The organism is Clostridium sp. HCS.1 (assembly GCF_047900555.1).
GTDB lineage: Bacteria > Bacillota > Clostridia > Clostridiales > Clostridiaceae > Clostridium.
The window spans coordinates 2441515-2672200 of the sequence record NZ_CP170704.1 but is presented as its reverse complement, the minus strand read 5'-3'; the positions used below and the strand labels follow the sequence as shown (position 1 = coordinate 2672200).

General features: G+C 27.8%; 218 protein-coding genes, 2 tRNA genes, 1 other RNA gene, 1 pseudogene, 1 riboswitch and 2 other annotated features (2 of these 225 running past the window's edge). Of the genes and pseudogenes, 179 read left to right on the top strand and 43 right to left on the bottom strand.

Annotation, left to right across the window (positions count from 1 at the left end):
- From ACFYH6_RS12735 to ACFYH6_RS12695, 9 genes are all read left to right on the top strand, one after another.
- Window positions 1-947 carry the end of a phosphoribosylformylglycinamidine synthase gene (locus ACFYH6_RS12735; protein ID WP_416178785.1) on the top strand. The gene continues 2797 nt to the left of window position 1, outside the view, so 947 of the gene's 3744 nt are visible here — the last part of the coding sequence; its start codon lies beyond the left edge, outside the window; the stop codon is at window positions 945-947.
- Window positions 948-972: 25 nt separating this feature from the next.
- Entirely contained in the window at window positions 973-1452 is a 480-nt protein-coding gene (purE, locus tag ACFYH6_RS12730; protein ID WP_416178784.1) for a 5-(carboxyamino)imidazole ribonucleotide mutase, read from the top strand.
- Window positions 1452-2156: a phosphoribosylaminoimidazolesuccinocarboxamide synthase gene (gene purC / locus ACFYH6_RS12725; protein ID WP_316343512.1), complete on the top strand. Its 705-nt coding sequence runs from the start codon at window positions 1452-1454 to the stop codon at window positions 2154-2156. Before purE ends, purC begins: the two co-directional genes overlap by 1 nt.
- 154 nt (window positions 2157-2310) lie before the next feature.
- A complete protein-coding gene (purF, locus tag ACFYH6_RS12720) occupies window positions 2311-3717 on the top strand; it encodes an amidophosphoribosyltransferase (protein ID WP_316343513.1) in 1407 nt (468 codons plus the stop codon).
- A gap of 20 nt (window positions 3718-3737) precedes the next feature.
- Entirely contained in the window at window positions 3738-4739 is a 1002-nt protein-coding gene (purM, locus tag ACFYH6_RS12715; protein WP_316343514.1) for a phosphoribosylformylglycinamidine cyclo-ligase, read from the top strand.
- A complete protein-coding gene (gene purN, locus ACFYH6_RS12710; RefSeq protein WP_416178839.1) occupies window positions 4727-5341 on the top strand; it encodes a phosphoribosylglycinamide formyltransferase in 615 nt (204 codons plus the stop codon). Before purM ends, purN begins: the two co-directional genes overlap by 13 nt.
- A 171-nt stretch (window positions 5342-5512) precedes the next feature.
- Window positions 5513-7015, top strand: a complete 1503-nt coding sequence (gene purH / locus ACFYH6_RS12705; protein WP_416178783.1) for a bifunctional phosphoribosylaminoimidazolecarboxamide formyltransferase/IMP cyclohydrolase — start codon at window positions 5513-5515, stop codon at window positions 7013-7015.
- A gap of 158 nt (window positions 7016-7173) precedes the next feature.
- Window positions 7174-8421, top strand: coding sequence for a phosphoribosylamine--glycine ligase (purD, locus tag ACFYH6_RS12700; RefSeq protein ID WP_416178782.1), 1248 nt, complete (start codon window positions 7174-7176; stop codon window positions 8419-8421).
- A 135-nt stretch (window positions 8422-8556) separates the two neighbouring features.
- Window positions 8557-8706: a hypothetical protein gene (locus ACFYH6_RS12695; RefSeq protein WP_316343517.1), complete on the top strand. Its 150-nt coding sequence runs from the start codon at window positions 8557-8559 to the stop codon at window positions 8704-8706.
- A gap of 47 nt (window positions 8707-8753) precedes the next feature.
- On the opposite strand, the gene ACFYH6_RS12690 is transcribed toward ACFYH6_RS12695, so the two are convergent.
- Window positions 8754-9458, bottom strand: coding sequence for an ABC transporter ATP-binding protein (locus ACFYH6_RS12690; RefSeq protein WP_316343518.1), 705 nt, complete (start codon window positions 9456-9458; stop codon window positions 8754-8756).
- Window positions 9451-10605, bottom strand: coding sequence for an ABC transporter permease (locus ACFYH6_RS12685; protein ID WP_416178781.1), 1155 nt, complete (start codon window positions 10603-10605; stop codon window positions 9451-9453). The genes ACFYH6_RS12690 and ACFYH6_RS12685 overlap by 8 nt, the downstream gene beginning before the upstream one ends.
- 272 nt (window positions 10606-10877) lie before the next feature.
- On the opposite strand from ACFYH6_RS12685, the gene ACFYH6_RS12680 reads away from it, so the two are divergent.
- The 4 genes from ACFYH6_RS12680 to ACFYH6_RS12665 all read left to right on the top strand — a co-directional run bounded on the left by ACFYH6_RS12680 (window position 10878) and on the right by ACFYH6_RS12665 (window position 16372).
- A complete protein-coding gene (locus ACFYH6_RS12680) occupies window positions 10878-11744 on the top strand; it encodes a cobalamin-dependent protein (RefSeq protein WP_416178780.1) in 867 nt (288 codons plus the stop codon).
- Between the two features lie 68 nt (window positions 11745-11812).
- Window positions 11813-12775 (top strand): tRNA-dihydrouridine synthase family protein, encoded by a 963-nt coding sequence (locus ACFYH6_RS12675; protein WP_316345040.1) that lies wholly within the window; start codon window positions 11813-11815, stop codon window positions 12773-12775.
- Window positions 12776-13217: 442 nt separating this feature from the next.
- On the top strand, window positions 13218-15122 hold the full coding sequence (locus ACFYH6_RS12670) for an acyl-CoA dehydrogenase family protein (RefSeq protein ID WP_416178779.1): 1905 nt from the start codon (window positions 13218-13220) through the stop codon (window positions 15120-15122).
- A gap of 47 nt (window positions 15123-15169) precedes the next feature.
- On the top strand, window positions 15170-16372 hold the full coding sequence (locus ACFYH6_RS12665) for an FprA family A-type flavoprotein (protein WP_416178778.1): 1203 nt from the start codon (window positions 15170-15172) through the stop codon (window positions 16370-16372).
- 81 nt (window positions 16373-16453) lie between these two features.
- Here the strand turns inward: ACFYH6_RS12665 and ACFYH6_RS12660 are convergent, their stop codons facing one another.
- Window positions 16454-18346: an FAD-dependent oxidoreductase gene (locus ACFYH6_RS12660; RefSeq protein ID WP_416178777.1), complete on the bottom strand. Its 1893-nt coding sequence runs from the start codon at window positions 18344-18346 to the stop codon at window positions 16454-16456.
- Window positions 18347-18555: 209 nt separating this feature from the next.
- Between ACFYH6_RS12660 and ACFYH6_RS12655 the strand changes: the two genes are divergently transcribed.
- The 5 genes from ACFYH6_RS12655 to ACFYH6_RS12635 all read left to right on the top strand — a co-directional run bounded on the left by ACFYH6_RS12655 (window position 18556) and on the right by ACFYH6_RS12635 (window position 24148).
- The gene (locus ACFYH6_RS12655; RefSeq protein ID WP_416178776.1) at window positions 18556-19434 is read left to right on the top strand and encodes a helix-turn-helix domain-containing protein; all 879 of its coding nucleotides are present in this window, start codon (window positions 18556-18558) and stop codon (window positions 19432-19434) included.
- 303 nt (window positions 19435-19737) lie between these two features.
- Entirely contained in the window at window positions 19738-21240 is a 1503-nt protein-coding gene (locus ACFYH6_RS12650; protein ID WP_416246462.1) for a WD40/YVTN/BNR-like repeat-containing protein, read from the top strand.
- Between the two features lie 28 nt (window positions 21241-21268).
- Window positions 21269-22255, top strand: a complete 987-nt coding sequence (locus tag ACFYH6_RS12645; protein WP_416178774.1) for an aldo/keto reductase — start codon at window positions 21269-21271, stop codon at window positions 22253-22255.
- 146 nt (window positions 22256-22401) lie between these two features.
- Window positions 22402-23418 (top strand): oxidoreductase, encoded by a 1017-nt coding sequence (locus ACFYH6_RS12640; protein WP_316344975.1) that lies wholly within the window; start codon window positions 22402-22404, stop codon window positions 23416-23418.
- A 19-nt stretch (window positions 23419-23437) separates the two neighbouring features.
- Window positions 23438-24148, top strand: coding sequence for an SDR family NAD(P)-dependent oxidoreductase (locus ACFYH6_RS12635; RefSeq protein WP_316344974.1), 711 nt, complete (start codon window positions 23438-23440; stop codon window positions 24146-24148).
- A gap of 61 nt (window positions 24149-24209) precedes the next feature.
- Here ACFYH6_RS12635 and ACFYH6_RS12630 read toward each other — a convergent pair whose 3' ends face one another.
- The gene (locus tag ACFYH6_RS12630) at window positions 24210-24674 is read right to left on the bottom strand and encodes a GreA/GreB family elongation factor (RefSeq protein WP_316344973.1); all 465 of its coding nucleotides are present in this window, start codon (window positions 24672-24674) and stop codon (window positions 24210-24212) included.
- A 108-nt stretch (window positions 24675-24782) separates the two neighbouring features.
- On the opposite strand from ACFYH6_RS12630, the gene ACFYH6_RS12625 reads away from it, so the two are divergent.
- From ACFYH6_RS12625 to ACFYH6_RS12610, 4 genes are all read left to right on the top strand, one after another.
- Window positions 24783-25325 (top strand): cysteine hydrolase family protein, encoded by a 543-nt coding sequence (locus ACFYH6_RS12625; RefSeq protein WP_316344972.1) that lies wholly within the window; start codon window positions 24783-24785, stop codon window positions 25323-25325.
- A 126-nt stretch (window positions 25326-25451) separates the two neighbouring features.
- The gene (locus ACFYH6_RS12620; protein ID WP_316344970.1) at window positions 25452-26429 is read left to right on the top strand and encodes an alpha/beta hydrolase; all 978 of its coding nucleotides are present in this window, start codon (window positions 25452-25454) and stop codon (window positions 26427-26429) included.
- A 91-nt stretch (window positions 26430-26520) separates the two neighbouring features.
- The gene (locus tag ACFYH6_RS12615) at window positions 26521-26748 is read left to right on the top strand and encodes a hypothetical protein (RefSeq protein WP_316344969.1); all 228 of its coding nucleotides are present in this window, start codon (window positions 26521-26523) and stop codon (window positions 26746-26748) included.
- Between the two features lie 41 nt (window positions 26749-26789).
- On the top strand, window positions 26790-27428 hold the full coding sequence (locus ACFYH6_RS12610) for a YidC/Oxa1 family membrane protein insertase (protein WP_316344968.1): 639 nt from the start codon (window positions 26790-26792) through the stop codon (window positions 27426-27428).
- 46 nt (window positions 27429-27474) lie between these two features.
- Here ACFYH6_RS12610 and ACFYH6_RS12605 read toward each other — a convergent pair whose 3' ends face one another.
- Complete coding sequence (locus ACFYH6_RS12605) at window positions 27475-28371, bottom strand: helix-turn-helix domain-containing protein (RefSeq protein ID WP_416178773.1); 897 nt, start codon at window positions 28369-28371, stop codon at window positions 27475-27477.
- Window positions 28372-28523: 152 nt separating this feature from the next.
- Here ACFYH6_RS12605 and ACFYH6_RS12600 point away from each other — a divergent pair, with 152 nt between their 5' ends.
- From ACFYH6_RS12600 to ACFYH6_RS12585, 4 genes are all read left to right on the top strand, one after another.
- Window positions 28524-29399: an alpha/beta hydrolase gene (locus ACFYH6_RS12600; protein WP_416178772.1), complete on the top strand. Its 876-nt coding sequence runs from the start codon at window positions 28524-28526 to the stop codon at window positions 29397-29399.
- Between the two features lie 253 nt (window positions 29400-29652).
- The gene (locus tag ACFYH6_RS12595) at window positions 29653-34029 is read left to right on the top strand and encodes a phosphodiester glycosidase family protein (protein ID WP_416178771.1); all 4377 of its coding nucleotides are present in this window, start codon (window positions 29653-29655) and stop codon (window positions 34027-34029) included.
- Between the two features lie 266 nt (window positions 34030-34295).
- Window positions 34296-35672 carry a Trk system potassium transporter TrkA gene (gene trkA / locus ACFYH6_RS12590; protein WP_416178770.1) on the top strand — a complete coding sequence of 459 codons (1377 nt, stop codon included), beginning with the start codon at window positions 34296-34298 and terminating at the stop codon, window positions 35670-35672.
- On the top strand, window positions 35662-37110 hold the full coding sequence (locus ACFYH6_RS12585) for a TrkH family potassium uptake protein (RefSeq protein WP_416178769.1): 1449 nt from the start codon (window positions 35662-35664) through the stop codon (window positions 37108-37110). The genes trkA and ACFYH6_RS12585 overlap by 11 nt, the downstream gene beginning before the upstream one ends.
- A gap of 69 nt (window positions 37111-37179) precedes the next feature.
- On the opposite strand, the gene ACFYH6_RS12580 is transcribed toward ACFYH6_RS12585, so the two are convergent.
- The gene (locus ACFYH6_RS12580) at window positions 37180-37347 is read right to left on the bottom strand and encodes a hypothetical protein (RefSeq protein WP_416178768.1); all 168 of its coding nucleotides are present in this window, start codon (window positions 37345-37347) and stop codon (window positions 37180-37182) included.
- Between the two features lie 354 nt (window positions 37348-37701).
- Here ACFYH6_RS12580 and ACFYH6_RS12575 point away from each other — a divergent pair, with 354 nt between their 5' ends.
- The 6 genes and pseudogenes from ACFYH6_RS12575 (at window position 37702) to ACFYH6_RS12550 (ending at window position 41801) form a co-directional block, all read left to right on the top strand.
- Window positions 37702-38043: a zinc ribbon domain-containing protein YjdM gene (locus tag ACFYH6_RS12575; protein ID WP_316344239.1), complete on the top strand. Its 342-nt coding sequence runs from the start codon at window positions 37702-37704 to the stop codon at window positions 38041-38043.
- Window positions 38044-38096: 53 nt separating this feature from the next.
- Window positions 38097-38355, top strand: a binding site (T-box leader).
- A gap of 109 nt (window positions 38356-38464) precedes the next feature.
- Complete coding sequence (gene brnQ / locus ACFYH6_RS12570; RefSeq protein WP_416178767.1) at window positions 38465-39814, top strand: branched-chain amino acid transport system II carrier protein; 1350 nt, start codon at window positions 38465-38467, stop codon at window positions 39812-39814.
- A 347-nt stretch (window positions 39815-40161) separates the two neighbouring features.
- Window positions 40162-40614, top strand: a complete 453-nt coding sequence (locus ACFYH6_RS12565) for a GNAT family N-acetyltransferase (RefSeq protein WP_416178838.1) — start codon at window positions 40162-40164, stop codon at window positions 40612-40614.
- A 125-nt stretch (window positions 40615-40739) separates the two neighbouring features.
- Window positions 40740-41018, top strand: coding sequence for a hypothetical protein (locus tag ACFYH6_RS12560; RefSeq protein ID WP_416178766.1), 279 nt, complete (start codon window positions 40740-40742; stop codon window positions 41016-41018).
- Window positions 41019-41033: 15 nt separating this feature from the next.
- A pseudogene (locus tag ACFYH6_RS12555) lies at window positions 41034-41351 on the top strand (cyclase family protein); the annotation flags it as partial.
- A gap of 30 nt (window positions 41352-41381) precedes the next feature.
- On the top strand, window positions 41382-41801 hold the full coding sequence (locus ACFYH6_RS12550; protein ID WP_416178765.1) for a PPC domain-containing DNA-binding protein: 420 nt from the start codon (window positions 41382-41384) through the stop codon (window positions 41799-41801).
- Between the two features lie 273 nt (window positions 41802-42074).
- Here ACFYH6_RS12550 and ACFYH6_RS12545 read toward each other — a convergent pair whose 3' ends face one another.
- The gene (locus ACFYH6_RS12545; RefSeq protein ID WP_416178764.1) at window positions 42075-42809 is read right to left on the bottom strand and encodes a GntR family transcriptional regulator; all 735 of its coding nucleotides are present in this window, start codon (window positions 42807-42809) and stop codon (window positions 42075-42077) included.
- Window positions 42810-43112: 303 nt separating this feature from the next.
- Here ACFYH6_RS12545 and ACFYH6_RS12540 point away from each other — a divergent pair, with 303 nt between their 5' ends.
- Entirely contained in the window at window positions 43113-44303 is a 1191-nt protein-coding gene (locus tag ACFYH6_RS12540) for a phosphopentomutase (RefSeq protein WP_316344244.1), read from the top strand.
- Window positions 44304-44362: 59 nt separating this feature from the next.
- Here ACFYH6_RS12540 and ACFYH6_RS12535 read toward each other — a convergent pair whose 3' ends face one another.
- From ACFYH6_RS12535 to ACFYH6_RS12525, 3 genes are all read right to left on the bottom strand, one after another.
- Entirely contained in the window at window positions 44363-44881 is a 519-nt protein-coding gene (locus ACFYH6_RS12535; RefSeq protein WP_416178763.1) for a flavin reductase, read from the bottom strand.
- 65 nt (window positions 44882-44946) lie between these two features.
- Window positions 44947-45987, bottom strand: a complete 1041-nt coding sequence (gene dusA / locus ACFYH6_RS12530) for a tRNA dihydrouridine(20/20a) synthase DusA (protein ID WP_416178762.1) — start codon at window positions 45985-45987, stop codon at window positions 44947-44949.
- Between the two features lie 155 nt (window positions 45988-46142).
- Window positions 46143-46421: a hypothetical protein gene (locus tag ACFYH6_RS12525; protein ID WP_316344515.1), complete on the bottom strand. Its 279-nt coding sequence runs from the start codon at window positions 46419-46421 to the stop codon at window positions 46143-46145.
- A 395-nt stretch (window positions 46422-46816) separates the two neighbouring features.
- Here ACFYH6_RS12525 and ACFYH6_RS12520 point away from each other — a divergent pair, with 395 nt between their 5' ends.
- From ACFYH6_RS12520 to ACFYH6_RS12505, 4 genes are all read left to right on the top strand, one after another.
- On the top strand, window positions 46817-47575 hold the full coding sequence (locus ACFYH6_RS12520; protein WP_316344514.1) for an SDR family NAD(P)-dependent oxidoreductase: 759 nt from the start codon (window positions 46817-46819) through the stop codon (window positions 47573-47575).
- A 260-nt stretch (window positions 47576-47835) separates the two neighbouring features.
- On the top strand, window positions 47836-49260 hold the full coding sequence (locus ACFYH6_RS12515) for a 6-phospho-beta-glucosidase (protein WP_416178761.1): 1425 nt from the start codon (window positions 47836-47838) through the stop codon (window positions 49258-49260).
- 195 nt (window positions 49261-49455) lie between these two features.
- The gene (locus ACFYH6_RS12510; RefSeq protein WP_416178760.1) at window positions 49456-51465 is read left to right on the top strand and encodes a molybdopterin-dependent oxidoreductase; all 2010 of its coding nucleotides are present in this window, start codon (window positions 49456-49458) and stop codon (window positions 51463-51465) included.
- 14 nt (window positions 51466-51479) lie between these two features.
- Entirely contained in the window at window positions 51480-52850 is a 1371-nt protein-coding gene (locus ACFYH6_RS12505; RefSeq protein WP_416178759.1) for an MATE family efflux transporter, read from the top strand.
- A gap of 204 nt (window positions 52851-53054) precedes the next feature.
- Here ACFYH6_RS12505 and ACFYH6_RS12500 read toward each other — a convergent pair whose 3' ends face one another.
- Genes ACFYH6_RS12500 through ACFYH6_RS12480 form a run of 5 tightly spaced genes read right to left on the bottom strand, consistent with a single transcriptional unit; the run spans window position 53055 to window position 57545 of the window.
- On the bottom strand, window positions 53055-53759 hold the full coding sequence (locus tag ACFYH6_RS12500; RefSeq protein WP_416178758.1) for an ABC transporter ATP-binding protein: 705 nt from the start codon (window positions 53757-53759) through the stop codon (window positions 53055-53057).
- A gap of 3 nt (window positions 53760-53762) precedes the next feature.
- Entirely contained in the window at window positions 53763-54521 is a 759-nt protein-coding gene (locus ACFYH6_RS12495) for an ABC transporter ATP-binding protein (protein WP_416178757.1), read from the bottom strand.
- Between the two features lie 3 nt (window positions 54522-54524).
- Window positions 54525-55493 carry a branched-chain amino acid ABC transporter permease gene (locus tag ACFYH6_RS12490; RefSeq protein WP_416178756.1) on the bottom strand — a complete coding sequence of 323 codons (969 nt, stop codon included), beginning with the start codon at window positions 55491-55493 and terminating at the stop codon, window positions 54525-54527.
- Between the two features lie 9 nt (window positions 55494-55502).
- Window positions 55503-56378, bottom strand: a complete 876-nt coding sequence (locus ACFYH6_RS12485) for a branched-chain amino acid ABC transporter permease (protein ID WP_316344504.1) — start codon at window positions 56376-56378, stop codon at window positions 55503-55505.
- A 24-nt stretch (window positions 56379-56402) separates the two neighbouring features.
- A complete protein-coding gene (locus ACFYH6_RS12480) occupies window positions 56403-57545 on the bottom strand; it encodes an ABC transporter substrate-binding protein (RefSeq protein WP_416178755.1) in 1143 nt (380 codons plus the stop codon).
- Window positions 57546-58004: 459 nt separating this feature from the next.
- On the opposite strand from ACFYH6_RS12480, the gene ACFYH6_RS12475 reads away from it, so the two are divergent.
- The 10 genes from ACFYH6_RS12475 to ACFYH6_RS12430 all read left to right on the top strand — a co-directional run bounded on the left by ACFYH6_RS12475 (window position 58005) and on the right by ACFYH6_RS12430 (window position 68961).
- Window positions 58005-58745, top strand: coding sequence for a glycosyltransferase family 2 protein (locus tag ACFYH6_RS12475; RefSeq protein WP_416178754.1), 741 nt, complete (start codon window positions 58005-58007; stop codon window positions 58743-58745).
- A 127-nt stretch (window positions 58746-58872) separates the two neighbouring features.
- Window positions 58873-59220, top strand: coding sequence for an EamA family transporter (locus tag ACFYH6_RS12470; RefSeq protein ID WP_416178753.1), 348 nt, complete (start codon window positions 58873-58875; stop codon window positions 59218-59220).
- A gap of 12 nt (window positions 59221-59232) precedes the next feature.
- A complete protein-coding gene (locus ACFYH6_RS12465) occupies window positions 59233-60483 on the top strand; it encodes an ArnT family glycosyltransferase (protein ID WP_416178752.1) in 1251 nt (416 codons plus the stop codon).
- 17 nt (window positions 60484-60500) lie between these two features.
- Complete coding sequence (locus ACFYH6_RS12460) at window positions 60501-61199, top strand: response regulator transcription factor (protein WP_416178751.1); 699 nt, start codon at window positions 60501-60503, stop codon at window positions 61197-61199.
- Window positions 61189-62547 (top strand): sensor histidine kinase, encoded by a 1359-nt coding sequence (locus ACFYH6_RS12455; protein WP_416178750.1) that lies wholly within the window; start codon window positions 61189-61191, stop codon window positions 62545-62547. The genes ACFYH6_RS12460 and ACFYH6_RS12455 overlap by 11 nt, the downstream gene beginning before the upstream one ends.
- Before the next feature lie 162 nt (window positions 62548-62709).
- Window positions 62710-62811: riboswitch (purine riboswitch) on the top strand.
- Window positions 62812-62913: 102 nt separating this feature from the next.
- On the top strand, window positions 62914-64224 hold the full coding sequence (locus tag ACFYH6_RS12450) for a nucleobase:cation symporter-2 family protein (protein ID WP_416178749.1): 1311 nt from the start codon (window positions 62914-62916) through the stop codon (window positions 64222-64224).
- Window positions 64225-64304: 80 nt separating this feature from the next.
- Window positions 64305-64589, top strand: coding sequence for a hypothetical protein (locus ACFYH6_RS12445; protein ID WP_416178748.1), 285 nt, complete (start codon window positions 64305-64307; stop codon window positions 64587-64589).
- 153 nt (window positions 64590-64742) lie between these two features.
- On the top strand, window positions 64743-66035 hold the full coding sequence (locus tag ACFYH6_RS12440) for an alpha-amylase family glycosyl hydrolase (RefSeq protein ID WP_416178747.1): 1293 nt from the start codon (window positions 64743-64745) through the stop codon (window positions 66033-66035).
- A gap of 338 nt (window positions 66036-66373) precedes the next feature.
- A complete protein-coding gene (locus ACFYH6_RS12435) occupies window positions 66374-68206 on the top strand; it encodes a carbohydrate-binding domain-containing protein (RefSeq protein WP_416178746.1) in 1833 nt (610 codons plus the stop codon).
- A 113-nt stretch (window positions 68207-68319) separates the two neighbouring features.
- Window positions 68320-68961: a hypothetical protein gene (locus ACFYH6_RS12430; RefSeq protein ID WP_416246461.1), complete on the top strand. Its 642-nt coding sequence runs from the start codon at window positions 68320-68322 to the stop codon at window positions 68959-68961.
- Between the two features lie 404 nt (window positions 68962-69365).
- Here ACFYH6_RS12430 and ACFYH6_RS12425 read toward each other — a convergent pair whose 3' ends face one another.
- Window positions 69366-70055: a DUF4956 domain-containing protein gene (locus ACFYH6_RS12425; RefSeq protein ID WP_416178744.1), complete on the bottom strand. Its 690-nt coding sequence runs from the start codon at window positions 70053-70055 to the stop codon at window positions 69366-69368.
- Complete coding sequence (locus ACFYH6_RS12420; protein WP_416178743.1) at window positions 70049-70795, bottom strand: polyphosphate polymerase domain-containing protein; 747 nt, start codon at window positions 70793-70795, stop codon at window positions 70049-70051. The genes ACFYH6_RS12425 and ACFYH6_RS12420 overlap by 7 nt, the downstream gene beginning before the upstream one ends.
- Before the next feature lie 187 nt (window positions 70796-70982).
- Here ACFYH6_RS12420 and ACFYH6_RS12415 point away from each other — a divergent pair, with 187 nt between their 5' ends.
- From ACFYH6_RS12415 to tyrS, 7 genes are all read left to right on the top strand, one after another.
- Window positions 70983-72968, top strand: a complete 1986-nt coding sequence (locus tag ACFYH6_RS12415) for a fructose-1,6-bisphosphatase (protein WP_416178742.1) — start codon at window positions 70983-70985, stop codon at window positions 72966-72968.
- Between the two features lie 155 nt (window positions 72969-73123).
- Window positions 73124-73672, top strand: coding sequence for a sigma-70 family RNA polymerase sigma factor (locus ACFYH6_RS12410; protein ID WP_416178741.1), 549 nt, complete (start codon window positions 73124-73126; stop codon window positions 73670-73672).
- A complete protein-coding gene (locus ACFYH6_RS12405) occupies window positions 73672-74883 on the top strand; it encodes a DUF4179 domain-containing protein (protein WP_416178740.1) in 1212 nt (403 codons plus the stop codon). The genes ACFYH6_RS12410 and ACFYH6_RS12405 overlap by 1 nt, the downstream gene beginning before the upstream one ends.
- A 171-nt stretch (window positions 74884-75054) precedes the next feature.
- Window positions 75055-75669 carry a C40 family peptidase gene (locus tag ACFYH6_RS12400; RefSeq protein ID WP_416178739.1) on the top strand — a complete coding sequence of 205 codons (615 nt, stop codon included), beginning with the start codon at window positions 75055-75057 and terminating at the stop codon, window positions 75667-75669.
- 77 nt (window positions 75670-75746) lie between these two features.
- The gene (locus ACFYH6_RS12395; protein WP_416178738.1) at window positions 75747-76268 is read left to right on the top strand and encodes an RNA polymerase sigma factor; all 522 of its coding nucleotides are present in this window, start codon (window positions 75747-75749) and stop codon (window positions 76266-76268) included.
- On the top strand, window positions 76252-77622 hold the full coding sequence (locus ACFYH6_RS12390) for a DUF4179 domain-containing protein (protein WP_416178737.1): 1371 nt from the start codon (window positions 76252-76254) through the stop codon (window positions 77620-77622). The genes ACFYH6_RS12395 and ACFYH6_RS12390 overlap by 17 nt, the downstream gene beginning before the upstream one ends.
- A gap of 96 nt (window positions 77623-77718) precedes the next feature.
- Window positions 77719-77986: a binding site (T-box leader), on the top strand.
- 113 nt (window positions 77987-78099) lie between these two features.
- Window positions 78100-79311, top strand: coding sequence for a tyrosine--tRNA ligase (gene tyrS / locus ACFYH6_RS12385; RefSeq protein ID WP_416178736.1), 1212 nt, complete (start codon window positions 78100-78102; stop codon window positions 79309-79311).
- Window positions 79312-79453: 142 nt separating this feature from the next.
- Here tyrS and ACFYH6_RS12380 read toward each other — a convergent pair whose 3' ends face one another.
- Window positions 79454-80194 carry an NADPH-dependent oxidoreductase gene (locus tag ACFYH6_RS12380; protein ID WP_416178735.1) on the bottom strand — a complete coding sequence of 247 codons (741 nt, stop codon included), beginning with the start codon at window positions 80192-80194 and terminating at the stop codon, window positions 79454-79456.
- A 302-nt stretch (window positions 80195-80496) separates the two neighbouring features.
- Window positions 80497-80667: a hypothetical protein gene (locus ACFYH6_RS12375; protein ID WP_316342098.1), complete on the bottom strand. Its 171-nt coding sequence runs from the start codon at window positions 80665-80667 to the stop codon at window positions 80497-80499.
- A 291-nt stretch (window positions 80668-80958) separates the two neighbouring features.
- Here ACFYH6_RS12375 and ACFYH6_RS12370 point away from each other — a divergent pair, with 291 nt between their 5' ends.
- Window positions 80959-82092 (top strand): MFS transporter, encoded by a 1134-nt coding sequence (locus ACFYH6_RS12370; RefSeq protein ID WP_416178734.1) that lies wholly within the window; start codon window positions 80959-80961, stop codon window positions 82090-82092.
- Between the two features lie 124 nt (window positions 82093-82216).
- On the opposite strand, the gene cplR is transcribed toward ACFYH6_RS12370, so the two are convergent.
- A complete protein-coding gene (gene cplR / locus ACFYH6_RS12365; protein ID WP_416178733.1) occupies window positions 82217-83860 on the bottom strand; it encodes an ABC-F type ribosomal protection protein CplR in 1644 nt (547 codons plus the stop codon).
- Between the two features lie 356 nt (window positions 83861-84216).
- Here cplR and ACFYH6_RS12360 point away from each other — a divergent pair, with 356 nt between their 5' ends.
- Together ACFYH6_RS12360 and ACFYH6_RS12355 are read left to right on the top strand one after the other, a co-directional pair.
- Window positions 84217-85002: an EcsC family protein gene (locus ACFYH6_RS12360; RefSeq protein WP_416178732.1), complete on the top strand. Its 786-nt coding sequence runs from the start codon at window positions 84217-84219 to the stop codon at window positions 85000-85002.
- Between the two features lie 22 nt (window positions 85003-85024).
- A complete protein-coding gene (locus tag ACFYH6_RS12355) occupies window positions 85025-86977 on the top strand; it encodes a GTP-binding protein (RefSeq protein ID WP_416178731.1) in 1953 nt (650 codons plus the stop codon).
- 89 nt (window positions 86978-87066) lie between these two features.
- On the opposite strand, the gene ACFYH6_RS12350 is transcribed toward ACFYH6_RS12355, so the two are convergent.
- Window positions 87067-87702 (bottom strand): hypothetical protein, encoded by a 636-nt coding sequence (locus tag ACFYH6_RS12350; protein WP_416178730.1) that lies wholly within the window; start codon window positions 87700-87702, stop codon window positions 87067-87069.
- A 158-nt stretch (window positions 87703-87860) separates the two neighbouring features.
- Between ACFYH6_RS12350 and ACFYH6_RS12345 the strand changes: the two genes are divergently transcribed.
- From ACFYH6_RS12345 to ACFYH6_RS12310, 8 genes are all read left to right on the top strand, one after another.
- Entirely contained in the window at window positions 87861-88244 is a 384-nt protein-coding gene (locus tag ACFYH6_RS12345; RefSeq protein WP_316342104.1) for a VOC family protein, read from the top strand.
- A 148-nt stretch (window positions 88245-88392) separates the two neighbouring features.
- Entirely contained in the window at window positions 88393-89331 is a 939-nt protein-coding gene (locus tag ACFYH6_RS12340) for an L-lactate dehydrogenase (RefSeq protein WP_416178729.1), read from the top strand.
- A gap of 153 nt (window positions 89332-89484) precedes the next feature.
- Complete coding sequence (locus ACFYH6_RS12335) at window positions 89485-90879, top strand: L,D-transpeptidase family protein (protein ID WP_416178728.1); 1395 nt, start codon at window positions 89485-89487, stop codon at window positions 90877-90879.
- 150 nt (window positions 90880-91029) lie between these two features.
- On the top strand, window positions 91030-92997 hold the full coding sequence (locus ACFYH6_RS12330) for an acyltransferase family protein (protein ID WP_416178727.1): 1968 nt from the start codon (window positions 91030-91032) through the stop codon (window positions 92995-92997).
- Window positions 92998-93088: 91 nt separating this feature from the next.
- Window positions 93089-93460 (top strand): hypothetical protein, encoded by a 372-nt coding sequence (locus tag ACFYH6_RS12325; RefSeq protein WP_416178726.1) that lies wholly within the window; start codon window positions 93089-93091, stop codon window positions 93458-93460.
- A 190-nt stretch (window positions 93461-93650) separates the two neighbouring features.
- Window positions 93651-94484: a deoxyribonuclease IV gene (locus tag ACFYH6_RS12320; RefSeq protein ID WP_316342109.1), complete on the top strand. Its 834-nt coding sequence runs from the start codon at window positions 93651-93653 to the stop codon at window positions 94482-94484.
- A gap of 58 nt (window positions 94485-94542) precedes the next feature.
- A complete protein-coding gene (locus tag ACFYH6_RS12315; RefSeq protein WP_316342110.1) occupies window positions 94543-95709 on the top strand; it encodes an SAM-dependent methyltransferase in 1167 nt (388 codons plus the stop codon).
- Window positions 95710-95825: 116 nt separating this feature from the next.
- Window positions 95826-99203, top strand: a complete 3378-nt coding sequence (locus ACFYH6_RS12310) for an AAA family ATPase (protein WP_416178725.1) — start codon at window positions 95826-95828, stop codon at window positions 99201-99203.
- 50 nt (window positions 99204-99253) lie between these two features.
- Here the strand turns inward: ACFYH6_RS12310 and ACFYH6_RS12305 are convergent, their stop codons facing one another.
- Both ACFYH6_RS12305 and ACFYH6_RS12300 read right to left on the bottom strand, forming a co-directional pair.
- Entirely contained in the window at window positions 99254-99421 is a 168-nt protein-coding gene (locus ACFYH6_RS12305; RefSeq protein ID WP_416178724.1) for a hypothetical protein, read from the bottom strand.
- Between the two features lie 195 nt (window positions 99422-99616).
- The gene (locus ACFYH6_RS12300) at window positions 99617-100669 is read right to left on the bottom strand and encodes a GerMN domain-containing protein (protein ID WP_416178723.1); all 1053 of its coding nucleotides are present in this window, start codon (window positions 100667-100669) and stop codon (window positions 99617-99619) included.
- Between the two features lie 120 nt (window positions 100670-100789).
- Between ACFYH6_RS12300 and ACFYH6_RS12295 the strand changes: the two genes are divergently transcribed.
- The 7 genes from ACFYH6_RS12295 (at window position 100790) to ACFYH6_RS12265 (ending at window position 110847) form a co-directional block, all read left to right on the top strand.
- Window positions 100790-101773: an alpha/beta hydrolase fold domain-containing protein gene (locus tag ACFYH6_RS12295; protein ID WP_416178722.1), complete on the top strand. Its 984-nt coding sequence runs from the start codon at window positions 100790-100792 to the stop codon at window positions 101771-101773.
- 75 nt (window positions 101774-101848) lie between these two features.
- Window positions 101849-103183, top strand: a complete 1335-nt coding sequence (locus tag ACFYH6_RS12290; protein WP_416178721.1) for an FAD-dependent oxidoreductase — start codon at window positions 101849-101851, stop codon at window positions 103181-103183.
- A gap of 257 nt (window positions 103184-103440) precedes the next feature.
- Window positions 103441-104757 carry a YgeY family selenium metabolism-linked hydrolase gene (locus ACFYH6_RS12285; protein ID WP_316342115.1) on the top strand — a complete coding sequence of 439 codons (1317 nt, stop codon included), beginning with the start codon at window positions 103441-103443 and terminating at the stop codon, window positions 104755-104757.
- Between the two features lie 41 nt (window positions 104758-104798).
- Entirely contained in the window at window positions 104799-105992 is a 1194-nt protein-coding gene (ygeW, locus tag ACFYH6_RS12280) for a knotted carbamoyltransferase YgeW (protein WP_316342116.1), read from the top strand.
- Window positions 105993-106069: 77 nt separating this feature from the next.
- The gene (gene arcC / locus ACFYH6_RS12275) at window positions 106070-107002 is read left to right on the top strand and encodes a carbamate kinase (RefSeq protein ID WP_416178720.1); all 933 of its coding nucleotides are present in this window, start codon (window positions 106070-106072) and stop codon (window positions 107000-107002) included.
- A gap of 17 nt (window positions 107003-107019) precedes the next feature.
- Window positions 107020-108228 (top strand): diaminopropionate ammonia-lyase, encoded by a 1209-nt coding sequence (gene dpaL, locus ACFYH6_RS12270; protein WP_416178719.1) that lies wholly within the window; start codon window positions 107020-107022, stop codon window positions 108226-108228.
- A gap of 264 nt (window positions 108229-108492) precedes the next feature.
- Window positions 108493-110847 (top strand): ATP-binding cassette domain-containing protein, encoded by a 2355-nt coding sequence (locus ACFYH6_RS12265; RefSeq protein ID WP_416178718.1) that lies wholly within the window; start codon window positions 108493-108495, stop codon window positions 110845-110847.
- 49 nt (window positions 110848-110896) lie between these two features.
- Here ACFYH6_RS12265 and ltaE read toward each other — a convergent pair whose 3' ends face one another.
- A complete protein-coding gene (gene ltaE, locus ACFYH6_RS12260) occupies window positions 110897-111934 on the bottom strand; it encodes a low-specificity L-threonine aldolase (protein ID WP_416178717.1) in 1038 nt (345 codons plus the stop codon).
- 99 nt (window positions 111935-112033) lie between these two features.
- Here ltaE and ACFYH6_RS12255 point away from each other — a divergent pair, with 99 nt between their 5' ends.
- The 9 genes from ACFYH6_RS12255 to ACFYH6_RS12215 all read left to right on the top strand — a co-directional run bounded on the left by ACFYH6_RS12255 (window position 112034) and on the right by ACFYH6_RS12215 (window position 120184).
- Window positions 112034-112939 carry a hypothetical protein gene (locus ACFYH6_RS12255; RefSeq protein ID WP_316342130.1) on the top strand — a complete coding sequence of 302 codons (906 nt, stop codon included), beginning with the start codon at window positions 112034-112036 and terminating at the stop codon, window positions 112937-112939.
- Between the two features lie 171 nt (window positions 112940-113110).
- Window positions 113111-113884, top strand: a complete 774-nt coding sequence (locus ACFYH6_RS12250) for a histidinol-phosphatase (protein WP_316342131.1) — start codon at window positions 113111-113113, stop codon at window positions 113882-113884.
- A 77-nt stretch (window positions 113885-113961) separates the two neighbouring features.
- A complete protein-coding gene (locus ACFYH6_RS12245) occupies window positions 113962-114597 on the top strand; it encodes a hypothetical protein (RefSeq protein ID WP_416178716.1) in 636 nt (211 codons plus the stop codon).
- Window positions 114598-114605: 8 nt separating this feature from the next.
- Window positions 114606-115157, top strand: a complete 552-nt coding sequence (locus tag ACFYH6_RS12240; protein ID WP_416178715.1) for a hemerythrin domain-containing protein — start codon at window positions 114606-114608, stop codon at window positions 115155-115157.
- A 60-nt stretch (window positions 115158-115217) separates the two neighbouring features.
- A complete protein-coding gene (locus ACFYH6_RS12235) occupies window positions 115218-115400 on the top strand; it encodes a DUF1858 domain-containing protein (protein WP_316342134.1) in 183 nt (60 codons plus the stop codon).
- Window positions 115401-115578: 178 nt separating this feature from the next.
- Window positions 115579-116337, top strand: a complete 759-nt coding sequence (locus ACFYH6_RS12230) for a hypothetical protein (RefSeq protein ID WP_316342135.1) — start codon at window positions 115579-115581, stop codon at window positions 116335-116337.
- 117 nt (window positions 116338-116454) lie between these two features.
- Entirely contained in the window at window positions 116455-116976 is a 522-nt protein-coding gene (locus ACFYH6_RS12225; protein WP_316342136.1) for a DUF4489 domain-containing protein, read from the top strand.
- A 301-nt stretch (window positions 116977-117277) separates the two neighbouring features.
- Window positions 117278-118417 carry an aminotransferase class V-fold PLP-dependent enzyme gene (locus ACFYH6_RS12220; protein ID WP_416178714.1) on the top strand — a complete coding sequence of 380 codons (1140 nt, stop codon included), beginning with the start codon at window positions 117278-117280 and terminating at the stop codon, window positions 118415-118417.
- 60 nt (window positions 118418-118477) lie between these two features.
- Window positions 118478-120184: a flavin monoamine oxidase family protein gene (locus tag ACFYH6_RS12215; protein ID WP_416178713.1), complete on the top strand. Its 1707-nt coding sequence runs from the start codon at window positions 118478-118480 to the stop codon at window positions 120182-120184.
- Window positions 120185-120310: 126 nt separating this feature from the next.
- On the opposite strand, the gene ACFYH6_RS12210 is transcribed toward ACFYH6_RS12215, so the two are convergent.
- Window positions 120311-121075 (bottom strand): hypothetical protein, encoded by a 765-nt coding sequence (locus ACFYH6_RS12210; protein ID WP_416178712.1) that lies wholly within the window; start codon window positions 121073-121075, stop codon window positions 120311-120313.
- A gap of 216 nt (window positions 121076-121291) precedes the next feature.
- On the opposite strand from ACFYH6_RS12210, the gene ACFYH6_RS12205 reads away from it, so the two are divergent.
- The 6 genes from ACFYH6_RS12205 (at window position 121292) to ACFYH6_RS12180 (ending at window position 128598) form a co-directional block, all read left to right on the top strand.
- Window positions 121292-123118 carry a hypothetical protein gene (locus tag ACFYH6_RS12205; RefSeq protein WP_316344263.1) on the top strand — a complete coding sequence of 609 codons (1827 nt, stop codon included), beginning with the start codon at window positions 121292-121294 and terminating at the stop codon, window positions 123116-123118.
- 72 nt (window positions 123119-123190) lie between these two features.
- Window positions 123191-123460 (top strand): DUF3343 domain-containing protein, encoded by a 270-nt coding sequence (locus ACFYH6_RS12200; protein WP_316344264.1) that lies wholly within the window; start codon window positions 123191-123193, stop codon window positions 123458-123460.
- A 17-nt stretch (window positions 123461-123477) separates the two neighbouring features.
- A complete protein-coding gene (locus ACFYH6_RS12195) occupies window positions 123478-124944 on the top strand; it encodes a hypothetical protein (RefSeq protein WP_416178711.1) in 1467 nt (488 codons plus the stop codon).
- 1 nt (window position 124945) lies between these two features.
- Window positions 124946-126010, top strand: coding sequence for a hypothetical protein (locus tag ACFYH6_RS12190; RefSeq protein WP_416178710.1), 1065 nt, complete (start codon window positions 124946-124948; stop codon window positions 126008-126010).
- 39 nt (window positions 126011-126049) lie between these two features.
- A complete protein-coding gene (locus ACFYH6_RS12185; RefSeq protein WP_416178709.1) occupies window positions 126050-127729 on the top strand; it encodes a 2-oxoacid:acceptor oxidoreductase subunit alpha in 1680 nt (559 codons plus the stop codon).
- Entirely contained in the window at window positions 127729-128598 is an 870-nt protein-coding gene (locus ACFYH6_RS12180) for a 2-oxoacid:ferredoxin oxidoreductase subunit beta (protein ID WP_416178708.1), read from the top strand. The genes ACFYH6_RS12185 and ACFYH6_RS12180 overlap by 1 nt, the downstream gene beginning before the upstream one ends.
- Window positions 128599-128668: 70 nt before the next feature.
- Here the strand turns inward: ACFYH6_RS12180 and mnmH are convergent, their stop codons facing one another.
- Window positions 128669-129775, bottom strand: coding sequence for a tRNA 2-selenouridine(34) synthase MnmH (mnmH, locus tag ACFYH6_RS12175; protein WP_416178707.1), 1107 nt, complete (start codon window positions 129773-129775; stop codon window positions 128669-128671).
- Between the two features lie 149 nt (window positions 129776-129924).
- Here mnmH and ACFYH6_RS12170 point away from each other — a divergent pair, with 149 nt between their 5' ends.
- From ACFYH6_RS12170 to ACFYH6_RS12130, 9 genes are all read left to right on the top strand, one after another.
- Window positions 129925-130245 carry a rhodanese-like domain-containing protein gene (locus ACFYH6_RS12170; protein ID WP_316344270.1) on the top strand — a complete coding sequence of 107 codons (321 nt, stop codon included), beginning with the start codon at window positions 129925-129927 and terminating at the stop codon, window positions 130243-130245.
- A gap of 71 nt (window positions 130246-130316) precedes the next feature.
- Window positions 130317-132014 carry an FAD-dependent oxidoreductase gene (locus ACFYH6_RS12165; RefSeq protein WP_316344271.1) on the top strand — a complete coding sequence of 566 codons (1698 nt, stop codon included), beginning with the start codon at window positions 130317-130319 and terminating at the stop codon, window positions 132012-132014.
- 274 nt (window positions 132015-132288) lie between these two features.
- Window positions 132289-133023 (top strand): glucose 1-dehydrogenase, encoded by a 735-nt coding sequence (locus ACFYH6_RS12160; protein WP_416178706.1) that lies wholly within the window; start codon window positions 132289-132291, stop codon window positions 133021-133023.
- A 345-nt stretch (window positions 133024-133368) separates the two neighbouring features.
- Window positions 133369-134616: a peptidase T gene (gene pepT / locus ACFYH6_RS12155; RefSeq protein WP_416178705.1), complete on the top strand. Its 1248-nt coding sequence runs from the start codon at window positions 133369-133371 to the stop codon at window positions 134614-134616.
- Between the two features lie 257 nt (window positions 134617-134873).
- Window positions 134874-135842 (top strand): sensor histidine kinase, encoded by a 969-nt coding sequence (locus tag ACFYH6_RS12150; RefSeq protein WP_416178704.1) that lies wholly within the window; start codon window positions 134874-134876, stop codon window positions 135840-135842.
- Window positions 135843-135850: 8 nt separating this feature from the next.
- Window positions 135851-136489, top strand: coding sequence for a response regulator transcription factor (locus ACFYH6_RS12145; protein WP_416178703.1), 639 nt, complete (start codon window positions 135851-135853; stop codon window positions 136487-136489).
- A gap of 123 nt (window positions 136490-136612) precedes the next feature.
- Window positions 136613-137548 carry an ABC transporter ATP-binding protein gene (locus ACFYH6_RS12140; RefSeq protein WP_416178702.1) on the top strand — a complete coding sequence of 312 codons (936 nt, stop codon included), beginning with the start codon at window positions 136613-136615 and terminating at the stop codon, window positions 137546-137548.
- Between the two features lie 11 nt (window positions 137549-137559).
- Window positions 137560-138723 (top strand): ABC transporter permease, encoded by a 1164-nt coding sequence (locus ACFYH6_RS12135; RefSeq protein ID WP_416178701.1) that lies wholly within the window; start codon window positions 137560-137562, stop codon window positions 138721-138723.
- Window positions 138692-139837, top strand: coding sequence for an ABC transporter permease (locus tag ACFYH6_RS12130; protein WP_416178700.1), 1146 nt, complete (start codon window positions 138692-138694; stop codon window positions 139835-139837). Before ACFYH6_RS12135 ends, ACFYH6_RS12130 begins: the two co-directional genes overlap by 32 nt.
- Before the next feature lie 139 nt (window positions 139838-139976).
- Here ACFYH6_RS12130 and ACFYH6_RS12125 read toward each other — a convergent pair whose 3' ends face one another.
- Window positions 139977-141428, bottom strand: coding sequence for a flotillin family protein (locus ACFYH6_RS12125; RefSeq protein ID WP_316344208.1), 1452 nt, complete (start codon window positions 141426-141428; stop codon window positions 139977-139979).
- Between the two features lie 143 nt (window positions 141429-141571).
- Here ACFYH6_RS12125 and lepB point away from each other — a divergent pair, with 143 nt between their 5' ends.
- The 8 genes from lepB to ACFYH6_RS12085 all read left to right on the top strand — a co-directional run bounded on the left by lepB (window position 141572) and on the right by ACFYH6_RS12085 (window position 150797).
- A complete protein-coding gene (gene lepB / locus ACFYH6_RS12120; RefSeq protein ID WP_416178699.1) occupies window positions 141572-142174 on the top strand; it encodes a signal peptidase I in 603 nt (200 codons plus the stop codon).
- Window positions 142175-142267: 93 nt separating this feature from the next.
- A complete protein-coding gene (locus ACFYH6_RS12115; protein WP_416178698.1) occupies window positions 142268-143059 on the top strand; it encodes a lipid II flippase Amj family protein in 792 nt (263 codons plus the stop codon).
- Window positions 143060-143645: 586 nt separating this feature from the next.
- Complete coding sequence (locus ACFYH6_RS12110) at window positions 143646-144677, top strand: ABC transporter substrate-binding protein (protein WP_416178697.1); 1032 nt, start codon at window positions 143646-143648, stop codon at window positions 144675-144677.
- Window positions 144678-144743: 66 nt separating this feature from the next.
- Window positions 144744-145856 (top strand): ABC transporter ATP-binding protein, encoded by a 1113-nt coding sequence (locus tag ACFYH6_RS12105; RefSeq protein WP_316344212.1) that lies wholly within the window; start codon window positions 144744-144746, stop codon window positions 145854-145856.
- Complete coding sequence (locus tag ACFYH6_RS12100) at window positions 145856-147523, top strand: ABC transporter permease (RefSeq protein WP_416246460.1); 1668 nt, start codon at window positions 145856-145858, stop codon at window positions 147521-147523. The genes ACFYH6_RS12105 and ACFYH6_RS12100 overlap by 1 nt, the downstream gene beginning before the upstream one ends.
- 171 nt (window positions 147524-147694) lie before the next feature.
- A complete protein-coding gene (locus ACFYH6_RS12095) occupies window positions 147695-149398 on the top strand; it encodes a sensor histidine kinase (RefSeq protein ID WP_416178696.1) in 1704 nt (567 codons plus the stop codon).
- Window positions 149399-149400: 2 nt separating this feature from the next.
- Window positions 149401-150201 (top strand): response regulator transcription factor, encoded by an 801-nt coding sequence (locus ACFYH6_RS12090; RefSeq protein ID WP_316344214.1) that lies wholly within the window; start codon window positions 149401-149403, stop codon window positions 150199-150201.
- A gap of 119 nt (window positions 150202-150320) precedes the next feature.
- A complete protein-coding gene (locus tag ACFYH6_RS12085) occupies window positions 150321-150797 on the top strand; it encodes a cupin domain-containing protein (RefSeq protein WP_416178695.1) in 477 nt (158 codons plus the stop codon).
- 76 nt (window positions 150798-150873) lie between these two features.
- Here the strand turns inward: ACFYH6_RS12085 and ACFYH6_RS12080 are convergent, their stop codons facing one another.
- Window positions 150874-152184, bottom strand: coding sequence for an aspartate kinase (locus ACFYH6_RS12080; RefSeq protein ID WP_316345551.1), 1311 nt, complete (start codon window positions 152182-152184; stop codon window positions 150874-150876).
- Window positions 152185-152321: 137 nt separating this feature from the next.
- On the opposite strand from ACFYH6_RS12080, the gene ACFYH6_RS12075 reads away from it, so the two are divergent.
- The 4 genes from ACFYH6_RS12075 (at window position 152322) to ACFYH6_RS12060 (ending at window position 157973) form a co-directional block, all read left to right on the top strand.
- The gene (locus ACFYH6_RS12075; RefSeq protein ID WP_416178694.1) at window positions 152322-153236 is read left to right on the top strand and encodes a M15 family metallopeptidase; all 915 of its coding nucleotides are present in this window, start codon (window positions 152322-152324) and stop codon (window positions 153234-153236) included.
- 216 nt (window positions 153237-153452) lie between these two features.
- Window positions 153453-155573, top strand: coding sequence for an anaerobic ribonucleoside-triphosphate reductase (gene nrdD / locus ACFYH6_RS12070; RefSeq protein WP_416178693.1), 2121 nt, complete (start codon window positions 153453-153455; stop codon window positions 155571-155573).
- An 11-nt stretch (window positions 155574-155584) separates the two neighbouring features.
- The gene (nrdG, locus tag ACFYH6_RS12065; protein WP_416178692.1) at window positions 155585-156085 is read left to right on the top strand and encodes an anaerobic ribonucleoside-triphosphate reductase activating protein; all 501 of its coding nucleotides are present in this window, start codon (window positions 155585-155587) and stop codon (window positions 156083-156085) included.
- 163 nt (window positions 156086-156248) lie between these two features.
- Window positions 156249-157973 carry a methyl-accepting chemotaxis protein gene (locus ACFYH6_RS12060; protein ID WP_416178691.1) on the top strand — a complete coding sequence of 575 codons (1725 nt, stop codon included), beginning with the start codon at window positions 156249-156251 and terminating at the stop codon, window positions 157971-157973.
- A gap of 36 nt (window positions 157974-158009) precedes the next feature.
- Here ACFYH6_RS12060 and speE read toward each other — a convergent pair whose 3' ends face one another.
- The 3 genes from speE to ACFYH6_RS12045 form a co-directional block, all read right to left on the bottom strand.
- Complete coding sequence (gene speE / locus ACFYH6_RS12055) at window positions 158010-158852, bottom strand: polyamine aminopropyltransferase (RefSeq protein ID WP_316344360.1); 843 nt, start codon at window positions 158850-158852, stop codon at window positions 158010-158012.
- Window positions 158853-158861: 9 nt separating this feature from the next.
- Window positions 158862-159281: an adenosylmethionine decarboxylase gene (gene speD, locus ACFYH6_RS12050; RefSeq protein WP_416178690.1), complete on the bottom strand. Its 420-nt coding sequence runs from the start codon at window positions 159279-159281 to the stop codon at window positions 158862-158864.
- Window positions 159282-159530: 249 nt separating this feature from the next.
- A complete protein-coding gene (locus tag ACFYH6_RS12045) occupies window positions 159531-160829 on the bottom strand; it encodes a dicarboxylate/amino acid:cation symporter (protein ID WP_416178689.1) in 1299 nt (432 codons plus the stop codon).
- Window positions 160830-161117: 288 nt separating this feature from the next.
- Between ACFYH6_RS12045 and ACFYH6_RS12040 the strand changes: the two genes are divergently transcribed.
- The gene (locus ACFYH6_RS12040) at window positions 161118-167852 is read left to right on the top strand and encodes an alpha-amylase family glycosyl hydrolase (protein WP_416178688.1); all 6735 of its coding nucleotides are present in this window, start codon (window positions 161118-161120) and stop codon (window positions 167850-167852) included.
- Window positions 167853-168219: 367 nt separating this feature from the next.
- Window positions 168220-174723: a 5'-nucleotidase C-terminal domain-containing protein gene (locus tag ACFYH6_RS12035; protein WP_416178687.1), complete on the top strand. Its 6504-nt coding sequence runs from the start codon at window positions 168220-168222 to the stop codon at window positions 174721-174723.
- 38 nt (window positions 174724-174761) lie between these two features.
- Here the strand turns inward: ACFYH6_RS12035 and ytaF are convergent, their stop codons facing one another.
- Window positions 174762-175385: a sporulation membrane protein YtaF gene (gene ytaF, locus ACFYH6_RS12030; RefSeq protein ID WP_416178686.1), complete on the bottom strand. Its 624-nt coding sequence runs from the start codon at window positions 175383-175385 to the stop codon at window positions 174762-174764.
- Window positions 175386-175538: 153 nt separating this feature from the next.
- On the opposite strand from ytaF, the gene ACFYH6_RS12025 reads away from it, so the two are divergent.
- From ACFYH6_RS12025 to ssrS, 3 genes are all read left to right on the top strand, one after another.
- Window positions 175539-175808, top strand: a complete 270-nt coding sequence (locus tag ACFYH6_RS12025; RefSeq protein ID WP_316345592.1) for a DUF1292 domain-containing protein — start codon at window positions 175539-175541, stop codon at window positions 175806-175808.
- 12 nt (window positions 175809-175820) lie between these two features.
- Window positions 175821-176219: a hypothetical protein gene (locus ACFYH6_RS12020; RefSeq protein WP_316345591.1), complete on the top strand. Its 399-nt coding sequence runs from the start codon at window positions 175821-175823 to the stop codon at window positions 176217-176219.
- 66 nt (window positions 176220-176285) lie between these two features.
- A non-coding RNA gene (gene ssrS, locus ACFYH6_RS12015) (6S RNA) lies at window positions 176286-176477 on the top strand.
- Between the two features lie 155 nt (window positions 176478-176632).
- On the opposite strand, the gene ACFYH6_RS12010 is transcribed toward ssrS, so the two are convergent.
- Window positions 176633-176833, bottom strand: a complete 201-nt coding sequence (locus ACFYH6_RS12010) for a hypothetical protein (protein ID WP_416178685.1) — start codon at window positions 176831-176833, stop codon at window positions 176633-176635.
- A gap of 274 nt (window positions 176834-177107) precedes the next feature.
- Here ACFYH6_RS12010 and ACFYH6_RS12005 point away from each other — a divergent pair, with 274 nt between their 5' ends.
- The 6 genes from ACFYH6_RS12005 to ACFYH6_RS11980 all read left to right on the top strand — a co-directional run bounded on the left by ACFYH6_RS12005 (window position 177108) and on the right by ACFYH6_RS11980 (window position 182691).
- Window positions 177108-177299, top strand: a complete 192-nt coding sequence (locus ACFYH6_RS12005) for a DUF896 domain-containing protein (RefSeq protein ID WP_316345260.1) — start codon at window positions 177108-177110, stop codon at window positions 177297-177299.
- Between the two features lie 12 nt (window positions 177300-177311).
- Entirely contained in the window at window positions 177312-178220 is a 909-nt protein-coding gene (hprK, locus tag ACFYH6_RS12000; RefSeq protein ID WP_316345258.1) for an HPr(Ser) kinase/phosphatase, read from the top strand.
- 31 nt (window positions 178221-178251) lie between these two features.
- Window positions 178252-179649: an aminopeptidase gene (locus tag ACFYH6_RS11995; protein ID WP_316345256.1), complete on the top strand. Its 1398-nt coding sequence runs from the start codon at window positions 178252-178254 to the stop codon at window positions 179647-179649.
- Between the two features lie 138 nt (window positions 179650-179787).
- Complete coding sequence (locus ACFYH6_RS11990) at window positions 179788-180027, top strand: phage holin (RefSeq protein ID WP_316345254.1); 240 nt, start codon at window positions 179788-179790, stop codon at window positions 180025-180027.
- A 105-nt stretch (window positions 180028-180132) separates the two neighbouring features.
- Window positions 180133-181341: a MerR family transcriptional regulator gene (locus ACFYH6_RS11985; RefSeq protein ID WP_416178684.1), complete on the top strand. Its 1209-nt coding sequence runs from the start codon at window positions 180133-180135 to the stop codon at window positions 181339-181341.
- Window positions 181342-181443: 102 nt separating this feature from the next.
- A complete protein-coding gene (locus ACFYH6_RS11980; protein ID WP_416178683.1) occupies window positions 181444-182691 on the top strand; it encodes an MFS transporter in 1248 nt (415 codons plus the stop codon).
- Window positions 182692-182699: 8 nt separating this feature from the next.
- Here the strand turns inward: ACFYH6_RS11980 and ACFYH6_RS11975 are convergent, their stop codons facing one another.
- Complete coding sequence (locus tag ACFYH6_RS11975) at window positions 182700-183536, bottom strand: PHP domain-containing protein (protein ID WP_316345537.1); 837 nt, start codon at window positions 183534-183536, stop codon at window positions 182700-182702.
- 101 nt (window positions 183537-183637) lie between these two features.
- Between ACFYH6_RS11975 and ACFYH6_RS11970 the strand changes: the two genes are divergently transcribed.
- Genes ACFYH6_RS11970 through folK form a run of 7 tightly spaced genes read left to right on the top strand, consistent with a single transcriptional unit; the run spans window position 183638 to window position 189029 of the window.
- A complete protein-coding gene (locus ACFYH6_RS11970; protein ID WP_316345538.1) occupies window positions 183638-184231 on the top strand; it encodes an aminodeoxychorismate/anthranilate synthase component II in 594 nt (197 codons plus the stop codon).
- Window positions 184224-185567, top strand: a complete 1344-nt coding sequence (gene pabB / locus ACFYH6_RS11965; RefSeq protein ID WP_416178682.1) for an aminodeoxychorismate synthase component I — start codon at window positions 184224-184226, stop codon at window positions 185565-185567. Before ACFYH6_RS11970 ends, pabB begins: the two co-directional genes overlap by 8 nt.
- The gene (locus tag ACFYH6_RS11960; protein ID WP_416178681.1) at window positions 185567-186310 is read left to right on the top strand and encodes an aminotransferase class IV; all 744 of its coding nucleotides are present in this window, start codon (window positions 185567-185569) and stop codon (window positions 186308-186310) included. The genes pabB and ACFYH6_RS11960 overlap by 1 nt, the downstream gene beginning before the upstream one ends.
- 11 nt (window positions 186311-186321) lie before the next feature.
- Complete coding sequence (gene folE / locus ACFYH6_RS11955) at window positions 186322-186876, top strand: GTP cyclohydrolase I FolE (RefSeq protein WP_316344743.1); 555 nt, start codon at window positions 186322-186324, stop codon at window positions 186874-186876.
- Between the two features lie 24 nt (window positions 186877-186900).
- Window positions 186901-187374 carry an HD domain-containing protein gene (locus tag ACFYH6_RS11950; protein ID WP_416178680.1) on the top strand — a complete coding sequence of 158 codons (474 nt, stop codon included), beginning with the start codon at window positions 186901-186903 and terminating at the stop codon, window positions 187372-187374.
- 16 nt (window positions 187375-187390) lie between these two features.
- A complete protein-coding gene (gene folP, locus ACFYH6_RS11945) occupies window positions 187391-188200 on the top strand; it encodes a dihydropteroate synthase (protein ID WP_316344747.1) in 810 nt (269 codons plus the stop codon).
- A gap of 10 nt (window positions 188201-188210) precedes the next feature.
- Complete coding sequence (gene folK / locus ACFYH6_RS11940) at window positions 188211-189029, top strand: 2-amino-4-hydroxy-6-hydroxymethyldihydropteridine diphosphokinase (protein ID WP_316344748.1); 819 nt, start codon at window positions 188211-188213, stop codon at window positions 189027-189029.
- A 204-nt stretch (window positions 189030-189233) separates the two neighbouring features.
- Here folK and ACFYH6_RS11935 read toward each other — a convergent pair whose 3' ends face one another.
- On the bottom strand, window positions 189234-189722 hold the full coding sequence (locus tag ACFYH6_RS11935; RefSeq protein WP_416178679.1) for a DUF4883 family protein: 489 nt from the start codon (window positions 189720-189722) through the stop codon (window positions 189234-189236).
- Between the two features lie 116 nt (window positions 189723-189838).
- Here ACFYH6_RS11935 and ACFYH6_RS11930 point away from each other — a divergent pair, with 116 nt between their 5' ends.
- Window positions 189839-190276, top strand: a complete 438-nt coding sequence (locus tag ACFYH6_RS11930; protein ID WP_416178678.1) for a hypothetical protein — start codon at window positions 189839-189841, stop codon at window positions 190274-190276.
- A 110-nt stretch (window positions 190277-190386) separates the two neighbouring features.
- Window positions 190387-191415 (top strand): pyruvate kinase, encoded by a 1029-nt coding sequence (locus ACFYH6_RS11925; RefSeq protein WP_416178677.1) that lies wholly within the window; start codon window positions 190387-190389, stop codon window positions 191413-191415.
- 247 nt (window positions 191416-191662) lie between these two features.
- On the opposite strand, the gene ACFYH6_RS11920 is transcribed toward ACFYH6_RS11925, so the two are convergent.
- The 3 genes from ACFYH6_RS11920 to ACFYH6_RS11910 form a co-directional block, all read right to left on the bottom strand.
- Window positions 191663-191983, bottom strand: a complete 321-nt coding sequence (locus ACFYH6_RS11920; RefSeq protein ID WP_416178676.1) for a DUF1540 domain-containing protein — start codon at window positions 191981-191983, stop codon at window positions 191663-191665.
- A 13-nt stretch (window positions 191984-191996) separates the two neighbouring features.
- On the bottom strand, window positions 191997-192539 hold the full coding sequence (locus tag ACFYH6_RS11915) for an NADH peroxidase (protein WP_416178675.1): 543 nt from the start codon (window positions 192537-192539) through the stop codon (window positions 191997-191999).
- 268 nt (window positions 192540-192807) lie between these two features.
- Window positions 192808-194937, bottom strand: coding sequence for an ATP-binding protein (locus ACFYH6_RS11910; protein WP_416178674.1), 2130 nt, complete (start codon window positions 194935-194937; stop codon window positions 192808-192810).
- Between the two features lie 256 nt (window positions 194938-195193).
- On the opposite strand from ACFYH6_RS11910, the gene ACFYH6_RS11905 reads away from it, so the two are divergent.
- Complete coding sequence (locus ACFYH6_RS11905) at window positions 195194-195916, top strand: hypothetical protein (protein ID WP_416178673.1); 723 nt, start codon at window positions 195194-195196, stop codon at window positions 195914-195916.
- A gap of 74 nt (window positions 195917-195990) precedes the next feature.
- On the opposite strand, the gene ACFYH6_RS11900 is transcribed toward ACFYH6_RS11905, so the two are convergent.
- Window positions 195991-196074, bottom strand: a tRNA-Leu gene (locus tag ACFYH6_RS11900).
- Window positions 196075-196311: 237 nt separating this feature from the next.
- On the opposite strand from ACFYH6_RS11900, the gene ACFYH6_RS11895 reads away from it, so the two are divergent.
- Window positions 196312-197004, top strand: a complete 693-nt coding sequence (locus tag ACFYH6_RS11895) for a hypothetical protein (protein ID WP_316345501.1) — start codon at window positions 196312-196314, stop codon at window positions 197002-197004.
- Between the two features lie 20 nt (window positions 197005-197024).
- Complete coding sequence (locus ACFYH6_RS11890; RefSeq protein WP_316345502.1) at window positions 197025-198023, top strand: GGGtGRT protein; 999 nt, start codon at window positions 197025-197027, stop codon at window positions 198021-198023.
- 148 nt (window positions 198024-198171) lie between these two features.
- Here the strand turns inward: ACFYH6_RS11890 and ACFYH6_RS11885 are convergent, their stop codons facing one another.
- Genes ACFYH6_RS11885 through ACFYH6_RS11875 form a run of 3 tightly spaced genes read right to left on the bottom strand, consistent with a single transcriptional unit; the run spans window position 198172 to window position 200419 of the window.
- Entirely contained in the window at window positions 198172-199371 is a 1200-nt protein-coding gene (locus ACFYH6_RS11885) for a tyrosine-type recombinase/integrase (protein ID WP_416178672.1), read from the bottom strand.
- Between the two features lie 23 nt (window positions 199372-199394).
- Entirely contained in the window at window positions 199395-199850 is a 456-nt protein-coding gene (locus tag ACFYH6_RS11880) for an ImmA/IrrE family metallo-endopeptidase (protein WP_316343927.1), read from the bottom strand.
- Window positions 199851-199870: 20 nt separating this feature from the next.
- Window positions 199871-200419 carry an XRE family transcriptional regulator gene (locus tag ACFYH6_RS11875; protein WP_416178671.1) on the bottom strand — a complete coding sequence of 183 codons (549 nt, stop codon included), beginning with the start codon at window positions 200417-200419 and terminating at the stop codon, window positions 199871-199873.
- A gap of 163 nt (window positions 200420-200582) precedes the next feature.
- On the opposite strand from ACFYH6_RS11875, the gene ACFYH6_RS11870 reads away from it, so the two are divergent.
- The 4 genes from ACFYH6_RS11870 to ACFYH6_RS11855 are packed head-to-tail and all read left to right on the top strand — an operon-like array spanning window position 200583 to window position 202105.
- Window positions 200583-200801 carry a DUF739 family protein gene (locus ACFYH6_RS11870; RefSeq protein WP_416178670.1) on the top strand — a complete coding sequence of 73 codons (219 nt, stop codon included), beginning with the start codon at window positions 200583-200585 and terminating at the stop codon, window positions 200799-200801.
- 33 nt (window positions 200802-200834) lie between these two features.
- Window positions 200835-201047 (top strand): helix-turn-helix domain-containing protein, encoded by a 213-nt coding sequence (locus ACFYH6_RS11865; RefSeq protein ID WP_316343923.1) that lies wholly within the window; start codon window positions 200835-200837, stop codon window positions 201045-201047.
- 26 nt (window positions 201048-201073) lie between these two features.
- Entirely contained in the window at window positions 201074-201838 is a 765-nt protein-coding gene (locus ACFYH6_RS11860; protein WP_316343922.1) for a phage antirepressor KilAC domain-containing protein, read from the top strand.
- Window positions 201839-202105 carry a hypothetical protein gene (locus ACFYH6_RS11855; protein ID WP_316343921.1) on the top strand — a complete coding sequence of 89 codons (267 nt, stop codon included), beginning with the start codon at window positions 201839-201841 and terminating at the stop codon, window positions 202103-202105. It abuts the gene before it with no gap.
- Window positions 202106-202189: 84 nt separating this feature from the next.
- Here the strand turns inward: ACFYH6_RS11855 and ACFYH6_RS11850 are convergent, their stop codons facing one another.
- A complete protein-coding gene (locus ACFYH6_RS11850) occupies window positions 202190-202774 on the bottom strand; it encodes a hypothetical protein (RefSeq protein WP_416178669.1) in 585 nt (194 codons plus the stop codon).
- 72 nt (window positions 202775-202846) lie between these two features.
- Here ACFYH6_RS11850 and ACFYH6_RS11845 point away from each other — a divergent pair, with 72 nt between their 5' ends.
- From ACFYH6_RS11845 to ACFYH6_RS11630, 44 genes are all read left to right on the top strand, one after another.
- Window positions 202847-203053 carry a hypothetical protein gene (locus ACFYH6_RS11845; RefSeq protein ID WP_316343919.1) on the top strand — a complete coding sequence of 69 codons (207 nt, stop codon included), beginning with the start codon at window positions 202847-202849 and terminating at the stop codon, window positions 203051-203053.
- Between the two features lie 33 nt (window positions 203054-203086).
- Window positions 203087-203365: a hypothetical protein gene (locus ACFYH6_RS11840; protein WP_416178668.1), complete on the top strand. Its 279-nt coding sequence runs from the start codon at window positions 203087-203089 to the stop codon at window positions 203363-203365.
- Between the two features lie 8 nt (window positions 203366-203373).
- Window positions 203374-203541, top strand: coding sequence for a hypothetical protein (locus ACFYH6_RS11835; RefSeq protein ID WP_416178667.1), 168 nt, complete (start codon window positions 203374-203376; stop codon window positions 203539-203541).
- Complete coding sequence (locus ACFYH6_RS11830) at window positions 203542-204450, top strand: YqaJ viral recombinase family protein (RefSeq protein WP_416178666.1); 909 nt, start codon at window positions 203542-203544, stop codon at window positions 204448-204450.
- Between the two features lie 2 nt (window positions 204451-204452).
- The gene (locus tag ACFYH6_RS11825) at window positions 204453-205286 is read left to right on the top strand and encodes a recombinase RecT (protein WP_416178665.1); all 834 of its coding nucleotides are present in this window, start codon (window positions 204453-204455) and stop codon (window positions 205284-205286) included.
- Window positions 205287-205296: 10 nt separating this feature from the next.
- The gene (locus tag ACFYH6_RS11820; RefSeq protein ID WP_316343914.1) at window positions 205297-206040 is read left to right on the top strand and encodes a hypothetical protein; all 744 of its coding nucleotides are present in this window, start codon (window positions 205297-205299) and stop codon (window positions 206038-206040) included.
- A gap of 9 nt (window positions 206041-206049) precedes the next feature.
- Complete coding sequence (locus ACFYH6_RS11815) at window positions 206050-206223, top strand: hypothetical protein (protein ID WP_316343913.1); 174 nt, start codon at window positions 206050-206052, stop codon at window positions 206221-206223.
- A gap of 11 nt (window positions 206224-206234) precedes the next feature.
- The gene (locus ACFYH6_RS11810; RefSeq protein ID WP_316343912.1) at window positions 206235-206660 is read left to right on the top strand and encodes a DUF1064 domain-containing protein; all 426 of its coding nucleotides are present in this window, start codon (window positions 206235-206237) and stop codon (window positions 206658-206660) included.
- The gene (locus ACFYH6_RS11805; protein ID WP_316343911.1) at window positions 206650-206856 is read left to right on the top strand and encodes a hypothetical protein; all 207 of its coding nucleotides are present in this window, start codon (window positions 206650-206652) and stop codon (window positions 206854-206856) included. The genes ACFYH6_RS11810 and ACFYH6_RS11805 overlap by 11 nt, the downstream gene beginning before the upstream one ends.
- Complete coding sequence (locus ACFYH6_RS11800) at window positions 206849-207256, top strand: single-stranded DNA-binding protein (RefSeq protein WP_416178664.1); 408 nt, start codon at window positions 206849-206851, stop codon at window positions 207254-207256. The genes ACFYH6_RS11805 and ACFYH6_RS11800 overlap by 8 nt, the downstream gene beginning before the upstream one ends.
- A 13-nt stretch (window positions 207257-207269) precedes the next feature.
- The gene (locus ACFYH6_RS11795; RefSeq protein ID WP_316343909.1) at window positions 207270-208070 is read left to right on the top strand and encodes a hypothetical protein; all 801 of its coding nucleotides are present in this window, start codon (window positions 207270-207272) and stop codon (window positions 208068-208070) included.
- Between the two features lie 464 nt (window positions 208071-208534).
- Window positions 208535-209050: a transcriptional regulator gene (locus ACFYH6_RS11790; RefSeq protein WP_316343908.1), complete on the top strand. Its 516-nt coding sequence runs from the start codon at window positions 208535-208537 to the stop codon at window positions 209048-209050.
- A gap of 141 nt (window positions 209051-209191) precedes the next feature.
- Window positions 209192-209265 (top strand) — tRNA-Asn (locus ACFYH6_RS11785).
- 400 nt (window positions 209266-209665) lie between these two features.
- Complete coding sequence (locus ACFYH6_RS11780) at window positions 209666-210910, top strand: hypothetical protein (RefSeq protein WP_416178663.1); 1245 nt, start codon at window positions 209666-209668, stop codon at window positions 210908-210910.
- An 18-nt stretch (window positions 210911-210928) separates the two neighbouring features.
- Entirely contained in the window at window positions 210929-211090 is a 162-nt protein-coding gene (locus ACFYH6_RS11775) for a hypothetical protein (protein WP_316343906.1), read from the top strand.
- Window positions 211091-211338: 248 nt separating this feature from the next.
- On the top strand, window positions 211339-211779 hold the full coding sequence (locus tag ACFYH6_RS11770) for a terminase small subunit (protein WP_316343905.1): 441 nt from the start codon (window positions 211339-211341) through the stop codon (window positions 211777-211779).
- Window positions 211772-213055, top strand: coding sequence for a PBSX family phage terminase large subunit (locus ACFYH6_RS11765; RefSeq protein ID WP_316343904.1), 1284 nt, complete (start codon window positions 211772-211774; stop codon window positions 213053-213055). The genes ACFYH6_RS11770 and ACFYH6_RS11765 overlap by 8 nt, the downstream gene beginning before the upstream one ends.
- Window positions 213056-213216: 161 nt before the next feature.
- Window positions 213217-214608: a phage portal protein gene (locus ACFYH6_RS11760; RefSeq protein ID WP_416178662.1), complete on the top strand. Its 1392-nt coding sequence runs from the start codon at window positions 213217-213219 to the stop codon at window positions 214606-214608.
- Window positions 214598-216385 (top strand): minor capsid protein, encoded by a 1788-nt coding sequence (locus ACFYH6_RS11755; RefSeq protein ID WP_416178661.1) that lies wholly within the window; start codon window positions 214598-214600, stop codon window positions 216383-216385. The genes ACFYH6_RS11760 and ACFYH6_RS11755 overlap by 11 nt, the downstream gene beginning before the upstream one ends.
- 4 nt (window positions 216386-216389) lie before the next feature.
- Window positions 216390-216611 carry a hypothetical protein gene (locus ACFYH6_RS11750; protein WP_316343293.1) on the top strand — a complete coding sequence of 74 codons (222 nt, stop codon included), beginning with the start codon at window positions 216390-216392 and terminating at the stop codon, window positions 216609-216611.
- 116 nt (window positions 216612-216727) lie between these two features.
- On the top strand, window positions 216728-217375 hold the full coding sequence (locus ACFYH6_RS11745; RefSeq protein ID WP_316343294.1) for a DUF4355 domain-containing protein: 648 nt from the start codon (window positions 216728-216730) through the stop codon (window positions 217373-217375).
- A 23-nt stretch (window positions 217376-217398) separates the two neighbouring features.
- Window positions 217399-218274 carry a hypothetical protein gene (locus tag ACFYH6_RS11740; RefSeq protein ID WP_316343295.1) on the top strand — a complete coding sequence of 292 codons (876 nt, stop codon included), beginning with the start codon at window positions 217399-217401 and terminating at the stop codon, window positions 218272-218274.
- Between the two features lie 10 nt (window positions 218275-218284).
- Window positions 218285-218449 (top strand): Rho termination factor N-terminal domain-containing protein, encoded by a 165-nt coding sequence (locus ACFYH6_RS11735; RefSeq protein ID WP_316343296.1) that lies wholly within the window; start codon window positions 218285-218287, stop codon window positions 218447-218449.
- 27 nt (window positions 218450-218476) lie between these two features.
- Window positions 218477-218806, top strand: a complete 330-nt coding sequence (locus ACFYH6_RS11730; RefSeq protein ID WP_316343297.1) for a phage head-tail connector protein — start codon at window positions 218477-218479, stop codon at window positions 218804-218806.
- Window positions 218790-219104 (top strand): hypothetical protein, encoded by a 315-nt coding sequence (locus ACFYH6_RS11725; RefSeq protein WP_316343298.1) that lies wholly within the window; start codon window positions 218790-218792, stop codon window positions 219102-219104. Before ACFYH6_RS11730 ends, ACFYH6_RS11725 begins: the two co-directional genes overlap by 17 nt.
- Before the next feature lie 2 nt (window positions 219105-219106).
- Window positions 219107-219580 (top strand): HK97-gp10 family putative phage morphogenesis protein, encoded by a 474-nt coding sequence (locus ACFYH6_RS11720; RefSeq protein WP_316343299.1) that lies wholly within the window; start codon window positions 219107-219109, stop codon window positions 219578-219580.
- Entirely contained in the window at window positions 219577-219933 is a 357-nt protein-coding gene (locus tag ACFYH6_RS11715) for a hypothetical protein (RefSeq protein WP_316343300.1), read from the top strand. Before ACFYH6_RS11720 ends, ACFYH6_RS11715 begins: the two co-directional genes overlap by 4 nt.
- A 15-nt stretch (window positions 219934-219948) precedes the next feature.
- Complete coding sequence (locus ACFYH6_RS11710) at window positions 219949-220374, top strand: phage tail tube protein (RefSeq protein WP_316343301.1); 426 nt, start codon at window positions 219949-219951, stop codon at window positions 220372-220374.
- A 65-nt stretch (window positions 220375-220439) separates the two neighbouring features.
- A complete protein-coding gene (locus ACFYH6_RS11705; RefSeq protein ID WP_416178660.1) occupies window positions 220440-220928 on the top strand; it encodes a TM2 domain-containing protein in 489 nt (162 codons plus the stop codon).
- A 52-nt stretch (window positions 220929-220980) separates the two neighbouring features.
- Window positions 220981-221355, top strand: a complete 375-nt coding sequence (locus tag ACFYH6_RS11700; RefSeq protein ID WP_316343303.1) for a DUF6096 family protein — start codon at window positions 220981-220983, stop codon at window positions 221353-221355.
- A 137-nt stretch (window positions 221356-221492) separates the two neighbouring features.
- Window positions 221493-221738: a hypothetical protein gene (locus ACFYH6_RS11695; protein WP_416246459.1), complete on the top strand. Its 246-nt coding sequence runs from the start codon at window positions 221493-221495 to the stop codon at window positions 221736-221738.
- A gap of 3 nt (window positions 221739-221741) precedes the next feature.
- The gene (locus ACFYH6_RS11690; protein WP_416178658.1) at window positions 221742-222365 is read left to right on the top strand and encodes a hypothetical protein; all 624 of its coding nucleotides are present in this window, start codon (window positions 221742-221744) and stop codon (window positions 222363-222365) included.
- Between the two features lie 12 nt (window positions 222366-222377).
- Window positions 222378-224198, top strand: coding sequence for a phage tail protein (locus ACFYH6_RS11685; protein WP_416178657.1), 1821 nt, complete (start codon window positions 222378-222380; stop codon window positions 224196-224198).
- A 13-nt stretch (window positions 224199-224211) separates the two neighbouring features.
- Window positions 224212-224556, top strand: coding sequence for a DUF6711 family protein (locus ACFYH6_RS11680; protein ID WP_316343306.1), 345 nt, complete (start codon window positions 224212-224214; stop codon window positions 224554-224556).
- Window positions 224557-224639: 83 nt separating this feature from the next.
- Window positions 224640-224924 carry a hypothetical protein gene (locus tag ACFYH6_RS11675; RefSeq protein ID WP_316343307.1) on the top strand — a complete coding sequence of 95 codons (285 nt, stop codon included), beginning with the start codon at window positions 224640-224642 and terminating at the stop codon, window positions 224922-224924.
- 53 nt (window positions 224925-224977) lie between these two features.
- A complete protein-coding gene (locus tag ACFYH6_RS11670; protein ID WP_316343308.1) occupies window positions 224978-225100 on the top strand; it encodes a hypothetical protein in 123 nt (40 codons plus the stop codon).
- On the top strand, window positions 225100-225342 hold the full coding sequence (locus ACFYH6_RS11665) for a hypothetical protein (RefSeq protein WP_316343309.1): 243 nt from the start codon (window positions 225100-225102) through the stop codon (window positions 225340-225342). Before ACFYH6_RS11670 ends, ACFYH6_RS11665 begins: the two co-directional genes overlap by 1 nt.
- 9 nt (window positions 225343-225351) lie before the next feature.
- Window positions 225352-225726, top strand: a complete 375-nt coding sequence (locus tag ACFYH6_RS11660) for a hypothetical protein (RefSeq protein ID WP_316343310.1) — start codon at window positions 225352-225354, stop codon at window positions 225724-225726.
- 184 nt (window positions 225727-225910) lie between these two features.
- Window positions 225911-226156, top strand: coding sequence for a hypothetical protein (locus ACFYH6_RS11655; protein WP_416178656.1), 246 nt, complete (start codon window positions 225911-225913; stop codon window positions 226154-226156).
- Window positions 226157-226231: 75 nt separating this feature from the next.
- On the top strand, window positions 226232-229111 hold the full coding sequence (locus ACFYH6_RS11650; RefSeq protein ID WP_416178655.1) for a hypothetical protein: 2880 nt from the start codon (window positions 226232-226234) through the stop codon (window positions 229109-229111).
- Between the two features lie 13 nt (window positions 229112-229124).
- The gene (locus ACFYH6_RS11645) at window positions 229125-229373 is read left to right on the top strand and encodes a hypothetical protein (RefSeq protein ID WP_316343312.1); all 249 of its coding nucleotides are present in this window, start codon (window positions 229125-229127) and stop codon (window positions 229371-229373) included.
- A 120-nt stretch (window positions 229374-229493) separates the two neighbouring features.
- The gene (locus ACFYH6_RS11640; protein WP_316343313.1) at window positions 229494-229733 is read left to right on the top strand and encodes an iduronate sulfatase; all 240 of its coding nucleotides are present in this window, start codon (window positions 229494-229496) and stop codon (window positions 229731-229733) included.
- A gap of 2 nt (window positions 229734-229735) precedes the next feature.
- Window positions 229736-230029, top strand: coding sequence for a phage holin family protein (locus ACFYH6_RS11635; protein WP_316343314.1), 294 nt, complete (start codon window positions 229736-229738; stop codon window positions 230027-230029).
- A 40-nt stretch (window positions 230030-230069) separates the two neighbouring features.
- Window positions 230070-230686, top strand: the 5' portion of a protein-coding gene (locus ACFYH6_RS11630; RefSeq protein ID WP_316343315.1) for an N-acetylmuramoyl-L-alanine amidase. 208 nt of this gene lie beyond the right edge of the window; only the first 617 of its 825 coding nucleotides appear in the window; the start codon lies at window positions 230070-230072; its stop codon lies off the right edge, out of view.

Sequence of the window (230686 nt, the reverse complement as noted above, 5' to 3'; positions counted from 1 at the left end):
ATATTAACTTTGACATTAATGTATTAGAAGAAATATTAGAAGAAAAATTATCTAATGTATTTAAAATAAAAACAGAAGAAAAGAATGAAAGTATTGAATTAAATTTATTTGAAAGAAAAGAAATAAAGAAGCCTATTATTAAGTTAGCTAAACCAAAAGTATTTATACCAGTATTTCCAGGCACAAATTGTGAATATGATAGTTCTAGAGCTTTCAGAAAAGAAGGAGCAGAGGTAACAGAGCTTATTTTTAATAATATGAATAAGGAATCTTTAAATGAATCTATTTTAAAGATGGAAGAAATAATAAGAAAAAGTCAAATTATAATGCTACCTGGGGGATTTTCAGCAGGTGATGAACCAGATGGATCAGGTAAATTTATAGCTAATGTATTTAGAAATGAAAGAATTAAAGATGCTGTAATGGACTTACTAAAAAATAGAGATGGATTAATGTTAGGAATATGCAATGGATTCCAAGCTTTAATTAAACTTGGATTAGTTCCTTATGGAGAAATAGTTGATATTGAAGAGGGGATGGCAACCCTAACTTATAATGAAATTAATAGGCATATGAGCTCAATAATAAGAACAAAAATTACTTCCAATAAATCACCTTGGTTTAGTGAAGTTAATATAGGAGATATACATTCCATTGCTATTTCTCATGGAGAAGGAAGATTTGTAGCACAAAAAGAAATATTAGAGAAACTAAGTAAAAATGGTCAAATAGCAACTCAATATGTAGATTTAAATGGAAATATATCTATGGACATGCCTTATAATCCAAATGGCTCAATGTTAGCTATAGAAGGAATAACAAGTCCAGATGGAAGAATTCTTGGTAAAATGGGACATTCAGAAAGAATAGGAGAAGACTTATATAAAAATATACCAGGAAACTTTGATCAAAAGATATTTAAAGCAGGAGTGAATTATTACAGATAATGCATTAAATGAAAGGGGTTTTTATATGAAAGTAGCAATTTTTTTTGGAAGTAAATCTGATACTGATGTAATGAAGGGGGCTGCTAATTGTTTAAGGGAATTTGGTGTTGATTTTAAGGCATATGTTTTATCTGCACATAGGGTTCCTGAAAAGTTAACTGAGACTTTAAGAGAGGCAGAGGAAAATGGATGTGAAGTAGTTATTGCAGGAGCTGGTCTTGCGGCACATTTGCCAGGGGTTATAGCTTCTCAAACAACTATGCCTGTTATAGGAGTTCCTATTAAAGGGGCAATTGAAGGATTGGATTCATTATTTTCAATAGTACAAATGCCAAAATCAATTCCAGTTGCAACAGTAGGAATAAATAATAGTTATAATGCTGGAATGCTTGCAGTTCAAATGCTTGCTATAAAAGATAAGAGTTTAAGAGAAAAATTAAATGAATTTAGAATAGATATGAAAAAGAAATTTATAGAAGAAAATGGACAAGGAGTGGATTTATAATGGAAAAGTTAGAAATGTTATATGAAGGAAAAGCAAAGAAAATATATGCTACAGATAAAGAAGACGAAGTTATAGTTTATTATAAAGATGATGCTACTGCCTTTAATGGAGAGAAAAAAGGACAAATTGAAGATAAAGGTGAATTAAATAATTCTATTACTTCAATGATATTTGAAATGTTAAATAGAGAAGGAATAAAAACTCATTTTATAAAAAAATTAAATGAAAGAGAACAGCTATGTAAAAAGGTTGAGATAGTTCCACTAGAAGTTATAGTTAGAAATGTAGCAGCTGGATCAATGGCAAAAAGATTAGGATTACAAGAAGGCTATGAACTTAAAACAACAGTATTTGAATTATCCTATAAAGATGATTCACTTGGTGATCCATTAATTAACGATTATCATGCAGTAGGGATAGGAGCAACTACCTTTGAAGAATTAGAAAAAATATATGCAATTACAGCTAAGATAAATGAAATATTGAAGCAATTCTTTATAGAACAAAATATTAAACTTATAGATTTCAAATTAGAGTTCGGTAGATATAATGGAGAAATTTTATTAGCAGATGAAATATCACCAGATACATGTAGATTTTGGGATGCACTAACAGGAGAAAAGCTAGATAAAGATAGATTTAGAAGAGACCTTGGAAATGTAAAAGATGCTTATGTGGAAATACTAAAAAGAATGCAGAAATAATGAAGGAATGAAGAAATGAAGGAATGAAAAAATTATGAGAAAACTATTACAGAGTTTTAAGTAATTAAAAATAATTCAGCTTGGCTGAATTATTTCCATAATTCTTTCATTCTTTAACTTTTAACATTTTTTAATTAATGCTGGGGGTGTTTTTTTGAATTCAAATTTAGTCTTGGATCCAAGTAATGATAAATTTAAAGAGGAATGTGGTGTGTTTGGAATATATTCTAATAAGTCTATAGATGTTGCATCTATGGTTTATTATGGGTTATATGCTCTTCAACATAGAGGACAAGAAAGTGCAGGAATAGCTGTTTCAAATGGAGAAACCATAGATATTCATAAAGGAATGGGACTAGTTACAGATGCTTTTTCTAAGGAAAACTTAGATAATCTTAAAGGCTCTATAGCTATTGGGCATGTTAGATATTCTACTAGTGGTGATACTAGAATTGAAAATGCACAACCTCTACTTAGTCAATCGAAGCTTGGGGCAATAGCTATGGCTCATAATGGAACTTTAGTAAATGCAGATGTAATAAGAGAATTATTAGAAGATGGAGGACATATATTTCATACTTCAATAGATTCTGAAGTAATAGCTAATCTTATAGCGAGAGGCGCAAAAAAAGGGATAGAAAGAGCGATTTTTGATGCTATTCAAGCTGTCAGGGGATCTTTTGCTATGGTTATCTTAACAGAAGACAAGCTTATAGGAGTTAGAGATCCTCATGGGATAAGGCCATTATGTCTTGGAAAAATTGAAGATGGATATGTTTTATCTTCAGAAAGTTGTGCCTTAGATGCAATAGGTGCAGAGCTAATTAGAGATATTGAGCCAGGAGAAATTATTATAATAGATAAAAATGGTATTAAGTCTTATAAGTATTCTGAAAATACCCAGTGTCAAACTTGTGCCTTTGAATATATATATTTTGCTAGACCAGACTCCACTATAGATGGACTAGATGTTCATTATTCAAGAGTAAGAGCTGGTGAAGAATTATATAATGAATATAAGATAGATGCAGATATAGTAGTAGCAGTTCCAGATTCAGGAATACCAGCAGCAATAGGATATTCCAAGGCATCTGGTATAGCATATGATACAGGCTTTGTAAAAAATAGATATGTTGGTAGGACTTTTATAACGCCATCTCAAGAAATTAGGGAGAAGGCAGTAGCAGTTAAATTAAATCCATTAAAGGTAAATATAAGTGGTAAAAGAGTTATTTTAATTGATGATTCTATAGTAAGGGGAACTACATCAAAGCATTTAGTTGATTCATTAAGAAGAGCTGGTGCTAAAGAGGTTCATTTCTTAGTGGCTTCTCCAATAGTTAAATTTCCATGCTATTTTGGGATAGATACTCCATATAGAAGTCAACTAATTGGATCAAAAAAATCTACAGAAGAAATTAAAGAAGCTATAGGAGCAGACTCACTAGGCTATTTAAGCATGGAAGGAATGTATAAATGCTTTAAAAAGAATTGTGGTTATTGTGTTGGATGTTTTAATGGAATTTATCCAGTAGCAACTCCTATAGAGGGGGCAAAATAATTCTGAAAGGTAGTGGTGAAATGTTAACTTATAAAGAAGCAGGTGTCAATATAGAAGAGGGCTATAAATCTGTTAAATTAATAAAAGAATATGCAAGTAAAACTATGAGTGAATATGTATTAAATGGTCTTGGAAGTTTTGCTGGTATGGTTGAACTTCCTGAAGGATATAAAAAACCAGTTTTAGTTTCAGGTACAGATGGAGTTGGTACTAAATTAGATATTGCCTTTAAGACTAAAAAATATGATACAGTTGGCATAGATTGTGTTGCTATGTGTGTTAATGATATTTTATGCCATGGAGCAAAACCATTATTCTTTTTAGATTATATAGCTTGTGGAAAACTTGAAGCAGAAGTGGCGGCAGATTTAGTTAAGGGAATTTCAGAAGGATGTATACAAGGAAACTGTGCCTTAGTTGGTGGGGAAACAGCAGAAATGCCTGGCTTTTATAGAGATGGTGAATATGATATGGCTGGTTTTGCAGTTGGAATAGTGGATAAAGATAAAATAATTAATGGTAAAAATATTAAAGAGGGAGATAAGCTTATTGGTATAGCATCTTCAGGATTACATTCTAATGGTTATTCTTTAGTAAGAAAGCTGTTTACAGATTTAAATGAAGATATAGATGGAAAAGAAGCTTGGAAGACATTAATTACACCAACAAAAATTTATGTGAAACCAGTTTTGGAGTTACTTGAAAGATTTGAAATAAAGGGAATGGCTCATATTACAGGTGGTGGATTTATTGAAAATGTTCCAAGGATGTTTAATGGGAAAGGCTTAACAGCAGTGATAAATAAGAATAGTTACCCTTTACCTTTAATATTTAAAAAGATAATGGAAAAGGGTGTAGATAAAGATCATATGTATAATACCTTTAATATGGGGATCGGATTTGTATTATGTGTAAATGAAGAAGATGTAGAGCCTATTATAAAAGCATTAATTGAAATGGGAGAAAGAGCTTATGAAATAGGTTATGTAACATCTGGAGGTGAAGGTTGTTGTTTAAGATAGCAGTACTTGCATCAGGGGGAGGAACCAATCTTCAATCAATAATAGATTCTATAGATAATGGAAATTTAAATTGTAAGATAGAGATGGTTATAGCAAGTAAAGAAGGAATTTATGCATTAGAAAGAGCAAAGGTTAAGGGGATAAAAAGTTATGTGATATCTAAGGAGCAGTACGGAAATAAAGTATCTGATAAAATATTAGAAATAATTAGGGGAAAAGTTGATTTAATAGTTTTAGCAGGATATCTTTCAATACTCCAAGGAAATATTTTAAAAGAATTTAAAGATAAAATAATTAATATTCATCCATCTTTAATACCAAGTTTTTGTGGACCTAAGATGTATGGATTAAAAGTACATGAAGCAGTAATAAATTCAGGAGTTAAATTTACAGGATGTACTGTACACTTTGTTAATGAAGAAGTAGACGGAGGAGCAATAATTCTTCAGGAAGTTGTACCAGTATATTTCGAAGATACAAAAGAAGAATTACAAAAAAGAGTTCTAGAAAAAGAACATATTTTATTACCAAAAGCAATTGAATTAATAAGCAATAATAAAGTAGAAATTATAAATGGAAAAACAAGAATAATGAAAGAATGAAAAAATGAAGTAATGAAATAATGAAAGAATTAAGGAATAAATTCTTTTGTAATTTATTTAGTTTTTCATTTTTTCATTTCGATTTTGCAGAGCAAAAGAGAAACTTCATTCTTTCATTCCATAGAAATTTCAACAATAATTATGAATTATATATGGGAGGAGTATTTTGATATGATAAAAAGAGCTTTAGTTAGTGTTTTTGATAAGGATGGAATTTTAGATTTTTCTAAATTTTTGCAAGAAAAAGGAGTAGAAATAATATCTACAGGTGGAACCTATAAGCATCTTAAAGATAATGGAGTAAATGTAATTGAAGTTAATGAAGTTACTAATTTCCCAGAGATGTTAGATGGAAGAGTTAAGACTCTTCATCCTATTATACATGCAGGTATTCTTGCTATAAGAAATAATGAAGAGCATATGAATACCATTAAAGAAAGAAATATAGAACCTATAGATATGGTTATAGTTAATTTATATCCTTTCTTCCAAAAGGTTAGAGAAAATTTAGGCTTTGATGAAAAAGTAGAATTTATTGATATTGGTGGTCCTACTATGCTTAGAGCTGCTGCAAAAAATTTTAAAGATGTTATTGTAATATCTGATAAAGAAGATTATAAAGCAGTTATGAATGAAATTAATGAAAGTGGAGATGTCTCATTACAATTAAGAAAGAAATTAGCAGGAAAAGTATTTAATTTAATGAGTGCTTATGATGCTGCAATATCTAATTTCTTACTTGAAGATGAAGAATATCCTGAATATCTTTCAATATCTTATAAGAAAAAACAAAGCCTAAGATATGGTGAAAATCCACATCAAAGTGCATCCTACTATAGCTCAAATGAATTTGATGGAGCAATGAATAGTTTTGAAATATTAAATGGTAAGGAATTATCTTATAATAATATAAAAGACTTAGATATTGCTTGGAAGGTTGCCTGTGAATTTGATGAAGTTGCCTGTTGTGGACTTAAGCACAATACTCCTTGTGGAGTTGCAATAGGAGAAACTCCTTATGAAGTTTATAAAAAAGCTCATGATGCAGATCCAACTTCAATATTTGGAGGTATAGTTGCAATAAATAGAAAAATAGATAAAGCCACAGCAGAAGAAATGATTAAAATTTTCTTAGAAGTAGTAGCAGCACCAGATTATGATGAAGATGCTTTAGAAGTATTAAGAAGTAAAAAGAATTTAAGGGTAATAAAATGTAATAATAAACCTAATTCAAAAAAATATATGGTAACTGTAGATGGGGGAATTTTAGTTCAAGAAGAAGATACTAGATTAATAGAAGATTTAAAAGTAGTTACTAAAAAAGCACCTACAGAAGAAGAAATGAAAGATTTATTATTTGGAATGAAAGTAGTTAAATATGTTAAGTCTAATGCTATAGTTGCAATAAAAGATGGAGTAGCAGTTGGAATCGGAGGGGGACAAGTTAATAGAATTTGGGCAACAGAAGAAGCATTGCAAAGAGGAAAAGGTGCCACAGTATTAGCATCAGATGCCTTCTTCCCATTTAGAGACGTAGTAGATGAATGTGCTAAAAATGGAATAAAAGCTATAATTCAGCCAGGTGGATCTATAAGAGACCAAGAATCAATAGATGCTTGTAATGAACATGGAATATCAATGGTGTTTACAGGAATTAGACACTTTAAACACTAATCAAAGATTAGTGTAATGAAGAATGAAGAATGAAAAATGTAGAATTGTGGAAATAACTCAACGTAGTTGAGTTATTATATTCAAGAAATTCCCGTGGAATTTCAACAATAATTCTACATTCTACATTTTACATTTTTAATTTTCTAAGGGGGGTTTTTATGAAAATCTTATTAATTGGATCTGGTGGTAGAGAACATGCTTTAGCTTGGAAGTTAGCTAAAAATAATAGAGTGGAAAAGATATATGTAGCACCTGGAAATGGGGGAACTGCAAAAGAAATAAAGTGTGAGAATATAGATATTAATGATATAGATGAATTATTACAATTTGCTATAGAACAATCTATTGATTTAACAGTGGTTGGACCTGAAGACCCACTGACTAAGGGGATAGTAGATAAATTTAAAGATAAAGGTCTTAAAATTTTTGGACCTAGTAAAAAGGCTGCAAGACTTGAAGGTAGTAAGAGTTTTTCAAAGAACTTTATGAAAAAGTATGGTGTTAAAACTGCAGAATATGAAGTTTTTTATGATTCTGATAAAGCTTTAGAGTATTTAGAAGTATGTAATTATCCTATAGTAGTTAAGGCAGATGGATTAGCAGCTGGAAAAGGTGTTTCTATTTGTGAAAGTAAAGAAGAGGCAATAAATGCAGTAAAATCATTTATGATAGATGACATATTTAAAGGAGCTGGGCAAAAGATAGTTATAGAAGAATTCTTAGAGGGGGTTGAAGCATCAATTCTTTCAATTACTGATGGAAAAACAATAATACCTTTTATATCTGCTAAGGATCATAAACAAATATTTGATGATGGAAAAGGACCTAATACTGGTGGAATGGGTGTTTTAGCACCAAATCCATATGTGACAGATGAGGTTTTTAAAGATTTTGAAGAAAATATTATGAATAGAACCTTAATAGGTATAAAGGAAGAAGGATTTGATTATAAGGGAATTATATTCTTTGGACTTATGATAACTAAAAAAGGTGTATATCTTTTAGAATACAATGTGAGAATGGGTGATCCAGAAACTCAGTCAGTTCTTTATTTAATGGAAAGTGATTTACTTGAAATTATAGAATCAGCATTAAGTGAAAAATTGTATAATATAGAGATTAAATGGAAAACAGGAACTTGTATAAATGTTGTCTTAGCTTCAAAAGGTTATCCAGGGACCTTTGTTAAAGGATACCCTATAGATATTCAAGAGACAATTAAGGATAAGGTTTTTATAGCAGGTGCAAAAAATGAAGATGGAATATTAACAACTAATGGAGGCAGAGTTTTATCAGTAGTTGGAATAGGTAAAAATATAGATGAAGCTAGAGAAGATGCTTATAAAGCTATTAATAAGGTGAATTTTAAAGATAAATACTATAGAAGTGATATTGGAATTGTTTAGAATTATATTTAAAATTATAATCTAATAGTTTTGGAATGCTAGACAGTAATAGAAAATAATAAACTTTGTAATAAATATTGATATTTTTCTTAATAATATATATGTAAGTAAATATTTATATTATTGGAGGAACGTATGAATAGAGAAAATAAAAATCAAGCTTATTCTAGAGCCAAGGAAATGCTTATAGCAGGTGAGTCTTGGGATAAAATAATGGAAGAAACCAGATTAAGACAAAAGGATTTAAAAAGAATCCAAGCTACAGAAATAAGCCCTAAATTCTAAAATTAAGGAGCTGTAGCACAGCTCCTTATTAAGAATTTAGAATGTAATTATATAGCCATTTTTGATATATTGTTTTTCACTTCTAGAACTCTTCCATCTTTAATTTCTATAATTCTATCTGCTTTTTCTGCTATTCTATTGTCATGAGTTATAACTATAAAAGTAGTATTAAACTTTTTATTTATATCTCGCATAAGTTTATATATAGTTTCAGTAGATTCTGAATCAAGATTACCAGTTGGTTCATCTGCTAATATTATTTTAGGATTATTCATTAATGCTCTTGCTATTGCAGTCCTTTGTTGTTGTCCACCTGACATATTTACAGCAAGATTATTTTTAACATTAGATAATCCAACTAAATCTAATAAATCCTCAGCTCTTTTAAGAACTTCCTTTGAAACTTTAGAAGATTTAATTTTATAAGGCATTAGCACATTTTCAAGGGCTGTAAATTCAGGTAAAAGATAATGGAATTGAAATATAAATCCTATTGTTTCATTTCTAAGAACTGCAAGTTCGTTTTTATTAAGAGTATCAATTCTTTTAGAATCTATATAAATTTCTCCAGTAGAAGGTTTATCTAAAGTTCCCATAATATTTAGTAATGTACTTTTTCCACTTCCTGATGAACCTATTATTGAATTAAAGGTTCCCTCTTCAAAGGATAAATTTACATCATGTAATACTTGAGTTTTAAATGTGGTACCATAAAATTTATTTATATTATTTAATTTTATTATTTTAGCCATTTTTAATTACCTCCAATAAGTTTAATTTTGAAGATCTTCTAGCAGGAACTAAAGCTGCTATTGTTGATGATAGTACTGCTATAATAGCTGAAAGACCTATGAATTTATAATCTATATATAGTTGTATAATAGGAGTACCATCTGGATTCAAAGCAAATTTAGAAAACATAAAACTTAATAAAAATCCTATTATTACCCCTATAACAGCTCCCATTATTCCAAGTAATAATCCTTCAAATAAGAATATTAAACTTGCATCCTTATCTTTGATTCCCATTGCTTTTAAAATTCCTATTTGTTTAGATTTTTGAAGAACAGTTATTGCTAGTACACTGGCAATTCCTAAAACTACAGAAATTAATACAAATACTTGAATCATAATACTTGAAATGCTTTGACCATTTAATCCACTTAATAGCTCTGCATTATCATCTTTCCAGTTAGTAATTTTAAAATCATTTCCTAATGTTGATGATAAATCACTAGCAATAACATCTGCATTAAATAAATCATTAGTTTGCATTTCAATTGTAGTAACAGAGTTATCTAGTGAAAACATTTCTTGTGAGGTAGAAAGAGTAGTTAGTAACCAAGATTTATTTAATGATGCTACACCTAAATCATAGAAGCCAACAACTTTAAGTTCTGATGTCTTACCTGTATTTGATATTATTTCAATATTTTCATTTATATTAACTCCAAGCTCATTTTGAAGTTCTTTACCTATTATTGTTTCATAATTATTTTTTGCCTGACGGCCTTCATAAATTCTATCTTTGACATTATAGATTTTATCTGAATCATCAATATTCATACCTCTAATTAAAACAGAATAGGTATTATCCTTTGTTTTTATTAGTGCAGCACCATCAGCTGTAAATGATAAATTGGTAACCCCACTATTATTAGATATTTTTGATTTTATATCATCATAATTATTAATTAATTTATCTTCAGTAGTTGATGTTATTTTTATTTGTGGTGAGTTACCTATAGTTTTATTTATTAAATTTTTTTGTAAACTATTTATAAGAGATCCTATGAAAATCTGTACAGAAACTCCTATTGCAATTCCAATAGCTATAAGAAATGTTTGACCTTTATTAGAGCTTAAAAATCGTAAAGATATTTTAAATGGCAATTTCATAATTAGTCCTCCTTTTATTAAGTGTTGTAAAAATTATTATTCATTTTCAATATATATATAATTAAGGTTAAAATCCTTTAAAAATTCATTTTTATAATAATAAATGTTTATGGATAATTATTATTTATATAAATAATAAACCACAGTTTGAAATAAATCAATAGTAAAATGAAAATATTTTGAATATTTTTATTGCTTTATGTGATATTATATAATATATAATATTTAAATAATTTGATATAATATAATTAATAATGTGAAAGGAGTATTATATGAGGAATAGATTTGGAGAGGAATTAAAAAAGCTTAGGAATAAATTTGGATATACTCAAAGAGAACTTTCCAATATACTAGGAATAAAACAAACAACTATATCCAATTATGAAAAAGGACTAAGGTTTCCAGATGCAGATAAGCTTAAACAAATTTCAGATTTGTTTAATGTTTCTATAGATTATCTTTTAAATGGTGAAGATAAAAAAATAATAAATAAAAACAATTATTCAATAAACAAAGAAGAGTATAAAGAGTTTTTACAATATCTATTAAATGGATATAAGAATAAAGCAAGAGATTTAATATTAAATATTTATAACAATGGAATGGATATAGAATGGATATATTTTAATTTACTAGAAACAGCCTTAAAAGAAGTTGGTGTACTTTGGGAAATTGGTGAAATAGATGTTTGGAATGAACATTATATTTCAGAAAATATCTTGGATATAATGAGAGAAGTAAAAAGTTATCAAAAAATTAATGATAATAAAGAGTCATCTGTAATTTGTTTAACAGCAGGATCAGAGCAACATAATATTGGAATAAAGATGATTGCTGACTTATTAGAAGTAAGTGGAATTAAGGTAATATATCTTGGCTCAAATCTTCCTACTCTTAGTATTATTAATGCTATTAAATCAGAAAATCCCAAATATATTGCTATTTCAGTTACTATTTCTAGTAATATAGAATCTGCTAAAAATGTTATAAAGGCAATTAGAACTTCATTTAAGAATAAAGCTCCTTTAATAATAGTAGGAGGAATGGCTTTTACTAATATCAATGATGTTTGCAAAGAAACAGATGCAGATTTTTATTGTAAGGATTTAGATGAAATAAAAATGTTATTTAATAAATAAAACATATATAGATAAGTTAAGATAAGGCTGATATAATTTCTTTAGAATAAACGTAGAGGAGTTAGTACATGAAATATTATTTAGCACCTATGGAGGGAATTACAGGACATATATATAGAAATGCTTATAATAAGTATTTTAATAATATGGATAAATTTTTCACCCCTTTTATTACACCAAACACAAGTAAAAGTTTTAAGACTAAAGAATTAAGAGACATATTACCAGAAAATAATAGTGGATTAAATGTTGTTCCTCAAATACTGACTAATGATTCAGAAGGTTTTATTAATACTTCAATGAAGTTAAAAGAATTAGGATATAAGGAAGTAAATTTAAATTTAGGATGCCCGTCTGGAACTGTTGTTTCAAAATATAGAGGCTCTGGATTTTTAGCAAAAAGAGAAGAACTGGATAAGTTTCTAGATGAAATATTTAAAATTTCTGACCTAAAGATTTCTATAAAAACCAGAATAGGAAAAGATAGACCTGAAGAATTCTATGAACTTATTAAAATCTATAATAAATATCCATTAAAAGAATTGATAATTCATCCAAGAACTAGAGAAGATTTTTATGGCAATAAGCCTAATTTAGAGATATTCAATGATGCATTAAATTTAAGTAATAGCCCAGTATGTTATAATGGAGATATTTTTACAACTGAGGACCATAATAAATTTGTTAATAACTTTCCAAATGTAGAAAAAGTTATGATTGGAAGAGGAATATTAGCTAATCCTGGATTATTAGATGAAATAAAAGAAAATATAGTTTTAGATAAAAATATATTAAAAGAATTTCATGATGAAATCTTTACTAACTATAGAAATGCTTTTAATGAAGATAAGAATGCCATTTATAGAATGAAGGAATTGTGGGGCTATATGATATATATTTTTTCTGATAATAAAAAATATATAAAAAGAATAAAAAAGGCACAGAAAATAGAAGATTACAATGAAGCTGTTTTGAGTCTTTTTAGAGAACAGGATATTGTAAGAGGAGCTGGCCTTTTTAGTGAAAATTAAATAATATAAAGTACATATAATAAAGTCAGATATAATTCTGGCTTTTTTTAATTGAAAAATTTGTTAATTAAATATTAAACGATATAACAATCTATATCTACTTAATTAAATGATAATTTGTAAAAATGTAAATTAATGTATACATTTATTTTTAATCTATAAAAATACTAATTAAAATTTTACCATTATAACAATTTAATAGTTAGAAATTTGTTAAGAATAATAATTAAAATATAAAAAAATATCAAATTGTAAATATTTTCAGAATAAATTGACAGTAAATATTCTTAGTTTTATAATAATTATTATTAAGAAAGATGAAAAATCTATTAATATGGTTTTATTTATTCTTACAATTATTTGCAGAATAAGTTTTAGCTTTTATTACTAATGTCAATGTGTTTTATATTTGGTAAAACACAAAATAAAAGGAGGCAAGTTTATGTTTTTTAAGACTACAGACCAACACGAAGCTTTTCGTGCGAAAATAAGAGAATTTGCAGAGGCTGAAATTAGACCTTATGCAGCTATGTGGGACAAGGATAGTATTTTCCCTACAGAAGCTATTAAAAAATTAGGTGAAATGGGAGTTATGGGAACTCCATATCCAAAAGAATATGGTGGCTTAGGTGCTGATGTTATAAGCTATGCTATCGCTGTAGAAGAGCTTTCAAGAGTGGATGGTGGAGCTGGAGTTATTTTGTCTGCCCACGTTTCTTTAGGAAGTTATCCAATATTTGCATTTGGAACTGAAGAACAAAAACAAAAGTATTTAGTACCTTTAGCAAAGGGTGAAAAAATAGGTGCTTTTGGATTAACAGAACCTAATGCAGGTAGTGATGCTGGTGGAACTGAAACAACAGCTGTTTTAGATGGTGATTATTACATTCTAAATGGTGAAAAGATATTTATTACTAATGCTGATAAAGCAGATACATATGTTGTTTTTGCAGTAACTACTCCTGATATTGGAGTAAAAGGTATTAGTGCATTTATAGTTGAAAAAGGATGGGAAGGATTCACATTTGGAGATCATTATGACAAATTAGGTATTCGTTCATCTTCAACTGCACAACTACTTTTCAACAATGTTAAGGTTCCAAAGGAAAATTTACTAGGAAAAGAAGGACAAGGATTTAAGATAGCTATGCAAACACTTGATGGTGGACGTATAGGTATAGCATCTCAAGCACTAGGAATAGCTCAAGGTGCATATGAAAATGCTTTAGAATATGCAAAAGAAAGAATTCAATTTGGAAAACCTATAGCTGCACAACAAGGTATTTCATTTAAGTTAGCAGATATGGCAACTAAATTAAGAGCAGCAAGACTATTAATATATAGTGCAGCAGATTTAAAAGAACATCATGAATCATATTCAATGGAATCTGCAATGGCTAAAATGTATGCTTCAGACATATGCCTAGAAGTAGTAAATGATGCATTACAAATATTTGGTGGATCAGGATACTTAAAGGGAATGGATGTTGAAAGAGCATATCGTGATGCTAAAATTTGTACAATTTATGAAGGAACTAATGAAATTCAAAGAGTAGTTATAGCTTCTCATATAATTGGAAAGATTGCAAAGGGTAATAGGAGCACTAAGAAGAAAGCTGACCCATTGACAGGCGCTCGTAAGAAGGTTATATTTAAGGAAGGTACAGCTAAAGAAAATGTAGAAAAACTTGTTGAGGCATTAAAGAGTGAAGGATATGACTTTACTGTTGGTATTGACATAGATACTCCAATATCAAAAGCTGAACGTGTAGTAAGCGTAGGTAGAGGTATTGGGGAAGAGAAGAATATGGAATTAGCGAAAGCATTAGCTGTTCAAGTTGGAGCAGCTATAGGATCATCACGTCCTGTTGCTGAAACTTTGAAATATTTACCTCTAAACCGTTACGTTGGAATGTCAGGACAAAAGTTTAATGGAAATCTTTATATAGCATGTGGTATATCAGGCGCTGGACAACATCTAAAAGGAATTAAGGACGCTACAACTATTGTTGCTATTAATAATAATCCGAATGCACCAATATTTAAAAATGCAGATTATGGTATCGTTGGAGATATAATGGAAATAATGCCATTGTTAACAGAAGCATTAGATAACGGAGAACCTAAGAAGCCAGCTCCTCCTATGAAGAAGATGAAGAGAAGTGTTCCTAAGAAGGTTGCACCTACATGGAAGACTTATGTATGTACTGGTTGCGGATATGAATATGACCCAGCTGTGGGTGATGAAGAAAATGAAGTATTACCAGAAACTCTATTTGAAGCCTTACCAGAAGAATGGATTTGCCCAGACTGTGGTGAAGAAAAATCTAATTTCATAGAGGCATAATCTTTAGCAAAAGTTTAAATTTTCATAGTCAAAAGGAGGATTAATTAATGTTTTGTGTTAGAAAAGTAACAGAAGACCTTTATTGGGTAGGCGGTAATGATAAACGTCTTGCTCTATTTGAAAATATTCACCCAATTCCAAGAGGGGTTTCATACAACTCATATTTATTATTGGACAAAAAGACAGTGTTATTTGATACTGTAGATTGGTCAATAGCTAGACAATTTTTAGAAAATGTTGAAGCTGTTTTAAAGGGTAGAAAGTTAGATTATTTAGTAGTAAATCATATGGAACCAGATCACGCAGCTTCACTAGAAGAAATAATTAGACGTTATCCAGATGTTAAAATTGTTGCTACAGAAAAGGCATTCTTATTAATGAGACAATTTGGATTCGATGTTGATGGAAGAGAAATTGAAGTTAAAGATGGAGATTCAATGTCATTTGGTAAGCATGAAATTAAATTCTTTACTGCAGCAATGGTTCACTGGCCAGAAGTTATGGTTAGCTTTGATACTAAGAATGGTGTTCTATTCTCAGCTGATGCATTCGGAACATTTGGAGCTTTAGATGGTAAGCTGTTTAATGACGAAGTAAACTTTGAGCGTGATTGGATTGATGATGCTAGAAGATACTATACTAATATAGTTGGTAAGTATGGTCCACATGTACAAGCATTACTTAAAAAGGCAAGCACTCTTGATATTAAGATGATTTGCCCATTACATGGTCCAGTTTGGCGTTCAGATTTAGGATATTTTATAGATAAACATGATAAATGGAGTAAATACGAACCAGAAGAAAAAGCTGTAATGATAGTATATGCTTCAATGTATGGAAATACAGAATCAGCTGCTAATGCATTAGCAACTAAATTTGTTGAAAAAGGAATTACTAATGTAGTTATGTATGATGTATCAAATACTCATGTATCTACATTAATAGCTGAAACATTCAGAGTTAGTCATATTGTTTTAGCATCAGTAACATATAACTTAGGTATTTACCCATTAATGCATAACTACCTAATGGATATGAAGGCACTTAACCTACAAAATAGAACCTTCGCTTTAATAGAAAATGGTTCTTGGGCAACTCAATCAGGTAAATTAATGGGAGAATTCCTTGATGGAATGAAGAATATGAATGTTTTAGATGATAAACTTTCACTAGTTTCTTCTATGAAGGAAGATAATGTTGTAGATATGGATGCTCTTGTTGATAGTGTTATTGAATCTATGAATAAATAGTGAGTACCCCTTATCCTTATATATAGTACTTAAAATGAAAAAGTCTGCAATATTTTATTGCAGACTTTTTTATTTGTCAGTTTATTTTAATGAATTTACATAATTAACAGCACTTGTTCCAGCTATTCTTCCTGAAGTATAAGCAAATCCACAAGCTAAACCTTCATATGGTGGGTAACCTACTCCTGTATAGTATCCACCTGCAGTTGTTCCAGCAGCGTATAAACCAGGAATTAATTCGAAATCAGTAGTCATAACTTGCATATTATCATCTACTTTAACTCCACCAATTGTTCCAAGGAATACACCACGAACATCGAAAGCATAAAAATCACCAGATTCTACTTTATAAGCTAATGATGTACTTGCCTTACCGTAGTCAGTATCTGATCCTTTTTCAATCATTGAATTATATCTTTCAACAGTAGCCTTTAAATCAGTTGCATTCATTCCAGTAGCTTCAGCTAATTCTTCTAATGTACTTCCCTTAAATGCAGTACCAGCTTCAACAGATGCATCTGCTAGCTTAACAAAATCATCAAGATCCATTTTAGCACCAGGGCCTGCTTGAGATACAGTTAAAGATGTTCCATTTGAGAATGATTCTAAAGTAGCTTTATCTACTATAATGTAGTATTTTCCACCAACAGTATAGGCTGCATTTGCCCAGAAAGCTGTATCATAAACAACATCCTCATTAGTAAAACGACTACCAGTAGTATCAACCCATAATAATGGTGTATTAAGTATTTGTGTTAAACTTGTATCTGAGAATCCAGCAAGATTTTCTCCAGCAGAATCTTGTTTAACTGTTGATTCAGCAAATTGACAAGCATGTAGTAAAGGAGTTGCATCTAAATCAAATCCACCAATTTCTTCAATTGCAGAAATACCTTCACCAGCATTTGGCATACCAAGTGAATTAAATAAGTTAGAGTTTAATGCAGCTGCAGTTTTTTCAGAATCAGCACCAAAACCACCTGTACAAATAATTGTTGCAGAAGCATTAACAGTTAAGATACCACCATCTTCTTTTTTGGCAGTAATACCTGTTACAACACCATCATCATTTTTTATTATAGTTTCAAGAGATGTGTTATAAACAACTTTAGCACCCATATTTTCAAGATTGCTATACATATTTTCGAAAGCTGTAGCTTGATCTACAAACTTATGATAAGTTTTCCATTTATAAAGATCATCTTCATGAGCTAATTGAGTAGTTTTTTCAGGAAGATAGAATTCAACTCCATATCCTTGTAACCATTCAACAGTATCAGCTGCATTTTCAACAATTTTTCTTACTATAGTACCGTTTGATAAATACTGATTAAATTCCATAAGGTCTTGAACTGCTTTATCTACAGAAAGGTCAAGTCCTTCATTTTTTTGTAATTCTGTTCCTATCGCAAAGAATCCAGATGCAATTTTTGAGTTACCACCTGCTGATGGATTTTTTTCAACTACAAGTACGTTAAGTCCAGCTTCACTTGCTGCTAAAGCGGCAGCAGTACCAGATCCACCTGCACCAACAACTACTACATCAACATTTACTTCTTCGTTTTGTCCATTTTTTGATACTTTATTATTTTTAAGAGCTTTAATATCAGCGCCTGCTTCAGTTAATGCAGTAGTAACAGCATTTATAACAGCAGTACTTGTATAAGTAGCTCCACTTACAGTATCTACAGCTAAGCTTTGAGTATCAACAATAGTTTTTGCTAATTTAGGAGCAGCTTCTCCTCCTATAGTAGGTGTTTCTGAATCTGCAGTAACATCAATTGAAGAGATCTTACCTTCATCTGATATTGTTACATTTACAGTTACATCTCCACCAAATCCACTTTCTGTAGCTGTGTAAGTTCCAGCTTTAGCAACAGAAGTACTTTTAGATTCACAGCCTATTAGCAAACTAGTTGATAAGCTGAAGGCTAAAGTGGCAGTTATTAATTTGCGTAAAAAACCTTTTTTCATTTATTTTCCCCCCATTAATTAATTTATTGTTATTTTTTTAACCAACATTAAACAGTATAACAGAGATATTTTTTTAATAAGATGTTGCACTTCACATAAAAAGTGGTTTTTATTTAGGTTTAATTGTATAATTATTATAAATAATATAAAATATCATTAATATTGAAAAATATATATAGTAATGAATTATAAGAAAGAGAAAAGAATAATTGGATAAGAATTTGCTTTTAAAACAAATAAAAAATAAATCGAATTTTAATTTTAAGGATGGCTATAGCTTAGATTTGTACGAGAAAAGAAACGGTTTTCTTATTTCAAAAGAAAAATATATATCTTTGTTAATTATATATGGAGTTGTAAGTGTAAATATAGATTCAAAGATAATAAAGCTAGTAGAAGGAACAATAATTTTATTAAGAAATGGATCAAATATTAAATACTCAATTAATGAAAAAAATTCTAAAATATGTGTAATTAATTTTACAAAAGAATTTTTTGATTCTAATCTAAAGGCTCAAATGGCCGATTGTCCAATATTATATGACTTTATTAGATTAGATACAAAAAAGATTGAGTATTTAGTATTTGATGTTACTAACTATGATATAGTTAAAAAGTATTTAAATTTTTTATTATATGAAATCACAAGAATAAATGAAAATAATGAGAAATTAGTTAAGGCGGCATTAGTTTTATTTTTAACTAACCTGCATAACATTCATAAGGACTCTTTAATAATTAGTGAATCTAGTATGATGGAAAACTATGATGTTGGAAGTTGGCTAAAATATATGGTAGATAATTATTCTACTGTATCTTTAAATAGTATGGCAAAGGCTTTTAATTTTAATCCAACTTACTTTTCTCTTAAATTTAAAATATTGGCGAATGATAGTTTTTCGAACAAGCTTAGAGAAATAAAATTGGAAAAAGCAAAATGGTTATTAATTACTACAGATTTATCTGTTCAAAATATTTCAGAAATAATTGGATTTAAGGAAAAAAGTTATTTCTTTAGAATTTTCAAAAAAAGATATGGAATGACACCACTTAAATATAGAAAAGTTAACCAAGATTTAAGAAATTAAAGTAAATAATTATTACAAAAATAAATTGATTAAAAATCTGCATTATTTATGTGGATTTTTATTTTTTACAAAAAAGGGAGTATAATTACTTACTAGAGAGGTGAGGGTATGAAGTATAATACTATAAAGAGAAAAAATGAGTTATTATCAATTCTAAGTTCTCCATTATTTGTATTAGTATATATTATTACATTTTATGAGTTATATTCTTTCTGTAGATATGGAAGATATAATAGTAATTTTATAATATTAATTATATGTTTATTGTTATTTTTAGCATTATTAATTAAGTTAATAATAAGAATGACGAGAAAGACAATTTATATTCCCGAGGAAATAATAAAAAAATATACAATAGAGCAAGATTATATAAAGTTAGATGATTATGATGGTATAGAAGTAAAACTTGATAACATTAAATTTTTTAATATAAAAAAGAAATATGCATATATAACTTTAATAAACAAAGATATTCTTATTTTAAGTCTAGAAGATATAGATGAGTATTATAAAGAAAATTTAAAGAGAACATTATATGATATAAGAGATAAAAAAATAAAATCTAGTGCAAAAAAGGTATGGTTATACTTATCTATAATAATACTTATATCCTTTACAGTTTATTATGGAGCAAAGATTTATGAAACTTCAATTAATTTTAACGGAAAGTTAGCTTGGAAATTGTATGACTTTAAAAACAAAAAAACTGTAAAGTTTGAGAATAATAATATATATACCGATGGAATTGAAGGTATATTAACAGATATAAAGGAAAAAGTAGATTTACCAGAAAAATTGTATGTATCAGATAGTGGATTAAATATAGAATTTAATAGAGAGGGAACTATTGAATTATTTAATGCATTTATATATGGAGATAATGAAAATGGGGAGCTTCAAAGCTACTTAATAGATTATGATTTAAATAAATCTAAAAAAATAACAATTTATTTAAATGGATATGTTAATGCAGATTATAATAGAGATAAATTGTTAGAACCATTAATAAATACAATGAAAGTTATTCCGTTGGAAGACACTATAAGTAAATGGAAAGAAAATAAATATGGAATTCTTTACTTTGGTAAAAGAAGCTGGGAATTAAATACTGAAGGAGTTGTATATATAGATAATAGCGGACAAACTAAGGAAGGAAATACTATGACTTCAGAAATTATAGGATATACTGTATCAGTTTATGTACCTGGCAAAGAAAATTCTATTACTCCTATTAGGTATAATTTAGTCAATGACTTGAGTAATATTAATGAAAAAACTTTAGATAAACCTGATAACAATGAAAAGACATCTTCTAGTAGTGAAGACAAGGAATATTATATAAATGATAGTATAGGTTATAGATTAAAAGTAGTAGGTGCTGCATTAGGAAGTAGATTTTATTCTTTAGAAAATACTAAAGATGGTGGTTTAAGTTGGAACACATTAAATGAGGATCCTTTTTTAGGTAGATCAGGCGGTGCTTCAGGAATTGTTTTTATTAATGAGAGTCTTGGATTTATTTCATTATCTCATAATGGAGGAGATTCAGCAGATTTATATAGAACAAAAGATGGTGGATTAACTTTTGAACAAGTAACTATACCTATAAAGGAAGTAACACTAGAGAATGGGGCAATTATAGAACCTTTTGATTTCCCAGAGATGCCCTATGAAGATAATAAAGTTTTGAATGTGTTAGTTGGTCAAGGTGCAGATGGTGATTATAATGGAAATAGTAGTGTATTATATGAATCTAAGGATGGTGGATCAACTTGGAAATTTATTAAAGAAGTAAAAAATAATTAAGAACTACACAGATGAGAGTGGGGAGAGTATGGAGTATATTAAACTAGGAAATTCAGATTTAAATGTTTCTAGAATTTGTCTAGGATGTATGGGTTTTGGAGATTCAACCCAAGGAATGCATTCATGGACTCTTGATGAAGAAAAATCATTAGAAATAATAAAAAAAGCACTTGAAGAAGGAATAAATTTCTTCGATACTGCAATTAGTTATCAAAATGGTACTAGTGAAAAATATCTTGGGAGAGCTTTAAAAAAATTGGTAAAGCGTGAAGATGTCATTATTGCTACAAAATTTCCACCGAGGAATGAAAAGCAAGTTAAAAATAATGTTAGTGTAAAAGAGCATATCAATAATATGCTTAGTCAGAGCTTATCTAATCTTGGAACTGACTACATAGACTTATATATTTGTCATATGTGGGATTATTCTGCTCCAATAGAAGAAGTACTAGAGGCGTTACATGAGCAAGTTATATTAGGGAAAATACGCTATATAGGAATATCAAATTGTTTTGCATGGCAACTAGAAAAAGCAAATCGTATAGCTGATAAAAATGGATGGAGCAAGTTTATTTCTATACAAAATCATTATAATCTATTGTTTAGGGAAGAAGAAAGAGAAATGGTGCCTTGCTGTAAAGATGGCAATATAGCTATGACTCCGTATAGTTCACTAGCTTCTGGTAGACTAGTAAGAGATTGGGAAGAAACAACTAAGAGATTAGAGGAAGATTTCTATGCTAAAGGGAAATATGATTTAACATCAGTACAAGATAGAATAATTGTTGAGCGTGTGGCTGAACTTGCACAAAAGAAAGGTATGACACGGATTCAAATAGCATTAGGTTGGTTACTTTCAAAAACTACATCTCCAGTAGTAGGTGCTACGAAAATTTCTCATATTGAAGAAGCTATCAAAGCGATTCCTGTTAAATTAACGGAGAAAGAAAAGGAATATTTAGAAGAGGCTTATGTTCCTCATAAACTTGTAGGAGTTATGTCTCAAAACAAATAAAAAAATGTAAATAGTTCAAGGCTATCCTATAGATGGATAACTTTGTTTTTTGGAACAATAATATAAATGTGAGTATTATTTTGAAAATTGATTTATTTTTATACTATTTGATATAATAGTATAAAATACAAAATAGGAGGAAGATAATGCTTACTATAGGATATATAGGAAATGGAAAGAGTACAAATAGATATCACTTACCATTTGTACTTCAAAGAAAAAATATAAAGGTAAAAACTATTTATCAAAGAAATCCTAAAAATGAGGCTTGGGATAGAATAAATGGAGTAAATTACACATCTAATTTAGATGAATTGTTAAAGGATGAAGAGATACAATTAGTGGTAGTTTGTACAAAGCAAGATAGTCATTATAATTATGCAAAATTAGTTTTAGAAAATAACAAACATTGTTTAGTGGAAAAGCCTTTTATGGAAACTTATGATGAAGCAAAGGAGATTTTTGATTTAGCAAAGTCTAAAAATTTAATTGTTCAAGCTTATCAAAATAGAAGGTTTGATAGTGATTTTTTAACAGTTCAAAAGGTTATTGAAGAAGGAAAGCTTGGAGATTTATTAGAAGTAGAAATGCATTTTGATTATTTTAGACCAGAAGTTCCAGAAGGGAATTCTAAATTTTCTCCTTATGAATCATTTTTATATGGACATGGATGTCATACTTTAGATCAAGTAATAAGTTATTTTGGTAAACCAGATAATATTCACTATGATGTAAGACAATTACTTGGAACAGGTAGAATGAATGATTATTTTGATTTGGATTTATATTATGGAACTACAAAAGTATCAGTTAAATCTAGTTATTTTAGAATAAAATCAAGACCAAGCTTTGTGGTTTATGGCAAAAAAGGATGTTTTGTAAAAGAAAGTAAAGATAGGCAAGAAGAGCATTTAAAGATGTTTTATATGCCAACAAATAAAGATTTTGGTAAAGATACAATAGATCAATATGGGGTATTAACATATATTGACGAGGAAGGAACTATCCACGAAGAAAAGGTTAAGTCTGTAGATGGTGATTACGGAAGGGTATACGATGATTTATATGAAGTAATTATCAATAATAAAGAAAAGACTATTAAAGATTACGAGACTTTATTACAATTAGAAATATTAGAAGAAGGTATAAAGAACTTAAAATAATATTTAAGGAGATATTAATATGAGAGTAGCATTAATAACTGGAGGAGCTAGAGGAATAGGTTATCACTTGGCTGAAGGATTTGCTAGAAGTGGATTTAAAGTAGTAGTGATGGATATTTTAGATGGAAAATATGAGGATGATAATATAGATTTCTACAAGGCAGATTTAAAAAATGAAGATGAGATAAAAAATGTATTTACTAAGGTTATTGATAAATATGGCTATATAAATGTATTAATTAATAATGCTGCAATTAGTCATTATGAAAAGTATATAGAAGATGTACAGTTAGAAGACTTTAATAATGTAATTAATACTAATTTAAGAGGAAGCTTTATTTGCTGTAGAGAATTTATAAGAGCAAATGAAGGCCAAAATTATGGAAGAATAATAAATATTGCATCTACTAGATATAATCAAAATGAAGCCAATTGGGAGCTTTATGGTGCTTCTAAGGGAGGAATTATATCTTTAACAAATAGCTTAGTAGTATCATTACATAATACTCCAATAACAGTTAATGCTATAAGCCCTGGATGGATACAAGTTGATAATTATGAAGATTTAAGAAATATTGACCATATTCAACATCCATCTGGTAGGGTAGGTAAGCCAAAGGATATATTAAAAGCTTGTCTATATCTATGTGATGAAGATAATGATTTTATAAATGGAGCTAATTTAGTAATAGATGGTGGAATGACAAAAAAGATGATTTATGAAGAGTAGAAAAGAGGCTGTTAAACAGCCTCTAATTAAAAATTTAGAATTATTGAATTAAATTAAGGTATTATAGTATTTCTAATATTTCTACAGTATATTTATCTTCTGGAGCAATTACCTCAACTACATCCCCTACAGTTTTACCTTTAAGTGCTAATCCAAGATCTGATTCAATACTAATACACATATTTTCAGGATCAGAGTCCATAACAGTAACTAGTGTTACCACATCATCAAAATCATCCTCTATAAATTTAATTCTTGCTTTACTATTAATTCCTAATATAGACTTATCTATTTTATCATCTTCTATAACAGTAGCTGTAGAAATCATATTTAATAAATATTGTATTCTATTATCATTTTCTCTGTAGTTAGCACAAGCTTCTTTATATTCTGCATTTTCAGATCTATCACCATGTGCTGCCGCTATGGCTTTTTCTTTAGCTATTTCAGCTCTTTTTACAGTCATTCTATATTCTAATTCTTCTCTTAATTTTTTTATGTTCTCTTGAGTTAGAGTGTTGTTCATGAAATTAATCACCTCTTAAAAATATCATAATCATATTATATAATATAAATGATAAATTTAAAAATCTAATTTTAAAAAATAAAAATATATAAGTTTTTGGAGGGTATAATGAAAAAATTATTAGTGGTTATTGATTATCAGAAAGATTTCGTTGATGGTACTTTAGGCTTTGAAAAAGCTATTACATTAGAAGAAGGTATATATAATAAAATAAATCAATATTTAAAAGCGGGAAATAAAGTTTTATTCACTTATGATACTCATGAAGAAAACTATTTAGATACAAGAGAGGGTAAAAATTTACCCGTTGTTCATTGTATTAAAGGTACAGGAGGACATAAGTTATTTGGAAAACTAAATGAATTTGAAGGTAATGAAAATATTATAAGTTACGAAAAATATGGATTTGGATTGGCTCCTAAAGATATGATTAAAATATCAACAGAAATAGGAGAAGATATAGAGGAAATTGAAATAGTAGGTGTAGTTACTAATATTTGCGTAATAAGCAATTTTGTTATGTTTCAATCACAATATAGAAATGCCAATATAATTGTTGATGCAAGCCTTTGTGCAAGTTTTGATGAAAGTCTACATTTTAAGACTTTGGATATAATAGAAGGATTACAAGGAAAAGTCATTAATAAGTAAATATAAATCTATATAAGAATAATCTTCATTATTCTTATATAGATTTTATTATATTTATATATATTGACAATCAAAATATTTGTTTATAAAATAAAATATTATAAAATGACATTAAGGAGGACTAAAATGAGTAAGAAAAAGAAAATAATAATAGGTATAATATCAGCAATAATACTAATATTAATTGGTGGATTAGCATTCCTTGGAAATTATTTCTTTAATTATGCATTAGTAAGGCAAGAAGGAATAGTTACTCAAGCTAATGTAGATCCAAAAGCACCACAATCTGTAGAAACTTCTACAGAAATAGTAAATAAAGAAAAGTCGAAAGAAGATGTTGAAAATTGGTTAAAATATGTAAAAAGTAAAGAAACAACTATAGTATCAAATGATGGTATAAAATTATGGGGGAAATTATATTTACAAAACAATAAAAGTGATAAATGGGTAATAGTTGCTCATGGATATACTTCAAGTCATGAAGATGTACAGCCTATAGCTTTAAATTTTTATAATCAGGGTTATAATGTTTTAACTCCAGATATGAGAGCACATGGTAATAGTGAAGGAAAATACATAGGAATGGGGTGGTTAGATAGAAAAGATATGCTTTTATGGATAGATTATGTTCTATCTTTAGATAGTAATTCACAAATTGTACTTTATGGAGAATCTATGGGTGGAGCTACAGTAATGATGACTTCAGGAGAAGAGCTACCAAGTAATGTGAAGGCGATAGTTGAAGATTGCGGCTATACTTCAGTTCAAGAAATGTTTGAAGCTCAATTATATGAAAGATTTGGTTTGCCACCATTTCCAATATTAAACGCAGCAGAACTAGTAACTAACTTAAAGGCAAAATACAATTTCCATGAAGCTTCAGCTTTGGAGCAAGTAAAGAAATCTAAGACTCCAATGTTATTTACTCATGGAGGAAATGATACATATGTGCCAACTGAAATGATATATAGGCTGTATGAAGCTGCAAGTTGCGAAAAAGATATTTTAGTAATTGATGGAGCAGGTCATGGTTCTGCACCAGATGTAGATCCAGAAACTTATTATGAAAAAGTATTTAGTTTTTTAAATAAATATGTTAATTAAAATTACTATATAAAAAAGAGTATTTCCATATATTGACTTATAATTATAAGTATCTTATAATAAGGTAAATGATAACTTTTAGGAGGTATATATGAAATTTGATATGATATATTTAATGAATTTAATATTTATATTAAGTATTAGTACTTGTTTATTTATATACTTTAAAGGTTATTTTTTTAGTAGAAAGAAAAACTTCAATAAGGTTATCTTGATTTATACAGATAAAGAAAGATTTAATTACTGTACTAATTTAACCTTAGATAAATACAATACCTATGAAAAGATAGATATTTGGAGATATTGCAGCTTGTTTTAATAATGATGATGTTTATTAAATTTATAATATAAGGAGGATTTATGGACGTCATTATTAATATTTTTAAATATATTGTAGAGTTTTTTTATCAGTTTACTGGAGACTATGGAATAGCGATTGTTTTACTAACTATAATAGTTAAGATTTTTATGCTTCCTTTTTCAATAAAACAAAGGATAGCAATGAAAAAGCAAATAACCTTTAGTAAGAAGATTGATGAAGTGAAAGCTAAGTATAAAACTAATAGAAAGAGACAAGAAGAGGAATTAAATAAACTTTATTCAGAGAATTCTAAGGGCTTATTAGGGTGTTTACTTCCTATATTACAATTACCTATAATTTCTGGATTATATATGTCCATTGATAGATTAAAGCTTGAAGCTATGAGTATTTTGGTACCTTGGGCTATTAATATAGGAAATACAGATGATAAATTCTTAGTTTCTATAATATATACTCTTATAACTGTATTACCTAGTTTAATTTCATACTTAAAGGTATTTGGAAATAATGAAGAAATTGTAAAGCCAAAGAGTATTTTACCAATGATTATAATGGGAGTGCTAATAACATTTAAAGCGCCTATAGCTTTAGGAATATATTTTATAACCTCAAGTTTATTTAACTTGTTAGAGGATATAGGTTTTAGAATTTATAGTAAAGGTAAAAGGTTTGCATAGAAAAATTATTGTTAATATATTATGTATGTATTTATTGTTGGATGCTTTAAGGCATCCAACAATATTTTTTTCTATAATTTTTAGGAGATATTCCTTTAATTTTTTTGAAGCTATTAGAAAAATAAGAATAATCATGAAATCCAACAGTCTCCATAATTTCTATAAGAGGAATTTTAGTATCTCTTAATAATGTAGATGCCATTTCTATACGACTTTTATTTAAAAATTCAATTATAGTTTCTCCTGTGTAGTCAGCAAAATTTTTAGATAAATCATTTCTATTTAAATTAAATTCTTTAGTTAAATTAGATATAGTTATTTTTTCTTGCATATTACTTTTTAGATAAGTAATAACCTTTAAAATTTCATGATCTTTTTCTTTTCTTTGTTTCTCTAAAAGTAAAGACTTTTCTTCCGCCATTATACAAGCTAATGATAATAATTCAATAAGATAAGTTCTACTTCTACAAGCCCAGAAATCATTATCTTGCAAAATAATTTGTTGTGAGAAAACTTTAAAAAGTTCTCTAATTCTATTTGTTAAATCTATATTATGAAAAAGGATTCCATAAGAAGAATTAATTCGCTTAATAAAGGGTTGTAAATAGAAGCAGTCTTGCTTTTCAGTAAGGCTAAGAGTATCTAAAGAGTCTCGTATATTATTAAAATTTAAAGAGGAACTAATTATCCTAGGATGAAAAAGAATAGCTTGAACATAGTAATCATCAGGTATATATAAATTTTCAAATTCATTTACACATATTAATACATGTGAATCAAAAGAAAATTTATTTTTATCAAGTATAAAATATCCGCTGTTTCCTTCTATGAAAACTAAAGAAAACCTATAATCTTCTAAATTAGAATTATTAAATCCATAGTCATTGTAATAGCCCATATCAAGGGAAAAGTATCCATTATGCTCATTAATAGAAATATCCATACAAAATCTCCCATATATTGAAATATTTTAAATTATAAAATTTATTTTATACTGAAATTGATAATTAGACAACTTTTTATGAATATTCTCCAAAAATTTTTTTTACAACTTTTGTATAATTAAATATATAGTAGAGAAATGGAGGGGGAAGTATGAATAAGAAGTTTTTTAAAGCTATAGCAATTGTAAGTGGATTATTATTTTTAAATGGATGTGTAGTAAATAAAAATATTACAAAGGAAGAGAAGATTGAAGAAGGAACTGATAAGGAAAAAGGAACAATAAAAGTTATATCAGATTTTTATAGTCCAGAATTAGATACGAAAAATACAGTGAGGATATATTTACCACCTGATTATGATAAGGAAGAAAAAAGATATCCAGTAATCTATATGTTTGATGGTCAGAATTTATTTGATCCTTCTACAGCAACATATAGAAAAGCATGGCTTATAGCTGATAGACTTGATAATTTATATTATAAAAAAAGGACAACAGGTATTATTGTTGTAGGGGTTGATTCTTTAGAAAGTAGGCGTACTAAAGAATATAATCTTTACTTAAAACCTCCTGAAGTAGATAAGGGTAAAGCTAAGGAAGTAAGTGATTTTTATGCTAATACTTTAAAACAATATATTGATAAAAATTATAGAACTTTAGAGGATAGAGAACATACTGCCATTATTGGAGCATCTTATGGTGCTGTTGTTTCTATTTGTTCAAGCATTAATTATCCTAAGGTTTATGGCTATACTGGAATGTTTTCATATTGTGATAATCAAAATCCGGAGAAAATGAGGGAGTATTTAAAAAATAACTTTACCCCAGATATATTAACTGATAATAAAGTTTATTTTTATACAGGAGAAAATGACTTTGCTAATGAATCTACTAAAGCAGCTTATGAAGTAGCTAAGGAAAATGGAGTTGAAAATATATTATATGTAACTGATGAAGGTGACCATGATGAGCTTTCTTGGGGATCAATGTTTGAAAATTGCTTAGAATTTTTTAAGTGGTTAAAGTAAATGAAAATAGAATAGATATTAGAATTTATATAGGAGGGTTTCAATTATTTAATTAATTGAAGCCCTTTAATCATAATTTTTTTTAAATATTAAATTATATTTTTAATATAATAATAAAAATAATTTAAAAATATGAGGAAAATGTTTACAGACAAAAAATGATATGCTACTATTTATGTAATAATATTTCATAATAAATTTGAATTTATGAAATGATATTAAAACATTATTAAAGCATTTATAGGAGGATATTATGAGTAAAAATTTAAGAACTAGAATCATATGCTTATTAATTTCTATTTCTATTTTTATTGGTTTGGTACCAACATTTAGTGTCAGTGCTTTAGGTGATTTTGATATATCATCACCTCTTATTTCTATTCCTATTAATAACTATATTACAAAGCTTGCACCTGGAATTTTAGAGAAGGGTTATTCATTTGTTGACAGTAATGGAAAGAAAAATGAAAGCTTTGTTATAGAAGTAGACCCTCTAAATGAAAAAGTAAGTATAGAAGCTATGACACCAAATGATGAAAACTCTTATGGTCTGCAAACTGTAAGAAAGCAAGCAGATGTACTTATAGAAAAGGGAGAGCAAGTAGTTGCAGGAGTTAATGCAGATTTCTATAATATGGCAACTGGAGAACCTAGCGGAGTAGTTGTAAAAGATGGAGTAATAATTAAAAATAATCCTAATTCAAGAAAATTCTTTGGGGTACTTAAAGATGGCACTCCAGTTATTGGTGATTATAATAAATTTAATGAATTAAAAGATAATATTGAAGAAGCCTTAGGTGGTAATGCAATACTAGTAAAAGATGGACAAGTATTTGAAACACCACAAACTGGTGCTGATAAAGAACCAAGAACTGCCGTAGGTATAAAAGCTGATGGAAAAGTAATTTTTCTAACTGTTGACGGAAGACAGGAACCATATTCTACAGGTCTCTCTATGGAGGAATTAGCAGAATTAATGATTTCTATGGGAGCTGTACAAGCACTTAACTTAGATGGTGGTGGCTCTACTACACATTTATCAAGAACACCTGGTAGTGATGTTTTAGATATAAAAAATCGACCATCTGATAATTCGGAAAGAAGTGTTGCGAATTCTTGGATGATAGTTTCTAAAGAACCTATAACCCATCAGTTTAATTCAGCTTATGTAACACCTAATGAAAAAAGCTTTACCCCAAATTCAAATATACAATTTACGGCTGTAGGTGTAGATTTAGCTGGAGCTTCAGCTGATTTGCCTAAGGAAGGATTAATTTGGAGTATTTCAGATAGTTCATTTGGAACAATAGATGAGAACAATGGATTATTTACATCTACAGGAAAATTAGGACAAGCAAAAGCCTTATTAAGCTACAATGGAAAGGTAGTAGGAGAAACTAATTTTGAAATTGAAGTTCCAAATGAAATATATTTTTATAATAGTGAAATAAGTATTGATAAAAACTCAAGTAAGAGCTTAGGATTAACTACTTTATTTAATAAAAGAAATGTAAAATATAATGCTAATGATATAATTTGGGATGTTCCTGAAGGAATGGGGACTATAGATGAAAATGGTGTATTACATACATTAGATAACAGTTTGTCAGGTGAAATTAAGGCAAGCATAAGAGGAACAAACTTATCAGCAAGTGTAAATGTTACAGTAGGACAATTGCCAATAATATTAGATGATTTTGAAGAGGGACTTGGTTCATGGAAAGCCTCCACTGCAAATAGAGGAGAAATAGCATCAGTAGAATTAACAACTTATCCAAATGAACCTACAAGATTTGGAGAGCATTCTTTAAAATTGAATTATGATTTTACAAATGCACAAGTAGGGACTACCTTAGGAGCTTATGCAGGACCTACAGAAACAGTAAATGTTGAAGGAAATCCAAAAGCAATTGGTATGTGGGTATATGCAACAGAAGAAGCTAATGGATATTGGTTGAGAATGAATTTAATAGCAGGAGATGGCAAAAGTAAGACTATTGATTTAGTTAACCAAAGACCAGGCATAGATTGGACTGGATGGAAGTATGTAGAAGCTGAAATACCTGAAACGTATATTGGACCATTTTTATTACATCCAACCCAATCAATCAGAATAATGTCATTAAAATCAGGTCTTGAAGGTGAAGGACCTATGACAAAAGGTGTGTTATATATAGATAATATACGCGCAGTTTATGGAGATAAAGTTGATGATCTATATCCACCAATAATAGATTCAATTAGTATTGCAGATGAAGAATATAATGTCAATAATGTTAATATTACAGCAAAACTTTATGATTATCAGGAAGATCAGTATGCTACAGGTATTAATTGGGATAGAGTTAGAATACTTGTAGATAATATTGATTATACAGGAAAAGAAGGACATTTTTCTTATGATAAGGATGGAATGGTAACATTATCAGGATATAAATGGGCTGATGGAACACATAAAGTTGAAGTGATAGCACAAGATAATTTCGGAAATGAAACCAATAGAATTGAGTATTTTAATGTGAATACTGATTCTGCAAAGATATATATTGAATCAAAGGATGAAGAAGGTTTTTTAGGTGGTGCTATAAATTTAGAATTGAAATCTAATAAAGGAACTGACATTAAAAGCTTCATATCTAAAGTAAAAGTGGACAAGAAATATAATATAAAAGATGTTAAGTTTTCTGAAAAAGTTAAGAATTTTACATGGGACTATAATAAGGAAAGTGGATTAATTGAGATATATGGTGAAAATAATAATTTAGATAATGAAGAAAGTATACTAGCAAATATAGAGATAGAAATACCAAATACTGTTGATATTTCTTCAAATATAAGTTTTGAGATTATTAATTCAACTATAGATTATATATCAGAAAAGGAAACAAACTTTATTAAAACTTCATCTTCCAAAATAGGACAAGTTCCAATAGCTAGCGCTTTTAATATTTATTTAGAGGAAGTTCTTGTAGGAAAACCTGCTATTATAAAGGTATTAGATATAAGTGGTAATGCAGTTAGTGATGCTAATATAGTAGCAGAATATGAAGATGGAAGTAAAAATATCTTAGGTAAAACTAATTTTGAAGGATTACTTTCTAGTGAAGAACTTACAAATGAAGTAAAAAGATTCTCTGTATATGCTGAAAAAGATGGACTATCATCCACAATATTAAAGAGTCAATCTTATGCAGCATTGAAGGATATAAAGCCAGAAAATATATTATTTGGAACTACTGAAAATCCAAGCACAGAAAAATCAGTTACATGGATGACAAATCCATTAACTTCTGGAAATAAGGCAGTAGTTCAATATATAAAGAAATCAGATTACAATTTAAAAACACCTTCAAAAAAGAAAATGAAAATAAAAGAAATTAATGCTGAATATAAGAATCTTATATTTGGAGGAAGTAGTGATATTAAGTTAAATGGAATAGTAAGACTCAATAAGGCGAAAATTACGGGACTAAAACCAGATACTGCTTATATGATTAGAGTTGGAGATGGAGAAAATTGGTCTGAATACATGGAATTTACAACTTTAAAAGATAAGGATAATATGAAGTTTGTAATACTTGGGGATACCCAATCTCCATCAAAGGAAGGCTTAGCAGAGTTAGATAAAATATTAAATGTTATTGAAAATCAGTATAGTGATTCAGATGCAATAATTCATTTAGGTGATTTTATTGATGATTCATCAATATTCCAACAATGGGATTATATAAGTTCATTATTTAATAACTACACTAAAACAAATTCTATTGATATGATAAATGTTTTAGGAAATCATGAATATATGGGTGATCCAAATGCAGAAAAAGCAAAGACAATATTTAACACACCAACTAATGGAATAGAGGAAAACTTAGATGGAGTATATTCAGTAGACTATAATGATGTTCATTTTAGTGTTATAGGATTTACTTCTGATAGAGAATTATTAGAAAAGAAGTTAGAATGGTTAAGAAATGATGTTAAAAATTCAGATAAGAAATTAAAGATTTTATTAACACATCAACCACCATATTATACAAATCCTGAAGGGGGAAATGGATTAATTAAAGAAATGCTACCACCAGTAGTTGATGAATTAGGAATAGATCTAGTATTCTCAGGTCATGACCATGCTTATGGAAGAACTAAAAAATTAAAGAATGGAGTAGAAGATAAAAATGGAGCAATATATGTAGTAGGAGGAACAACAGGCCAAAAGCATTATCAAGCAGTTAATGATGGAAGTTTTGAAGTGTATAATGATGAAAATACTGCCATATATACAACTTTAGAGTATAAAGATGGAGATATACAAATAATAGCAAGAAAGCCAGATGGCACTGTAGTTGATGATTTTACTTTAGATAAAAAGGCTCCTGAAATAACTATAACTGGTGTAAAGGACAAAGGAGTTTATAAAAATAGTAAGATTAAAATACAAGTTTCTGTTAATGAAGAGGCTGAAATTACAACAACTTTAAATGGAGAGATTTATTCTGGTGAAGAAATAGTTAATCCAGGTAAATATGAATTTGTTGTAGTTGCTACTGATTCTTCAGGAAACCAATCAAAAAAAGTTATTAATTTCAAATTAAAAAATCATCCTAAGAAAGATAAGACAATAAATTAAAAAGAAATAAAAAAAATGGCTCAATTATATATATAATTGAGCTCTTTAATTTAAGCATATAATTACTTTCTTATTAAATTAAATATAAATAGCTTCTTTGCAATAAGTAATCTATAATAGAATCAATGTAGTTTTATTACAGACATTATCACCTTAATTTAGTAACAAGATATTAAGAAAATTTAATTACTTTAAATAATATTGTTTGTAATGTATAATTGAAGTGTTGTACATATGATTAATATAAGATAACAAGGAGAAGAAAAATGAATATTATTATAGTTGGTGCAGGTAAAGTAGGATATACCTTAGCTAAATATCTATCTATTGATGGAGATAATATAACTATTATTGATAATAAAGATATAGCCTTAGAACATATTAATAATAATTTAGATGTTATGTGTGTTAAAGGTAATTGTACTAGTTTAAAGGTTCTTGATGAAGCTGGAGTAAGAACAGCTGATTTATTAATTTCCGTAACAAATAGTGATGAATTAAATATGCTTTGTTCCTTAGCATCTAAAAAATTAGGAGTTAAGTATACTGTGGCTAGAGTTAGGACTCCAGATTATGATGAAGATTTAACTTTATTAACAGAAGCTGTAGGAATAGATTTAGTTATAAATCCAGAAAAAGCTGCAGCAATAGAAATAGCTAAGTTAATTAAATATCCTTCTGTATGTAGCATAGATAACTTTTCAGATGGTAAGGTAAATTTAGTTGGATTTAAGGTATCTGATGATACTGCGCTGGAAGGTAAAAAGGTAAGTAATATTGATTTCATTAGAGGAAATGTACTTTTTTGTGGAGTAGAAAGAAATGATGAATTTATAATGCCTAGAGGAGACTATATTTTCCATAAGGATGATAGAGTATATGTAATAGGTGAACATAAAGATATTCAAAATTTATTTAATAGATTAGGAAAATATAAGAACAAAGTAAAGAGAGCCATGATTGTAGGTGGTGGTAAAATCGGATATTATCTTGCTAAAATGATTAGTGAAGTTGGAGTAAATTGCAAGATAATAGAAAGAGATTTAAAAATTTGTGAAGAATTAAATAGTCTTTTACCAAACTCTATAATTATAAATGGTGATGGTATGGATGAAGAGTTATTGCTATCTGAAAGTCTACTAGATGTAGATAGCTTTATTACTTTAACAGGAAGAGATGAAGATAATATAATAGCTTCCCTTTTAGCAAGTAGTAAATCTGTAGATAATGTAATAACTAAAATAACAAGAGATAATTACAGAGAAATTGGAAAAACTGTAGGAATAAATTCTATAGTAAATCCAAAGTTAGCTACAGCATATAAGATATTAAGATATGTAAGAATGCTAAGAAATAAGAAAAAGTCTTCTATAGAAAATATTTATAGAATTTGCAATGATAAAGCAGAAGCAGTAGAGTTTATAGTTGGAAATGATACTAAGAATATAAATGAAAAGTTTAAAAATATAGAGTTTAGTAAGGATATTTTGGTAGCTACTATTGTTAGAAATAATAAAATAATTATTCCAACAGGTGATGATTACTTAAAAGTAAATGATAGAGTAATAATAGTAAGCAAAAATATGAAGGTTTTACATATTGATGACATCTTTGCTGGAGGTGGCAAAAAATATGAATTATAAAATGGTTCTAAAGGTATTAGGAAATGTAATGCTATATGAATCAATACTTTTATTAATTCCTTTAGGAATAGCACTAGCTTATGGAGATGGAGATAGCTTAGCCTTCTTAATAACAATTATTTTGATGATACCAATAGCATTGTTGTTAAGAAGAATAAATATTGAAGGAAAAGATATGTATGCAAAAGAAGGCTTCTTGACAGTAGGACTAACATGGATAGTAATATCAGCCTTTGGTGCTTTACCCTTTGTTATAAGTGGAGCTATACCATCCTTTATAGATGCCTTTTTTGAAACAGTTTCAGGCTTTACAACAACAGGTGCAACAATATTAGCAGAGATTGAATCCTTACCTAGGGGAATACTATTTTGGAGAAGTTTTACTCATTGGATTGGAGGTATGGGCTTTTTAATTTTTATATTGGCATTAGTACCATCCTTAGGATCTAATACAATATATTTATTAAGAGCAGAGAGTCCTGGTCCAAATCCAGGTAAAATAGTTCCTAAAATAAGGGAAACTGCTAAAATATTATACATAATATATTTTATATTAACTATAGCCCAAACTATTTTATTAATGATATCAGGGCTTTCAGCCTATGATGCTGTAATACACGCATTGGGAACTGCAGGAACAGGTGGATTCTCTAATATGAATTCCAGCATTGCTGCATTTGAAAGTCCTGCTGTTGAATGGATTATAACAATATTTATGATATTATTCGGAGTTAACTTTGCTTTATATTTTCAAATTATAAGGGGAAATATTAAAAGTTTCTTTAAAAGCGAAGAATTAAAGTATTATTTATTAATGATATTAATATCAATAATATTCATTACTATAAATATTTTAAGTTTTAATAATGGAAGCTTAAGTGATTCAATAAGACAATCTTCATTTCAAGTTGCATCAATAATTACAACTACAGGATATGCAACAGTAGATTTTAACTTATGGCCAACACTTAGTAAAATAATAATCCTAATGCTTATGATATCAGGAGCAATGGCAGGATCAACAGGCGGCGGAGTAAAAACAATAAGAATAGTAATAATGATAAAAGCTGTAAGACGTGGTATTGATAAAATATTACATCCTAAAAGAATACAGAGAGTAAAAATAGATGGAAAAGTAGTAGATGAAGAAACCATATCAGGAGTATTCCTATTCATAGGAGCATATATTGTAATATCATTAATAGCAATGTTTATTGTTGCTTTTGATGGCTTTGATTTAATAACAACATCTACGTCTGTATTAACTACAATAAGTAATGTAGGACCAGGTTTTGAAATGGTAGGTCCAATAGGTAATTTTTCAGCTTTTTCACCATTAAGTAAAATTGTATTATCTTTTTGTATGCTGGCTGGTAGATTAGAAATATATCCAATGTTAATTATGTTTAGTAAATCAATTTGGAAAAAAACTTATTAAATAAATTTTCAAAAAAAAAGGATATTTAAAGTAAGTAACTTTAAATATCCTTTTTTAACAAAATGATTCTTATTTAAATTTATCAGGAAATTGCTTAATTATACCATCAGATAGTATATCAGCAAAATGAATCATATGTTTTTCTCCTTTATCATATGCTGTTATATCTGCTTTCCAGTCATTATTTAATCTAGATACAACCTGATCAGTAACAAATTGTAAGTGTTTATGAAGCATATCTTTTAATTCTTTATTAGAATAATTTGGGTTAGCAGAACTTAAAAAATCAGCTATTTTATCTGCATTGTCATACCAAAGTTTATTATTATTTTCTAGGGATTTAGAATCCTTATTTTTTGCAGCTTCAAGAACTTTACCAGCTAATTGGATATGTTCTCTTAGAAGTACTGCAAGTTTATTACCAGCTTCCTCACCTTGAAAATTAGTTTTTTGATTTTATTTATTAGTTAATATTATGAGGCATATATAGAATAAAATAGAATAGTATTTGTAAATATATTGTGTATATGATAGTATAAAATGCGTAAAATTATTATTTATAAAATATATAACATTGGAGGAAATAATCAAATGATAAACTTACCAAATTGCCCAAAATGTAATTCAGAATATACTTATGAGGATGGAAGCCTTTTAATTTGCCCAGAATGTGCTTATGAGTGGACTTTGAATACTGAGAATGTTTCAGGTGAAGATGAGCTAATAGTAAAGGATTCTAATGGAAATATATTAAATGATGGAGACTCAGTTACTATTATTAAAGATCTTAAGGTTAAAGGAAGTTCTACTCCATTAAAGCAAGGAACTAAGGTTAAGAATATAAGACTAGTAGAAGGGGATCATAACATAGATTGTAAAATTGATGGCTTTGGAGCTATGAAGTTGAAATCAGAATTTGTAAAAAAAATATAGCGGTTGACATATAAAATTAATCGTTGTATCATTGAAAGTAAATAATGGAAATAAAAAATTCTATGAAGAGAAAAAGTAGATTGTTATTTTGTTCAACAGAGAGTTGGTATATGCTGAAAGCCAATGTTCAAAAGATAATTGAAAATCATCTCTGAGAAGCAATACAGAAATATTTTAGTAAGTATTGTCGGAGTCTTTCACCGTTAAAAGATAGGCGTATTGTTGGATACGTAGCTAAGTGCTATAAAAATGTTTATTTATAAGCTGATTTTATAGAATTAGGGTGGTAACGCGGATATTTCCGTCCCTTGTTTTCAAGGGGCGGTTTTTTTATTTCCTAAAAAAGGGGGCTTTTTTATGGATATTGAAGGTGAAATTATTAAGTAACAGTACAAAGATATTTATTAGGAGGAATTATAATATGAAAAAATTATCAAGAAAAGATTTATTATTTGTAGGACTTATGCTATTTTCACTATTTTTTGGGGCAGGAAACTTAATTTTTCCACCATTTATGGGAGAGGCTGCAGGTGATAAAATATGGATTGTATTATTGGGATTTTTTGTTACAGCAGTTGGATTTCCTATATTAGGAGTTATTGCTGTAGCAAAATCTAATGGACTTACTAATCTAGCTAAAAGAGTTAATCCAATTTTTGCAACTATATTTACTATTTTAATATATTTATCAATTGGTCCAGGGTTAGGTATTCCAAGAGCAGGAAGTCTGCCTTTTGAAATGGCTGTAGCACCTTATTTACCAGAACAAATTTCATTAAAATTATCTTTATTTATATATACTCTTATATTCTTTGCTATAGCCTATTGGTTATCATTATCACCTAACAAATTAGTAGATCGTATGGGGAAAGTTTTAACACCAACATTACTTTTATTAATTTTAGTAATGGTTATTGGATCCTTTGTAAAACCTTTAGGAGGATATGGAGTAGCTACGAAGGGCTATGAGATATCATCATTTTTCAAAGGGTTTTTAGATGGATATTTAACAATGGATACGATAGCGGCATTAAATTTTGGAATTGTAATTTCATTAGCTATAAGATCAAAAGGAATAGAAGATGATAAGAAAGTAGTTTCCTTATCTATAAAAGCAGGAATAATTGCAGGGATTTTACTAGCTGTTATATATGCAATGTTAGCTCACTTAGGTGCTACAAGTGGTGGAAGATTTGGATTAGCTGAAAATGGTGCACAAACCTTAACAAATATAACAAATTATATATTTGGTAAACCAGGAGCAATATTATTAGCATTAATATTTACTTTAGCATGCTTAACTACTAGTGTTGGTTTAATTTCTTCATGTAGCCAGTATTTTTCAACATTAACTAAGAAGATATCTTATGAAAATTGGGTAAGAATCTTAACTGTTTTTAGTTTAATAATAGCTAATATGGGATTAACTAAAATACTTAGTATATCAGTTCCTATATTAAATGCTATCTATCCTGTTGCAATAATGCTTATTGTACTTGCTATATTTGATTTCATATTTAAAGATAATAAGTATGTATATGGATTAACTATATTCTTTACAGGAGTAGTAAGCTTAATAGATGCAATAAGCCAAGTTACCTTTTCTAAAGAAGGGTTAGTAAAATTAATTTCATATTTGCCTCTTTATAAACAAGGTTTAGCATGGATAGTACCAGCTGTTTTTGGAATTATATTAGGAATGTTAATTAAATTTATTAAGGAAGAATATTCTCATGTAAAAAGAAATATTGAAGGAGAAATAAGTAATTAAGGAAAATAACTAAGCTATATTTTAATAATTAAAATTATTAAAATATAGCTTTTTCAGTATTTTTGTATTATATATTTAATTTTCTGAAAACTATTGATAGCATAATAATACCTTTATTAAAGTACAAATATCAATGAATAATTTTTGTGGTTTTAATATAATTAATACATACAGATAATTAATTCTGTGGAGGTATAATTATGAATACAAAAAATATTAAGATTAGAAAAGCAAATAATAAGGATATAGAAGAAATAGCAAGGTTAATTTACTATACAGAAGTAAATCCAGTAGATGTATGAGGGGGAGAATCTAAGGAAGAAACTTTAGAAAATCTTAAAACCTTAATTAGGACTAAGGAGTCAAGATATAGTACAGATTATATAACTGTGGCTGAATTAGATAATAAAGTAGTGGGTGCTATTATACTAATTCCTTATGATAAGTTGGATAAATTAAGTATTGAAACAGATATAAAGCTAATTACTAGGATAGAAGGCTTTTCTGAAAAAATATTATATATGCTAAATTCAATTAAGTATATGATTTTTAGAGAATGTAGAAGAGGAAATCTTTATATTTCTAATATAGCTACAGATGAAAGTGCAAGAGGTCTTGGAGTAGGAAAGATGCTTATGATGTATGCAGAACAAGTAGCTAAGACTGAAGACTTTGAAGGGATATCATTGCTTGCTAAAAATGAAAAGGTGACTAAATTTTATGAAAAATTAAATTATAATAAGAGTTTTGATAGAGTACTTTTAGGTGAGAGAGTAATAAAAATGGCTAAAGTACTTTAATATAAATATAGTTGAGTATAGAGGTTATGGATAAATATGTTACCCATAACCTTATTTTTATGATAATATTAACAATATATTGAAAATAACAATCAATTATTAAGATTTATAAAGGAGGGGCTAAAGTGATAATTGATATAACTCAAACAACGAGAAGAGGTAGGGTTTATAGAGCAGGATCAGAACCCTTAAAAGTTGAAAAAGTAAAGAGAAATTCCGAAAGTGGAAGTGAATATGAAACAATATCTTTTTCATGTGATACACATAATATGGGGACTCATATAGACGTTATGGGAATAGATGTTAGCATTGAAAATGAAAAGCTAATTTCAGAAGGAATAAAATTTGATATTTCTAATATTACTGATAGAGAAGTTACATTAGAAGATATAGATTGTTCTTGAGTAAAAGAAGGAGTATATGTATTCTTTCAAACTAATTATGACAAGTATTTTGAGGATGAGGAGAAATATAATAGTCATCCAGGAATAGCTATGGAAGTAATAGAGTACTTAGTAAGTAAAAATGTTAATATGATAGGAATAGACACCTTAGGTTTAGGTAAAGGAAAAAATCATGGCTTAATTGATGTTTATTTGGGCGAAAATAGAAGCTATTCTATAGAAAATTTAGCCAATTTAGATAAAATTCCTGAAGAAGGATTTAAGGTTTATTGCTTACCAATTAAAATGGAAGGAATTGATGTTTTACCTACTAGGATACTAGTAGAGTTTTAAATAAAAATTTTTTAAAATGGAGTTGAGATTATGGAGTATAGAGTTTTTGGAGAAACAATAGTTTTAAGATTAGAAAAAGGTGAAGAAGTTATTGAGTCAATAAAAAATCTTTGTGAAAAAGAAGATATTAAGGCAGGTTCAATTTCAGGTCTTGGTGCAAGTAATCATGTAGTCGTTGGATTATTTAAAGTAGATGAAAAGAAATATTATTCAAATACTTTTGAAGAAGACTTTGAAATTACTAATTTAACAGGAAATATTTCTAGAATGAATGGTGAAGTTTATCTACATATACATGGAACCTTTGCCGATTTAGAAGGTAAATGCATAGGAGGCCACTTAAACAAGGCTATAATAAGTGCAACTTCAGAAATAATAATAACTAAGATAAATGGAGATATTGGAAGAAGCTTCAGCGAAGAAATAGGATTAAATTTAATTAAATTTTAAATAGAGAAGTATTTAAATTATCACTAACTATATTAATTGTTAGTGATAATTTTTTTAATAAAAAATTAAATTTTGAATATTTAGAAAAATTATTCTTAAAAATATATTGACATATATTTAATAACAAGGTATTATATGTATAATGAATTGATAATAATTATCAATTGAATTGCGAGGATGAATTAGAGAATGATTTTTCTCATTATATTGACTAACCCCTAGAAAGAATCCTAAAAGTTATAGGATTCTTTTTTTCCTCAATATTAAAATTTACTATTTTGAAGTATGAATTTTAATTGATGTATTTGATAAAGGTAAGTAATGCTTACTAAATGCAATTGGATACTCACTATCTTTATATATAGATTCTTCAATTAAATAATATTGTTTTTCAGAAGAAATAGAATATTTTTTAGTTGCAAACTTACCAGAGGAGGAAAATTTAATATCTATAGAGCTATGGCTACATTTATTATAAATTTCTTCTTCTATGAATTTAAGTAATCTATCATTATCATTTAAATTTATATCAAAGTAAGATATTGTTTCAATTGGAATAACTGTAAAGGTATATGCAACAGCATTTTCATTTTTTATATACCATCTATCTATATTGACAGCAGCAGCAGTCTTTTTACCTAAAACTTCTATAAAGTAATCAGATGGAGGCTCTATGTGAAAGTTCATTTCTACATAATCTATTTTTTCTTCTAAGGATTTATATATAATATGACCTAATTTTTCAAGACCAATTTTTTTATTTTTTTGATTTTTAACTATGAAGTTTCCTTTGCCACGAATGTTTTTAATTAAACCATCATCTTGTAATAAGGATAATGCTTGACGAAGAGTTGTTCTACTTACTCCAAGCTCCTTAGCTAAATCAGGTTCAGAAGGTAATCTATAGTTATCAGGAAAATCTTCTTCCTTTATCATTTTAAAAAGTGTATTATATACTTCAACATATCTTAATTTTTTTGAATTTTTCATAATATCTATATTAAGCATAATGATCATCTCCACAAATAAATAAACAAGTTAAATACAAGTTTCTAATTTATTATAGCATATTTGTAAAAGAAATTATCAATTTTATTTAATAAAAAATCAATAAAATACAAGGGGAGAAACGTTGACCAATATGAGGAGAGTGTAGTATTATAAATATATAATAGACAAGTTAAATACAAGTTTCTTATATATTATAAATTAAATATGGTATAATTAATTTAGATTTAAATAATTAAATTATAGCAAATAATAAATAATATATTTAGATAGTCTTAAAGTAATTTGTAAAGGAGTAATATTATGAAAAAATATAAAAGAATTTTCACTATAGTAATAGATTCATTAGGTATTGGAGAAATGGAAGATGCAAAAGAGTATGGAGATGTAAATGTTGATACCCTTGGACATATAGCAGAATCAGTAGATTCATTTAAAGTACCTAATCTTGAAAAATTAGGAATAGCTAATTTACGTCCAGTTAAGCATTTGAAAGCACAAGAAAGTCCATTAGGATATCAAATGAAGATGAAGGAAGCTAGTACTGGTAAAGATACTATGACAGGACATTGGGAAATAGCAGGATTACACATTACTAAGCCTTTCCAAACTTTTACTGATACAGGATTCCCACAAGAACTGTTAGATGAGTTAACTAAGAGAACAGGACATAATATAGTAGGAAATAAGAGTGCTAGTGGAACAGAAATATTAGATGAATTTGGTGAGCATCAAATGAAAACTGGAGATATGATAGTTTATACTTCAGCAGACTCAGTTTTACAAATATGTGGACATGAAGAAACTTTTGGATTAGAAGAATTATATAGATGCTGTGAAATTGCAAGAGAACTTACTTTAAAAGATGAATGGAAAGTTGGTAGAATAATTGCAAGACCATATGTTGGAGAGAAAAAGGGCGAATTTAAGAGAACTAGTAACAGACATGATTATGCTTTAAAACCATATGGAAGAACAGTATTAAATGAGTTAAAAGATAATAATTATGATGTTATTTCTGTAGGGAAAATAAATGATATATTCGATGGTGAAGGAATAACAGAATCTCATAAATCAAAGAGTTCAGTTCATGGAATGGAACAAACATTAGAAATAATGGATAGAGATTTTGAAGGCCTATGTTTTGTAAATTTAGTTGATTTTGATTCACTATGGGGACATAGAAGAAATCCTAAAGGTTATGCAGAAGAACTAGAAAAGTTTGATGTTAATTTAGGTAAAGTTTTAGAAAAACTAAAGGAAGATGATTTGTTAATTATAACAGCAGACCACGGAAATGATCCAACATATACAGGATCAGATCATACAAGAGAGCATGTACCATTCTTAGCTTACTCACCTTCAATGAAAGGGAATGGAGTACTAGAAACTTGTAATAGTTTTGCAGCAATAGGAAGAACAATAGCAGATAACTTTGATGTTAAAATGGCAGAAGAAACTATTGGGGAATCTGTTTTAGAAAAATTGAATTAGTAATAATACCAAAATTTTAAGGAGCCCTTTAAAGGGCTCCTTATTTATTTTAGAAACTCCTAAGGAGTTTCTTCTTTAATTAAAATTTTTTCTACTTCTGCAATATACATTGTATGATAATCTTTTTGTGGATAACATTGATTTTCAAGAGTATTATCTATAAAACATTCAGGCTTAAATTCTTGAGCATATAATTTTTTGCAGATAATAGTAAGTTTTGCTTCTTCAAAAGCAGGAGTATCTTCAATATAATTAATTGTTAAATTAGTATTAGTAATCTTATCTTCATCTCTTCCTGAAACTGTTCCTAAGTAACTTAAATCCTTTTTATAACTTTTATCAAAGAAGGTAAGTGAAAATGTAGAAGATTCATCTACAAATTCTTTTGTATATCTTTGAGGTCTTAAAACAATATAGGCAACATTTTTGTTCCACATAATGCCAAAGCCACCCCAAGAAGCTGTCATTGTATTTACTTTTCCATCTTTAGCAGCTGTAATAAGCATCCAGTCATGACCAATTAATTTAAATGTGCTTTCATTTAAATTTTCAGCATTAATTTCTCTTAAATTACTCATAATATCTCCCCTTATATTTTAATAATATATATTATATTTGAAACATATTTATAAAAGGAAAAATATTAGTTCCATATAATATCTTGAGGCATAGTTTCAATAATATTATTTAAAACTTCTAATATTGTTTCCTTTTTTATATTTGATGAAGATAAAAGTTGTTTATATTTCTTACTTCCCTTTTGTCCTTGAAATAAGCTATGAAGAGGAGATACTAAAGCATGAACACTATTTCCTTTTTCAAGTTCTTCCATTATGTAAGGAATATAGGATTTAATAATAGTCCCTCTAGAAATTGTTTTTTTATCTTCAAAATCACCATAAAGTTTATAAAAATTTGCTAAAAGATAACAATCTTCATATGCTGATCTTCCAATCATAACACCATCTACTTTTGTTAAAGCATCTTTAATTGAATCAATGGTTTTAAATCCACCATTAATTTCTATATTCAAATAATCAAATTCTTTTTTTAATCTATAAACTATATCATAATCAAGAGGTGGTATTTCTCTATTATCTTTTGGACTTAGACCTTTTAATATGGCAGAACGTGCATGAATAGTATATCTATCAGGTTTAGCCTTAGAAATAGTACTTAAGAATTCTAGTAAATCATCATATCCTTCCAAGATAACCTTACTTTTTTCTTCTTCTATTATACCAGTTCCGTCTATTCCTATTCTATGCTTTATAGTTACTGGTTTTTTAGTAGCTTCTTTCATAGCAGAAAGAATTTCATATACTAAATCCTTTGATGACATTAATGCAGCTCCCATTAAATTTCCTGAAACCCTATCAGAAGGGCACCCACAATTTAAGTTTATTTCAGTATAATTATAGTCTTCAGCAAGTTTAACAGCTTTATAAGCTTCTTCAGGATTAGAAGCAGCAATTTGAAGAGCTACTGGACCTTCTTCCTCCCTAAAATATAGTATTTTATCTCTATTTCCATTTATTATTGATTGAGCAGTTACCATTTCTGTATATAAAAGAGCTTCTTTAGTTAGAAGTCTTGAAAAATATCTAAAGTGACGATGAGTTTTATCTACCATAGGTGCAATACTAACCTTTGGAGTTTCAACCTTTGAAATATATTTTTCCATCCTTTGTTTCCTTTCTAATTTCTTGATTCATTAATTCTTTCATTATTATATCATATGGAATAAATATAATAGTAATTAATAAAAGTAAAATATGATAAAATAATATAAGGTTAATGTGACTTTGAGTTTTATAGGTCACATTAACCTTATATTGTTTATTTTTTATTAGATTCTAATAAAAGTAAGTTTACAAATAGAGCTAGTAAAATTCCTCTAGCTATATTGAAACCTATTATTCCTAAGGCTAAAAAATCTATAAGTACATAAAGAATGATGTAAATAGTACAACAGATGATTGTCCAAATAACCTTATCCTTAGTTGTTTTTCTAATCCTAATTTTAAGTTTTTCAGTACTTATTAAGTATTTAAATAAATAATTAAATATTAAAGTTGACATTATAAATGATAACAGAAGAGTTATAATATTAATCAAATTCAGAGCTCCTTTCAATGTAATAATGATATTATAACATTGATTAGAACCTATAATTGTTATTTTATTTTAAATTAATGTAAATCCTCCTAAAGTAATATAGTTTTACTATACTATTTAATATCAAGGAATATAGCTTTGAAGGTAAAATAAAACATTAACGGTATATATTGACAAAAATATAACGATGATATATACTTTAAATACTATTTATAAAAAATGTATTTATTGCAATTATAGTAGTTCTTAATGTTTTTTAATTATAGCAAAGTAGATATTAATATATCCTATAAATAGATGAAGTAACATAAGATATGATAGTTTGATAAGTAACAAACTATAAGGTTATTTGTAGTTTATTAATTTTATAATAAATAAATTTGGGAGGTATTTATATGAAACTTTGTGGTAAGGTAGCCGTAGTTACAGGTGCTAGTTCAGGGATGGGGAAATCTATTGCTCTTTTATATGCAAAAGAAGGAGCATCTGTAGTAGCAGTTGCAAGAAGAAAAGAAAAATTAAATGAATTAATTGAAGAGTCTAAGGATTATGAAGGAAAAATTATTGCTATGCAAGGTGATGTTTCTAGAAAAGAAGATAATGAAAAGATGATTGATCTTGCTATAGAAAACTTTGGAAAAATTGATATTTTAGTTAATAATGCAGGGGTTATGGACGAAATGATGCCAGTTTCTGAAGTTACAGATGAATTATGGAATAAAGTAATTAGTGTTAACTTAGACGGTCCATTTTATGCTTGTAGAAAAGCTGTTAATTCAATGCTAAAGCAAGGTTCTGGAATTATAATAAATGTAGGTTCTATAGGTGGCTTAAATGGTTGTAGAGCAGGTGCCTCTTATACAGCTTCAAAATATGCATTATTAGGATTAACTAAAAATATTGGATTTATGTATGCAGATAAAGGTATAAGGTGTAATATTATATGTCCTGGTGGTGTAGAATCAGAAATTGGAGTAGGTATAAGTCATCCAAGCGAATTTGGTTTCTCAAGAGTAAGACTTGGAATGGGAAATGTGCCAAGAACAGGGTCTCCAGAGGAAATAGCTACAATTGCTTTATTCCTTGCTACCGATGATTCAAGCTTTGTAAACGGAACTGAAATTGTTGCAGATGCAGGTTGGACGGCATTTTAATAAAATATAGAATTATAGATATGGAATTAAGAGTATAATAACTGATTCCATATCTTTTTTATATTAAAAGACCAGAATATAAATTAAAAGAAGAAGGGTAAAACTAACTATATATAGTCTGTACAAGTTAGATTTTAAATAAAAAAATAAAATTTCAAATTTTGAAAAACATTAGTATATATCTATATATTATAATTAACTTATAGAGATAATACTTTTATAAAATACTTAATATTTATAGATAAAGGGAGGAAAAAAATATGGGTTTTAGAGAAAACTTTTTATGGGGGGGAGCTACTGCTGCAAATCAATGTGAAGGTGGATATAATGAAGGCGGAAGAGGCCTTGCAAATGTAGATGTAGTACCTATAGGTAAAGACAGATTTTCTATTATATCAGGAGAAATGAAAATGTTTGATTTTGATAATGAACATTTTTATCCAGCTAAAGAAGCAATAGATATGTATCATAGATATAAAGAAGATATTAAGTTATTTGCAGAAATGGGATTTAAGGTATATAGATGTTCTATTGCCTGGAGTAGAATTTTCCCTAATGGTGATGATGTAAATCCAAATGAAGAAGGATTAAAATTCTATGAGGATTTATTCAAAGAATGCCATAAATATGGAATAGAACCATTAGTTACAATAACTCATTTTGATTGCCCAATGAACCTTATTAAAAAATATGGTGCATGGAGAAATAGAAAAATGGTAGAATTCTATGAAAATCTATGTAATGTTATTTTCAATAGATATAAGGGATTAGTTAAATATTGGCTAACATTTAATGAAATAAATATGATACTTCATGCACCATTTATGGGAGCTGGAATATGCTTTGAAGAAGGAGAAAATAGAGAGCAAGTTAAGTATCAAGCAGCACATCATGAATTAGTAGCAAGTGCTATAGCAACTAAAATTGCACATGAAGTAGACCCCAATAATATGGTTGGATGTATGTTAGCAGCAGGTGACACTTATCCATATACTTGTCATCCTAATGATGTTTTAATGGCTATGGAGAGAAATAGAGAAAATTATTTCTTTGTAGATGTACAATCAAGAGGAGAATATCCATCATATGCACTTAAAGAAATGGAGAGAAAGGGCATCCATATTAATATGGAAGAAGGAGATAAAGAAATATTAAAGAAACATACTGTAGATTTTATATCCTTCTCTTATTATTCTTCAAGATGTGTTAGTGCAGACCCAGAAGTTAATAAGTTAACAGAAGGGAATATATTTGCATCATTAAAAAATCCTAACTTAAAGGAAAGTGAATGGGGATGGCAAATAGATCCAACTGGACTTAGAATAACTTTAAATACATTATATGATAGATATCAAAAACCTTTATTTATAGTAGAAAATGGTTTAGGAGCTGTGGATGTTCCAGATGAAAATGGATATGTTGAGGATGATTATAGAATAGAATATTTAAGGGAACACATTAAGGCTATGAAGGAAGCAGTTGAGTTAGATGGTGTTGATTTACTTGGATATACTACATGGGGATGTATAGACTTAGTAAGTGCTGGAACAGGTGAAATGAAAAAACGTTATGGCTTTATTTATGTAGATAAAGATAATGAAGGTAATGGAACATTAAAGAGAAGTAAGAAAAAGAGCTTTGATTGGTATAAGAAAGTAATCGCTTCAAATGGTGAAGAGCTCTAATTAATAGCATAACTTACTTAACTAAAAAGCTACTAATATGAATTTTGAAAACTCCAACAGGAGTTTTCTTTTTTTCATAATTATATATAATTTATAAAAACATAGCCTATTATAATTTAGAATAAAGATATATAATGTTATTAAATTATAAAAGAAAGAAGCGGAAATGAAAAAAAATAGGACATAGGGGGAAAAATGGAAGTATTAAGTCATGGATGTACTTTAGATTGTTTTGATTGCTGTAAATTTAATATTTATGTAGAAAACAACGAAATATTAAAGATAGTAGGTGATAAAAATCATCCCTTCACTAAGGGATTTGTTTGCAAAAAAGGACTTGCTCATTTAGATAGATTGCATCATAAAGATAGAATATACAATCCAATGCTAAAGGTTAATGGAGAATGGAAAGATATATCCTTTGAAGAAGCGCTATCAATATTAACAGAAAAATTAAGTCACTATAGAGATAAGTATTCATCAAAATCTATATTATATTATGAACAATATGGTAATGGGGCTTTACTTAAAAGCATAGGAGATTTATTCTTTAATTTCTTTGGTGGGGTAAGTAAAGCAAAAGGTGGTCCTTGCTGGAGTGCTGGAATAAAAGCACAAACATTAAATTTCGGAGATGTAAGAAGTCATTCTTTAGAAGATATGTTTAATAGCAAATCAATATTTATTTGGGGAAAGAATCCAGCCTTTACATCTATACATACTATACAATGTATAAAGAAAGCAAAGGCAAAGGGAAGTAAGATAGTAGTAATAGATCCTATTTATACTAAGACAGCTGAAATAGCAGATAAATATATTAGAATAAAGCCTAATGGTGATGGTGCTTTAGCTCTTGCAATGGGAAAGATAATAATAGAAAAAGAATTATATGATGAAATTTATATTAATAATTATGTTAATGGCTTTGAAGAATATAGAAGGTATGTAGAAGCATTGGTGTTAGATGATTTAATAGAAGCTTGTGGAGTAGGTAGGAAGGACATAGAAGAATTAGTTGATTTATATACAAATAAATACTCAACAATATTACTTGGATATGGGATGCAAAAATATAAAAATGGTGGAAATACTATAAGCTTAGTAGATATTTTAGGAGCAATAACAGGGCAAATTGGATTTAGTGGTGGTGGAATAAATTATGCAAATAAAGTTTATCCAAATGTAATTAATTCTGATCCATATAATAGTGAGGAGATTAGTGAAAATAGATTTTATTATGTAAGTGAAATGGCAGATTTTATAAAAGCTTCTTTAGAAGGTGAAGACTATTATAATGATGAAAATATTTATATAAAAGAAGATATATCAAAAGAGGAAGTAAGGAAATTTAATATACCGATAAAAATGGCTGTTGTTACTAAAGCTAATTTACTAAACCAACTTGCAGATTTAAATGAATTAAAGGATGCTTTTTCTAAAATTGAATTTAAAGTATGCTTTGATATGTTTATGACAGATACTGCAAAAGAATGTGATTTATTTATTCCAACTACTAGTACCTTAGAAAGTGAAGATATTATCTATAGTTCTATGACAAATCCATATATTATATATAATGAAAGAGCAGCATCTCCTAAGGAAAGACTAATGGATGAATATGAGCTTTTTAAAGAACTTGCTAGAAGCCTTAATATAAAAAGATATCCTTATGTAGATAAGAAAGAGTATTTAAATAAAGTAATAGAACCTTTAAAGAAATATAATAAAGAAGTAAATATTGAATATTTAAAGAATAATAATTTTACTATTCATAAACCAATAGCTTGGGAAGATAAAAAATTTGAAACTAAGTCAGGTAAATTTGAAATTTTCTTTAATGATAGATTGTATAAAGAGTATATTAAAGATGAAGAATTTGTACTATTAACAAACCATACAAGAGATAGTTTATCTAGTCAGCATATGATGGATAAAGAAGGAATTGCCATTGCATATATAAATGAAAATATGGCTAAGTCTCTAAATTTAAATAATGATGAAATAGTAATACTAAAAAGTAAAAAAGGTGAGATAACAGTAAAATTAAATATTGATAACATAGTATCAGATTATATTGTTCTTATGTATGTAGGATGGTGGACTAAACATGGAAATCCTAATTATTTAACAGAATCAGGTATATCAGATATCGGTGGACAAGTAACCTACAATGAAACAAAAGTAAAAATTATTAAAATAAATTAGCTTAAGGAGATTTCATGGAATTAACATATTTTAAGAATATTTTTGAAGATAAAAAATTTATAAAAAAGATAGTGGTAATTGCTATACCAATTGCTATTCAGGCATTATTAAATACAACCTTAAATTTAGTAGACAATTTAATGATAGGTGCATTAGGAGAAAGCTCTATAGCAGCAGTAGGGCTGGCAAATAAGGTGTTTTTTGTATTTACATTATTATTATTTGGAGTAGTTAGTGGTTCATCAATTTTAACTGCTCAATATTGGGGTAAAAGAGATATAAAGAATATTAGAAAGGTACTTGGAGCTTCTCTTATTATAGGTCTTTCAGCAGCTATATTATTTATGCTTGCAGGGATATTTATACCTAAAGCAGTAATGAGAATTTTTACTCCAAGTGAAGCAACAATAGCTATTGGGTCATCCTACTTAGTGGTGGTAGCATTAAGTTATCCATTAACTGCAATTACAAATTGTTATATTTCTGTACTTAGGGCAACTAATAAGGTTAATGCTCCAGTTTTTATTAGTTTAGTAGCTATAATAGTAAATGTAGTACTAAATTACACTTTTATTTTTGGGAATTTTGGAGCTCCTAGGCTTGGAGTGCAAGGAGCTGCAATAGCTACAGTAATAGCAAGAGTAGTAGAGTGTTTATCAATATTAACAGTGGCTTATATTAGTAAAGGAGCAGCTGCTGCTAAGATAAAAGAATTAATTAGTTTTAATAAAGATTTTATTAAAAAATACCTAATTACCGTTTCACCAGTTATTGCTAATGAATTTATGTGGGGACTAGGGGTTACTATGTATTCATTAGTGTATGGAAGAATGGGAGATGAAGCTGTTGCAGCAATTACTATAACACAAAATGTGGAACAGATTTGTATTGTTTTATTCCAAGGCCTTAGCTCAGCTACAGCAGTAATTTTAGGAAATGAATTAGGAGCAAATAAATTAAAGGATGCTGAAAAGCATGCAAAAAGCTTTTTTGTTATTCAACTAATTCTTACCATAGTTATGGGAACAATTTGCATTTTAATAAGAAATCCATTAATTAATTTATTTTCAGTTGATAGTACTGTAGCAAGTGATATTACAAAATGTTTAACTGTATTTGTATGTTATTTACCTTTTAAGATGTTTAATTTAGTTAATATTGTAGGTGTTTTAAGAAGTGGTGGAGATACAAAGGCATCATTACTACTAGATTTAACTGGAGTTTGGTGCGTAGGCATTCCCTTTGCATTTTTAGGAGGAATAGTACTAGGCTTACCTATATACTATGTTTATGCTTTGATAACCATTGAAGAAGTTTATAAATTCATCTTAGGATTTAAAAGATATAAACAAAAGAAATGGCTTAAGAATATAGTGGGAGTTTAAAAGCACTAAAAGTGTTTATAAATTCCTTTCCTTCAGTATATGAAAAGATAGATATTATATTCTGGCGACTTGGAGGCTAAAGTCGAAAAGAATATAATATCTATCTCCTTTTTAATTTTCTTCCTTTAGTTTTGAAGTGGCTATATATGGTTTGCGTTGGCTTGGAGCAAGGGACGGAATAAGCAAACAATATATAGCACTTTTTTATTCGCCAAGATAAGCACTTTTAATGCTATCATCATTTAATAAATCACTAGCTTTTCCTGATAAAACTATTTTTCCTGTTTCTAAAACATAAGCTCTATTAGCAATTGATAAAGCCATGTTAGCATTTTGTTCTACAAGTAGAATAGTAGTACCAGATTTATTTATTTCCACAATAGTATCAAATATATCTTTTACAACTAATGGGGCGAGACCCATAGAAGGTTCATCTAAAATTAACATTTCTGGTCTATTCATTAAAGCACGACCAATGGATAACATTTGTTGTTCACCACCAGAAAGAGTACCAGCTTGTTGTTTTTCTCTTTCTTTTAATCTTGGAAATTTAGAAAATACCATTTCCATATCTGATTTAATTTCATTTTTGTTTTTCTTTAAATAAGCACCTAATTCTAAGTTTTCCTTTACTGTAAGGTTTGCAAAAATCTTTCTGCCTTCAGGTATATGAGATAAACCAAGAGAAACTATTTTATGAGAAGGAACCTTTTTTAAGCTACTATCTTTATAGGTAATAGTACCTGATTTAATAGGTTCAAGACCTGATATAGCTCTTAGTGTGGAAGTTTTACCAGCACCATTTGCTCCTATTAAAGTAACTATTTCACCTTTTTTTACTTCTAAAGATAAATCTTTTAGGGCATGTATACCACCATAATATAAGTTTATATTGTCTAATTTAAGCATATTCTAAGCCCCCTCTCCAAGATAAGCTTCAATTACCTTAGGATTATTTTTTATTTCATCAGGTGTACCTTCTGCAATTTTCTTGCCGTAGTCAAGAACAACTATTTTTTCGCAAATACCCATAACTAATTTCATGTCATGCTCAATTAAAAGAACAGATATATTAAACTTTTCTTTTATCCAATTTATTAAATTCATAAGCTCTCTTGTTTCTTGAGGATTCATACCAGCAGCAGGTTCATCTAATAAAAGTAATGTTGGGTTTGTTGCAAGTGCTCTAACTATTTCAAGCTTTCTTTGGTCTCCATAGGAAAGATTTTTAGCAATTTCATTAGCCTTTGTATCTAATGAGAAAATTTTAAGAAGCTTTAAGCTTTCTTCTTCAATTTTATTTTCTTCTTTTTTAAATTTAGGCGTCCTTAAAATAGAATCAAATAATGAATAATTTATTCTATAATTAAAGCTTATTTTTACATTATCTAATACTGTAAGATTAGAAAATAATCTTATATTTTGAAAGGTTCTTGCTATCTTTTTCTTAGTTATATCGTAAGGTTTAAGACCATTAAGATTTTCTCCAAGATAACATATACTTCCATTAGTTGGAGAATATACACCAGTTAACATATTGAACACAGTAGTTTTACCAGCACCATTAGGGCCAATTAGGCCAACTATTTGTTTTTCATCAATAGTTAAATTGAATTCTGATACAGCTTTTAATCCACCAAACTCAATTGATAGGTTTGAAACATCTAACATAGTTTAAGCCTCCTTTCCTTTTTTTGATTTTTCTACTATCTTAGAAGTATTTTTAAATATTTTTAATGATATTTCTTTATCACCTAAAAGTCCTTGAGGTCTAAATATCATAAGTACAATAAGAGCAATAGGGTATATAATCATTCTATATTCAGCAAAACCTCTAAGTAATTCAGGTAAGAATGTTAATACAATAGTAGCTATAATTGAACCTGATAGTGACCCCATACCTCCAAATACAACATAAGTTAAATAATCTATAGATTTAACAAAGTTAAAAGTAGAAGGTTGTATATATCCCATATAGTGAGCATATAAAGAGCCAGCTAGGCCTGCAAAAAATGCCCCTATTATAAATGCCATCATTTTATATTTAAAAGTATTTACCCCCATAGCTTCGGCAGCAATTTCATTTTCACGAACAGTAATCATTGCTCTTCCTTGTGAAGAATGAAGGATATTATATATTATTAAAATAGTTAAAGCAGCAAATATAAAAGCAATAGTAAAGTTGGTCTTTTTTGGTATGCTTTTAAGTCCTGTAGCACCACCAACAGCCTCAATATTCATTATTATAACCCTAATTATTTCACAAAAAGCTAAAGTGGTAATAGCAAAATAGTCACCTTTTAAACGTAATGTTGGATACCCAATTAAAGCTGCAAAAATAGCTGCAATAATAGCACCAATTAATAAGGATATAAAAAATGGAAAATTTGCTTCTTTTGTAAGCATAGCTGACACATAAGCACCTATTGCCATAAATCCAGCATGTCCCAAACATAGTTGACCAGTAAACCCAACTATTAAATTTAGTGAAACAGCTAAAATAATATTAATTAATGTTAAAATAATTATTCCTGTATAATAAGATTTAATAATTCCAGAGGTTGTAAGACCAATTAGAATACCATAAGCTAAAATGACGGATGCTAATATTAATATTGTCTTTCTATTAAAAAAATCTTTCATTACAATCACCTACACTTTCTCATTAGTCTTTTTACCTAATAGACCAGCAGGTTTAATTATAAGTATTATTATTAATATTCCAAATACAATAGCATCTGAAAAAGTAGTTGAAATATATGCTTTAGATAAAGTTTCTAATAATCCTATTGATAAACCACCAATTAATGCTCCAGGTATACTTCCAATTCCTCCAAGTACTGCTGCAACAAAGGCTTTTAACCCAGGCATTACACCAATGTAAGGAGTTATGCTAGGATAGGAAATTGCAACCAGAACACCAGCGATACCAGCTAATGCTGATCCAATAGCAAAAGTAAGGGAAATAGTATTATCCACATTAATTCCCATTAATGAAGCAGCTTCTATATCAAAAGAAGCTGCTCTCATTGCTTTTCCAACCTTGGTTTTATATACAATAAATTGAAGGAGAATTACAAGGAGTGCAGAAACTGCAAACATCAATATGGTTTTCCAATCTAGCTGAAGACCTCCTAAAGTAATAGGTTCAAGGTTTATTAGCTCTGGAAAATGTTTTGGAGCTGTTCCAACAAATTTACTCATAATATTTTGTAATAATAATGATACACCAATAGCAGTAATTAATAATGTTATTCTTGGAGATTTCCTTAAAGGCTTGTATGCAATCTTTTCTATTAAAATACCAAGTATTGCAGAAGCAGCCATAGCTGCTAATAATGTAGATATTAAAGGTAATTTTAGTACACTTGATGCATAGTATCCTGCAAAAGCACCAATCATATAAATTTCACCATGAGCAAAATTTATAAGTTGTATTATTCCATAAACCATAGTATAACCTAAAGCTAGGAGGGCATACACGCTACCTAAAGCTAAGCCATTTATTAATTGTTGTATAAATTCCATAGTTAATCCTCCTGTTTAAATATATTAAGGATTTATTTTATCAGCTAATACCTTATTTCCACCCTCTAATTTGATAATTACTGCACCTTTTATTGCAGATCTTTCTTCATTAAAGCTAATTTTTCCAGTAACACTTTCTACTTCTGTTTTAGCTAATTCATCTTTAATGGCTTCTCCATCAGTGCTATTAGCATTTTTGATTGCTTCAACTAAAATTTTAGCAGAATCGTAAGCTAAAGCTGCAAAGGCATCTGGTTCTTTGTTATATTCTTTTTTGTAAGAATCAACAAAGTTCTTAACTATTGGAGAAGTATCTCCTGAGTAGTAGTGATTAATATAAAGAGCACCATCTACTGAATCTCCACCGATAGAAGCTAATTCTTCAGATTCCCAACCATCTCCACCTAAAAGTTGAGAAGTTATAGAAATATCTCTAGCTTGTTTAGCTATAAGACCAACAACATTATAGTAATCTGGTAATACAATAACATCAGGATTAGAACCTTTAATCTTAGTTAATTGTGCCTTGAAATCCGTATCTCCATCATTGTAGGATAAGTATTCAACAACTGTTCCACCATTTTTTTCTAAAGTTTCTTTGTATGCTTTTGCTATACCTATGGAGTAATCAGAGCCAGCATTATATAAAACAGCAGCTGTTTTCTTATTTAAATTATCTGTAGTATATTTAGCTAATATCTCACCTTGGAAAGAGTCTATGAAACATCCTCTAAACATATATTCTCCACCTTCATTAGTTATAGAAGGTTCAGTTCCTGTAGGCGTAATCATAGGAATTTGTCTTTCTGTTGAATTCTTAGCTATAGCTAAAGTAGCTCCAGAAGTAACTCCTCCTAAAATAGCAGATACCCCATCTTTATCTACTAATTTATTAAAAGCTTGCATTGCTCCATCAGGAGTAGCTCCATCATCTTCAAATATTAATTCTATTTTTTTACCATTTATTCCACCTGCATCATTAATCTCTTTTATTAATAAGGACGCTCCTTCTTTAGCAGAATTACCGTAAGTAGATGCACTACCAGTTAATGGACCAATTCCTCCTATTTTAATAATTTCGCTGTCAGAACTAGAACTTCCACATCCAATTAAAAGTGACATAGACATTACTGTTGCTAGAAGTCCTACAAGTAATTTCTTTTTCATAAAAAATCCCCCTTTAAATTAATTGCTGATAAAATATCAAATAAATAAACATTTTATTAATAAATTAATATTAAATAAATATTTATAATATTGATATAGTAACATAATTAGATAAAAATTACAATATAGATATTTAATATTTTATAGAAAAAAGTATAAAATATGGAATATATGGAGTATGTATACAGTAATATTGTGTAAAAATGATTAGAGGATTTAAATTATTAAATTGAAAATTTTACTTCATTATAAAAAATCTATATTATTATTTATTCTTTAAGAAATTACAAAAAGTTTATATTGTGAGCAACTTTTTTATCTAAAAACTATAAAAGACTAAGATTCATAAAATCTTCATAAATTCTTTAATATTTATTGTGAATTTTAATTAAAAATATTTAGATTTGATGATTAATATTTATTATATAGAAGATAAGTTGTTAGATGGAGGTAAGGAAGATGAAAATATTAATTATAGTTCCTGCTTATAATGAAGAGAAAAGCATATATAATGTAGTTTCTTCTGTTAAATTAAATATTCCTTTTGCAGATGTTCTCGTTGTGAATGATGGCTCCACTGATAACACATATAGTGAAGCTCTAAGGGCAGGAGCAAAAATTATCAATTTAGTTAATAATTTAGGAATAGGTGGGGCAGTTCAAAGCGGATATATTTATGCCTATATCAAAGGATATGATATTGCTGCTCAGTTAGATGGGGATGGACAACATAATCCAAAAGATTTAAAGAAGCTTATTAATGAGATAGAAGAGGGTAATGCTGATATTGTAATAGGTTCTAGATTTGTTGAAAAAACTGAATATAAACCAAGTTTTTTTAGAAAAATAGGAATAAAGTACTTTTCAAAGTTAGTTTCAATTTTATGTGGGAAAAGTTATTATGACACAACATCTGGTTATAGGGTAGTCAATAGAAGAGGAATAAAACTTTTTTCAAGTTATTATCCTAAAGATTATCCAGAAGTTGAGACAATAGTATATGCATATAAGCATGGATTAAATATAAAGGAAGTAAAAGTTAAAATGAACAATAGAAAAACTGGTAAATCTTCTATAACTCCCATTAGGAGTATGTATTATATGATTAAAGTAACAATAGCAACAATAAATATAGCACTTTATTGTTATTATATCAATAATAGATATCTTAATAAGAAAGGAGCTGAAGCCATTAGATGAAAACATTAATAACTATAATTATTCTAATATATATCTTATATGAAATATTTGATGTAAAAAAAAGACTTATAAAGTTGACGCAAGAAAATGCTATTCTTTTAGAACTATTAAAGGAGAAAGAAAATAAATGATGTATTTATTGATATTTATAAATATTTGTTTATTACTTTTAGGACAAGTTATATGGAAATTAGGGACAAAAACTATAAACTTTGAAATGAATTTAAAAGGTATATTTAATTTGATTTCTAATCCATATGTTATAGGTGGAGGAATCGTATATGTAATAGCAAGTCTGGTATGGATTTATATATTATCAAAAGAAGATTTAAGCAAAGTATATCCATTACAAAGTCTTTGTTATGTATTCGGTGCTATTATTGGGATATTTCTATTTAAAGAGAATATGAATGCACTAAAGATATTAGGATTAACTCTAATTTCTATAGGGGCCTTTATAATAAGTTTAAGCTAGGGAGAGAAATATATGTTTTCAATAAAGAAAGAGGAAAAGAATATAAAAATAGCACTTATTTTAATAGAATTATCATTTGCTTTAGTTGGATTAGTATATATATTTAAGCTTGGAGATTCAACTTTATTAGGCAGTTTGGAAAATTTTGATAATGATGATGTTAAATATATAAGAAGTGCATGGAATCTAGTAGAAAATAATATATTATCCTATGAAAGTATCTATGAGCCATCAGTATATATAATGCCAGGATTAACTTTTGTATTATCAGTTTTTGTTAGATTGTTTGGTAAGTTTGATGGGGTAATAGCATTTAGGATATTTCAAATTTTTATTCAATGTGGATCTCTATATATAATATTTTTAATAGGGAGAAAACTATTTAACAGTAGAATTGCAATAATTGCATGTATAGTTAATTCACTATATATAGTGGAGTTTTATGTTCCAAGTTTAATCCTTATGGAAACTATTTTTAAGTTTTTGTTACTTTTATTAGTATATTTAAGTATATATGCAGTTGAAAGAAAAAGTACTAAGCTATATATAGCAGCAGGAATAGTATGGAGTATAGCATGTTTGTTTAGGCCTACCATTGCAGCATTCCCAGCAGTAATATTATTAGTCTGGATAGTAAAAAAAGAATACAAATTGAAGGACATGTTCAAATATGCTAGTATTGTTTTAGGAATATTTTGTATAATTATGTCACCCTGGTGGATAAGAAATTATAAGCAATTTAATACTTTCATTCCTTTTACTGCTTCTAGTGGTAATCCTTTTTTACAAGGTACATTTGTAAACTATGATCAATCTAATGGCTTTGGAGTTTCATACGAAAAAGGAGACAATTATATTGAAAGTAATAAAAATGAAATTAGAGCAGGAATAGAAAGACTAAAAACTTATGGTAAAAAAGAGCCACTAAAGTATTTATATTGGTACACCATAGGTAAAATGTGGTATTTTTGGAAAGCACCATTTTATTGGAATGGAATAATAGGATTTATATTAGCACTGATTCAGCATTATTTTATACTAATTACATCTATATTGGGTATAAGATTAAGCATAAAAAAATCAAGCTTAAGGAGTAGAAGTATACTTATTATTTTAGGAACTATAATAATATTTAATATTGCTTACTTACCATACTACACATTTGAAAGATATTCATATCCATTGATTTCATTGCTTACTATTTTTTCAGGGTATATAATTGATAATTGGATAGAAAAGAAGAAAACAGTAAGAACTAGCTGAAAGAAGGGTGTTATGTTATGGATGATAAAAAAACAATATTAGTAGTAGATGATGAAAAGGATATTAGAGAAATAATTGAAATTTATTTAATGAATGAGGGATATAATATTGTTTTAGCTTGTGATGGAATAGAGGCCCTAGAAAAATTAAAGAAAGAAAAAATAGACTTAATAATTTTAGATATAATGATGCCAAAGCTTGATGGTATTAGAACTTGTCTTAAAATAAGAGAAGAGAAAAAGTTGCCTATTATAATGCTTTCAGCTAAAAGTGACGATAGTGATAAAATATTAGGGTTAAACATAGGTGCTGATGATTATATTACAAAACCTTTTAATCCATTAGAGCTAGTAGCAAGAGTTAAATCACAGTTAAGAAGAATCACTAGCTTTAGTGAAGTTAAAGAAGTTAATAACGAAGAAATATGTATAGATGGGCTTAGAATTAATAAAGCAAATAGAGAAGTGTATGTGGATGAAAGAAATATAAGGCTAACACCTAGAGAATTTGATATTTTAGAACTTCTTGCTAGTAATAGAGGAAGAGTTTTAAGTACAGAACAAATATATGAAAAAGTATGGAATGAGCCATTTTACAATTCTGAGAATACAGTTGCAGTACATATTAGAAATATAAGAGAAAAAATAGAGATTAATCCTAAGGAGCCTAAGTATATAAAGCTTGTATGGGGAGTTGGGTATAAAATTGAAAAATAAAAAATTTTTAAGAGGAAGCTTGAAAAAAGAACTTTTAATATTAAATATAATTAGTTTTATTATAATAGGATGTGGTATTTCGTATAGCATTAGTATAGCTAAAAATAGTGATACTGTAAGTTTGATTAACAGATTTAATAATGCTTATGTAGAAATAATAAAATATGTTAATAGAAATGATGATAATTCTAAAAAATATTTGATAGAAGCAAGTGATTTATATAATATTAATTCAGCTATCATAGATAATGAAGGAAATATTTATATGAAATCAAAAGGTGTATTAGAAGAAAAAATTGATGTTAATATGATAAAAAATATTTTTCAAAATAAGTACACAGATGGTAACTTTTATCAACAATATGATATACGTTTAGATGAGCAAGATTATAAATTGTTAATATGGAGAAATCAAGGTAGTAGTGCAGTTATAATAAAAATATTTCTAAGTATTTCAGTGAGCTTTTTGTTAGCAATATTAACTATATATTTATACACATATAAAAAGGTTAAGTATATAGGCTATTTAACTAAAGGAATAAATGAATTTTCATCTGGTAACTTAGAATATAGGATAACAGAAAAAGAGAATAATGAATTAGGATTTTTAGCTAAAGGAATGAATTTAATGGCTAATAATTTAAAAAATAGTATAGAATCAGAGAGAAATCAAGAAAAGTTTAAATCAGAATTAATTTCAAATGTTTCGCATGATTTAAGAACTCCATTAACATCAATAATAGGATATTTGCAGCTTATAGATAATGAAAAAACTACAGAAGAAAATAAGAAAAAATATGTTAAAAATGCAATAGAAAAGTCCTATAAATTAAGAGACTTAATTGGAGATTTATTTGAATATTCTAAGCTTCAATCTAATTCTGTTTCTTTACAGATGAGTAATGTAAATGTAATAGAAATAATAGAACAGAGTATAGGCGAGTTATATGTAGAAGCTATGGAGAAGAATATAGTATTTATTAAGAATTATGAGTATTCAAATATAAATTTATATATTGATTCTAACAAAATAGGTAGAGTTTTTCAAAATATATTATCAAACACTGTAAAATACAGCGTTGAAAATAGTAAGGTTTTAATTGATATAAATGAAGATAAAAATGATGTAATAATTTCTTTTGAAAACGAAATAGAGCAAGAATCATTAAAAGATGTAGATAAAATCTTCAATAGATTTTATAGATGCAATGAGTCAAGAAATTCTGAAACCCCTGGTTCTGGGCTGGGATTAGCAATAGCAAAGAGTATTATAGATCTTCATAATGGAGATATTTATGCCAAATGTGAAAATAATATCTTTAAGATATATGTTAAATTAATGAAATAATTAATATTTGCTGATAGAAAAAATAATATTGATTGGTTTAGGAATTGGTTTTTATTTTTAAAAATATGATAATTAATTTAAACAGAAAAATCTCCTTTCAATAAGTATAAATGTATTTGAAGGAGATTTTATATTGAAATAATATTAAAGTTTGTGTATAATACCAATATAATTAAAAGAACTCGTATATCATCGGTAATATGGATCGAAAGTTTCTACCTGCTAACCGTAAATTGGCAGACTACGAGGTACTGTGTTTAAAATTAAAGGTAAGTATTTTTATAATTAGTAATTTTACTTCTATTTTTTAAGACAAGCACCTCGGTATCGAGGTGCTTTTTAATTAAAAAAATGGAGGATGAAATAATGGAAAACTTACAAACAAAGGATGGAATTAAATTAAACTATAAAGTTGATGATAATCCATCAATAGGAGAAAAAATATTATTTGGAATTCAGCATATATTTGCTGCCTTTGGTGGAATAATTGTTGTACCACTAGTTGTATCTAGTTCTTTAGGATTTGATGCTAAAACATCAACAGCATTAATAAGTGCATCAATACTTGCAGCAGGAATTGCTACTATAATACAAGCTAAGGGAGTAGGACCAGTTGGATCTAAGGTTGCTTGTATAATGGGAACGGATTTTACTTTTGTATCACCGTCTATTACAGTTGGTTCAGTTTTAGGCTTACCTGGAATAATTGGAGCAACAATACTAGGAGGAATATTTGAAGTTATTCTTAGTTATTTTATAAGACCTTTAATGAAGTTATTTCCACCAATAGTTACAGGGACAGTTGTATGCTTAATAGGTTTAACCTTATTACCAGTTTCTATAGATTGGGCAGCAGGAGGCAGTGGAGCTTATGACTATGGAAGTGTAAAAAATATATCTATTTCAATGGTAGTATTATTTGGGACTTTGTTATTGAACCGTTATGGAAAAGGGATGCTTAGTAGTGCATCTATTCTTATAGGAATGATATTAGGATATATTATATGTATACCATTTGGATTAGTAGACTTTACTTCTGTTAAAGAAGCAAGTTGGATATCAATGCCTAAAATATTTGAATATGGAGTAACTTTTGACTTAAAAGCACTTATTGCATTTATTCCTGCATATTTTGTTACTGCAATAGAAACTGTAGGGTGTTTGAAAGCAATTGGAGAAGTTTCAGATGTAGAAATGAGTAATAAACGTATAGGACAAGGAGTATTGGCTGATGGAATTGGTAGCATGATAGGTGGTTTTGTAGGTACATTACCAAATACAACCTTTAGTCAAAATGTTGGTTTAATACCTTTAACTAAAGTAGCAAGTCGTTATGTAGCAGTTATGGCAGGAGTAATATTAGTTTTATTAGGATTTTTACCAAAGATTGCAGCAATAGTTAATAGTATTCCACAACCAGTATTAGGAGGAGTTGGAATAGTTATGTTTGGTACTGTTGCAGCTGCTGGAATAAAAACTTTAAGTAAAGTAAAAATAAATGAAAGAAACCTTTTAATAATAGCTACTTCTATTGGATTAGGACTTGGAGTAACCTTTAGACCGGAATTTATTTCTCAATTACCAGAAGGACTAAAGATGATTTTTGCTTCAGGTATATCAACAGGAACAATTACTGCATTAATATTAAATATAATATTAAAAGAAGAAACAGTTTAATAAAGGGAATTTATAAATATTTTAAATAAAATAATAATTATTTGCAAATAATACTTTTATAAAGTTATGGAGGTATTATTATGATTAAAGATATATTAGATAAGTTGGAACTTAAAAATTATGAAAACTTATCAGATAATGAGTCTAAAGAGAATACTGTTCTAGGAATGAATAGAGATTTAGATAAGTTAAAAATAAATGATGATTATTCTAATGAAGAAGCTTTAAATAATAAATATACATCAAAGGAAACAAACTCTTATATAGAATTAAATGATGTTGTAAAAGATGATGATAGATATAACATAAAAGAAAATCATAAGAATAAAGTAGATTTAAACTCATTAACATTAAATAATAAGTAAATCTTAAAAAGCTCTTGATATTTTTTCAAGAGCTTTTTTATATAGCAAAATAGTAATAATCTATAGCAATATAAAACAAGAAATAATAATAATATAATATAAAATAAAATTATAGAATATATTCTATAATTTTATAGTAGTAAGGGTGAGAATATGGTTAAAGATACAAATAAAGCTTTAAGAAATTCTGTTATTTATTCTGTTTATGTTAGAAATTACGGAGAGAATGGAAGCTTTAAAGATGTTGAAGAAGATTTGGAAAGAATAGAAAAAATTGGAGTTGATATAATTTGGCTTATGCCAATACATCCAATTGGGGTAAAAAATAAAAAAGGTTCTTTAGGATGTCCGTATGCAATTAAAAACTATAGGGAAGTAAATCCAGAGTATGGAACTTTAGAGGATTTTAAAAGTTTAATAAATTCAATTCATAGCTTAGGAATGAAATGTATTATAGATGTAGTTTATCATCATACTTCTCCAGATTCATATTTATTAGAAGCTTTTCCTGAATATTTTTATAGAAAATCTAACGGCAGTCTTGGAAATAAAGTTGGAGATTGGACAGACATAATAGATTTAGATTATAGAAATAAGGAGTTATGGGATTATCTAATAGAGAGTTTAAAATATTGGGTAAGTCTAGGTGTAGATGGATTTAGGTGTGATGTGGCTTCTTTAATTCCATTAGAGTTTTGGATTAAAGCTAGAGAAGAGGTTTCAAAAATAAATAAGAATACAATATGGCTTGCAGAATCAGTTCACCATAGTTTTTTAAGAGAAATCAGAAAGGCTGGATTTATAGCTCATAGTGATGGTGAATTATATGAAGCCTTTGATATTTGTTATGATTATGATGTAAATGAAGAATTTATTGCTTACTTAGATAGAAGGGGAACTTTAGAAAGTTATATAGAAAAAGTAAGACAACAAGAAGTTATATATCCAGAGAACTATATAAAATTAAGATTTTTAGAAAACCATGACCAACCAAGAATAGCTAGCAAAGTTAAGGATTTTGAATTACTAAAGGTTTGGACAGGACTTTTATATTTTCAAAAAGGAACTACATTGATTTATAATGGACAAGAATCCTTGGAAAGTCATACACCAAGTTTGTTTGATATAGACAAAATTAATCTGAAAAATCAAAATCAAAAATTAGTAGAATTAATGCAAAAATTATACGAAATAAAACAAATGGACATAGTTAGAGAAGGATATTATGACATAAAGACAATACCTAATAGTGAAATTGTAGTTCTTTCATATGAATTACAAAATGAAAAGTTAATTGGAATTTTTAATTTAAGTGAAAACACTTATGAAGTAAATATAAACTTAAAGGATGGAAAATATTTAAACCTTATAGATAATGAAGATGTCTATATATTAAATGGTAAAGTTAAAATAAATAAAAATGCCTTTATACTTAAAGAAATTTAGAGTTAAATTTAAAGTAGCTAGTATTCATTAGATATAAGATCATAAAAAAATATAGGTGGTTTGTCCACCTATATTTTTTATATTAATTTTACAATGATTTAGTAAGATCTAAATAAATAAAATTTTCATCTCTAAGATAATAATTAATAAAAGATCATAATTTAATACTAATTATGCCTTTATTTGAAGTATACTAAATTAATAAAATAAATCTTAATTGAAAGTATAGCTTAGAATTAAAAATAGGATTTAAAAGTAATATTTATAACTATTGCTTTAAGATTAATTTAAGGTAAAAATGATATTATTTACTCAATTAAATACTAGGAGGAGTAATTATGAGTAAAAAGATTATAGCGATTCTTTCTATAATGGCTATATTAACAACTGTTACAGGTTGTACAAGTAAAAATAGTACATCTAATGACAATTCTACTATATCAAGTGAAAATGTTGAAAAAGTAGATACTAATATTGTTTTAGGAGATACCATTTCAGTTGAAGGTAATGGAGTTGTAGTTGAAAATAATAAGATTACAATAAGTTCTGCAGGAACTTACGGTATATCAGGAACTTTAAAGGATGGTCAAATAATAGTTGATGCAGGTGATGAGGATAATGTTAAATTAGTTTTAAATGGAGCTAATATTTCATGTTCTAATAGTTCCCCTATTTATATAAAAAATGTTAAAAATGCATATTTAGTTTTAGCTGATGGTAGTGAAAATGTTGTTACAGACGGAGAAAACTATGTGTTTGAAGATGAAACTACTGATGAACCAAATGCAACCATATTTAGTAAAGATGATTTATTTATTAGTGGTACTGGTAAGATAACAGTTAATTCTAACTATAATAATGCTATTACTAGTAAAGATGATTTAGAAATAGAAAATGCTAATATTAATATAACTTCAGTAGCTGATGGTCTAAGAGGAAAGGATTCTATTACTATTACTAGTGGTGATATTAATATAAATGCTTCTGGAGATGGTATGAAATCCAATAATTCTGAAGATGCCGAAAAAGGTTATGTATTAATTAAAGATGGAACTATAAACATAACTTCTGGAGAAGATGGAATACAAGCTGAAACAAGTGCAACTATTATTGGAGGAGACTTAACTATAAATTCTGGTGGCGGTAGTGAAAATAGCAGTAAATCTAGTAGTACATGGGGAAGTTGGGGGAAACCAATGGACTTTGGAAGCAATACAACTGCTACTGAAGATGATACCCCAAGTGCAAAAGCTATAAAGGGAAGTACATTAGTTAAAATAGATGGAGGAAATATAAATATAGATTCTTCAGACGACTCAATACATTCTAATGGAAATGTTGAAATTAATGGGGGAAATATAAATATTTCTTCAGGGGATGATGGAATTCATGGAGATGCCACTATAGATATAAATTCTGGGGAAATTAACATAACTAAATCTTATGAAGGAATTGAAGCAGAAACAATAAATATTAATGATGGGAATATTAAAGTAGTAGCAAGTGATGATGGTATTAATTCAGCTGGAGGTAATGATGGATCAGCTGTAAATGGTAGACCAGGTCAAAATAATTTTTCTTCATCATCAAATGCTTCAATTAATTTTAATGGTGGTAGAGTGGTTGTAGATGCAAGTGGAGATGGATTAGATGCTAATGGTTCTATATATATGAATGGTGGAACAGTTATAGTAAATGGACCAGAGGATAATGGAAATGGAGCATTAGATTATGATGGAAAGTTTGAAATTTCTGGAGGATTATTAATTGCAGCAGGAAGTTCAGGTATGGCTCAATCACCAAGTGATACTTCGAAGCAAAATTCAATTAATGTTTTTACTTCAGTTTCAGCAAATACATTACTTCATATTGAAGATGAAAGTGGAAATGAGTTAATTACATTTTCACCTAGTAAGTCAGTAAGTTCTATTGTTATATCATCAGAAAATATAAAAACAGGAACAACTTTTAAGGTTTATACTGGTGGAGAATCAACAGGAACAGCAACTGATGGATTATATTCAGAAGGAAGTTATTCAGGAGGAACAGAGGGAGATAGCTTTACAATATCTAGTACAGTTACTAATGTAGGAGGAAGTGCTGGTGGATTTGGTGGCCAAGGAGGCGGAAGAATGCCAGGGCAAAGAGGTGAAATGCCTTCAAGACCTTAGTTAAATAAGAATTAATAGTAAGGAATATTGCAAAATATATATAAGTAATTTTTTTGTAATATTCCTTTTATATTTATATGTTAAAATTAGTAAAATAATTAGATAAATAGGGGATGATGATAATATATAAAAGAGTTATTTATTTTGTTATTGAAATATTTTTATTAACTACTTTTTTTCTTGGATGTGGGAGTCTAAGTAATAAAAATGATAAAAGCAAAGTAGATGTTCCAACAGGAATTGAAACAATCACAGAAATTAAGCCATTAGAGGCTAATGTTAATGAAGAAACTTGGATAGGAGTAGATGTTGCAACTCTTAACTATGCATCAGAGGATAGAATAGTTTTTCATGGAAATTTTGGGCTTTTTATTTATGATTTAAATAGCGAAAAAATCATTAGAGGAATTGATGTTAAATCTATAGGTTGTGGTTCTACACAGGGAGATAATGTATGTGTAGTTGCTGTTAACAAGGATGGAAATATAATATCACTTCATCCTTCTAGTAGTGAAGATATGTATATATATAATGTTGAAAAAAACACATTAATAAAGACTAAATATGAAAAGTTAGATGATAAACTTGAAACATTACCAATGGATGAATCATATTATACATACGATGAAGAATATACTTACTCTTATATAAAGCTAATTGATGGAGAAACTAGTTATTTAAAAACTCCTAGATCAAATATGGCTATAGACTTACAGTATATAAAAGATGATAAAGTATATGATATCTTTAAATAGAGCTATATATTTAATAACAATGTTTGGAATATGTAATTTTAGAAGGGCCTAGTAATGACCCTTCTAAAATTTTTATTTAGTATTGAAGGAATAAGTGAAGATGACTTAATAAATACTGTTTATGAAAAAGTATTTAAATATAAATAGAAAAATTAATTAAAAATAACTTTTCAAGAGAAGAAATTAAGCAAGGCATAGATATTTTAATAGAAGAATAAATAGATAAATTTATAATTTATTATTTTTAATTTAAAAAGTGCATTTTAAATAAGGAAATGTTTTGGTGAACTCCTTATAAGAGGATGTAGTAGATTTGTTTTTACACAAATCTTCCTACATCCTCAGTTTTGCTAAATAATTATTTAATTCTTTCATTTTTTCATTTTTTCATTCTTTAATTATATCTAGTTATAGACTTTTTCTTCAAATCCAGCAAAATTTAGAGAAATATTTAAGTTTCCATTTTTACATCTTAATTCATCAATAAATTTCTTTTGATTAGCATCAAGCTTCATTTCAATTATATAATGGATTTCAAAAAGAGAACCAAAGTCTCTAGTTTTAATAGTTTCTATTTTCCATGAATTTGTGTACTTGTCCAGTATTTCATCAAATATTCCATCGTAATTTAAATCTTCAGGAATTGTAATTTTAAGCTTTGAAGTTTTAGTTTTAGGCATAGCAAACTTTGTTGCATCTAATACTATTGTTAAAGCACAAAGAACTATAGTGAATATAAAGGCGTATCCAATATAACCCATACCACAAGTTAATCCAACTGCTAAAGTAAAAAATACATAAGTTATATCCTTTGGATCTCCAGGAGCACTTCTAAAACGAATAATTGAAAATGCTCCAGCTAAACTAAAGGCTCTTGCTACATTATTACCTACTAAAAGAATAATAATAGATATTATAACTGGTAGCATAATTAGTGTTACTGTAAAACTTGGAGCATATCCCTCTCTTTTGTGAGTTCTCATATATGCAAGGCTAATAATTAAACCAAGCACAATTGATGATGTAATAATAATTAAAGCATTTAATAAAGTAAATGATTCCCCATTAGTTGATGTTATTATAGTTTCTAGCATATGCTTCTCCTCCTTATGTCATAAGTTTTATTTAAACAATAACCCATATATTCATTTCCATATTTAGAAAAGTGAGTATTGTATATTTTTAACTCTGAAAGTGTTTTAGTTAACCAAACTGGCATAGCACCTAATATTTTAACTTCCATAAGATAATATCCCTTTGGAAGTATTTCCTTTCCATAGCCTCCCATTTTAAAAGATAAGTTATCACGTCTACTTAATATATTTGAATCAAATGTAATTCTAAAATCCTTATCATTTTTTCCAAATAAAGCCTTTCTGCTATAGCTTATAAATACTTTAGGTGAAACATTATTTTTTTCTAAATAGTATTCTAATTCATCTAAAACTTGATTATTTAAGTAATCAATGGAATCTGGTCTTATTCTAGATTCTAAAAATATTTCAGCTTCTTTTAAAGTTAGGGTTGCTCTTCTTTTACTTACAATTCCATTAATTTTTTTCTTAAGTTCTAAAAAAACTTTACCATTTTCATCTATAGGAGCTTTATAACTCCTTAACCTAAGTTTTTCCTTATAGTAAGGTTTATTAATTGAATGTCTAATTACTTGATTATCATCAGTATCATAGTAAATACTATAAATATTATAGTTATTTCCATCTTTACAGTATTTATCAGGATTCATATATTTATATAAAATAGGTAGAAGAGATTTATATTGACTTTCATTTAATATGAATTTCTTTTCAAACCTTTTAAATGCTTTTATTGCCATATAATTACCTCCTGTTAATTTTCTTCTTGAGGTAATTATATAAACTCAAGCTTAAATAAATCTTAAATTTATGAAACTTTATTTTAAAAATATATTATTTACATTATAGAAATAGTAAAATAGAGTTAGTGCTTATTTTATTGAACTTAATGTAATCGATATAATAATTATTTGTGGGGGAATACAAATGAAAGAATGCCATTATGAGATAGACGAAGAAAATATATTTGTTAATGATGTATCAAGACAAAATTATTTAAGATTATTAGCAAAACAATATCCAACTATAGCAGAAGCCTCAACAGAAATAATAAATCTTGAAGCAATTTTAAATTTACCAAAGGGGACTGAACATTTTTTAAGTGATATACATGGGGAATATGAACCTTTTATACATGTATTAAAAAATGGATCAGGAGTAGTAAAAAGAAAGATAGAAGATATTTTTGGAAATTCACTTATGGAAAGTGAAAAGAAGAGTCTTGCAACTTTAGTGTATTATCCAGAGCAAAAATTAGAAATTGTATTAAAAGAAGAAAAAAATATTGATGATTGGTACAAGATAACTTTATATAGGTTAATTGAATTATGCAGGTTTGTATCATCAAAATATACAAGGTCAAAGGTAAGAAAAGCTCTACCAAAGGATTTCTCTTATGTTATTGAAGAATTGCTTCATGAACAAGTAAATGAAATAGATAAACAACAATATTATGATAAAATAATTACCACAATTATAGAAATTAATAGAGCAAATGAATTTATTATTGCTTTATCCAAGCTTATTCAAAGACTAGTTATAGATAGGCTTCATATTTTAGGAGATATTTATGATAGGGGGCCTAGACCAGATATAATATTAGACACTCTTATTTATTACCATTCAGTAGATATTCAATGGGGAAACCATGATATCTTATGGATGGGGGCTGCTGCTGGTTCAAGAGTATGCATGGCAAATGTTTTAAGAATTTCAGCAAGATATTCTAATTTAGATATAATCGAGGATATATATGGGATTAACATGTTACCTTTAGCTACCTTTGCCATGAAGTATTATCATGATGATCCTTGCAAGAACTTTATTCCAAAGGAATATGATAATAATTCAGAAATAGAGTTAATAGCTAAGATGCATAAAGCCATAACTATAATTCAATTTAAGCTTGAATATGAAGTTATAAGCAGAAATCCAGAGTTTAATATGGAACATAGATTGTTATTAAATAAAATAGATTTTGAAAAAGGGACTATTAAGATAAAAGATAAACTATATAATCTTAATGATAAAAGTTTTCCAACTATAGATAGAAATAATCCATTTAAACTTACTAGAGATGAGGAGATGTTAATTGAAAAAATTGAGTCCTCTTTTCTTAATAGTGAAAAGCTACAAAGGCATGCAGCTTTCTTATTTGAAAAGGGAACTATATACTTAAAATATAATGATAGTTTGTTATTTCATGGATGTATACCATTAAATTCTGATAAGTCTTTTGCCAGTATGAAAATACAAGGAAAGTATTACAAGGGCAAGGATCTTTTAGATAAATTTGAGATATTAGTAAGAGAAGGATACTTTAGCAAAAGAGATACTAAAGAAAAGGAATATGGAATGGATATAATGTGGTATCTTTGGACTGGATCTAAATCATCACTTTTTGGTAAGGAAGAAATGACAACTTTTGAGAGATATTTTATAGATGATAAGAATACTCATATAGAGCATAAGAATGCTTATTATAAATGGAGAGATGAGGAAGAAGTATGTAATAATATTTTAAGGGAATTTGGCATTGAATCAAAGGAAGGCAGAATAATAAATGGACATGTTCCTGTGAAAAATAAAAATGGAGAAAGTCCAATTAAAGCTAATGGCAAGCTAATAGTAATAGATGGTGGATTTTCAAAAGCATATAGAAGTCATACAGGAATAGCAGGATACACTTTAATATATAATTCTTATGGATTACAGTTAGTAGCTCACGAGCCCTTTGATTCCACAGAAGAAGCTATTGTAAAAGAAAAGGATATATTATCTACAACTTTGGTAGTTGAGAAAAAGTTAGAAAGAAAGAGAGTAGTAGATACAGATATTGGACTAGATTTAAAAAATCAAATAAAGGATTTAAAAATGCTTCTTACAGCTTACAGAAAAGGATTAATTAAATAATTTAATAGATATTATATGAATTTATTTAGGATATCAAAAATGATATCCTATTATTTTTATTTTTTAATTTTTTTATGAAACTTAATGATTAGATTGTACGTCTAACATATGAAAAGATTAGTGCACTAATAATATGAAGGGAATAAGGAAGGGATATGGAAGTTGTTAGAAAGGTAAATGAAATTGGCTTTGGAATTGAAAAAGATATAAGAAAAGCTATCAAAGGAGATAGACAAGCTTTTACAAAAGTTATGAATTTAAATATAGATTATTTATACAAAATAGCTTTTATGCATTTGAAAAATGAAGAAAAAGCTTTAGAAGCTATACAAGAATGTTCTTATAGAGCTTTTCTAAATATAAAAAAAATAAATAATCCTCAATATTTTAAGAGTTGGATAACAAGAATATTGATAAATATTTGTATTGATGAAATTAGAAAAGACAAAAAAGTAATAGAGCTTAATTTAGATATTGAAAAAATCAATGAAGAAAGTGAAATTACTATTGAAGAAAAATTAGATTTATATAATGCAATTGATAAATTAAGTGTAGAATATAAAACTGTTGTTATACTAAAATATTTTAATGATTTATCACTTGAGGAGATTGGAGAAATAACTAATGTACCAATTAATACAGTAAAAACTCGTCTAAGTAGGGCTAGAAAGAAGCTTAAAAATTTATTGAAGGAGGAAGCATAATGTATAAAAAATCTTATGATAATATAAATATTCCAAGTAATATCTCATTATATGTAGAGGCGGGAATTAGAAAAGCTGAAAAAGAGAAAAAACTAAAAAAGAGAAAACTTATTATTAGTGTAGCTACATTAACACTAACTTTTCTAATAATTGGAGTAGCAAATTCAAATGTGATAGCAGAAGAAATACCTATATTAAGAGATATATTTAAAATATTAGAAAATAGCAATCTACAGGAAGCTCCTAAAAATAATTATTCTGATTATTCTAAAGAAGTAGGGATAACAAAAGAAAGTAATGGGATTAAAATAACAGTTCAAGAAGCAGTTTATGATGGAACCTCTATACTTGTATCTTATATAATTGAAAATACAGAAGGATTTCCATATAAAACTTATTCTTATCCACAAGATTATGTAGTTTTAGAAGATAATATTGTAGTTGGAGGAGAAAATTATGTTAAAGAGCCAATTACATGGATATATTTAGAAGCAGACGTTAGATTTAGTTTTAATCAAAATAATCAATTATTAATGTCAAGACATGCTCCTGAAGGAATGATGATAGATGATAATACATTTATAGGAATTCAAAGATATGAATTAAGTAATACTGATGATAAAGGAGAAATAGTAGAACCTATTCCAGATAATTTTGATTTAAATATTAATATTAATGCTATATATTTACCTCCAGAAATACAAAAATTTGATGAAAGTATACTTGAAAAGGACTATAGATATTTTGTAGAAGGAAACTGGAATTTTTCAATACCCTTAGAATTAGAAAAAAAATTAATCAAAACTTATGAAATCAATGAAGAAAAGGATGGGTTTTTACTAAAAAAAATTACTGAAACTCCATTTACATTAACTTTAGAAGTCATTCCACTAAGAGAAGAAAACCAAAAAGTAGTTAAAGATGAATTGGGAAGAGGTGGAAAGACAATGCAACTGCAATCCTTAGAAGTAATAGGTTCTGATGGAGTCGTTTATGGTAATACTATGCCTGGAGTAAGCTATAGTAATTTTAGTGATAATAATGAAATTGAAGGAACCATGTATTGTACAATAAGTAAACTTAATAAGGATATTGAAAATTATAAAGTTCAAGTAAAAGATTATACAAGAAATAGTAAAGAGGGCAATGATTCTAAAGAAGGACCTAAGATTATTGATTTTGAAGTGAAGGTAAAAAATACATTTGAATAAGTTTATTATGAACAAAAAACAATTGTAAAAATTTAATTATTAAATCTCTGTTCAATTAAATTGACAGAGATTTTTTAGTTTCCTAAATTGTAATTTTAAAGTAATTTAGTAGTAGTAATTTTAATATAGAATTATATTGTTATTACAAAATTTGGTTAAGAAGGTGGATGTATGGGGAAAGGAAGATTAAATAAAAAAATGCTTTTGATTATAATATTTATATTTGTACTTCTATTAGTTGTATTCTTAAGTTTCAAAAATTTATATAAAAAAGATATTTATGAAAATGAAGGCATGAATATGACAGAAGAAGAAAAAGAAATTGTAGATAAGGTTATAGCATTAGCAGAATCAAAAATTGGACTTCAATATGTCTGGGGTGGAAAAGGAGAAATAATGACAGAAGAAAGGTTAGATGAACTTATTAGTTACTATGGAGACAGTTATTACCCACTAAGTAGAGAAACTTATATAGGAAGCCAAGCTTTTGATTGCTCTGGATTAACATATTGGGCTTATAGAGAAGTAACAGGAGTAGAAATAGGTTATTCAACCTTTGATCAAGAGGACATTTTACAAGGATATGAAGTTGCTAAAGAAGATTTACAACCAGGGGATTTAGTTTATACTCCAGGACATGTAGTTCTATATAAGGGTAGAGGGAAAATGATTAATGCCTATAATAAATATGCTTACCCTATTGGAGGTGTAAAAGAAGAAAACTTATATTTAAGTGATGACAGTGTAATTTATAGACCTATTGATTATATAAATTCCTTAAATTAATTTTTATATTAGGGAACTTTTTTAGATACCTATTACTCTTAGGTATATAAGGTGGTAGCAAGTTAGGGGGAATATGATTGGAACTAGAAGTGAAAAAGGCTATAAATGGAGATAAAGAAGCCCTTTTATATTTAATACTTAAAGAAAAAGATAATTATTATAAGTTAGCCTATTTCTATATGAAAAATGAACATGATGCTTTAGACATACTTCAAGAAATGATAATAGTAGTATATAAAGAAATTCCAAAGTTGAAAAAGTTAAGTTCATTTTATATATGGAGTAAAAAAATTTTAGTTAATTTATGCAAGAAGGAATTATTTAAGAATAATAGATTTGAGGAAATAGATGAAGGTTTATCATTAGAAGAAGAGGGATTTAAAGAAGCTGAAAATAGAATATATTTAAAGACATTAATAGAAAATTTAAATGAAAATCAAAAAGAGGCAATAAAGCTTAAGTATTATTTAGATTATTCCTATGAAGAAATTGCAAATTTTTTGGAGATTCCCCTAGGAACAGTTAAGTCTAGAATTAATAAAGGACTTAATAAAATAAGAAAAAATATAGGTGGTGATATAAATGATAGACTTAGATAAGGAATTAAAAAATTTAAAAGAAGATAAGTTAAAGGCGCCACTAGAACTTGAAAATTTATTGAAAGAAGCTTTAGAGGGGGCTAAAATAGAAAAAAAGAAAAAGCTTAATTTAAATAATAAATACATTAAGGTTGCAATATTATTTATATCATTTATTCTTATTTTAAATATAAGTACAGTTTCAGCAATGATAAAGAAATTAATAGGATACGATGAATATTTTTCTTATTATAGTTATTTAAAAAAGCTTAATGATAGTGGAGAACTACAAGAGGTAAACAAGAATATAACTTTTAGTAATGGAAAAGAAATAACTATAGAAGCTATAGTTTATGATAATAAATATATTTCTATTTTTATGAAAGGAAATATAAAGTATATAGAAATATTTGTACCTACAGATGAACCACCAATAGAAGATAATGATATAGGGAAAAATTCTAATATGGAAATTCTCCATGGAGAAGCTGCTGGAGTTATAGGTATAGCTGGGCAAAATGATAATAATGGAGATGCTTTAATTTTAGAAAGGTTTAAAATAGGAGAAAACAGAGAAACTTTCACTTTAAGAATTACTGAAGACGGAGAAATTAAAGAAGTAAATATTAATATTGATGAATCTAAAATAGTTAAAGTGAAAAATATAAAGCCTAAGGATAATGAAATAGAAATAGATGGAGTAAAATTTATTGTAAATAATTTAAGGGTTAGTCCACTGGCTATAAACTTAGACTATTCACTTGTTTCAGATGATATTGAAAAAGTTAAAGCTATTCAATTAAACAATGGTGATTTCTTTAGTGAGGGAATATATTTTATGCCTCATATTGAAGGCAGAAATATAGAAAGAATGGGAGTAGTTTCATTTGATGAAAAAGAAGTATTAGATAATGGAATTAGACTAATAGAAAATTTTGTGCTTAATGATTTAGCTATAGATAAGTTTAATAATGTAAAAATAATAATACAAAGAGCAAATTTTAGTGAAAGCTTAAATTTAGATATGAAAAGTAATATAAATGACATTAAGATAAATGATAATCTATTTATTGAAGAATTAAAATATAATGAAAGAAAGAAAACTGTAGATATCGCTTATTGGAGTAAGTATAAGAAGAAATGGTCTTATAAATATTTATATTATGAAATACTCCCTTATGATGGATATTTTTCATATGAACCTTCAGCTCATAAAAGTAATATAAAAGATTATCTAGGTAGTGATTATAGAAAATATGAATTTATGAGAAGGCAGCTATATATTGGAGAAGATAAAAAGTTCTTTATTGTAAATGATAAGGCCTTAGATGTTAGTGAAAAAGATAGAACTATAAAATTAAATATTGATTATTAATAAAAGATATTGACAATATTTGAAAGAAGTTCTATAATCCATAGTAATAAATAAGCATAACTAAGAATTATTTATATAATTCGGAGTATAAGATAATAAAAAGCTATGATAAGAAGAAGTAGTAATTAGAAAGGCTTACAGAAAGTTACCGGTTGATGAGAGGTGCAAGAAAAGCTAATTACGAATACATCTTTGAGCTTCACACCAAATGGTGCTTTGCACCTAGTAGGCTGTGACGTATTCCTTGCACACGTTATAGTGCTAGAGTATTACCTAGTTTAATCTAGAGTACTCGAAAAGGTAGACAATGTGAGTTGTCTATGAACTTAGGTGGTAACACGAAGATTTATCTCTCGTCCTTTGATATAAGGGACGGGAGTTTTTATTTTCCCACAAGTTCTAAATTATTAAAAGGCTTTAATACTTATCCTTATAGAGCTTGCTTATATTAAAAAATATAAGAGGAGTGTAAAAGATATGAAAACAGTAGAGGAACAACTAAAAATTATTAAAAAAGGAGTAGAATTAATAGTTAGTGAAGAAGAACTTAGATTAAAACTTGAGAAATCAATAAAAAATAATAAGCCATTAACTATTAAGCTAGGACTGGACCCAAGTGCACCAGATATACATCTAGGTCATGCTGTTGTTTTAAGAAAAATTAAGCAAATGCAAGATTTAGGGCACAAAGCAGTTATAGTAATAGGTGATTTTACTGGAAAAATTGGAGATCCTACAGGAAAGGCAAAGGGAAGAAAAGCATTAACTGAAGATGAAGTCTTAAAAAATGCTGAAACCTATAAAAATCAAATTTTTAAAGTCTTAGATAAGGATAAAACAGAGGTTAAATTTAATAGTACTTGGCTTTCAAAATTGAATTTTGATGACGTATTAAAGCTAGCAGCAACAACAACTGTAGCTAGAATGTTAGAAAGAGATGATTTTCAAAAAAGATACAATAATAATGTTCCAATAGGAATTCATGAATTCTTTTACCCACTAATGCAAGCTTACGATTCAGTAGCCTTAGAAGCTGATATAGAGCTTGGAGGAACTGATCAAACCTTTAATATATTAATGGGGAGAACCTTACAAAAGACAAGGGGGCAAGAACAACAAATTGCAATGTTTATGCCAATATTAGAAGGTTTAGATGGTATTGAAAAAATGAGTAAAAGTTTAGGAAATTACATTGGAGTTAATGAACCAGCAAATGTGATGTTTAAAAAGGTTATGGAAGTTCCTGATAGCTTAATAATAAAATACTTTGAGCTAGCAACAGATGAACATCCTGATAAAATAGAAGAAATAAAGGAAAGACTTAATAATGGAGAGAATCCTAGGGATATTAAGCTTGAATTAGCAAGAATAATAACTGCTTTATACCATTCAAAAGAAGAATTAGAAGAGGCAATAGATTTCTATAATACAGCCTTTTCAAAAAAAGAAATACCAGATAATATTCCAAATTTAAATTTTAGTGGTAGTACATTAAGAGATATTCTTGATGATTTAATAAAGGAAAACTTTGTTCCTAGTAAAAAGGAATTCAATAGATTATTAGCTCAAGGCGGAATTAAGTTAAATGGTGAAAAAATACAAGATTTAGATATAAATATTAAAAATAATGATGTATTGAAAATAGGAAAGAAAAAGTTTCTTAGACTAATATTTTCAGAAAATAATTAAATAATAAATATAAAAATAAACTTGATTATTTATAAATAAAAAAACTACACTCTTCATATAATTATATGACTATAGGTCAATATAATTATATGAAGAGTGTAGTATAAAAGTTTTATAGTAGTGTTAAAAATTATTACAATATTTATTTAGTAGAAAAACCCTGATTTTCTAAGGAATCTTTAAAAGTAGGATAGTAGTTATTCATATATAAAGCAGATGTTAAAGAACTCCAATTTTTTTCTTTTTCATATCTACCAATTTCTTTTAAATATTCAGCCATTACCTCATCATAAGGATCTATTGAAGCTTCAACAGCTTTTCTATCATATTTATCTAAATGCCTAAAACTATCAAAAGATATTCTTGGCTTTTTATGTGAATTATTAGCAGGATGACCAACTACTAATCCAACTAATGGGAAAGTATATTTTGGAAGTTCTAAAAGCTTAATAACTTCTTCAGGATTTCTTCTTATTCCACCTATTGGAACAACACCAAGTCCAAGGGATTCAGCAGCTATTGTAGCAGCACCTAAAGCTATACCAACATCTACAGAACCAACTCCAATACCTTCTACATATTCATTAATTTTTTGCTCAACATTATTTTTCTTAGCAGCAAGGTATGTTCTATAAAAATCCATTACAAAAACAAGAAATACTGGTGCTTCTGCAACATAACGTTGATTTCCAGTAAGCTCTGCTAATTTCTCTCTTTTAGATTTATCTCTAACTACAATTACAGATGTTTGTTGACCATTTATAGAGTTTGGCATAGCCTGAGCAGATTTTACTATTTCATCAATTATATCATTTGAAACATCTTTATCTAAATATTGTCTTATTGATCTATGATTTTGAATTATTTCTATTGTGTTATTCATTTATATCTCACCTTCATTTTTATATTCTCTTCTTATTAAGGAATTATAGTCTTATTAAGAATGAAAATCAATAGCTTTAAATTTAATTTAATGCAATTTAATTTTAATAATACATTTTATTAAGATATTATAAAAATAGATACTTATAAAAAAAGTACTTCAAATTAGATAATCTAAAATAAAGTACTTTTATATTTTAAGTATCATAACAATAGTAGGTAAACTCATATTTATATAAAGAAAGTTATTAATTAATATGTAGAGGTGCAACATATAATTAAAAAATATGAGAAGTTATTGTATCACTTATTGTGAGATAGCTTTGATCTTTTAGTAAATTTTTTACCATTAGAATGTGAGCCTTTCTTTTTACCATTTTCAATTCCTATTTCTGCTCCAGATTCAGAATACATTTTCCTAAGCTCAGCATTAGATTTAGGACGATCCTTTTGCCTATTCTTATTGTTATCCATATTAAATTACCTCCTATATAAATTATCTCTATTAGTTTTTCCACAAAAAAATAAAAAATAATATATAAATAGAGGCTTTCAAGGTATCTATTTATATATTAGTAAAGAATAATATTTTTTAGAGGTAATAGTAATTAAATGCAAGAAAATGGTATAATGTATGTAAGAAAATAAAAAATAATATTTATTGGAGGATAGTAAGATGTTTAGACCTATTTAACAATTACCTAAGATAGTTTTTATAACCTTTTTAAAAGGTTTATTTGTGGTGTCTTAGGAGGGATTGTTAAATTGAATAAAAGAATAAACATTTATTTATTAAATATTATTATATTTTTGCAAGGATTGATATTTTATGCTCCAATTGCAACTATATATAGAGAAAATAGAGGAGTATCTATATCACAAATATTTTTAATAGAATCTATTTATATGGTATTAATTATATTATTAGAAATTCCTTGGGGAAGGTTTGCTGATAAATTTGGATATAAGAGAACCTTGATATTAGCTAATTTTATCTTTTTTATTTCTAAAATAATTTTTTTCAAAGCAGATTCATTTTTTATGTTTTTTATTGAAAGATTGCTATTAGCTATTTCAATATCAGGTTTATCAGGATGTGACTCTGCCTTATTATTTCTTTCATTAGATGAAAAAGATAATAGTGAAAGAGCTTTTGCAAGATATGATTTCTTTTCAAATTTAGGTTTTCTATTAGGTTCAATCTTATCTACATTTATTATTAATGTATCTATGGATTTGGCAGCATTTTATACAATAATACCTTATGGAGTTGCTTTTTTATTATCTTTTCTCTTAAAAGATGTTAAGGGAAAATCTTTAGAAAGCGTAGGAATAATCAAAAATTTGAAATGCATTTTACAAAAAAGAAATATATTGATATTTGTAATTGCCATAGCCTTAGTAACTGAAGTTGTTCAAAGTATAACTGTATTTTTAAATCAAGGAATATATATAAAAAGTAATATTGATGTAAAATATTTTGGATTAATCTTAGCGGCTATTCAAATTATTAAATTAATATCAATTAAATCATATAAAATAACAAATAAAATTGGACAAAAAACTACTATAAAATTGTTTATTATGGTTATTTTTATAAGTTCTTTTGCTTTGATATTTATTAGAAAAGGTTTTTTAGCCTTTACTGGAATAGCATTAATAGCAACTAGTATGGCTTTTATTGAACCAATATTTATGGATATTAAGAATAAATCTATAGAGACTGTAGATAGAGCAACTTTACTTTCTATTTATTCCATGCTTGGGAGCATAATTTCAGCAGTTATTAATCCAGTAATAGGATTTGCTGCTAATTATTCTTTAGAAGGATCCTTAATAGTCTGTAGTATAATTAGCCTAATTTCAATGATATTTATTGGTGTAAATAAAGACAAATAATAAATTTTTTTGAAATTATCCTTTTGAAATTTTAGAAAAAAATATGTTATAATTTATTTAAGATCAGCGTGTAGTTTGTTTTGCAAGCGTAAGTCCAGTTGCAACAAACTACACACTTTTTCTTTTATCTTAAAGCTTTAAGCTTATTTAAAATATCAAGATACTCTTCTTCTAATAGATTCTTTTTTTCAATATTATTTTCAAAGGATAATAAAGATATAACTTCTGAAAGCTTGTTTTCTAATAGTAATATATTTTCTTTATTTCCTTTTTCATTTTTATCTATCTTAGGTTTAGTTTTAAAGGTTATATATTCATCATAACTGCCATCAAATTGACAAATTTTGTTATTTTCTATTTCTAATATTGAATTACAAATATTAGAAATAAATTTTCTGTCATGAGAAACTATCAATAAAGTTTTATCAGTATTTTTAAGGGCATTTTCAAGAGATTCCATACACTTAATATCTAAATAATTTGTTGGTTCATCAAGGATAATAATATTATTGTCAGAAAGTAATAGCTTACATATAGCCACTCTTACTTTTTCTCCACCGCTAAGAGTAGAAATCTTTTTATATACAGCATCACCTTTAAATCCAAATCCATCAAGATTAATTCTAATAAAGCTTTCTTCATAGGATGAGTTAATCTTTATATTTTCTAATATTGTTTTATCTTGATTTAGTATATTTTGTTCTTGATCAAGAAAACCAATTACAGCATTATTGGATATTTTAATATTTTCATTATCATTTTTAATTAATTCCTTTAAAAGAGTACTTTTACCAGTACCATTTTTCCCTATTAAAGCAACTTTCTTACCTTTTTTTATTTTAAAGTTAGCATTTGATAGTAAGATTTTATCTTTTATTAATAGATTTAAATCTTTAACTTCAATAGGATTTTTAGATGTTAATTCTAAATTTTCTATTACATTTATCTTTATTTGTTTTTCTGTTTTTGGCTTTTCTTTTACATCAAGATGTTCAATTCTGCTATTAATTGCTTTTATGCTATTATCCATATTTTTTTTAGATTTTTGACCTCCCATTTTATGAAGTCTTGCTTCTGAATTTCCCATTCTCTTAGGAGTTCTTTTTATATTATTTCTAAGTTGTTCTTTAACAGTTATTGCTTCTTCAAGTCTTCTTTTTTCATTTATATATTTAGTATATTCTTCTTTGTCATGTTCTTTTTCTAATTCTTTTAACTCTAAATATTTAGTATAGTTTCCTTTATAGACATTTAATTTTCCATCTTCAATTTCAACTATAGTATTACATAAAGCATCAAGAAAATTTCTATCATGAGAAACTAAGATAAAGGAACCAGTATGATTTTTAAACATTTTTTCTAAAGTTTCAATACTATTACTATCTAAATTAGAAGTTGGCTCATCTGCAATTATAAGTTCTTTATTTTCACTTAATGCATTAGAAATTTTAAGCTTGACCTTTTCTCCACCAGAGAGAGAGTCTCTATATTCAGTAGGAGCATTAAATAAGCTATTTATTTTATTTAAAGAGCTATCTTCTTTAGGATTTTCCACTTGGCTAATATAAGAAAAACTTTTAGTTAAGTAGATACTTCCTGAATCAGCTTCCTCTTCACCTATTAGGAGTTTTAAAAGAGTACTTTTACCAGAACCATTTTCACCTACTAAGCCTATTCTATCTCCTTTTTGAATTTCAAGTTTTTTTATATCTAATAATAATCTATCACCATAATATTTTTTTACATTATTTAATAATGCTAATTGCATAAAAAAAATCCCTCCTATTTGGGGAGAGAGTTACAGACATTAAATAAAAGGTAACACAAAGAAACCTATAGTCAATAATCTACTCTCCATAAATTTACGCATAATAAAAAAGCCTAAGGACTATTTTTATATGCACTTAAATTAATTAAAGTAGATTACATTCTCATTGTTGAAATTACCTTTACCTTTCCTTGAGTAAATATTTATTTTGAAGAAATTATATCTTCAAGTATATTATATATAAGATTTTACATTTTAGATAGAGAAATATTGAAAGAATTTAAAATAATATGTAATTTCAGCTTTCCAATTAAAATGATATAATTATTATAATCATATATAAGGAAGTAGAGATTATGAGTAAATTTATAAATAAAGAAATTAATAAATTAAATAAGAAGGAAAATAAAATACTTAATAAGAAGAAAAATAAGCTTATTAAGGATAAAATATCTCCTATATCTGAGAAAATCCAGGGAAAAATTCCAGATAAATTAAAATCAACATTAGAAAGTGCTTTTTATAATGCTTTTAAGGTAGTTATAAAAAATGGTAGTAAGTATATTGAAAAGTTATATAATAAGGAAAAAATAAAATTAGATCATGAGATTAATGATTATTCTTTAAATAAGAGAATGACAAGAAAAAGCTTAAAATTAATTGATTCTCAAGGGAAAAAAAGTAAACTTATTAATTCAACTATTTCAACAGTTGAAGGGGTAGGTTTAGGACTTTTAGGAATCGGAATACCTGACATTCCAGTATTTATATCAATGATATTAAAAACTGTCTATGAAATTGCTTTAAGCTATGGATTTAATTATGAAAAGGAAGAAGAAAAAATTTATATCTTAAATTTAATTAATGTAGCATTAAGTAGCGAAGAAGAAAAACAAATTTATAATGAAAAATTAAATAATATAGAAAATAAAATTATATTAGGATTAGATATAGAAAATATTTTAGATGAAGAAATAAAAGAAACCTCTAAGGTATTGTCAAATAGCTTATTAGTTACTAAATTTATTCAAGGCCTACCTATAGTTGGTGTAATAGGTGGAGTTACTAATTATCAATTTATAAGTAAGGTAAGCAAATATGCAAGAATTAGATATAAGAAGAGATATTTAAAGAAATACTAATATTTTCTAGAAAGGTGACTAAATGAAGAAGACAATAGGGATACTTGCACATGTAGATGCGGGAAAAACAACATTTTCAGAACAATTACTTTATCATACAAATAGTATTAGAAATAGAGGAAGAGTGGATCATAAAAACTCTTTCTTAGATTCTCATAACATAGAGAAGGAAAGAGGAATTACTATATTTTCTGATGAAGCTATTTTTGAAATAGGAGACTCTAAATATTATCTTATTGATACTCCTGGACATATAGATTTTTCTTCAGAGATGGAAAGAGCATTAAGTATTTTGGATTATGCTATTTTAATAGTAAGTGGAGTAGAAGGAATACAAGGACATACAGAAACAATTTGGACTTTACTTAAAAAATATAATGTTCCAACATTCTTTTTTATTAATAAAATGGATAGAATAGGGGCTAATTTAGAAAAAATAATTGAGGAAATAAAAGAGAATTTAACTAGTGATATATGTTATATAGACAATTTAAATGAATTAAATGAGGAAATAATAGAATTTGTTTCAGAAAGAGATGAGATTCTTTTAGAAAGATATTTTAATGGTGATTATAATGAAGAAGATTGGATTATAAGACTAAAAAGTCTTATAAAAGAAAGCAAGGTATTTCCATGCTTATCTGGAAGTGCTCTTCAAGACCAAGGAATTGAAAACTTTTTAAGTATTTTTAATGATTTAACTATCAGTAATTATAATGAAGAAGGTGTATTTTCAGGAAGAATATATAAAATAAAACATGATGATAATGGGACAAGACTTACTTTTATAAAAGCATTAAATGGAAGTTTAAAAGTTAGGGATGAAGTATCCTATGGAAGAGATTCTGAAATAATAGAAAAAATAAGTAGCATAAGAGTATATAATGGAAGTAAATTCACCACTGTAGATAAGGTAGTAGCAGGAGATGTTTTTGCAGTTACTGGGTTAAGTATGGCTAATGCAGGAGAAGGTATTGGAAGCTTAAAAGATGATATAATATTTAATATGGTTCCAACATTAATGTCAAAAGTTATTTTTGATAAAAGTTATAATGTTAAAGATATACTAAGATTTTTTAGAATATTAGAAAGTGAAGACTCAGCGTTAAATGTTATTTGGAATGAAGCTTTACAAGAAATACAGGTTTCTATTATGGGGAAAATTCAATTAGAAGTATTAAAGGAAGTATTGGATGAAAGATTTAATATAAAGATAGATTTTGGACCTTGTGAAATAATGTATAAAGAAACTATAAAAGATGAAGCTTATGGCTATGGCCATTTTGAACCATTAAAGCATTATGCGGAAGTTCATTTAAAATTAGAGCCTAATTCTAGAGGAAAAGGAATTACTTTTGAAAATAAATGTCATGCAGATGATTTAACTACTGGACATCAAAATTTAATTAAAACTCATATATTTGAAAGAAGTCATCATGGACTTTTAACAGGGTCACCAATTACAGATATAAAGTTTACTTTAATAACAGGAAGAGCTCATAATAAGCATACTGAAGGTGGAGATTTTAGAGAGGCTACTTTTAGAGCTATTAGGCAAGGATTAGAAAAAAGTGAAAATGTGCTTTTAGAACCTTACTATAAGTTTAAAATAGATGTTGATTTAAATTATATGGGCAGAGTAATTTCAGATATACAAAGGCTACATGGAAGCTTTAATCCACCTGAGACAAAATTAAATAAAGTCACTATAACAGGTAGAGGACCAGTATCAACTTTTATGGAGTATAGCGAAGAAATTCTTACCTTTACTAAGGGAAAAGGTAGTATAAATTTAATTTTTGATGAGTATGATATTTGCCATAACAAAGAAGAAGTTATAGAAAGACTAGGTTATGATAAAAATGCTGATATAGAATATTCTTCTAGCTCTATTTTTTGTTCAAAGGGACAGGGATTTGTAGTACCTTGGAAAGAAGTAGAGGAATATATTCATTGTGAAATTAAAAAAATATAAAAAGGAGATAGGTGATATATTAAGTGGATTTAATAAATATAAAAATTCACGAATATACCACCTATTTTTATTAATAGGTTATTTTAAATTTAGAATAAATGAGCAAGAAGCTTATTATTTTCTTCAAAAACTGTAATGGTAAAATAATTCCAAGGAACTACAGTTGCATAAGCTCTAGATATTGCAACTCTTATTTTAAAGGTTTCTCCACTATTAGTTTTAGAATCCTTTCCTTCATAAGTAACCTTATCTAGTCTCACAACCATTTCTTCACCTGAAGTAAGCTCCATTTGCTGTCTTAATGAATTTAAATCTTTAATAAGTTTTTCTTTATCTTCTTCAGTTATATCTGTATATCCTTTATCAATAGAAGGATTATATGAAATTAAATAATAATAAACTGAAGAATCCTCATTAAGATATAAGTATAACAAATCATTAATAAAATCAATTTCTTTATACTCTCCAGAAGTATAGTGCATTGATTGGTGATCATCATAAATATTAGATCCTATTTCTATTTGAGATAAGTCTTTTGAAAAAGTATAGGTTTTTCCTAAAGCTTCAAATTCTTTTAGTGGTTCTGCTTCTTGTACTACTTCTTCTTTAGGCTTAGTTTCTTTAGTATTTATATTTTCATCCTTTGTATTTTTTATAGATGTACAACTAATTAAATTTAATGATAATATAAGGACTAGTATAAATAACAAGCTATTTTTTTTCATTATATCCTCCGAAAATATCCATAATAAAGGGGTATTTATTTAATTTTACGATAAATTGAAATAAAAGTAAATTGATATAAATGTATAGTTAAAGGTTGATAAATTTATTTAATATGAATATAATGGAGGTAGAAAAATTTTCATTGGGAGGAAATGTTATGTCAGTAAAGATGTTACACACTTGTATAAGAGTGAAGGATTTAGAAAAGTCTTTAAAATTTTATCAAGAGGCTCTAGGCTTAGTTATAACTAGAAGAAAAGACTTTCCAGAACATAAATTTAGCCTTGTATATTTATCAAATGAAGAAGGCGGATATGAAATAGAATTAACATATAATTATGATGTTGAAAAACCATATGAAATAGGTAATGGATTTAGTCATATAGCAGTAGAAGCAGAAGATTTAGAAGCTATGAGAGAAAAGCATGTTGCTTTAGGATATGAAGTAACACCTTTTAAAGGTCTTCCTGGAACTAAACCTTCATACTACTTTGTAACAGATCCAGATGGATATAAAGTAGAAGTAATAAGAGCAAAATAATATTAATCTAGTAGCTTGAAAAAGTTACTAGATTTTTTTCTTATTAATTGCATAAAATAATATAGATTATATACAATTGATACTTATTATTAATTAAGATATAATATAAGTGGATAAATTATTCTAAAAAGGATGAAGGTGTATATTTATGAGTAAAATATCAATTATTGGTGCAGGAGCAATTGGAGCTACTACTGCCTTTGCCTTATTACAAAAGGGAGTTGCTAGAGAAATAGTCATTAATGACATTAATCAAGAAAAAGCATTAGGTGAAGTGTTAGACTTAATGCACGGAAGTGCTTTGGCTAGTCCATGTAATGTTACACTTGGAGCTTTAGAAGATACTAAGGATTCAGACATCATTATAATTACTGCAGGAGTAGCGCAAAAACCTGGAGAAACTAGATTAGACTTAGTTGATAAAAATTATAAAATTTTTAAAAGCTTTGTACCAACATTAGCAAAGTTAAGTCCTAATGCAATACTTTTAGTTGTTTCAAACCCTGTAGACATACTAGCTTATATGACTTATAAACTATCAGGATTCCCTAAGGAAAGAGTTATTGGATCAGGAACAGTACTAGATACAACTAGACTTAGAAGTTTATTAGGTAAATATTTTGGAGTAGATGGTAGAATAGTTCAAGGTTATGTATTAGGAGAACATGGTGATAGTGAGTTTGTTCCATGGTCATCATTAACTATTGGAAATATTCCTATTGAAAAATTCTCAAGTCAATTATCAATTGAATGGGATAAAGCTACAGAAAAAGTTATTGCAGATGATGTAAAGAATGCGGCATACGAAGTTATTAATAGAAAAGGAGCAACTGCATTTTCAGTTGCAGCTGTATTAACAAGAATAGTTGAAGCATTTTTAAAGGACGAAAAAACCATATTATCAGTTTCAACTTTATTAAATGACTATTATGGAGTAAATGAAACTTATTTAAGTGTGCCAACAATAGTAGGCAAAAACGGAGTTGAAAAAGTACTAAAAATTGAGTTTTCTGAAGAGGAAAAAGAAAAATTTGTTTCATCAGCTAATTTAATGAAGCAATATATAGATAGAATAAATGAAAATTAGATATTAATATAAAAAAATCAAGAGTAGTCTATAGCAGCTATAAAAGTATGTTATAGGCTATTTTTAATTTATATAAATTATTATAAAAGTTTTAAAACAATAAAGTTATACATATTATAGATTAGTTAATATTTTATTTGAAAGGTAATTTGTATGACAAGAGAAACTATAAATAGATTATTAAAAAATAAAGCTTTAGGAAAAATATTTATTCTTTTATGCTCAATAACTTTATTGTATTTAATTTTTTCATTGTTTTTTATTAATCATTTTTTTATTAATACTAAGGTGAATGGAGTAGATTTATCTCTAAAAAATTATAATGTAGCAAATGAAATTTTTTACAAGTCAATAAATAAATATAGTATAAAAATAATAGGTAGAGATGGAAGAAGTGAAATAATTAATGGAAAGGATATAGGTATAATTTTTAATAAAAAAGATATTAGAAATGAAATAAAAGAGCAACAAAATTCAATTATGTGGGGTGGTTCCTTAATAGGTAAAAAAGAATATTTTATAGAAGGACTAATTGATTTCGATAAAGTAAAACTAGATTCATTAATTGATAGTTTAGAAATTTTAACAAAAAAAATAGAAAATCCAATTAATGTAGGATTTCACTATTTAGATGGTATTTATGTAATTGAACCAGAGGTTTATGGAAATAAAATAGATAAAGATAAATTTAAAGAACTATTAAGTGAAGCTATATATAAAGGTTATAGAGAATTTAATATAAATGAAGAAGGATGTTATGAAGAACCTACATTTACAAGTGTTTCTGATAAAACCATGGAAACAGAAGAATTGTTGAACAAATATATATCTACAAAAGTAACTTACTTATTTGGAGAAAATAAGGAAATTTTAGAGGCTGATACTATAAAAAATTGGCTTTCTATAAATGAAGATTTAGATGTTGTTTTAGATGAAAAAGCTTTAAGCGAATACATAACATCTCTTTGTAATAAATATAATACCGTTGGAATAACTAGAAGCTTTAAAACATCTACAGGAAAGACTGTAGATGTGAAAGGTGGTTATTATGGATGGAAGATAAATTCAACGGCAGAAAAAAAGCTACTTAATGAATATATTAAATTAGGTGCAAATATAGAAAAAGAGCCTATTTATAGTCAAGAAGCTTTATATAGAGATAAAGATGATATAGGAAATACTTATGTTGAAATAAATATATCAAGGCAATATATATGGTTTTATAAAGAAGGAAAAGTTATAGCAGAAGGTGGTGTAGTTACAGGAGATCCAAGAAAGGGGTATTCAACACTTAAGGGAACCTATATGATTAATTATAAACAAAAAGATGCTATATTAAGAGGACCTGGTTATGAAGCAAAGGTTAATTATTGGATGCCTTTTAATGGAAATATAGGTATTCATGATGCTAGTTGGAGATCATCTTTTGGTTATAACATATATCAAAATAATGGTACTCATGGATGTGTAAATTCACCATTAAGTTTAGCTAAAAAAATATTTGAAAATATAGAAGCAGGAACTCCTGTTATATGTTATGAGGAATAGAATTATTTAATATAAAAAAATAGTCGAAGAATAGAAGGAAGTGCCGAATACTTATATAGTATTTGGTACTTTTTAATGTGGTAAATGCTTTTATAAGTGGTATAATATGGATTATAAATAAAAATTATAATTTTGTAAGGGGAGAGAATGATGGAAGAAAATCAGAAGAGATATGATTCAATTAATATTATGAGGGTGATATGTGCATTTCTAGTAATATCACTCCACACTTCAGTTTTTGCAAGCGTTAATTTAGGATTAAATAATATTGTGGCTAAAGGAATATCTAGAATAGCAGTACCTTTTTTCTTTATTTCAACAGGATACTTTATGGTTAAGAATATTACAAAGAATGGATATGTTAAAAGTTTTGTTAAGAGAATAGGCTTAATATATTTGCTAATATCTTTGATAGATATAATACTTATTATGCCTTATGTTTCTATGAGGTTAAGTGGAGATCTTGCTTATAAAATTAAGTATATTTTTATTGGAGGAATCACTGAAAGCTTATGGTATATACCTGCTATAATATTTGCGGTGGTTTTATTAAGTATATTTTTAAAGAAAAATTGGATAAAACCATTAATAGTGTTAAGTATTTTATTATACATTATTGGGCTACTAGGTGATAGTTATTTTGGCTTAATAAAAAATACTCCTTTAGAAGTAGTAATAAATTTTTATAATAATATATTTATAAATACTAGAAATGGGATAACATTTAGTATACCTTTTGTAACTCTTGGAGCTTTAATAGCTAAGGGGAATATTAAGATTAGTAAAAATATAATAAATATATGTCTTATAGTATTTTCAATTATATTTGCACTTGAAGCATATTTCTTAAATCTAAGTAGTATTTCATTTGATACCAATATGTATATGTCTATTCTTTTATTAGTGCCAGTAATATTTATATGGCTATTAAATATGAATATAGAAATAAATGAAAGAACATCAAATATACTTAGAGAGATGAGCTTATGGATTTATTGTGTTCATGAAACTATAATGCTTATAGTAATGATGTATATGGGATCAAAAAATACAATTTTAATGTTCTTAGAAGTATCATTAATTTCAACCCTTATAGCATATTTAATCGCAAGAAGAAAAGTAAAAGTCCCAGTTAATAATATAAAAAGGGAAAGAAGAATAACAACAGTACTATTAATACTATCTTTAGTATTTTTATTTACAAATAATACAAATAAAAATAGTCAAGCAGCTAATAACCAAGCTGATTTATATAACTCAAATGGAGAACCAACAGATATAATTGGACCTTTATATAAAGTTAGTGATGATAATAGTAGCATATATATTTATCAAAGCTTTGGCTTTGGTACTAAAGATATGTATCCTTTAAATCCAGTAGTAAAAGAAGCTTTTGATAATAGCGAAGCCATAGTACTTGAGACAGAAGGAATAAATATGCAGGATAAAAACATTATGGATATACTTACCTATGGCTCTGATGATTCCATAGAAAACCATGTATCAAAGGAGGCTATAGAAATATTAAAAGAAGTTTCAAAAGATGCTGGAGTAGAATTTAAAAATTTAGAAAAGTATAAGGCATATATAATTTCTATAGTACTTCAACAGTATATTATAGATAAAGATGCTACGCTTTTTAAATATTCTCCTCAAGGTTACTTGTCAAGTTTAGCTTTAGAAGAGAAAAAGGAAACTATTTATATGGTTGAGCCAATAGAGTATTTTAAGAATTCTTTAGAAGCTTCAGAAAAAGTAGGAGATGAATTTATTAAGTTAACTAAATATTATAAGTATATAGATAAAGAAAATATAACAAAATTTATAGAATTATGGGAAAGTGCAGATGACGAGGCTCTAAATAAATATGATTATGTTTATGAAAGTTTAGATGATAGTAATAAAGAGGAATATAAAGAATTAAATGAAAACATTGATAATGTTTATAGTGACTTTTTAAATAAACAAAAAGATATTTATGTTGGAAAAGCAAAGGAATATATGAAAGAAGATAAAGAATATTTTATGGTATTATCTGATATATCAGTAACAGGAGAACAAGGTATATTAGAAACTTTAACTAAAGAAGGATATAAAGTAGAAAAAATATCTAAGTAACAATAAAAAGAGCATATATTTGTTGTAATGATACAGGCTGTTATATCCTGTTTAGGAAAAAAATGTTATAATGGTAAAAAGGGGGATGTTTATGAAAAATAGAATAGTAAATATATTAGTAAAATCTATAATTTGGGGATTAGTGTGGCTTGGATTAGCAGCATTAATAGGATTTATAATAACTAAAATATCACCTGATAAAAGCTTTGAAAATATATTGTTTATTGAAGGATTAGTTTTAGTCTTTGGAGGGATTTTTGCATCTATTTCAGGTGATCCTATGGGATTATCTATGCAGGGATTAGGACAAAATAATGCACAATATATAACTAATGCAAATTTGGAAATAGCAAAAATGGAAAAGGAAAAATCAGGAGCTAAGATTGATATTGGGTTTTCATTAAGCACTTTTTCTTTATTAATAGGTGGGGTTTTATCTGTCATAGTAACATTTTTAACTTAAATAAAATATATAATCATTTAAAAAGTCAATCATATATAGGTTGACTTTTTTATATTTAAAAGTAAAAGAAAATATTAAATAATAGATATTATTCTTTATACTTGCCATAATACTAAAGCTTATAGTATTATTTAGTTAATTAAAATAAAAATTAATATAAATATTAGACAACAAAGCTATGGAGGAAATAATGTTAAATATAGGATGTCATTTATCAACAACAAAAGGATTTGAAAATATGGGGAAGGAAGCTTTAGAAATCGGAGCTAATACTTTTCAATTTTTCACTAGAAATCCTAGAGGTGGAAAGGCAAAAGATATAGATATTAATGATATGGAAGGGCTTTTAAAAATAGCAAGAGAAAATAATTTTACAACTATTTTGGCACATGCTCCTTATACTTTAAATGCATGTTCAGCAGATGAAAGAACAAGAGAGTTTGCAAGAGAAATGATGGAAGATGATTTAAGAAGAATGGAATTTATGCCAAATAATTTATATAATTTTCATCCTGGAAGTCATGTAAAGCAAGGGGTAGAAATAGGAATTAACTATATAGTAGAACTACTTAATAATGTATTAAGAGAAGAGCAAACTACAACTGTTTTATTAGAAACAATGGCAGGAAAGGGATCTGAAGTTGGAAGAACCTTTGAAGAAATAGCAGAAATAATATCTAGAGTTGAATTAAAAGACAAAATGGGTGTATGCTTAGATACTTGTCACGTTTATGATGCAGGTTATGATATAGTAAATAACCTAGATGGAGTTCTAGAAGAATTTGATAAGATAATAGGTTTAGATAGATTAAAGGCTATACATTTAAATGATAGTAAGAATCCATTTAAAAGCCATAAAGATAGACATGAAAAAATAGGGGAAGGATTCTTAGGCTTAGATGCAATAACAAATATAATTAACCATCCAAAGCTTAAACATCTACCATTTTTCCTTGAAACACCAAATGAATTAGATGGATATGCAAGAGAAATAGAATTACTAAGAAGTAAATATCAAGAGTAGCTTGATATTTACTTCTTTCTTGTGTATGATAATTCATAGTTAGAAAGGTGTGTTTTTAATGGAAGATTTAATAAAGTCTATTAAAGAAATATTAAGTGAAGAAATAATAAAGATTGTAATTAGTAATAAAATAAATAAAGAGTTTGCTTATAATAAAATAAATATAGAGCAAAAGATAAATAATAAGGGCAAAAAATATTATCAAATAGAAAAATTTACAGATAAGCAAGTTTTTCATGAAAATATTGAAGCTAAGGATTTAGAAAAAGAACTAATTAATTTAGTAAATAATAATTATAAACAAGTATCTGCTTGGTCTAATGAAATAACTTTTGACTTGAAAATATCTAAAAAAGGAAAGGTATTCTTAGGCAAAAAGAAAGGTAATAATAAAAACATAGTTAATAAAAGTCATAACAAAGAAAAAAATTATATATTAAAAGAAGGCATGATAATAGAACCTTTAATAGATTTAGGAGTATTTACTAAAGAAGGTAAGGTTATTAATTCAAAATATGATAAGTATAAACAAATAAATAGATTTATTGAAATAATAGATGATGAAATAAAGAAAAATGATTATAAAGAGCTTACAATTTTAGATTTTGGCTGTGGAAAGTCATATTTAACTTTTGTATTATACTACTACTTTGTAGAAATTAAAAATATAAAGGTTAAAATGATAGGATTAGATCTTAAAGAAGATGTAATTAAAAAATGTAATGAAATAGCAAAAAGATATAAATATGATAATCTACATTTTGAATTAGGAGATATAAACGGCTATAAATATGAAAATAATGTAGATATGGTAATAACATTACATGCTTGTGATACTGCAACAGATTATGCTCTATATAATGCTGTAAAATGGAATGCAAAGATGATTTTTTCTGTTCCATGTTGCCAACATGAATTTAACGCTCAAATTCAACCTGAATCTTTATCTATTATATCAAAATATGGTATAATTCAAGAAAGGGTTTCTGCACTTATGACAGATGCAGTTAGAGGAAACTTATTAGAAGCTGTAGGATATAAAACTCAACTTTTAGAGTTTATAGATATAGCCCATTCTCCCAAAAATATACTAATTAGAGCTTCAAAAAGCAAGATTTCTCTAGATAAGAGACAAAAATCTTTAAGGGAAGTGGATGCTTTAATTAAGGAATTTAATTTTAATCCTACATTATTAAATCTATTAAAAAATGATAAATTGATATAACTTGCAATGCTGCGCTTAATTAAGTGCAGCATTTTTTACTATATTAAATTTGAAAGATTTTATTAACAAAACTAAATTTATAATATAGTAATATTAAAAAGCCAAGGAGGAGAATTATGGATAAGAGTCAATTAAAAACAAAAATAGAAATAAAGCTAAATAATGAGTATATAGCACAAGAGGAATACTTTAGAGATTTAGCAGAATATTTTATAGAAAAGGTCTATAAAAATGAAAAAGGAATATTGCTAGTAGCTGGTGAAAAAAATACTTTTAAAAAGGCAAGTATTAGAAGTGTATTTGAAGTATTGAAAGAAGAAAAAATCATAAATAATGAAAAGGTAGAAGAGATTGATTTAGCATCTTATAATTTTAATATGGGGTATAATGCTTTTTTAACAGATTTATATGAAGTATTAAACAACACTTCATCTTATGGTGTAATATTTAAAAATACTGAAAAAGCATCTAATGAACTTTTAAATTTATTATCTAAGATTTATCCTAATTCTTGTATAAAATTAAATAATAGATATATAGTGAAAAATAACTTTTTGGTGGAAGCAAAAAAAGAAGAAAATAACACTATAAACGAAATTGTTTGTCATAATAAATTTTTTATATTTATCTATAATTATGAAGAAAAAATTGAATTAGAAGATTATGTTCAGTCTTCATTAAAAAATGTAGATAAGGTTTTATATACAAGGGAACTTACTGAAAAGGAAAAAAATAATATTATAAGGGAAAAGCTTAACAAGGAAATAAATGAAATAAAAAATCATTATGGAATTCAATTACTATTAGGTTATAAGGATAATGTTAGAGAAAATGAAAAGTATTCTGTGTGTCAGTATCTACAAGATTATTTTAGAAAAAGAGGAAGTTTTGCCATTACAGAATATATAAGATATAAATTTACAAGCCCAATTAAAAGTTTAATAGAAAAAGAAAATTTAAGTGAAGGTGAAAAATTATTAATATATGTGGAAGATAATGGCTTGAGATGTAAAGCTAATGATTCTAAATACAACTTAAATAAATATTCAATACCTACTTTAGAAGAAGTAAAGTATAAGCTTGAATCTATAATAGGATTAAGAGAATTAAAGGAATTTTTATTAAATGTAGAAAATAATAAAAAGGTTCAAAACATTAGAAAAAGGCTTGGATTAAAGACTTCGTATATTTCATTAAATATGATTTTTGCTGGTAATGCAGGTACTGGAAAAACTAATGCTGCTAGAATTACTTATGAATATTTAAATGCATTGGGATTATTAACTAAAGGAAGGCTAGTGGAAGTAAGTAAAGCAGATTTTATAACAGAAAATATAAGTGAAACAGCAAAAAGAACTAATGATATTATTACTTCTGCAATAGGTGGAGTACTATTTATAGATGAAGCATATTCATTGTATGTAGGAGAAAATGATAAGGTAGGAAAAGAAATAGTTGATTCATTAATAAAAGGAATTGAAGACAATAGAAATAATCTTACAGTAATTTTAGCTGGTTATGAAAAAGATATGAAAGAATTTTTAAGTGTAAATCAAGGACTTAAATCAAGATTCCCTAACATAATTCATTTTGAAGATTATACTCCAAATGAAATGTATAAAATAGCAATTCAAATTGCAAAATCTAAAGGATATAGAATTTCTAAAAATGTTAAAAATGATCTTATAGATTTATTTACAAGGAATCAGCTTACTGGTAAAAATGATTTAGGTAATGCAAGATTCGTAAGAAATATTATTGAAAATGCAATAATCTTCTCATCAAGGAAGTATTTAAATAATAATAAAAGTGAAATAGACCTTCTAGAAAGAGAAGATTTTAATTTCAAGACTAACGCTAAATTTGATTTAGAAGAGAAATTAAAGAACATAATAGGGTTAGAGGAAGTAAAAGAGCTATTAAGAAGTCAGTATAAGTTACTGATAGCTCAAGAAAAGAGAAAGTCTGTTGGAGTAAATACAGAAATAGAACAAAACTTAAATATGGTATTTGCAGGAAACCCTGGAACAGGTAAGACTAGTATTGCAAGATTAGTAGCCGAGATGTTAAACAGTATGGGACTATTGAAAATTGGACAACTAATTGAATGTGATAGATCAAGTTTTGTATCTAATATTCCTGGAGAAACTGCTAAAAAGACGGAAGGAAAATTTAAAGAGGCTCTTGGAGGAGTATTATTTATAGACGAGGCATATACCCTTGCTAATGATGATTTAGGTAGAGAAGCAATAGAAACATTGTTAAAATTAGTTGAAGATTACTCTAATGAAGTAATAGTTATATTAGCTGGATACCAAGTAGAGATGGAAGATTTCTTTGATGTAAATATAGGATTAAGATCAAGGTTCCCATTATGGACAAATTTTGAAGACTATAATCCAAATGAACTTTTAGAAATGGCTATTAGGTTAATTGAATCTAAAGGATTTAAACTATCTAAAAATGGACAAGCTTCTCTTAAAAAAAGTTTTATAGATATTTATGAAAATTCAGATTCACAATCTGGAAATGGAAGAATGGTAAGAAATTATGTTGAAAATTTAATAAGAGTACAAAGTATTAGAATAGCAGAAGAAGATACAAGTGTATATGAAATAAATCTAATAACAGCAAAAGATATTGAAAAGCTAAATACATCTCAATATGATAATGAGTTTGATTTAGAAAAGCATTTAAAAAATTTAGTTGGAAATGAAGAAGCAAAGGAATTCTTAAGAGATCAATATAAGCTAATTAGGGTAAGGGAAAAGAGAAAAAAACTTGGCTTATCTACTGATATAAATAGATATATGAACATAATTTTTACTGGAGAGATTGGCACAGGAAAGAAAACAGTTTTAAATATCTTAGCAGAGACGCTATGTAGTATGGGAATAGTAAAGTCTAAAAATATAGTAGAAATAAACAAGGATGAAGCAATAGAGTGTATAAATAAGAATTTATCCTTTGAAGATGTTTTAAATAAACAAATAGGAAAGGTTATTTATATAGATGGTGCAGAATTTTTATTAAAACCATACTCTAAAAAAATAGTAAAAGATTTAATAAAGTTTATGGATAAGAATAGTAATAATTCAATATTAACACTGTCTGGAAGAGAAGATGATATTAGAAGAATAATGTATTTAAATCCTGAACTAAATTACAGATTTTCATCAATGTTAAACTTTAAGGATTATAAGAAAGATGAACTAATAAATATGTCACTAGGAATTTTAAATGATAAGGGATATATTTTAGATGAAAATTCAAGAATAGAATTGACTAATATAATAGATGAATTATATGGGAATAAGGATTTAACCTTAAAAAATGCCCTTATGGTAAAGCAATACTTAGATATTTTAATTAGAGAACAAAGCATTAGAATTTGTGATACCAGAATAAATAACAAAGAAATGAATTTAATAATGACAGAAGACTTAATTAAAAGCAAAGAAAAGTTTATTCTCAAAAATATATACAATAAGTAAATAAATATTAAAATTTATGTTTAGAAGTGGACATACTAATGTCCACTTCGTTATTTTTTACTTTCAAGTAAGGTAACTATTTTGCCAATACCTAAAACAATGCATCCTAATGCAAATATAATAGGAGTTGCTATAATAGCATAAGAGCCTATAAATGCTATACATATCCAGCTTGATATAATTATTAATATTCCTGCAAAATATAAAAATCCTTTCATTATAATCCTCCATTTAAAATACCTTGTTAATTAGTAATAATTTATTTAATGATATAGTAACATATATTGTAATTTTATTCCATTAATTACCTAATAGCTTTTCCATTTAACTATTTATAATATATTAAATTAAAATGAAGAAAAATTAATAAGAATTAGTTTTATACTTTATAAATATTATATAGATGAATTCACTTATTGAAGTTCTGCTATATTAGTTACATTTATATTTATTGTTTCACCATTATTAAAGAGAAGATGACTTCCTTTATATGGTTCACCATCCACTAAAATAATAACTTTGTTAGTATTATAATTATATCCATAAGTTAATGCTAAGGTTTTTAATGCTGATGATTCAGTACCAGATCCAACTCGAGATAATATATTATAATAATCTTTAGATAGATTGACAGTTAAAATATCACCCTCTAATTTGGCAGATTTTACAGATAGGTTATCTTTGTAGTCAAAGAAGTCCTTATTAGGTAAATTTTTAATTTCTTTAGTTAATGCTGTTACTAAAGCACTATCAACTACTTCTATGCTTTTATCTTTAAAGTAATAAATATCATCATTCACGTTATAATAATAAATTCTACAATTTATATTTTTAATATTTGGTGAAGGGTTGCTAGAATCACTAATATAGTTGTCCTTAGAGTAGGCTTTAGCAGAACTATAATCAACATCGAAATACCCATTAGGTAAATCACCTTTTAAAGAAGTATACAATTCATCATTGAAATATATAGCAACTTTATCTACATTTAAATTATATCCATAAGTGGCAAGTAAAGCTGATAAAAGACCACTTTCAGTTGAGGAACCTAAAAGCATTTCATTTACATAAGATGATGAAAATTTTACTTTTAAAACCCCACTTTTTTCATCTAAAGTAGCTGAGGTTATTTCAACCTTGTTAGTTAGGCTTAAAAAGTTGTTATTTGGTAAATAATTTTGTAGTTCCTTAGTTAATGCTTTTATTATTGCTTTATCTTTAATTTCTATTTCTTTATCTACATAGTATAATTCATAATTTACAGTATCGAAATAAAATAGTCTTACTTTTTTTAACTGTTTATTTGGAATTTCAGTTTCTGGTTTATCCTTCTCATTATCATTTTTATCTTCAATATTGTTATTGTTTGAATTATTAGGATTTGCTTTATCATTATTTTTATTGCAACCAATTAATATTATAGAAAAAAATAGAGAGAATAACAAAAGAAAGACTTTCTTTTTCATAAAATCACTTCCTTATTATAATATCATTATATTCTATTAAATTTTTTAGGTATTATTGACAAATATAACATAAAATAATGATAAAATATATTATAAATACTAAATTATATAGGAGGGCTTATGAGGAAATTTTTTAAGTTTTTAGGAATAGCAGTACTATTAATAATTTTAGCCTCTGGAGTTTTTGCTTTTTTAATTAGAGACAAAATAAGTTTAACCATTAATATACTTAATAAGTATTCAGAGTTTGTAGAAGAATCTAAGGTGCTAACAAATAATGATTTTAATATGAAGAAAGATATTACTAAAGACTATACTGAAGTGGAATATAAAAATACAAATGGAGTTCCTTTAACATTAGATATATTTAATGCAAAAAAGGAAGTTAAAAATGGTTCACCTGTAATTATTTATGTTCATGGAGGTAGTTGGGTTTATGGTGATAAAGAAATTCCAGATGCTATATCACCATTACTGGATGCTTTTAGAGAAGAAGGATATTCAATAATAAGTACAAGTTACGAGCTTATGAGGGGTGAAGAAAATTTTAATAAACAAATAAGTGATGTTAAAGATACTATTAGATGGGTCCATAAAAATAAGGAAGAATATAATTTTAATGAAAATAAAATAGGAATAATTGGAGCATCTTCAGGTGCACACTTATCTTTAATGGCAGCATATAGTAGTGAAGATGAGTTTGTTGATGATGAAGAATTAAAAAACTATCCATCATCAATAAAATACTTAATTGATTTTTTTGGGCCAACAGATTTAAATACATTAGATATGAACAATGTTAATTGGGATTTAGAACAAATTATCAATTCAGTTGGAGATAGAAAAGAAGAAGTGTTGACTAAATATAGTCCTATTAACTATGTAGATAAAAATGAGCCTACTACCTTAATTATTCATAGTAGAAAAGATTCTATTGTTCCCTATAAAAATGCTGAAATATTATATGAGGAGTTAATAAGTAAAAAGAATAAAGCTAATATAATAACTTTAGAAGGTGCAACTCATGATTTTTCAGAATTTGATATGGAAGAAGTTGTGACAGTAGGTACTAAAATGCTAGAGTTTATCCTTAGAAATATGTAATAAAGAGAATATTAAATCTTCCTTTTGTAAAATATATTAAGTGAAATAAGAAGTGTTACAATAAGGAGGATATTTATGAAAGTAATAGTAGTTGGTTGTACTCATGCTGGAACATCAGCAGTTGTAAATCTAAAAGTACTACATCCTGATGCTGAAGTAGTTATATACGAAAATAATGATAATATATCATTCCTATCATGTGGAATTGCTTTGAGTGTAGGGGAGATTGTAAAAGAACCAGAAAAGTTATTCTATAATTCACCACAAAATTTAGAGAAAAGTGGAATTAAAACTAGAATGAAGCATGATGTTTTAGGTATAGATTTTGATAATAAAAAATTAAAAGTTAAAAATTTAGATACTAATGAAGAGTTTGAAGATAGTTATGACAAATTAATATTAACTTTAGGATCTTGGCCAATTATTCCTAAGCTTGAAGGTATAGATTTAGAAAATATACTATTATGTAAAAATTATGATCATGCAAAAATTATAGATGAAAAGAAAGATTCAGCTACTAATGTAGTAATTATTGGAGCAGGTTATATAGGCGTAGAACTAGCTGAAGCCTTTGAAAGGCTAAATAAAAAGGTTACATTAATAGATGCAGAAAATAGAATAATGTCCAAGTATTTAGATAAAGAATTCTCAGATATTGCAGAAAAAGAATTCACTGATAGAGGAATAAAATTAGTTTTAGGAGAAAAGGTTGTTAAATTTAACGGAAACAATGGAAAAGTTGAAAGAGTAATTACAGATAAGGGAGAATATGAAGGAGATTTAGTAATATTATGTATAGGGTTTAGACCTAATACAAAATTAATAGAAGGAAAATTAGATACATTAAAAAATGGAGCAATAATTATTGATGACTATATGAGAACCAGCAGAGAAGATGTATATGCAGCTGGAGATTGTTGCATGGTAAGGTATAATCCAGCAAAGGATAATAGATATATTCCACTAGCAACTAATGCAATTAGGATGGGAATGCTAATTGCTAGGAATATAGAGAAACCTTCATTGAAGTATATGGGTACACAAGGGACATCTGGTATAAAAATTTATGATGTTTGTATTGCTTCTACTGGACTTACGGAAGCAAGTGTAAAGGCTACAACTAATTTAGAGGTAGATAGTGTCACTATTCATGAAAATAATAGACCAGAGTTTATGCCTACTTTCCATGATGTTATGGTAAAATTAGTTTTTGAAAAAGAAAGTAAGAGGATAGTTGGAGGACAAATAGCCTCGAAGGTAGATATGACAGAACATATGAATACTTTATCAGTAGTTATTCAAAATAATATGACTATAGATGAATTAGCAATGACAGATTTCTTCTTCCAACCTCATTTTAATAAACCTTGGGGCATATTAAATTCAGTTGCTTTAAAGAAAATAGACTAGTAGTACAAAGGATCATTATCAATTTGATAAAAAATAGAAAAAATGTGTTAAAAGCTAGGAAACTAGCTAGTTTAACCAAAGTGATAAAGAGTTATCATTATGATAACTCTTTATTTTTTTGTTGAAATAATTAAGGGTTATACAAGTAAAACATAGAAATATCATTAAAAATCATTAAAAAACTTTGGCATATAAATTGCTAATTATATAAAAGTAAAGAAGAAAAGTTTATATAAAAAATATAGGGAGGAAAAGAAATGGATTTCAAGGAAATAAGAACAAAAGCAGGAAATTATGAAAAGGAAATGACTAAATTTTTAAGGGATTTAATTGCTATTCCTGGAGAAAGTTGTGAAGAAAAGGGTGTAGTTGAAAGAATAGCTGAAGAAATGAAATTACTAGGATTTAATAAGGTTGAAATTGATCCACAAGGTAATGTGCTTGGATATATGGGAACTGGTAAAACTTTAATTGGATTTGACGCTCATATTGATACAGTTGGAGTAGGAAATAGAGGTAATTGGAATTTTGATCCATATGAAGGATATGAAACAGAAACAGAAATAGGTGGACGTGGAACATCAGACCAATTAGGTGGAATAGTATCTGCTGTATATGGTGCAAAAATAATGAAGGACTTAAACCTTTTGAATGAAAAATATACAGCTTTAGTTGTAGGATCAGTTCAAGAAGAAGATTGTGATGGACTTTGTTGGGAATATATCATTAAAGAAGATGGAATAAGACCTGAATTTGTAGTATCTACAGAACCAACAGATGGTGGAATTTATAGAGGACAAAGAGGTCGTATGGAAATCAGAGTTGATGTTCAAGGGGTTTCATGCCATGGTTCAGCTCCAGAAAGAGGAGATAATGCAATTTATAAAATGGCTGAAATATTAATGAATGTTAGAGACTTAAATGAAAATGATGCTAGTGATGATAAAGAAATAAAGGGATTAGTAAAAATGCTTGATGAAAAATATAATGTAGAATGGAAAGAAGCTAATTTCTTGGGAAAAGGAACAGTTACAACTTCAGAAATTTTCTTTACTTCACCAAGTCGTTGCGCTGTTGCTGATTCTTGTTCAATTTCATTAGATCGTCGTATGACAGCAGGTGAAACTTGGGAAAGCTGTTTAGAGGAAATTAGAGAGCTTCCTGCAGTTAAGAAATATAATGCGAAAGTAAGTATGTATAACTATGATAGACCAAGCTATACTGGATTAATATATCCAATTGAATGTTATTTTCCAACATGGGTAATTCCAGAAGATCATATTGTTACAAAAGCAATGGAAGAAGCTTATAAAGGACTTTATGGAAATACAAGAAGTGGTGCAGCTAATGCAGATGAAATGAGAAAAGCTCGTCCTCTTACTGATAAATGGACATTCTCAACAAATGGAGTTTCTATAATGGGACGTAATGGAATTCCAGTTATAGGTTTTGGACCAGGTGCAGAAGCACAGGCACATGCTCCAAATGAAATGACTTGGAAGGAAGATTTAGTTAAATGTGCTGCTGTATATGCTGCATTACCAACGATATATTGTGTTAATAAAGAAAAATAATTATAAATATAAAAATTAAAATGAAGGGTAGGAATTAAAAAATGGATTTAATGGATAAATATATAAATGAACTTAATAAATTAGAATTTTCAAAGATGTATAATGATGACTTTATGGAAACTTGGAAGAAAAGTGATGATGAATTAAAGGCTGTATTTACAGTAGCAGAAGCTTTAAGAGATTTAAGAAAAAATAATATATCAACAAAAATATTTGATAGCGGGCTTGGAATTTCATTATTTAGAGATAATTCAACTCGTACAAGATTTAGTTTTGCTTCTGCTTGCAATCTTTTAGGATTAGAAGTTCAAGATTTAGACGAAGGAAAATCTCAAGTAGCCCATGGAGAAACTGTTAGAGAAACTGCTAATATGGTATCCTTTATGGCTGATGTTATAGGTATTAGAGATGACATGTATATTGGAAAAGGTAATACTTATATGAGAGAAGTATCTAAAGCGGTAAGAGAAGGATATGAGGAAGGAACATTAGAACAAATTCCTACTTTAGTAGACTTACAATGTGATATTGATCACCCAACTCAAGCTATGGCAGATGCTTTACATTTAATCAATGAATTTGGGGGAATTGAAAATTTAAAGGGTAAAAAAGTTGCTATGACTTGGGCATATTCTCCATCTTATGGTAAGCCACTATCAGTTCCACAAGGAATTATTGGATTATTAACAAGATTTGGTATGGATGTTGTTTTAGCTCATCCAGAAGGCTATGAAGTAATGCCGGAAGTAGAAGAAATAGCTAAAGAAAATGCAGAAAAATCTGGCGGATCATTTACAAAAACTAATTCTATGGAAGAAGCATTTAAGGATGCAGATATAGTATATCCAAAGAGCTGGGCTCCATTTGTTGCAATGGAAAAGAGAACTGATTTATATGGAAATGGAGACTTTGATGGAATTAAGGAATTAGAAAAAGAATTATTAGCACAAAATGCAGAGCACAAAGACTGGCAATGTACTGAAGAATTAATGAAGACAACTAAGGATGGAAAAGCATTATATTTACACTGTTTACCAGCAGATATTACTGGTGTTAGCTGTGAAACAGGAGAAGTTGAAGCTTCAGTATTTGATAGATATAGAAAACCTCTTTATAAGGAAGCTAGCTACAAGCCATATGTAATTGCAGCAATGATTTTCCTAAGTAAGGTTAATAATCCACAAGAAGTTTTAGCTAAATTAGAAGAAGCTAAAAAGGAAAGAAAGAGCCGTTAAAACAGATTTATAAGGAGCTGTCGCGACAGCTCCTAATTATTAAAATATCATAGTCTATAAATTTAAGGGAGATAATTATGAAAAAGAAAATTGTAATAGCATTAGGTGGAAATGCCCTAGGTAATAACCTAGAAGAACAAATGACAGCAGTTAAATCAACAGCAAAGTCTATAGTAGATTTAATTGAAGAAGGACATGATGTTGTTATATCTCATGGAAACGGTCCCCAAGTAGGAATGATAAATCTTGCAATGGATGCTTTAACAAAATCAGATAGAAAATATTCCTCAATTCCTATGTCTGTTTGTGTAGCAATGAGCCAAGGATATGTAGGATATGATTTACAAAATGCATTAAGAGAAGAGCTGTTAAATAGAAATATAAATAAACCTGTTGCAACAATAATTACTCAAGTAGAAGTAGATAAAAATGATAAGGCTTTTAAAAATCCAACAAAACCAATAGGAAGTTTTATGACAAAAGAGGAAGCAGATATATTAATTTCAAAAGGAGTTAATGTGATTGAAGATGCAGGAAGAGGATACAGAAGAGTAGTTGCCTCTCCAAAACCAAAGAGTATAGTAGAAATAGAAGTAGTAAAAACATTAGTAGAATCAGGAAGCATTGTGGTTGCTTGTGGAGGTGGTGGAATTCCTGTAATGAAGGAAGGAAACCATTTAAGAGGAGCAAGTGCTGTTATAGATAAGGATTTTGCAAGTGCTACACTAGCAAAAGAATTAGAAGCAGATTTTCTAATAATTTTAACTGCAGTTGAAAAGGCTGCTATTAATTATGGTAAGGAAAATGAAAAGTGGTTAGATAATGTTTCAGTAGTTGAAATGAAAAAATATGTGGAAGAAGGTCATTTTGCACCAGGTTCAATGAGACCTAAAGTTGAAGCAGGAATAGAATTTGCTGAATATAAAGAAGGAAATATTGCACTTATTACTTTATTAGAAAAGGCGAAAGATGGAATTCTAGGAGAAACTGGAACAAGGATAACAAAATAAATATAGGAGTGAAAAAAATGTCTGAAAAAATTAAATGGAAGGAAAATACCATGCCTAAAAGTAATATTAATTTAGACTTTTTAAGTATGGATGAAATTAATAAAGCTAGGAACTTTCATAAGAGTTTTCCAGAGTATAGTGTTACACCTTTAGTTAATTTAGAAAATTTAAGTGGGAAATTAGGGCTAGGTGGTATATTCCTAAAGGATGAATCCTATAGATTTGGATTAAATGCTTTTAAAGTACTTGGAGGATCTTATTCTATGGCAAAATATCTTGCTCAGAGATTAGATATGGATATTACAGATTTACCATATGAAAAGTTAGTTTCTGATGAAGTGAGAGAAAAACTAGGTGATATTACTTTTGTAACAGCAACTGATGGAAATCATGGTAGGGGAGTTGCTTGGACTGCTAATAGATTAAAACAAAAATCAGTAGTTTATATGCCAAAGGGTTCATCTCTAGTAAGATTAGAAAATATAAGAAAAGAAGGAGCCGATGCTTCAATTACAGATATGAATTACGATGATGCAGTTAGATTAGCAGCTAAATATGCAGATGAGCATAATGGAGTTGTAATTCAGGATACTGCATGGGAAGGCTACGAAGAAATTCCAGCTTGGATAATGCAAGGCTATGGAACTATGGGACTAGAGGCTTTAGAACAACTAAAAAATGATTATAAAGTAGAAAGACCTACTCATATCTTTTTACAAGCAGGAGTTGGCTCCCTTGCAGGAGGAATTCAAGGATTCTTTGCATCAGTTTTTGGTAAAGAGTGTCCAACTACTGTTATAGTAGAGGCTAAGGAAGCAGCTTGTTATTATGAATCTGCTATAGCAAATGATGGAGACCCAAGAGCTGTTGGAGGAGACATGCCAACAATAATGGCTGGACTTGCATGTGGGGAAGTAAATATAACTGGATTTGAGGTATTAAAAAATTACTCTAAGGTATTTGTATCAGCACCAAATTATGTTGCTGCAAATGGAATGAGAGTGCTTGGGAATCCATTAAATGGAGATAATAAAGTAATATCTGGTGAATCTGGTGCTGTTACTTTAGGACTAGTATATGAATTAATGACTAATACAGAATATAGGGAATTAAAGGATAATTTAGGATTAGATGAAAATTCTAAAGTGTTATTATTTAGTACTGAAGGCGATACAGATCCAGACAAGTATAGAGAAATAGTTTGGGAAGGAACCTATAATAGATAGGAGAAAATTAAAATAAATTACTTCCTTCAGTTTTGAAGTGCACCTATTAATTTTACGATGACTTGGAGCGTAGCGAGGTCATAAGTAAAATTACATAGATGCACTTTTTTATTAAGTTTTTTAGATGCAGATTTTAAAATTGGTTATAATTATAAATATGTAATAATAATTTCATACTTAGTTCATAAAACTAAAATATTATAAAATCTGTATTATAAAAATAAATAATAAGTATTGTAGAGAAAATATAGTAGGAGGAGAAGTATGTTATCGCTAAAAAATATAAAAAAATCATATGTAACAGGCGAATTTAAACAGGTTGCTTTAAATGGAGTAACTTTAAATTTTAGGCAAAATGAATTTGTAGCTATACTAGGACCAAGTGGTTCAGGTAAAACTACTTGCTTAAATATTATTGGAGGTTTAGATAAGTATGATAGTGGAGATTTAGTTATTAACGGGGAATCCACTAGAGAATTTAAAGACTCAGATTGGGATGCATACAGAAATAACAGCATAGGTTTTATATTCCAAAGTTATAATCTAATAAATCATTTAAGTATCCTAGATAATGTTGAAATGGGTATGACATTAAGTGGTGTTTCTGCAGCTGAAAAGCATAAGAAGGCTTTAGAAGTTTTAGATAGGGTAGGACTTAAGGATCATGTTCATAAAAGACCTAATCAACTTTCAGGTGGACAGATGCAAAGAGTTGCTATAGCAAGAGCTCTTGCTAATGATCCAGATATAATTTTAGCAGATGAACCAACAGGTGCATTAGATACTAAGACTAGTATTCAAATAATGGATCTTATAAAAGATATAGCAAAAGATAAATTAGTAATAATGGTAACACATAATCCAGAATTAGCAAGAGATTATGCAGATAGAATAGTTGAGTTTAGAGATGGTAATGTAATTTCAGATACTAATCCTTTAGAAGAAGAAAAAAGTAATAGCTCTTATAGTCTTAAGAAAACTAGTATGAGCTTTTTTACAGCATTAAAATTATCAGGTATGAACATAAGAACTAAAAAGTGGAGAACATTTTTAACTGCATTTGCTTCTAGTATTGGTATTATAGGAATAGCATTAATACTATCATTATCTAATGGATTTGACAGGCAAATAGATATATTTGAATCAGATACTTTATCAGGTTTCCCTATTATGATAAGCCAGAAAACAGCTGAAGTTGATATAAATACAATGATGGAACATAGTAAGGAAATGAGAAAGGAAATGTTAGGAGAGGAAGAAGTAGATTCTAGCAAGTATCCTGACACAGACGTAATATATCCTTACAATAGTAAAGAAAATACATTTATTCATACTAATAAACTTACGGAAGAATATGTAAAATATATTGAGGATATTGATGATACATTACTTTCAGGGATTTCATTTACTCGTCTAGTCAACATGAATCTTTTAAAAAGTGACGGAAGTGTAGCAACTCCAATTAATGCTTCAGATTTAAATTTATCTTCCTACCCAATAAAGTTAGATAATAATTCTGAAGGGTATTTAGAAACTTCATATGACTTACTTGCAGGTAGTTATCCACAGACAATGAATGATTTAATTTTAGTAGTAGATGAATATAATAAATTAGATACTGCTGTCTTAGATGCATTAGGAATTGACAGTAATAAAGAAGAAATTAGTTTTAATGATATATTGGGATATGAAATAAAGGCAATCTTAAATGATGATTATTATAAAAAACTAGGGAACTATTATACTCTAGCAGGAAATCCAAATGATATGAGTGAAATATATAATAATGAAAGAGCTATACCATTAAAGATAACAGGTATTTTAAGGTTGAAAAAGGATGTAACTATTCCAGTATTATCATCAGGATTATCTTATTCAGATGAATTAAGTAAATACTTCATAGAAGATGCTAAAAATTCTGAAGTAGTAAAGGCACAAGAGGAAGTTGACTACAATGTATTTACTGGAGAAAGTTTTAAAAGAGACAGTAATAGAGCAGACTCGAGTAATACAAATACTAAAGAAAATATTCTTGCTTCTATAGGTGCAACTTCAACACCTTATATGATAACTTTATATCCAAAGGACTTTGCTACTAAAGAAGCTATAACAGATTATTTAGATGATTGGAATGAAGATAAAGATAAAGAAGATGTAATTATATATAATGATATGGCTAGTACATTCGTAAGTTTATCAGGTGGAATTATGGATGCAATTACTATGGTATTAGTAGCATTTGCAGCAATATCCTTAGTAGTTTCATTAATTATGGTAGGAATAATAACTTATATATCTGTACTTGAAAGAACAAAGGAAATAGGTGTTTTAAGAGCTTTAGGTGCTAGAAAGAAAGATATCACTAGAGTATTTAATGCAGAAACATTTATTATAGGAAGTTGTTCAGGTATTTTAGGAATAGTTATTGCTTACCTTCTAACATTCCCAACCAATAAAATACTTTATAATATTACTGATTTAAAAGATGTAGCTGTTTTAAATCCAGTTCATGCTATAGTATTAGTAATTATAAGTGTATGCTTAACTATGATTGGAGGATCTATTCCAGCTAAGATGGCTTCTAAGAAAGATCCAGTTGAGGCACTAAGAACTGAATAATATTATTAAATAAATATATAATAAGAGGTTGCATAAGCAGCCTCTTATTTTAGTTATTATTTAAAAATGATTTTAACACTTCTATAATTTTATAAATATCATCCTTTGAAACCCAATAATGAGTAACAAATCTCATAAGTCCATTTTCTACATCATTGATTTTTATATTATTCTCTAGGAAATATTTAACTAAGTTTTTGGTATTTATATTTTTGTCTTTGAAGCTAAAAAATACCATATTAATTTTTAAATTATGTAAATCAACATCTATTTCAGGTATTTTATTTAACTCTTCTGCCAGTAATTTTGCATTATCATGGTCTTCCTTTAATCTTTTAGTCATTACTTCTAATGATACTATTCCAGCAGCTGCTAAAAATCCAGCTTGTCTTAGACCACCACCCATTAATTTTCTTTTTTTTCTAGCTTTATCTATGAAATCTTTACTTCCTGCCAAAATAGATCCAACAGGAGAACATAATCCCTTTGATAAGCAGAACATAACTGAATCACAATATTTAGTGATTTCCTTAACATCAACATTAAGAGCTGCTGAAGCATTAAATAATCTTGCTCCATCTAAATGAATTGGCAGATTATATTTTTTAGCTACATTATATATATCTTTCATATTTTCAATAGTTAACACATTTCCACTAGAATGAGCATTTTCTATACAAATAAGTGAAGTTGAAGGAAAATGAATATCATCTTCTTCAAAGCGTATTCTTTTTTCAATTTCCTTTGAATTTAATACACCATTTGGAGCATCTATAGCTCTTAGTTGTACACCAGCTATTACAGAGCTTGCCCCAACTTCATGGGCAATAATATGGTTAGAGTCAGCAATTATTACTTCGCTACCTCGTCTGCAGTGAGTAAATAATGCAAGCTGATTCCCAAAGGTACCACTTGGTACAAATAAGGCAGATTCCATTCCAACAATTTCTGCAGCTAGAGTTTCAAGTTTTTTAACTGTAGGATCATCTCCATAGACATCGTCACCAACTTCTGCTTTAAACATTGCTTCTTTCATAAAGTCTGGTTGTTCAGTAACTGTATCACTTCTTAAATCTATAAATTTCATAATAATACCTCCTTTTTAATAGTTTGTAACTACTTTTAATCTTATTATAGTATAATAAAAGTATGTAGTAATTAAAAATTTATAATAGGAGTAATTATTATGGGAACAATGGGGTCTGAAAGAAGAAGCTTAGAACAGTTAAGAGTTTTCTTTGTTGCAGGACTTATTATGGGGTTAATAGGAAATATATCATATTTTTTAAGATATAAAGAAATTAATATAGAATTTTTTAATTCTATAGATTTACATGGTCTAAGCATAATGATGGCATTTTCTGTTTTAATTTTAGGTGTTTTTTCTATTGGGAATATTAAGTTAGCTGTTAATGATGAAATTATGATAAACACAAAAAAGAAAACTTTTATTTATAAAATAATATGCATAATATTTGCTATATTTACCTTAATAATTTCTATGATATTTAAAGATTTAATATTAATTAGACTTGAAATATTAATAGAAGCTATTTTAGTAATTCTATATATAAATGAAAGAAAAATAGTATCTTATGAATTAATGGATATTCAGCTTAGGTGGAAAAGAGATTTTAATTATCCAGGAAGCATTGATAAGGAGAGTAATGTCTTTTGGAGGATTAAAATTAGATTTTATCCCCATATGAAGGTGAAATGGAGTGACAGAATTCATAGAATAAGAAAATATAATATTTTATTTTTAATTATATTATTCTTAGGAAGATTTGAGATTACAGCATTTTGGTTTTTAATAATTTTTATACAAGATATAATTTATTTTATTGAAGTTATTTTTGGTTTATATACTAAGACTAGTGGAATATGTACAGGAATTATTGACGTAACCAGTAGTAAATCTAGAATTCCAGTATATAAAGTATATATTACTAATTATGAGACAGAAGAAGAAATTACTTTTAAGGTAAGAAATTATTGTTATATTCAAGAAAGAGATGAAGTTGTTGTAGTTCATGGAGCAATTAGTAAAAGGGTTATAGAGGTTCAGGGAGTAAGAATGGATTTTATTTAGCAAGTTTTATCCTTACTTTTCTAAAAAAATTACTGAGAATTTTTATTTTCAGTATTTTTTTTTGTTGAAATTTACCAAAGTGTTTAAAATGATGAATTTTGGAGATTTTTATATTAATATGTTATTATAAAAAAGAATTGAAATAAAATAAGAAAAAGGATAGGTGATAATATGAAAACTAATTATCATACACATAATTATAGATGTAATCATGCAGTTGGTACAATTGAAGACTATATAGAAGAAGCAATAAGAGAAGGATATGATGAAATAGGAATATCTGACCATCTACCGCATCCAGGAAAGAATATAGATAATGAAAATAGAATGAATTATGAAGATTTACCAATATATTTTAAGGAAATAGATGATGCAAAGGAAAAATATAAAGGAAAAATATCTATAAAAAAAGCAATAGAATGTGAATACTTTGAAGATTATCATTGGCTATATAATGACTTTAGAGAAAAGTATAAAGTAGATTATTTATTATTAGGGGTACACTTTTTCCCTTATAAAGGAGAATGGACATACGTAGGGGGAATAAAGCTAACTCCAGAAATATTAGAAATTTATACTGATTATATTATTAAGTCAATGGAAAGTGGATTTTTTGACTGCTTAGCTCATCCAGATTTATTTGGAGTTAGATATAGAGACTGGGATGAATATTCAATAAAAGCATCAAGAAGAATTTTAGAAGCTGCTGAAAGACTGGATTTTCCAATAGAAATAAACATAAATGGTTTCAAAAGAGGGAAAGTTAAATATAACTTGGGAGAAAGATATTTCTATCCTATAGAAGAGTTTTGGAAATTATCTAAAGAATATAATGTAAAAAGAATTTTAGGAGTAGATGCACATTTTCCAGAAGATCTAAGAAACAGATATATGGGAGAAGATTTTGCAAAAAAATTAAATTTAGAAGTAATAGATAAATTATAGTGTGTAACTTATGTTACCGAAAGTCTGTAATTATTATGTTAGACTATCTTTAGAAAATAAATAATTGGAGGAAAGATATGAGCTTATTTTTAGGAAAAATTCATTATTGGTTATTTAATAAGATAGTTTGGTTTGAAGACCTTGAAGAAGAAATAATTAATTTAGCTAAAAAAGAAGGATTAGATGTAGATACTTTATCTATTGAAATAAATAATAAATATGGGGGGAAATTACCTAAGCTTCCTTTAGAAGAAATGATAGATACTTCCAATATACATGGATGGCTTCAAGATAGAATCCATTCTGCAGAATATAGACTTGCAACTTGGACTATAAATATCTTGAAAAAAGAAGGAACAAAAGAAAAGTTGGAAGATTTATTCATAAATCAAGGATTAAAAGCAGCTAACCAGGTTATAGAATCAGGAAAGTCAGTAAATGATGCCCTTGATATATTTAATGCTGTTAATGACTATATTTTAGATGGAATGCCATGTGATAGAGTAAATGAAGTTATATCACAAGATGAAGATAAACTACTTTGGAAAAGAAGAATTTGTGTTCATAAGGAACTTTGGGATACTGTAGGTGGAGATGTTAATTTATTTTATAATTTAAGAGACTTATGGATAAAGTCATTTGTTAATAAAGTTAATAGTAATTACAAGTATTGTTTCCTAGGAAATAATGAATTCTCTATAGAAAGAGTATAGGTGAAAATATGGATGCAATAAAATTAATGATGGAAGAGCATGAAAATATTAAGACTATGCTAAAAATAGTAAGAAAAGCATCTTACTCTATATTAGAAGGTAAAGATGTTAATTATGAAGACTTCAATAAAATGATTCAATTTATAAGAAATTATGCAGATTCCCATCATCATAAAAAAGAAGAGATAATGCTATTTAATAGAATGGTAGATGAAATAGGAGAAACTGCAGAGAAAGTTGTTAAATATGGAATGTTAGTTGAACATGATTTAGGAAGATTATATATATCAAGTTTAAGTGAGGCTTTAGAAAGCTTAAAAAAAGGAAATGAAGAGGCTAAACTTGATATAATAGCAAATGCTGTATCTTATACTAATCTTTTAGAAAGGCATATCCATAAAGAAGATAATGTTATTTATAAGTTTGCACAAAGAGAACTAAAAGAAGATACTATGAATTTAATAAATAGTGAATGTGTAAATTTTGAAAATGAATTTAATGATGTAAAAGATAAAAATTTATATATATTGGAAGAATTAAAAAATAAATATTGCATATAACAATTAAGATATTTTAAAATTATTATTGGATCTAAAAAACATAAGGATAGGTGATATAATATGATTACTAAGGACATGACTATAGGGGAAGTTGTAAGAATTAAGGAAAATGCTCCAGAAATATTAATGAGCTTTGGAATGGGATGTATAGGATGCCCATCAGCTCAAGCTGAAAGTATTGAAGATGCAGCAAAGGTTCATGGATTAAATTTAGAATCTTTATTAGAAGCTTTAAATAAGTAATATTAATAAAAACTGTACCAAGCATATAGTGTTTGGTACAGTTTTTTTTTGTAAAAAAATATATAAAAAACTTTAGTATAAGACAATTAAATATCACATCTTTTATATTACTTCATAATATGTACTATAATTACAAAAATCAATATATAGTATTGTAGTTTTTAGGAAAGGAGAATATATGTCCATTAACTTTAAGAAATTCGTACCACGACCTGGACTAGTAAATAAGCAAGGACGTTTACCAGATCCATCAGAGTTAGTTTGTGTAGAAGTTCCAAAGGTTTTTGACCAATGCTTAATAAAGAGATGCTTAGTTTATGCTGAAGGACTAGACACCTTAACAACTGATGAAGAACTAAGAAGTAATCCTTTAGTAAATCCTAAAAGATATTTATCAAGCAGGGACTTTAGAGTAAGACTACTATCAGTTGATAAAATTCCACTTAAAGGAGATCCAAACTTTAAAAAGATAGTTCTTAATTATGTAATTACTTTTTATTCAGACTATATTGATGATAGTGGAGTAACTCAATGTGAATTCTATGAAATTAATAGAACAGACATTATAGGAAGATTCTATTGTCCAGATTCTATAGCACAAATTTCAGCAAGTAGTGATGAAGATTGTACTTGTGAAGAGTCTAATATAATTAAGCTTGAAATGGTAGCAGAGTCGTTAGATGGACAAATAGTAGAGGATGAAGCTGGTGATGAGGTTTTAGATATAACCTTAGGTTATTTCATAGTAGTAAAATGTCAATTATTAGTACAACTTTTAATTCCAGCTTATGATTACTGCCCTGTACCAAGAGAAGCTTGCGAAGAAGAACCAGAAGAAGATCCATGTGAAAGATTTGATAGAGCACCAGTTCCTAAGTTCTATCCAGATCAAAATTTAGAACCACTATTCCAAGAATGTGATGAGGAAGAAAGATAATTAAAACTAAAATTACAAAAGATAAACAATAAATTATCTTAAAAATAAAAAATAAATAAAAAACTATAAATACTAATTTAGAAATATTCTTATTATATAAAAGGGAGGATTCAATTTATGAATTCAATGTCAAGAGGTTATTATGAACCTTGTGGAAGAGAAAAAAGAAGAGAAGAAGAAAAGAAATGTCCAACAATTATAAAATGTGGATGCCCTAGTTCAGCACAAATTCTTACAACAGCTGCAGCACCTACAGCAACTGGTACAATTGCATCAGTTACAGTAGATAACACTTGCTTATGTGATCCAATAACTAAATTAGAATTTGCAACAATTATTTCTACAGCAACTGGCGGATTTGCTGGTACAGTAACTTTAAGAGTATTTAAACAATGTAGACATCAATTTACACCAGCTCCTATTGGACCTGCTTGGACTGTAACCCTTACTGCAGGAGCTACACTACCATTATCTTTCTTTATCTGTGATTCTGATTCATGTGAAGATGATTGTTGCACTTATACAGTAGTTGCAACAGCTACTGCAACAGCTTCAGGTATTGTTACATTTAACAATGCTACACTTGGAGCAATTTCAACATGTAAATCAAATAAATGTAAAGAAAAATGTAGGGAATAAGAAGATTTGATATATTAAAAAACTACTTTAAAATATTTAAATAATTGACTATGAAGTAAAGTTTAATTAAATTAAAAAAGTCCCGGAATTTGTAGCCATATATTCCGGGATTTATTACATTATAAAAAGAAAGTTTTTAAAGAATTTGAGGATTCTTATAGAAAAAAACATAAAAAATTTAGTTGAATGAAGTAAAAATAAAGAGGTGTTTTATTGGTGGAATATATTTAGCCTTTATATTAAGAACTAAAAATAATAATAATTAATATAATATAATAGAGTATTAATATAAGGTGGTAAAATGATTTATTTAGATAATGCAGCTACCTCTTTTCCAAAACCATCTAAGGTATATGAAGAAGTTTTGAATTGTATGAAAAATTATTGTGCAAATCCAGGAAGAGGCTCTCATAATATGGCAATTAAATCTGCATTAAAAGTAATGGAAGCAAGAGAATTAATAGCTGAAATTTTCAATATAAAAAGTCCCTTTAATATAGTTTTTACAAGTAATGCTACGGAAGCTTTAAATATAGCAATTAAGGGAGTATTAAATAAGGGAGATCATGTAATTAGTACAGTTATTGAACATAATTCTGTTCTAAGACCATTAAATACAATGGCTAAAAATGGGATAGAAATAACAATAATATCCTCTGATAAAGCAGGTTATATTAATCCTTTAGATATAAAAGACGAAATAAGATTAAATACTAAAGCAATAATAGTTAATCATGCATCTAATGTACTAGGAAGCATACAAGATATTAATAGTATAGGCAAAATTGCTAAAAGGTACGGAATTATTTTTATAGTAGATGCATCTCAAAGTTCTGGCTCTATTAGCATAGATGTAGAAAGAGATAATATAGATTTATTAGCCTTTCCAGGGCATAAGGGATTTTTTGGTCCCCAGGGGATAGGAGGGTTATATATAAAGGAAGGGATTGAAGTTAAAGCATTTAAAGAGGGGGGAACAGGAAGTAATTCCAATTCTATGGACCAACCTTTAGAATTACCAGATAGATTTGAAAGTGGCACTTTAAATACACCAGGTATAGCAGGTTTATGTGAAGGGTTGAAATTTATAAAAAAGATAGGAATAGAAAATATTTATAAAGAAGAAATGGAATTAATGGATCAACTTATAAAAGAATTGAAAAAGTTAGATTTTATAAAGATATATGGAAGCATGTCTTTAAAAAATAGATTAGCAGTACTTTCTATAAACATGGAAGGTGTTGATGCTTCCGTTGTGGGGGAGAAATTAAATGACTCTGAAATTGCTGTAAGAACAGGCTATCATTGTGCGGCATTAATTCATAAAGTAATTGGTACAGAATATAGAGGGACAGTTAGAATTAGCCCAGGATGTTTTAATACAGCAAAGGATATAGATGAATTAGTAAAGACTATAATAAAGATATACAAGTCAAAATAAAAATTTTAGTAGATACATATATAATTATATATGTAAATAAAAACATTAGGGTGTGAAGTGATGGAGGAAAAGAGTATTTCAAGAAATAAGAACCTTTTAAATACTCCTAGTGATTATGATAGATATATTATTCTTGAAAATGAACTAAAGAAAGAAAATAGAATAGAGGATTTAGAAAACCTAATAAATTTATTAAGTCCTCCAAAAGATATACGGAATATTTGTACTAGCCATAAGGGAAAAGGAGTAAATATAGCAATAGTTGGTGCTGGTGAAGCGGGTCTTGCGGCAGCTTACGAATTAAAAAAGATAGGATGTAATATTACTATTTTTGAAGCAAGTAAAAGGATAGGGGGAAGAGTTTATACTTATTCCTTTGATAGATTAAATAAGTATTATGGAGATTTTGGTGAAATTAGTATTCCTATATCTCACTATACAACTTGGCACTATATTAATTTATTTAATTTAGAAACTTATCCATGCATAAATAAAGATCAATATTATTATTTAAGAAATAGTTTTGCTTATAATACAGAAAAGCAAATAAAAAAGAATATTTTTCCAAAGTATACTTTAACAAAGACAGATAAAATGAAATTAAAAAATAGAGAACATTTAAGTTTATATAACAAATATTTGATGAAATTATCAGCAGAGGAAAGAAAAGAACTAATAGAAATAAAAAAGAATTATTCCAATAAGATAGTTGATTTAGATAAATTAACCTTAAAAAGAGCTTTTGAATTAGAAGGCTTTAGTGAAGATGCTATAAATATGATAGGATATATTAATGGAATTAAGGAATGGTATAATTTTAGTTTAACTGAATTTTTACAAAAACAATACACCTTAGACTTCAAGAATAATTACAGTATTATAGGTGGAATGATAAAATTACCACAGGCACTATATAGTGCAATAATAGATTCAGATTTGAAATCTTATTCTAATATAAGTAAAGAAGAGTTAGGAATCGTTAATGTTAAGTTAGGTTCTTCTGTTGAAGAAATATTTAATAATAAAGATAGAATAGCTTTAAGATATAAAGATTTAGAAAATAAATTAGAAGTTACTGAAGACTTTGATTTTTTATTAATTACAGCACCTTTTAATAGTATAAAGAGAATAAAAGGTATTTCAGTCTTTAGTAATGATAAATTAGCAGCAATTGATGAGATAAAATTAAAAAATTCTCAAAAAATATATTTATATGTGAAAGAAAGGTTTTGGGAAAAGGGAGGAAATAATAAAAGAATAATAGGGGGAAAGACAATAACAGATTTACCTATCTATTCTATTGAATACCCTTTAAATAATGAAAGTATATATTTTGATGAAAATAATAATGCTTGTGTAGATATAAGAAGAAGTTCAAAGAAACCTGGCATATTACTAGCAAGTAGCAGTATTGGAGATAAAGCAGATGAATTTTCTTACTTAACTGATGATATAAAAATAAATGATACTATAAGTTATATTGAAAATATTCATAATTTATCAAAAGGATATTTAGATAATATTTTATTAGATTATAAATCATTAGTTTGGTCTGATGTGCAATATATCTGGGGATTTTCTACAATATATAAACCAGAGGACAAGACTTTATATTCTTATTCAAGTATAAATCCTGAATTTAATAGAAGAGTTTTCTTTGCTGGAGATAGCTCAAGCAATAAACATGGAACTCAACAAGGAGAATTGCAAAGTGGAGCTATAGCTGCAAATAATATAGCTGAAGAAATATTAAAAATGAATAATTAATAAAATAAAAATGACCTACTACTTTAATAGTGGGTCATTATATATTTTCTATTTAAGTACTTTTCTAAAAGTATAAAATTTATTAGACTAATAACTACCTCATAAGTAGAATTAAAGTTTAAAATATTAATCTAATGGTTCATCCTCACAAGTTTCATTGTCTGGGAATAATGGATCTAAATGTTGATCTGGATAGAACTTAGGAATTGGAGCCCTATCAAATACTTCACATGGGTCTTCTTCTGGTTCATCTTCACAAGCAACTCTTGGAACTGGACAATAATCATAAGCTGGTATTAAAAGCTGAACTAATAATTGGCATTTAACTACAATATAATAACCTAAAGTTATATCTAAGAATTCATCAGAATGTTCATCTGCAACTATTTCACCATGTAATGCTTCTGCTACCATTTCAAGCTTAATTAAATTATTATCACAAATTTCATCACCAAGGGTAGTTGTAGCTTGAGATATTGAATCTGGACAATAGAATCTTCCTATGGTATCAGTTCTGTTAATTTCATAATACTCACTTTTAGTTCTTCCATCACAATCAAGATAATCTGCGTAGAAAGAAATAGTATAGTTTAATATTATCTTCTTATATCCATGTTGTTTTTTTAGTGGAATTTTATCAACATTGTTTAAAGTTAGCTTAAAGTCTCTGCTAGAAATGTATCTTTTTGGTGCTTCAAGTGGGTCACTTCTTAATTCACAATCAGTAGTGGTTGTATCTGGACCATCACAATATACAAGGCATCTTTTAATTAAACATTGATCAAATACCTTAGGTACTTCTATACATACTAATTCAGCAGGATCAGGTAAGCGACCTTGTTTGTTTACTAGTCCTGGACGAGGCATAAATTTTTTAAAGTTAATGGACATATAGACTCTCCTTTATAAAATACTAAATTATCATTTAACTACTCACAATATATGATATGAAAGAGTAATGAAGTGGTGATATGAAAAATTGTTTATTGATAAAGTTTTTTATAATTAAAAATTGCATAATGTATAATAAATAAAAATATACTTTTATAGATGGTTTATGTATATATTTTTTCATATAGATTATTTGTATATAAAGGAGAGGTGAGCATGAGAGGGTTATATCCATGGCTATATGTTGACTACAAAGATAATTTATGGAGATTTTCAGTAAATGACAATAAAGAGTTAAATTATAAAATTATGTATACAGAAGGCAAGTGGACAAAAGAAAACTTAATCGACAGTAGGGTAACGGGCTTTGGATTATTTGTAGACGATAGTGAAGGAATACATTTAGTATATTCTAATACTAAAGGTGAATTAAGATATTGCACTATGAAGGATAAAAAATGGGTTGGAAAAATTTTAGACAAAATAGAAGATACTAACTATAGTATTGAAAGTATTAAAATGAAAATTATTGGAACAAATATGCATATTTTTTATTCCTTAGCTAGTGAAGATGGTAGTGATCATGGAATTCTTATGCATTGTATATGGGATGGTCATAAAAGTAGTACTAATAAGCTACAAGACATAATTTTAAAATCTAGTCTAAAGGAATACTATTTAATTAATGTAAGTACTAATAATGAAATCTATTTATTTTACTTATCTGATGAAGGCGATGAATTATCATTAAATTATTCAATTTATCAAAATAGACAATGGTTACCTTCTAACAGGCTTTATGGAATTCAAGGTGAAGAAGTATATTTTGATGTGGACTTAGATAGAAAGAATATCCATGTTTTAAATAGATCTAAGGAAAATTCCTATTACTTTTTAGATCATGTAATAATTGATTCAACAGGAAGATTTAAATATTTTAGAGTATATGAAGGAAAAAATAATATTAGTGAACCTTTGTTAATTAATATTTCGAATAAAACATATTCTTTTTGGATCGAAAATAATGAAATATTCTATTCAATTTTTATTGGGGATAAGTGGTCGCAAGAAAAGAAATATATTAGAGATAATAATATAAAAATAGAAAGATGTAATGCTTATATAAGTGAAGTTAAGGAAGGAAGTATAAAAGGGAAAAGTATTTATGCTACAACTGGATTAGATATATATTTATATAATCCTAAGGACTTAATAATAAGTGAAAGAACTGAATATAGTAATACAATAAAGAATGATAGTCGAGATAATTATAATAATGAAGATATAGAAAAAGTAAAATCAGAACTATATAAGGTAAAGGAAGAAAATAAAGAGTTAGAGGATAAGCTATATCATTTAAATATATTATTACAAAAAAATCAGCAGGGAATAGAAAAATATAGTCAACAATTAGCTAGAGCTCAAGAACAAAAAAGAAAGGCAGAAGAAAATAGCAATATTTTCTTAGAATTACAAAAGAAAATTCAAGGTGAGAATGAAACCTTAAATGAAGAAATATATTCATTGAATACCAGAATAGATTCACTAATTCAGGAAGTAAATTTAGTAACTATAGAAAGAGAAAAATTAAAAGATATAATAAATTTATATCTTGATGAAATTGAATTTTTAAAAAATGAAATAAAAAATATTAATGTAGATTTATCAAAGAAAGAAGTTGCCATAGAGGAATACAATATACTGAAAGAAGAAAATAATGAACTGAGTAATAAGATATCCCTATTACAAGGAGAAAAAGAAAGTATTGAAAATGAAATAAAGGATTATTTAGATGAAATAAATTTACTTAAGGAAGAAATAAATAGCTTAACTCAGGAACTAATACTAGGTGAAAGAAAAATTCAAGAAGAAATTGACTTAAAAATTACACTAGAAAATAAAAATAGAATAATTCTAGAAGAAAACTTATTAATGAAGAAAGAACTATCTTCACTAATAGAAGAAAATAAGAGAATTAATGAAGAGCTTGAAATAGAGAAAAATAAATCTGTAATGGAAAAGCTTCTTAGAAAAAGGAATTAACTTTAATGGAAACTTATAAAAAGCAATATCATAAAATGAAATTATAAATTACAAAAGGAATTGGAGAAGAATATGAAAGTAGATGAATATGACTATATAATGGTCTTTACTTCACATTACAGAGCACTTTATATTTATGATAGATTAAGGCTTAAAAATATTAAAACAAAGTTAATAACAGCTCCAAATAAAGTAAATATAAGCTGTACACAAGCTTTAAAAATTAAAGAAGAGGACAGAGAAAATATTAAGCTGGAGATTGATAGAAATAATATTTATCCAACAGCTGTATTTAAAATCATAAAGAAGGGTAAAGAAGAGGAGTATGAATTAATAGAATAGTAGGGGAGGAGGAATCCATGGTGAATGCAATAAGTAAGAATATTTTTTATGTATCTAATTTAGGAACAAATAAGATTTCTATAATTAATGGTGAAAACTTAAGTATTATAGATGAAATTAAAGTTGGTCCAAGACCCTTTGAAATAGCCTTAGATAATAAAAATAATATATATATTGCCACAGATAGAAATGATAAGGTTACTATTATTGATAGTGTAGCAAAAGAGATAAAAAAAATACACATTCCTAATAATGGTCATGTAAAAGTGGATTCCATCTCTGAAAAAATTTATGTTTCTAATACAGAAGAAGTTTACATATATGGATTAAAAGAAGATAGGATAATCGATAAAATAAGCGGATTTGTTGCTGTTAATAGTATTGAAATAAATAAGGATGGAAGTAAGCTTTTTATTTTAGATATTTTTCAAAATGAAATAAAAATTTATGACACAGTATCACTAAGACTTTTAAAAGTTTATAAGAATATAGGGGAAAATCCAAATTGCTTTTGTATTGGAGAAGAAGAAAGATATATATATATAGGAAATAAAGGTATAAGTAAACTAGGACTTAATGGGAATTTAGTATTTATTGATTTATATTCTGATGAAATTTCGCATATAAGCTTTCCTAAAGGATCAGATATTACAGATATTGAGGGGGATTTAGGGTTATTATTTACTGTGAATTCAGGACTTAATAGAGTGGAAATTATAGACACATCAAAAAATAGTATCATAGGCAGCTTAAAGACTTCCTTAAGTAACCCTCAAAAAATTAAATCTTTAAAGGATAATACTTTACTTCTATCAACTAGTAAAGACAAGGAGGGGAGAGGGGCATTAGATTTAATTGATATTTATAATAAAAAAATATTAAATACATTAATGTTTAAAGATAAAGACTCAAATCCCTATGACGTAGCAGTAATTCAAAAAGAAATTTATAAGAATGAAGATATATTAAGTAATACAAAACCTAATATAGAAGAAATGGAAGGTGAACTTATTTTAGCTAACAAAGTATTATCTACTTACAAGGAAAAAATAATATTTCAGCAAGAAAAGGTTGAGATAATTAATAAAGATAAAATAAATATAGAAGAAATAAGATTTGAAAATTGTAAGATTATTGAGGAAAGCAAAAATAAAGAGTTTATTAGTAATAAGGAAGATTATATAATACTAAATTTTGAATTTGTAATTCCTTATTATATAAAATCTATTGACTATAATAGAGAAATATTAAATATTAAAGGAAATTTAAGGGGAAAACAAAAGGCTATTTTATATATATCAAAAGAGGAAAGGGAGGATTTAGATTTCATAATCAAGTCCTCTAGCAAAATTATGTCTTTTCCATATATAAAGGATAATTTCGTTATATTTGATGTTAGTTCTATTATTTCAACTTATGTTATAAAAGAAGAACTTATATTTATACCTTCTAATGGAATAAATAATAATATAAAGGAGGTGTAATATGAAAAATAAGGAATGTAATGATTTTTTATTAAGAACTAAAGATAAGAAATTATTAAAGTTTTACCATAAAGAAAAAATAGGTATTATTTGTGAAGAGTTTATAAATAATAAAATAATTAGTAAGAAAATCTTAGCTAAAGATTGTCTTAAATATTTTTATATATTTGAAGATAATAATAGAGATATTAATTTAATATATCAAGACTTAACAGGCAATATTATTTTATGTGTGTTAAGTGAAGGCAATATAAATTTTAGGACTATTTTGTATACTAAGAATAATTTTATCACTCCAATTAATAGTAAAGCTATTGCATTAACAGATAATTATTTTATCTTTTATACATTAGAAAGTGACCCAACTACATTGTATCTTCGTAATAATATTAATTCTCAAAGTACAATAATTTATAAAGAAAAAAATGATATAGACATAAATTATAAGGTTCTACAGGAGAAAGATAATATATCTCTAATAATATTTTGCACCTCTTTTAATATGTTCAAAATAATTCTTAAAACATATAACTTAAAGAATAAAAAATGGGATAACGATAAAATCATTTTCATTTCAAAGAATTCATATATAGATTCATCATTTTGCTTAATTGATACAAAAATTCATTCTCTATTTATTATTAATGAAGAAGGGAAAAAATCATTAATATACAAATATAACTCTTTAGAAAAAAGTCAGTATAAACAAAGAGAATTTATTATATATGAAGATGAGAATTTATCATCTTGTTTAATTATTGAAGTGAAGAATATTATTTACTTACTTTGGATAAGTAAAAATAAACTTTATGGCTGCTATTCTCTAGACTTTGGAGAAAGCTTTTCTAGTGAATTAACTTATATAGATAATATAGAAGATAGTACTAGGAAAATAGAATTTATTGATAATGGAGAAACTAAAGAAATATATGTAAGTGAAAAACTTAGGGAAATTACTTTGTTTTTAGAAGAAATATTAAAACTAAATTATTCTTTTAATATAAGTCATAAGGAAATAGCTTATAGACCTAAAGATAAAAACCAGGTATTACAATTAAAAAATTAAATCTTTTAGTATAAGTAAATATGAAAAGGAGGGAATTAAGTGGGGTACAATATATTAATTGGAGGAAGTGCCGGACAAGGTCTTGATACTATAAGTGACTTTTTAGAAAAAGTCATTAAAAAATCAGGCTTTTACTTATTTTCAAACAAGGATTATATGTCAAGAGTAAGGGGAGGACATAACTTTGTACAAATTAGATTTGGAGAAAATAGAATATTTGCACATAAAGATAAATTAGATTTAATACTTGCTTTAGATGAAAATACTGTTTTATATCATAAAGAAAAGCTTATGAAAGACGGGGTTATAATAGCTGATAAGGGTATTAAGGTTGATGATGAAAAAATATTAAAATTACCATTATTAGAATTAGCAAAGAGCATTAGTCTATCAAAAGCTTTTACTTCAGTTGCAGCAGGGGTAATACTGAAATATTTTTCTTTGAAAATAGAAGGCATAGAAAAATATTTTAATAGTAAGCTGTCAGAGGAAATAATTAATAAGAATATTGAAGCTGTTAAGCTAGGCTATGAATTAATAGATTCAAAGTATCAACTTAAGGGAACAGATTTATCAAATAATATTTTAATTAATGGAAATAATGCAATAGCCTTAGGAGCAATTGCAGGTGGCGTAGACTTTTATTCAGCTTATCCAATGACACCAGCAACTAGTATTATGACTTATCTATCTAAAAAGCAAAGTGAAATAGGAATTGTTGTTGATCAAGCTGAAGATGAAATTGCTGCTATAAATTTTGCCATAGGTGCATCTTATGCTGGTGCAAGAGCTATGACTGGAAGCTCAGGAGGAGGAGTTTCACTTATGGTGGAAGCTTTTGGACTTGCAGCTATAACTGAAACTCCAGTTGTAGTTGTAGATTCACAAAGACCAGGTCCAGCAACTGGATTACCAACAAGAACAGAACAAAGTGATTTAAGTTTTTTATTAACTGCTGCACAAGGAGAATTTCCTAGAGCTGTAATAAGCATAAGAAATGCAGAAGATGGATTCTATAAAACTGTAAAAGCATTAAATTTAGCTGATAAATATCAAACCTTAGTAATTATATTAACAGATCAATATTTAGCAGATGCCAATCTAACTATTCCTAAATATGATTTAAGTAATGTTAAGATAGAAAAATATATATCTAATGGTGAAGAACTACAAGAAAGGGAAGAATATAAGAGATATAAGATTACTGAAAATGGAGTCTCACCAAGAATGATACCAGGAAATTCAAAAGGTCAAGCTGTCTTAGTAGATAGTGATGAGCATACAGAAGAAGCACATATTACTGAAGCTTCAAGTGTAAGGAAGGCTCAAATGGAAAAGAGAATGAAAAAACTTCAATTAATAAAAGATGAAATGGAAGAACCAGAATTTATGGGCAATGAAGATTTAGAAATTTTATTAGTAGGTTTTGGATCAACCTATGGAGCTTTAAAAGATGCTGTAGATGAGTTGAGCAGTGAAGGGAAAAAGATTGGTGCATTAAGTTTTGGAGATATTTATCCATTGCCAGAGAAAAATTTAAGACTATATGCTAATAAGGCAAAGAAAATAATAAATGTTGAGCAAAATTATATAGGACAATTAGGAAAGCTTATAACTCAAGAAACAGGGATTTTAATGAGTAATAGCATATTAAAATATGATGGAAGACAAATAACAGGAAATGAAATTGTTGAAAAACTAAGAAGGGAGGAGTTTTAATGTTAGACTTAAATATTTATAAAAGTAATGATGAAATTGCATGGTGTCCAGGCTGTGGGAACTTTGGGATTTTAATGGCATTAAAAGAAGCATTAGTAGAATTAAGTCTAATGCCTGAAGATGTAGTATTAGTATCTGGAATAGGGCAAGCAGCTAAAACTCCACATTATATTAAAGCTAATGGATTTAATGGACTTCATGGAAGAGCACTTCCACCAGCACAGGGGATAAAAATGGTTAATAAAAATTTAAAGGTAATAGTAACAAGTGGTGACGGAGATTCCTATGGAGAAGGAGGAAATCACTTTTTACATTGTATTAGAAGAAATCTAGATATGGTTCATTTAGTTCATGATAATCAAATTTATGGTTTAACAAAGGGGCAAGGTTCTCCAACAACAGGGAAAGGACAAGTCACTTCAATGCAATTTGAAGGAGTATATATGGAAGCCATGAATCCATTAGCAATTGCAATAAGTGCAGGAGCTACCTTTGTTGCAAGAAGTTTTTCAGCAGATAAAGAACATCTTAAATCCATGATTAAAGAAGCAATGAACCATAATGGATACGCTTTAGTAGATATAATGCAACCTTGTGTAGTATTTAATAAAGTAAATACTTTTAAATGGTATAAGGATAGGATTTATAAACTAGATAATAGTTATGATTATACTAATAAATATGAAGCACTTAAAAAGGCAGAAGAATTTGGAGATGGGGGTATACCTATAGGAATAATTTATAAGGATAATACTAAGAAAAGTTACCATGAAGTGCACCCAGTACTAAAGAATGGAACTAATTTAATAGATAGGAAATGGAGCCCCTATGAAACAGAAAAACTTATTGATGAGTTTTTATATAGTTAAATTGTTTTTATAAGAATAAAAAGAGTAAAGTATGAAATATATTGATTTTTATCAGTATATTTCATACTTTTTATTTTAAGCTATTTAAATATTCTTTTACATCCTTATAATTTCCTTGGAAAATAATTTTATCTTGTACATTTTCTAAGGAGTATTTATAAAGAGGGTCATAATATTCCTTTAAAAATAACTCTATCCAATATTTGTGATAGTCTATACTACCTGTAGATAATTGGCTATTATAAGCAAAACTCAGGCTATCTATAACCTTTTTAAACTTATCTCCACCTAATCTCTTTTTTAGTCTTTCCATACTTGAATATATGTAATTAAACCATTCTTTCAAGCCTTCTTCCAAGCCATATATTTTTATGTATTCTTCTTGGGATTCTATAACATATTCCTTTAAGGTATTTTCTATTCTTTCTTCAAGACTTGAAGATAAAAGAACTATATCTCCAGAATGAAAATAATTAAAAAACTCTTGAGGAATAAAATTTTTTCCAATGTTTTTACCTTCATCTTCAAAAATTAAGTATTTATAGCCTTTATTTTGTTTTTTTATTAAATCATAAGCTAAATTATTTTCAAAATTTATTTGAGTTGGCTGTGGTTTAACGTGAGCTCCAAAAGAAGAACCTCTATGATTAGCAATTCCTTCTAAATCTATAGAATTGTTCAACTCCTTTAATAGCTTTGTTTTTCCAGAACCAGTATAGCCAGTAAGAACTATAGGGGTATAGTTTTGATTTTCTTTTAATAAGGAATCTAGTAAGTAATTACGAAAAGCTTTATATCCTCCTAATATTCTCGGAGTATTCATATGTAATTCTTCATTTATCCATTCTTGAGCTATTCTAGACCTAGAACCACCTCTAAAGCAATAAATTATAGAAGTTGGACTTGATTTTATAAAGTTTGTCCATAAATTTAATCTATCTTCTTTGATTTTTCCAGATACTAGACTATATCCAAGTTTAGTTGCTTCTTCATTTCCTTTTTCCTTATAGCAAATTCCAATTATATGCCTTTCTTCATTATTCAATATAGGAATGTTAATACTATTAGGAAAAGCACCCTTTTCGTATTCTATAGGGGAGCGGACATCTATTAGTGGAGTATCATTTATTACTATACTTTTAAAATTATTAGTTTGATATGGGTTTTTATCCATCATAAGCTCAACCTTCTTGCAAAAAAATTTTTTCAATATTAAAATTATATATAAATAGTCAAAATATTTCAATCATTGTGACTTAGTTACATAAAAATTTTTAATTATGGTTTAAAATATAATTAATAAGAAAGTACATAGGAGATGGTTAAATGTTTGGAATATTTAATAAAAATGCAGGGAAGGTTATCAATGTTAATGATATTGATAATTTAATTGGAAAGATTAATTTAATAGATATAAGAGAACCTTATGAATATAGAACAGGAAGTATTAAAACAGCAAAAAACATACCAATGAGTGATCTATTAGGAGAACCAGATAAGTATTTACAAAAGGATAAAGAATATCACATTGTTTGTCAATCAGGCGGAAGAAGTGCTAGAGCTTGTAGCAAGTTAGAAGGTTTAGGATTTGATGTAGTTAACGTAGCAGGTGGAGTAGGATCTTACGTTGGAAGCAAAAGAAAATAGGTAAGAAGTAAGAGGGAAGAACTATTAGTTCTTAACTTTTAACTATTAACTTAATTTAGGGAGGTTTTGGTATGAAAAAAGTATTAATAGTTGGTGGAGTTGCAGGTGGAGCTTCAGCAGCAGCAAGACTTAGAAGGTTAAGCGAAGAGGACAAAATAATTATGTTTGAGAAGGGACCTCATGTTTCATTTTCAAATTGTTCACTTCCATATCATTTAAGTGGAATAATTGATGAAGCTGATAAGTTAGTTCTTATGAGTCCAGAAAAGTTTAAGGCGCAATATAATATTGAAGCGAGAGTAAGTAGTGAAGTAGTTGCTATAGACAGAGCAAAAAAGGAAATTGAAGTTAAGAATTATTTAACAGGTGAAACTTATAGAGAAAGCTATGATAAGTTAATCTTATCTCCAGGAGCGAAACCTATAGTTCCTAATATTCCTGGTATTGATAAAGTAAATGTATTTACAATTAGAAATGTTGTAGATATAGATAAGTTAAATAAATTTGTAAAAGAACTTAATACTAAAGATGTAGCAGTAATTGGTGGAGGTTTTATAGGAATAGAAGCAGCTGAAAACTTAAGAGAAGCTGGATATAATGTTTCATTAGTTGAGGCATTAAATCAAATATTAAAACCTTTTGATTATGATATGGTTCAAATATTACATAAAGAAATTTATGATAAGGGAATAAACTTAGTAGTAGGTGACAAGGTAGAATGCTTTGAAGAAAACAAAGTAGTGTTAAATTCTGGTAAAAAGATTAATGCAAAAGCTGTAGTAATGGCAATAGGTGTTTCACCAGAAACTAGTTTAGCAAAGGAAGCAGGTCTTGAAATAGGGGTTACTGGTGCTATTAAAGTAGATAGCAATTATAAAACAAGTGATGATGATATATATGCAGTTGGTGATGCAATCGAAGTTTATAATGCATTAACTCACAGTGTAACTAAGTTAGCATTAGCTGGTCCAGCATTAAAACAAGCAAGATCAGTTGCAGATCATATTAATGGCAAAAAAGGAATTAATAAAGGTTATATAGGATCTTCAGCTATAAAAGTATTTGATTATAATGCAGCATCTACAGGCTTAAATGAAGGATTAATTAAAGCATTAAATATGAATATAGATTATGAAATTGTAAGATTAATTACAAATGATAAAGTAGGAATTATGCCAGATTCAAAGCCACTTCACTTTAAGTTATTATTTGAAGTTCCAACAGGCAAGGTCTTAGGAGCTCAAGCAATAGGTATGGGTGATGTAGCTAAGAGAGTAGATGTAATTGCTACATTAATAAAATTAGGTGGAACAGTGGAAGATTTAAAGGATTTAGAACTTTGCTATGCACCACCATATAGTACTGCTAAGGATGTTGTAAATTATGCTGGATATATTGCTTCAAATTTATTAAATGGAGATTTTAAGCAAGTTAATATAGATAAGGTAAGGGAATTAGTAGAAAGTAATGCTTATATTGTAGATGTAAGAGAAGTTAGAGAATATGAAAATGGTCATATTAAGGGAGCAAAGAATATTCCATTAAGTCAATTAAGAGAAAGAGTTAATGAAATACCAAAGGATGTTCCAGTTTACTTACATTGTAGAACAGGTCAAAGAAGTTATAATGCTACTTTAGCATTACAAAATCTTGGATATAAAAATTTATACAATATAACAGGTAGCTTCTTAGGATTGTCTTTCTATGAATATTATAATGATATAACTACAAATAGAGAAAGTATAGTTACAAAATATAACTTTAGATAATATCAAATTTAAATAGATATTAACAATAACTACTAGTAATTTATAAGCTGCTTATGCAGCTTATAAATTAATGATTCTTCATATAATGATGAATCAAAATAATTAAATTATAAGTGTTTAAACTTTAAAAAAAATGTTGTCTATTATCTTAGTAAGACAACATTTTCTATATATATTGTTAATGGTATGAATTATTATAATGAAATTAAGAAACACAAGATAAAATTATTAAAAATAATATATTTTTGATGGTTTAATAAAGGAGGTTTTATTAATGGAACGTTTAAAAGGTAAAGTTGCTATTATTACAGGAGGAGCACGTGGAATGGGTGCATCTCATGTAAGACTATTTGTAAGTGAAGGCGCAAAAGTTGTATTTACAGATTTAAATGAAGAAGAAGGTAGAAAATTAGAGGAAGAATTAGGTGGTAATGCAAAATTTATTAAACATGATGTTACTGATGCTTCAGGTTGGGACAAAGTTGTAAAAGAAACTGAAAAAATATTTGGACCAATTAATATTTTAGTAAATAATGCTGGAATATCTATGAACAAATCTATTATAGAAATGACTGAAGCAGAATATAGAAAAATAGTAGATATAAATCAAGTTTCTGTATTTCTTGGAATTAAGGCATTAGCTCCTTCTATGAAGCAAGCTGAAACAGCTTCAATAGTTAATATTTCATCTATGAATGGAATGGTAGGGGGTGCAATTGGTTATACAGATACTAAGTTCGCAGTTCGTGGAATGACAAAGGCAGCAGCACTTCAATTATCACCATATGGAATAAGAGTTAACTCAGTACATCCAGGTGTAATAGAAACACCAATGGTTACTGAAGGAGAAGCCTATGAAACAATTAAGAAGTTTGCTAAACAAATTCCAATGAGAAGAATGGCTAAGCCAGAAGAAGTTTCAAACTTAGTTCTTTATCTTGCATCAGATGAGTCAAAATATTCAACAGGATCTGAATTTGTTATAGATGGTGGATTAACTGCAATGTAGATAATTGTAGGATATTAAGATACTATTTATGTGCTTACTATAATATGTTCAAATGAATTACATATTTAATTCTTTTTGTGTAAATAAAAAGCAGATTTATATCTGCTTTTTTTATTTATATAGAAATTTACTATAGAGATAAATTTTTTTATAGCCTAATACTATAGTTCATTTTGTTAATAGTTAAGGGGATTAATGTAATGGATATTTTATGTTTTTAATAATATTTTTATACAAATATTTTATATTATTGTGCTAAAATATAGAGTATAAGATAAATAATGTAAATCCTATTGTTTTATTAAAAAGTATAATTTATATAAATAAGTAATAAAACAATGGAGAATGGAGAGTGATAGTATGAAAAAAGTAGAAGAAAGATTTCTAGAATATGTTAGGATTAATACAAAATCTGATGAAACAACTAGAGTAACACCAAGTACTAAAGGACAGTTAGTACTTGCTGAAATATTATGTAATGAGCTAAAGGAATTAGGGTTAAAGGATGCAAGAATAAGTGAATATGGATATGTATATGCAACTTTAGAAAAGAACTGTAATAAGGATTTACCTTCAATAGGATTTATATCTCATATGGATACTGCACCTGATTATAGTGGGGAAAATGTAAATCCTAGAATAGTTGAAAATTATGACGGCGGAGATATTAAATTAAATGATTCAGTAGTTTTATCTCCGAAATTTTCACCAGAATTAAAGCAATATATAGGACAAAGATTAATTACAACAGATGGAAATACACTTTTAGGAGCTGATGATAAAGCGGGTCTTGCAGAAATAATGACAGCAGTTGAATACTTAATTAATCATCCTGAAATAGAACATGGAGATATAAAGATTGGATTTACTCCAGACGAAGAAATCGGTGAAGGGGCAGATCATTTTGATGTAGAAGGCTTCGGAGCAGATTTTGCTTATACTATGGATGGCGGAAGAATAGGTGAGTTAGAGTTTGAAAACTTTAATGCGGCAGGTGTGAAAGTTAAAATAAAAGGTGTTAATGTTCATCCAGGTTATGCTAAGAATAAGATGCTAAGCTCTATTATGGTAGCAAATGAATTTATAAATAGCCTTCCTTTAGATGAAGTTCCTGAAAAAACAGAAAAATATGAAGGTTTCTATCATCTTTCAGATATAAATGCAACCGTAGAAAATACAACATTAAGCTATATTATAAGAGATTTCTTTACAGATACTTTTGAAGGAAGAAAAAATAAGCTAAAAGAAGTAGAAAAGAAATTAAATGAAAAATATGGAGAAGGTACTGTAATTGTTGAAATTAAAGATCAATATAAAAATATGAAAGAAAAAATAGAACCTATTATGCATATAGTAGAAAATGCTAAAGAAGCAATGATAGAAGCAAATGTAACTCCTAATATTAGACCAATTCGTGGAGGAACAGATGGTGCTAGATTATCATTTATGGGCTTACCAACTCCAAATATATTTGCAGGTGGAGAAAACTTCCATGGCAAGTATGAATATGTTCCAATTGAATCTATGGAAAAAGCAGTAGAAGTTATAGTAAATATAGTAAAGAGATACGGGAAATGTGCTGACACACAATAAACAATGAAATAATTAAAAAATGAAAAAATTAAGGAGAAAACTCCCTTTGGGGAGTTTTTTTACTACAATTCTTCATTTTACATTTTACATTTTTCATTTCTCCAGGGGGTGTTTTTATTACTAGATATGATATTTATATTTTAGTCAAATTAATATTAAGTATATATGTATCTTGGACAAGTATAGAAAATAATAGTATAAACTTCATATTAGTCTTTTATATTCTTTTATATATTATAATTATATTTATTAAAGGAATGTTAGAAAGATATAATTTATTATTTAGAATCCTATCTATAATGGAAGCTGTTTTTGTAGTTATTCTTGCCACTAAATATATAAATATAGCAATATTAATGCTTAGTATTTTAATAGTTGAATTATTTATAAAAGATATAAAAAATATATATTTAGGGATATTCGTATCAAATATACCATTATTATTTCTATTAAAAGATAGTGATTTAAAAAATGCAGTAATAATTCTAGTTAATATGTTAGCTTTTATAGTAATTTATGAACTTCAAGCTAAAAAAATAAAAAAATTAGATGAAATACAAGAAGATCAAAGAAAGCTAATATATAATTTACAGAAGAAAATGGCACAAGAGATGGATATACAAGAACAAATTCTTTATACAGCAAGGCTGGAGGAAAGAAATAATATTTCTTCAAGATTACATGATAAGATTGGCCATACTATTTCTGGTACTTTACTTCAATTAGAAGCAAGTAAATTTATTTTAGATAAGGATAAAGACAAGGGATTTTCAATGTTAGAATCTTGCATAGAAAATTTAAGAAAAGGTATGGATGAAATAAGAATGACTTTAAGAAATATAAAACCTGCTGAAGAGGAACTTGGAATTAATCGGATAAGAAGAATTTTAGACGAGAAAATTAAAGGAACTAAAATAAATGGAAAAGTAACCTATGCTGGCAATCTTGATAAGATTAGTGCTAGTTTATGGATGGTTTTTATGCATATAATAACTGAGTTAACTACTAATTCTATTAAGTATTCTGGAGGAGATTTAATAGAAATAAAAATAGAAATTTTAAATAAGTTTATAAAGTTAGAAGTAAAAGATAATGGACTTGGATGTGAAAAAGTAAAAAAAGGTATTGGATTAAGAAATATTGAAGAAAGTATAAGTAATTTAAAGGGAAAGATGATAATTAATAATGAAGATGGCTTCGATGTTATTATTTTAATTCCATATTAGGGGGAAGTATGAGTATAAAATTAGTAATTGCCGATGACGATGCATTGATAAGAGAAAGTTTAAAAATAATTTTATCTTATGATAGAGAAATTGAAGTTGTTAATACCTTTGAAAATGGTAAGGATTTAGTTGATTTTTTATTAGAAAATAAAATTCATATAGCTTTGGTTGATGTTAGAATGCCATTAATAAACGGTGTTAAAGCAACCTTAGAGATTTCACAAAAAACTGAAACAAAGGTAATAATTCTAACTACTTTTGATGAAGATGAATATATAAGGGAAGGAATAAAAAATGGAGCTAAGGGATATTTATTAAAAAACACTAAACCAGACAAAATAATAGAGACAATAAAGCTTGTAAATAGTGGAATAGCTGTAATTCAAGAAGAAATATTAAATAAGCTTTGTAATAATCTTATTTCATCAATTAGTAAAAAAGAAAGAGCTGATGAAAATATTTTTACTGAAAGAGAATTAGATGTAATGAAAGCAGTTTCTGAAGGCTTAAGCAATAAAGAGATATCAAAGAAACTTTATATCTCTGAAGGTACAGTTAAAAATTATATAACAGCTATATTACAAAAAACAAATTTGACACATAGAACACAAATAGCAATTTATTATATAAAAAAGATGGGAATATAATTTTTTAGATTATAGATAGTATAAAAATATATGACTATTGTCATATGAAAGAGATGACCTTTGCTAGATTTTTAGCAAGGTCTTTTTTTATATAATAAAGTTAAAGAAGTTGGAGGGGTGCTTATGAAAGTTATAGAAATTAAAGATTTAGTCAAGAAGTATGATGACATTATTGCTGTAGATAATATTAATTTATCAATTGAAGAAGGAGAAATTTATGGAATTTTAGGCCCTAATGGTGCTGGTAAAAGTACAACTATAAGTTTAATTTGTTCATTGTTATTTCCTACTTCAGGTGAAATTAAGGTATTTGGTGAAGATATAAGAAAAAACTTAAAAGGTATAAAAAAATATTTAGGATTAGTTCCACAAAATATTGCACTTTATAAGGACTTTACTGCTTATGAAAATGTTAAATTTTTTGGAGAACTGTATGGGTTAAGAGGAAAGAAATTAAATGAAGCAATAGATAATGCTTTAGAGTTTACAGGACTTTTAGATGTAAAAAAGAAAAAAGCAGAAAAGTTTTCAGGTGGTATGTTAAGAAGGTTAAATATAGCTTGTGCAATAGTTCATAGACCTAAAATATTAATAATGGATGAGCCCACAGTAGGAATAGATCCACAATCAAGAAATAATATTATGCAAGCAGTGAAAAAGTTAAATAAAGAGGGGGTAACTATAATCTATACTACTCACTATATGGAAGAAGCAGAAAGTTTATGCAGTAAAATTGCAATTATTGATAAGGGTAAGATTATAGTTGAAGGCACTAAAGAAGAATTAAAGGATATAGTTAGTGATAAAAAGATATTCAGTGTGGGAGTAGATGATATTTATAAGGTTAATATTGAAACATTAAGAAATATAGAGGGAGTTTTAGATGTTTCTATTGATAATAATAATGTTATTATTACCTCAGCCAAAGAAGTAAATAATATTAGTGAGATAATTAAGGAAATATCTACTGAAGACTTAAAAATAAATGATTTAGGATTTAAAGAAATAACTTTAGAAACAGTATTCTTATCATTAACAGGTAAAAAACTAAGAGATTAGGAGGAAGAATTATGATTGCAATTATAAAAGCAACAATACTAAATAGTGTTAGAGATACAAAAAATCTTTTATTCATGATATTTTTCCCCTTATTTCTAGTATTCCTAATAGGTAATACATTATCTTCTTTTTTTGATAAAGAGAATAATAAAGTAGCAATTGAAGACTTATCAATTTATTATATTGATGAAGGCAGCGCAAAAACTAAGGAAGTCTTTGAAACATTTAAAGATATCCTTAAGGAAAGTAAAGATATAGAAGAAGTAAAATTAAAAGAAATAAGTAATATTGAGGAAGGGAAGAAAGAAGTTAAAACCAATAGATCAATATTATTACACTTAAAAGAAAATACTATAGAGATGTATTCTAATAATAACTCATCTATAAAATCATCTATTATTTATCAAATTTTAGAAAGTATTTCTGATAAGTATAATGCAATAACAGAAGTTTATAATATTAATCCGGAAAAAGCTGAAGAAATAATTAATAATAATGAAGATTTTATTGAAGAAGAAAATATACCTTATGAACAATCACCAAGTTCTATGGATTATTATGGAGTGGCAGAAATAGGTCTTATGCTTTTCTATTTTATTAATTATCCTTTATTCTCTATAAGACAAGATAAGAGAAATAAAATTAAAGATAGAGTAAGGCTATCAGGAATATCATCAGCAAAATACTATTTATCATCATTTATAGGATATTTTCTATTTTCCTATGGAACTTCTTTAATAACTTATATTTTAAGTATCATTATATTTGATGTTAATTATGGAGATAATCTATTAGTATTGCCATTAGCTATTATACCATTTTTAATTATAGTAAATGGATTAGGAACTATAATACCTATGTTATCTGAAGATGATAAGGTATTTCCAACAATATTACAAAATATAATTATTCCAGTATTAACTTTTTTAGGTGGAGGATATGTAGCAATAGATGGAGAAATGAAAGGACTATTTAATATAATAACTAAAATATCACCATTAAGATGGTTTAATAGTAGTATATTTAGGTATATATATTCTGGAGATAATAGTGTATTAAAAAATTGGCTTCTATTTGGTGGAATAACTTTAGTTGCAGTAATAATAATAATAGAATTATTATCTATAAAGGAGGACAGGGGTAATGAGAAATATATTAGTATTAATAAAAAATAATTTAAGAGTTGATATATTGAAGAATCCCTTTGGATTCTTAATAGGATTACTTGCTCCTGTATTAATTCTTTATATAATGCTTAACGTAATTGGAGGTAATTCAGGTTATATAAATATAGGAGTAATTGATAAGGATAATAGTAAAACTAGTAATCTTATTATAGATTCTTTAAAAGATAAAGAAGGATATAATGTGAAAGAAGTAAAGCAAGAGGATATTAAAAACTTATTTTCAGAAAAGAGTATTAGCGTTGTAATAGAAATTAGTAAGGGTTTAGAAAAGGAAACTATTAATGGTGATATAAGTAAAGTTAAGGTTACAGCTGTGGAAGATGATGGAATTGGAAATTTAATTAAAGAGTTAGTTAATATGGAGATGAGTAACATTAGAGAAATTGCTTTAGCAAGCGATAAAAATGAAGATATATATTATAGATCCATAGATAATTACAACAATAACATTACTGTTAGTATAAATAAAGAAAGTTTAAATGATTTATATAATGACTATTTTTCAAGTCAAGTATATATTGGATTTTTAATTATGTTTATGTTAATAAGGGGAATGAGGACAGCATATAGAATTTTCGAGGAAAAAGATGAAAATATTTATATGAGAATATTTATGGCACCAGTTAGAACAATAGAGTATTATTTAGCAGATATATTGAGTGGTTATATAACTATATTAATTCAAGTTGTTTTAGGAATTATAAGTATAAATATTCTTAATGTAGAAACAGGATTAGGAAATATGGAGTTATTTGTGATTCTTGCATTAGTAGGATTAGTTTCAATTAGTCTTGCTCTATGCTGTAGTGCTTTTGCTAGAAATAGGACAGAGGCATCAAATATTTTTAACTTTGCTAATATGCTATTTCTTATGGTAGGGGGAGCTTTTGTTCCACTTGAAGTAATGCCTCCATTAATAGAAAAGATATCATATTTTACTCCAGTTAGATGGGCTATGGAATCTATATCAGCAATTCAACAAGGTTCAAGTTTTAATGAAACCTACAATTATTTGTTTTTAGTTTTATTATTTGCAATAGCATTTTTTATAATAGCTGCATATAAGACAACAAAGGAAGAAAAGAAGATAACCATTAATTAATGCATAATTAAAGAATGAAAAAATGAAAGAATGAAAGAATGAAATGATTAAGAAAAAAACTCCCTAAACAGGGAGTTTTTAATTCATTTAAGTAATTTGGAACAAATTACTACCTTAATTATGCATTATCCATTACGCATTATGCATTAGCAGAGTTTTCTGTATCAATTATTTCAGTTTTAGGTTCTAATGGAGATGGCTTTTTGTTTACAAAATCATTTATTACCTTTGATAAATCAACACCTGTTAAATCCTTTAGAACTTCAAAACCATTGGCAGCTACATCAGTTACTATTTTTGAGACCTTTGAAGCACCTTGGTTTCCACCATTATCAATAACTGTTAATTTATCTATTTGATCTAATGGACTTGCTATTTCCTTCATTACATCTGGCAATCTATTTACAATCATTTCTACAATAGCAGCTTCTCCATATTTAGCCATAGCCTCTGCTAATTTATCTTTAGCTTCTGCTTCAGCAAGACCACGAGCTTTAATAGCTTCTGCTTCAGCTAAACCACGGGCTTTAATAGCAGCTGCATCTGCTTCTGCTTGTATTTTCTTGGCCTCTGCTTCTGCAATTGCTTTAACTTTTATTGTTTCTGCTTCTGCTTCAGCCTTTTTAATTGCTTCAATTTTACTAGCTTCAGCAGCAACTTCCACTTCATATTTTTTAGCATCTGCTGGTTTTTTTACTTCAGCAATTAATTTTTTTTCTACCACTAGAGCTTCCTTTTCAGCAAGAGCAGCTTGTTGCTCAGCTAATAATGCATTATTCTCAGCCTCTTGCAATTTATAAGCAACGTCGGCATTAGCTTTTGCTTTATCTTGTTCTGCTCTAAATGATTCTAACTTTAATTTTTTATCTCTTTCACTTTGAGCAATTTCAGTTTCAGCTTCAAGTTTTGCTTTTTGACCTTCTCTAGTTGCTACAGCAGTTTTAATTTCAGTATCTCTTTTTCTTTCTGCTTCTGCTATATCTGCTTCAGATTTTGCAGCTGCAATTTGAGGCTTAGCTCTATTTTCTAAATAACCACCTTGTGTACTAATTTTTAATATTGTATAGGATATTAAAACCAATCCCATAGAGCCAAGTTCATTTCTAATATCATCTTCAATTCTTTGCTCAAAGGATGATCTATCTTCATTAATTTGTTCTACTGTTAATGTAGATACTATACCTCTTAATTTACCTTCTAATATTTGCTCAACAATTGTTCTAATTACATTAACTGTATTTTTTTCTCCACCACTACAAAATTGTTCAACAGCTTTTAGTACATTTTCAGTATCATTTTTAACTTTAATAACAGCAGTACCAACTATATTTACAAATATACCTTGTTTTGCTGGTGCTTCATTTACATCTGTTGTCATTGAGATATTTTCTAAAGAAATTGTAGAAGAGGTTTCTAGAATAGGAATCATTAGGCCACCTCGACCTGATAAAACTCTTTTTCTTAATCCTGTAATTACCATAGCTTTATCAGTTGGAACTCTTCTCCAAAATGATAAGAAGAGAATTAGCACTACAACAACTATAAATATTATAGGTAGTGCACTAAGTAGTTTTTCAAGCATTGCATTCATTATTTATTTTCCTCCATTTATTTAATAGTACAATTAATATTTTAACATAAATAACAATAAAAGTAAAAAATGAAATATTTTTAATGTGAATATTATATGATATAATTATTGGATATAAATTGAAAAATAATGGAGGATTACATATGAAAAGTAAGATGATATTTAAAGAAATTAGAGGATTAATTACAATAATTATAGGAAGTATAATCTTATTATCCATAATAAATACAAAAGTATTTGCTATGGCAAAAGTTCAACAAAAATCTATGGAGAATACTTTATATAGTGATGAGAAACTTTTTGTAAATAAATTAAGCTATAATTTTTCTAAACCTGAAAGAAGAGATATCATTATATTTTTAAAGGATGAGGAAAAGGAAAATGTTTTAAGTGAAAGTTATAAGTATATAAAAGAAGTTATTTCATTTAAGCATTTTAATGATAATAGAACAAGGTATGTAAAAAGAATAATAGGTATAGAGGGGGATGAAATTAACATTACTTCAGGATATGTATATATAAATGGAGAAAAGTTAAATGAGCCATATATAAAAGGAGACACTTATAATAGAGATATTGAATTTCCTATAGTAGTAGGAGAAAATCAATTTTTTGTATTAGGGGATAACAGAGAAGTAAGTCAAGATAGTAGAGATTTTGGATTAATTAATTTAAATCAAATTGAAGGAAAAGCAACCTTTAGAATATTCCCCTTAGAAAGGTTTGGAAGTTTGAATAATAAATAACTTATTGCAATTACATTACAATTTTCAAACTCTATTTAGTAAAATAGTTTATATGTATATAATTATAATTACTATAATTTTGAAGGAGTTTATATGGATACTCAAATAATAATTGTACTTATTTTAAATTTTATAATTTCCTTAATTGGAACCTTAGCATACTCTACAAGGCTAGTAGGAGTTAGAACTGGTAAAATAGCTGTAACTTTTGCTGTTTTTAATATACTTATGTTAGTATCTAGAACTGCAGTGACTTTTCAGTCACCTTTACTAACAAAGTTTGTTGCAAATAATCCTAGTAGTGATGGATTAATTAAAATTTTTAATTCAATAATTATTACTTCTGGTTTAGCATCTATAGTAGGAGCTTTTTTAATACCAACCTTTCAAAAAATATTTAGTAAAGCTGTAAATCATTTTTCAATAGAAAAATCCATGCCAAAGTTAATTATTCATAGTTTTTCAAAAACTGGGATTAAGTATATGAGGGATAGTATAGCAATTCCAGTTAAAGAAAGTTTAACTAGCATTAATCTTAAAAATCTTCCTAAAAGGATTTTATTTTATAATTTTATATCAGTAGCCATAATTACTGCAGGAGCTTTTGCTCCTATATATGCAGGAAGCATAGTTCCAAAACTTGGAGCAGTTTGCTTATCACTATCACCAATTATCAATGGTACTGCAACTATATTGACTTCAATATTTATAGACCCACATTTATCTATAATGACTGATGATGTAATTGAAGGAAAGTGTAGTGAGGAAGATTTCAGAGGCTGTGTAATTGGAATGGTTTTTAGTAAGATTGTTGGTACTTTTGCAGCATTAGTAATATTTATTCCAGCTTCATATTTAATTGTTTTTGTTGCAAATTATATATAAAAATCATATATTAATTTGCAAGTTATTAAAAATAGTATTAATTTTACTATGGCCTAAAAAAACAATATAATTGATTTAATATATAGGGAGTGTGATATCATGAATATAAAGCTCATGGATAGAAAAACGCTTAAAATACTCTGTGCAAAGTCTGTAGTTATGAATTTAGGCGGCAATTTGCACAGAGAAGATGTTTAGTCGCTTTTGACAAATAAATTCATACATAATTAGGATATACAAATCAATTGGTAGAAATTGAATCAGTAGTTGCATTAGAAAATAATATAAGATGATTAAAAAATAGAGTAGAACTAATTTTCTAAATTAATATATAGTGAATTTAAGTAAGGTCCCTTTAAAGGGACCTTATTTTTATGTTTTATAGAGAGTTTGATTGTGAAATTTAATTTTAATAATTTTTCATATGAAAGATAGAATATTTAAATATATTTATGATATTGTTTTTATTTTAGTTCATAAATTGAGATATTTATGCAGATTCAAGGATTTATTAATACGTTTACATTTGATAATATAAAGATACCAAAGAACTTAAAAACATAAAAAAAACAAGGGGGAATTGTTAATGAAAAAAGTTTTAGCTACACTAATTTGTGCTTCAATGATGGTTGGGATGGTTTCATGTGGTCAAAAGACTGAAACTACAACTTCAGGAGGAGAAGATACTGGTTCTAAGAATTTAGTTGTTTATTGTCCTCATCCATTAGAATTTATAGATCCAATAGTAGCAGAGTTTGAAGATGAAACTGGTATACAAGTAGATGTGGTTGCAGCTGGTACTGGAGAATTATTAAAACGTGTTGAATCAGAAAAGGACAATCCATTAGGAGATGTAATGTGGGGAGGATCCCTAGGAACATTACAACCAAAGACAGACTTATTTGAAGAATATAGATCAGTTAATGAAGAATATATGCTAGATCAAAATAAGAATGTTGAAGGCACAATAACAAGATTTTCTGATATTCCAAGTGTTCTTATGATTAACACTAACTTAATTGGAGATATTAAAGTAGAAGGTTATGAAGATTTATTAAATCCAGAATTAAAGGGTAAGATAGCACATGCTGATCCTGCAAAATCATCATCATCCTTTGAACATTTAGTAAATATGCTTTATGCAATGGGTAATGGAGATCCAGAAAAAGGATGGGATTATGCTGATAAATTAGCTGAGAATTTAGATGGTAAATTATTATCAGGTTCATCTGCTGTTTATAAGGGAGTCGCAGATGGTGAATATACCGTTGGCTTAACTTTTGAAGAAGGTGGAGCAAAATATGTTAAGGATGGCTCTCCTGTAAAAATAGTTTATATGAAGGAAGGCGTTATTTCTAAACCAGATGGAGTTGCAATAATTAAAGGCGCACCAAATATGGAAAATGCTAAGAAATTTATAGATTTCGTAACTAGCAAAGAAGCTCAAACCTTGGTTGCATCTGATTTAAGCAGAAGATCAGTAAGAAAAGATGTAGAACCAGCAGAAGGCTTAAAGGCTATGGAAGATATTAATATTATAAAAGATGATGCAGATGTAGTAGCAGCAAATAAACAAGCTTGGATAGACAAATTTAAAGAAATATTCACTAGTAAGTAATTATACTATGAAATTAGTCTACATCTAAATGTTGTAGACTAATTTTACTAAAAGGAGGAAGTAAAAATGAGCGTTTCAATTAAAGCAAAAAATGTAATTAAAAAATATGGTGATAATGTTGTAATTCCTAATTTGAATTTAGATATAGAAAATGGAGAATTTTTCACTCTACTTGGACCTTCTGGATGCGGTAAAACGACATTTTTAAGAATGATAGCAGGATTTAATAGCATTGAAGGTGGAGAAATTAGCTTTGAAGATAAAGTTATAAATGATATTCCAGCTCATAAGAGAAATATAGGTATGGTTTTCCAAAATTATGCTATATTCCCTCATTTAACTGTAAAACAAAATGTAGAATATGGATTAAAATTAAGGAAACCTTCTAAAAGTGAAATGGAAGAGAAGGTATCAGATATATTAAAAGTAGTTCAAATAGAACAATTTAAGGATAGATTACCAGAAAGATTATCTGGAGGACAACAACAAAGAGTTGCTTTAGCAAGAGCAATTGTAATTCATCCAAGTGTATTACTTATGGATGAGCCTCTTTCAAACTTAGATGCTAAATTAAGAATTGAGATGAGAAGTGCAATAAGAGAAGTCCAAAAAGAGGTTGGAATAACAACTGTTTATGTTACTCATGACCAAGAAGAAGCTCTAGCAATTTCAGATAGAATTGCAGTTATGAAGGATGGAGTAGTTCAACATGTTGGAACTCCAAAAGAAATATATACAAGACCTAGAAATGTTTTTGTATCTACCTTCATAGGACACTCTAATTTGTATAAAGGAACTATAGAAATAAAGGATAATGCAACCTTTGTTAAGTTTGAAAAAGGCTATACTGTTAAGATGGATAATCTAAAGAGTGAAGTAAAGAATGGACAAAAAGTTATTATAGCAGTTAGACCAGAAGAATTTATAATATCTCATAAAGGCTTGTTAACAAAAGTAAAAACTGCAACCTTCCTTGGAAGATACACTAACTATGAAATTATATTTGATAATAATGAATTATTAGAAGGACAAGCTTCTATAGAATTATCACAAGATATTGGAACTGCTAATCGTATTTATAATGAGGGAGATAGTCTATTTTTAGAAGTTAATCCTAAGAAAATTAACGTTTTCACTGAAGATGGAGAGGAAAACTTAGTAAAAGGAAGTGAAAACTAATGATGAATGGAAAAAGTAAATTTAAATTAAAATTTGATTTTTGGACTATAGTAACTTTGGTAATATCACTTATATTTTTAGTTTTCTTCATATATCCTTTATTCTCATTATTTATTAGTGGATTTAAAGATGCAGCAACAGGAGAATTTACCCTTGAAAACTTCTCTAAGTTCTTTGAAAAGAAATATTATTATAATGCATTAATTAATTCCTTTGTAGTAACTATTTGTGTAACTATATTAGCTATATTAATAGGAGCACCTTTAGCATATATAAATACTGCATTTAATATTAAAGGGAAAAAATTAATTGAAGTTTTAGTAATTATCTCAATGTTATCACCACCATTTATAGGAGCTTATTCATGGGTATTACTTTGTGGTAGAAGCGGTGTTATTACTAAATTCTTTGAAAAATATTTAGGAATTAGCTTCCCACCTATTTATGGTTTTGCTGGAATACTTCTAGTATTTACTCTTAAGTTATATCCATTTATATATCTATATGTTTCTGGAGCTTTAAAGAAAATAGATGTTTCATTATTAGAAGCTGCAGAAAGCTTAGGATGTAAGCCAATTAAAAAAATAGCTACAGTAATACTTCCTTTAATTTTACCAACACTTTTAGCTGGTTCATTACTAGTGTTTATGAATGCTTTAGCAGACTTTGGTACACCTATGTTAATAGGAGAAGGTTACAATGTAATGCCTGTATTGATTTATTCAGAGTTTATTAGTGAAGTTGGAGGACAAGCTAATTTTGCAGCTGCTTTAGCTACAATAATGGTCTTAATAACTTCAATAGTATTTATAGCTCAAAAATATGTTGTAAATAAAAAATCCTTTACAATGAGTTCATTAAGACCGATGGTTGCAGAAAATTTAAAGGGTGCAAAAAATATATTTGCCCATTTATTTGTTTACTTTGTGGTATTTTTAGCTATAATTCCACAATTAACAGTAATATATACTTCCTTCTTAAATACAAAGGGCTCAAGATTTGTTAATGAATTTTCATTAAAGAGTTATAAAACAGTATTTAATAAACTAGGTTCTGCTATAACTAATACTTATACTTACGGATTAATCGCTATAGTAATAATAGTTATTTTAGGAATGTTTATAGCTTATATATCAACAAGAAGAAGAAATGCACTTACATCATTTATTGATACTGTAACTATGTTCCCATATATAATTCCAGGTTCAGTACTAGGTATAACTTTATTACTTGCATTTAATAAAAAACCTTTGGTGCTAAGTGGTACTTTTGTTATAATAATAATAGCATATGTAGTAAGAAGGCTACCATATACATTAAGATCAAGTGCAGCAATTCTTTATCAAATAAGTCCTAGTATGGAGGAAGCATCTATTAGTTTAGGATATTCTCCAGTTAAGACATTCTTTAAAGTTACTGCTGTTATGATGTTACCAGGTGTATTTGCAGGAGCTATACTTAGCTGGATAACAACAATAAATGAGTTAAGTTCATCTGTTATATTATATACAGGTAGTACGAAAACCTTATCAGTATCTATATATACTGAAGTTATAAGAGCAAGTTATGGAACAGCTGCCGCCTTATCTACAATATTAACAGTTACTACGGTAATTTCATTATTAATATTCTTTAAGGTTTCTGGAAGCAAAGAAATTAGTCTTTAAGGAAAAGGCACTGTTGTAAAATATAAAATTAATAATGAAAAATGTAAATTTAATAAATATGTATTTTTAGTAATTTGTTTCAAATTACATCAATAATTCTACATTTTAAATTCTACATGATTAATTTGGAGCTGCTTAAAACAGCTCCTTTTTTGTGATAAAGGGAGGAATATGGATAAAAAAATTAAAAAATATAGTGATGTAATAAGGAGTACTATAATTTGGTATGCCATTGTTCCAATTATATTAGTTTCTTTAATTGCATATATAGTTTTATTTTTCTGGGGTAATAAGTTAATAGTAAAAGAAAATAACAACAGCAACGAAAAAATTTCTGTATTAATGGAAGAGAACTTAAAGGAATATAGTTCTTTAATTAATAATATTTCATCTGATGAAGGATTAATATCTATAATTAAAGATGGAGTAAAACCACAAAGTATTTATGAGGTTTTATATAAGTTTGTAAATAAAAGAACTGTAAAAAGTAACTTTTATGTTTTTGATAAAGATGGGAATATGATTATCTCCAATAAAAATGTTAAGCCTGAATATATCAGTGAAGATAATACTTTTATGTGGGGTATATTTAGTAGAATGAAGTTAAAAAACCAAGAAGTAATCACAATGATTAATAAAGTGGATCAAGGAAAATATGCTTATGGAATATTAACACTAGGTAAAGCTATTTGCTATAATAACGAAATTTTAGGATATATTATATTTGATTTTTCAGAAGAAGATATTTTCAATTTAATTACAGGATATACAGCAAGTGATATTATAATTACAGATAGACATAATATTATAGCTGCCACAAATAATAAGTATAGTGATCAACTATATAGATTAAAGAATGATTTTAGACAAAAAGATGGATATTCTAATATAGAAGGAAATCCTTATTATATTAAGAAAACTACATTGAAAGATACTAGTATTATGGTTTATTCTATAACTAATCTTAATGTATTTAATAGAGCGTTTTTAATTGGGGGGATTTTTCTAGCTGCTTTGTTCTTGATTATATTTTATTTAATGCTTTTTATATCTAAAAAGGTGGCATATAGTAAGACTGTTACTATTAATGAAATCGTTAAGGCCATTGAAAGTATTCAAGAGGGAAATTTAGAGACAAAGCTAGAAATTCATTCAGAAGATGAGTTTGGTATAATTGCAAAAGCATATAATAATATGCTAGTAGATATTAAGAATTTAATTGAAAGTAATAAGGAAGAAGTATCTCTAAGAATGCAAAGTGAAATAAAGGCATTAGAAGCACAGTTTAATCCTCATTTTTTATTTAATACTTTAGAGACAATTAGAATTATGATAAAGCTAGATAAAGAAAAAGCAGGAGATATTATTGTAAACTTATCATCACTTTTAAGATATGGTATAAATAATGAAATACATTCAGTTAAGTTAAAGGACGATATAGGATATATAAACAGTTATTTAAAGATATTAAAATATAGGTTTGGAGATAAGCTTCAATTTAAAATAAATATTGAGGATCAAGTATTAGAATCAGTAATACCTAAGTTATTATTACAACCAGTTATTGAAAATTCAATAAAATATGGATTTGAAAATAAATCAACAATTAATATAGAAATAACTTCAATAATAAAAGATGACATAATAAATATAGTTATAAAAGACGATGGATGCGGTATTGAAAAAGAAAGGATGTATTATTTAAAAAAATTATTAAGTAAAAATCAAAATGATACAGATACAATTGGATTATATAATATTAAGAAAAGAATTCAACTGATTTATGGAGAAGAATATGGAGTTGATATAGACAGTGTTGAAGGTGAGGGCACTAGAGTTACTATAATTTTACCTTATATAAGGAAGGAAGTATAAAAGTGTACAAGTTAATTATAGTTGAAGATGAAGAGATAATAAGAAAAGGTTTAGTAAATACTATTGATTGGTTGAAAATGGGGTTTATTGTTGTTGGTGAAGCAGAAGATGGTGAGGCAGGTTTAAAAATTATAAAAGAACTAGAACCAGATTTAGTGATTACAGATATTAAAATGCCTTTTTTAAATGGATTAGATATGATTAAAATAGCAAAAAGTACTCAGAATTTTGAAAGTATAATATTAACAAGCTATAGTGATTTTGATTATGCCAAAAAAGCAATTTCAATAGGTGTAGGAGATTATATACTAAAGCCTATAAATGAAGAAGAACTCTTTGAAGTAGTATCAAATATTAAAGGCAAAATAGATGACAGAAAATTATATGAAGATATTAAATGTCATACTGAAAGAAAGGAAAAAATTGAATTAACTAATTTTAAAATATATATAGATTCAAAAGAAGTTAATAGTTATGTAAAATATGCAATTAATAAAATTATAGAAAACTATAGTGAAAAACTTAGTATTGAAGGTTTAGCAGATGAACTGGGAGTTAGTCCAAGCTATTTAAGTAGAAAATTTAAAAAAGAAACATCTTACACTTTTTTAGATATGTTAAATAAATATAGGGTGCAAAAAGCTGTTGAATTAATGATGAAAGAAAGAGATAAATATAGGGTTTATGAAATTGCAGATATAGTTGGCTTTGGAGATTATAAGAATTTTAGTACTGTATTTAAAAAATATACTAAATTTTCTCCAAAGGATTTTATGAAGGCTAATAGTGTTATATTTAAATAGAATTCTTATATTGTATTTATTAGTTTAAATTATATAATATAAATATATGATTTTCATATTAAATGAATTTTTAGAAGTAATTATATAAAAATAATTAATAAGTTATATGGAGAGTAAAAATGAAAAGTGCAGAATATTATATAAATAATCTTAATATGGAGCCACATATTGAGGGAGGGTATTTTAAAGAATCCTTTTTATCAAAGGATGAGGTTAGTAAAGATAAAAAATTATGGAGCAGTATATATTTTCTTTTACGAACAGGGGAAGTTTCTAATTTCCATAGGTTAAAGTCAGATGAATTATGGTATTATCATGATGGAGAAGCTTTAACAATTTATATGATAACACCTGAAGGTGAACTTATAACTAAAAAATTAGGTAAGAATATAGAAAATGGAGAAACTCCTCAAGTTTTAGTAGAAAAGGGATGTATATTTGGATCAGCAATGAACAATGATGGTTATGCTTTAGTTGGATGTATGGTGTCACCTGCCTTCCATTATGAGGAATTTGAATTGTTTAAAAGAGAATATCTTTTAGATTTATATCCTAACTATAAAGATATAATAATGAAATTAACTAGAGAAAAATAATGTGTTATTTCCAATGAAAAATGAATAGTGAAAAATAAAGAAGAAACTCATATTATTAAGTTTCTTCTTTATTTATTTAAACAAAGGCATTGTAAATAGCATTTATTCCTTTTTCAAAATCATCATTTTCAATACCAATAAGTATATTAATTTCACTAGAACCTTGGTCAATCATTCTTATATTTACATTTGCTTCACTTAAGGAGCTAAATATCTTAGCTGCAATACCTTTATTTGAAGACATGCCATTTCCAACAGTAGCAATTAGCGCCATATTAGGATGTACAACAATGGAGTCAGGAGTACATGTCCTTTTTATTTCATCAACTAAAATATCTGTTTGATTTTTTAATTGTGAATCAGATATAACAACACAAACCGTATCTATTCCAGAAGGCATATTTTCAAAAGAAACATTATTTTGTTCTAGTACAGATAATACCTTCCTACAGAATCCAAGCTCAGAATTCATCATTGCTTTTTCTATAGAAATAACTGTAAAGTCCTTTTTACCAGCTATACCTTTAACTGGATTATTATAATCAGGTTCCATATCTTTCACAATTAGTGTACCTGGGTTACTAGGATTATTAGTATTTTTAATATTAATTGGTATTCCTGCATCTCTAACTGGAAAAACTGATTCCTCATGTAACACAGAAGCACCCATATAAGAAAGTTCTCGTAATTCTCTATAAGTAATTTTTTTGATTTGCATAGGATTTCTTACTATTCTAGGATCAGCCATTAGAAATCCAGAAACATCAGTCCAGTTTTCATATAAATCTGCCTTTATACTAGCTGCAACTAAAGCACCAGTTACATCAGAGCCACCTCTAGAAAAGGTAATGATATTACCAGTTGGATCGCTTCCATAGAAGCCAGGAATAACAATTTTGGTATGGTCTTTAAATATTTTTTGTAAAGTTGTATATGTAGCTTCAGTATCAATACATCCATATTTATTAAATAATATAACATCTTTAGCATCTATAAATTCAAAATCAAGATAATTTGCAAGAATAATACCATTTAAGTATTCGCCCCTACTTGCAGCATAATCTTTTGATGCACCATTTTCAAGATCTTCCTTTATCTTATTTAAATGATAATCAATATCTAAGCTTAGATTAAGATGTGATACTATGTCTTTATACCTAATAGATAAAAGATTAAAGACATCATCTAAAGGTATACTGGATTCTATATGACCATGACAAAGATATAAAAGATCAGTAATTTTAAAGTCTTTAGGATTTCTCTTTCCTGGTGCTGAAGGCACTACTATTTTTCTATTTTCATTAGATAAAATAATTTCCTTCACCTTAATAAATTGGTTAGCATCAGCTAAAGAACTACCCCCAAATTTTGTTACAATAGTATTCAATTTTTTAGCCCCCTTAAAATATATGTTTAATATATATTAGCAATTTTCTCATTAAATCTCAAATAAAAATTTGAATATAGATTAGAATTATTTTTTTGAGCAATAATAAATATATAAATTTATTAGTAGGTGAAAATATGAAGTATAAGTTGTTTGTTATATTAAGTATATTATTTCTAATTAGTACAGTGCCTATTGAGGCTAAATCATTAGGGAGAGAAGATAATTTATATATTGATAATTGTAACAGGGATTTACTAGTTTTAATGATGGCTTATCCAGATGAAATAATTGATATAGAGATTTCTGAAGACAATTATATATATTTAGTATTAAATAATAATAAAAAAATTATATATGATGATAAAAAAGAAAAAGATGAAAACACAAAAACATCTAATGCAGATATTCAAGATACATTAGAAGTTATATATCCTTTAAATAGTATAAATGCTGTAATAGAGGGGATTAATCCAGGAAGAAGAAGATCATATAATTTTCTTAATAGTATGTATGGAGGCAATCAAAGTGAAATAGAAAAAAATTTATCTTTCTTTTCAACATCTTGTGGTAACATAATGTTTAATAAAAATGCTAAAGCTGGTGAGTCTTTAAAAAAAGCTTTAAATCAAGCAAATGATTTAGCACAAAAAGATAGTAAAGTGAATAATTATATTTTCCCTATAAGTGGAAGTTATAATTATAGAGTTATTCAAGATACAGGAAGACTTAGCCCTCATGCTTATGCAATAGCTATTGATTTAAATAGAAATGATTCAGATTACTGGAAGTGGGCGGATAAATCTAAGGGAAGTAGAAGAATAGAGGGATATCCTAAGGAACTAGTGAAGGTATTTGAAGATAATGGATTTATTTGGGGTGGGAAATGGGAGCATTTTGATATTTTACATTTTGAATATAGACCTGAAATAATATTAAAAAGTAAGTTTTTTAGTGATGTATCAATGTTAGAGACTAAGGAGTGGTATAATGGAGTTACTTTAAATAATGAAACGAAAAAAATAATAGAATTTATAAATAGTAAATTATAAATTACTATTAAAACTTTAATAATTATAAAAATTAAACATAGCTTTAAAACAAAAATAAAGTAAGATAATTGTAAATTTATAAGGATTGTTTGAGAAAATTACAACTTGTAAAAATGCAGGTTAAAGATTTTTATTATATAATTATAAATAGTTGCATAAGAAAATAATATTAAGTTTTATAATTTTTAAGACTTTTAAGGGGAGTAGATGGGTTAAATGAAAGTTATTAAAAGGGATGGAAGTATAGTAGATTTTGATAAGAGAAAAATAAGAGAAGCTATAACTAAAGCAATGAAAAATGGGAGTGGAATCTATTTAGGTGACATAGCAAAACTTATAGCAAATGATGCGGAAAAATATTTTAGCAATGAAAAGGAAACACCTACAATAAACAAAATTGAATCATACGTTTATGATAGGTTAATTTATTACGGACAATCGGTAACAGCTAGAGCTTATGAAGGTTATAGAGCTGTACAAGAATTTAAAAGAAATACAAATACTACAGATGAAAGTATTTTAAGTCTTTTAAATAAAACTAATGAGGATGTAATAAAAGAAAATTCAAATAAGAATTCAGTAATAGCTGCAACTCAAAGGGACTTAATTGCTGGTGAAGTTTCTAAAGATATATCTAGAAGAAGGCTTATTCCAGCCCATATAGTTCAAGCTCATGATGAAGGAACAATTCATTGGCATGATATGGATTATACACTTGCTCCAATTTTTAATTGTTGCCTAATTAATTTGGAAGATATGCTTGAGAATGGAACTGTTATAAATGAAAAATTAGTAGAATCTCCAAAATCTTTTGGAACTGCATGTACAGTAACAACACAAATAATTGCTCAAGTATCAAGTAATCAATATGGTGGACAAAGTATCACTGTAAAACACTTAGCTAAATATTTAAAAGTTACTGAAGAAAAAGCATATAAACATTATTTAGATTTATTAGGTGATACAGAATTAGCTGAAAAACTTGCTTATGATGCTAAAATGAAGGAACTAAAAGATGGAGTTCAGACAATAAGATATCAATTATCTACTTTGCAAACAACTAACGGACAATCACCTTTTTCAACTATTTATTTAGAAATAGAAGAAGGACATCCTTATGAAGAAGAGATGGCGTTGATTTGTGAAGAAATGATAAAGCAAAGATTAGAAGGAATGAAAAACTATAAAGGACAAGAAATAGGTGAAGCTTTCCCAAAACTAGTTTATTTATTAGATGAGCATAATTGTCTTGAAGGTGGAAAATACGATTACATAACTAAGTTAGCAGCTAAATGTACTGCCAAAAGATTGGTACCAGATTATCAATCAGCAAAGATGATGAGACAAAACTATGAAGGTAATGCATTTCCACCAATGGGGTGTAGGTCTCACTTATCTCCTTGGAAAGATGAAAACGGAAATTATAAATGGTATGGAAGGTTTAATCAAGGAGTTGTAAGCTTAAATTTACCACAAATAGCTATAATAGCCGATGGCGATATGGAATTATTTTGGGATATGTTAAATCAAAGATTAGAGCTTTGCAAAGAAGCATTATTAACTAGACATAATATGCTACTTGGAACTCTTTCAGATGTTTCACCAATCCACTGGCAACATGGAGCTATTTCAAGATTAAATAAAGGTGAAAAGATAGATGAATTATTAAAGAATGGATATTCTACTTTATCACTAGGTTATGTTGGTATACATGAAATGGTTCAAGCAATGATTAAAGAAAGTCATACAACTGAAAAGGGCGAAAAGTTTGCTTTAGATGTAATGAATCATATGAATGAAACTTGCCAAAAATGGAAAAATGAAACTGGATTAGGTTTTAGCTTATATGGTACACCTGCTGAAAATTTAATTTATAGGTTCTGTAAATTAGATAAAGCTAGATTTGGAATTATACCAAATGTTACTGATAAATTATATTATACAAATTCATATCATGTTCATGTTTGTGAAGAAATAGATGCTTTTAGTAAGTTAAAATTTGAATCACAATTCCATGGAATTAGTTTAGGGGGTTGTATTTCTTATGTTGAAGTACCAGATATGTCAAAGAACTTAGATGCAATAGAGCAAATAATTAACTTTATATATCATAATATTCAATATGCAGAAATCAATACTAAACCAGACATATGTTATAAATGTGGATATACTGGAGAAATTAAATTAGATGATGAATTAAATTGGTACTGTCCATCTTGTGGAAATAGGGATGAATCAGAAATGCAAGTTATGAGAAGAACTTGTGGATATATTGGAACAAATTTCTGGAATAAAGGAAGAACTGCAGAAATAGGAGATAGAGTACTACATTTATAAGGGTGATTAATATGAACTACGCAAAAATCAGAAAATTTGATGTAAGTAATGGACCAGGAGTAAGAACAACACTTTTTGTAAGTGGATGTACAAATAATTGTGAAGGCTGCTTTAATAAAGAATTGCAGGATTTCGATTATGGAGAAAAATGGACTAAAGACATTGAAGATAATTTCATTAGGCAGGTAATGAATCCTAATATAGTAGGAGTGAATATTTTAGGTGGAGAACCTATGGACCAAATAAGAGATAAGGACTTATCAAATTTATTAAAAAGAATAAAGCTTGAAACTAATAAAAGTATTTGGCTTTGGTCAGGTTATTTATATGAAAATATTTTAAGTTCTAATGATAGAAATGATATTTTAAAATATGTAGATGTACTTATAGATGGAAGATTTGAATTAAATAAAAGAAATATATCATTAAAATATAGAGGATCTAGTAATCAAAGAGTAATTGATGTTGTAAAGAGTAAAGAAGCTAATAGGATTATTGAGATAGAAGTATAATTAATAGGTATCTAGTAAGATTTTAACTTACTAGATACCTTTTAATTTTTAATGAATTTACACAATAATTATATTTTCAATAAAATACTATTAATTTTTGACAAAATGTGTAATTTAAAGGATAATTATATTGGGAGAATTTATTGGATAAGGGGTTATATTTATGCTTAAAAATTTAAAGGTAAGTCTAAAAATATTAATTTTAACAGTTACATTAAATATTATTATGGTGATAATTGGAATAATAGGTATTACACAATTAAATAGTGCAAATGAAAGAATGAAAAAAATATATGATGAAAATTTTTCATCTGTATTTACTTTATCTAACGCCCTTAGTGAAGAATCTAAGGTACAAGCAAGCATTTATAAAATAATTATAAATACAGAGGATCCTTCATATCAAAAGAATGAGTATAATACAATGATTGAAAGTCAAAAGAAATTTGATAATGAGTTTAATACATTTAAAAGAATTAATACTGATGAATATGCTAAAAAAATAGCAATAAGTATAGATAATAAGGTTAAAAGCTATAGAGAAAAAAGAAAAGAAGTAATAGATTTAGCTATGATTGGTAAAAAAGAAGAGGCTATAAAAAGATTAGAAGAAATTGAAATTGAAATTGGTGAGGGATTTAGATATGATTTAAATAAATTATCAGCTCATTGCAGTTCCTTAGCCGAGCAAATAAAATTTCAAAATGAAAAAACATCAAAATCTTTAATTATAGTTTTATATGTAAGTATAGGTATTGGATTACTAATTGGAATTGTTTCAGCTTTTGCAATTAGTAGAAATATAATAAAGCCTTTAAAAATAGCTGTAAAGGAAATGGATATAATTTCAAGTGGAGATTTGTCTAGAGAAATTGATGGAAGATATTTAAAGAGAAGAGATGAGCTAGGACTTATATTAATGCATTTGAATTCAATTAAAAAATCCTTAAGTGGATTAATAAAGAAGGTTAAAAATGAATCTAATCATACAGAAGAAGCTATCGACATAATAAATAAAAATATATATGATTTAAATACAAGCTTAGAAAGTATGGCTGCTACTTCAGAAGAAGTAAATGCTATTATGGAAGAAACCTCTGCATCTACTGAAGAAATAAACAATTCTATTCAAAGTATTGAGATTAATATAGAATCTATAAATAATAAAGCCAAGGATGGGGCTAAAATATCTGATGAAATTAGTAGAAGGGCTATAGATAATAAAAAATTTATTACTAAAGACTTAAAAAATGCTAATAATATTTTAAATGATTCAAAAGAAACACTAAGAAATGCAATTAATCAAACTAAAGTAATTAGTAAGATTTATGAATTGTCTGAAATAATAATAGATATAACTGAGCAAACAAATCTTTTAGCATTAAATGCATCTATTGAAGCTGCAAGAGCTGGTGAAGCAGGAAGAGGATTTGCAGTAGTTGCAGAAGAAATAAGAAAACTTGCTGAAGCATCTAAAGATTCAGTTATTAAAATTAAAGAAACTGGAAGTGAAATATCAAATTCAGTAAATGGATTAATAAGTGGTTCAAATAACTTAATAAAATTTATGGATAATGACTTACAAAATGAATTTAATAATATGATAAATATTATTGATACTTATGAAAAAGATGGTAAATTAATCAATAATATAGTAATTGAATTTAGTAATATTTCTAGTGACTTATTACTTTCAATAAAAGAGATTTCTGATGTAACGGAAGCTGTTTCTAGGGCTACTATAGAAGGTACAAATGGAATAACTCATATTACTGATAAGATTTTTGAAGCAAGTAATAATTCAGAAACCTCTATTGCAAATTCAAAGGTAGCAAAAGAAAGTTCAAATAACTTGAAAAAATCTATTGATGTATTTAAAATTAGCTAAAGTGTATATTTTAAGGAGCCTTTTAAAGGCTCCTTATTATTTCAATATATCTTTAACATAATTTGGAATCATAAAAGCACCTTTGTGTAAATCAGTATTATAGTATTTTGTAGTTAATTCTAAAGAATTCCAATAGTTTTCATCAAGGTCTTTAATTGGGTCAATATTCTTAGATGCAAAGCAAAACATCCAATGACCTGAAGCATATGTTGGCATATGATATTGATATACTTTACAAATATTAAATAAATTATTTAACTTATTAAATGACCTTTTCATTTCTTTAGAATTATTAGGATAGTAGGGGCTTTCACATTGATTTATTAATATTCCATTTTCACTTAAAGCATTATAACAATCCTTATAAAATTCAGTGGTAAATAATCCTTCTCCAGGTCCTATTGGATCTGTCGAATCTATTATTATTAAATCATATAAATTTTCTTTTCCTTTAATGAATTTAATTCCGTCTTCAAAAAATAATTTTACTCTTGGATCATCTAATTTATTTGATGTAAAAGGTAAAAATTCTTTAGAAGCTTTTACTACAGCTTCATCTATTTCAACCATATCTATATTTTCTATAGTATTATATCTTGTTAGTTCTCTAACAGTACCACCATCTCCAGCACCAATAACTAGAATATTTTTAATATTATTATTAGTAGCCATAGCCACATGAGTTATCATTTCATGATAAATAAATTCATCCTTTTCAGTAACCATTGTCCAGTTATCAATTACTAGTACTCTTCCAAATTCGTAAGTATCAATTATATCAATTTTTTGAAATGGGCTTTGTTCAGAATACAAGTGATTTTTAACCTTCATGGAAAAATTTACGTTTTTAGTTTGGTGTTCAGTGTACCATAAATCCATATCCATATCTTATCCCTCCATTTTATGTTTGACTTGAATATTATCATAAAGACCATTTGAAAAAGTTTTAACTTTATCAACTAATCCTCTTGCTAATTCAGTTGATTCACTTCTTTCAGACTTTAGGGCATCTTCTAGATACTTAAAGGCTAACCAAGGATTTACTGTGTCGCCACAAGTGAATAAATCTACTGATGCATAGCCATATTCAGGCCATGTATGAATTGTAAGATGAGATTCCTGGATTATAACAGCACCGCTTACTCCCCAGGGATTAAATTTGTGAAAACAACTTGTAACAATTGTTGCATTCGATACAATTGCAGCTTCTTTCATATGCTCCTCAATAATTACATGATCTTTTAAGATTTCTTTGTCACAGTTGTAATATTCCACTAGAATATGTCTACCTAGTTGTTCAATTTTCATAAAAATCCCTCCATAAATATAAATTTTATTTCCATCCAATAGATAAATACTTAATTAACAAAAATATTTCACTCATGAAACCTCCTAAAAATATATAAAAGTTTAGTATTACTAAACTTAAAGTTAAATTATACTAACTATATTATTTTATCAGTGGAAGGAGAATATTGTCAAATAGTATTTTTGTTTAAATTAGATGAAAAAATATGTTAAAAAATATGGACTTAGAGTGCGATATTTATTCAAAATTTAATTATCTATACTTTCACTTAAATTATTGGAATAATCAAAGTCATCTGATACTGAATAATATTTATCTTCGTTAAAATAATTTTCTGATTTACTTATAATAATAGTACATATACAGTCTCCCATAGTATTTACAGTGCTTCTACACATATCTAATATTCTATCTATACCTAAAATAAGTCCAATTCCTTCAATTGGTAAACCAGCTGATTGTAAAACCATTGATAGCATAACCATACCAACGCCTGGAACACCTGCTGTACCAATAGAAGCTAATGTTGCAGTAAGAATAATAGTTAGTATAGCTGTAAGGCTTAATTCAATGTTATAAATTTGAGAAATAAATATAGCAGCAACACCTTGCATTATAGCAGTACCATCCATGTTAATGGTTGCACCTAATGGTATTGTAAAAGAGGTTATAGAATTATCAACGCCCATTTCATTTACTGCATCAATAGTAAAGGGTAATGCCGAATTACTAGAGGCTGTAGAGAAAACTATAGATGCAGGTTTTGCAAATTTTTTAAAAAAAGGTTTTAAACTAAGTTTTGTAAGTATTTTAAATAGTCCACAGTAAATTAATACTGAATGAATTAGTAAAGCCAATAAAATAACAAACATATATTTTAATAAAGGAATCATTGCATTAAATCCTATTGTTGCAAATGTATTAGTCATCAAAGCAAAAATACCTATTGGTGCAAAGTTCATAATCATTTGAACTATTTTCATTATTATTTCATTTAGAGATTCAAATCCTCTTTTTATAATATCTCCTTTCTTTCCAACTAAGCTTATTGAAATTCCTAATAAAATTGAGAAAAATATAATTTGTAGCATATTACCACTAACTAAGGATTCAATTGGATTTGTTGGAATTATGTCAATTATAATATCTGTAAATGATTTGCTTTGAGAAATATTTGGTTCAGAAACTAATAAATTTGAAAGGTTTAAACCTACACCTGGTTTTATTATTAAAGCAGTAATTATTCCTATACTAATAGCGATACATGTAGTAGATATATAAAATAGTAAGGTTTTACCTCCTATTTTTCCTAGCTTTGCTATATCTTCTATTGATGATGCTCCACAGGTTAATGATATAAATACAAGTGGTACCACCATCATCTTAATGGAAGATAAGAATAGATTTGATAGAATTTTTATAAAACCATTAAGAATTATAGTTTCTTTAATAAATTCAGAATTGATTTTTTGAATTATAATGCCTAAAAGAGCACCTAAAAACATAGATATAAATATTCTTTTTGTTAAATTTAATTTTTTGGTCATAAATTTCCTCCTTTAATATTACTTTTATTTCCACATTAATATTATTATATAAAACAAAAATTGACAAGCTGTTTCTTAAAAGAAGTTGTCAGAATGATGTAAATAATTTCAAATATTATTTTTAGCCTAATATTTTTGTGAGTTAATACAAAAAAGATAAAATGTGTAGAAGATATAAATTTTATATTTTAAACTTTAATCAGGAAAAATTTTTGTTATAAATAAATATAAGATTATGATGGAAACGATTCCAAGATTATTTGGTAATTTAATAAAAGGAGGATAAATATGAGGGTAAATAGTGTTTTAAAACACAAAGCTAAACTAATTATATTTACAGTTATTCTATTTTGTTTAACATTAATACCAATACCCAATAATATGGTGAAAGCAGATATTATTGGAAATCAAAAGATTAAGGTTAGATTTTTAAAAGAAGACAGTGACTATTCTGGCTGGAATATTTGGACTTGGTGGACCAATAAGGATGGTCATTCAATTGAATTTACACATAAGGATGATAAAGGAGTATATGCTGTAATAGATGTACCAAAATCAGGTGAACTTGGAATAATAATTAGAAAAGGAAACTGGGAAACTAAAGCTACAGATGATATTAAATATGATTTATCAAAGGGTGAAAAGGAAATTGTAATAACTGCTGGAGTTATAGATAATGAAAATCCAAATCCAAAAGATGTAGTATATGAGGATTTATATAAGGATTTTTCCAAAATTAATATAAGAGTTAATTACAATAGAGCTGACAGCGATTATGATAAATGGAAATTATGGAACTGGGTAGTTGATGGAAGAGAGGGTTCAGAAGATACTGTAACTCTATTTACAGAAGCTAATGAATATGGAAAAGTTTCAAATTTATCATTTTCAGACATAACCAAGGTAAATAAGAAGGTTGGAGTTATAGTTCGTACAGCAGAATGGTCTAAAGATGGAAATGATAAGCTAATTGACTTAGCATATCTTGATAGTAATGGGAATTTAGAGGTTTATTATAAGCAAAATGATGATACAACATATTATGTAAAACCAGTTATAGATGTTGAGCCTCCAACTGAAGGAGATATAGTAGCTGATGAATTGGTTAATCAGCCAGGAGGAAAAAATAAATGGTATATAGCAGGATCCTTCCAAGGATGGAATAATAGTAATTCAGAAACTAAATTAAAACATTTGGCAGATGGATTTTATCAGTACTCAACAGTTTTAGAAGCAGGCAGTCATCAGTTTAAAATTGTGAAGAATGGAACATTGGATGGATTTAGTTATAATGGAGATAATTTCATCTTAAATTTAGCAGAAAGAAGTAAGGTTAACTTTTATGTTAATGAGGAACTTAATGAGGCTAGAATAAATGTCCCAGGTGTTACTGGTTTACAACAATATATTCCAGAATTAAGTAATGATAAATGGCCAAGGTTAGTTGGAGATATTCAAAAAATATTTGGGGAAGGAGAATGGTCTCCAGAAAATGCTAAACAAATGTTTGTAGATTATAATTTTGATGGTAGTTTATATAAATTACAGAGAAATTTACCAGCAGGAAAATTTGAGGCTAAGGTAGCTTTTGGATCAAATTGGGATGAAAGCTATGGAGCTGAAGATGGAGGTAATTTAGTAATAAACACTTTAGATCCATCAGATGTAGTTTTTGAAATAAATTATAAAGGAAATAAAGTATTAACTTATAACTATAAGCCAACAGAAGGAACTTTTGATGGGCTTATAAACAAATCAGCAATAAAATTTGATTCAAGAAGTATTACATTTAAAAAGCCATTTGGAGCAATAAAAGAAGAAAGTGAAGATTTAACTTTAAGAATTGGAGTTGCAAAGGATGATGTACAGGTTGCCAAGGTTGAGCTTATAGATGGCAATGGGGTTGCAAAAAGCTATGATATGAGAAAAGCAACTACAATTAATGATACGGATTATTATGAAGTGATAATACCTAAATCAGATTTTAAAGGTATTGGAATTTGGGGTTATAAATTTATATTAGTAGATGGAAAAACAAAGATAGAATATGGTGATGATGGGTTAAGTGGAGGTAGTGGCACAACTGCTGAAGAAGGTGTATTACCATATAATTTAACTGTATATGAGAAGGATTATAAAACTCCTGATTGGATGAAAGAATCTGTAGTATATCAAATTTTCCCAGATAGATTTTTTGATGGAAATAAAGAAAATAATAGAGCTAAGTTAGTAGATGGATATAGAGGATATATTGATAGTGATGGAAGTCTTAAGCCATATGATATTCAATATTTTGATGGAGGAGTAGAAAATGAACCAGCTCCATCACAAGTATGGGGGTCATGGAATGATTATCCTGAAAATCCTAGACATGGAACTCCTGAAAATAAACCCTATTATCCAAATTCAAAAACAGATAATATATGGACCAATGAGTTTTATGGTGGAGACATTCAAGGTATAGAAGATAAACTTCAATATTTAAAATCAATAGGAGTAACATCTATTTATTTAAATCCAGTAGCCTGGGCTGCATCTAATCATAAATATGATGCAACTGACTATAAGTCATTAGATCCAATGTTTGGGGAACCTGTTTATAACAAAAAGGGAGATCCTACATCAGGTTTAAATTATGAAGCAACAAGAGCAGCATCAGATAGAGTTTATCAAGCCTTTGCAAAAGCAGCAGAAGCTAATGGTATTAAGCTAATAGCAGATGGTGTTTTCAACCATGTTGGAGATGATTCTATATATTTTGATAGATATGAAAAGTATCCAGAAATAGGAGCTTATGAATATTGGAGAAAAGTATGGGATAAAGTAAATACTGGAATGTCTCAAGAAAAAGCAGAAAAAGCAGTAATTAAGGAATTTGAAAGCCTTAAAAATCCTTTAACTGGTAAGAACTACTCATATCCAGAAGATTTTAAATTCACAACTTGGTTTAAAGTAGAAAATCAATGGGTTATTAGAGATAAAGATGGTAATCTTTTAGAACCAAAGGATCAGCATTATAAATATGAAGGCTGGTGGGGATATGATTCATTACCAGTAATGGAAGCAAAATCTCCTCAAGAAGGAGATGGATTAGCAATTCCAGGAAATCATGAGTGGAATAATGTTGATTATAGAGAAAATGTAATTGGCTATGATTTAACAGGAATGAGTGATAAGGAAGCAGAAAAAAATATGGAATACGCAGCATCTCAAAGATGGATTTGGATGGGTGCAAGAGGATGGAGATTAGACGTTGCTCCAGATGTATCAACAAGTACATGGCAAAAGTTTAGAGAAGCTGTAAAATCAACTACGGGAAGATTAGATGTTAATGGAAATGTAATAGATGATCCAATTATATTAGGTGAAGAGTGGGGAGTAGCTACTCATTATTTATTAGGAGATCAATTTGATTCAGTAATGAACTATCAATTTAGGGCTGCACTTCAAAACTATATAATAAGTGGTAATGCAATAAACTTTAATAATGCATTGGAAACTATAAGAGAAAATTATCCAAAGGAAGCATGGCAAGCTATGCTAAATTTAGTAGATTCTCATGATACCATACGTAATATTACTAAGATAGATAATCCTACATGGGAAGAAGAAAATACTAAGATAGCTCCAGAAGCTTCAGATAATGCATTAAAGCTACAAGCATTAACTGCTATATTCCAATTGGGATATCCAGGGGCACCTACTATTTATTATGGTGATGAAGTGGGGGTAACTGGAACTAAGGACCCTGATTCAAGAAGAACATTCCCATGGGAGAGAATTACTGAAGTTAATGGAGATTATTCTGCTGTAGGTAGATATTCAGATTTGTTTGATGTATATAAAAATGCAGCAAAAATCAGAAATGAAAATCTTGAAGTCTTTGCAACTGGTGAAATTCATACAGCTTATGCAAATGAAAACGTAATTGCTTATGCAAGGAAAAGTTCTGAAAAAGGTGGATTATTAGTTTTAAATCAATCAATGGAAGAAAAAATTATAGAAGCAGATGTAGCAGGATTTTTACCAGAAGGTTTAGAATTGAAGGACGAATTATATGGAAATATTACTTCATCTGTAAAAGATGGAAAAGTAAAAGTTACAATTCCAGCTCAAACAGGATTAATGATGATATCTACAAATAAGATTGTGGCAGTTGATAAGGTACAAGCATTAAAAGTAAATGCAGAACAAGGAAAAGTTACTCTTACTTGGAATGCAGTTAATGGTGCTAATAAGTACAATATTTACAGGACTAATCTTGAAGGTCAAAATGCTGAAAAGATTGGTGAAGAAACTAGTACTAGCTATATTGATGAAAATGTTGTAGATGGAATAAGATATTACTATTATGTTACGGCTGTTAAGGATGGTGGGGAAAGTGAATTTAGTAATTCAGTAACTGCATTACCATCATATAATATAAAATCTATTAGTGAACCTAATACAGTTAGTGATTTAACTATTGGAGTAGGCATAAAGACAGAAGAAATAACAGTAAATATAAATATACCAGGGTTAACAGATAATAGTGAATATAAGGATAAGGAAATTCCAAACTTTGAAGCTAAGCTTATGTATTATAAGGATGGAACATCAAGAGATAATGCAAATAGTACTAAGTTAAGGTATAAAAGGGATTCAGAAGATGGATCAAAGGTTTACTATGCAACATTTGAGCCAACAGAAGCAGGTATATATAAATACTATGCAAAAGCAACAACAAATTCAGGAGATAGTTATACAGAATCAGCTGAAGCATCAATGAAAGCAATTATTAATAGTGATGCTACTACAGCTCCTAAAGCACCAGTACTTGGTGATATACTTGTAGAGTCTAATAGAGCTAAAATAACCTGGGAATCAGATGGCATTAATGTTAAAGGCTTCGAGATTTATCGTAAAGAAGGAAATATGGAATTTATAAAAATAGCTGTTGTAGATAAAGCTTCTAAAGAATTTATAGATTTCACAGTAAGCAATGATAAAAACTACACTTATAAAGTAGCAGCCTATGATAATTTTTATAATAGAAATTATTCAGAAGAAAAATCTGTTACTCCAACATTAGTAATGGTAGATGTAACTTTAAGGCTCCATATTCCAAATTATACACCAGCTACAGATGATATTTATATTGCTGGAGACTTAAACGGGTGGAATGCAGCAGGTGGAAGGCTTACAGTACCAAGCGGAGCAACCTCAAGAGATGTAGTAGAGTATAAATTTAAAATGATGGCTGGAAAGAGTATTCAATATAAATATACAAGAGGATCCTGGAGTACAGAAGCCTTTACAAGTCATAATCGTATTCCAAATGACACTGAAGATTATGGAAACTGGGCATATAGTTCAACAGATACTAATATGAAATTAACCATTAAAAATCAAGGTGGCAACTCAATGCTTGTTGATGATTATGTACTTCGTTGGGTAGATATGCCTATGATGATTTCAATGCCAAGAATATCTTATGGGGATAATATTGAATATGAAACTTCTGAAAAGGAATTTACATTAAAGGTTAAGGTTCCATATGGAGTAGAATTTACAATTAATGATGAAGATATAAATAAATTATATTCTGGTGCTATGGATGAGTATGGCAATGTATATGTAGAATCAATAGGGCTAAAACCAGGAATGAATGAATTTAAGCTTCATATTAAACCTACACAAGAAACTATTGACTTACCTTGGTATACTGATGATGGTAGAGCTTCACAAGCAACTAAGACAATAGTAATGAAAATTAATTGCACAGCAGAGCCTGAAGAACCAAAACCAGAAGAGATAAAAGTTACAGGAGTAAGCTTAGATAAATTATCAGCAGAATTAAAGATAAATGAAAGCTTAGAATTAAAAGCTAATATAGCACCAGAAAATGCAACAAATAAAGAAGTTACTTGGACATCAAGTGATGAAAAAATTGCAAAGGTAGATGGAAATGGAAAAGTAATAGTAGTTGGAGCAGGAAAAACAAGAATAACAGTAACTACAAAGGACGGAAACTTTAAAGCTTCATGTGAGATTACTGTGAAAAATGAAGAAGAACCAAAACCAGAAGAGATAAAAGTTACAGGAGTAAGCTTAGATAAATTATCAGGAGAATTAAAGATAAATGAAAGCTTAGAATTAAAAGCTAATATAGCACCAGAAAATGCAACAAATAAAGAAGTTACTTGGACATCAAGTGATGAAAAAATTGCAAAGGTAGATGGAAATGGAAAAGTAATAGCAGTTGGAGCAGGAAAAACAAGAATAACAGTAACTACAAAGGACGGAAATTTCAAAGCCCTATGTGAAATTACTGTGAAAAATGAAGAGACACCAACAACACCAACGAACCCAACAACACCTATAGAAGGAAATATAGTAGAGAAAATAGAAAACCTTAATGGTAAAAATGAAATAGTAATAGCGAATCCATCAAATGAAATTAAAGTTGAAATAAAAGATATTGAAGCTATTAAGTCTGGAAATGGATATTTAGAAATTAAAAATGGAGAAAATATTATAATATTACCATTCTCTTTAATTGATAAAGATTTATTGAAAGAAGGTTCAAGTATAATTTTTGAAATGAAGATTAATGAAGATAAAAATATTACTTCTGGAATCAAAGGAGTTAAAAAAGTATTTGAATTTAATCTATATATTAAAAATGGAAATGAAGTAACAAGCATTCATAACTTTAAAGATGGAGTTGCAACTATAACAATTAAATTATCAGATGAAGATATAAAGGGATTAAATAAAGATAATTTAGCTGTATTCTACTACGATGAAAGTATTAAGAAATTCCATGAAATGGAAAGTGCTGTAAAGGGTAATGAAGTAACATTTAAAACTCCTCATTTTAGTAAGTTTATAATTGCTGAAAAAGGTAAAAATGAAAATGGAATTACTTTACCAGCTACTGGTGGAAATAACCCAACTTATTTATTAGTTTTAGCAATAATTATGATATGTATTGGAGCTATTACAATATCTTCAAAAAATAAAAAACTTAAAGAAAGTTAACTAAATAAAACTGCTGATTTTTATCAGCAGTTTTTTATTTTATTAATAAATTAAGTTAATATTATGTACAAAATTGTAGTAATTAATTGGAAATTTAACCTATATAAACGATATAATATGACAGAATAATTTCTTGTACAATGTTAGAATGAACTTAATGGATAAAACTCTAAATCTTATAAGTTAATGATGATTAATATACTTAATACATAGATGATAATTTATTATGGATAACATATTAAATTAACATATGTAAATCTAATATCTAAAATATTTGTAGATATAAATTAGGGGGGGATATATGGGGGGATGAAGTTATTTTTTTATAATGTTATAAGACCATTAATGAAGATTTAGGGGGATGAAAATGAAAAAGCTTTTAAAAAGCAAATTATTAAGCTTATTTTTAGCATTTACTATGATACTAGGTTTAGTTACTATTCCTGTAAAGGAAGTTAAAGCTGAGAGTAATATTATAGTAGAGGACTTTGAAAAAGGAAATAAGGGATCATATGCTGAGGGAACAGTTAAACTAGAGAGTGGAGAATGGAAGTTCTCAAATGCAATGATAGGAAATCAAAGCGGTGATATAAAGGAAGGCTTAATTGCGGCTAGAATAAGGGCCCAAGGCTCTATAGAAATGTTATTTGATATTTCTAGTGCAAGTAAAGTGGAATTCTTGTATGGCAATTTTGGAACTGATAAAGATACTAAGATAGTGCTTCAAAAATCTTTAGATAAAGGTTCAACATGGTTAGAAGTTGGAAAAATAGATAATAAAGATAATGAAGTTTCACCTAAAAAGGCAAGCTTTGATATTAATGAAACTAGAGAAGTAAGATTTAAAGTATCATCAACTAATGGAACTAGTAGGGTAAATATTGATAATTTTACAATTTATCAAGGTGATTCTGAAAAAATTGAACTTGTAGATTTAAAGTCTGATGAAAATGTTATTTTAGAAATTGGAGAATCTAAAAAATTATCTGTTTCATTTGAACCAGAAAATACTACTGAAAAAGGTGTTAAGTTTGAAAGTTTAAATCCAGAAATTGCAACTGTTGATAATGAAGGTAATATTACTGGAATTAAGGATGGAAATGCTAAAATAAAAATAACATCAACAGTAAATGAAAATATATCAGCAGAAACAAATATAGTAGTTAACAAGGCCTCAGATAAAGTTGGACCTGAAATAAAAGATATTTATCCAGCAGCTGGAGCAAATTTAGGAGATTTAAGAAAACCTGAAATAAAAGCTACAATAACTGATGAGTCAGGAATTGATATTGATTCTGGAAAATTATATTTAAATGGAAAACTTGTAACCGCTAACATTAATGAAAACATAATTAGTTATAAAGTTTCAGAAGACTTAATAGATGGACAATATACTGTAAAACTTGAAGTAAAAGATACTTTAGGTAATTTATCAGAAAAAGAGTGGAAGTTTACAGTAGGAGAAGTATCTAAAAATTTATATTTTGGACAATTACATTCTCATACTAATTTATCAGATGGAACAGGAACTGTAGATGAAGCTTATCAATATGCAGAAAATGTTGCAAATGTAGACTTTTTAGCAATAACAGATCATTCAAATTGGTTTGATAATGACACTAAAGCTAATATTGCAGATGGTTCAGCTAGTACTAAGTGGAAAATTGGAAGAGATGCAGCTAATAAGTATAATAAAAACGGAGAATTTGTTGCAATTTATGGATATGAAATGACATGGTCTGGCTCAACTGGTGGATATGGTCATATGAATACCTTTAATACAGAGGGATTCGAAACTAGAACAAATAGTAAAATGAATCTTCAAGGATATTATAATGCTTTAAAAACACAACCACAATCATTATCACAATTTAATCATCCAGGAAAAACCTTTGGAGATTTTAGTGATTTTGCTAATTATGATAAGGAAATTGATAAGGTTATAACATTATTAGAAGTTGGAAATGGAGAAGGAGAAATAAGAAGTTCTGGATATTTCCCATCTTATGAATATTACACAAGAGCTTTAGATAAGGGATGGCATGTAGCACCAAGTAATAATCAAGATAATCATAAGGGTAAATGGGGTAATGCTAATACCGGAAGAACAGTTATAGAAGCTTCAGATCTTTCAAGAGAATCAATTTATGATGCTATAAGAAATATGAGAGTATATGCAACAGAAGATGAAAATTTAAAAATTTCATATGAAGTAAATAATAATACTATGGGAACAATTTTACCTAAAACAAATAATCTTGACTTTGAAGTTAATGTTGAAGATATAGATAGTGGAGATAATATCAAGAAAATATCTATTATTGGAGATGGTGGTAAAGTTGTTAAGTCTATAGATAATGTAAATTCTACAAATAAAAAGTGGGAATTTTCATTAGATCAATCAGTAAGTTCTTATTACTATGTAAGAGTAGAACAAGCTGATAAAGATATAGCTGTAACAGCACCAGTATGGGTTGGAGAAAGAGAAAATTTTGGGATTTCTACAGTTGATAAGGATAAAGAAGTATTACTAGCAGGGGAAGATTTTAATATTGAAACTAATATCTATAATAATGAAGGAAATTCAATTAATGATATTAAAGTTGAATATTATAAAGGTGATGAAGAAACTTCATTTAAATCAGATACTATAAATACCATAGAGGCTGGAAAAACTTTCACTGCAAAACTACCATATAAGTTTGATAATCCAGGAACGTATTCTTTTGTAGTAAAGGTATCAGCTACAATTAATGGTATTTTAAAAGAATTTAAATCTTCAATTACAATGGAAGTTTTAGGAGAAAATGAAGTATCTACAGTAGTTATTGATGGAGCACATCAAAATCAATATGTTACTGGAGATTATGCTGATAAAGTTACTACTTTAACTGCATTAATGGCACAAAATAATATAAAAGCAGTTATAAATAAAGAAAAAATAACTGATAAAGTATTAGAAAAGGCATCACTACTAATATTATCTGATCCACAAAGTACAACTAATACAACTTATGGATTAGCACCTCATAAATATGACCAAGATGAATTAGATGCAATAGCAAGATTTGTACAAAAAGGTGGTAATATTGCAATAACCTCTAAAGCAGATTATAAAGATGCTACTGGAGATTATGGAAATGCATCTCAAGGAAATTCAGTACTTCAGGCAATAGGAGCAAATATAAGATTTAATGATGACCAAGCTACTGATGATAATAATAATGGCGGGCAAGCATTTAGATTGTATTTCACTAATTATAATACAGAAAGTACTTGGTTAAATGGAATTGACACAAGTAAGAAATATAGCTTCTATAGTGGCTCAACCTTAGTAGTGCCAAATGATATGGCTAATATAGATGTTTTAGTTAGAGGACATGAAACCACATATGGAAATGATGCTGATGCTCAAAAAGATAACGTGACAATTGAAAAAGGAAATGTAGTAGGATTAGCAGTTGAAACATTAAATAGTGGGTCAAAAGTATTTATATCTGGAGCAACCTTCTTCTCAAATTTTGAAATGGATGGATTAGATTATTCTAATTATCAAATTACTGAGAAAATGTTAAAGGAATTAGCATCAGCACCTACAATAAGCGTAAGTAAAATAGCAGATGTTAGAATAGATAGTAATAATGATAATTTACCAGATAGATATGGTGAAACAGTAGTTGTAGAAGGATATGTAACAGCAGCTTCTAATGCAGCAGCTCCTGGAAATACATTCTTTGATGTAATATATATTCAAGATGATACTGCTGGATTAACAGTATTTGGTGTTTCTAATTTAAATATAAAACTTGGACAAAAAGTTAGAATTAAGGGACGAGTTTCATCATATTTAAATGATGCACAAATAGCATTGAAAAATGAAAATATAGATGTTCAGATAATTGATGAGAGTATAAATTTAGTTGAAGCTACTAAGCTTTCTACTAAAGATAGTATGCTAGAAGAAAAGGAAGGCCTTTTAGTTAAGATAGAAGGAAAAGTAACTAGAATTGAAGGGCAAAATATTTTTGTGAATGATGGCTCTGGAGAAGCTAGAGTTTACGTTGAAGGATATATAGGAAGTAGCGTTAATCCAGGAGTTGCTGATGAGTGGAAGTCTAGAGTTAGTATTGGAGATACTATATCAGCTATAGGATTAGCATCTGAAGATCCAGAAGGTCATAGATTAAGGGTTAGAGATTCAGCTGAAATAAAAGTATTAAAGAATAAAGATATAGAGATAACTTTATTCCATACCAATGATAGTCATGGAAGAGTAAAGAGTGACAAAGATACAATAGGAATAGATGTTATTTCTCAAATGAAGAAAAACACAGCTAATTCACTTCTTTTAGATGCAGGGGATACTCTTCATGGATTACCTTTTGCAACATTAAAGAAGGGTGAAGATATTATTAATTTAATGAAATTAGCAGGATATGATGCTATGACACCAGGAAATCATGACTTCAATTATGGATATGAAAGATTAGTAGAATTAGTAGAAATAGCAAAAGAAGGAGAAAATGGATTCCCTATAATTTCAGCTAATACAATAAAGAAAAATGATTATCTAATGGACACTAATATTATTAAAGACATAGATGGAGTTAAGATAGGTATTTTTGGATTATCTACTCAAGAAACAGCTTATAAAACTAATCCTAATAATGTAATTGGTATAACTTTTAGAGATCCAATAGAAACTGCAAGAGAACAAGTAAAAGAGTTAAAAGAAAAAGGAGCAGATATTATAATTGCTTTAGCTCATATTGGATTAGATGAATCTAGCCAAGTAGTATCAACTATGATAGCTGATTCTGTTGATGGAATAGATGTAATAATAGATGGACATAGTCATAGTAATTTAAAAGATGGATTAACTACAAAAAATGGAACTTTAATTGTGAGCACAGGAGAATATGAGAAGAATTTAGGAAAAGTAGTTATTACATTAGATAATACTTCTAAAAATTTAATTAGTAAAAAGGCTAGCTTAATAACTAAGGCTGATACTTTAAATTTTGAAGCAAATAGTGTTGTATCTAATAAAATAAAAGAAATTGATGCTGAACAAAATGAATTTTTATCTAAAGTAGTAGGAAATTCAAAAGTAAATTTAGATGGACTTAGAGAGCATGCAAGAACTCAAGAAACTAATTTAGGTAATTTAATTACAGATGCTATGATAAATGAAACAGGGGCAGATATAGCTATTACTAATGGTGGAGGAATACGTGATAGTATAAATGTTGGTGAGATAACTAAGGGAGAAATAGTAAAGGTTCTTCCATTTGGAAATTATATAGTAACTAAAGCGTTAAAAGGAGCTCAAATTAAAGAAATTTTAGAACATGGAATTAAAGCTTATCCATCAGCAGCTGGACATTTTCCACAAGTTTCAGGTTTAAACTTTGTGTTTGATGAAGCAAGAGAAATAGGAAATAGAATAATTGGAATAACTATAAATGGAAAACCAATAGAAATGGATAAAGTATATGTTGTTGCTACAAATGATTTCATGGCAGTTGGAGGAGATGAGTATCCTAACTTCTCTAAAGTATCAACATTAAATGAATATAAATCATTAGAAGAGGCTTTAGAATCTTATATAAATAAGATAGGTGATGTAGATTATTCTGTAGAAGGAAGAATTAAAGTAGGTAAAAATACTTTACCAACTATAAAGGCTAATGATATTACTCTAAATCTAGGAGATGAATTTGATCCATTAAAATATGTTACTGCAATAGATAATGAAGATGGAGATATAATAGGATGGATAAAAGTTACTGATAATACTGTGAATGTAAATAAAGCAGGTATTTATAAAGCTGTATATGAAGTTAAAGATAGTGTTGGTGAATCAACAAAACTAGAAATTAAAGTTATAATTCAAAAAACTTCAGTACCAGAGGAGATAAAAGTTACAGGAGTAAGCTTAGACAAAACATCAGCAGAATTAAATATAAATGAAAGCTTAGAATTAAAGGCTAATATATCACCAGAAGATGCAACAAATAAAGAAGTAACTTGGACATCAAGTGATGAAAAAATTGCAAAGGTAGATGGAAATGGAAAAGTAATAGCAGTTTCAGCAGGAAAGGCAACAATAACAGTAACAACAAAGGACGGAAACTTTAAAGCTTTATGTGAGATTACTGTGAAAAATGATGAAAAACCAACTACACCAACTAATCCAACAACTCCTGTAGAAGAAAATATAATAGAAAAAGTAGAAAATCCTAATGGTAAAAATGAAGTTGTAATAACTAACCCATCAAATGAAATTAAACTTGAAATAAAGGATATTGAAGCCATAAAATCTGGAAATGGATATTTAGAGATTAAAAATGGAGAAAATATTATAATATTACCATTCTCTTTAATAGATAAAGATTTATTGAAAGAGGGTTCAAGTATAATTTTTGAAATGAAGGCTAAAGAAGATACAAGTATTACTTCTGGAATTAAAGGGGTTAAAAAAGTATTTGAATTTAATCTTTATGTTAAAAATGGAAATGAGATAACTAATATTCATAACTTTAAAGATGGAGTTGCAACTGTAACATTAACACTATCAAATGAAGATTTAAAGGGATTAAATAAAGAAAACTTAGCTGTATTCTACTACAATGAATATACTAAGACTTATGAACAATTAGAAACAAATATAAATGGAAATGAAATAACATTTAAAACATCTCATTTTAGTAAGTTTATAGTTGCAGAAAAAGCTAAAAATGAAAATGGAGTAACTTTGCCAGCTACTGGTGGAAATAATCCAACAACAGGAATAGCATTTGGATTAATACTGCTATTAATAGGAAGTAGCTTTATATTCAGGAAAAAGAAAGAAAAATTAAATATATAATAGAAATAAAAGAGGTTGTGAAAACGACCTCTTTTATTTTATAAAACTCTTAAAAATGCTAATATAATTAACATAGTCCCTGAGAGCCAGGATAAATCCAAGGTAGTAATTTCTGCAAATCTTTTCCCTATATAAGATCCAAATAAAATAGCTAATATTCCAATAACAATGGAAACTACAAAAACTTCAATGTAATTAATTAGTATTAAACTACTACCAAATCCAACGGCTAAACTATCTAAGGATAAGGCAATAGATAAGTATATGGCTTCTTTATAAGATAAAACTTTAGATTTATCAATATCTGCTTTTGTTTCATTAGCATAGACCTGAAGCACAAAATTAAAATCAAATAATCTAAAATGTAAAGGAGAAGAATCCTTTGCTTTATTATTTATATAAGATTTAAGTAACCCTTCAAATAACCTATAAAAACCTAAGAAAAATAAAATAGAAAAACTAAAAATTTTAGCAGTGGTAATAGAGATATAATTTTGAAGTAAACTACCTAATATTAATGAGATACCAAGCATACTAGAGGAGATAAGGTCCACTATTAATGCTGAAATTAAAGGAATCTGAATTTTACTACTGCCATAGGATATACTTGCTATGAATGAATCTATAGATACGGATAATACTAATAATAAAATTTCTAACATATTTTATCCTCTGAAAAAATTGATATTATATACTATAAAATTAAATTTATAAAGTTACAAAAAATGACTTTCTATATTAAAAATAATATAGTATACTAAAAAAATTAAAGGATATTATTAAAATAATGGACAATTAATATGAAGGAGAATAAAATGGATAAAAAGAATACTAATATTAGTGAAGATGAAAAAGTTATAATGAGCTTTTTAGATGAAAATGGAGAAAAAGTAGATTTTGAAGCAGTAGCAAAGGTTTACTTAAAGGAAGTAGAATATTTACTTTTAGCTCCAATAGATGATGAAAGCGAAGATATTTATGTATTTAGAGTAGATGAAGTAGATGGAAAAGAAGAATTAAACCTAGTTGAAGATGATAAAGAATTCCTTGAGGTAAAAAAGGAATATAAAAAACTATTATATTAATTGGAGGATATTATGAACAGTAATGATATAATTGAAATACTTGAGGAAAATAATTTAACAGAAATAGAAGAACTAAAGAATGAAGATGGAGTTTTTCTTGTAAAGTTTTTTTTAGATTTTGATGATGACGTGTTAAGTGCAGCTAGAAGCTATGCAAATGATGAAAGTGATTACGAAGAAGAAAGTGATGAATGGTATAAGGAATATTTTATACCTTACCTATATGACTACGGTAATGATGAAGTAGTTGATATTATAGAGGAAATTGTTGAAGAGTTAGATATTGCCGGAGAAGTAATGGCTTTTCAAATGAATTCATCAAGTTTTGAATTTATTCAATTTATGGCTTTATTTACTGAAGAAGATACAGATATTACAATAGAAGATGTAGCTAAAGAGTATATTTGTTAAAGGTTTAACTTAGAGGGAAAATATTCTATTGCATGTATTTAAATTTATGTTATAATTATATTATAATAAATCCTGAGATGTGCGCTAAGCTTATAATATTCAACCTACATTGAATATACGGGATTTGCGAAATCTAACTGTATGTCGGGCTCCAATTATTTGCAGCATTGCAACGGGAGAAGACAGAGAATTAGTGAGCTTAACCCACCTGCGAGTAGCAGGTATGAATATTTAAGTGACCGGCATGTTGGGAATATATATGTATTTAATACCTCAAAAAAAGAGGTATTTTTTATTTTAAGCATAAAAACTTATAAATAACTTATAATGTTTTTATGCTTAAAAATATATATTTTTTAATTAATTTTTCTATATTATTTATGAAAATACATAATAATAATTAGGTAAATAAATTAGGCAACTTTCCTTACAGGATTGCTACATAAGTTTTTTCTAATGTATTTATTAAATATATGCTTTTGATTTTTAGTTATTAGCTTGTCCAAGTCTTGTGAAAGATATATTATTAATGGATTATTAGTAGAAAGGTATCTTAATAAAAAGTTAAGTAAAGCTTTTTTTCTTTTTATTTTTCTACTATATTTTTTTGTCATAGTTAGCACCTCCTATTGAACTACAAAATACAATATCATATAACAATATTATACCAAAAAGTATAAAAATGTAAAATAAAAAGATGTAACAAAAATCTACAAAAAGATTTACGATTTGCTGTTGAATTGCTTTATTTTTTGTTAAAATAAATAAAATATGCAAGTAGTAATTATTGTAAATGATTACAAATATAAAGAGTATATAAGTTGATATTAATAGAAAATCAATGTAAAATAAAATTAAGATGCTGTTATAAGAAAGGATGAACCAAGGATGGATTATATGAATATGAAAATGGATGATGTTATAAAGAGAATAAATGAACTTTATAAAAAAAGTAAAGAAGAAGGACTAAATAACGAAGAAAAAGAAGAACAACAAATTTTAAGAAGAAGATATATTGATAGTGTAAAAAATAATTTTAGAGCTCAATTAGAAACGGTAGAATTAAAAAAAAGAAATTAAAGGGTGATAAATTTGTCAGTTACAGTTGAAAAGTTAATAAAAGATTTTGACTTGGAAATCTTATCTGAGGGAGAAAAGGGAATTGAGATATTTGTAAATGATATAAATAGACCAGGATTGCAATTAACAGGTTTTTATAATTACTTTGCTCCAGAAAGAATTCAAGTTATAGGAAAAGCTGAGTGGAGCTTTTTAGAAACTATGGGAATAGAACTAAGAAGAAAAAGAATAGATAAATATTTTAGTTTTAATTTAAAATGTTTAATTATTACAAGAGATTTAGAACCTCAAGAAGAATTAATTAAAGCTGCTTTAAAAAATAAGGTTTGGTTACTTAGAACCGATTTAGTTACTACTAAATTTATAAGTAAATTGACTATTTATTTAGCAGATAAATTAGCTCCTGAAACAAGACTTCATGGCGTTTTAGTTGATGTTTATGGAATAGGAATATTAATTACTGGAGAAAGTGGAATAGGAAAGAGTGAAACTGCTCTTGAATTAATAAAAAGAGGACATAGATTGGTAACTGATGATGCTGTAGATATTAAAGAAGTTGATGGTGAACTTATTGGTAAGTCTCCTAGAATAACAATAGGTATGCTTGAAGTGAGGGGAATTGGAATTATTGATGTTGCATCATTATATGGACTGAGCTCCATTCTTCAAGAAAAAGATATACAACTTCTTATGCATTTTGAGCATTGGAAAGATGATGGAGATTATGATAGATTAGGATTAAATGATGATCGCCAAGATATATTGGGAGTTAAGGTTAAAAAACTAAGAGTTCCAGTTAGACCAGGTAGAAATATTGCCGTAATTATAGAAGCTGCTGCAGTTAATTACAGACATTCTCTTATGTCTGATGTTACTCCAGTAGATATAATTGAAAGAAGAATGGACAAAATAATAGAGTAATATAAAATATTAAAAATATAAGGAGGATAATATGGTTAATTGTGAAAAAGAGAACAATCCTTGGTTAAAATATCAAGGGGAAAAAAGAGAGGAACTATTTGATTTCTGTAAAGGATATATTGATTATATGTCAATATGTAAAACTGAAAGAGAATGTGTATTAACTAGTATTGAAATGGCAACAGCTTTTGGTTTTAGAAATTTAGAAGAAATTATAGAAAACAAAGAAAGTTTAAAGCAAGGAGATAAAGTTTATTTAAATAATAAAGATAAAACTTTAGCCTTATTTATAATTGGTGAAGAGCCAATGGAAAAGGGTTTAAGAATCCTAGGTGCACATATTGACTCTCCTAGATTAGATTTAAAACAAAATCCATTATATGAAGATACTAACTTAGCAATGATGGAAACTCATTATTATGGTGGGGTTAAAAAATATCAATGGGTTACACTTCCTTTAGCTCTACATGGAGTTGTAGTTAAAAAAGATGGAACTAAGATAGATGTAGTAATTGGAGAAGATGAGAGAGATCCTGTTGTAGGAATTTCAGACTTATTAATACATTTATCACAGGATCAACTTCAGAAAAAGGCTAACGTAGTAGTTGAAGGAGAAGATTTAAACATACTAGTTGGAAGTATTCCATTAGAAGGACATGAAAAAGATGCTGTTAAAGCTAATATTTTAAACATATTAAAAGAAAAATATGATTTTGAAGAAGAAGACTTTATTTCTGCTGAAATAGAAGTAGTACCAGCAGGAAGAGCTAGAGAATATGGATTAGATAGAAGCATGATAATGGCTTATGGCCAAGATGATAGAGTATGTGCATACACATCCTTAATGGCTATGCTAGATGTTGATAATACTAAATATACTAGTGTATTACTATTGGTTGATAAAGAAGAAGTTGGTAGTAATGGTGCAACAGGTATGCATTCAAAATTCTTTGAAAATGCTGTAGCAGAAGTTATGGATAGACTTGGTGAATATTCAAGTTTAAAATTAAGAAGAGCTTTATCAAATTCCAAAATGCTTTCTTCAGACGTTTCAGCTGCCTTTGATCCAAACTATCCATCTGTAATGGAAAAGAAAAATTCAGCTTATTTTGGTAAGGGAATAGTATTTAATAAATATACAGGTGCTAGAGGAAAATCAGGATGTAATGATGCAAATCCAGAATACATTGCATGGCTTAGAAATATTATGGATAAAAATGATGTAGTATATCAAACTGCTGAGCTTGGAAAAGTTGATCAAGGTGGCGGCGGTACTATAGCTTATATATTAGCAGAATATAATATGGAAGTTATAGATTGTGGTGTAGCTCTACAAAACATGCATGCTCCTTGGGAAATAGCAAGTAAATTAGATATATATGAAACAATGAGAGGTTATAAAGCTTTCTTAGAAGAAGAAACTAATTAACATAAAATATAGAAGGATATAAATATTATATAACTATGATTTTTGAAGAGAAAAGTCTAAGGATTATAATATTTATATCCTTCTTTTTCACATATATTTATTATGTGAATATAATGTATGGAGGTTAGGAGGGGTACTATGAAAATTGATTGGTCAAGATTTAAGAATTATGGTTTATGGGTTTCTATTTTAGCATTAATACCAATGATTTTAAGTGCTTTTGGAGTAAATGTAGTGCCAGAAGAATATCAAGTTATTACTAATACTATATTATCTATATTAGTTGCATTAGGAATAATAAGCAATCCAACTACTGAATCTAAATGGTATATAGATGATAATGATAAGAATAATACAAATAATATAGAAAATAAGTAAAGTTAAAATTCTGGGATATTACTATTTTGGGTAATATCCCTATATTATTATTTCAGAAAATATATTATCATTAAGTAAAATAAAAAAATAAAAGTGAGAGTAGTTATGAGAATTGGAGAATTTAGCAGAAAAAATAACATAAGTATTGAAACTGTAAGGCATTATATTGATTTAGAATTAATAATTCCATATAAAAAGGGTGGACAATATGATTTTGATGAAAATAGCCAAAGAAGTTTAAATAAAGTTTTAGAGTTAAAATCTTATGGATTTACATTAAATGAAATAAAGTCCATTCTAATTTATGAATCCCTTGGTAAATTTAAGTTAGAAGACAGTAATTTATTAAAGGATATTTTCAAGTTAAAGGAAAAAGAAATAAGTAAAAAAATTCAAGAGCTATTAAGAATGGAAGAAAAATTAAAATACAAAACAAAAGAAATAGCAGCGAAAGAAGAAAAGCGTACTATAAATATAGGTATTGATATTAATAGTTTAAAATACCTTTCATGTATTTATTGTGGAGGAAACTTATACTTAGAGGAAGGAAGCATTAAGAATAATAAAATAATAGATGGAAAATTAAAATGTAAATGTAAAAGGGAATATAATATAGAGTCTGGAATTTTAATTGTTGAAAATAATAAAGTTAGTAATGATAATAGCAATGAAAATATTATGGAGGATTACCTTAGAGAAACAGATATTAATCATATTTCAAGTTTAAAAAAAGGTTTGGATTGGGGACATTTTAGTTTAGAAAAAATAGATTTATATAACAAAGTATTATTAGAGATTGGAAGTGGTCTTGGCTTTGCCTTAAGAAATTTATATAATATGCTTGATAATAGTATTTATATAGCTATAGATAATGATATAAATAAACATATTTATTTAAAATCTTTGCTTGAAAATAGTAATTTAAATAATAATGTTATATTAATTTGTACAGATTTTAAGAAAATACCTATAAAAGAAGAAGTTATAGATATATTTTTAGATTGTAGTGGCAGTAGTAACTATTGGTTTGAAAATAATGATTTTTCTATAAGAGATATATTAAAATATTTAAAGAAAGATGCATATGTATTATTATCATATATTATATTTAAGAAAATTAGCCTAAATAATTTTATAAAGATAGAAAATAGAAAAAATTTTAACATAAAGTATGTAAAAGAGGAAATAAAGAAGAATAAGTTTAATACAATAGATGAACTATCTACAGATTGTTTAAATAAGCCAAGCCTTTATGAAAATTATTTTAAGGAAGGGGAAGAAGTTTATATTTATATGTATTTTGGTAAAAGGTAGGGTTAACCCTACCTTTTAAATATTTTTATTATAAATATACAGAAATTAAATATTGATATAGGGTTAAGACTAGATTCTATAATAATTTTAGAGGTGAGATAAATGAAAATTATTAAGAATAAAGAAAGTCAAAATTCTATATTATTTTATTTAGTTAGTTTAATATCAATATTTGGTACAGCTATATATACATTTGCAATGAGTTTATATGTGTTAAAGGTTACAGGATCTAGTTTAAGTTTTTCTTCAACTTTAATTTTAAGTATATTACCTATAGTTTTTTTGAATCCCTTTGTGGGTGTTATAGTAGATAAGTATAATAAGAAAAAACTAGTGATTCTAGCTAACATTTTAAATGGTATTTTCTTATTAGGAGTTTATATAATAAGTGCATTCAATGGAATAAGTATAGGAATTATTTACTTAAGTACCTTTGTAATAAGTAGTATTAATATAATATTTGATGTTAGTATAGATTCATCAATTCCTAATATAGTTTCAAAGGAAAAGATAGTAAGTATAAATGCGGGAAATAGAATAATTGATTCTATTTCATCTATATTAGGACCAGTGTTGGGAGGAATTGTATTTGTAATTTTTGATATAAAAACCTTTATATTATTTAATTCTATATCTTTTTTTATATCGTCTATTTTAGATTGGAAAATTGATTTTAATTTATTTAAAAGTAATTCTTCAGATAATGATAGAGTTATAAATAAGAATTATTTTATAGAAATAAAGGAAGGTTTTAAATATTTAATAAGCAAGAAAAGTATTAAAGATTTTATAATAATATTTATAATATATAACTTTTTCATTTCCTTTTCCATATCAATACCTATGCCAATTATTTTAAATAATATCTTTATGATGCCAGAAAAGAATTATGGATTTATCCAAAGTGGAGTACCAATAGGAATGATAATTGGAGCAATTATAATAAAGAAAATAATAAATAAGCTTAAGCTAAATAATTTATTATCATTAATTGGAACACTTATGGCAATAGAAATAATTCTATTAGCTATTCCTTTAATAGGTAAAATTAATAGCTATAATATTAATTATTTATCTGTATATTACTTCTTTATAATGATGTTTATTGGAATATGTATATCCTTAGTGGATATTCCATTTTCATATAGTATACAAACTGATATTGAAGAAGGATATAGAGGCAGAGTATTAAGTTTAACAATAAGTTTAGTAAAAACAGTAGTTCCTATATCATATTTAGCTTCAGGACTATTACTAGATAAGGTTAATCCGCTTATTATTGTATTATTTGGTGGAATAGCTATACTAATTGTTAGTGTATCATATTATAAATTTAAAATTGTAGAATAGGAGCTGTTTTAATTCAGCTCCTTTAACCATTTAAGCATATTAATTATGCTATCATCTTTAGGAATATTTACATCTCCAACATTCCCATGAGATTTATCATTTGGAATACCATGACAATCAGATCCACAAGAAATATATAAATTATTTTCCTTAGCTAATTTAATTAAATTTTTAGTATCAGCTTCAGTGTTTCTATAATAGATAGCTTCAATACCATCAAAGCCTAAGGCTATTAATTCATTAATAGGAGTTTTCTTAACTAATATAGGATGAGCCAAGAAAACTAAGGCATTAAAATCTTTTAAAAGTTTAATTCCATCCTTTGTAGATAATTTAGTTGATGGCACATAAGCTGGACAATCATTTCCTATAAAGTTTTTAAAAATATACTCATGATCATAGTTATAACCAGCATCTATTATAGCTTTTGCTATATGTGGCCTTGCTATAGTATCTTTACCATTAGCTAAAACTTTATTAATATCTAATTCTATATTATGTAAGTTTTTTAAGTTTTCAACTATCTTATAAGCTCTAGAAATTCTTTTCTCTTTAAGGTCAGCTAAAAGTTTATTTAATTCAGGATTTTTATAATCTTCTTTATTAAAAAAACCTAAAACATGAATTGACTCTCCATTATATTCTGTAGATAATTCAATTCCAGGAATAAAGTTTATATTAAGTTTTTTTGCTTCCAAAATTGCTTCATTTATACCAGTTAAGGTATCATGATCTGTTAGAGAAATATAATCAAGATTTCTTTTTTTAGCCATTTCAATTATTTCCTTAGGTTTAAATCGCCCATCAGAGCAAATTGAATGGGTATGCAAATCACACTTAAACATCCTATCTCCTTTCAAAATAATAAATTATTATGATATAATCTATACATTAAAATTATTTTAACACATATATATTATTTTTAACACAAAACCTGGAGGGAAAAATGCTTTTAATGATAGACAATTATGATTCATTTGTGTTTAATTTAGTAAGATATATTGAAGAATTAGGTGAAGAAGTAATAACATATAGAAATGATAAAATATCAATTGAAGAAATTAAGAATTTAGATATTGATGGAATAATTATTTCACCAGGGCCCAAATCTCCGAAGGAAGCTGGGATATCATTAGATATAATACATTATTTTAAGGGTATAAAGCCAATACTTGGAATATGCTTAGGACATCAATGTATAGGTCATTATTTTGGTAATAAAATTATAAAAGGAAAAGAGCCGGTTCATGGGAAAATAAGCTATATAAGTCATAAAGGAAAGGATTTATTTAAAGGGCTTAATAATCCATTAAGAGTAACTAGATATCATTCTCTTATAATTGACAGCAATAATCTTAATGAAGAAATAGAAGTAACTAGCTATACTGATGATGGTGTTATTATGGGGATAAGTCATAAAAATTATCCTATTTTTGGAGTGCAATTTCATCCAGAAGCTGAAATGACTGAAGATGGTCATAAGCTTTTAAAAAACTTTATTGATATAACTAAGAAGTTTAAGGAGGATAAGAATGATTAAAATTAGAGAAGTAGAAATAAATTTTAATCCTCTTGAAGTATATAATGTTTTTAAGGATGAAACAGATACTATATTATTAGATTCTTCAAAGGAAGATAAAACTTTGTCTAAGTTTTCTTTTATTGGTTTAAATCCATTTATGACTTTTGAGGCTAAGGGAAATACTTGTTTAATTGATGATGTGGAAGTGATAGGAGAACCTTTTGATGTTTTAGAAAAACTTATTGAAAAATATAAAATTTCAGAGGAAGTTTACAGTCATATTCCACTAATATCAGGGGCTATAGGATATATATCCTATGATGTATGTAGAATATTAGAGGAATTACCTAATAGTAGCATGGAGGATTTTAATATTAGTGATATAAAATTTATATTTTATAATAATATTATTATTTTTGATTTATATAATAATAAACAGTATATTACATCACTAAAGGGGATAGATGAAGAAATAGATTTAATTATAAATAAAATAAAAAGTACTGTTCATATAGAAGAATATAAAGTAGAAGAAACAAGAAAGAATTTTATTTCTAATTTTAATAAGTCAGAATATAAAACAGCTATAACTAAAATGAAAAACTATATAGTTAGTGGAGATATTTACATAGCAAATATGACTCAAAGATTTTATACAGATAGCGCTGAAGATTCTTTTGAAATATATAAGAAACTTAGAAGTATAAATAAAGCACCATTTTCTGCTTATATGAATTTTAATGATTTTCAAATAATTAGCTCTTCTCCTGAAAGATTTCTTGAAGTTAATAATAGAAAAGTTGTTACAAGACCAATTAAAGGTACAAGACCCAGAGGAAAAAATAAGGAAGAAGATAAGAAGAATAGCTTAGAGCTTTTAAATAGTGAAAAAGATAAAGCAGAATTACTAATGGTAGTGGATTTAGAAAGAAATGATTTAAGTAAAGTTTGTAAACCTCATTCTGTTAAAGTAACAGAACTTTTTAAACTTGAAACTTATGCTACAGTATTTCATTTAGTTTCAACAGTTGAAGGTGAGCTTAAGGATGAAGTATCTGCTATAAAATGCATTAAAGAATGTTTTCCAGGAGGTTCTATTACAGGAACTCCTAAAATTAGAGCTATGGAAATTATAGAAGAACTAGAAGCTTTGAAAAGAAATATATATACAGGATCTATTGGATACTTTGATTTTAGAGGAAATGCTGATTTTAATATTGCTATTAGAACCATAATAAAAAAAGATAATAAAGCCTATTTTGGAGTTGGTGGAGGCATTACATATGACTCTAATGAAGAAGATGAATATAATGAAACTTTAGACAAAGCAAAGGCTCTAATGAGGGTATTATAATGAGAACTATTGTTTTTAATGAAGAAAGGATTACTTTAGATAGTGGTTACTTCTTTGGAAGAGGAGTTTTTGAAACAATCTTAGTTAAAAGAAAACCTGTATTTTTAAAAGAACATATTGAAAGGTTAAATAAGGGAATTAGAGTTTTAGAGCTAGGTGATGAAATCTTATTAGAGGACATTTTAAATATAATAGATAAATATTCAATAAAAAATTGTGTGCTAAAAATAGCTGTATCAGAAAAAAATATAGTAATAGAAACACGTGATAATAAATATAAAACAGGAGATTATTTAAAGGGATTTTCTTTAAAGCTTTCTAATATAAATAGAAATTCAAAATCTAAATTAACCTATATAAAGTCCACTAATTACTTAGATAATATCCTTCAAAGAGAAGAGGCTTTAAAAAGGGGATATGATGAAGTTCTATTTTTGAATGAGAAAGGCTTTGTAGCTGAAGGAAGTGTATCAAATATATTTCTTATAAAAGAAAATAAAATATATACACCAAAAGTTGAAAGCGGATTACTTCCAGGAGTGGTTAGGAAGTTTATTATAGATGAATTTAATGTAATAGAAAAAGAGATTATTATAGAAGATTTATTTAATGCAGATGAAATATTTATAACAAATAGCTTGTTAGGTGTAATGGGAATTAGTAAACTAGAAGATAAGATTCTTTCGAAGAATAAAATAACAATAGGAATAAGAGAAAAGTATGAAGAAATAATCAGTAATTAGGAGGAACATAAATGATAGATAAGGAAAAGATACAAGAAGGTGTAAGGCTGATAATTGAAGGAATAGGAGAAAATCCAGATAGAGAAGGTCTATTAGAGACTCCTGATAGAATAGCAAGAATGTATGAAGAAATATTTTCTGGAATAGGTAAAACTGCTGAAGAAGATCTATCTAAGACCTTTACTGTTGAGGGAAGTGATTTAGTAATAGAAAAAGATATTACTTTTTATTCTATGTGTGAGCATCATTTAGTACCTTTCTATGGGAAAGTACATATAGCATATATACCAAATGGAAAAGTAGCAGGTTTATCAAAGCTAGCTAGATGTGTTGAAGTATATTCAAAAAAGCCACAGCTTCAAGAAAGACTTACAGCTGAAATAGCAGATGCATTGATGAAATATTTAGATGCAAAGGGAGTTATGGTAGTTATTGAAGGCGAACATATGTGTATGACTATGAGAGGGGTTAAGAAGCCAGGAGCAAAAACAGTAACTACAACTTATAGAGGATGCTTCTTAGAAGATTATAAATTAAAAAAAGAAGTTATAAGTTTTATTAAATAATCTAAGAATATAGAAGGTGATAATTTGGAAAATGTAAATATCATTTTAAAGCATCCCAAGTATAAGGCTTTATTAGAGGAACTTAATAATCTAGAAAAGGATAGGAAGTTTTGCAATCATACTTTAGAACATTTTTTAGATGTAGCAAGAATTGCATATATTATGGTTTTAGAAAAAAGGTTAGATTATAACAAAGAGGTAATTTATACCATTGCTCTTTTGCATGACATAGGAAGAGTTTTAGAGTATAATAATGGGGTAGATCACCATATAGCTAGTGCAAAAATAGCAGAAGAATTACTGCAATTCACATCTTTTAATGAAGAAGAAAAGACCTTAATAATAAAGTCTATAAAAGAGCACAGAAGAGAAAGTGAAGATGAATTATCTAAAATAATATACAAAAGTGATAAACTTTCAAGAAATTGCTTTAATTGTAAAGCCTATAAAGATTGTTATTGGAAGGAAGATAAAAAAAATAAAGACATAAAGCTATAGCAAAAGGGAGAGAAGTATGAAGATAGGTAATAAAATAATTAATTTTGAAGACAGAACATATGTTATGGGTATATTAAATGTAACACCAGACTCATTTTCTGATGGAGGAAATTATAATAATATTGAGGCAGCAGTTAAAAGAGCTAAAGAGATGGTTGAAGAAGGTGCTGATATTATTGACATAGGTGGAGAATCTACAAGACCTGGAGCAAGTTATGTATCAGAAGAGGAAGAAATACAAAGAGTTGTTCCAATAATAAAAGCTATAAAAAAAGAATTAGATGTTTTAATTTCTGTAGATACTTATAAAAGCAAAACAGCAGAAGAGGCAATTAAAGCTGGTGCTGATATAATTAATGATGTTTGGGGATTTAAAAAAGATAGTAATATGGCTAAAGTTGTAGCAAAATATGAGGTGCCTTGTATTTTAATGCATAATAGAGAAGATAAACCATATTCAAATTTAATGAAGAATATTTTAGAAGATTTAATAGATAGTATAAATATTGCATTAGATGCAGGAGTAAAGAGAGAAAATATTATATTAGATCCAGGCATAGGTTTTGCAAAAACTTATGAAGAAAACTTAGAGGTTATGAATAACCTACATAAGATAGTTAATATAGGTTTTCCAGTTTTACTAGCTACATCAAGAAAGTCAATGATAGGATTAACTTTAAATGTTCCAGTTGAGAATAGAGTAGAAGGAACTATTGCAACTACTGTAGTAGGAATAATGAAGGGTTGCAAAATTGTAAGAGTACATGATGTTCTTGAAAATAAAAGAGCTTGTGTAATGACTGATAAAATATTAAATAATAAGTAGAGGATTATCTATGGACAAACTATATTTAAAAGATGTAGAGATATTTGCAAATCATGGTGTATTTAAAGAAGAAAAAACTTTAGGTCAAAAGTTTATACTTACACTAGAGTTAGATTTAGATGTAAGAGAAGCTGCAAAAAATTGTGATTTAACTAAGTCCGTTCATTATGGAGAACTATGTCATAATATAGAAAAAGAATTTCAAAGAGAAAGTTATGATTTAATTGAGACAGCAGCTGAAAAAATAGCAGAATATGTTTTATATAATTATGATTTAGTACAAGGAGTTAAGGTACTACTTAAAAAGCCTTGGGCTCCAATTGGAAGACACTTAGATACTGCAGCAATAGAGATATATAGAAAATGGCATAAAGCTTATATTTCTATAGGAAGCAATATTGGAAATAAAGAAGAAAATATAAAAGATTCAATAGAGAGACTTAAGGAAAATAAGGAAATAAAGGTTACTAAAATAGCAAGTATAATTGAAACAGAGCCTTGGGGATATGAAGAACAAGATACTTTTAAAAATACAGCTATAGAAATAAAAACCTTCCTTAATCCAAAGGAACTTATGAAAACTTTATTAACTATAGAACAGGATATGAAACGTGAGAGAATAATTAAATGGGGTCCAAGAATAATAGACCTTGATATTATTTTCTTCGATGATTATGCTACTAGTGATGATTATGTAACCATACCTCATCCAAGAATGGAAGAGAGAGAATTCGTTTTGGAACCATTAAATGAAATAGCTCCAAATTACATACATCCATTAAACAAAAAAAGAGTGTTTAGGATGTTAGAAGAAATAAGAAATAAGTAAAATATAATAAAATAGGATATTGATAAATATTAAATTTATTTTCAATATCCTATTTTTAGCAATTTATAAAGAGATTACCATATGAATAAGGTTCATAATTCTGAATGAAATGAGGAATTATTACCTTCAGTGAGAAGGAGATAAATAGTATGTGCCGGCGACTTGGAGCGAATGCGAGGTCGCAAGGAATATATTATTTATATCCTATCCTTCAAAGCCACTAGCTACCTTTTTTATATATTCACAATACTTATAAAGATTATAATAATCAGGAATATCATCCATAGAAATTATATCTTCTTTATAAACTCCATCCCAAGGGTGGATAGAAATTAACTTATCATTAAAGGCATTAATAACATATTTAGAATTGGAAAATTCAATTATAATTTTGTAATCTGCAATTAACCCATCTTGTAATTGGGCATTATAATTATCTTTTTTTACAGAATCTATAAATTCTGGAATAATGCTATGCTCTTTTTTATCTACCTCATAATATTTATATAGATTTACATCAAATATTTTAATAGTATATTCTTCATTCTTATCTACCTTATCTTTAATTTCACTTGTATAATAATCAGCTTTAGGTTTAGAACTAGGTCTTATGTATTGTGATTCATTAAAAGTGCAACTTGTAAATAAATAAGTAAATATAATAACTAAAATAAAACTAAGTAATTTCTTCATAGAAACCTCCTAATGGATTAAGTTCTATATTAACATATTCTTATCTAAAAGACTTTAGAACATTTTATTATAAGGAGAATAAAATGAAATAACAATACTGTTATTTTGGTGGTAAAATGAAATACGGAATTGACATAAATAGTGAAAAAATTCTAAGTTTTATTTCTGAAAAATTAAAAGAAAGAGGACATTTCATTATAGATTTAACTGATTATAGTAATATAAATAATGGGAAGTCATTATTAAAAAAAGTAATAATTGCTAATGTTACTAATATAGAATTTTATTTAGTAATTAAATTTAAAAATGAAGTATCTTTTCCTATAATATTTTATGCTGATAATTCTTCTAAAATATTTGCAAATGAACTTATGGAAGTTTTAGAAGATAGCTTTGAAAATATAGCATGTAAAAATGGTAGACATCTTTATTTAATTAAGAATATAAATACATCTGTAGTTTATATTACTTTTTCAATAAAGGATAAGGAAATAGTAGAAAATTTATTAATTACAAATAAGTTAATTAATATATTAGAAAATATAAAAATCTAATTAAATTAAGTATTAAATATAGTTCTTAGTTGAATTATATTTAATAGCTTTGTAATAAAAAAGACTCCTTTATAGTAAGAATAAATGATAACAATAAATAGGAGATTTATATGAATATTATAGCAACTATAGGTCCTAAAACTATAGATAAATGGGTTATAAAGGAGCTTATAGAAAATGGAGTAGATATATTAAGATTAAATTGTGCTCATTTCAATAAAGATGAATTTGAAGAAGTGATAAACTATGTCAAAACCATAAGAAGTGAAATACATATACTTATTGATTTATCAGGGAAAAAGATAAGAATATCAAAGAATCTAAAATATATCTATAAAGTTTATAATAATCAAGAAGTGTACTTTTGTGGAGAAGATTATTATAATACTTTAAATAGTAAGGAATTAGAATATAAAAAATATATTCCTTTAAATTTAACTACAGAAAAGATAAAGATAAGTAATATAGAAAGTATATCTATTAAGGATAATACTATGAATTTCAATGTTTTAGATGTAAAAGATGGAATTGTAAAAGCTAAGGTAATGAAAGGAGGAATAATACGAGCTGGAAAAGGATGCAATGTTTCAAATATAAAGGATGATGGAAGAGCCATTAGCAAAAAGGATAAGGAGAATATTCTTTGGGCAATTAATAATGACTTAGATATTATTTGTCAATCCTTCGTAGAATCTAAGAAAGACATAGATGAAATAAAAAGATTTATAGGAGAAAATACAAAGGAAAAAAAATATGATATTTGGGCTAAGATAGAAACACCAAAAGGAGTAAATAATATTATAGATATTATTACAGCTGTGGATACTGTTGTATTAGGACGAGGAGATTTAGTTGCAGAAGCTGGAATGTTAGAGTCTGTAATTCTTCAAGAAAAAGCTATAAAAATTGTTAAAGAGAAAAATAAGAGAATTATTATTGGAACCCACATATTAAATAGTATGAAGAATGGAAATATAGCAACATTACCTGAAATTGAAAGTATTTATGAATTTATTAATAAAGGAGTAGATGGTTTTTTATTAGCAGGAGAAACCTCAATTGGAAAAGCTCCCATACAAACTATAAAATTCTTAAAATCAGTTATTGAATTTTATAAGAGAGAAATAAATTTTGAGTAGAGAAAAATTAATACTTTCAATTCTTTGGATAATACTTGGATTAATATTATTATTTTTATTATTTTATGCATATAATTTATTTATTACATTTTAGTAAAGAAAAAGAAATAAATTCTTAGTTATTTTGTAACGAAATTGCCACAAAGTAATTGTATTATATAAATATAGTTGTTAGTGCTTAACAATTAGTTATTTATCCCCTTAATGAAAAATGATATCTGAATTCAGATATCATTTTTCATTTTAATTATTTCTTATGAAAGCTTTCACAATTTGTTTCGCTATATAAATTAGCACCATAACCTGAAACATCTATAGATTCAAGAGAGCATAATTGATTTTCATTATACTTACAACTTTCAACATTACAAACTAAACAATCACAAGGACTACCTTCATTGTAAATATTATTTGTTAAAGTGCCATAGGTTTTGCTATCTAAAAATGAACTGCAACAAGTATTAGAATCTTTATTTGAATTTTTCCCTACAACATTTATTCTATTAGAGTAACAAACCATATCTTTGTTATGAGAACAGTTTACAGCATTACAATTTATTAATTGCATTGTATTCACTCCTTTACTCAAAGTATCTATTTAATAGACCTTTAAATGCACATCCATGTCTAGCTTCGTCTTTGCACATTTCATGTACTGTATCATGTATAGCATCTAAGTTAAGTTTTTTAGCTAAATCTGCAAGTTTCTTTTTACCATCACAGGCACCATATTCAGCTTCTACTCTTGCTTGTAGATTAGCTTTAGTGTCTGCCACTACAACTTCACCTAGTATTTCAGCAAACTTGGAAGCATGTTCAGCTTCTTCATATGCAATTCTCTTATAAGCTTCAGCAACTTCTGGATAGCCTTCGCGATCTGCCTGCCTTGACATTGCTAAATACATACCAACTTCAGTGCACTCAGCTGTGAAGTTAGATCTTAAAGACTCTAATACCTCAGAGTTAAGATCATTAAGGGTTCCAATTCTATGTTCATCAGCCCAATTCATTTCAGTTTCAATTTCTTTAAATTTATCTGAAGTAGCTTTACAAATAGGGCAGATATCAGGTGGTATATCACCATTATGGATATAACCGCAAATAGTACATACAAACTTTTTCATTAATTAACCTCCTTTTAGTAAATTTTACTAACAAGTAAAAGACATTAGTATTATTTACTAAAATAAACAAAAAAATACACCCAAAGTGCTACCAAAGGATGCAAAATTAATAATGAAATATGTAGAATAAAAGAAGAACTCCCTTAGGAGTTTCTAAAATAGATATTCTTTTAGCAATTTGTTTAAATTACATCAATAATTCTACATTTTATATTCTAATTTTTAATTTGGAGCTACTTAGCTAGCGAATTGTATGCATGTGTATTTATTAAAATAGTTCATATATATCTGACAACTCACTTAGAATTTTTTCATCATCCACATAATATTTATAGTTATTATCTGTATAAATCCCTATTTCATAAGCTTTTGGGAAAGTAATTATAAATTCACTTCCTTCTTTATAATTTTCATTAAAAGATATTTTACCTCCTTGTAGTTCAACTAAATTCTTTGTAATTGAAAGACCTATTCCACTACCTTCATTTCTTCTAGAAAAGGAGTTATCTATCTTATAAAATCTACTGAAAATTAAATCAGCATATTCTTCTGGAATTCCAATGCCAGTATCTTTTATTGAAATAGTAACTTTGTTATCATGGGCTTCAATAGTAACAATAATATTTCCGTTAGAATTATTAAATTTAATTGCGTTAGATAATAAATTTAAAATTATTCTTTCAAAGGCATAGGTATCTATTCTTAAATAAAGTTTTTCTACATTAGTATCAAAAGTAATATTTAAATTTTTAAATTTTGTATAAGGTATAATGGATAAAGTTAAATCTTCCACAAAAGGTACTATATCTACTAGTACTAAATCTAGCTTAGTCATACCTGAATCTATTTTAGTTATATCAATTAAATTATTAATTAATCTTAACATACGTAAACAATTTTGCTTAACGCTTTTTTCATACTTATTAAAGTATTCTTTTAGTGAGGTTTGATCTTTATCCTTTAAGGAACCCATAAGTTGAACTGAAGAATATATTATATTTACTGGTGTTTTAAGTTCATGACTAAGATTAGAAAAGAAATTGCTATTAACAGAATTAAAAACAATCTTTTTATTATATTCTTCAAAAAGCTTAATGTATAAATCATTATTATTAATTTTATTGTAATTGTCTAGAGTTTCTATGTAAGTTTTATAGTATTTTAAGGCTTCTTTATAATTTGAAATTTTTTCATAGTCATTAGATATTAATTTGTATAAATTAGTATTTTCTTTACTATGAGGTTTATTAGAAAATAATAAAGCCTTTTTATGATGAATTAAAGCTTTTTCATAGTTGCACAATGAAAAATATAAATTACCATAGGATATTTCTAGCCAATATTCAAAATCTATAAAAGCAAACTTAGAAAAATTACTTTTATATATATAGTTGGCATTATCTAAATAATAAAATAAATCAGATAATGATTTTTTACTAAAGGAAGTATTATTTTCTAAAATAGCATAATGTGTAACAATAAGGTTATATCTAGCAAGGTAAGTATCCATATAATAAGAGTCAATATTATATAAATTATTTTTATATTCATCTAATAACCCTTTGATTTCTTCAAAGTTAAAATTAATTTTGTATAATGAACTAAGAATTTTACAATATATATTTATTTTAAATATACTAGGTAAAATATTACTATTATTTTTTAAAATATTGTTTAAAATATCTATACCTTGAGATATTTTCCCTGTATCTATATAAGTACAACCTATATTATATTTTGCTAATAAATAAATATCATTTTCTTTGTTTGCTTTACACATAGATGAAGATTTATCAAATAAGTCCAGAGCTATAATAGGTAAATATAAATACTTTTGGTATATGTATCCAATATGAATCAAAGCTTGTGAAGAATATAATCCATCGTAAGAAGTTAAAATTTTTAAAGAATTATTAATGTTACTATAAAGTAATTCATCTGTTTTAAATATTTCAAGTTTGGTGAGAGACGTATTTATATGTAAAAATAATAATAATTCTTTTAAGTCAGTAGATTTTAAATAATTTATAGCTAATTGATAGTATTTAATATGTTGATCTATGTTCTTTACGTTTAAATAAGAAATAGATAATATAGTATATAAGTAAGGAGTTATAAAAGGATTACATTTTAAATCTAACTCACCACATAAAGATTCAAAAATATTATTTGATGAAAAAAAATCATTAGATTTATATATACATAAGCCTACTATAAACTTAATATATAATAACTCTTCAATTTCCAAATCTTCATTTATTAATCTATTTTCCATATTAGATTTAATGTCAGATAAATATGAACTTGTTACAAAAACCTCTGGTGAAAAAAATATATATTTAATTGTATTCTCATAAAATTCATTTTCATTTAATATTTCTTTATATACAGTCTGCATTTTGAAAACCTCCATAGAAGATCCAGAATATGATAATATATTACCATAAATAGAATAAATTGTATAATATTATTGATAAAATTTAAAATAAAAAATATTTTTAATTAACAAACTAAATAAAGCTTTAAAATATCTAATTAATATTAATAAAAAGTTATAATTTAAATAATCTTTATAGCATACATTATTTGTATCTTATTTTAATATCTGTTAAAATAAAGAGTATAATATTTATACATTAAATATGGAGGTTTATATGAGATTTATAAGAAAGATTATAGATTTAATTGCTAATAATTTTAAAATTAAGATTGGAATATGTATATTTCTTATATTAGCATTAATTATTGTAGTTGTATCAGGAACAATCTATTCTAAGAACTTAAATGATAAAAATTTAACCTTTAAAGTAACTAAGAATAAGGAAGTTCCAAAAGAAATAAATACAAATAAAGAAACAGAAGAAGATAAGGATAAGAAGAATAAATTAAATGAAATAAAATCTAAGATAAAAGAAATAGATGCAAATATTGATTTAAGTATTACTGAAAATAATATTGATAATGATTTAGCTTATTATGAAAAAATCTACAATGAATTATTGAAGAAAAAAGAAGAAGAAAAAGAAGATACATATAATGAAAGTGAAGAAGATAATAGTTATATTGAAGAAGAATATACTGAGACTGATATTCCACAAAATAACCCAGGAACTACTACTCCAGTAACAAATCCTCCAATAATAAATCCTCCAGTAGTACCACCAGTGACAACTACGCCAAAACCAGCTGCTCCAGTAGGTGATAATGGGGAAGGTATTAATCCACCAGCAAGTGGTAGTGAAGAAACCAAACCTCCTATAAGGCCACCTGTAGATGATCCTAAAGAAGAAGAGAAACCAAACCCAGAAGAAGGGGCTGACCAAGGAGAAAATTCACAACCAGTAATAAGTGATCCAACTAAACCTAATAATCCTTAATACTAATAATATCTTTTAGAATAAAGAAAAAGTCTTTAATAAGAAGTAATTAAACTTCTTATTAAAGACTTTTTTGGTGCCGGCAGAGGGAATCGAACCCTCACGGTAAAACCGCATGATTTTGAGTCATGTGCGTCTGCCAGTTCCGCCATGCCGACCTGCTGCAGAATTTATTATAACAAAATAAATTACAAATATCAAGAGTGAATAAATATATAATAAAAAAATGAGTTTTTAAGCTTTATAGATTGTTAAAGCTTTACTCATTTGGTATTATATAGTTAGGACAAATATGGCCATATGGGATTATATTTGTCCCGATTAATGTAGTCTATATTTTGGGGAGCTTTAAATATAATGACTGCCATAATCTATAATTAGGGAGGAGATATAATATGATGTATTCAAGAGAAGTGGAAGAAATGTGCGTTGTTGCTAAGGGACCAAATCATGGACCTGCACCAATTCCTGTTGAAGGAAGATGGGTACAAGCTAAAGAAGTGAAGGATATTTCAGGACTAACACACGGTGTTGGTTGGTGTGCACCACAACAAGGAGCTTGTAAACTAACTTTAAATGTAAAGGATGGAATAATAGAAGAGGCTTTAGTTGAAACAATTGGATGTTCAGGTATGACTCATTCAGCTGCTATGGCTTCAGAAATATTACCAGGAAAAACTATATTAGAAGCATTAAATACAGACTTAGTATGTGATGCTATTAATACAGCAATGAGAGAATTATTCCTTCAAATAGTTTATGGAAGAAGCCAAACTGCTTTTTCAGAAGGTGGACTACCTATAGGAGCTGGACTTGAAGATTTAGGAAAGGGGCTTAGATCACAAGTTGGTACTATGTATGGAACTGTTGCAAAGGGTACAAGATATTTAGAAATGGCAGAAGGATATGTAACTAAAATTGCTTTAGATGCTAACGATGAGATTATTGGATATAGATTTGTTCACTTAGGAAAAATGATGGAAATGGTTGCTAAGGGAATAGATGCTAATGAAGCTATGGAAAAAGCTACAGGACAATATGGTAGATTTGACGAAGCAGTTAAAGTTATTGATCCAAGACACGAATAATTCGAAGGGGGAAGATTATTATGCCATTATTTGAAAGCTATGAAAGAAGAATAAATCAAATCATTCCTGTACTAGAAAAGTATGGAATGAGTAAAATAGAAGATGCAAAAACTGTATGTGATGAAAAGGGTATAGATGTTTATGAAATAGTAAAATCCACTCAACCAATTGCATTTGAAAATGCTATGTGGGCTTATACTTTAGGTGCTGCTATAGCAATTAAAAAGGGATGTAAAAAGGCCGCAGATGCTGCTGAAGCTATAGGAGAAGGCTTACAAGCGTTTTGTATTCCAGGTTCAGTTGCAGATGATAGAAAAGTTGGATTAGGACATGGTAACTTAGGAGCTATGCTTTTAAGAGAAGAAACTAAATGTTTTGCATTTTTAGCTGGACATGAAAGCTTTGCAGCAGCAGAAGGTGCTATAAAAATTGCAGAAAAAGCTAATAAAGTAAGAAAAGAACCATTAAGAGTTATATTAAATGGTTTAGGAAAAGATGCTGCATTTATTATATCAAGAATAAATGGATTTACTTATGTTGAAACAAAGTTTGATTTTTACACAAGTAAATTAGAAATAGTTAGAGAAATTCCATATTCAAATGGACCAAGAGCTAAGGTTAAGTGCTATGGTGCAAATGATGTTAGAGAAGGTGTTGCTATAATGCATCATGAAGGAGTTGATGTATCAATAACTGGTAACTCAACTAACCCAACAAGATTCCAACATCCAGTTGCAGGAACATATAAAAAAGAATGTATTGATGAAGGAAAGAAGTATTTCTCAGTAGCATCAGGTGGTGGTACTGGAAGAACTCTTCACCCAGATAATATGGCTGCAGGCCCAGCTTCATATGGTATGACAGATACCATGGGAAGAATGCATTCAGATGCACAATTTGCAGGTTCTTCTTCAGTTCCAGCTCACGTAGAAATGATGGGACTTATAGGAATGGGTAACAATCCAATGGTAGGTGCTACTGTTGCAGTTGCTGTTGCTGTAGAAGAAGCAATGAAATAAAGTAAAATCAATAAGTTTGTATGTTTAAATTATCTTTATAAATAATTTGACATAAGCAAAAAAGTATCTTAAAATTCATTTTTGTCAACGTATTGTCAACGAAAAATTATATGCGTTGACATCATGTTGATAGAGGACAAGAGAGTGGCTATTTTATTAGTTGCTCTTTTTCATTTAATATATCTATAGTCTTTCTTCTCATATCATCTGTTACATGTGTATAGACTTGTAATGTCATATCTAAGTTTTTATGACCTAATCTTTCTTGAACAGCCTTTATGTTTGCACCTGAACTTAAAAGCATAGTTGTATGAGTATGCCTTAAAGAATGATAATCTAATTCTTTATATCCTAGTTTATAATGAATGATTCTAAAACAGTGCTGCATAACTCTAGGCTGTATATATGTGCCATTTTCTCTTATATTAATTAAGTTTATTTCATTACCTTCTGTTTCATTTATCTGATTTTTATTATTGACTTTTATTTTTGTATAGCTTTCACCATAATATATTCTATCTTTTATTTGCTGTTTTTTATATTGCTTTAGAATATTAACTGTGAAGTCATCTAAATCTATAATTCTATCACTGTTATATTTCGTATCAGTAAAGTACCAATGGTTATCTTGCCATTGTACTTGTTTATTAATACTTAATTGTTTGTCATTCAAATTTATATCATCCCAAGTAATAGCAAAAGTTTCACCTAATCTTAAGCCACACCTATAAGCGAGTTGTAAAGGTAAATAACAAGTATGACTATAAGGAAAACGCTCAATTATTTTAGCAAACTGTTCCTCAGATATTATATATTTTTCTTTTTTTCTAGTAGGTGTCTTAGGAATAGCTCGTTGAAGTGGTAACCTTACTGCAGACATAGGGCTAAATCTTATATATCCAAGAGGTTCAACAGCATAGTTTAATGATCCACTTAGTATTCCTTTTAATACTAATAAGGTATTTCGACTAAAGCCATCATTGAATTTTTCATTTATAAAGGTTTGTAAAATCGCTGGTGTCAAGGTTTTTAATTTATAAATACCAAGTTTAGGTTTTATATATAATTTTATTTTCTTCATATAGTTATTTACTGTAGTTTCCTTCAAATTTACTTCTGCATATTCTTTTATCCAGAAGTCCAAATAATCAGCAAAAGAAATTTCAGACGGTGTAAAGGATAGACCACAATTATTGTATTCAGCAAGAGCTTTAGTCCCAGCTTCTAAAGCTTCTTTTTTTGTTCTAAATCCACTTTTGGTTATTTGTTTACGCTTACTATCTATTGTTGCAGCTTCAAATTGATATTGCCATTTGTCACCACGTTTTCTGACATTCACAGATGCCATAAAATCATCTCCTTTATTTATAATTAAAAAATTTTTCCTATATAGACATTGGGAGAGAAGTAAATAATATAGTTATCTATTTTATGAATTGTTCCATATTTACTTTCATAATACTCTAGAGCTTCATTTAAGTATGCAACAGTAACATTTAAATATTCAGCTATTTCATACCTATTTAAGCAACCATACTCAAATGCATTTATAAGACCAATAAGTCCAATATTTTTGTTATATCCCCATCTTCTAGCTACTAGTTCTTGTTTTCTATTGTTAATGTCTTTTTGATTTGTAATATCTCCAACTGTTTTATGATAGTGTCCTAACTCTTCAGCTAAGACACAAGTTTTTTCATAATTTGATAAATCTTTGTGGATAGCTATTCTATTTCCGTTACAATGACCATCACGTGTTTTTAAGTCTAGTTCTTTAACAATTATTCCGAATTCATCAGCTTCTATTAATAATTCATCATAAGTCAATCCCATCACCCTTTGTATATTTATTTCCACAAATCATCATCATTCATTATATCGTTATCATGTTTATAATCTTCTTCAGTAAATTCCCCATCTTTATCATGTGATGCTATAGGCATAAGATGTTCTTTACCTGGTTCTTCCCATATTTGTTTTTCTCTTTTTGGAAGGTTAACAACATTATTATTATCAACATATCTACTTAAGCAAGTGAGCTCTTCAACCCTTTTAATAGCTTCTTTTTTTCCTATATCATTTAGACTATTAAAACTTTTTAATAAAATGACTTCTTCACTAGAAATATTAGATTTTTCAATATTAAATTGTTTATCTTTAGGTACATCATAACCCATTAACCATGTTTCATTTATATCTAGTGCCATACCTAACATTGATAGTTTTTCTTGCCCTGGTTTTACTTTCCCAGATAAGTATTGGCTTATATCAGATTTATTAATTTTTACTTTGTATTTCTCACAGTAAGGTTTAACCATTTCTAATAAATCTACTTGTCTTAAATTTCTTTCCTGCATAATTTGTTTTAATCTAACAGAAGTATTTTGAATATTCATGATATCATTCCTTTCAATAAATATAATACACTATTTTGAACTTAAGTTCAAGAAGTGAAACAAAAAAGTTAAAAATATTGAATTTTTGTATTGACGAGCAAAAAACGACATGATATGATAATGTTGTTCAATAAATTGAACTAAATTTACAGGAGGTGATTATATGGCTTTTAATTATAATAAGTTAAGAGGAAGAATAATTGAAAAATTTGGGACTCAAAGGAGTTTCGCCAAAAAATTAGGGATTTCGGAAAGAACAATATCACTAAAGTTAAATAATAAAATATTTTTTTCTCAAGATGAAATAACTTCAATTTCTGAACTTCTAAAAATAGAATCAAATGAAATACAAGTTTATTTTTTTGAAAAAGAAGTTCAATAGATTGAACTGAATATTAAGAAGGGAGTTATAGTTATGGAAGAAATGCTTTATACAGTTAAAGAAACTGCAAAGATATTAAAAACGAATACTGATTATGTATATGCCTTAATTAAGAAAGGTAAGCTAAGATGCTTGAAGTTAGGGAGCTTTAAGATTAGAAAATCAACATTAGAGGATTTTTTATTGAAATACGAAGGGTATGATTTATCTGAGTTAGACAATATTGTTCCTTTAGAAACTAAATAGAATAAGAATTAAGGAGGACAAGCTATATGAATAAAATAATGATGTTTGAAAATAGACCAGTAGAAGTATTTGAACTTAATGGAAATGTATTATTTAATCCATATCATTGTGGAGAGTGCTTAGATATTTCTCCAGAAGGAGTTAGAAAAGCAATTACTAGAATGAATAGTAATCAAGTTGTTAAATTGAAAAATTCGGATGTGACAGATAGCAACATCCGAAAATTAAATAATGCTGGAGAGAACTTTCTAACTGAAAGTGGAGTTTATAAATTAATCTTCAAGTCTAAGAAGAAGGAAGCTGAAAAATTTCAAGATTGGGTAACTGATAAAGTGCTACCACAGATAAGAAAGACAGGGGGATATATTCCTATAGATCAAGAAGAAAGTGAACAAGATATTTTAGCTAAGGCTTTATTGATAGCTCAAAATACATTGCAAAAGAAAAATGAATTATTAAAAGCAAAGGATAAAGAGCTTGAAAGTAAGAACAAGTTTTTAAATCAGATTGCAGCAAGTGAAAATAGTTTATTAGTTAGGGAAGTAGCAAAAGTAGCTAGTAAAGAAAATATAAAAATAGGTGAGAGAAAACTTTGGGAGAAACTAAGGTCCTGGGGACTTATATTTAAAAATTCTACAGAGCCAATGCAAAGAGGGATAGAGCAAGGATTATTTGAAGTTGTTGAAGGTACTAGAGAAAGTTCTAAAGGATTATTTACTTATCATACAACAAGGGTTACTGGAAAAGGACAAGCTTATATCATAGATAGATTATTAAAGGAGGGTATATAGATGAAAAGAGAAGAAGTAATAAATCAATTAAAAGACCTTATAGAAGATAGAAAAAGCTTTATGGTTGGAGATTACGACAAAGATGTACAAGCTTTAGAGTATGCAATTAAAGAATTAACTGCTCCAGAAGTACCAGTTCAAGAGCAGTTAATTAAATTTGATATAGAAGGTAATTTAAAGATTGACTCAAAGGAAATTGCTAAAGTTGTTATTAATGAATTAAGAAAACAACAAAAGCAGTCTAATATAACTATTACACCAGTTTAATTAGTAGGAGGTAGTAAATGGATTTAATTGCATTATTAATAAGCCTAATAGCTTTGATAGCCAGTATCATAGTTTTAATAATGACTAAAGAGAAATATTAAAAGTTTTTTTATAATATTTGAACTTTTTTCTATAGCCAGCTTCTTTATTAGATTTTATTGAAGATATGGCTACTTTAAAAGAAACTAAGACTGTAGTTGTAGTTTCAGCAGGATAAAAAGGAATATCTAATCTAGTGAAACTATTTGATTTAAAAATACCATAATTGGAATATGGAATGTTTACTTTAGCCATAACATTATCACTACCATAAAAGATTTTTTCATTAGTTAGATTTGTTAATTCTAATACTGCATTGGATAGAAAGAAAATTGATTTCATGCTATCTAAATCAACAACACGTAAATCAAAGAATGCAATATCTTTGGTTGAAGGATTAACCACTTTGATAAAACATACTTTACCATTGCCAAAATTAAGGCTTGGATCTTGATTTTGATATTCTAAATAGTTTGTATAAATGTTATCTATTTTATCGAGATCTTCTTCAATGACGACATCAAGATGTTTTCTATTTATATAAAGGTTAAACAAAGTTATAGATAAAGATGATATCGATATGAGTATTGAAAGAATAGAAAAAAAATTATTTTTTATAAAATAAATCATTTAAAGCAGCCCCTTTCTAAATATATATTAACATATTTTAGGGGAATATATCATAAAAAGGAGAAAATGTGTATGTTATTTAAATACTTAACAGAACTTAAAAACAGTTTATCAGCTAAAGAGTTTTCAGCTTTTATGAATGATGTAACAAATGATATTAAAGCAAATAGAGTTGCTTTTAATAAAAGGACAAGCTCTAAAGAGTTTATAAATATATGTGAAATACTAAAAATAACATTAGGGAGGTGTGAAGATGGAAAAGTTATTACTTCTAAATAGTAACTCTATAAGAGCAGGAAGGAGGAAAGGGGATTGGGTAAGCTTATGCAGGAGTTTCTTGAAAAAGATAAGGCTTTAGAACTAGCAAGAGAAGTTGAAAAAGTAAAAGAAGATATGACCAAGCAATTAAATGTTAATGCAGTTACAAGACTAGTAGTAGAGCAATATAAAAAAGCTCATTACTCCACCGACCAAAGTAAGAGTTATGAGCACTTAAAAACATTCAATGACATTATACCACCAGGAACAGATATAGACAATGACCAAGTTTATATAGAAGAAACTGGTGAAGTATTCAAGGATTTAATTTAGGAGGGTATATGAAAGCATTAGAGGTTTTATTAAATGTATTAATATCAATAATTAATCAATTAAACAAAGATGGATTCAAGATTTATGATGAAAATGACAGAGATTATTATATAGACAAAATTAGTTACTGTACTGAGGACGATAGATTAATAGTTAGTTTCAAGGAGGACAAGTAGATGGATAAACTTGAGTGGCTTAAAGAAAGGCAATGTGGAATTGGTGGAAGTGATGTAGGAGCAATACTTGGAGTTAATAAATATAAGACTACATTTGAAGTATATATAGAGAAAACAGAACCTATTGAAGAAGTTAAAGAACAATTTGAGAGTGCTTACTGGGGGGACCAGCTAGAAGAAATAGTTGCTAAAGAATTTGAGAAGGGAACTGGTAAGAAAGTTAGAAGAGATAGAAAGCATTACAAACATAAGGATTATCCTTTTATGGTAGCCAATATAGACCGAAGAGTAGTAGGAGAAAATGCGATACTAGAATGTAAAACTGCTAATCAATATTTAACTAATGAGTGGCAAGAAGATGAAGTACCAGCAAGTTATTTACTTCAAGTACAACATTACTTATTTGTTACAGGAGCAGAAATAGGATATATTGCAGTATTAATTGGTGGACAAAAGTTTATATGGAAAGAGATCAAAAGAGATGAAGAATTAATTCAAATGATTATTGAAGCAGAGAAAAGCTTTTGGAAAATGGTAGAGGATAAAACTCCACCAGCTTTAGATGGATCTAGTGCTGCAGAAAAGTATCTTAAAGAAAAATATAAAGAATCAGAAACAGATAAATCAGTAGAGCTAGGATTTAAATATAAAGAGAAAATTAAATCTTATTTAGAAATGAAGGAACAACTAAAGAGTTTTGAAGCACAAGTAAAAGAATTAGAGAATCAAATTAAATTTGAAATAGGTAAAGCAGAGTATGCATATGCTCCTGGATATAGCTTAAGCTGGAAAAATATTTTATCAAACAGAGTTGATAGTAAAAAACTTAAGTCAGAGTTTCCAGAAGTATATGAAAAGGTGGTTAAAGAAAGTATTAGTAGAAAGTTCAATATTAAGGAGGATAAATAATTATGGCAACAGCAAATAGTTTAAAAAATCAATTAGCAAAGAAAGAAGGAGCAGGACAACCTTCTGCAATAACAAATAACGTTAAAGGTATTATGGATAGTCCAGCAGTTAAGAAAAGATTTGAAGAAGTTCTTATGGAAAGAGCTCCACAGTATATGAGTTCTATAGTTAATTTAGTTAATAGTGATGTTAATCTAAAGAAATGTGAACCTATGTCAGTTGTAGCAAGTTGTATGGTAGCAGCAACTATGGATTTACCAGTAGATAAAAACTTAGGATATGCATGGGTAGTACCTTATGGAACAAAGGCTCAATTCCAAATGGGATATAAGGGATATATTCAACTAGCTTTAAGAACAGGACAGTATAAAGGAATTAATGTAGTTGAAATAAGGGAAGGTGAGTTAATAAGCTGGAATCCACTTTCAGAAGAAGTTCAAATAGATTTTACTCAAAGAAAATCAGATAAAGTTATTGGATATGCTGGATATTTTAAATTACTAAATGGATTTGAAAAAACAGTTTATTGGAGCAGAGAAGATGTAGAAGCTCATGCTAAGAAATTCTCTAAAACATATAGCTTTAAAAATGGAGTATGGCAAACTGATTTTGACAGTATGGCTAAAAAGACAGTTCTAAGAAACTTATTAAGTAAGTGGGGTATTTTATCAATAGAAATGCAAAAGGCTTATAGTGCTGATAATAATTCAGTTAAAGACACTATTCTTAAAGAAGATAATGTAGAGATAGATTTTGAAACCGGAGAAGTAATAGAAGATGTTGAATATACAGATCCAGTAGAAGAATTTGAAGGAACACCATTTGTAGGAGAATAGGAGATTAATTATGCAAGAGGGAGGATGGATAAAACTATATAGGTCAATAAGAAAACATTGGCTTTGGGAAGATGCCGAAAAGCTGAAATGGTGGATAGACATCCTCCTACAAGCTAACCATCAAGAAAGAAAAATTTTAATTGGAAATGAACTTGTAACAATAGAAAGAGGAAGTTTTCATACCTCAATAATGAAATTATCAGATAGATGGCATGTTGACCGAAAGACAGTAAAAAAGTTTTTAGAATTACTTGAAAAAGATAAAATGATTACTCTAAAAACTTCAAAAAAAGGGACAACGCTCAAAGTAAGTAATTATGAGGGTTATCAAGCAATTTCAGATATGCAAAGTCCCAATAAAATGGACAACACTATGGACAACGGTGTGGACAAGGGGATGGACATCAGTATGGACAACGGTGTCCCAATAAAGTCCCAACAAAGTGGACACAAACAAGAATTAAAGAATTATAAGAATTATAAGAATGATGAAAAAGGAGAAGAAAGGGAAGAAGGCAAAGAAGAATCAGTACCTGTACTTCAACCCCTTTCCTTCCCAACTGATACACATAAGAAAATTTATGATAATACATCTGAAGTAAGTTATAGAACTTGGTTTATAGATACAGAGATAACTGAAACTGATAATAAAATAACTATACAAGCTAATAGTGATTTTATTAAAGGTGTAATTATAAATAAATTTAAAGATAAGTTATATAATATCTTTCTAAAAGAGATAGAAGTTGTATAGGAGGTTAATATGAGTAAGTTAACACCTCATGAATTGATGCTTGAAACATTAAAAGAATTAGAAAGAAGAAAATACTTAAGAGAAAAGGGAAAGCTGGAAGCAGAAAGTTTTTTAGCAGAGAACAGGATAAGAACTAATAAAAATATGAGTAGGATAAGATGTAAGAGTTATAGAGGAAAGTAATAAGGTGAACAATGAATAAATATTTAAGTCATAAAACTGTAATAGATGGAATTACATTTGATTCTAAAGATGAAGCTAAATATTATGAAGTACTTAAGATAAGGAAGTATAGAGGGGAAATAGAAAACTTTGAATTGCAACCTAAGTTTACGTTGGTAGATGGATTTAAGAAAGATAGTAAAACTTATAGACCAATAACATATACATCAGACTTTGTTATTTATCACAATAATGGTAGTGAGGAATATGTAGATGTCAAGGGAATGACAACACAACAAGGTGAGCTAAGAATAAAATTATTTAATCACTTTTATAGAGATTTAAAGTTAAGAATAGTTGCAAGAAGTCTAAAGTATGGTGATGAATATGGATTTATAGATTATTACGAATTACAGAAAATAAGGAGAAAAAATAGGAGGGGAAAAGATGATTTGTAATAAATGCAAGAAGTTAATAGTTATGAATGCTTTCTGCAAAACAGAATGTAATAAATGTGCAACTCCAATAACAACAGGACACATGCCAGGATACACAATATGTAAAAAATGCTCTTCATATTGGGGGATTTGTGAACAATGTGGAAAAGAACTTACAGATGAAGAGATAGAAGTGGAGGATAGAAAGAATGAATAAGGTAATTTTAATCGGTAGAATTACAAAGGATCCAGAGTTAAATTATGCAGCAGGAACAGGAACTGCAATTTGTAGATTTACTCTAGCAGTAACAAGACCTTTCAAAAAGGATGAAACAGATTTTATTAACTGTATAGCCTTTGGTAAGACTGGAGAAACAATAGCACAATATCTAACAAAGGGAAGGCAATTAGCAGTAACAGGAAGTATAAGAACAGGTAGTTATGATGCTAAGGATGGAACTAAGAGATATACAACAGATATAGTAGTGGATTCATTTGAATTTATAGGAAGTGGACAAGCTAATAATAATCAAGATGGAACATCTAACAGTTTTAACCGAGATAGTAATTTTGAAGAAGATATGACTCCTGTAGAAGATGGAGATATGCCTTTTTAGGGGGAGATGATAAGTGAATAGACAGGAAAGAAGAAAAAGAGAACGTGAGATAGAAAAGGATATGAATATTTTAAGGAAGTTGCCAGAGAAGGAAGTACTTAAGATAAATGAAATTATTAATAAAATTGCTAAGACTAAAGCTGAAGAAGCATTGAACCTAATAGATAGAAGTTTTTCAGCAGTTTTAGTAAATGAAGGTTGGAGTTTTAAAGAAATAAAGAGAATCCAGGATATAATGTCTAATTTTATGATAGAGGACCAAGAGAAAATTAAATTATTAGAGAAGGAGAATATTGATATGGCAAAGTTACAAGAAGAAGTTAAAGTGTTTATGGGTGAATTGATAAGAAGTGGAAAATCTAGACAAGATGTTATTAAAGAAACAATTTTCAAATTTCCTAAGCTAAGCAAAACTGCAATAAATAATGCTTACGGGAAAATACAGGAAGAGATAGAAATTGAAGATGCAGCAGCTTATATTTTAGAAGATACAAAGAAAATTAAGACTGTAGTAAAAAAGGAAGAAGCTAAGAAGGTTTCAGATGAACTTTCAAGGCAATTAAAAAAGGACATAGAGAAAAAGCATACTCCCGAAGCTGGACAAATGGTAGTTAATAAAGAATTTGATGGATTAGAAGTATTAGAGGAAGTAGTAATAAAAGAGATTAAAGTAAAAGGAGCTAATGGAGTATATAATGCAAAAACAGGCTTAGGAGTTGCACTAGAAAATGAAGGATATAAGATAGCATTTAGTAATATAGAAGAATTAGAAAATTTCTGTAGAGAATTTAAAAAGGTATTTTCAAAAATATAGATTAGAGGGATAAGGAAGTAACTTATGAGATTAGTTTTTATATGGTTAATAGGATTATTGTTGTGATGGTTATTTGTATATAAAGCTACTAAAGGGGATAAAAAAGAATAATTTAAATAAAAAGGGAGCTATTACTAGCTCCTTTAAAGAGTGGATGTTAATGAGTTATTTAGTTAATTATTAATCTAAGTTTTCTCTATACCCAAGAAGTAATTAACTACCTAGGTATATGAGGGCTATATAAGTTTAATAATTAATATTAAAGCTAATATTACTATAACAGAGTATAAAATGTCTGTTATAGAATATTGTGGTGCCTTACTCATTACATTCCACCTCCAGTATTCAGTTTATATTAATTAGTATGTTCGAAAAGTAAAAACTTTATTCATAAAAAGTAAGACTATTATAAAATAATGCTAATAGAACAAAAACAAATAAAAATATACTTAAGGGGGAATAATGTGGATAAAGAACTATTTAGAAAGACAGAAGGAAAGTTATATAGATATTATGAAAATAAGAAATATCTATTTGGACTGAATGAAAAGATAGCAAGGCTAGAATATCATAAAGATGTTATAGAGTATGATATAAGGCATACTAACATTAGAATAGATCCTTACCAAAATGGAGCAGGAATATCTGAAAGGGTACAAACATCATCTACTGGTACAAGCTATGCAGAGCAAGAAATAATAAATGAAATAGATAGGTTAGAAAGAGAAAGAGTTAAGATAATAAAGCAAATACTAAAGACTAAAGCTAAGAAAAGAGAATTAGAAAACTATATAAGTAATATGGAATTTAATGTAAATATGCTTAATGAAGAAAGTAAAAGATTCTTAGAATTAAAGTATAGTGATAAAGCAAGAGTTATAGCAATATCTCAAAAAATGAATATGGCAGTAGCAACAGTATATAGAATAAGAGAAGAGATATTAGAAAATGTAGCTAACTTTATGAATATTATAAAATAATGAGAAGGTTTTGAGAAAAACATGAGAATTTTTTAATAGTAAGATACTTTATAATAATAGTATGGAAAACTAGGACAGGGTTTTCTATATGGTTTGACCTCCTATATTTATAGCACCTAGTGTAAAAGCTAGGTGTAATGTGAAGATATAGTTCAATGGTAGAACAATAGGCTGTTAACCTATATATGTAAGTTCAATTCTTACTATCTCCTCCAAGCTAACTATGACTTTTATACTATCGTAGGTTAAGGTATAAAACGAGTAAAGTAAATAATCTATTGACAGGCGATAAGGCCTTACCTTTAGGCACATAGCCGAATAGATAATGAAGGAGTAATATCCTTTTGTGGCTTGTTTATGCAGGCAAGGGTTAAGTTAATTACCTTCGAGATTAGTGGATAAACTTAATGGATAGGTGCTGAGTGTGAAGCCAATGGAGTTCCCCAACATACTAAAATCTCTCTCATAAATACTCAATACCCTTTTATTGAAAAGCACTTAGCTAAAATGGTTAAGTGCTTTTAAATTAATTTATAAATATAGAAGGTTTTTACAAAGATGTGTCGTATATATATTATAAATACACATTATAAATACATATTATAGGGGGACTTTATGACTGTAGAGGTTGGAATATTAAATAAACATGGGATTGCATTAGCTTCAGATAGTGCAGTAACAATTGGAAATGGAATTGGATATTATAATTCTGCGAATAAATTGTTTGAGTTAACAAAAGGTAATCCGGTAGGTATTATGATTTACAACAATTCGTTTTTTATGGGATGTCCAGTCGAGATTATTGTAAAAGAGTATAGAAAAAGAATTGGAATAAAAAAATTTGATACTTTAAGAGAATATTGGAATGACTTTATGAATTTTTTAAAAGAATTTGTAATAGAATATAACATTAATGAAAAAGAATATTTGCTTTATGTTATGTGTGACTATTTAGAAGATATGGATACACTAATAAAAAATACAATTGATGATTTTATCAAAGAAATAGAAGAGAATGATGATATTAATTTTAATAATAGCAATGAATATGAAATAATGATAAATTCTAGGATTGAAAAAGCAATTTCAGAATTTAGGGAGTTTATAGAAGGTTTTCCTGACGATGATGAATTCATGAGTATTAAGGAAAGAATCATTGATGAAATTAATGAAGACTTATTAGAAAAGTTAGATTTGATTATAGAATTTAAACTTGAAGAATCAGTGAAAGAAATAATAATTAATACATGTTATGGATTAATAACAAAGAAAATATATAACCCGGCCTCCACAGGATTTGTAGTAGCAGGATACGGAGATAAAGAAATATATCCCCAAATAATAGCAGCAGAGATATCGGGATGTTATTTTGGTAACTTAAAAACTGGTAAAATTGTTGAGGAAGAAATTGATGATAGAAATATGGCGGCGATTATACCATTTGCACAGGATGATGTAATAAAAACATTCATGAATGGAATGGATTATAGTTTTATGGATAAAATAAATAAAGTAATAATGAATAATGAATCTATATGTAAGTTAGATATCGATGAAAGCTGCAGAAAAAGTATTTTAAATGATATTGATAAAGAATTTGGAAAGTTTTCTTATAATAAACACTGGGGTCCTATGATAAATACAGTAGCTAGTTCACCAAAGGAAGAATTGTCTCTTATGGCAGAAACTTTGGTAAACCTTACTTCATTCAGAAGAAAAATGAATATGGATGAAATGAGTCAAACTGTTGGAGGACCAATAGATGTTGCAATAATAAGTAAAGGTGATGGATTTATATGGATAAAAAGGAAACAATATTTTGATAAGGATATTAATTATAGGTATTTACAAAGAACATGAATGTAAGGAGATGATTTTATGGAAATGATTATAACAGCAAAGGAAGGTTTAAAGAAGAATACATCTTTAGTTAACAAGTGTTATTTAGGATATTTGAAAAATAGAATAAAAAAAGAAAATAAGTTTGAAGATAAGGATGAAATAGAGAAATATATAAAGGCTAAATGGGGAAGTAAATAGCAGAATTTTAGAGATATTAAGAAGAATCCAATCATGGATTCTTCTTATTTTATATAAATAGCCAGTACTGGAGATAGTAAGCAATAATTCAAATAAGAAAATATGAAAGAATGGTGCTAACACCCTTTGGTACAAACCTTCTACTTACTAGATTTAATATATTATGTTAAAAAGAAAAGACAATGAAATGTTTAAATAGCTCTAGAGATAGAGTTTTTTATTTTATATAAAAATGGGAGGTAGTATTAATGGACAGGATAACAGATAAACAAATGATATTTGCAAATGAATACTTGATAGACCTTAATGCTACTAGAGCATATAAGAAAGCTTATCCTAATGTAAAGAAAGATAGTGTAGCAAAAGCAGCAGCAAGTAGACTGTTAACAAATGTTAACCTTAAAAATTATATTGATGAACAACTTAAGAAAATAGAAGATGAAAGCATAGCAAATGCAACAGAAGTAATGAAGTATCTGACTAAGGTCATGAGAAATGAACTTACAGAAGAAGTAGTTGTAGTAGAAGGAGAAGGATGTTCATCAGCAAGAATAGTTAAGAAAGATATATCAGCTAAAGATAGAAATAAAGCAGCAGAGCTCTTAGGTAAGAGATATAGATTATTTACTGAAAAGATTGAATTTGATGGAGTTCAACAAGTTCAGATAGTAGATGATATAGATGATTAAAGTAAAATTAAAATCAATAATTGCTTCAAGTTTTTATGAAGCACATAAAGATATAAAAAGAGGACTTCATACTCACTACTGGTTTAAAGGTGGTAGAGGTAGTACGAAGTCTTCTTTTATTTCTATTGAAATAGTTCTAGGAATGATGAAGGATGCACAGCAAGGAATAATGTCTAATGCCTTGGTACTTAGAAGAGTTAAAGATACTCTATCAGAATCAGTTAGGGACCAGATTAAATGGGCAATAGATATATTAGGGGTAAGTGATGAATGGCACGTTCCAGAAGCCAAATTAACAATAACATATAAACCTACTGGACAAGTAATAAGATTTAAAGGTGCTGATAATCCTAAGAAAGTTAAATCTACTAAAGTACCAAAAGGATATATTAAATATATTTGGTATGAAGAAGTAGATGAATTTGAAGGAAAGTATAAGATAGATACAATTAATCAATCTCTTATGAGAGGTGGACCTAAGTTCTTTGTATTCTATTCTTTTAATCCACCAGAAAGTCAAAGGAATTGGTGTAACCAAGAAGTAGTTGAAACTAGAAAAGATAAGTTTGTACATCATAGTGATTATAGAGCGGTACCTAAAGAGTGGTTAGGAGAACAGTTTATTATTGAAGCTGAACATATGAAGAAGGTTAATCCTAATAAGTATGAACATGACTACTTAGGAGCTGTAACTGGTACTGGTGGAGAAGTCTTTAGAAATATAACAGTAAGAGAAATAACAGATGATGAAATAAAAGTATTTGATAGATTAAAGAATGGTTTAGACTTTGGATATGCTGCAGATCCTTTAGCTTATTTATTAATGAATTATGATAAGACTAGAAAGAAATTATATGTATTTGGAGAAGTTTATAAAATTCAATTAAGTAATAGTAAAGCTGTTGAAGAAATAAAGAAACTTAATCCACTAAATAAAAGAGTTACTGCAGATAGTGCAGAGCCTAGAACAATAAACGAATTTAAGAAGTTAGGATTAAATATAGCAGGTGCAAAGAAGGGACCAGATTCAGTAGAACATGGTCTTAAATTTTTATCAGAAGAATTAGAAGAAATAATAATAGATCCAGTAAGGTGTCCTAATACTAAAAGAGAGTTTGTAGGTTATGAAATAGAAAAAGATAAAGAAGGAAACCTAAAGGGAGAATATCCAGATAAGAATAATCATACTATAGATGCTTGTAGGTATGGAATGGAAGGTGAGATTAACTCAACTAAGGTAAAAGTTAAGAGCAAGGTTAAGCTAGGATTAAGATAATTTCGCTAAATTTTGATTTAACGAATACTAAATAAATAACCTATTTAAGCCATTTGTAAGATATGAAAATAATAAAATGTGTTTATTAGAACTAAACATTAATTATAAAAATTACTATTTCGTATATGTAGTTACGAAATGATATAAAAAGAGGTGATGAAATGTCAATAATAAAAGATAGGGATTTACTAAATGAAGATGGTAGTATTCCTATTAAACTATTAGTTAAGTGTATTGCTGAACATCAAAGTATTGTTAGTAATAGATATGATAATCTTAATAAATATTATGATGGAGAACATAAAATATTAAATAGAACTTTATCAACAAGTTCTTTACCTAACAATAAGATAGTTGCTAATCATGCTGAATATATCACAGATATGGCAACAGGATATGTATTTGGTACTCCAGTAAGTTATGGTGGTAATGGATCAGATGAATTAAATGATATATTTATAAATATTGATGAAGATTCGCATAACAATGAATTAGCATTAGATTTATCTATATTTGGTGTAGGATATGAATTGTTATATATGAATAATGAAGAAGTACCTTATCCAGAGCTAGCAGTAGTAAGCCCTTTAACTTCTTTTTTAGTTGTAGATAGTACTGTAAAACATAAGGCTATATTTGGAGTTACTTATTATCCTAAGTACGATATTGATAATACTTTAAAAGGATATGATATTAATGTTTATACAGATAAAAATACAACTCATTATTTCTTTAAAGACTTAAATAATGAATTACCAGCTATTGATGAACCAGAAGAACATTTCTTTAATGGAATACCATTAATAGAATATAAAAATAATAAGAAACTTAAAGGAGATTTTGAAGGAGTAATAACTTTAATTGATGCTTATAATTTACTTCAATCAGATAGAATTAATGATAAGGAGCAGGTAGTAGATGCATTACTAGCTGTTATAGGTGCTTCACTTGGAGATAATGAAGAAGAAGTTGTTAAAACAGCTAAATTATTAAAGGAATTAAAAATTATAGAGTTAGAGCAAGGTGGAGATGCTAAGTGGTTAGTAAAGAATCTTAATGAAACTGAAATAGAAGTTCTAAAGAAATCCCTTAAAGATGATATACATGAATTTAGTAAAGTTCCATGTTTAACAGATGAAAACTTTGTAGGCAATGCTTCTGGAGTAGCTATGAAGTACAAGCTATTAGGCTTTGAGCAATTAGGAAAAACTAAAGAGAGATACTTTAAACAAGGTTTAAGGCAAAGGCTAAAGCTTATGTCAAATATAGAAAATATAAGAGCAAAAAATATAAATTCTAGTGACATAGATATTACTATGAAGAGATCACTTCCAGTAGACGATGAACTTGCTGCAAGAATAGCCCAAGAAACAGATGGGTTTATTAGTTGGGAAACTAGAGTTAAGAGATTTGATGAAGAAATAGATATTGAAGAAGAAAGAAAAAGGCTAGATGAAGAAAAGAAAAAGAATATAGAGGACCAACAAAAAGCCTTTGGATCATATGATTTTAAAAATATCACCAAAGAAGATGGTGAGGTAGATGAAGAATAGAAGTAATGTTTATTGGAATAATAGAGCCAATGAGAGAATGGCAGAGTATCATAGAAATAGTGATACTACTATAAATAAAATTAATGCTGCATATGATAAAGCTATTAAAGATATAAATGAAGATATAAACAATATATTCTACAAATATAAGTTAGATAGTCAACTAAGTGAGAAGGAATTTAAACAATTATTAAATTCTAAAATATCTAAAAAAGAATTAGACGATATAAGAGCAAAGATATATGGAATACAAGATGAAGAATTAAAAAAATATATGATGGCTCAACTTAATTCAGAAGCTTATAAATCTAGAATAACAAGACTAGAAGCTATGAAAGAAAGTGTATATATAAATACTAAGTTAGCAGCAGATGTTGAAATAAAACAAAGTACAAAGCTATATACAGATAACATAAATAAAGCCTATTACTCTAATATATTTGATATTCAAAAAGGCTTAGGAATAGGGTTTAATGTAGCAGAAATGCCTTTAGGAAGTGTACAAGAGATACTTAAGAATAATTGGAGTGGAAAACATTATAGTAAGCGTGTATGGAAGAATACGGACATATTAGCAGAGAAGTTAGAAGAAGTAATAACAAGTGCTTTAATGAGTGGTAAAAGTTCTAGAAGGATGGCCATGGAATTAGAGGAATTAACTAACTATGGTAAGTTTGCATCTGAAAGACTAATTAGAACTGAAACTACTTATATATCTAATGAAGCTGAAATAGAATCTTATAAAGAATGTGGAGTCGATAAATATATTTTTGTGGCAACATTAGATTTAAGAACATCAAGTGCTTGTAGAGAGCAAGATAGAAAAATTTATAGGGTAGATAAAGCACAAGCGGGCATTAATCTTCCACCTTTACATCCTCATTGTAGAAGTACAACAAGAGCTTATTTAGGAAAAGGAACATTAAAAGATATTAATAGAAGGGCAAGGGATCCAGAGACAGGTAAGACTTATCTAGTACCTGGGGATATGAGTTATCAAGAATGGTATGATAAGTTTGTAGTTGATAAGTATAGCAAAGATAATGCAGAAGTAGTTGAGAAGATGATTAAGAATAAATCTTCAGATAGAAAGCAATTTAATAATTATAAGGAAGTTTTAGGAAAAGAATCGCCAAAGGCATTGAAAGACTTCAAAGATATAAAGTATAATAAGATTAATGAATGGAATAATTTAAAAGCACAATATAGAAAGATTAATTATTATAATAAGGTTATAAAAAATGAGCCTAATATAACATTAGATTTAAAGGAAATATCAAATAATAGCGGATCAGAATTAGTTGGATTAGATTTTAGATTGAAGTCAAAAGAATCTTATCTAAGAAAAGTAAATACCGATAGTAAGAATAGTTTAGAGCCAGATATTATAAAGAATGTGATTGAAGATACGAATGATATAATTAGATATACATATCAATCTTCTTATAAAGACTTAACAAATAAGTATTTTGAAATTAACAATGCTTTAAATGAGAAGGGATATAATCAAATAAAATTAAAAAATACATGGTTAGTAAAGAGTAATCCTTATAAAGGAGTTAACTGTAACTATGTAGCACCAAGCGGACAAAAGTTTGAAATTCAATATCATACTCCAGAAAGCTTTGAGCTTAAGAATGGAGAACTGCATAGTTTATATGAAAAGTGGAGAGTTATAGAGAATAAAACTTCAAAAGAAGCCATAGAGTTATCAAAAAGGATGGCTGAACTTTCAAGTAAATTAAAGTATCCAGATAATATTAATAAAGTGAGGTGAGAATATGGATTATTATTTCATATCAGATCTAAATAAAGTTGCTAAAATAGAAAACTATGTACCTTATATTTATGATAAGAATAACGGTTGGGTAGTAGATAATAAGAATATTCTTATGGATAGGATTATGGGTTATGATGGTGAGTCAATTGGAAATAGTTCAGAATTATTTAAAGTTGATAGTATTACAGAAGAACAAGCAAATAAGATAATAAAGAATTTGTAGGAGCACTTACTAAGTTAAATAGTAGGTGCTTTTATTATGCCCTGAGTAAGGCTTAAAACTGCTCTAATTTTATTGAATCTAATGGGCATTGAACATTAAGGGGCAAGGAGGAAGAAATGAAAAGAAATTTAATAATGAATCTACAACTATTTGGTTTAGTTGGGATATCTAGACCTTTTTTTGAAGCAGATGGAGGAGCTGGAAGTGGTGCTACTGGAACTGGGGCAGAAAATGGCAATGGTGAAGGTACGGGAGAAGGAACTCAAGGGCAGGAAGGTGGAGAAAAATCTTTTGATGATGTATTAAAAGATAAAAAGTATCAATCTGAATTTGATAAAAGAGTAGCTAAAGCTTTAGAAACTGCTAAAGGAAAATGGGAAACAGATTATCAAGCTAAAATAGAAGAAGCTAAGACAGAAGCTCAAAAGTTAGCAAAAATGAATGCTGACCAAAAAGCAGAGTATGAAGCACAAAAGAAGTTAGATGAACTAACTAAGAGAGAAAAAGACATAACCACTAGAGAATTAAGAGCGACAGCTTATGAAACTCTAGCAGAAAAAAATCTACCTAAGGAGTTAGTAGATATACTTAACTATTCAGATGCTGAATCATGCAATAAAAGTATTGAATCAGTAGAGAAGGCTTTTCAATCAGCTGTAGAGAAAGCTGTAAATGATAAGTTAAGAGGTGGAAATCCTCCTAAGGGTGGACAAGGAAAAATTGACAATGATGCAGCTTTAAGAGCAGCATTTGGGCTTAAATAATTAAAAGAAAGAAGGAATGAACAATGGCAAATACAATAGCATTAGCTAAGAAATATGTAGCTTTACTAGATGAAGTTTACAAGGAAACAGCAAAAACTGCAGTATTAGAAAGCGATGCTTCTTTAGCACAACAAGGAGCAAATGCAAATGAAATTATTATACCTAAACTAGATATGGATGGATTAGGAGACTACGACAGAAATAGTGGTTATACAACAGGATCAGTTACTTTAACAAATGAAACAGTTAAGTTTAACTATGAAAGAGGTAGAATGTTTCAAGTAGATGCAATGGATAATGAGGAATCTCAAAACATTGCATTTGGAAGATTAGCTGGAGAATTTATTAGAACTAAAGTAGTACCAGAAATAGATGCTTTCAGATTTGCAACATTAGCAGGGATTACTGGAATATCTAAGGTAGCAGCAGGAGCAACACTTGCAGATGGAGCAGCTGTAATTACAGCTTTAAGAGCAGCAACAAATAAAATGGATGAAGATGAAGTTCCAATGGAGGACAGAATTCTTTTCATAACTCCTACTTTATATGGTGCTGTACAAGATTTAGATACAACTAAATCAAAAGAAGTTTTAGCAAGGTTTAGTCAAGTTATTCAAGTCCCACAAAGTAGATTTTATACTGCCATTGACTTGAAAGATGGAAAAACAGAAGGAGAAGAAGCAGGAGGATATGTTAAAGCAACAGCTGGAAAAGATATTAACTTTATAATTGCACATAAACCTGCTGTAATTCAATATACAAAGCATGCAGTACCTAAAATAATTACACCAGAACTTAACCAAGATGCAGATGCATGGAAATATGGTTATAGAAACTATGGATTAGAAGATGTATATGAAAATAAGGTAGCTGGTATTTATCTTCACCATAAAGCATAGGAGGGGTATCATGGCAAAAACAGTAGGATTAGTTTTTGAAGATAATAAAGAACTAAAATTGCTTAATAAGGATCAATTAAAAGCAATCGCCACAGAGTTAGGCTTAGAATATGATTCGAAGATTAATAAAGAAGATTTAATATCATTAATAGAAGATAATCAAGGGGAAGAGTAATCTTCATCTAATTAATGAGGTGTTATTATGACACAGTTAGAAAGGCTGAAAATAAGATTAGAAATTAATAAGGAAGATACTAGTCAAGATGATTTACTTAATATGTTTCTAGAAGATGCTGAATCTGAAATACTAGATTTTACTAATAGAGATACACTTCCAGTAAGAGCAGAAGCTTTGCAAAGAGAACTAGCTATTATCTATAGGAATAGGCTAGGAAGTGAAGGAGAAACTTCTAGAAGCGAAGGAGGAATATCTGTATCTTATTCTACAGATATACCAGAGAATATAAAAAATAGGTTAATAGCTTTTAGAAGGCTTAAGTTAGTAGGTGTTGCTAATGCGAATAAAGAATAAAAAGACTTATTATCTTAAAAAGAAAATAGTAATAGAAGATGATGAAGGTGGTAAATATCCAGGATATTCAGAGCCTATAGAAATACAAGCTAATATAAGTCCTGCATCTGGTAAGCTACAAGCAGAAGTTTATGGAGAAAGATTAAATTATATGCTTAATATGTTATATGATGGTCCAGAATATATAAATGAAGGTGATGGAATATGTGTTTATATTTCTAAAGAGATCAAACCAGATTATAAGGTTATAAGTATCAAAAGATATTCACATCTATTTATTGAATTAGAGAAGATATAAAAATGGGCAAGAGTGTTGTAGGTTTAGATAGCCTTCTTAAAAAGTTAAATAAATTAGGTGGAAATATTGATGAAGTACTTACACAAAGTATAGGAGAACAAACTAAGCTTGTGCAAGGAGATGCAAAAGACTTATGTCCAGTTGATATGGGGGACTTAAGAAATAGTATTAAGGGGAACGTAAAGAAGTATAATGGGAGAATAGTTGGAGTAGTATCTACTAATAGTGATCATGCAGCATATGTTGAATTTGGAACAGGTAAAGTTGGAGAAAGAACTAATAAAAATACTAGTGTAAATGTTAGTTATAAGCAGGATAAGTGGTTAGTTAATATACCAGATGTAGGACCAAGATGGATTGAAGGACAATCTGCACAACCTTATCTTTATCCAGCTTTAAAAAACAATGAAGAAAGAATTATAGAAAATATAAAAGCAGATGTTAGAAAAGCAATTAGGGAGGTAGCTAAGAAGTGATAAATATTAAACCTATAATATTAAAAGAATTAAAGAAAGTATCAATAAATGTTAATGATTCTTATCCTTCTGATTGGGCAACATTCCCTGTAATACAGTATGTAGAAGAAGATAATAAAACACATACTAAAACAGATGATAAAGAGCAATTAGCTTATATAAGGTACAAAATTGATATATGGAATGATAGAAGTACTTCTGAAACTGTATTAAAGGTTGATGAAGTACTTTCTTCTTTAGGATTAATAAGAATACAATGCCTAGATACACCAGAACCTAGTCAATTAAAGCATAAGGTGATGAGATATGAAGGCATTATTGATGTAAATAATATGAGTGTTTATAACTCTTAAAAGGAGGAATGAAAAGTGTTAGCTAATGGAATTAAGCTAGGATATAAAGAAAAAGGGGCTTCTGGTACAACATATACTGATCTAACTGGATTAAAGGAAGTTCCAGAGATTGGTATAGAACCAGAAAAAGTTGAAAATACTTGTTTATCTGATAAAGTAAAACAGTATGAAAATGGGATAGGTGATGCAGGAGATTTAGAGTTTAAGTTTAAATATGAGAATTCAAGTGCTACTAGTCCATATAGAGTATTAAGAAAAGCACAAGAAGCTGGAAAGACATTAAGTTTCCAAGAAACATTACCAGATGGAACAACATTTACATGGGATGCACAACCTAGTGTAAAACTTGGTGGTGGAGGAGTAAATGGAGTGATTGAGTTCACTCTTAAGATGGCACTACAGAGTGAAATAGTTTCAGTAGATCCAACGGCGGGAGCATAAATTTAATCTATAAATTCCCATATATTGTAGTATAATGAGATTAACAATATATGGGGGTGTGAAAGATGAATGATAAGAATAGAATAACTGCATTACTTCTATGTATATTCGGATTTTTTCTAGGATTACATAATTGGTATTTAGGAAATTACAAAAGAGCGGTACTATTTACTATAACAATTGGTGGTTTTGGAATATGGTGGATATATGACATAATAAAAATAGTTACAGATACAAGGTATATAGAACATTATAATGGAGAATATACCAAAGGAGAAAAAGAAAATCAATTTACGAAAAGGATTGAAAATCAAGCTAAGATAGATGAAATAAAACAGAAGATGGCTCCAATTAATGATGATGTAGTACGCTGCCCTAAATGTGGAAGTTCTCAGCTATCTGCAAATAAAAAAGGCTTTAGCTTAGGAAAAGCAGTAGCTGGTGGAGTGTTGTTAGTACCTATTGCTGGAGTAGCAACAGGAATGATAGGAAAAAATAAAATAATTATAACTTGTTTAAATTGTGGGAAACAGTTTAAACCAGGAACAAAATAAGCACTTACTTATGTAGGTGCTTTTATTATGCTAATTTTAAGGAGGAAAAAGAATGGCAAGAAAGCAATTTGCAATATGGAATGTAGGAGAGGAAGAGTACAAGTTAAAGCTTAAGACTTCAACTCTGTGTGATTTAGAAGAAAAGTTAGGTACTAGCTTAATGAATGTATTAGGTAATGGAAATATGCCTGCATTAAAGATAATGCTTACAATAACTCATTATGCTATTAAAGATTATAATGCAAACATTAAATTTAAAGATGTACAGGATTTATTTGATAAATATGTAGAAGATGGTGGAAGTCAATTAGAATTTTTCACTAAGGTAATAATGGATATTTACAAGGTGAGTGGTTTTTTTACGGAAGCACAATCGGAAATGATGGAGGAGAAGCAAGAGAAAGCAGAGGAGATGCTCCAAGGCTAGAAAGTTATACGGAACATATTGAGAATTTATACCCTCAATTTCTTGATATGGGATATATTCCATCTTTATTTTGGGATAGTTCATTATTAGAAATATATGATTTAATGGATAGTTACAACCGAAGAAAGAAAAATGAAATGAAAGAGTTAGAAGAAAAGCTTAAAGCTGAAATATCTCTTAATACTGTACTAGCAAGGCAGATAGGGGAATATGTAGCTAGTTTATTTAATAAGGAAGCTGCATTAACACCATTAAATAAATTTTTTCCTACTCTTTTTGAACCTGATGAAGAAGAAATTAATAATGATATGGCTTTATATAAGGCTAATATGGAGGAATTTGCTTTTAGGCATAATGAGAGATTAAAAAGAAAGGAAGAGTAGTTTATGGATGGTATGACTTTGGAAAAGCTGCAAGTTCTTATTGAAGCACAAACTAAAGGCTTTAGAGATGAAGTTGCAAAAGTTCAAAATGAAGTTAAAAAAATGACTACCAATTTTAATAGTGAAGTTAATAAAGTTAAGAATATATTTAAAAGCTTAGGCAAGTTCGTAGCAGCAGTAGGAATTGGTAAATTCTTTGTAGATAGTACAAGACAAGCTATGAAGGTTGAAGCAGCCATTCAACAGATAACTCGTACAATGGGGGAGAGTACGAATCAGTTCTTAAAATGGGCTCAAAACAATGCTCTAGCATTTAATATGTCACAAAGTGATGCTATGAGTTATGGAGCTATATTTTCCAATCTAGTAAGTACTTTTAGTAGTGGAACTAAGGAAACACTACAATATACTACAGATTTATTAAAAGCATCTTCAATAATTGCTAGTGGTACAGGTAGAACCATGGAAGATGTAATGGAACGTATTAGATCTGGTTTACTTGGAAATACAGAAGCTATTGAGGATTTAGGTGTAAATGTTAATGTAGCTATGTTACAGAGTACAGAAGCCTTTAAAAGATTTGCTAATGGTAAGTCATGGGATCAATTATCTTTTCAAACTCAATAACAAATAAGGTTAATGGCTATATTAGAGCAAACACAAAATAAATTTGGTGGAGAAGTATTTAATAATACAAATGGTGCTTTGCAACAATTAGTAGCAGTATTAAAAGATGTTGCTTTAAACATAGGAAATGCTTTCTTACCTATACTTAATATAGTTTTGCCTATATTAACTGGACTAGCACTTAAATTAAGAGAAGTAACAGCATATATTGCAACATTTATGCAAGTCTTATTTGGTAAGAAAGGTAATAGTACAGCAGTTAATACTATGCAATCTGCAACTAGTGCTGCTATTAACGGAGCAAGTGCTCAAAATGCCTATAATGATGCTTTAGGTGATACTGGAGATACTGCTAAGAAAACTGCTAAAGAAATGAATAGACTATTAGGTGGATTTGATGAAATTAATTCAATCAGTAATAGCGGCTCTAGTGGAGCAGGACTTCCTGGTTCAAGTGGAATAGGTGGTGGAGCAGTTGATATTCCATCTATAGATTTAGGATTAAGTGAGGAACCAGATACTAGTGGAATATCAAAAGCAGCTGAAAAAATAAGAAGTATATTTAAAGGTATAGCTGATTTCTTTAAAGAAAACAAGGCTATAATTTTAGGCGTTTTAAGTGGATTAATAGCAGGAATAATAGGATTATTTGTGGCTGGAAATTGGGGAGCAATAACAGGGGTAATAGCAGGTGTTATATCACAGATAAAGGGTATAACAGGACTATTTAACTTCTTATGGATGGCAATTAAATCTTGCAATTTAAATGTTATTAGTTATGCTTTCTTTGGAATTTCTGGACCTGCATTAATTGTAGTAGGAGTTATAGCAGCTGTTATAGGAGCTATAGTTTATTTGTGGAACACAAGTGAAGAATTTAGAAATATAATTAAAGATATTTTAAATGATATATGGTCATTGATAAAAAGATTATGGGACGAAGTACTAAAACCTTTATTTAGTTTCTTAGCAGATATGTTTATGACAGTGATAATGCCTATTGCTGCTTTTCTAGGAACTGTATTAGTTGATGTAGTTATGGCAGTATTCAGGGTTATAAAATCAATTTGGGAGAATGTATTAAAACCATTAGTTGATTTCTTAATTGATATATTAGCTATAGCGTTGCAAGGTATTATTGATGTTTGGGAAGCATGGAAACCAGCTATAGAAGTTGTATTTGGTATATTGATGTGGCTATGGAACAATGCATTAAAACCATTAGTTGATTTTATTGTTAAGTTTATGTGCGGAGCAATTAAGGATTTTGGTATAACTGTAAAAGATGTGTTAGATGCAGTAAAAAGAATATTTGTTGGTATTATCGACTTTGTTACAGGTGTATTTACTGGAAATTGGTCTAGAGCGTGGAAAGGTGTAGTAAATATATTTGGTGGTATTATGGATGGATTAGGAGCTGTAATTAAAGCACCATTAAATGGTATAATATGGTTAATAAATCAAGCTATAAGTGGATTAAATAGAATATCTGTAGATATACCTTCATGGGTTCCTGGTTTTGGAGGAAAAACATTTGGAATAAGTATTCCTAGAGTCCCTTACTTAGCTAAAGGTGGTATTATAGATAGTCCAACTCTTGCAATGGTGGGTGAAGCTGGTAAAGAAGCAGTAGTACCTTTAGAGAATAATAAAGGTGGATTAAGAGAACTTGCAAGTTTATTATTAACAGAAATGGGTCCAAGGAACTCCAATGATAGCTTTGGTGATGGAGATTTAATATTACAAATAGATGGTAGTGTAATAGGTAAAGTAGCACTTAAGCAACTAAAGAGAATGCAAAGACAAGGTAATATAACATTAATACCAACATAGAAGGAGTGGTGATATGCTAAGTATAAATGGAGTGGCTATTGCTACTCCTAAAGTTTTTGAAGTAGCAGTTAGTGATTTAGATGGAGAATCTAATAGAAATGCTAATGGAGAACTTATAAGAGATAGAATAGCAGTTAAAAGAAAAATTAATTTAGAATGGGGTCCTTTAACTCAAGTTGAAATACAAACATTACTTAGTTCTGTAAGTAGTGTTTTTTTTACTGTTACTTTTCCAGATCCAATGAGTGGAGTAATAACTAAAACAATGTATGTAGGAGATAGAACTGCTCCAGCATATCAATATGTAAATGGTGAGGTTAAATGGCAAGGACTTAAAATGAATTTTATAGAGAAGTAATCTTTTAATTTAAATATGTTGTTACAACATTAAAGGATATTTTCTTCTAATATAGAAATATTTTAATTAGAAGGAGGTGTTCAATGATGGATAAAAATGATATGTTTAAACCTACTAAAGAAGAAACAAAGAATATTGCCGACAATTATTGGAAGGATTTATCTGATTATGCAGAGAAAAAACTTGATGAAATAAGTGATACTATAATTGCAGTAGCTAAGTCAGGAAAATATGAAACAGCTTTTGAAGTTTTAAAAACAGAAAAGGACTTTATAAAACAAAAGCTTGAGGATGTTGGATATAAAATCAAATTTAAAGATAAGCCAGGAGATGAAAAAAATATATATATGTTAGTATATTTTAATTAAAAGTTTAAAAGAGCCTTAAGGCTCTTTTTATTTTATACAAGGAGAATTGAAGCATGTTTAAAGTTTTAAAAAATATTATAAACAATAGAAAAGAAATAGAAAATATTAAACTTAAAATGACTATTTTAGAAGATGAAATTGCTGTTTTAAAATATAAAAATAGGGAGGAGAAATAATGTTAAATACAAATAAAAGTATAACTTTAAGTGGTACAAGCGTAATAGATGGAATTCAAGTAGCATATATGTCAGCTACAGTTGCTACTGATGGAGGAAATGGAGCTAATGTAAATAAAACGATAACTAATCAAGAAATTTATAATGCTAATAAAGCGCAAGTTAGAGCAGACATAGCAGAGTTTGAACAAGAGGTTTATAAAATAGAAGATGGAATGTTAGCTAAAACTTTAGAAGGGTAGGGATTTATTATGATAATAAAAAATGAAAAGCTAGTTAATAGTATAGGAGTTCTGAGCAAATTAACGAATATGGAGTTACCTATTAAGCTTAGTTATGCTTTTTCTAAAAATATAACTAAGATAGATAGTGAGTTAACTGTTTATAACAAAGAAAGACAAAAGTTAATAGAAAAATATGGAGAGAAGGATAAGGAAGGAAATTTAAAAACTAAAGAAGATGGGACTATTAATATATTAGATATAGATAGTTTTAATAAAGATTTAAAAGAAATTCTAGAAATAGAAACAGAAGTAGATATCCATGTTATAGATTTAGAAAACATTAATGCTGATATAAATATTACTCCTGGTGAGTTAATGGTTATTGATTATATGTTTAAATAGATCCTTCTAAAATATAAGAAAGGAGGGATATAAAATTTATACTACAAGTACAGCGTATAAAACAGCAATTAAAGAAGATTCCAGAGCCTTTGAATGCAGAGTAACAATATTAGATAAAGTTTATAAAAATGAGGATATAGTAGACATTATTATTGATGGAAATATACAACCTTCTGATGGATTTATGATAGGTGCTACAACTAGCCAAACTCTTGATTTAACGTTACTTAATAAAGGAGATATAGTTTATGGCACTAGTACTATCAAAGTAGAAATAGGATTAAAAATAGGCTCTATAGTAGAGTATATTCCTATTGGTATATATAACATAGATGATATAGAAAAAACTGACTATACAATAAAAATAACTGCATATGATAACATGATTAAATTTGAAAGAAATTTTACAACTAGTCTAGGTGATACTTAACAAGTAGTAAGTGAATTAACAAGAATAACAGGAGTACAATTTACAGGAAGCCTTCCATCTTACACAGTTAAGAAATTGGAAGGCTTTACTTGTAGAGAGATATTAAGTTATGTAGCAAGTTTATGTGGAGGAAATGCGGTTATAACAAGGGATGGTAAGTTTACTATAGTCACTCCTGCAGATGTTAATTACTCAATAGGAACATCTAATTATTTTGATTATAAAAGGGAGGAAACAAAATATAAGATAGGAAAAATATCTTGCCAAGCTGGAGAAGAGATTCTAAGTAAAGGTTCTATAGGAGCTGATACAATGGAGCTAGAATTTGAGAATTCTTGGATAACTTCAACTATCCTTACAGATGTTTATACTAAATTAAATGGATTTGAGTATTTGGGGTATTCTATGAAATGGCAAGGTGATCCTAGCATAGATGTAGGTGATATAGTAACTATTACAGATAAAAAAGGAGTAGTAAGAAAACATCCTATATTATATCAAAAGTTTACTTATACAGGTGGATTAACATCTGAAATAGGAGCAAAAGGAGAGAATAAAAATAAAAATGAATTCTCTAGTAGTGGAAGCACAGCGAAGAAAGTAGAAAGAGTTGTAATGGAACTTGCACTCATTAATAGAGCTTTAATAGATGTAGCTTATATAGGAGATTTAACTGCTAATAATATTAAGTTTGATACAGCTTCTGGTACAATAATGGATTTACAAACATTACTAGCTAAATTTGTTACTGGAGAAAATGGACAATTTCTTAATCTTACAACAGGTAATGTAGTAATAGCTAATGCACTAATAAAAGATGCTATGATAGAGAATGTTAGTTTAAATAAACTAAAAGCAGGAACTATTAATACTAATAATATTAATTTAGCTTCTGCAGATGGTGCTCTTTCTATAGTAGGACCTACTATGCAATTTAAGGATAAGTCAAATAGAGTTAGGTTACAATTAGGGCAAGATATAGCAGGAGATTTTAATTTTATTCTTAGAGCAGCAGATGGAACTACTACATTAATAGATGGATATGGAATAAAAGAAAAAGCTATAGCTGATAAATTAATTAAATCTAATATGGTAGCAGATGGAGCTATAGGAGAGCAACAGATAAACTATTCTAGTTTAGTTACTGGATTAAATAAAGATACTAATATACAGTTGATTAAAGCTAGTAAAGTAGCCATAGACTTAACAGGACAAAGCTTAGAAGTTAGTTTCAATAGTCTTAAGAGTAATGTAGATGGATTTGATGATAGAGTAGAAGCTAATACAACATCAATTACAGTAGCACAAGGACAGATAAGTGGAATAATAACTGAAAGTTCTATAATAAAAGGTGATATAACTACATTAAAAGATAATTATACAATTATTAAAGCTACAGTAGATGGAATTAATACTACAGTAGCAAGTCATACAACATCTATAACTAATGCACAGAATACAGCTAATAGTGCTAATACTTTAGCAGATAGTAAAGCAAAAGTATTTACAGCAACTCCAATTACTCCATATAAAATAGGGGATATTTGGACAGGTGGACCATCTGGGGAAATTATGAAATGTAAAGTTTCTAGAGAAAGTGGAGCATATGTTGCTTCAGATTGGGAAAAAGCAAGTAAGTACACGGATGATACTAAAGCTGTTGCAGTAGAAGGAAAAGTGACTATAGTAGAAACTAAACAGGCTACACTAGAGCAAAATTTAGAAGGGTTTAAAACAACTGTAGCAAGTACTTATAGCACTAAAACGGAATTAGCTACAGTAAATGGTAATATATCTAGTTTAGAAACTCGTATAGCTACAGCAGAAACTAAAATAACAGATAGTGCTATAGTATCTACAGTTAGAAGTTCTACAGCTTATACAAGTGATTTAAGTGCTAAGGCTAACCAAACAGCTTTAAACAGTACAAATAGTAATATAAGCAGTTTAACAAGTAGAGTTACGTCAGTAGAGCAGGATTTAAATGGATATAAGGTGACTGTAAGCAATACGTTTTTAAGTAAAGGAGATGCAGTTAATACTTATGCAACAAAATCAATTATGGAACTTACAACAAACGAATTAAAATTAAATTTTAGTTATAGTGGTGGATATAATTTTGTGAAGAATGGTAATTTTCAAAATGGAACAGCTTTTTGGGATAAAGTAGGAAGTCCTTCTACTTTTGCAGTAGGTAAATATAGAGCAAATGGATATGGTGAAAATGTACTAGCTTTAACAACAACGGCTAGTGGACAACAAGTATCTCAACAAATAGAAGGACTAATGATAGGAAGAAGATACACTGTTAGTTGTTATATATATGTTGGTTCAGGCACTATATGTATGATGGAGAGCAATCAATGGAATGGTGCATACACAAGTGGAACAGGATGGCAGTGGTTATCGTTTAGTTTTACACCTACAGCTTCAAGTTTTGTTTTATTTATAGGAAGTAACGATTCAGCACCTACCGGATCTTGTCATATTACAGCTGTGGCAGTAACACAAGGTAGTGAAAAATTAGCATGGACCCCAAATTCTAACGAAATATATAGTGGAAATACTACGATAGATGGTGAAGGAATACAATACACTCATTCGGATGGTACTCGGACTAAAATGGGTAAAGATGGATTTTATTGGTATAGTGGTACAACTGGTTATGGTTATCATTGTTTGACTAAAGTAGGGGTATTTAATGTTTCATCATATGGAAATGGAAATTGGACAAAGGTAAAAATACAATTACCATCTTATTTTAAAAATAAGTATTTTGAACCGCAATGTGCTATAGCTGGGTATGAGGTAGGTTCAGCAGGTGTATCTATAATAACAGCTTTGATTGATAGTTACAATATAGCTGAGGCATGGTTTGTCATAAAAGTATTTGGTTCTAATAATTCAGGTGGCTACTTTAACAACATTAATGTTACTTGGGTAGTTACTGCATAGGGAGGATAATAACATGGATAAAAAAATGACAGTTTTCTTTTCAAAAAATACTGGGAATATAGAAGGTATATTTGAAGATGAAATAAGCTTTGAAAATGCTTTTTATGAAAGGCATTTAGATGTAATGAGCTACTGCATAAAAGCGGTTATAGAGTATGATATAAATGTACTAAGTGGTGCTAGTAAATATAGGGTTGACTTAGAGAAACAACAAATAGTGTTAAAAGAGGAGTATCAAAATAAGCCTATAAATATTTTTTAAGAATTGAGGATTGTTTAAATTTGAAAAGGTAATTATTGAGAACTAGCTTATAAAAAAATAATACGAAAATAAATGGAAGGGCTTATACATAGGCTCTTTTTATATTAAAGAAGGTGTAAGATGAATGAAATAACTAATTTATTTAATACGTTTGTTTTTCCAGTAGCTTTATGTATTTTACTTATTTGGTTTATGTATAAAAAGATATGGCCAAGGGTTGAAATGACATTAGATAGAGTTACTAAAACAAATGAGGAATTAAGTACAAGTAATAGAATTTTAACAGAAAACTTAGTTAAAAAAGTGGATCATATGGATGTTAAATTAGATAAGGTTTTAAAAGAAAAAGGAGAGATGTAAACATGGAAAATTTATTAACTTTTATACCAGAGAATTTATTAATATTGGTAGCTGCAATTTATGTAATGGGAATATTCCTAAAGAGATTAGATAAGGTAAAAGACAACTACATTACAATAATATTAATGCTATTTGCTATAACTTTTGCAGTACTATTAAATCTAATAAATGGACAATATAAATTAATTTATGAAGCTGCTATAAATGCAATACTTCAAGGTATTTTATGCTGGGGAGTTGCTGTAGGAATAAATCAAACAGCTAAACAAATAAGTAGAGTTAAGGAGCAGGAGTAATCTTGCTTCTTTTATTTTAGAAAGAAAGGAATGATGTTATATGAAAATAGCAGTAAGGGGAGGACATAACTTTCAAGCTACTGGAGCAAGTGCTTTAATAGATGAAACTACGGAAGATAGAAAAGTAAAGGATAGCCTTATTAAATATTTAAAACTTTTAGGAAATGAAGTTTTAGATGTCACTCCTGGACCTTGTGATGCTAATACTGATTTAGCATATGGAGTTAATAAGGCTAATGAGTGGGGAGCAGATTTATTTGTTTCAGATCACTTTAATAAAGCTTTTAATTCTTATAATGGAGCCTTAGGTACAGAAGTATGGATTTACTCTAAGACAGATAATATTAAGCTAGATGAAGAAGTTGGAACTAGAGTAGTTAATACTCTTTCAGAATTAGGATTTAAAAACAGGGGAGTAAAAGAAAGTAAAGAGTTATATGAGCTAAGAGCTACTAAGATGGCTTCAATAATAGTAGAAATATGCTTTGTAGAAGCAACTGAAGATGTAGCTTTATATAAAAAGTTGGGAGCAGATAAAATAGGACAAGTTATAGCGGAGGCTATTAGTAATGTTAAAATAAATAATTCAAATAATGAAATAAAGGAGAGAAAATACGATATGAAAAATTTAGTTTGTTATTGTAATCAAGTAGATAA

Coding starts and splice junctions, on each gene's coding strand:
- purE (WP_416178784.1), top strand. CDS start 973: ATGAAAGTAGCAATTTTTTTTGGAAGTAAATCTGATACTGATGTAATG.
- purC (WP_316343512.1), top strand. CDS start 1,452: ATGGAAAAGTTAGAAATGTTATATGAAGGAAAAGCAAAGAAAATATAT.
- purM (WP_316343514.1), top strand. CDS start 3,738: ATGTTAACTTATAAAGAAGCAGGTGTCAATATAGAAGAGGGCTATAAA.
- purH (WP_416178783.1), top strand. CDS start 5,513: ATGATAAAAAGAGCTTTAGTTAGTGTTTTTGATAAGGATGGAATTTTA.
- purD (WP_416178782.1), top strand. CDS start 7,174: ATGAAAATCTTATTAATTGGATCTGGTGGTAGAGAACATGCTTTAGCT.
- ACFYH6_RS12695 (WP_316343517.1), top strand. CDS start 8,557: ATGAATAGAGAAAATAAAAATCAAGCTTATTCTAGAGCCAAGGAAATG.
- ACFYH6_RS12690 (WP_316343518.1), bottom strand. CDS start 9,458: ATGGCTAAAATAATAAAATTAAATAATATAAATAAATTTTATGGTACC.
- ACFYH6_RS12685 (WP_416178781.1), bottom strand. CDS start 10,605: ATGAAATTGCCATTTAAAATATCTTTACGATTTTTAAGCTCTAATAAA.
- ACFYH6_RS12680 (WP_416178780.1), top strand. CDS start 10,878: ATGAGGAATAGATTTGGAGAGGAATTAAAAAAGCTTAGGAATAAATTT.
- ACFYH6_RS12675 (WP_316345040.1), top strand. CDS start 11,813: ATGAAATATTATTTAGCACCTATGGAGGGAATTACAGGACATATATAT.
- ACFYH6_RS12670 (WP_416178779.1), top strand. CDS start 13,218: ATGTTTTTTAAGACTACAGACCAACACGAAGCTTTTCGTGCGAAAATA.
- ACFYH6_RS12665 (WP_416178778.1), top strand. CDS start 15,170: ATGTTTTGTGTTAGAAAAGTAACAGAAGACCTTTATTGGGTAGGCGGT.
- ACFYH6_RS12660 (WP_416178777.1), bottom strand. CDS start 18,346: ATGAAAAAAGGTTTTTTACGCAAATTAATAACTGCCACTTTAGCCTTC.
- ACFYH6_RS12650 (WP_416246462.1), top strand. CDS start 19,738: ATGACGAGAAAGACAATTTATATTCCCGAGGAAATAATAAAAAAATAT.
- ACFYH6_RS12645 (WP_416178774.1), top strand. CDS start 21,269: ATGGAGTATATTAAACTAGGAAATTCAGATTTAAATGTTTCTAGAATT.
- ACFYH6_RS12640 (WP_316344975.1), top strand. CDS start 22,402: ATGCTTACTATAGGATATATAGGAAATGGAAAGAGTACAAATAGATAT.
- ACFYH6_RS12635 (WP_316344974.1), top strand. CDS start 23,438: ATGAGAGTAGCATTAATAACTGGAGGAGCTAGAGGAATAGGTTATCAC.
- ACFYH6_RS12630 (WP_316344973.1), bottom strand. CDS start 24,674: ATGAACAACACTCTAACTCAAGAGAACATAAAAAAATTAAGAGAAGAA.
- ACFYH6_RS12625 (WP_316344972.1), top strand. CDS start 24,783: ATGAAAAAATTATTAGTGGTTATTGATTATCAGAAAGATTTCGTTGAT.
- ACFYH6_RS12620 (WP_316344970.1), top strand. CDS start 25,452: ATGAGTAAGAAAAAGAAAATAATAATAGGTATAATATCAGCAATAATA.
- ACFYH6_RS12615 (WP_316344969.1), top strand. CDS start 26,521: ATGAAATTTGATATGATATATTTAATGAATTTAATATTTATATTAAGT.
- ACFYH6_RS12610 (WP_316344968.1), top strand. CDS start 26,790: ATGGACGTCATTATTAATATTTTTAAATATATTGTAGAGTTTTTTTAT.
- ACFYH6_RS12605 (WP_416178773.1), bottom strand. CDS start 28,371: ATGGATATTTCTATTAATGAGCATAATGGATACTTTTCCCTTGATATG.
- ACFYH6_RS12600 (WP_416178772.1), top strand. CDS start 28,524: ATGAATAAGAAGTTTTTTAAAGCTATAGCAATTGTAAGTGGATTATTA.
- ACFYH6_RS12595 (WP_416178771.1), top strand. CDS start 29,653: ATGAGTAAAAATTTAAGAACTAGAATCATATGCTTATTAATTTCTATT.
- trkA (WP_416178770.1), top strand. CDS start 34,296: ATGAATATTATTATAGTTGGTGCAGGTAAAGTAGGATATACCTTAGCT.
- ACFYH6_RS12585 (WP_416178769.1), top strand. CDS start 35,662: ATGAATTATAAAATGGTTCTAAAGGTATTAGGAAATGTAATGCTATAT.
- ACFYH6_RS12580 (WP_416178768.1), bottom strand. CDS start 37,347: ATGCTTCATAAACACTTACAATTTGTTACTGATCAGGTTGTATCTAGA.
- ACFYH6_RS12575 (WP_316344239.1), top strand. CDS start 37,702: ATGATAAACTTACCAAATTGCCCAAAATGTAATTCAGAATATACTTAT.
- brnQ (WP_416178767.1), top strand. CDS start 38,465: ATGAAAAAATTATCAAGAAAAGATTTATTATTTGTAGGACTTATGCTA.
- ACFYH6_RS12550 (WP_416178765.1), top strand. CDS start 41,382: ATGGAGTATAGAGTTTTTGGAGAAACAATAGTTTTAAGATTAGAAAAA.
- ACFYH6_RS12545 (WP_416178764.1), bottom strand. CDS start 42,809: ATGCTTAATATAGATATTATGAAAAATTCAAAAAAATTAAGATATGTT.
- ACFYH6_RS12540 (WP_316344244.1), top strand. CDS start 43,113: ATGAAAAAATATAAAAGAATTTTCACTATAGTAATAGATTCATTAGGT.
- ACFYH6_RS12535 (WP_416178763.1), bottom strand. CDS start 44,881: ATGAGTAATTTAAGAGAAATTAATGCTGAAAATTTAAATGAAAGCACA.
- dusA (WP_416178762.1), bottom strand. CDS start 45,987: ATGGAAAAATATATTTCAAAGGTTGAAACTCCAAAGGTTAGTATTGCA.
- ACFYH6_RS12520 (WP_316344514.1), top strand. CDS start 46,817: ATGAAACTTTGTGGTAAGGTAGCCGTAGTTACAGGTGCTAGTTCAGGG.
- ACFYH6_RS12515 (WP_416178761.1), top strand. CDS start 47,836: ATGGGTTTTAGAGAAAACTTTTTATGGGGGGGAGCTACTGCTGCAAAT.
- ACFYH6_RS12510 (WP_416178760.1), top strand. CDS start 49,456: ATGGAAGTATTAAGTCATGGATGTACTTTAGATTGTTTTGATTGCTGT.
- ACFYH6_RS12505 (WP_416178759.1), top strand. CDS start 51,480: ATGGAATTAACATATTTTAAGAATATTTTTGAAGATAAAAAATTTATA.
- ACFYH6_RS12500 (WP_416178758.1), bottom strand. CDS start 53,759: ATGCTTAAATTAGACAATATAAACTTATATTATGGTGGTATACATGCC.
- ACFYH6_RS12495 (WP_416178757.1), bottom strand. CDS start 54,521: ATGTTAGATGTTTCAAACCTATCAATTGAGTTTGGTGGATTAAAAGCT.
- ACFYH6_RS12490 (WP_416178756.1), bottom strand. CDS start 55,493: ATGAAAGATTTTTTTAATAGAAAGACAATATTAATATTAGCATCCGTC.
- ACFYH6_RS12485 (WP_316344504.1), bottom strand. CDS start 56,378: ATGGAATTTATACAACAATTAATAAATGGCTTAGCTTTAGGTAGCGTG.
- ACFYH6_RS12480 (WP_416178755.1), bottom strand. CDS start 57,545: ATGAAAAAGAAATTACTTGTAGGACTTCTAGCAACAGTAATGTCTATG.
- ACFYH6_RS12475 (WP_416178754.1), top strand. CDS start 58,005: ATGAAAATATTAATTATAGTTCCTGCTTATAATGAAGAGAAAAGCATA.
- ACFYH6_RS12470 (WP_416178753.1), top strand. CDS start 58,873: ATGATGTATTTATTGATATTTATAAATATTTGTTTATTACTTTTAGGA.
- ACFYH6_RS12465 (WP_416178752.1), top strand. CDS start 59,233: ATGTTTTCAATAAAGAAAGAGGAAAAGAATATAAAAATAGCACTTATT.
- ACFYH6_RS12460 (WP_416178751.1), top strand. CDS start 60,501: ATGGATGATAAAAAAACAATATTAGTAGTAGATGATGAAAAGGATATT.
- ACFYH6_RS12450 (WP_416178749.1), top strand. CDS start 62,914: ATGGAAAACTTACAAACAAAGGATGGAATTAAATTAAACTATAAAGTT.
- ACFYH6_RS12445 (WP_416178748.1), top strand. CDS start 64,305: ATGATTAAAGATATATTAGATAAGTTGGAACTTAAAAATTATGAAAAC.
- ACFYH6_RS12440 (WP_416178747.1), top strand. CDS start 64,743: ATGGTTAAAGATACAAATAAAGCTTTAAGAAATTCTGTTATTTATTCT.
- ACFYH6_RS12435 (WP_416178746.1), top strand. CDS start 66,374: ATGAGTAAAAAGATTATAGCGATTCTTTCTATAATGGCTATATTAACA.
- ACFYH6_RS12430 (WP_416246461.1), top strand. CDS start 68,320: ATGATGATAATATATAAAAGAGTTATTTATTTTGTTATTGAAATATTT.
- ACFYH6_RS12425 (WP_416178744.1), bottom strand. CDS start 70,055: ATGCTAGAAACTATAATAACATCAACTAATGGGGAATCATTTACTTTA.
- ACFYH6_RS12420 (WP_416178743.1), bottom strand. CDS start 70,795: ATGGCAATAAAAGCATTTAAAAGGTTTGAAAAGAAATTCATATTAAAT.
- ACFYH6_RS12415 (WP_416178742.1), top strand. CDS start 70,983: ATGAAAGAATGCCATTATGAGATAGACGAAGAAAATATATTTGTTAAT.
- ACFYH6_RS12410 (WP_416178741.1), top strand. CDS start 73,124: ATGGAAGTTGTTAGAAAGGTAAATGAAATTGGCTTTGGAATTGAAAAA.
- ACFYH6_RS12405 (WP_416178740.1), top strand. CDS start 73,672: ATGTATAAAAAATCTTATGATAATATAAATATTCCAAGTAATATCTCA.
- ACFYH6_RS12400 (WP_416178739.1), top strand. CDS start 75,055: ATGGGGAAAGGAAGATTAAATAAAAAAATGCTTTTGATTATAATATTT.
- ACFYH6_RS12390 (WP_416178737.1), top strand. CDS start 76,252: ATGATAGACTTAGATAAGGAATTAAAAAATTTAAAAGAAGATAAGTTA.
- tyrS (WP_416178736.1), top strand. CDS start 78,100: ATGAAAACAGTAGAGGAACAACTAAAAATTATTAAAAAAGGAGTAGAA.
- ACFYH6_RS12380 (WP_416178735.1), bottom strand. CDS start 80,194: ATGAATAACACAATAGAAATAATTCAAAATCATAGATCAATAAGACAA.
- ACFYH6_RS12375 (WP_316342098.1), bottom strand. CDS start 80,667: ATGGATAACAATAAGAATAGGCAAAAGGATCGTCCTAAATCTAATGCT.
- cplR (WP_416178733.1), bottom strand. CDS start 83,860: ATGCAATTAGCATTATTAAATAATGTAAAAAAATATTATGGTGATAGA.
- ACFYH6_RS12360 (WP_416178732.1), top strand. CDS start 84,217: ATGAGTAAATTTATAAATAAAGAAATTAATAAATTAAATAAGAAGGAA.
- ACFYH6_RS12355 (WP_416178731.1), top strand. CDS start 85,025: ATGAAGAAGACAATAGGGATACTTGCACATGTAGATGCGGGAAAAACA.
- ACFYH6_RS12350 (WP_416178730.1), bottom strand. CDS start 87,702: ATGAAAAAAAATAGCTTGTTATTTATACTAGTCCTTATATTATCATTA.
- ACFYH6_RS12345 (WP_316342104.1), top strand. CDS start 87,861: ATGTCAGTAAAGATGTTACACACTTGTATAAGAGTGAAGGATTTAGAA.
- ACFYH6_RS12340 (WP_416178729.1), top strand. CDS start 88,393: ATGAGTAAAATATCAATTATTGGTGCAGGAGCAATTGGAGCTACTACT.
- ACFYH6_RS12335 (WP_416178728.1), top strand. CDS start 89,485: ATGACAAGAGAAACTATAAATAGATTATTAAAAAATAAAGCTTTAGGA.
- ACFYH6_RS12330 (WP_416178727.1), top strand. CDS start 91,030: ATGGAAGAAAATCAGAAGAGATATGATTCAATTAATATTATGAGGGTG.
- ACFYH6_RS12325 (WP_416178726.1), top strand. CDS start 93,089: ATGAAAAATAGAATAGTAAATATATTAGTAAAATCTATAATTTGGGGA.
- ACFYH6_RS12320 (WP_316342109.1), top strand. CDS start 93,651: ATGTTAAATATAGGATGTCATTTATCAACAACAAAAGGATTTGAAAAT.
- ACFYH6_RS12315 (WP_316342110.1), top strand. CDS start 94,543: ATGGAAGATTTAATAAAGTCTATTAAAGAAATATTAAGTGAAGAAATA.
- ACFYH6_RS12310 (WP_416178725.1), top strand. CDS start 95,826: ATGGATAAGAGTCAATTAAAAACAAAAATAGAAATAAAGCTAAATAAT.
- ACFYH6_RS12305 (WP_416178724.1), bottom strand. CDS start 99,421: ATGAAAGGATTTTTATATTTTGCAGGAATATTAATAATTATATCAAGC.
- ACFYH6_RS12300 (WP_416178723.1), bottom strand. CDS start 100,669: ATGAAAAAGAAAGTCTTTCTTTTGTTATTCTCTCTATTTTTTTCTATA.
- ACFYH6_RS12295 (WP_416178722.1), top strand. CDS start 100,790: ATGAGGAAATTTTTTAAGTTTTTAGGAATAGCAGTACTATTAATAATT.
- ACFYH6_RS12290 (WP_416178721.1), top strand. CDS start 101,849: ATGAAAGTAATAGTAGTTGGTTGTACTCATGCTGGAACATCAGCAGTT.
- ACFYH6_RS12285 (WP_316342115.1), top strand. CDS start 103,441: ATGGATTTCAAGGAAATAAGAACAAAAGCAGGAAATTATGAAAAGGAA.
- ygeW (WP_316342116.1), top strand. CDS start 104,799: ATGGATTTAATGGATAAATATATAAATGAACTTAATAAATTAGAATTT.
- arcC (WP_416178720.1), top strand. CDS start 106,070: ATGAAAAAGAAAATTGTAATAGCATTAGGTGGAAATGCCCTAGGTAAT.
- dpaL (WP_416178719.1), top strand. CDS start 107,020: ATGTCTGAAAAAATTAAATGGAAGGAAAATACCATGCCTAAAAGTAAT.
- ACFYH6_RS12265 (WP_416178718.1), top strand. CDS start 108,493: ATGTTATCGCTAAAAAATATAAAAAAATCATATGTAACAGGCGAATTT.
- ltaE (WP_416178717.1), bottom strand. CDS start 111,934: ATGAAATTTATAGATTTAAGAAGTGATACAGTTACTGAACAACCAGAC.
- ACFYH6_RS12255 (WP_316342130.1), top strand. CDS start 112,034: ATGGGAACAATGGGGTCTGAAAGAAGAAGCTTAGAACAGTTAAGAGTT.
- ACFYH6_RS12250 (WP_316342131.1), top strand. CDS start 113,111: ATGAAAACTAATTATCATACACATAATTATAGATGTAATCATGCAGTT.
- ACFYH6_RS12245 (WP_416178716.1), top strand. CDS start 113,962: ATGAGCTTATTTTTAGGAAAAATTCATTATTGGTTATTTAATAAGATA.
- ACFYH6_RS12240 (WP_416178715.1), top strand. CDS start 114,606: ATGGATGCAATAAAATTAATGATGGAAGAGCATGAAAATATTAAGACT.
- ACFYH6_RS12235 (WP_316342134.1), top strand. CDS start 115,218: ATGATTACTAAGGACATGACTATAGGGGAAGTTGTAAGAATTAAGGAA.
- ACFYH6_RS12230 (WP_316342135.1), top strand. CDS start 115,579: ATGTCCATTAACTTTAAGAAATTCGTACCACGACCTGGACTAGTAAAT.
- ACFYH6_RS12225 (WP_316342136.1), top strand. CDS start 116,455: ATGAATTCAATGTCAAGAGGTTATTATGAACCTTGTGGAAGAGAAAAA.
- ACFYH6_RS12220 (WP_416178714.1), top strand. CDS start 117,278: ATGATTTATTTAGATAATGCAGCTACCTCTTTTCCAAAACCATCTAAG.
- ACFYH6_RS12215 (WP_416178713.1), top strand. CDS start 118,478: ATGGAGGAAAAGAGTATTTCAAGAAATAAGAACCTTTTAAATACTCCT.
- ACFYH6_RS12210 (WP_416178712.1), bottom strand. CDS start 121,075: ATGTCCATTAACTTTAAAAAATTTATGCCTCGTCCAGGACTAGTAAAC.
- ACFYH6_RS12205 (WP_316344263.1), top strand. CDS start 121,292: ATGAGAGGGTTATATCCATGGCTATATGTTGACTACAAAGATAATTTA.
- ACFYH6_RS12200 (WP_316344264.1), top strand. CDS start 123,191: ATGAAAGTAGATGAATATGACTATATAATGGTCTTTACTTCACATTAC.
- ACFYH6_RS12195 (WP_416178711.1), top strand. CDS start 123,478: ATGGTGAATGCAATAAGTAAGAATATTTTTTATGTATCTAATTTAGGA.
- ACFYH6_RS12190 (WP_416178710.1), top strand. CDS start 124,946: ATGAAAAATAAGGAATGTAATGATTTTTTATTAAGAACTAAAGATAAG.
- ACFYH6_RS12180 (WP_416178708.1), top strand. CDS start 127,729: ATGTTAGACTTAAATATTTATAAAAGTAATGATGAAATTGCATGGTGT.
- mnmH (WP_416178707.1), bottom strand. CDS start 129,775: ATGATGGATAAAAACCCATATCAAACTAATAATTTTAAAAGTATAGTA.
- ACFYH6_RS12170 (WP_316344270.1), top strand. CDS start 129,925: ATGTTTGGAATATTTAATAAAAATGCAGGGAAGGTTATCAATGTTAAT.
- ACFYH6_RS12165 (WP_316344271.1), top strand. CDS start 130,317: ATGAAAAAAGTATTAATAGTTGGTGGAGTTGCAGGTGGAGCTTCAGCA.
- ACFYH6_RS12160 (WP_416178706.1), top strand. CDS start 132,289: ATGGAACGTTTAAAAGGTAAAGTTGCTATTATTACAGGAGGAGCACGT.
- pepT (WP_416178705.1), top strand. CDS start 133,369: ATGGAGAGTGATAGTATGAAAAAAGTAGAAGAAAGATTTCTAGAATAT.
- ACFYH6_RS12150 (WP_416178704.1), top strand. CDS start 134,874: ATGTTAGAAAGATATAATTTATTATTTAGAATCCTATCTATAATGGAA.
- ACFYH6_RS12145 (WP_416178703.1), top strand. CDS start 135,851: ATGAGTATAAAATTAGTAATTGCCGATGACGATGCATTGATAAGAGAA.
- ACFYH6_RS12140 (WP_416178702.1), top strand. CDS start 136,613: ATGAAAGTTATAGAAATTAAAGATTTAGTCAAGAAGTATGATGACATT.
- ACFYH6_RS12135 (WP_416178701.1), top strand. CDS start 137,560: ATGATTGCAATTATAAAAGCAACAATACTAAATAGTGTTAGAGATACA.
- ACFYH6_RS12130 (WP_416178700.1), top strand. CDS start 138,692: ATGAGAAATATATTAGTATTAATAAAAAATAATTTAAGAGTTGATATA.
- ACFYH6_RS12125 (WP_316344208.1), bottom strand. CDS start 141,428: ATGAATGCAATGCTTGAAAAACTACTTAGTGCACTACCTATAATATTT.
- lepB (WP_416178699.1), top strand. CDS start 141,572: ATGAAAAGTAAGATGATATTTAAAGAAATTAGAGGATTAATTACAATA.
- ACFYH6_RS12115 (WP_416178698.1), top strand. CDS start 142,268: ATGGATACTCAAATAATAATTGTACTTATTTTAAATTTTATAATTTCC.
- ACFYH6_RS12110 (WP_416178697.1), top strand. CDS start 143,646: ATGAAAAAAGTTTTAGCTACACTAATTTGTGCTTCAATGATGGTTGGG.
- ACFYH6_RS12105 (WP_316344212.1), top strand. CDS start 144,744: ATGAGCGTTTCAATTAAAGCAAAAAATGTAATTAAAAAATATGGTGAT.
- ACFYH6_RS12100 (WP_416246460.1), top strand. CDS start 145,856: ATGATGAATGGAAAAAGTAAATTTAAATTAAAATTTGATTTTTGGACT.
- ACFYH6_RS12095 (WP_416178696.1), top strand. CDS start 147,695: ATGGATAAAAAAATTAAAAAATATAGTGATGTAATAAGGAGTACTATA.
- ACFYH6_RS12085 (WP_416178695.1), top strand. CDS start 150,321: ATGAAAAGTGCAGAATATTATATAAATAATCTTAATATGGAGCCACAT.
- ACFYH6_RS12075 (WP_416178694.1), top strand. CDS start 152,322: ATGAAGTATAAGTTGTTTGTTATATTAAGTATATTATTTCTAATTAGT.
- nrdD (WP_416178693.1), top strand. CDS start 153,453: ATGAAAGTTATTAAAAGGGATGGAAGTATAGTAGATTTTGATAAGAGA.
- nrdG (WP_416178692.1), top strand. CDS start 155,585: ATGAACTACGCAAAAATCAGAAAATTTGATGTAAGTAATGGACCAGGA.
- ACFYH6_RS12060 (WP_416178691.1), top strand. CDS start 156,249: ATGCTTAAAAATTTAAAGGTAAGTCTAAAAATATTAATTTTAACAGTT.
- speE (WP_316344360.1), bottom strand. CDS start 158,852: ATGGATTTATGGTACACTGAACACCAAACTAAAAACGTAAATTTTTCC.
- speD (WP_416178690.1), bottom strand. CDS start 159,281: ATGAAAATTGAACAACTAGGTAGACATATTCTAGTGGAATATTACAAC.
- ACFYH6_RS12045 (WP_416178689.1), bottom strand. CDS start 160,829: ATGACCAAAAAATTAAATTTAACAAAAAGAATATTTATATCTATGTTT.
- ACFYH6_RS12040 (WP_416178688.1), top strand. CDS start 161,118: ATGAGGGTAAATAGTGTTTTAAAACACAAAGCTAAACTAATTATATTT.
- ACFYH6_RS12035 (WP_416178687.1), top strand. CDS start 168,220: ATGAAAAAGCTTTTAAAAAGCAAATTATTAAGCTTATTTTTAGCATTT.
- ytaF (WP_416178686.1), bottom strand. CDS start 175,385: ATGTTAGAAATTTTATTATTAGTATTATCCGTATCTATAGATTCATTC.
- ACFYH6_RS12025 (WP_316345592.1), top strand. CDS start 175,539: ATGGATAAAAAGAATACTAATATTAGTGAAGATGAAAAAGTTATAATG.
- ACFYH6_RS12020 (WP_316345591.1), top strand. CDS start 175,821: ATGAACAGTAATGATATAATTGAAATACTTGAGGAAAATAATTTAACA.
- ACFYH6_RS12010 (WP_416178685.1), bottom strand. CDS start 176,833: ATGACAAAAAAATATAGTAGAAAAATAAAAAGAAAAAAAGCTTTACTT.
- ACFYH6_RS12005 (WP_316345260.1), top strand. CDS start 177,108: ATGGATTATATGAATATGAAAATGGATGATGTTATAAAGAGAATAAAT.
- ACFYH6_RS11995 (WP_316345256.1), top strand. CDS start 178,252: ATGGTTAATTGTGAAAAAGAGAACAATCCTTGGTTAAAATATCAAGGG.
- ACFYH6_RS11990 (WP_316345254.1), top strand. CDS start 179,788: ATGAAAATTGATTGGTCAAGATTTAAGAATTATGGTTTATGGGTTTCT.
- ACFYH6_RS11985 (WP_416178684.1), top strand. CDS start 180,133: ATGAGAATTGGAGAATTTAGCAGAAAAAATAACATAAGTATTGAAACT.
- ACFYH6_RS11980 (WP_416178683.1), top strand. CDS start 181,444: ATGAAAATTATTAAGAATAAAGAAAGTCAAAATTCTATATTATTTTAT.
- ACFYH6_RS11975 (WP_316345537.1), bottom strand. CDS start 183,536: ATGTTTAAGTGTGATTTGCATACCCATTCAATTTGCTCTGATGGGCGA.
- ACFYH6_RS11970 (WP_316345538.1), top strand. CDS start 183,638: ATGCTTTTAATGATAGACAATTATGATTCATTTGTGTTTAATTTAGTA.
- pabB (WP_416178682.1), top strand. CDS start 184,224: ATGATTAAAATTAGAGAAGTAGAAATAAATTTTAATCCTCTTGAAGTA.
- ACFYH6_RS11960 (WP_416178681.1), top strand. CDS start 185,567: ATGAGAACTATTGTTTTTAATGAAGAAAGGATTACTTTAGATAGTGGT.
- folE (WP_316344743.1), top strand. CDS start 186,322: ATGATAGATAAGGAAAAGATACAAGAAGGTGTAAGGCTGATAATTGAA.
- folP (WP_316344747.1), top strand. CDS start 187,391: ATGAAGATAGGTAATAAAATAATTAATTTTGAAGACAGAACATATGTT.
- folK (WP_316344748.1), top strand. CDS start 188,211: ATGGACAAACTATATTTAAAAGATGTAGAGATATTTGCAAATCATGGT.
- ACFYH6_RS11935 (WP_416178679.1), bottom strand. CDS start 189,722: ATGAAGAAATTACTTAGTTTTATTTTAGTTATTATATTTACTTATTTA.
- ACFYH6_RS11930 (WP_416178678.1), top strand. CDS start 189,839: ATGAAATACGGAATTGACATAAATAGTGAAAAAATTCTAAGTTTTATT.
- ACFYH6_RS11925 (WP_416178677.1), top strand. CDS start 190,387: ATGAATATTATAGCAACTATAGGTCCTAAAACTATAGATAAATGGGTT.
- ACFYH6_RS11920 (WP_416178676.1), bottom strand. CDS start 191,983: ATGCAATTAATAAATTGTAATGCTGTAAACTGTTCTCATAACAAAGAT.
- ACFYH6_RS11915 (WP_416178675.1), bottom strand. CDS start 192,539: ATGAAAAAGTTTGTATGTACTATTTGCGGTTATATCCATAATGGTGAT.
- ACFYH6_RS11910 (WP_416178674.1), bottom strand. CDS start 194,937: ATGCAGACTGTATATAAAGAAATATTAAATGAAAATGAATTTTATGAG.
- ACFYH6_RS11905 (WP_416178673.1), top strand. CDS start 195,194: ATGAGATTTATAAGAAAGATTATAGATTTAATTGCTAATAATTTTAAA.
- ACFYH6_RS11895 (WP_316345501.1), top strand. CDS start 196,312: ATGATGTATTCAAGAGAAGTGGAAGAAATGTGCGTTGTTGCTAAGGGA.
- ACFYH6_RS11890 (WP_316345502.1), top strand. CDS start 197,025: ATGCCATTATTTGAAAGCTATGAAAGAAGAATAAATCAAATCATTCCT.
- ACFYH6_RS11885 (WP_416178672.1), bottom strand. CDS start 199,371: ATGGCATCTGTGAATGTCAGAAAACGTGGTGACAAATGGCAATATCAA.
- ACFYH6_RS11875 (WP_416178671.1), bottom strand. CDS start 200,419: ATGAATATTCAAAATACTTCTGTTAGATTAAAACAAATTATGCAGGAA.
- ACFYH6_RS11870 (WP_416178670.1), top strand. CDS start 200,583: ATGGCTTTTAATTATAATAAGTTAAGAGGAAGAATAATTGAAAAATTT.
- ACFYH6_RS11865 (WP_316343923.1), top strand. CDS start 200,835: ATGGAAGAAATGCTTTATACAGTTAAAGAAACTGCAAAGATATTAAAA.
- ACFYH6_RS11860 (WP_316343922.1), top strand. CDS start 201,074: ATGAATAAAATAATGATGTTTGAAAATAGACCAGTAGAAGTATTTGAA.
- ACFYH6_RS11855 (WP_316343921.1), top strand. CDS start 201,839: ATGAAAAGAGAAGAAGTAATAAATCAATTAAAAGACCTTATAGAAGAT.
- ACFYH6_RS11850 (WP_416178669.1), bottom strand. CDS start 202,774: ATGATTTATTTTATAAAAAATAATTTTTTTTCTATTCTTTCAATACTC.
- ACFYH6_RS11845 (WP_316343919.1), top strand. CDS start 202,847: ATGTTATTTAAATACTTAACAGAACTTAAAAACAGTTTATCAGCTAAA.
- ACFYH6_RS11835 (WP_416178667.1), top strand. CDS start 203,374: ATGAAAGCATTAGAGGTTTTATTAAATGTATTAATATCAATAATTAAT.
- ACFYH6_RS11830 (WP_416178666.1), top strand. CDS start 203,542: ATGGATAAACTTGAGTGGCTTAAAGAAAGGCAATGTGGAATTGGTGGA.
- ACFYH6_RS11825 (WP_416178665.1), top strand. CDS start 204,453: ATGGCAACAGCAAATAGTTTAAAAAATCAATTAGCAAAGAAAGAAGGA.
- ACFYH6_RS11820 (WP_316343914.1), top strand. CDS start 205,297: ATGCAAGAGGGAGGATGGATAAAACTATATAGGTCAATAAGAAAACAT.
- ACFYH6_RS11815 (WP_316343913.1), top strand. CDS start 206,050: ATGAGTAAGTTAACACCTCATGAATTGATGCTTGAAACATTAAAAGAA.
- ACFYH6_RS11810 (WP_316343912.1), top strand. CDS start 206,235: ATGAATAAATATTTAAGTCATAAAACTGTAATAGATGGAATTACATTT.
- ACFYH6_RS11805 (WP_316343911.1), top strand. CDS start 206,650: ATGATTTGTAATAAATGCAAGAAGTTAATAGTTATGAATGCTTTCTGC.
- ACFYH6_RS11800 (WP_416178664.1), top strand. CDS start 206,849: ATGAATAAGGTAATTTTAATCGGTAGAATTACAAAGGATCCAGAGTTA.
- ACFYH6_RS11780 (WP_416178663.1), top strand. CDS start 209,666: ATGACTGTAGAGGTTGGAATATTAAATAAACATGGGATTGCATTAGCT.
- ACFYH6_RS11775 (WP_316343906.1), top strand. CDS start 210,929: ATGGAAATGATTATAACAGCAAAGGAAGGTTTAAAGAAGAATACATCT.
- ACFYH6_RS11770 (WP_316343905.1), top strand. CDS start 211,339: ATGGACAGGATAACAGATAAACAAATGATATTTGCAAATGAATACTTG.
- ACFYH6_RS11765 (WP_316343904.1), top strand. CDS start 211,772: ATGATTAAAGTAAAATTAAAATCAATAATTGCTTCAAGTTTTTATGAA.
- ACFYH6_RS11760 (WP_416178662.1), top strand. CDS start 213,217: ATGTCAATAATAAAAGATAGGGATTTACTAAATGAAGATGGTAGTATT.
- ACFYH6_RS11755 (WP_416178661.1), top strand. CDS start 214,598: ATGAAGAATAGAAGTAATGTTTATTGGAATAATAGAGCCAATGAGAGA.
- ACFYH6_RS11750 (WP_316343293.1), top strand. CDS start 216,390: ATGGATTATTATTTCATATCAGATCTAAATAAAGTTGCTAAAATAGAA.
- ACFYH6_RS11745 (WP_316343294.1), top strand. CDS start 216,728: ATGAAAAGAAATTTAATAATGAATCTACAACTATTTGGTTTAGTTGGG.
- ACFYH6_RS11740 (WP_316343295.1), top strand. CDS start 217,399: ATGGCAAATACAATAGCATTAGCTAAGAAATATGTAGCTTTACTAGAT.
- ACFYH6_RS11735 (WP_316343296.1), top strand. CDS start 218,285: ATGGCAAAAACAGTAGGATTAGTTTTTGAAGATAATAAAGAACTAAAA.
- ACFYH6_RS11730 (WP_316343297.1), top strand. CDS start 218,477: ATGACACAGTTAGAAAGGCTGAAAATAAGATTAGAAATTAATAAGGAA.
- ACFYH6_RS11725 (WP_316343298.1), top strand. CDS start 218,790: ATGCGAATAAAGAATAAAAAGACTTATTATCTTAAAAAGAAAATAGTA.
- ACFYH6_RS11720 (WP_316343299.1), top strand. CDS start 219,107: ATGGGCAAGAGTGTTGTAGGTTTAGATAGCCTTCTTAAAAAGTTAAAT.
- ACFYH6_RS11705 (WP_416178660.1), top strand. CDS start 220,440: ATGAATGATAAGAATAGAATAACTGCATTACTTCTATGTATATTCGGA.
- ACFYH6_RS11700 (WP_316343303.1), top strand. CDS start 220,981: ATGGCAAGAAAGCAATTTGCAATATGGAATGTAGGAGAGGAAGAGTAC.
- ACFYH6_RS11695 (WP_416246459.1), top strand. CDS start 221,493: ATGAAAGAGTTAGAAGAAAAGCTTAAAGCTGAAATATCTCTTAATACT.
- ACFYH6_RS11690 (WP_416178658.1), top strand. CDS start 221,742: ATGGATGGTATGACTTTGGAAAAGCTGCAAGTTCTTATTGAAGCACAA.
- ACFYH6_RS11685 (WP_416178657.1), top strand. CDS start 222,378: ATGGCTATATTAGAGCAAACACAAAATAAATTTGGTGGAGAAGTATTT.
- ACFYH6_RS11680 (WP_316343306.1), top strand. CDS start 224,212: ATGCTAAGTATAAATGGAGTGGCTATTGCTACTCCTAAAGTTTTTGAA.
- ACFYH6_RS11675 (WP_316343307.1), top strand. CDS start 224,640: ATGATGGATAAAAATGATATGTTTAAACCTACTAAAGAAGAAACAAAG.
- ACFYH6_RS11670 (WP_316343308.1), top strand. CDS start 224,978: ATGTTTAAAGTTTTAAAAAATATTATAAACAATAGAAAAGAAATAGAA.
- ACFYH6_RS11665 (WP_316343309.1), top strand. CDS start 225,100: ATGTTAAATACAAATAAAAGTATAACTTTAAGTGGTACAAGCGTAATA.
- ACFYH6_RS11660 (WP_316343310.1), top strand. CDS start 225,352: ATGATAATAAAAAATGAAAAGCTAGTTAATAGTATAGGAGTTCTGAGC.
- ACFYH6_RS11655 (WP_416178656.1), top strand. CDS start 225,911: ATGATAGGTGCTACAACTAGCCAAACTCTTGATTTAACGTTACTTAAT.
- ACFYH6_RS11645 (WP_316343312.1), top strand. CDS start 229,125: ATGGATAAAAAAATGACAGTTTTCTTTTCAAAAAATACTGGGAATATA.
- ACFYH6_RS11640 (WP_316343313.1), top strand. CDS start 229,494: ATGAATGAAATAACTAATTTATTTAATACGTTTGTTTTTCCAGTAGCT.
- ACFYH6_RS11635 (WP_316343314.1), top strand. CDS start 229,736: ATGGAAAATTTATTAACTTTTATACCAGAGAATTTATTAATATTGGTA.